Source organism: Pseudomonas sp. WC2 (genome assembly GCF_050586545.1).
GTDB lineage: Bacteria > Pseudomonadota > Gammaproteobacteria > Pseudomonadales > Pseudomonadaceae > Aquipseudomonas.
Genome location: NZ_JBOBDR010000003.1, coordinates 57,672 through 286,840, shown reverse-complemented (window position 1 = coordinate 286,840; position 229,169 = coordinate 57,672). Strand labels below are relative to the sequence as shown.

General features: G+C 59.8%; 208 protein-coding genes, 2 tRNA genes, 2 pseudogenes and 1 riboswitch (2 of these 213 cut by a window edge). Of the genes and pseudogenes, 106 read left to right on the top strand and 106 right to left on the bottom strand.

Going from position 1 to position 229,169, the window contains the following annotated elements:
* Positions 1-195, bottom strand: partial view of an AraC family transcriptional regulator gene (locus ACQ4OE_RS05215; protein WP_069556797.1) — the beginning only. Its footprint begins 672 nt before the window's first position; 195 of the gene's 867 nt are visible here — the first part of the coding sequence; it begins with the start codon at positions 193-195; its stop codon lies off the left edge, out of view.
* 162 nt (positions 196-357) lie between these two features.
* Here ACQ4OE_RS05215 and ACQ4OE_RS05210 point away from each other — a divergent pair, with 162 nt between their 5' ends.
* Entirely contained in the window at positions 358-828 is a 471-nt protein-coding gene (locus ACQ4OE_RS05210) for a nuclear transport factor 2 family protein (RefSeq protein WP_430945968.1), read from the top strand.
* Between the two features lie 134 nt (positions 829-962).
* On the opposite strand, the pseudogene ACQ4OE_RS05205 reads toward ACQ4OE_RS05210, so the two are convergent.
* Together ACQ4OE_RS05205 and ACQ4OE_RS05200 are read right to left on the bottom strand one after the other, a co-directional pair.
* Positions 963-1,247: pseudogene (locus tag ACQ4OE_RS05205) on the bottom strand (LysR substrate-binding domain-containing protein); the annotation flags it as partial.
* A 133-nt stretch (positions 1,248-1,380) separates the two neighbouring features.
* Entirely contained in the window at positions 1,381-2,295 is a 915-nt protein-coding gene (locus ACQ4OE_RS05200; RefSeq protein WP_430945967.1) for a LysR family transcriptional regulator, read from the bottom strand.
* A 171-nt stretch (positions 2,296-2,466) separates the two neighbouring features.
* On the opposite strand from ACQ4OE_RS05200, the gene ACQ4OE_RS05195 reads away from it, so the two are divergent.
* Positions 2,467-3,477: a zinc-dependent alcohol dehydrogenase family protein gene (locus ACQ4OE_RS05195; protein WP_430946051.1), complete on the top strand. Its 1,011-nt coding sequence runs from the start codon at positions 2,467-2,469 to the stop codon at positions 3,475-3,477.
* Positions 3,478-3,573: 96 nt separating this feature from the next.
* Here the strand turns inward: ACQ4OE_RS05195 and ACQ4OE_RS05190 are convergent, their stop codons facing one another.
* From ACQ4OE_RS05190 to ACQ4OE_RS05160, 7 genes and pseudogenes are all read right to left on the bottom strand, one after another.
* Positions 3,574-3,738, bottom strand: a complete 165-nt coding sequence (locus ACQ4OE_RS05190; protein WP_430945966.1) for a DUF2986 domain-containing protein — start codon at positions 3,736-3,738, stop codon at positions 3,574-3,576.
* A gap of 127 nt (positions 3,739-3,865) precedes the next feature.
* Entirely contained in the window at positions 3,866-4,774 is a 909-nt protein-coding gene (locus tag ACQ4OE_RS05185) for an alpha/beta fold hydrolase (protein WP_430945965.1), read from the bottom strand.
* Between the two features lie 164 nt (positions 4,775-4,938).
* The gene (locus ACQ4OE_RS05180) at positions 4,939-5,823 is read right to left on the bottom strand and encodes an arginase family protein (protein ID WP_430945964.1); all 885 of its coding nucleotides are present in this window, start codon (positions 5,821-5,823) and stop codon (positions 4,939-4,941) included.
* 128 nt (positions 5,824-5,951) lie between these two features.
* Positions 5,952-6,332: a helix-turn-helix transcriptional regulator gene (locus ACQ4OE_RS05175; protein ID WP_430946050.1), complete on the bottom strand. Its 381-nt coding sequence runs from the start codon at positions 6,330-6,332 to the stop codon at positions 5,952-5,954.
* A pseudogene (locus ACQ4OE_RS05170) lies at positions 6,333-6,641 on the bottom strand (helix-turn-helix domain-containing protein); the annotation flags it as partial.
* Positions 6,642-6,656: 15 nt separating this feature from the next.
* Positions 6,657-6,881: a hypothetical protein gene (locus tag ACQ4OE_RS05165; protein WP_430945963.1), complete on the bottom strand. Its 225-nt coding sequence runs from the start codon at positions 6,879-6,881 to the stop codon at positions 6,657-6,659.
* A 154-nt stretch (positions 6,882-7,035) separates the two neighbouring features.
* The gene (locus tag ACQ4OE_RS05160; RefSeq protein ID WP_430945962.1) at positions 7,036-8,466 is read right to left on the bottom strand and encodes an aldehyde dehydrogenase family protein; all 1,431 of its coding nucleotides are present in this window, start codon (positions 8,464-8,466) and stop codon (positions 7,036-7,038) included.
* Positions 8,467-8,587: 121 nt separating this feature from the next.
* On the opposite strand from ACQ4OE_RS05160, the gene ACQ4OE_RS05155 reads away from it, so the two are divergent.
* The 3 genes from ACQ4OE_RS05155 to ACQ4OE_RS05145 all read left to right on the top strand — a co-directional run bounded on the left by ACQ4OE_RS05155 (position 8,588) and on the right by ACQ4OE_RS05145 (position 11,482).
* The gene (locus ACQ4OE_RS05155) at positions 8,588-9,511 is read left to right on the top strand and encodes a LysR family transcriptional regulator (protein ID WP_430945961.1); all 924 of its coding nucleotides are present in this window, start codon (positions 8,588-8,590) and stop codon (positions 9,509-9,511) included.
* Between the two features lie 142 nt (positions 9,512-9,653).
* Positions 9,654-11,096 carry an ATPase domain-containing protein gene (locus ACQ4OE_RS05150; protein WP_430946049.1) on the top strand — a complete coding sequence of 481 codons (1,443 nt, stop codon included), beginning with the start codon at positions 9,654-9,656 and terminating at the stop codon, positions 11,094-11,096.
* A gap of 23 nt (positions 11,097-11,119) precedes the next feature.
* The gene (locus tag ACQ4OE_RS05145) at positions 11,120-11,482 is read left to right on the top strand and encodes a response regulator (RefSeq protein WP_430945960.1); all 363 of its coding nucleotides are present in this window, start codon (positions 11,120-11,122) and stop codon (positions 11,480-11,482) included.
* 75 nt (positions 11,483-11,557) lie between these two features.
* Here the strand turns inward: ACQ4OE_RS05145 and ACQ4OE_RS05140 are convergent, their stop codons facing one another.
* Both ACQ4OE_RS05140 and ACQ4OE_RS05135 read right to left on the bottom strand, forming a co-directional pair.
* Entirely contained in the window at positions 11,558-13,099 is a 1,542-nt protein-coding gene (locus ACQ4OE_RS05140) for a methyltransferase regulatory domain-containing protein (RefSeq protein WP_430945959.1), read from the bottom strand.
* 156 nt (positions 13,100-13,255) lie between these two features.
* Complete coding sequence (locus tag ACQ4OE_RS05135; RefSeq protein WP_430945958.1) at positions 13,256-13,738, bottom strand: GNAT family N-acetyltransferase; 483 nt, start codon at positions 13,736-13,738, stop codon at positions 13,256-13,258.
* Positions 13,739-13,922: 184 nt separating this feature from the next.
* On the opposite strand from ACQ4OE_RS05135, the gene panB reads away from it, so the two are divergent.
* Entirely contained in the window at positions 13,923-14,738 is an 816-nt protein-coding gene (gene panB / locus ACQ4OE_RS05130; RefSeq protein ID WP_430945957.1) for a 3-methyl-2-oxobutanoate hydroxymethyltransferase, read from the top strand.
* Between the two features lie 6 nt (positions 14,739-14,744).
* Here the strand turns inward: panB and ACQ4OE_RS05125 are convergent, their stop codons facing one another.
* Both ACQ4OE_RS05125 and ACQ4OE_RS05120 read right to left on the bottom strand, forming a co-directional pair.
* Complete coding sequence (locus ACQ4OE_RS05125) at positions 14,745-16,139, bottom strand: PLP-dependent aminotransferase family protein (RefSeq protein WP_430945956.1); 1,395 nt, start codon at positions 16,137-16,139, stop codon at positions 14,745-14,747.
* A 140-nt stretch (positions 16,140-16,279) separates the two neighbouring features.
* Positions 16,280-16,756, bottom strand: coding sequence for a hemerythrin domain-containing protein (locus ACQ4OE_RS05120; RefSeq protein ID WP_430945955.1), 477 nt, complete (start codon positions 16,754-16,756; stop codon positions 16,280-16,282).
* Between the two features lie 320 nt (positions 16,757-17,076).
* On the opposite strand from ACQ4OE_RS05120, the gene ACQ4OE_RS05115 reads away from it, so the two are divergent.
* Positions 17,077-18,300, top strand: coding sequence for a zinc-dependent alcohol dehydrogenase (locus ACQ4OE_RS05115; RefSeq protein WP_430946048.1), 1,224 nt, complete (start codon positions 17,077-17,079; stop codon positions 18,298-18,300).
* A 52-nt stretch (positions 18,301-18,352) separates the two neighbouring features.
* Here ACQ4OE_RS05115 and ACQ4OE_RS05110 read toward each other — a convergent pair whose 3' ends face one another.
* From ACQ4OE_RS05110 to ACQ4OE_RS05095, 4 genes are read right to left on the bottom strand one after another with little or no spacing between them, the layout of a single operon-like run.
* On the bottom strand, positions 18,353-18,553 hold the full coding sequence (locus ACQ4OE_RS05110) for a PLDc N-terminal domain-containing protein (protein WP_122595607.1): 201 nt from the start codon (positions 18,551-18,553) through the stop codon (positions 18,353-18,355).
* A gap of 50 nt (positions 18,554-18,603) precedes the next feature.
* Complete coding sequence (locus ACQ4OE_RS05105; protein ID WP_430945954.1) at positions 18,604-19,524, bottom strand: ABC transporter substrate-binding protein; 921 nt, start codon at positions 19,522-19,524, stop codon at positions 18,604-18,606.
* Positions 19,521-19,880: a (2Fe-2S) ferredoxin domain-containing protein gene (locus tag ACQ4OE_RS05100; protein WP_430945953.1), complete on the bottom strand. Its 360-nt coding sequence runs from the start codon at positions 19,878-19,880 to the stop codon at positions 19,521-19,523. Before ACQ4OE_RS05100 ends, ACQ4OE_RS05105 begins: the two co-directional genes overlap by 4 nt.
* Complete coding sequence (locus ACQ4OE_RS05095; protein WP_430945952.1) at positions 19,880-21,829, bottom strand: TonB-dependent receptor plug domain-containing protein; 1,950 nt, start codon at positions 21,827-21,829, stop codon at positions 19,880-19,882. Before ACQ4OE_RS05095 ends, ACQ4OE_RS05100 begins: the two co-directional genes overlap by 1 nt.
* Positions 21,830-21,922: 93 nt before the next feature.
* A riboswitch (cobalamin riboswitch) is annotated at positions 21,923-22,128 on the bottom strand.
* 165 nt (positions 22,129-22,293) lie between these two features.
* Between ACQ4OE_RS05095 and ACQ4OE_RS05090 the strand changes: the two genes are divergently transcribed.
* From ACQ4OE_RS05090 to ACQ4OE_RS05075, 4 genes are all read left to right on the top strand, one after another.
* Complete coding sequence (locus ACQ4OE_RS05090) at positions 22,294-26,112, top strand: autotransporter outer membrane beta-barrel domain-containing protein (RefSeq protein WP_430945951.1); 3,819 nt, start codon at positions 22,294-22,296, stop codon at positions 26,110-26,112.
* A 235-nt stretch (positions 26,113-26,347) separates the two neighbouring features.
* Entirely contained in the window at positions 26,348-27,163 is an 816-nt protein-coding gene (locus tag ACQ4OE_RS05085) for a carbon-nitrogen hydrolase family protein (protein WP_430945950.1), read from the top strand.
* A gap of 71 nt (positions 27,164-27,234) precedes the next feature.
* Positions 27,235-28,335 carry a polyamine ABC transporter substrate-binding protein gene (locus ACQ4OE_RS05080; RefSeq protein ID WP_430945949.1) on the top strand — a complete coding sequence of 367 codons (1,101 nt, stop codon included), beginning with the start codon at positions 27,235-27,237 and terminating at the stop codon, positions 28,333-28,335.
* A 106-nt stretch (positions 28,336-28,441) separates the two neighbouring features.
* Positions 28,442-29,140 (top strand): hypothetical protein, encoded by a 699-nt coding sequence (locus ACQ4OE_RS05075; protein WP_430945948.1) that lies wholly within the window; start codon positions 28,442-28,444, stop codon positions 29,138-29,140.
* Here the strand turns inward: ACQ4OE_RS05075 and ACQ4OE_RS05070 are convergent.
* Positions 29,121-30,110 (bottom strand): alpha/beta hydrolase, encoded by a 990-nt coding sequence (locus ACQ4OE_RS05070; protein WP_430945947.1) that lies wholly within the window; start codon positions 30,108-30,110, stop codon positions 29,121-29,123. The genes ACQ4OE_RS05075 and ACQ4OE_RS05070 overlap by 20 nt on opposite strands.
* Positions 30,107-30,550 (bottom strand): tryptophan-rich sensory protein TspO, encoded by a 444-nt coding sequence (gene tspO, locus ACQ4OE_RS05065; protein WP_430945946.1) that lies wholly within the window; start codon positions 30,548-30,550, stop codon positions 30,107-30,109. Before tspO ends, ACQ4OE_RS05070 begins: the two co-directional genes overlap by 4 nt.
* Before the next feature lie 171 nt (positions 30,551-30,721).
* On the opposite strand from tspO, the gene ACQ4OE_RS05060 reads away from it, so the two are divergent.
* Positions 30,722-30,958 carry a hypothetical protein gene (locus ACQ4OE_RS05060; protein WP_122595616.1) on the top strand — a complete coding sequence of 79 codons (237 nt, stop codon included), beginning with the start codon at positions 30,722-30,724 and terminating at the stop codon, positions 30,956-30,958.
* Positions 30,959-30,982: 24 nt separating this feature from the next.
* Here ACQ4OE_RS05060 and ACQ4OE_RS05055 read toward each other — a convergent pair whose 3' ends face one another.
* Positions 30,983-32,560 carry an EAL domain-containing protein gene (locus tag ACQ4OE_RS05055; RefSeq protein ID WP_430945945.1) on the bottom strand — a complete coding sequence of 526 codons (1,578 nt, stop codon included), beginning with the start codon at positions 32,558-32,560 and terminating at the stop codon, positions 30,983-30,985.
* A gap of 332 nt (positions 32,561-32,892) precedes the next feature.
* On the opposite strand from ACQ4OE_RS05055, the gene ACQ4OE_RS05050 reads away from it, so the two are divergent.
* Complete coding sequence (locus tag ACQ4OE_RS05050) at positions 32,893-34,812, top strand: tyrosine-protein phosphatase (protein ID WP_430945944.1); 1,920 nt, start codon at positions 32,893-32,895, stop codon at positions 34,810-34,812.
* A 166-nt stretch (positions 34,813-34,978) separates the two neighbouring features.
* Here ACQ4OE_RS05050 and ACQ4OE_RS05045 read toward each other — a convergent pair whose 3' ends face one another.
* Positions 34,979-35,950, bottom strand: a complete 972-nt coding sequence (locus ACQ4OE_RS05045; protein WP_430945943.1) for an AraC family transcriptional regulator — start codon at positions 35,948-35,950, stop codon at positions 34,979-34,981.
* A 264-nt stretch (positions 35,951-36,214) separates the two neighbouring features.
* Between ACQ4OE_RS05045 and ACQ4OE_RS05040 the strand changes: the two genes are divergently transcribed.
* On the top strand, positions 36,215-37,018 hold the full coding sequence (locus ACQ4OE_RS05040; protein WP_430945942.1) for a 2OG-Fe(II) oxygenase: 804 nt from the start codon (positions 36,215-36,217) through the stop codon (positions 37,016-37,018).
* Between the two features lie 350 nt (positions 37,019-37,368).
* On the opposite strand, the gene ACQ4OE_RS05035 is transcribed toward ACQ4OE_RS05040, so the two are convergent.
* Positions 37,369-38,349 carry a family 16 glycoside hydrolase gene (locus ACQ4OE_RS05035; RefSeq protein ID WP_430945941.1) on the bottom strand — a complete coding sequence of 327 codons (981 nt, stop codon included), beginning with the start codon at positions 38,347-38,349 and terminating at the stop codon, positions 37,369-37,371.
* Positions 38,350-39,184: 835 nt separating this feature from the next.
* On the opposite strand from ACQ4OE_RS05035, the gene ACQ4OE_RS05030 reads away from it, so the two are divergent.
* Together ACQ4OE_RS05030 and ACQ4OE_RS05025 are read left to right on the top strand one after the other, a co-directional pair.
* Positions 39,185-39,550 (top strand): DUF6124 family protein, encoded by a 366-nt coding sequence (locus tag ACQ4OE_RS05030; protein WP_122595626.1) that lies wholly within the window; start codon positions 39,185-39,187, stop codon positions 39,548-39,550.
* A gap of 176 nt (positions 39,551-39,726) precedes the next feature.
* Positions 39,727-40,092 (top strand): DUF6124 family protein, encoded by a 366-nt coding sequence (locus tag ACQ4OE_RS05025; RefSeq protein ID WP_430945940.1) that lies wholly within the window; start codon positions 39,727-39,729, stop codon positions 40,090-40,092.
* A gap of 230 nt (positions 40,093-40,322) precedes the next feature.
* On the opposite strand, the gene ACQ4OE_RS05020 is transcribed toward ACQ4OE_RS05025, so the two are convergent.
* From ACQ4OE_RS05020 to ACQ4OE_RS05005, 4 genes are all read right to left on the bottom strand, one after another.
* Complete coding sequence (locus ACQ4OE_RS05020) at positions 40,323-42,827, bottom strand: fimbria/pilus outer membrane usher protein (RefSeq protein ID WP_430945939.1); 2,505 nt, start codon at positions 42,825-42,827, stop codon at positions 40,323-40,325.
* Between the two features lie 75 nt (positions 42,828-42,902).
* Positions 42,903-43,643, bottom strand: a complete 741-nt coding sequence (locus ACQ4OE_RS05015) for a fimbrial biogenesis chaperone (protein ID WP_430945938.1) — start codon at positions 43,641-43,643, stop codon at positions 42,903-42,905.
* A 92-nt stretch (positions 43,644-43,735) separates the two neighbouring features.
* On the bottom strand, positions 43,736-44,284 hold the full coding sequence (locus tag ACQ4OE_RS05010) for a fimbrial protein (protein ID WP_093433268.1): 549 nt from the start codon (positions 44,282-44,284) through the stop codon (positions 43,736-43,738).
* A gap of 284 nt (positions 44,285-44,568) precedes the next feature.
* Positions 44,569-45,630: a fimbrial protein gene (locus tag ACQ4OE_RS05005; RefSeq protein WP_430945937.1), complete on the bottom strand. Its 1,062-nt coding sequence runs from the start codon at positions 45,628-45,630 to the stop codon at positions 44,569-44,571.
* A 583-nt stretch (positions 45,631-46,213) separates the two neighbouring features.
* Here ACQ4OE_RS05005 and ACQ4OE_RS05000 point away from each other — a divergent pair.
* On the top strand, positions 46,214-46,495 hold the full coding sequence (locus ACQ4OE_RS05000; RefSeq protein ID WP_430945936.1) for a DUF7660 family protein: 282 nt from the start codon (positions 46,214-46,216) through the stop codon (positions 46,493-46,495).
* 136 nt (positions 46,496-46,631) lie between these two features.
* Here the strand turns inward: ACQ4OE_RS05000 and ACQ4OE_RS04995 are convergent, their stop codons facing one another.
* Positions 46,632-47,246 carry a TetR/AcrR family transcriptional regulator gene (locus ACQ4OE_RS04995; RefSeq protein ID WP_430945935.1) on the bottom strand — a complete coding sequence of 205 codons (615 nt, stop codon included), beginning with the start codon at positions 47,244-47,246 and terminating at the stop codon, positions 46,632-46,634.
* Positions 47,247-47,377: 131 nt separating this feature from the next.
* Here ACQ4OE_RS04995 and ACQ4OE_RS04990 point away from each other — a divergent pair, with 131 nt between their 5' ends.
* On the top strand, positions 47,378-48,595 hold the full coding sequence (locus ACQ4OE_RS04990; protein ID WP_430945934.1) for an MFS transporter: 1,218 nt from the start codon (positions 47,378-47,380) through the stop codon (positions 48,593-48,595).
* 129 nt (positions 48,596-48,724) lie between these two features.
* Entirely contained in the window at positions 48,725-49,417 is a 693-nt protein-coding gene (locus ACQ4OE_RS04985) for a hypothetical protein (RefSeq protein WP_430945933.1), read from the top strand.
* Positions 49,418-49,452: 35 nt separating this feature from the next.
* On the opposite strand, the gene ACQ4OE_RS04980 is transcribed toward ACQ4OE_RS04985, so the two are convergent.
* From ACQ4OE_RS04980 to ACQ4OE_RS04965, 4 genes are all read right to left on the bottom strand, one after another.
* Complete coding sequence (locus tag ACQ4OE_RS04980; RefSeq protein ID WP_430945932.1) at positions 49,453-50,502, bottom strand: alpha/beta hydrolase family protein; 1,050 nt, start codon at positions 50,500-50,502, stop codon at positions 49,453-49,455.
* 77 nt (positions 50,503-50,579) lie between these two features.
* Complete coding sequence (locus ACQ4OE_RS04975; protein WP_430945931.1) at positions 50,580-50,906, bottom strand: hypothetical protein; 327 nt, start codon at positions 50,904-50,906, stop codon at positions 50,580-50,582.
* 132 nt (positions 50,907-51,038) lie between these two features.
* On the bottom strand, positions 51,039-51,830 hold the full coding sequence (gene sseB, locus ACQ4OE_RS04970; protein ID WP_430945930.1) for an enhanced serine sensitivity protein SseB: 792 nt from the start codon (positions 51,828-51,830) through the stop codon (positions 51,039-51,041).
* A gap of 224 nt (positions 51,831-52,054) precedes the next feature.
* Positions 52,055-54,181 (bottom strand): TonB-dependent receptor family protein, encoded by a 2,127-nt coding sequence (locus ACQ4OE_RS04965; protein ID WP_430945929.1) that lies wholly within the window; start codon positions 54,179-54,181, stop codon positions 52,055-52,057.
* A 237-nt stretch (positions 54,182-54,418) separates the two neighbouring features.
* Here ACQ4OE_RS04965 and ACQ4OE_RS04960 point away from each other — a divergent pair, with 237 nt between their 5' ends.
* From ACQ4OE_RS04960 to ppk2, 10 genes are all read left to right on the top strand, one after another.
* The gene (locus tag ACQ4OE_RS04960; RefSeq protein ID WP_430945928.1) at positions 54,419-55,495 is read left to right on the top strand and encodes a helix-turn-helix domain-containing protein; all 1,077 of its coding nucleotides are present in this window, start codon (positions 54,419-54,421) and stop codon (positions 55,493-55,495) included.
* Positions 55,496-55,684: 189 nt separating this feature from the next.
* A complete protein-coding gene (locus tag ACQ4OE_RS04955) occupies positions 55,685-56,173 on the top strand; it encodes a DUF2589 domain-containing protein (protein ID WP_430945927.1) in 489 nt (162 codons plus the stop codon).
* Between the two features lie 20 nt (positions 56,174-56,193).
* On the top strand, positions 56,194-56,892 hold the full coding sequence (locus ACQ4OE_RS04950; protein WP_430945926.1) for a DUF2589 domain-containing protein: 699 nt from the start codon (positions 56,194-56,196) through the stop codon (positions 56,890-56,892).
* A gap of 38 nt (positions 56,893-56,930) precedes the next feature.
* Positions 56,931-57,203: a hypothetical protein gene (locus ACQ4OE_RS04945; RefSeq protein ID WP_430945925.1), complete on the top strand. Its 273-nt coding sequence runs from the start codon at positions 56,931-56,933 to the stop codon at positions 57,201-57,203.
* Positions 57,203-57,526, top strand: a complete 324-nt coding sequence (locus ACQ4OE_RS04940) for a hypothetical protein (RefSeq protein ID WP_430945924.1) — start codon at positions 57,203-57,205, stop codon at positions 57,524-57,526. The genes ACQ4OE_RS04945 and ACQ4OE_RS04940 overlap by 1 nt, the downstream gene beginning before the upstream one ends.
* Positions 57,517-57,726, top strand: coding sequence for a hypothetical protein (locus tag ACQ4OE_RS04935; protein ID WP_430945923.1), 210 nt, complete (start codon positions 57,517-57,519; stop codon positions 57,724-57,726). The genes ACQ4OE_RS04940 and ACQ4OE_RS04935 overlap by 10 nt, the downstream gene beginning before the upstream one ends.
* 33 nt (positions 57,727-57,759) lie before the next feature.
* Positions 57,760-58,152, top strand: coding sequence for a hypothetical protein (locus tag ACQ4OE_RS04930; RefSeq protein ID WP_430945922.1), 393 nt, complete (start codon positions 57,760-57,762; stop codon positions 58,150-58,152).
* 90 nt (positions 58,153-58,242) lie between these two features.
* A complete protein-coding gene (locus tag ACQ4OE_RS04925; RefSeq protein WP_430945921.1) occupies positions 58,243-59,025 on the top strand; it encodes a glycoside hydrolase family 19 protein in 783 nt (260 codons plus the stop codon).
* A 103-nt stretch (positions 59,026-59,128) separates the two neighbouring features.
* Complete coding sequence (locus ACQ4OE_RS04920) at positions 59,129-59,548, top strand: hypothetical protein (protein WP_430945920.1); 420 nt, start codon at positions 59,129-59,131, stop codon at positions 59,546-59,548.
* 159 nt (positions 59,549-59,707) lie between these two features.
* Positions 59,708-60,523 carry a polyphosphate kinase 2 gene (gene ppk2, locus ACQ4OE_RS04915; RefSeq protein ID WP_430945919.1) on the top strand — a complete coding sequence of 272 codons (816 nt, stop codon included), beginning with the start codon at positions 59,708-59,710 and terminating at the stop codon, positions 60,521-60,523.
* Positions 60,524-60,743: 220 nt separating this feature from the next.
* Here the strand turns inward: ppk2 and ACQ4OE_RS04910 are convergent, their stop codons facing one another.
* Positions 60,744-61,076 carry a hypothetical protein gene (locus ACQ4OE_RS04910; protein ID WP_430945918.1) on the bottom strand — a complete coding sequence of 111 codons (333 nt, stop codon included), beginning with the start codon at positions 61,074-61,076 and terminating at the stop codon, positions 60,744-60,746.
* Between the two features lie 16 nt (positions 61,077-61,092).
* On the bottom strand, positions 61,093-61,446 hold the full coding sequence (locus ACQ4OE_RS04905; protein WP_122595645.1) for a low affinity iron permease family protein: 354 nt from the start codon (positions 61,444-61,446) through the stop codon (positions 61,093-61,095).
* Between the two features lie 264 nt (positions 61,447-61,710).
* Between ACQ4OE_RS04905 and ACQ4OE_RS04900 the strand changes: the two genes are divergently transcribed.
* The 8 genes from ACQ4OE_RS04900 to ACQ4OE_RS04865 all read left to right on the top strand — a co-directional run bounded on the left by ACQ4OE_RS04900 (position 61,711) and on the right by ACQ4OE_RS04865 (position 66,972).
* Positions 61,711-62,352 carry a hypothetical protein gene (locus ACQ4OE_RS04900; RefSeq protein WP_430945917.1) on the top strand — a complete coding sequence of 214 codons (642 nt, stop codon included), beginning with the start codon at positions 61,711-61,713 and terminating at the stop codon, positions 62,350-62,352.
* Positions 62,352-62,780, top strand: a complete 429-nt coding sequence (locus tag ACQ4OE_RS04895) for a phage holin family protein (RefSeq protein WP_430945916.1) — start codon at positions 62,352-62,354, stop codon at positions 62,778-62,780. The genes ACQ4OE_RS04900 and ACQ4OE_RS04895 overlap by 1 nt, the downstream gene beginning before the upstream one ends.
* Positions 62,777-63,586 (top strand): DUF3618 domain-containing protein, encoded by an 810-nt coding sequence (locus ACQ4OE_RS04890; protein WP_122595647.1) that lies wholly within the window; start codon positions 62,777-62,779, stop codon positions 63,584-63,586. The genes ACQ4OE_RS04895 and ACQ4OE_RS04890 overlap by 4 nt, the downstream gene beginning before the upstream one ends.
* A gap of 124 nt (positions 63,587-63,710) precedes the next feature.
* The gene (locus tag ACQ4OE_RS04885; protein ID WP_430945915.1) at positions 63,711-63,959 is read left to right on the top strand and encodes a hypothetical protein; all 249 of its coding nucleotides are present in this window, start codon (positions 63,711-63,713) and stop codon (positions 63,957-63,959) included.
* A 131-nt stretch (positions 63,960-64,090) separates the two neighbouring features.
* Positions 64,091-64,975, top strand: coding sequence for a manganese catalase family protein (locus tag ACQ4OE_RS04880; RefSeq protein ID WP_430945914.1), 885 nt, complete (start codon positions 64,091-64,093; stop codon positions 64,973-64,975).
* A 223-nt stretch (positions 64,976-65,198) separates the two neighbouring features.
* The gene (locus ACQ4OE_RS04875) at positions 65,199-66,128 is read left to right on the top strand and encodes a ZIP family metal transporter (RefSeq protein ID WP_430945913.1); all 930 of its coding nucleotides are present in this window, start codon (positions 65,199-65,201) and stop codon (positions 66,126-66,128) included.
* 28 nt (positions 66,129-66,156) lie between these two features.
* Positions 66,157-66,615 (top strand): DNA methylase, encoded by a 459-nt coding sequence (locus ACQ4OE_RS04870; RefSeq protein WP_430945912.1) that lies wholly within the window; start codon positions 66,157-66,159, stop codon positions 66,613-66,615.
* 144 nt (positions 66,616-66,759) lie between these two features.
* Positions 66,760-66,972 carry a hypothetical protein gene (locus ACQ4OE_RS04865; RefSeq protein ID WP_430945911.1) on the top strand — a complete coding sequence of 71 codons (213 nt, stop codon included), beginning with the start codon at positions 66,760-66,762 and terminating at the stop codon, positions 66,970-66,972.
* Positions 66,973-66,977: 5 nt separating this feature from the next.
* On the opposite strand, the gene ACQ4OE_RS04860 is transcribed toward ACQ4OE_RS04865, so the two are convergent.
* Complete coding sequence (locus ACQ4OE_RS04860) at positions 66,978-69,590, bottom strand: bifunctional diguanylate cyclase/phosphodiesterase (RefSeq protein ID WP_430945910.1); 2,613 nt, start codon at positions 69,588-69,590, stop codon at positions 66,978-66,980.
* 228 nt (positions 69,591-69,818) lie between these two features.
* Between ACQ4OE_RS04860 and ACQ4OE_RS04855 the strand changes: the two genes are divergently transcribed.
* The 3 genes from ACQ4OE_RS04855 to ACQ4OE_RS04845 all read left to right on the top strand — a co-directional run bounded on the left by ACQ4OE_RS04855 (position 69,819) and on the right by ACQ4OE_RS04845 (position 74,682).
* Positions 69,819-71,660, top strand: coding sequence for an ATP-binding protein (locus ACQ4OE_RS04855; protein ID WP_430945909.1), 1,842 nt, complete (start codon positions 69,819-69,821; stop codon positions 71,658-71,660).
* Between the two features lie 121 nt (positions 71,661-71,781).
* Positions 71,782-73,977, top strand: a complete 2,196-nt coding sequence (locus tag ACQ4OE_RS04850; protein WP_430945908.1) for an OsmC domain/YcaO domain-containing protein — start codon at positions 71,782-71,784, stop codon at positions 73,975-73,977.
* Between the two features lie 264 nt (positions 73,978-74,241).
* Complete coding sequence (locus tag ACQ4OE_RS04845) at positions 74,242-74,682, top strand: hypothetical protein (protein ID WP_122595658.1); 441 nt, start codon at positions 74,242-74,244, stop codon at positions 74,680-74,682.
* Between the two features lie 18 nt (positions 74,683-74,700).
* On the opposite strand, the gene ACQ4OE_RS04840 is transcribed toward ACQ4OE_RS04845, so the two are convergent.
* The 3 genes from ACQ4OE_RS04840 to ACQ4OE_RS04830 form a co-directional block, all read right to left on the bottom strand.
* On the bottom strand, positions 74,701-75,195 hold the full coding sequence (locus ACQ4OE_RS04840) for a PaaI family thioesterase (protein WP_430945907.1): 495 nt from the start codon (positions 75,193-75,195) through the stop codon (positions 74,701-74,703).
* 8 nt (positions 75,196-75,203) lie between these two features.
* Positions 75,204-76,361 carry a GGDEF domain-containing protein gene (locus tag ACQ4OE_RS04835; protein ID WP_430945906.1) on the bottom strand — a complete coding sequence of 386 codons (1,158 nt, stop codon included), beginning with the start codon at positions 76,359-76,361 and terminating at the stop codon, positions 75,204-75,206.
* 138 nt (positions 76,362-76,499) lie between these two features.
* Positions 76,500-76,748 (bottom strand): hypothetical protein, encoded by a 249-nt coding sequence (locus ACQ4OE_RS04830; protein ID WP_122595661.1) that lies wholly within the window; start codon positions 76,746-76,748, stop codon positions 76,500-76,502.
* Between the two features lie 169 nt (positions 76,749-76,917).
* On the opposite strand from ACQ4OE_RS04830, the gene ACQ4OE_RS04825 reads away from it, so the two are divergent.
* Both ACQ4OE_RS04825 and ACQ4OE_RS04820 read left to right on the top strand, forming a co-directional pair.
* Entirely contained in the window at positions 76,918-77,562 is a 645-nt protein-coding gene (locus tag ACQ4OE_RS04825) for an ATPase (protein ID WP_430945905.1), read from the top strand.
* Between the two features lie 84 nt (positions 77,563-77,646).
* Positions 77,647-77,988 (top strand): hypothetical protein, encoded by a 342-nt coding sequence (locus ACQ4OE_RS04820; RefSeq protein WP_430945904.1) that lies wholly within the window; start codon positions 77,647-77,649, stop codon positions 77,986-77,988.
* A gap of 104 nt (positions 77,989-78,092) precedes the next feature.
* On the opposite strand, the gene ACQ4OE_RS04815 is transcribed toward ACQ4OE_RS04820, so the two are convergent.
* The 4 genes from ACQ4OE_RS04815 to ACQ4OE_RS04800 form a co-directional block, all read right to left on the bottom strand.
* Positions 78,093-79,286 (bottom strand): sensor histidine kinase, encoded by a 1,194-nt coding sequence (locus ACQ4OE_RS04815; protein WP_122595664.1) that lies wholly within the window; start codon positions 79,284-79,286, stop codon positions 78,093-78,095.
* 70 nt (positions 79,287-79,356) lie between these two features.
* Positions 79,357-81,510, bottom strand: a complete 2,154-nt coding sequence (locus tag ACQ4OE_RS04810) for a TonB-dependent siderophore receptor (protein WP_122595665.1) — start codon at positions 81,508-81,510, stop codon at positions 79,357-79,359.
* A 302-nt stretch (positions 81,511-81,812) separates the two neighbouring features.
* Complete coding sequence (gene yghU / locus ACQ4OE_RS04805) at positions 81,813-82,652, bottom strand: glutathione-dependent disulfide-bond oxidoreductase (RefSeq protein WP_430945903.1); 840 nt, start codon at positions 82,650-82,652, stop codon at positions 81,813-81,815.
* 90 nt (positions 82,653-82,742) lie between these two features.
* A complete protein-coding gene (locus tag ACQ4OE_RS04800; RefSeq protein WP_430945902.1) occupies positions 82,743-83,657 on the bottom strand; it encodes a LysR substrate-binding domain-containing protein in 915 nt (304 codons plus the stop codon).
* Between the two features lie 127 nt (positions 83,658-83,784).
* Between ACQ4OE_RS04800 and ACQ4OE_RS04795 the strand changes: the two genes are divergently transcribed.
* From ACQ4OE_RS04795 to ACQ4OE_RS04785, 3 genes are all read left to right on the top strand, one after another.
* On the top strand, positions 83,785-84,057 hold the full coding sequence (locus ACQ4OE_RS04795) for a DUF2798 domain-containing protein (protein ID WP_122595668.1): 273 nt from the start codon (positions 83,785-83,787) through the stop codon (positions 84,055-84,057).
* Positions 84,058-84,223: 166 nt separating this feature from the next.
* Entirely contained in the window at positions 84,224-86,014 is a 1,791-nt protein-coding gene (locus ACQ4OE_RS04790; protein ID WP_430945901.1) for a thiamine pyrophosphate-requiring protein, read from the top strand.
* A 4-nt stretch (positions 86,015-86,018) separates the two neighbouring features.
* A complete protein-coding gene (locus ACQ4OE_RS04785; protein WP_430945900.1) occupies positions 86,019-86,735 on the top strand; it encodes a DUF72 domain-containing protein in 717 nt (238 codons plus the stop codon).
* Between the two features lie 27 nt (positions 86,736-86,762).
* Here the strand turns inward: ACQ4OE_RS04785 and ACQ4OE_RS04780 are convergent, their stop codons facing one another.
* The 6 genes from ACQ4OE_RS04780 to ACQ4OE_RS04755 all read right to left on the bottom strand — a co-directional run bounded on the left by ACQ4OE_RS04780 (position 86,763) and on the right by ACQ4OE_RS04755 (position 92,218).
* Complete coding sequence (locus ACQ4OE_RS04780; protein ID WP_430945899.1) at positions 86,763-86,981, bottom strand: hypothetical protein; 219 nt, start codon at positions 86,979-86,981, stop codon at positions 86,763-86,765.
* Positions 86,982-87,120: 139 nt separating this feature from the next.
* Entirely contained in the window at positions 87,121-88,800 is a 1,680-nt protein-coding gene (locus ACQ4OE_RS04775; protein WP_430945898.1) for an MFS transporter, read from the bottom strand.
* Positions 88,801-88,978: 178 nt separating this feature from the next.
* Positions 88,979-89,746, bottom strand: coding sequence for a phosphonate ABC transporter, permease protein PhnE (gene phnE / locus ACQ4OE_RS04770; RefSeq protein ID WP_430945897.1), 768 nt, complete (start codon positions 89,744-89,746; stop codon positions 88,979-88,981).
* Complete coding sequence (locus ACQ4OE_RS04765; protein WP_430945896.1) at positions 89,743-90,567, bottom strand: PhnE/PtxC family ABC transporter permease; 825 nt, start codon at positions 90,565-90,567, stop codon at positions 89,743-89,745. The genes phnE and ACQ4OE_RS04765 overlap by 4 nt, the downstream gene beginning before the upstream one ends.
* Entirely contained in the window at positions 90,561-91,358 is a 798-nt protein-coding gene (locus ACQ4OE_RS04760) for a phosphonate ABC transporter ATP-binding protein (protein ID WP_430945895.1), read from the bottom strand. Before ACQ4OE_RS04760 ends, ACQ4OE_RS04765 begins: the two co-directional genes overlap by 7 nt.
* Positions 91,355-92,218, bottom strand: a complete 864-nt coding sequence (locus ACQ4OE_RS04755) for a putative selenate ABC transporter substrate-binding protein (protein WP_430945894.1) — start codon at positions 92,216-92,218, stop codon at positions 91,355-91,357. Before ACQ4OE_RS04755 ends, ACQ4OE_RS04760 begins: the two co-directional genes overlap by 4 nt.
* A 352-nt stretch (positions 92,219-92,570) precedes the next feature.
* Between ACQ4OE_RS04755 and ACQ4OE_RS04750 the strand changes: the two genes are divergently transcribed.
* A complete protein-coding gene (locus ACQ4OE_RS04750; protein WP_430945893.1) occupies positions 92,571-94,127 on the top strand; it encodes a diguanylate cyclase in 1,557 nt (518 codons plus the stop codon).
* Positions 94,128-94,141: 14 nt separating this feature from the next.
* Here ACQ4OE_RS04750 and ACQ4OE_RS04745 read toward each other — a convergent pair whose 3' ends face one another.
* The gene (locus ACQ4OE_RS04745; protein WP_430945892.1) at positions 94,142-94,534 is read right to left on the bottom strand and encodes a RidA family protein; all 393 of its coding nucleotides are present in this window, start codon (positions 94,532-94,534) and stop codon (positions 94,142-94,144) included.
* Between the two features lie 115 nt (positions 94,535-94,649).
* Here ACQ4OE_RS04745 and ACQ4OE_RS04740 point away from each other — a divergent pair, with 115 nt between their 5' ends.
* Together ACQ4OE_RS04740 and ACQ4OE_RS04735 are read left to right on the top strand one after the other, a co-directional pair.
* The gene (locus ACQ4OE_RS04740) at positions 94,650-95,546 is read left to right on the top strand and encodes a LysR family transcriptional regulator (protein WP_122595679.1); all 897 of its coding nucleotides are present in this window, start codon (positions 94,650-94,652) and stop codon (positions 95,544-95,546) included.
* Between the two features lie 121 nt (positions 95,547-95,667).
* Entirely contained in the window at positions 95,668-96,828 is a 1,161-nt protein-coding gene (locus ACQ4OE_RS04735) for a radical SAM/SPASM domain-containing protein (RefSeq protein WP_430945891.1), read from the top strand.
* Here ACQ4OE_RS04735 and ACQ4OE_RS04730 read toward each other — a convergent pair.
* Positions 96,777-97,685 carry a LysR substrate-binding domain-containing protein gene (locus ACQ4OE_RS04730; protein WP_430945890.1) on the bottom strand — a complete coding sequence of 303 codons (909 nt, stop codon included), beginning with the start codon at positions 97,683-97,685 and terminating at the stop codon, positions 96,777-96,779. The genes ACQ4OE_RS04735 and ACQ4OE_RS04730 overlap by 52 nt on opposite strands.
* 111 nt (positions 97,686-97,796) lie before the next feature.
* Between ACQ4OE_RS04730 and ACQ4OE_RS04725 the strand changes: the two genes are divergently transcribed.
* From ACQ4OE_RS04725 to ACQ4OE_RS04695, 7 genes are all read left to right on the top strand, one after another.
* Complete coding sequence (locus ACQ4OE_RS04725) at positions 97,797-98,849, top strand: agmatine deiminase family protein (protein WP_430945889.1); 1,053 nt, start codon at positions 97,797-97,799, stop codon at positions 98,847-98,849.
* Positions 98,850-98,853: 4 nt separating this feature from the next.
* Positions 98,854-99,762, top strand: coding sequence for an N-carbamoylputrescine amidase (aguB, locus tag ACQ4OE_RS04720; RefSeq protein WP_430945888.1), 909 nt, complete (start codon positions 98,854-98,856; stop codon positions 99,760-99,762).
* 1 nt (position 99,763) lies between these two features.
* Entirely contained in the window at positions 99,764-100,867 is a 1,104-nt protein-coding gene (locus ACQ4OE_RS04715; RefSeq protein WP_430945887.1) for an extracellular solute-binding protein, read from the top strand.
* Positions 100,868-100,916: 49 nt separating this feature from the next.
* On the top strand, positions 100,917-102,038 hold the full coding sequence (locus tag ACQ4OE_RS04710) for an agmatine deiminase family protein (protein ID WP_430945886.1): 1,122 nt from the start codon (positions 100,917-100,919) through the stop codon (positions 102,036-102,038).
* 50 nt (positions 102,039-102,088) lie between these two features.
* Positions 102,089-103,114, top strand: a complete 1,026-nt coding sequence (locus ACQ4OE_RS04705; protein WP_430945885.1) for a GlxA family transcriptional regulator — start codon at positions 102,089-102,091, stop codon at positions 103,112-103,114.
* A gap of 495 nt (positions 103,115-103,609) precedes the next feature.
* Positions 103,610-103,975: a DUF6124 family protein gene (locus tag ACQ4OE_RS04700; protein ID WP_430945884.1), complete on the top strand. Its 366-nt coding sequence runs from the start codon at positions 103,610-103,612 to the stop codon at positions 103,973-103,975.
* 112 nt (positions 103,976-104,087) lie between these two features.
* Positions 104,088-104,444, top strand: a complete 357-nt coding sequence (locus tag ACQ4OE_RS04695) for a DUF6124 family protein (protein ID WP_430945883.1) — start codon at positions 104,088-104,090, stop codon at positions 104,442-104,444.
* A 55-nt stretch (positions 104,445-104,499) separates the two neighbouring features.
* Here ACQ4OE_RS04695 and ACQ4OE_RS04690 read toward each other — a convergent pair whose 3' ends face one another.
* Positions 104,500-105,531: an alpha/beta fold hydrolase gene (locus tag ACQ4OE_RS04690; RefSeq protein ID WP_430945882.1), complete on the bottom strand. Its 1,032-nt coding sequence runs from the start codon at positions 105,529-105,531 to the stop codon at positions 104,500-104,502.
* A gap of 318 nt (positions 105,532-105,849) precedes the next feature.
* On the opposite strand from ACQ4OE_RS04690, the gene ACQ4OE_RS04685 reads away from it, so the two are divergent.
* Positions 105,850-105,924, top strand: a tRNA-Gln gene (locus ACQ4OE_RS04685).
* A 113-nt stretch (positions 105,925-106,037) separates the two neighbouring features.
* Here the strand turns inward: ACQ4OE_RS04685 and ACQ4OE_RS04680 are convergent.
* From ACQ4OE_RS04680 to gstA, 3 genes are all read right to left on the bottom strand, one after another.
* The gene (locus ACQ4OE_RS04680) at positions 106,038-108,026 is read right to left on the bottom strand and encodes a peptidase U32 family protein (RefSeq protein WP_430945881.1); all 1,989 of its coding nucleotides are present in this window, start codon (positions 108,024-108,026) and stop codon (positions 106,038-106,040) included.
* 220 nt (positions 108,027-108,246) lie between these two features.
* Positions 108,247-108,627, bottom strand: coding sequence for a RidA family protein (locus ACQ4OE_RS04675; protein WP_430945880.1), 381 nt, complete (start codon positions 108,625-108,627; stop codon positions 108,247-108,249).
* An 83-nt stretch (positions 108,628-108,710) separates the two neighbouring features.
* Positions 108,711-109,322 carry a glutathione transferase GstA gene (gstA, locus tag ACQ4OE_RS04670; RefSeq protein ID WP_430945879.1) on the bottom strand — a complete coding sequence of 204 codons (612 nt, stop codon included), beginning with the start codon at positions 109,320-109,322 and terminating at the stop codon, positions 108,711-108,713.
* A gap of 109 nt (positions 109,323-109,431) precedes the next feature.
* Here gstA and ACQ4OE_RS04665 point away from each other — a divergent pair, with 109 nt between their 5' ends.
* Together ACQ4OE_RS04665 and ACQ4OE_RS04660 are read left to right on the top strand one after the other, a co-directional pair.
* On the top strand, positions 109,432-110,340 hold the full coding sequence (locus ACQ4OE_RS04665) for a transcriptional regulator GcvA (RefSeq protein WP_430946047.1): 909 nt from the start codon (positions 109,432-109,434) through the stop codon (positions 110,338-110,340).
* A gap of 123 nt (positions 110,341-110,463) precedes the next feature.
* Positions 110,464-110,877, top strand: a complete 414-nt coding sequence (locus tag ACQ4OE_RS04660; RefSeq protein ID WP_430945878.1) for a cupin domain-containing protein — start codon at positions 110,464-110,466, stop codon at positions 110,875-110,877.
* A 7-nt stretch (positions 110,878-110,884) separates the two neighbouring features.
* Here ACQ4OE_RS04660 and ACQ4OE_RS04655 read toward each other — a convergent pair whose 3' ends face one another.
* From ACQ4OE_RS04655 to ACQ4OE_RS04640, 4 genes are all read right to left on the bottom strand, one after another.
* Entirely contained in the window at positions 110,885-112,036 is a 1,152-nt protein-coding gene (locus ACQ4OE_RS04655; RefSeq protein WP_430945877.1) for an MFS transporter, read from the bottom strand.
* Positions 112,037-112,175: 139 nt separating this feature from the next.
* Positions 112,176-113,411: an aromatic ring-hydroxylating oxygenase subunit alpha gene (locus tag ACQ4OE_RS04650; RefSeq protein ID WP_430945876.1), complete on the bottom strand. Its 1,236-nt coding sequence runs from the start codon at positions 113,409-113,411 to the stop codon at positions 112,176-112,178.
* A gap of 130 nt (positions 113,412-113,541) precedes the next feature.
* Entirely contained in the window at positions 113,542-114,882 is a 1,341-nt protein-coding gene (locus ACQ4OE_RS04645; protein ID WP_430945875.1) for an MmgE/PrpD family protein, read from the bottom strand.
* Between the two features lie 141 nt (positions 114,883-115,023).
* Entirely contained in the window at positions 115,024-115,983 is a 960-nt protein-coding gene (locus ACQ4OE_RS04640; protein WP_430945874.1) for a LysR family transcriptional regulator, read from the bottom strand.
* A gap of 367 nt (positions 115,984-116,350) precedes the next feature.
* Here ACQ4OE_RS04640 and ACQ4OE_RS04635 point away from each other — a divergent pair, with 367 nt between their 5' ends.
* From ACQ4OE_RS04635 to ACQ4OE_RS04600, 8 genes are all read left to right on the top strand, one after another.
* Positions 116,351-117,385: a quaternary amine ABC transporter ATP-binding protein gene (locus ACQ4OE_RS04635; RefSeq protein ID WP_430945873.1), complete on the top strand. Its 1,035-nt coding sequence runs from the start codon at positions 116,351-116,353 to the stop codon at positions 117,383-117,385.
* Positions 117,386-117,435: 50 nt separating this feature from the next.
* Positions 117,436-118,389 (top strand): glycine betaine/L-proline ABC transporter permease ProW, encoded by a 954-nt coding sequence (gene proW, locus ACQ4OE_RS04630; RefSeq protein ID WP_430945872.1) that lies wholly within the window; start codon positions 117,436-117,438, stop codon positions 118,387-118,389.
* Between the two features lie 43 nt (positions 118,390-118,432).
* On the top strand, positions 118,433-119,455 hold the full coding sequence (gene proX / locus ACQ4OE_RS04625) for a glycine betaine/L-proline ABC transporter substrate-binding protein ProX (RefSeq protein ID WP_430945871.1): 1,023 nt from the start codon (positions 118,433-118,435) through the stop codon (positions 119,453-119,455).
* Between the two features lie 84 nt (positions 119,456-119,539).
* Entirely contained in the window at positions 119,540-120,607 is a 1,068-nt protein-coding gene (locus tag ACQ4OE_RS04620) for a GlxA family transcriptional regulator (protein WP_430945870.1), read from the top strand.
* A gap of 126 nt (positions 120,608-120,733) precedes the next feature.
* Positions 120,734-122,050, top strand: a complete 1,317-nt coding sequence (locus ACQ4OE_RS04615) for an NAD(P)/FAD-dependent oxidoreductase (RefSeq protein WP_430945869.1) — start codon at positions 120,734-120,736, stop codon at positions 122,048-122,050.
* A 40-nt stretch (positions 122,051-122,090) separates the two neighbouring features.
* Positions 122,091-123,419: an MFS transporter gene (locus tag ACQ4OE_RS04610; RefSeq protein WP_430945868.1), complete on the top strand. Its 1,329-nt coding sequence runs from the start codon at positions 122,091-122,093 to the stop codon at positions 123,417-123,419.
* 64 nt (positions 123,420-123,483) lie between these two features.
* Positions 123,484-124,386, top strand: coding sequence for a dihydrodipicolinate synthase family protein (locus tag ACQ4OE_RS04605; RefSeq protein ID WP_430945867.1), 903 nt, complete (start codon positions 123,484-123,486; stop codon positions 124,384-124,386).
* A 1-nt stretch (position 124,387) separates the two neighbouring features.
* Complete coding sequence (locus ACQ4OE_RS04600; RefSeq protein WP_430945866.1) at positions 124,388-125,878, top strand: aldehyde dehydrogenase; 1,491 nt, start codon at positions 124,388-124,390, stop codon at positions 125,876-125,878.
* Positions 125,879-125,938: 60 nt separating this feature from the next.
* Here the strand turns inward: ACQ4OE_RS04600 and ACQ4OE_RS04595 are convergent, their stop codons facing one another.
* From ACQ4OE_RS04595 to rfaH, 14 genes are all read right to left on the bottom strand, one after another.
* Positions 125,939-127,414, bottom strand: a complete 1,476-nt coding sequence (locus ACQ4OE_RS04595; RefSeq protein WP_430945865.1) for a family 16 glycosylhydrolase — start codon at positions 127,412-127,414, stop codon at positions 125,939-125,941.
* Between the two features lie 3 nt (positions 127,415-127,417).
* On the bottom strand, positions 127,418-128,473 hold the full coding sequence (gene galE, locus ACQ4OE_RS04590; RefSeq protein ID WP_430945864.1) for a UDP-glucose 4-epimerase GalE: 1,056 nt from the start codon (positions 128,471-128,473) through the stop codon (positions 127,418-127,420).
* Positions 128,474-128,504: 31 nt separating this feature from the next.
* A complete protein-coding gene (locus ACQ4OE_RS04585) occupies positions 128,505-129,923 on the bottom strand; it encodes an oligosaccharide flippase family protein (RefSeq protein ID WP_430945863.1) in 1,419 nt (472 codons plus the stop codon).
* Between the two features lie 31 nt (positions 129,924-129,954).
* Positions 129,955-130,890 (bottom strand): glycosyltransferase family 2 protein, encoded by a 936-nt coding sequence (locus tag ACQ4OE_RS04580; protein WP_430945862.1) that lies wholly within the window; start codon positions 130,888-130,890, stop codon positions 129,955-129,957.
* Positions 130,884-132,197 carry an O-antigen ligase family protein gene (locus ACQ4OE_RS04575; protein ID WP_430945861.1) on the bottom strand — a complete coding sequence of 438 codons (1,314 nt, stop codon included), beginning with the start codon at positions 132,195-132,197 and terminating at the stop codon, positions 130,884-130,886. Before ACQ4OE_RS04575 ends, ACQ4OE_RS04580 begins: the two co-directional genes overlap by 7 nt.
* The gene (locus tag ACQ4OE_RS04570) at positions 132,194-133,306 is read right to left on the bottom strand and encodes a glycosyltransferase (protein ID WP_122595699.1); all 1,113 of its coding nucleotides are present in this window, start codon (positions 133,304-133,306) and stop codon (positions 132,194-132,196) included. The genes ACQ4OE_RS04575 and ACQ4OE_RS04570 overlap by 4 nt, the downstream gene beginning before the upstream one ends.
* On the bottom strand, positions 133,303-134,373 hold the full coding sequence (locus ACQ4OE_RS04565; protein WP_430945860.1) for a glycosyltransferase: 1,071 nt from the start codon (positions 134,371-134,373) through the stop codon (positions 133,303-133,305). Before ACQ4OE_RS04565 ends, ACQ4OE_RS04570 begins: the two co-directional genes overlap by 4 nt.
* A gap of 11 nt (positions 134,374-134,384) precedes the next feature.
* Positions 134,385-135,092, bottom strand: a complete 708-nt coding sequence (locus ACQ4OE_RS04560) for a WecB/TagA/CpsF family glycosyltransferase (RefSeq protein ID WP_122595701.1) — start codon at positions 135,090-135,092, stop codon at positions 134,385-134,387.
* Complete coding sequence (locus ACQ4OE_RS04555) at positions 135,089-136,447, bottom strand: UDP-glucose dehydrogenase family protein (protein WP_430945859.1); 1,359 nt, start codon at positions 136,445-136,447, stop codon at positions 135,089-135,091. The genes ACQ4OE_RS04560 and ACQ4OE_RS04555 overlap by 4 nt, the downstream gene beginning before the upstream one ends.
* 47 nt (positions 136,448-136,494) lie before the next feature.
* Complete coding sequence (locus ACQ4OE_RS04550; RefSeq protein ID WP_430945858.1) at positions 136,495-137,883, bottom strand: undecaprenyl-phosphate glucose phosphotransferase; 1,389 nt, start codon at positions 137,881-137,883, stop codon at positions 136,495-136,497.
* Positions 137,884-137,950: 67 nt separating this feature from the next.
* A complete protein-coding gene (locus tag ACQ4OE_RS04545) occupies positions 137,951-140,269 on the bottom strand; it encodes a GumC family protein (protein WP_430945857.1) in 2,319 nt (772 codons plus the stop codon).
* A 2-nt stretch (positions 140,270-140,271) separates the two neighbouring features.
* On the bottom strand, positions 140,272-140,805 hold the full coding sequence (locus tag ACQ4OE_RS04540; protein ID WP_430945856.1) for a polysaccharide biosynthesis/export family protein: 534 nt from the start codon (positions 140,803-140,805) through the stop codon (positions 140,272-140,274).
* A 12-nt stretch (positions 140,806-140,817) separates the two neighbouring features.
* Positions 140,818-141,978 carry an outer membrane beta-barrel protein gene (locus ACQ4OE_RS04535; protein WP_430945855.1) on the bottom strand — a complete coding sequence of 387 codons (1,161 nt, stop codon included), beginning with the start codon at positions 141,976-141,978 and terminating at the stop codon, positions 140,818-140,820.
* A 54-nt stretch (positions 141,979-142,032) separates the two neighbouring features.
* Positions 142,033-142,551: a transcription/translation regulatory transformer protein RfaH gene (rfaH, locus tag ACQ4OE_RS04530; RefSeq protein WP_430946046.1), complete on the bottom strand. Its 519-nt coding sequence runs from the start codon at positions 142,549-142,551 to the stop codon at positions 142,033-142,035.
* 739 nt (positions 142,552-143,290) lie between these two features.
* On the opposite strand from rfaH, the gene ACQ4OE_RS04525 reads away from it, so the two are divergent.
* Positions 143,291-144,265 (top strand): NAD-dependent epimerase, encoded by a 975-nt coding sequence (locus tag ACQ4OE_RS04525; protein ID WP_430945854.1) that lies wholly within the window; start codon positions 143,291-143,293, stop codon positions 144,263-144,265.
* Positions 144,266-144,275: 10 nt separating this feature from the next.
* On the opposite strand, the gene ACQ4OE_RS04520 is transcribed toward ACQ4OE_RS04525, so the two are convergent.
* Positions 144,276-144,485 (bottom strand): hypothetical protein, encoded by a 210-nt coding sequence (locus ACQ4OE_RS04520; RefSeq protein WP_430945853.1) that lies wholly within the window; start codon positions 144,483-144,485, stop codon positions 144,276-144,278.
* A 98-nt stretch (positions 144,486-144,583) separates the two neighbouring features.
* Between ACQ4OE_RS04520 and ACQ4OE_RS04515 the strand changes: the two genes are divergently transcribed.
* The 4 genes from ACQ4OE_RS04515 to ACQ4OE_RS04500 all read left to right on the top strand — a co-directional run bounded on the left by ACQ4OE_RS04515 (position 144,584) and on the right by ACQ4OE_RS04500 (position 149,263).
* Positions 144,584-145,144 carry a hypothetical protein gene (locus ACQ4OE_RS04515; RefSeq protein WP_430945852.1) on the top strand — a complete coding sequence of 187 codons (561 nt, stop codon included), beginning with the start codon at positions 144,584-144,586 and terminating at the stop codon, positions 145,142-145,144.
* 211 nt (positions 145,145-145,355) lie between these two features.
* Positions 145,356-146,765 (top strand): DUF1254 domain-containing protein, encoded by a 1,410-nt coding sequence (locus ACQ4OE_RS04510; RefSeq protein WP_430945851.1) that lies wholly within the window; start codon positions 145,356-145,358, stop codon positions 146,763-146,765.
* A gap of 245 nt (positions 146,766-147,010) precedes the next feature.
* The gene (locus tag ACQ4OE_RS04505; RefSeq protein WP_430945850.1) at positions 147,011-148,141 is read left to right on the top strand and encodes an alkene reductase; all 1,131 of its coding nucleotides are present in this window, start codon (positions 147,011-147,013) and stop codon (positions 148,139-148,141) included.
* A gap of 150 nt (positions 148,142-148,291) precedes the next feature.
* Entirely contained in the window at positions 148,292-149,263 is a 972-nt protein-coding gene (locus ACQ4OE_RS04500) for a LysR substrate-binding domain-containing protein (protein ID WP_430945849.1), read from the top strand.
* Between the two features lie 129 nt (positions 149,264-149,392).
* Here the strand turns inward: ACQ4OE_RS04500 and ACQ4OE_RS04495 are convergent, their stop codons facing one another.
* From ACQ4OE_RS04495 to ACQ4OE_RS04485, 3 genes are all read right to left on the bottom strand, one after another.
* On the bottom strand, positions 149,393-151,783 hold the full coding sequence (locus ACQ4OE_RS04495) for a TonB-dependent siderophore receptor (protein WP_430945848.1): 2,391 nt from the start codon (positions 151,781-151,783) through the stop codon (positions 149,393-149,395).
* A gap of 120 nt (positions 151,784-151,903) precedes the next feature.
* On the bottom strand, positions 151,904-152,884 hold the full coding sequence (locus tag ACQ4OE_RS04490; protein ID WP_430945847.1) for a FecR domain-containing protein: 981 nt from the start codon (positions 152,882-152,884) through the stop codon (positions 151,904-151,906).
* Positions 152,871-153,386, bottom strand: a complete 516-nt coding sequence (locus ACQ4OE_RS04485) for a sigma-70 family RNA polymerase sigma factor (protein ID WP_122595713.1) — start codon at positions 153,384-153,386, stop codon at positions 152,871-152,873. Before ACQ4OE_RS04485 ends, ACQ4OE_RS04490 begins: the two co-directional genes overlap by 14 nt.
* 754 nt (positions 153,387-154,140) lie before the next feature.
* Between ACQ4OE_RS04485 and ACQ4OE_RS04480 the strand changes: the two genes are divergently transcribed.
* The gene (locus tag ACQ4OE_RS04480) at positions 154,141-154,617 is read left to right on the top strand and encodes a hypothetical protein (RefSeq protein WP_430945846.1); all 477 of its coding nucleotides are present in this window, start codon (positions 154,141-154,143) and stop codon (positions 154,615-154,617) included.
* A complete protein-coding gene (locus ACQ4OE_RS04475; protein ID WP_430945845.1) occupies positions 154,614-154,859 on the top strand; it encodes a hypothetical protein in 246 nt (81 codons plus the stop codon). Before ACQ4OE_RS04480 ends, ACQ4OE_RS04475 begins: the two co-directional genes overlap by 4 nt.
* Positions 154,860-155,450: 591 nt before the next feature.
* Here ACQ4OE_RS04475 and ACQ4OE_RS04470 read toward each other — a convergent pair.
* On the bottom strand, positions 155,451-156,551 hold the full coding sequence (locus ACQ4OE_RS04470) for an NADH:flavin oxidoreductase (RefSeq protein WP_430945844.1): 1,101 nt from the start codon (positions 156,549-156,551) through the stop codon (positions 155,451-155,453).
* Between the two features lie 123 nt (positions 156,552-156,674).
* Here ACQ4OE_RS04470 and ACQ4OE_RS04465 point away from each other — a divergent pair, with 123 nt between their 5' ends.
* Positions 156,675-157,574, top strand: a complete 900-nt coding sequence (locus ACQ4OE_RS04465; protein ID WP_430945843.1) for a LysR substrate-binding domain-containing protein — start codon at positions 156,675-156,677, stop codon at positions 157,572-157,574.
* 416 nt (positions 157,575-157,990) lie between these two features.
* Here ACQ4OE_RS04465 and ACQ4OE_RS04460 read toward each other — a convergent pair.
* Positions 157,991-158,078: transfer RNA gene (locus tag ACQ4OE_RS04460), tRNA-Ser, on the bottom strand.
* A 122-nt stretch (positions 158,079-158,200) separates the two neighbouring features.
* Between ACQ4OE_RS04460 and ACQ4OE_RS04455 the strand changes: the two genes are divergently transcribed.
* A complete protein-coding gene (locus ACQ4OE_RS04455) occupies positions 158,201-158,872 on the top strand; it encodes a Bax inhibitor-1/YccA family protein (protein ID WP_008081508.1) in 672 nt (223 codons plus the stop codon).
* A 66-nt stretch (positions 158,873-158,938) separates the two neighbouring features.
* Here the strand turns inward: ACQ4OE_RS04455 and ACQ4OE_RS04450 are convergent, their stop codons facing one another.
* Positions 158,939-159,268, bottom strand: coding sequence for a YceK/YidQ family lipoprotein (locus ACQ4OE_RS04450; protein ID WP_430945842.1), 330 nt, complete (start codon positions 159,266-159,268; stop codon positions 158,939-158,941).
* 58 nt (positions 159,269-159,326) lie between these two features.
* Complete coding sequence (locus ACQ4OE_RS04445; protein WP_122595719.1) at positions 159,327-159,764, bottom strand: Lrp/AsnC family transcriptional regulator; 438 nt, start codon at positions 159,762-159,764, stop codon at positions 159,327-159,329.
* Positions 159,765-159,902: 138 nt separating this feature from the next.
* Between ACQ4OE_RS04445 and ACQ4OE_RS04440 the strand changes: the two genes are divergently transcribed.
* Positions 159,903-160,802 (top strand): DMT family transporter, encoded by a 900-nt coding sequence (locus tag ACQ4OE_RS04440; protein ID WP_430945841.1) that lies wholly within the window; start codon positions 159,903-159,905, stop codon positions 160,800-160,802.
* Here the strand turns inward: ACQ4OE_RS04440 and ACQ4OE_RS04435 are convergent.
* From ACQ4OE_RS04435 to ACQ4OE_RS04415, 5 genes are all read right to left on the bottom strand, one after another.
* Positions 160,799-162,700, bottom strand: coding sequence for an acyltransferase family protein (locus ACQ4OE_RS04435; protein ID WP_430945840.1), 1,902 nt, complete (start codon positions 162,698-162,700; stop codon positions 160,799-160,801). The genes ACQ4OE_RS04440 and ACQ4OE_RS04435 overlap by 4 nt on opposite strands.
* An 82-nt stretch (positions 162,701-162,782) precedes the next feature.
* Positions 162,783-163,823, bottom strand: coding sequence for an FUSC family protein (locus ACQ4OE_RS04430; protein WP_205933199.1), 1,041 nt, complete (start codon positions 163,821-163,823; stop codon positions 162,783-162,785).
* A 54-nt stretch (positions 163,824-163,877) separates the two neighbouring features.
* On the bottom strand, positions 163,878-164,837 hold the full coding sequence (locus ACQ4OE_RS04425; protein WP_122595722.1) for an HlyD family secretion protein: 960 nt from the start codon (positions 164,835-164,837) through the stop codon (positions 163,878-163,880).
* Positions 164,838-164,839: 2 nt separating this feature from the next.
* Positions 164,840-165,190 carry a DUF3302 domain-containing protein gene (locus ACQ4OE_RS04420; protein WP_430945839.1) on the bottom strand — a complete coding sequence of 117 codons (351 nt, stop codon included), beginning with the start codon at positions 165,188-165,190 and terminating at the stop codon, positions 164,840-164,842.
* A gap of 117 nt (positions 165,191-165,307) precedes the next feature.
* On the bottom strand, positions 165,308-166,933 hold the full coding sequence (locus ACQ4OE_RS04415; RefSeq protein WP_430945838.1) for an NADP-dependent glyceraldehyde-3-phosphate dehydrogenase: 1,626 nt from the start codon (positions 166,931-166,933) through the stop codon (positions 165,308-165,310).
* Positions 166,934-167,287: 354 nt separating this feature from the next.
* Here ACQ4OE_RS04415 and ACQ4OE_RS04410 point away from each other — a divergent pair, with 354 nt between their 5' ends.
* The 15 genes from ACQ4OE_RS04410 (at position 167,288) to ACQ4OE_RS04340 (ending at position 182,161) form a co-directional block, all read left to right on the top strand.
* On the top strand, positions 167,288-167,644 hold the full coding sequence (locus ACQ4OE_RS04410) for a c-type cytochrome (protein WP_430945837.1): 357 nt from the start codon (positions 167,288-167,290) through the stop codon (positions 167,642-167,644).
* 76 nt (positions 167,645-167,720) lie between these two features.
* Positions 167,721-169,049, top strand: coding sequence for a D-arabinono-1,4-lactone oxidase (locus tag ACQ4OE_RS04405; protein ID WP_430946045.1), 1,329 nt, complete (start codon positions 167,721-167,723; stop codon positions 169,047-169,049).
* Between the two features lie 74 nt (positions 169,050-169,123).
* Complete coding sequence (locus ACQ4OE_RS04400; RefSeq protein WP_430946044.1) at positions 169,124-170,332, top strand: DSD1 family PLP-dependent enzyme; 1,209 nt, start codon at positions 169,124-169,126, stop codon at positions 170,330-170,332.
* A 341-nt stretch (positions 170,333-170,673) separates the two neighbouring features.
* The gene (locus tag ACQ4OE_RS04395) at positions 170,674-171,087 is read left to right on the top strand and encodes a hypothetical protein (RefSeq protein WP_430945836.1); all 414 of its coding nucleotides are present in this window, start codon (positions 170,674-170,676) and stop codon (positions 171,085-171,087) included.
* A 237-nt stretch (positions 171,088-171,324) separates the two neighbouring features.
* A complete protein-coding gene (locus ACQ4OE_RS04390) occupies positions 171,325-171,927 on the top strand; it encodes a transposase (protein ID WP_430946043.1) in 603 nt (200 codons plus the stop codon).
* Positions 171,928-171,983: 56 nt separating this feature from the next.
* Positions 171,984-173,582 (top strand): ShlB/FhaC/HecB family hemolysin secretion/activation protein, encoded by a 1,599-nt coding sequence (locus ACQ4OE_RS04385; RefSeq protein ID WP_430945835.1) that lies wholly within the window; start codon positions 171,984-171,986, stop codon positions 173,580-173,582.
* A gap of 14 nt (positions 173,583-173,596) precedes the next feature.
* Positions 173,597-175,396: a DUF2341 domain-containing protein gene (locus ACQ4OE_RS04380; protein WP_430945834.1), complete on the top strand. Its 1,800-nt coding sequence runs from the start codon at positions 173,597-173,599 to the stop codon at positions 175,394-175,396.
* A gap of 11 nt (positions 175,397-175,407) precedes the next feature.
* On the top strand, positions 175,408-175,833 hold the full coding sequence (locus ACQ4OE_RS04375) for an ExbD/TolR family protein (RefSeq protein ID WP_007915482.1): 426 nt from the start codon (positions 175,408-175,410) through the stop codon (positions 175,831-175,833).
* A gap of 3 nt (positions 175,834-175,836) precedes the next feature.
* Positions 175,837-176,541, top strand: a complete 705-nt coding sequence (locus ACQ4OE_RS04370; protein WP_122597881.1) for an energy transducer TonB family protein — start codon at positions 175,837-175,839, stop codon at positions 176,539-176,541.
* Between the two features lie 54 nt (positions 176,542-176,595).
* Positions 176,596-178,293 carry a putative porin gene (locus ACQ4OE_RS04365; protein ID WP_430945833.1) on the top strand — a complete coding sequence of 566 codons (1,698 nt, stop codon included), beginning with the start codon at positions 176,596-176,598 and terminating at the stop codon, positions 178,291-178,293.
* Between the two features lie 17 nt (positions 178,294-178,310).
* On the top strand, positions 178,311-178,940 hold the full coding sequence (locus tag ACQ4OE_RS04360; protein ID WP_430945832.1) for a DNA repair protein: 630 nt from the start codon (positions 178,311-178,313) through the stop codon (positions 178,938-178,940).
* Between the two features lie 30 nt (positions 178,941-178,970).
* The gene (locus ACQ4OE_RS04355) at positions 178,971-179,444 is read left to right on the top strand and encodes a YbjN domain-containing protein (protein WP_430945831.1); all 474 of its coding nucleotides are present in this window, start codon (positions 178,971-178,973) and stop codon (positions 179,442-179,444) included.
* A complete protein-coding gene (locus tag ACQ4OE_RS04350; RefSeq protein WP_430945830.1) occupies positions 179,441-180,388 on the top strand; it encodes a peptidylprolyl isomerase in 948 nt (315 codons plus the stop codon). The genes ACQ4OE_RS04355 and ACQ4OE_RS04350 overlap by 4 nt, the downstream gene beginning before the upstream one ends.
* A gap of 162 nt (positions 180,389-180,550) precedes the next feature.
* The gene (locus tag ACQ4OE_RS04345; protein WP_430945829.1) at positions 180,551-181,531 is read left to right on the top strand and encodes a LysR family transcriptional regulator; all 981 of its coding nucleotides are present in this window, start codon (positions 180,551-180,553) and stop codon (positions 181,529-181,531) included.
* A 111-nt stretch (positions 181,532-181,642) separates the two neighbouring features.
* Positions 181,643-182,161, top strand: a complete 519-nt coding sequence (locus tag ACQ4OE_RS04340; RefSeq protein WP_430945828.1) for a GNAT family N-acetyltransferase — start codon at positions 181,643-181,645, stop codon at positions 182,159-182,161.
* Between the two features lies 1 nt (position 182,162).
* Here ACQ4OE_RS04340 and ACQ4OE_RS04335 read toward each other — a convergent pair whose 3' ends face one another.
* On the bottom strand, positions 182,163-182,855 hold the full coding sequence (locus ACQ4OE_RS04335; RefSeq protein WP_430945827.1) for an aspartate/glutamate racemase family protein: 693 nt from the start codon (positions 182,853-182,855) through the stop codon (positions 182,163-182,165).
* Positions 182,856-183,050: 195 nt separating this feature from the next.
* On the opposite strand from ACQ4OE_RS04335, the gene ACQ4OE_RS04330 reads away from it, so the two are divergent.
* Positions 183,051-183,542: a hypothetical protein gene (locus ACQ4OE_RS04330; RefSeq protein ID WP_430945826.1), complete on the top strand. Its 492-nt coding sequence runs from the start codon at positions 183,051-183,053 to the stop codon at positions 183,540-183,542.
* A 131-nt stretch (positions 183,543-183,673) separates the two neighbouring features.
* Here the strand turns inward: ACQ4OE_RS04330 and ACQ4OE_RS04325 are convergent, their stop codons facing one another.
* On the bottom strand, positions 183,674-183,895 hold the full coding sequence (locus ACQ4OE_RS04325; protein ID WP_430945825.1) for a cbb3-type cytochrome c oxidase subunit 3: 222 nt from the start codon (positions 183,893-183,895) through the stop codon (positions 183,674-183,676).
* 15 nt (positions 183,896-183,910) lie between these two features.
* On the bottom strand, positions 183,911-185,338 hold the full coding sequence (ccoN, locus tag ACQ4OE_RS04320) for a cytochrome-c oxidase, cbb3-type subunit I (protein ID WP_430945824.1): 1,428 nt from the start codon (positions 185,336-185,338) through the stop codon (positions 183,911-183,913).
* Positions 185,339-185,692: 354 nt separating this feature from the next.
* Between ccoN and ACQ4OE_RS04315 the strand changes: the two genes are divergently transcribed.
* On the top strand, positions 185,693-186,667 hold the full coding sequence (locus ACQ4OE_RS04315) for a hypothetical protein (RefSeq protein WP_430945823.1): 975 nt from the start codon (positions 185,693-185,695) through the stop codon (positions 186,665-186,667).
* A gap of 98 nt (positions 186,668-186,765) precedes the next feature.
* Here ACQ4OE_RS04315 and ACQ4OE_RS04310 read toward each other — a convergent pair whose 3' ends face one another.
* The gene (locus tag ACQ4OE_RS04310) at positions 186,766-189,132 is read right to left on the bottom strand and encodes a tetratricopeptide repeat protein (RefSeq protein WP_430945822.1); all 2,367 of its coding nucleotides are present in this window, start codon (positions 189,130-189,132) and stop codon (positions 186,766-186,768) included.
* Positions 189,133-189,344: 212 nt separating this feature from the next.
* On the opposite strand from ACQ4OE_RS04310, the gene ACQ4OE_RS04305 reads away from it, so the two are divergent.
* Entirely contained in the window at positions 189,345-190,022 is a 678-nt protein-coding gene (locus ACQ4OE_RS04305) for a DUF3313 domain-containing protein (protein WP_430945821.1), read from the top strand.
* 119 nt (positions 190,023-190,141) lie between these two features.
* Here ACQ4OE_RS04305 and ACQ4OE_RS04300 read toward each other — a convergent pair whose 3' ends face one another.
* The 12 genes from ACQ4OE_RS04300 to ACQ4OE_RS04245 form a co-directional block, all read right to left on the bottom strand.
* Entirely contained in the window at positions 190,142-192,646 is a 2,505-nt protein-coding gene (locus ACQ4OE_RS04300) for a fused MFS/spermidine synthase (protein ID WP_430945820.1), read from the bottom strand.
* A 192-nt stretch (positions 192,647-192,838) separates the two neighbouring features.
* Positions 192,839-194,419 (bottom strand): arylsulfatase, encoded by a 1,581-nt coding sequence (locus tag ACQ4OE_RS04295; protein ID WP_430945819.1) that lies wholly within the window; start codon positions 194,417-194,419, stop codon positions 192,839-192,841.
* Between the two features lie 73 nt (positions 194,420-194,492).
* The gene (locus ACQ4OE_RS04290; RefSeq protein ID WP_430945818.1) at positions 194,493-195,515 is read right to left on the bottom strand and encodes an HAD family hydrolase; all 1,023 of its coding nucleotides are present in this window, start codon (positions 195,513-195,515) and stop codon (positions 194,493-194,495) included.
* Positions 195,512-196,927 carry a hypothetical protein gene (locus tag ACQ4OE_RS04285; RefSeq protein WP_430945817.1) on the bottom strand — a complete coding sequence of 472 codons (1,416 nt, stop codon included), beginning with the start codon at positions 196,925-196,927 and terminating at the stop codon, positions 195,512-195,514. The genes ACQ4OE_RS04290 and ACQ4OE_RS04285 overlap by 4 nt, the downstream gene beginning before the upstream one ends.
* A complete protein-coding gene (locus tag ACQ4OE_RS04280) occupies positions 196,924-198,504 on the bottom strand; it encodes a VWA domain-containing protein (RefSeq protein ID WP_430945816.1) in 1,581 nt (526 codons plus the stop codon). The genes ACQ4OE_RS04285 and ACQ4OE_RS04280 overlap by 4 nt, the downstream gene beginning before the upstream one ends.
* Position 198,505: 1 nt before the next feature.
* Positions 198,506-199,498, bottom strand: a complete 993-nt coding sequence (locus ACQ4OE_RS04275) for a vWA domain-containing protein (RefSeq protein ID WP_430945815.1) — start codon at positions 199,496-199,498, stop codon at positions 198,506-198,508.
* A complete protein-coding gene (locus ACQ4OE_RS04270; protein WP_430945814.1) occupies positions 199,485-200,084 on the bottom strand; it encodes a DUF4381 domain-containing protein in 600 nt (199 codons plus the stop codon). The genes ACQ4OE_RS04275 and ACQ4OE_RS04270 overlap by 14 nt, the downstream gene beginning before the upstream one ends.
* A complete protein-coding gene (locus ACQ4OE_RS04265) occupies positions 200,081-201,016 on the bottom strand; it encodes a DUF58 domain-containing protein (RefSeq protein WP_430945813.1) in 936 nt (311 codons plus the stop codon). Before ACQ4OE_RS04265 ends, ACQ4OE_RS04270 begins: the two co-directional genes overlap by 4 nt.
* Entirely contained in the window at positions 201,013-201,993 is a 981-nt protein-coding gene (locus ACQ4OE_RS04260; protein WP_430945812.1) for an AAA family ATPase, read from the bottom strand. Before ACQ4OE_RS04260 ends, ACQ4OE_RS04265 begins: the two co-directional genes overlap by 4 nt.
* 22 nt (positions 201,994-202,015) lie before the next feature.
* Positions 202,016-202,966 carry a transporter gene (locus tag ACQ4OE_RS04255; RefSeq protein ID WP_122595753.1) on the bottom strand — a complete coding sequence of 317 codons (951 nt, stop codon included), beginning with the start codon at positions 202,964-202,966 and terminating at the stop codon, positions 202,016-202,018.
* Entirely contained in the window at positions 202,966-203,151 is a 186-nt protein-coding gene (locus tag ACQ4OE_RS04250; protein ID WP_430945811.1) for a hypothetical protein, read from the bottom strand. The genes ACQ4OE_RS04255 and ACQ4OE_RS04250 overlap by 1 nt, the downstream gene beginning before the upstream one ends.
* 10 nt (positions 203,152-203,161) lie before the next feature.
* Positions 203,162-203,950, bottom strand: coding sequence for a hypothetical protein (locus ACQ4OE_RS04245; protein ID WP_430946042.1), 789 nt, complete (start codon positions 203,948-203,950; stop codon positions 203,162-203,164).
* A 560-nt stretch (positions 203,951-204,510) separates the two neighbouring features.
* Between ACQ4OE_RS04245 and ACQ4OE_RS04240 the strand changes: the two genes are divergently transcribed.
* Positions 204,511-204,879 (top strand): DUF6124 family protein, encoded by a 369-nt coding sequence (locus ACQ4OE_RS04240; protein WP_430945810.1) that lies wholly within the window; start codon positions 204,511-204,513, stop codon positions 204,877-204,879.
* Between the two features lie 175 nt (positions 204,880-205,054).
* Here the strand turns inward: ACQ4OE_RS04240 and ACQ4OE_RS04235 are convergent, their stop codons facing one another.
* Positions 205,055-205,483 (bottom strand): YciI family protein, encoded by a 429-nt coding sequence (locus ACQ4OE_RS04235; protein WP_430945809.1) that lies wholly within the window; start codon positions 205,481-205,483, stop codon positions 205,055-205,057.
* A gap of 337 nt (positions 205,484-205,820) precedes the next feature.
* Between ACQ4OE_RS04235 and tpx the strand changes: the two genes are divergently transcribed.
* The 7 genes from tpx to ACQ4OE_RS04200 all read left to right on the top strand — a co-directional run bounded on the left by tpx (position 205,821) and on the right by ACQ4OE_RS04200 (position 218,829).
* Positions 205,821-206,321 (top strand): thiol peroxidase, encoded by a 501-nt coding sequence (tpx, locus tag ACQ4OE_RS04230; RefSeq protein WP_095112063.1) that lies wholly within the window; start codon positions 205,821-205,823, stop codon positions 206,319-206,321.
* 175 nt (positions 206,322-206,496) lie between these two features.
* Positions 206,497-207,804, top strand: coding sequence for an MdtA/MuxA family multidrug efflux RND transporter periplasmic adaptor subunit (locus ACQ4OE_RS04225; RefSeq protein WP_122595758.1), 1,308 nt, complete (start codon positions 206,497-206,499; stop codon positions 207,802-207,804).
* Positions 207,801-210,902, top strand: a complete 3,102-nt coding sequence (locus ACQ4OE_RS04220) for an MdtB/MuxB family multidrug efflux RND transporter permease subunit (protein ID WP_430945808.1) — start codon at positions 207,801-207,803, stop codon at positions 210,900-210,902. Before ACQ4OE_RS04225 ends, ACQ4OE_RS04220 begins: the two co-directional genes overlap by 4 nt.
* Before the next feature lie 100 nt (positions 210,903-211,002).
* Positions 211,003-214,110 (top strand): efflux RND transporter permease subunit, encoded by a 3,108-nt coding sequence (locus ACQ4OE_RS04215; protein ID WP_430945807.1) that lies wholly within the window; start codon positions 211,003-211,005, stop codon positions 214,108-214,110.
* Positions 214,107-215,576 (top strand): efflux transporter outer membrane subunit, encoded by a 1,470-nt coding sequence (locus ACQ4OE_RS04210; RefSeq protein WP_430945806.1) that lies wholly within the window; start codon positions 214,107-214,109, stop codon positions 215,574-215,576. The genes ACQ4OE_RS04215 and ACQ4OE_RS04210 overlap by 4 nt, the downstream gene beginning before the upstream one ends.
* A gap of 298 nt (positions 215,577-215,874) precedes the next feature.
* Complete coding sequence (locus ACQ4OE_RS04205) at positions 215,875-217,956, top strand: putative bifunctional diguanylate cyclase/phosphodiesterase (RefSeq protein ID WP_430945805.1); 2,082 nt, start codon at positions 215,875-215,877, stop codon at positions 217,954-217,956.
* 126 nt (positions 217,957-218,082) lie between these two features.
* Positions 218,083-218,829 carry an SDR family oxidoreductase gene (locus ACQ4OE_RS04200; RefSeq protein WP_122595764.1) on the top strand — a complete coding sequence of 249 codons (747 nt, stop codon included), beginning with the start codon at positions 218,083-218,085 and terminating at the stop codon, positions 218,827-218,829.
* An 81-nt stretch (positions 218,830-218,910) separates the two neighbouring features.
* Here ACQ4OE_RS04200 and mapR read toward each other — a convergent pair whose 3' ends face one another.
* From mapR to ACQ4OE_RS04185, 3 genes are all read right to left on the bottom strand, one after another.
* Positions 218,911-220,320: a GntR family transcriptional regulator MpaR gene (gene mapR / locus ACQ4OE_RS04195; protein ID WP_122595766.1), complete on the bottom strand. Its 1,410-nt coding sequence runs from the start codon at positions 220,318-220,320 to the stop codon at positions 218,911-218,913.
* Between the two features lie 66 nt (positions 220,321-220,386).
* Positions 220,387-221,817 carry a cytochrome c oxidase accessory protein CcoG gene (gene ccoG / locus ACQ4OE_RS04190; RefSeq protein ID WP_430945804.1) on the bottom strand — a complete coding sequence of 477 codons (1,431 nt, stop codon included), beginning with the start codon at positions 221,815-221,817 and terminating at the stop codon, positions 220,387-220,389.
* Between the two features lie 195 nt (positions 221,818-222,012).
* Positions 222,013-222,261, bottom strand: a complete 249-nt coding sequence (locus ACQ4OE_RS04185; RefSeq protein ID WP_122595768.1) for a DUF3203 family protein — start codon at positions 222,259-222,261, stop codon at positions 222,013-222,015.
* 122 nt (positions 222,262-222,383) lie between these two features.
* Here ACQ4OE_RS04185 and ACQ4OE_RS04180 point away from each other — a divergent pair, with 122 nt between their 5' ends.
* Positions 222,384-222,896, top strand: coding sequence for an MgtC/SapB family protein (locus ACQ4OE_RS04180; RefSeq protein WP_122595769.1), 513 nt, complete (start codon positions 222,384-222,386; stop codon positions 222,894-222,896).
* 134 nt (positions 222,897-223,030) lie between these two features.
* Here ACQ4OE_RS04180 and ACQ4OE_RS04175 read toward each other — a convergent pair whose 3' ends face one another.
* On the bottom strand, positions 223,031-223,189 hold the full coding sequence (locus ACQ4OE_RS04175; protein WP_016985118.1) for a hypothetical protein: 159 nt from the start codon (positions 223,187-223,189) through the stop codon (positions 223,031-223,033).
* A gap of 216 nt (positions 223,190-223,405) precedes the next feature.
* Here ACQ4OE_RS04175 and ACQ4OE_RS04170 point away from each other — a divergent pair, with 216 nt between their 5' ends.
* From ACQ4OE_RS04170 to glgB, 3 genes are all read left to right on the top strand, one after another.
* Positions 223,406-225,400, top strand: coding sequence for an alpha-1,4-glucan--maltose-1-phosphate maltosyltransferase (locus ACQ4OE_RS04170; RefSeq protein WP_430945803.1), 1,995 nt, complete (start codon positions 223,406-223,408; stop codon positions 225,398-225,400).
* 169 nt (positions 225,401-225,569) lie between these two features.
* On the top strand, positions 225,570-228,911 hold the full coding sequence (treS, locus tag ACQ4OE_RS04165; RefSeq protein WP_430945802.1) for a maltose alpha-D-glucosyltransferase: 3,342 nt from the start codon (positions 225,570-225,572) through the stop codon (positions 228,909-228,911).
* 2 nt (positions 228,912-228,913) lie between these two features.
* Positions 228,914-229,169, top strand: the 5' end (the start) of a protein-coding gene (gene glgB / locus ACQ4OE_RS04160; RefSeq protein WP_430945801.1) for a 1,4-alpha-glucan branching protein GlgB. The gene runs 1,976 nt beyond the window's last position; 256 of the gene's 2,232 nt are visible here — the first part of the coding sequence; its start codon is at positions 228,914-228,916; its stop codon lies off the right edge, out of view.

Below are 229,169 nucleotides of genomic sequence, written 5' to 3'. Positions count from 1 at the left end.
ATGGCAGTCAAACGTGCTATCGGCAATGTTCATCCGCTTGGCGCCTTGCAGCAGCAGATAGAACTTCGGCGCAAATAGAGCCGGGGTCGGAGGAACCGGAGCATCTGTGGATCTGATTGTCAGTCGGGGAAGAGTGTTTGATAGATCGGCGCAACCGCGATGTCGGCTCACTATTGCGAGAAGATGTTCCAGCATGATGGCTATCGATCCTGGTCGCACTCGCGACAGGCCAGTGGTTTCTCAAACTAAAACAGTTGGTAGGATCAGGCAAGGCTTTAGCACTATCGAGGATGTGGTCGGGCCGGATGTTCGCGAAAGTGGAGGCATCCAATATAACCCTGGCTTAGAGGGCCGATGATGTCAGACCAACCTTCTCGCTTGCAGCAATTCATGGACGAGGCGTCCATCCGGAACACCATTGCACGTTTCGCCGACAGCGCGACTCGCGCAGACCTCGCAATGTTTTACTCGGTTTGGGCAGATGATGGCGAATTCATGATTGGTCAAGCCCCTCACGGCCAGTACTCCAAAGGCCCAGACAACAACGTGGCGCTGCTTCACAAACTGCGCGCAGGCAAGGAGTTCTTCGTCCAATTCGCACTGCCGGGGGTGATTGTTATCGACGGTGATCAGGCAACTACCCGCACATTCGTGCATGAATCTGCACGCGGCCCAGGCGAGAAGTACTACCGCAATCACTGCATTGCGTTCGATGTGCTGCAACGCTCGGGAGACGATTGGGTTTTCAAGAGCAGATCCTTTCAGTACCTCTGGCTCGACACCGAAGCGTTCTCCGGAACCGGATTCCCGCTATTTCCGGCGGCATAATGCCTGGCCTGACTACCTGATCCCTTTGACAGGGCTATTCATATGTCGAAACAGATGTGTTTTTTGGGCTACAGCGGGCGCGATGCAATCGACCCGCTTCCAACGATTTTCGCCCAGGCAATAAGGCACACGCGGGTTCTCAGAACGCTTACGAGTTTCGCAAACGCGTCAGCGGCCACGCTGTGATACCCATTGTTTCGGCGATACAGCACCACTGTGCGACCAGGCAACGATAGGATTGTCCGAAGCTCACGTAATCCAGCTTGCTCACGCACTATCGCGTCGAGAAGGATAGTCGCCAAGCGACATTGCTTGAGTACATTGTTCAAGATGGCAATCGAGTTAGCTTCCAGCACGATGTTCGGACTAAAACGTTGCTTCTGGCGCCAGGCATCCACCGCCATCCGTGTCATTCGGCCAAGTTCTCCCTGTCGCGACCGTTCGCTTTGGGTCGTAAGCAACCTTCTGTGACTGGCAGCTATTGGCCGATAGCAGCCCCTCACAAGCCCCCCATTTGGACCCAGCCTTCACAGCAGCCCCCCGAAACCAACCCTAAAATTCCAACCACTCAGAATGAAGCCGCGGAAAACGCTCCTGCAACCATTCAAAAAAAACCTGAACCTGCGGCGCCAGGTGCGTGCGACTGGGGTACAGCAACGTCACCGGGCGAGGGGCGGGGCGGTAGCGTTTTAGAATTTCCACCAGATCGCCACTGTCGAGATGCTCCGCCACGGCAATCCCGGGTGCCTGGATGATTCCGAAGCCGGACACGCCGCACTGAACGTACGCGTTCGACTCGTTGACGGTGATGCCGGTGTTACTCACGAAAACCCGATCCTGACCCTTTACCGAGAAATGCCAGGGCAATGCCCTGTTGCTCTGTCCGGACAAGAAGTTGACGCCTTGATGGGACGCCAGATCGTCGAGTGTTTCGGGTTCACCATGCTCGTGGAGGTACGCGGGTGCCGCGCACGTCACCATGGTCGCCATCGCGATTGGGCGCGCGATCAGGGAGGAGTCCGGTAAATCGCCGATACGCAACGCACAGTCGATACCTTCTCCGATCAGGTCGACGGCGCGGTCAGTCACGCCCAGAACCACGTTGATGCCCGGATAGGCTGCGGTAAATTCTTTCAGGCTTTTGATGAATTTCAATTGCGCGAAAGCTGTCGGGATGTCGACGCGAAGTCGCCCTGCGAGCGTTGCTCCGGATCGATCAAACATCGTGGTCGCAGCGGAAATATCCGCCAGAATTTCCTGGACGCGCTCATAAAACCGCTCGCCCTCGGCGGTGAGTGCCACTTTTCTCGTGGTGCGCTGGAACAGGCGCACGCCCAGTGACGTCTCCAACTCCTGGATATACCGAGTGACTTGAGGCCGCCCGATGTCCAGCGATTCGGCGGCTTTGGTAAAGCTGCCGAGTTCGGCAAGCCTGGCGAACAGGCGCATCGATTGAAGCAATTCCATAACGCTATGAACCCGCCCTGAGTCGCGAAGTTGAACATGATTGTTGCCCAAGGATAGAACAATCCTGTCTTTTTCCACGCATTTATTGCGCGCAGCCAAAAGCGAAAAATGCACACCCAAGGCAGAGCCGGCTCTGGTTCTCGGCCCATGACGTGTATTTGGAGACTCACAGTGAAAGCTTGGTTATTGAAAGATTTCGGACTCGACAATCTGCAGTTGGGGGAGGTCGCGACCCCGCAGCCAAAGGCTGGCGAGTTGCTGGTCAAGGTCGGTGCGGTCTCGCTCAATTTTCGCGACAAGGCCATCGTCGATGGCATTTATGAGCCGCACATGGTGCCCAAACCCCTGATCCCGGTCAGCGATGCCGCTGGCACGGTTGTCGCGGTCGGTGCCGACGTGACGCGTTTCAAGGTCGGTGATCGCGTTAACTCGCATCTTTACTCTCGCTGGCTGGATGGCGAACCGGGACCAAACGAACCCGATTACTGCTTCGGGTCGCCGTTGCCCGGCGGCTTGGCCGAATACATGATCATTCATGAAGACAGCGCCGTCGGTGCACCCGACAACATGAGCGATGAGGAGGCGGCGACACTGCCGATTGCGGCGCTCACAGCGTGGTATTCGTTGGTGGACTTTGGACAGATCCAGCCAGGGCAGACCGTATTGGTTCAAGGCACTGGCGGCGTGTCGATATTTGCTGTGCAAATCGCTACTGCGCTGGGCGCGAAGGTCATCGCGACGTCAAGCAGCGACCAGAATCTGCAAACCGTGAAGGGGCTGGGAGCGGTGGCGGGCATCAACTACAGAACGACGCCGCAATGGGCCGACGAAGTCCTGAAACTGACCGACGGCAAGGGCGTGGACTTGCTACTTGATGTGGCCGGCGGCAGCGGTATCAATCAATCGGTTGCAGCCACCAAGGCATCGGGGCGTATTGCGCAGATTGGCTTTCTGACCGGGCAAACCGTCGAACTGAATCTGATGCCGCTCATTTTCCGCCAGACGACCATTCGCGGGATCGCCGTGGCGCCGCGCTCGTCATTTGACCGGATGAACGCTTTCCTCAACCAACACCAGATCCGTCCTGTGATCGATACGGTCTATCCGTTCGAGAAGGCACGAGAAGCTTACGAGCATCTGGCGAGGGGAGCATTGGGCAAGGTTGTGATCAAAATCGCTTGATAGCATTAAGGCGCCAATTGGCGCCTTTTTTGCGGATCGCGGCAGATTCGCTGCCAGGGTCTGAGCGGAAGATCCCCGGAATCTGATGTCCGCCGATCAGCCCTCAGCGGACTCACCCGACTCCACAACTATTTGCCCCTCAGCCTCCATCTTCGCCCGCTCAGCCTTACTGATGTATTTCGGCTTCTTCGGCGCCAATTTCGCGCTGGCCTTTTTGGCCTTTTCCTTGAACAACTGCTTCAGTTTTTTCTGACGATTCATGTGTGTTACTCAGTAAGCAAAGGTAAAAAATCAACGATCGAAGGGCATCAACGCAGGCGTCCATAGCCGCGCCATCAAAAAGGGGCGAATCCTGACGCATGCATCGGGTTCAGGCAATGTCATTTGCTCACATGGCGATAAAGTCGCGCACGGCTTTGATGGTCGGCGTCGGTGCTTCTTCCATCAGCCAGTGGCCGGCGGCGGGGATGACCACTTCGGTGACGTTGTCGGCGGCGTTGCGCATGACGATGGCTTCGTTGTTGCCGAAGGATTTTTCGCCGCCGACGGCCAGCACCGGCATGGTCAGTTTCTGTTGCAGAACCGGCGCGTTGTCGATGGCGTCCTGACGGATGCTGCGAAATTGCGCGAACGCGGCGTGCATGGCGCCGGGGCGGGCGTAGAGTTTGGCGTAGTGCTGGCGGGTGCCTTCGTCGACTTTGGCGGGGGTGCCGGCGAATTCGTTCCAGAAACGGTCGAGGTAGATGCGCTCACGCCCAGCCACCAACCGCTCCATGTCGGCGCCGCCGAAGTCGAAGTGCCAAAGCATCGGCGAACGGACGATCTCGTTCCATGGCGTGATGCCGGGTACGGGCGCGTCCATCACCACCAGCCGCTCAGTGAGTTGCGGGTATCGCGCGGCATAGGCGAAGGCGACCATGGTGCCGATGTCGTGACCGATCACCACTGAGTGTTCGATTTTCAGTGCGCTCAACACACCGCGAATGTCCGCCGCTTGAGTCTTCTTGTCGTAACCGCCCTCGGGAATCGACGACAGGCCCATGCCGCGCAAGTCCGGCACCACCACGGTGTGGTCACGCGCCAGATCCGCCGCCAACGGCGCCCACATGTCGCCGGTGTCGCCAAAACCATGCAACAACACCACGGCGGGCCCTTTGCCGCCGACGCGCACGTGCATGGTCGCGCCTTCGACTTTGATGTCTTGGGTTTTGAAGGCTGGAGGGAACGGTGTGACGTCTGCGTGGGCTTGAATACTCAAGGCGAGCAGAGCAAAAGCGGTCAGCAAGCGACGGGGCATGTTTGCGTCTCCGGGCGGTGCGAGGGCGATGGGGTTCGTACGAGGGCTCGACAAACTCACAGCGGCGCAAAACACGGGCGACAGGCTGCCGGTGAGGTTCCGACAGAATCAGCGTAGACCCATTCAGGGAGACGGGAGGCGTTTTGGCAGAATGCCGGCAAGGCTCAGTCAATGGACCCGATCAGCGGAAGACGATTCAGCATGTCTTTCAACGCGAGGGCATCCCACGGCAGATGTTCGGCGATACCGATGCCTACGACGTCGGCAATGCGCGCGACGTCGGCCAGCAGTCGCACCACGTGGGCGATGGGCATTTTGCCTTGGGCGACCCCGTCGAACGTGCCCTCGGGCATTTGCGGATTGGCGAACAGCAGCGAACGAAACGCCCGAGGGTCGAGCACATCCAGATCCAGGTGAATGGCCAGATGTCTGGCGCCGGTGGCGCGAAACCATTGCAGCACCGCTTCGCTGCTGTGCGCCAATTGTGCGGGGCTCGCGTGTTGCAGTCCGAGTCGCTCAATCACAGCGCGTTCCACGGGCATGGTTTCCATCAGACCGGCATACATCACGTTCGCCGGTTTGAGTGGCCGTTTGACCGCGCCTGCAAAATCCGCATCGCCTTCACCCAGCAGATTGCCCAAGACCATCGCGTGGGCATTGGCGAAGTCCGCAGGCGTCAACACGTCAGGGTGGGCATCGACCCAGAGCACCGCCAGATCGCCTGCGTAGCGCTCGTTGAGGTAGGCGAAGGGCGCAAGGTCCACCAGGCAGTCGCCGCCAAGCACAACCAGACGATCCGGCGCATGCTCATCGATGATTGCGCGGGCACTGCGCAGCTGTTGCAGCAAGGCGCTGCGACCCCGGATGCCGCCCTCGAGCGGTAGCGGCTCGGTGCCAGGCACCGCGACCGGCACCTCGGCCACTGGCCCGCACGGATCGGGGGCCAGCCAGGCCAACAGTTGGGCGCCGAAATGATAGGGCGGGTTGTTGCCGCCTTGCCATTGGGGGAACAGCAGGCGCAGGGTTTTGTCGCTTGAAGAGGCTTTCATTGACTGTCTCCCGATCTTGTCAGTGGCGGCCTGATGGTTCAGGCAACCGAAAGGCAGTCATGGTGACGAGGGCTGAGGCAATGCGCTTTGCTGAGCTGGCCAGACACTTCGCCTGACCGGCCAGTTGATTATTGCTGTTTCGCGAATACGCTCGGCGACACGCCGAAAGCGGCTTTGAAGGCGCGGCTGAAATGCGCCATGTTGGTGAACCCATAACTGAGTGCAACTTCGCTGACGCTGCGCGATCGATCCTTGCTCAGCGCCGCCCGGCAGGCCTGAAGCCGTTGTTGCCATAGCCAGCGGGTGGCGGTGGTGCCTTCCATTGCGAACAGGCGGCTGAGCGCGCGCGTGGAGACATGAATGGCTTGCGCGATGGACGTCAGGTCCAGCCCGGTGTCATCCAGATGGGTCAGCAAAAACTGCTTGGCTTTGAGCAGTTGAGTGTCATGCCGGCTGCAATGACCGAGGTCAGCGAGATCGAACGCGCCTTCGAACGCGGTGGCCAGCACCTCCAGTAACGCATTGCTCAAGCGCTCGCCGCCGCGCGTTGGCAGAGGTTCGGTATTGAGCACTTCAACCATCATGTTTGCGGCCAGTCGGACCAGCGCCGATTGGCTATCGAGCGTACGACTGACCAGCGCTTCGGGTTTGGGCAGATGCTGGATCAGCCGTTCGCGGGGGATGGCAATGACAATCTGGTCGTCGCCGCGAGGAAACCGGCATTGGTAAGGTTCAGCACTGTTGAAAAGCACCAGATCACCGCGTCCCTGAATCGACTGCCGGCCGCGTTGTTCAACTTGCGCTACGGTGCTGAGGGTGAGGCAGAGAAAAAACTATTCGTCCCCGGCGTCCGCGTGTTTGCGTTCGTACTCGATAGGCGCGGATGAGATATGCGTCAGCAGGATATCGCCAAGTGGAGTGGCGCTGAGTCGACCATCGAAGGGCTTGTCGGACAAGGTGCGTTGGATGGTCAGGCCATAGGTGGAACACACGACTTCATTCCAGTAGTCGAGTCGCTCATTCGCCCGTAGCGACCGGGGAGGGTAGAGAATGGCCATCGTCTGCGTACCTGGTTCGGAGATAGGTTGAACCCGATCAGATGCTATCAGAGAACTGACGTGCGTCGCGGCAAGCGGAGCGATTGATGCGCGGGGGCGCGGGGGCGCGGCTGGTTTCGGCCTGCCATGCCCCCAACGCAATAGCCAGAACCGGTCATTTCAGCGGCGCGCATCCGACCAAGGTCTTCGGCTCCAGATACGCGCTCATCCCCCACTTGCCCATTTCGCGGCCAAGACCTGATTGCTTGAATCCACCAAAGGGAGCACGTGGCTCGTAGGCGAGGGTGTTGATGAGCACACGTCCCGAATCGATCTGGAGGGCGACGGCCATACAGCGTTCGGAGCTGGTTCCCAGCACCATCGCGCTCAACCCATAGTTCGAATCGTTGGCGATGCTGATTGCATCCGCGTCATCCTCGTAGGGGATGATCGTCAGCACGGGGCCGAAGATTTCTTCACGTGCGATGCACATTTGATTATTGGCATCGGTGAAGATCGTGGGTTTTACGAACCATCCGGCAGGCAAGCCTTGCGGGCGACCTTCGCCACCGGCCAATAACCTCGCGCCTTCTTCCTGGCCCGAGCGGATGTAGCCCTGCACCCGTTCCCACTGCTTGAGGCTTACCATCGGGCCGATATCGGTGTTGGCGTTTCGTGGATTGCCCGAATGAATCTGTGAAACAGCCTCCTGCGCAAGCCGTTCGAATTCTGCCAAGCGGCGGCGGGGTACGAGGATGCGCGTGCCAGCGATGCACGCCTGGCCGCTGTTGAGAAATCCGGCTTGCATGACTAACGGCATGACGGCCTGGAAGTCCGCATCGTCAAGCACCACGGTGGGGGACTTGCCGCCCAGTTCGAGCGTCACACGCTTCAGGGTGTCAGCACCGGTTTTTATCAGGTGTCGCCCGATCGCGGACGAGCCCGTGAACGAGATCTTGGCGACATCGGGATGTCGCGCGATTTCCTCACCGACGACATCGCCGCGCCCATTGACGATGTTGAACACGCCCGGTGGCAGTCCCGCCTCGTGCAACGCGCTGACCACGACCTGTGTCTGCAATGCGCTCATCTCGCTTGGCTTGATGACGGCAGTGCAGCCTGCTGCCAGCGCGGTCGCCAGTTTGTTGCAGATGAAACCCGCATTGCTATTCCACGGTGTGATCAGACCGGCAACGCCCACGGGCGTCAGAATGACCCGCGCCATGCCGACCTGCTCCTCAAAATCGAAAGCCTCCAGTGCATCGATGGCTTGCGCGATGACATCGGCGGGATAAGTCGCCATCGAGCGCGCGCGATTTGCCGGTGCGCCATATTCCACGAGGATGGCTTCCAGCAGCTCTTCCTGCTTTGCCGCCACGCTCCGATGCATGCGTTGCAATGCCGAAATGCGTTCTTCCCGGCGAGTACGAGCCCATGCCGGGAACGCTGCCTTGGCTGCTGCGATGGCACGCTGTGCGTCCAGTGCATCGCCCAACCGAACCTGACCAATGACGGCTTCGGTGCTCGGGTTATGAAGGTCAAACCATTCCTGGCCGTGTGGCACGACGAACTCGCCGTTGATATAGATGTGTTCAATGCGGTGCATGATGACTCCTCGCTCAAATGACTCGCTTGAATAGAGCCTTTGTGATGAAGTCTATGGAGGGTTCATTGATCCGATAAGCCATCCTTTGGCGTATGAATCATCCTTATTTTCAGGACAGTCCATGCACAGAACAGGAATGACCGAGCTGGAAGTCGTGCTGGCCGTCTCGCGCCGCTGCAGTTTTCGTGGCGCAGCGCAGGAGTTGGGCATGTCCACCACTGCGGTGAGCAGCGCGGTGGCGGGTCTCGAAGCACGCCTGAAGGTGCGTCTGTTCAATCGCTCCACGCGCAGTGTTGCCCTCACCGACGTCGGCCAACGCTATGTGGCGCGCATCGCACCGGCGTTGGCGCAGATCAAAAGTGCCGACGAAGAGGCCAGCGTCGGCCCCGATGAACCGAGCGGCGTATTGCGCCTCAATGCCCCGTATGGCGCGGCCTACTTGCTGCTCGAGCCGCTATTGAACCAATACGCTCAGCGCTATCCCGACGTATGCATCGACATCGTCAGCGAATCAAACATGGTCGACATCATCGCCGGAGGCTTCGACGCCGGTATTCGCCTGGCAGAATCAGTGCCGCAAGACATGATTGGCGTCGCCTTGTCAGGTGATGTGCGCATGCTCGTGGTAGCGACGCCCGAGTACCTCGAACGCCACGGCGTGCCCGAGCATCCGCGAGATTTGCTCGCCCACCGCAGTATTGGCATGCGCATGGCCCATGGTGGCCTCTATCAGTGGGAATTGGAGCGCGATGGCCAGAAGCTGCAGATGGATCTGCCAGTGCGCTTTGCCTCCAACGAAATGCTGGCAATCAAAGAGGCCGTGCTGTTGGGCCTGGGTATTGGTTTCATTTCCGAGTGGTTCGTTCAGGAAGAACTGGCCAGCGGTGCCTTGGTGCCAGTGTTGGTGCCGTGGTGCCCGTCGTTTGGCGGATTGATGCTCTACTACTCGGGCCATCGCTTCGTGCCGGCGCGGTTGCGCGCACTGATTGAACTGGCGCAGGAGTTGCGGGCCACTGCCGAAGTCGCGGGTATTTCGGGGCGATGACAACAGGTTTGAATCAGCCAACCTCCGGTACGGTGCGGTCGCCCGTTCAACTTTCAATTCATAACAAATAGCTCCTGATCAGAAATGGCGTTAGCATTCCATTCTTAGGGTTTAAACAGCTCGTTTTTCAGATCAGGGTCGCATTGTGGAAAAGCTAAAACGCCTTCAAAGCGGAATAGAAGGGCTCGATGCCCTGCTCAAGGGTGGGTTGGTCGAGGGGGCTTCATACATTATCCAGGGACGCCCTGGGTCTGGAAAAACGATCCTCGCGAATCAGCTGGGTTTTCACCATGCGAGCAAGGGCGGACGGGTGCTGGTCGCCACGCTGCTGGCTGAATCCCATGATCGCCTGTTTCAGTTCCTCTCGACGCTGAGCTTTTTCGACTCCTCAAAAGTCGGCGCTGAAATTCAGTTCGTCAGTGCGTTTGATACCCTGGAAAACGAAGGGCTGGACGAAGTGGTGAAACTGCTTCGACGCGAGATCAGTCGGCAAAAAGCGACCGTGATGGTCGTCGACGGTTTGCTCAATGCGCGCTCGAAAGCCGATTCGCCTATCGATACCAAAAAATTCATCTCGGAGTTACAGGGCCACGCCGCTTTCGCGGGGTGCACGGTGCTGTTTCTGACCAGTTCGCGTCTCGACGATGGCAGCCCTGAACACACCATGGTGGATGGTGTGATCGAGATGGGCGAAGAACTCTACGGCACGCGTTCCGTGCGTCGAATTCAGCTGCGTAAAACACGCGGCAGCGGCGCAATGACCGGCCTGCATGAGTGTGAGATCACTGACAACGGTTTGGTGGTTTACCCCCGTCTCGAAAGTCTTTACAGCCATCCGTCCGCTCCCGACAGCGCCGACCTGACGCGTATCCCCAGTGGCATCGCATCAATGGACGGCATATTGGGCGGAGGCTTGCACAGTTCCAGTGTGACGCTGGTCATGGGGCCATCCGGTATTGGCAAAACCACGCTGGGTCTGAAGTTTTTGTCGGAATCGACCGTGGAAGCTCCGGGTCTGCATTTTGGCTTTTATGAAAGTCCACAGCGCTTGCGTTTGAAAGGCCTGTCACTGGGCATCGATATCAAAGGCATGGAAGAGAGTGGGGCGCTGAGCATCGCCTGGCAGCCCACCACCGAGGGCCTGTTTGATGCACTCGGCGCACGGCTACTCAGTCTCGTCGAAGAAAAGGGCATCAAGCGGGTGTTCATCGATAGCCTGAGCGGCATGACACGACTCACGACCAATCCGGCGCGGATTACCGACTTCTTCAGTGCGCTGATGAACGAGTTGCGGTCGAGGGGCGTTACCGTATTTGCGTCCTGGGAGATGCGCGATCTGTTTGGCTCTGAGGTCAGCGCGCCCAACTCTGACCTGTCCAGTATCGTCGATAACCTGATGCTGATGCGGTTCGCAGAAAATCACTCTGAACTAAGCAGGACGCTTTCCATTCTTAAAGTACGGGACAGCTCCTACGACCCTTCTCGATTTGAGGTCGTCATTCACGACCAAGATGTTTTTCTGAAAAAGGCTTTAAGACATGAACCATCAGTCCCCACTGAGTCATCGCCCGGTTCAACATCTTAAGTCTTGGCGCGGGTTGAATTAACATGACCACCATCCTGGTCGTCGACGACGAGTATTTGATAGCCGACATTCTCAGTTTTGCACTGGAGGATGAGGGCTACATGGTGGTGACTGCCAGTAATGGTCAAAAAGGCCTGGAAGTGCTGGACAGAGAACGGCCGGCCCTGATCATTACCGACTTCATGATGCCGGTCATGGACGGCTTGGAGTTCGCCACCGCCGTTCGATCCCTTCCTTCGAGTGATCAGCTTCCCATCATTCTGATGAGCGGCGCGCAGGCGCACATCGGCATGGAGAGATCCGACTTGTTTGATGCTGTGCTGGCGAAACCTTTCGATATCGACTTGATCATTGCTGAAGTCAAGAAGCTCCTGGCCTCGCTCTAATCAGTCATTCTCAGCGCTTTTGCGCGGTTGCAGCGTTGTTCTAACGCTGCAACCGTGCCCTGCCACCCACCGCGATCAAACGATCTTCAAAGCACTCAACACAATCAGTGATTGCTCGGCAAATGCCTGAGCCTGTTCGGTCAGGGCGGCGATGTTGGCGTCGGCGGTGGTCAGCGGTTTGCCGTCCTTGACCAGCACTTCGCTCTGTTCGGCGATAACGCTCCAGACCAGTTGCGCCCATTCCGCCGGGTGCTGTTTACCTTGGCGGATGGCGATCAGGAACAGTTGCTGAAAGCGGCTGACCGGCACGCCACCGCCGGTAACCGGGCTGCTCAGCACTTGAAGGGTGTCGTTGAACAACGCGCGTTTGCACAGTTGCAGGTTGAACGCGGCGCAGCGTTCGTACACCTGCGCTTCGGCGGCTTCGCTCTGGCAGGGAGCGACGGCGCCCATGGCGATCAAAATGGCGATAGCTTGCTCGAGGTCGTCGTAGGCCATCGGCGCGACTTCGGCGAGCAATTGCTGCATGGTTTTCGCTTCATAGGTCTGGCCCGCCAATGCGTCGAGCACCGGGCCGTAGATCTCCGGTTGCAGTGTGGCTTCGCCGGCAGGGCCGCTGACGCTGGAGGCGACGTTTTCTGCCGGCTGCATCAGGATGAATCGGGTGTTGAGCATGCGCGACCGGCGCTCGGCGGCGGACAAGCGGTTGGCACCGCGCACATACAGATCGCGACGGAAAGCTTGGTTGACGAAGTAGTCCCGCGCTTGCTCACGCATGATCGGGTGCTCGATGCCGTCGAGGAAGGCCAGGCCTTCGGCGCTCAGGTTCAGCGCATCGACCGAGTCCAGCGGCACGGCGGTCGTGACGTAATCGAGCTTGGCCGGGGCCAATGCGTCAACCATGTCGGCGAAGTACAGGCAGTGCCAGTCGCGATTGAAATACTCATGGGCGACGTAATGGCGGTCCTGGCCTTTGATGGTCTGCAGTCGCGCGCCCAGGCTCGGCGCGGCAATAGCGTACTTGGGATTGGCCGCCAGCAGCGCCTCGGAAAACTCCAGCGCAGCATCGATGCGCTGATCCGGCCGCGTCGAGCTATTGGCAAAACGGTCGTGCAGGCTGAACAGTTGGCGCAACGGCGCCGAAGGCGACCAGCCCGGCAAGGCGTTGTAGCTGACGTACAGGTGACCGCCGGGTTTGAGATGGCGGCGGACGAATTCGACGATCAGTTTATGGTTGTCACGGCTGACCCAACTCCAGATGCCGTGCAGGCTGATGCTGTCGAATGGCGGCAAGTCAGGACGCGCCAGCAGTTGCTCGAAGCTGTCGTCATACAGTTTTGCGCCGTTGTTGCTGAGCGCTGCGAGTTCTATGGCATGGGCGGCCTGGCCCGGGTGGAAGTCCGTACCGACGAAGCCGCCCGGGTTGGCGGTGGCGTGGATATTGATCGACACACCCTGACCAAAACCGAGTTCGCAGTGATAACCGTCGGCATTGTCCAGCCCGGCGAAGCCGCGCAACAACAGGCAGTAACGCTGGAAAACCGGATTGATTTCCCGGCTATAGCTGTAGGTGTAGCCTTCGTCGGTGAAATAACCTTCGTTCCAGGCATTGCTCATGGGTGCAGCCTCTTGAATCAGAAATGAGGGGCAGGACGTGCGTCGTTCAATCGTGCGCTGTCCACCCGCATGTTGTCGGCAGGATCAAGCCAATCCATAGGGGCGATGCGGATATTTCGCTGACCTGCGGGTTGCCTGTAAAACGTTTTATGTTGATCACAAGCGCATGCCCATTTCCAGGGCGCGGGTCTCGAAGCCGAACTCTTTATACAGGCGCACCGCGCGTTCGTTGAATGGCCAGACCGTCAGGCGCAAGTCCTGCGCATCCTGCTTGATGGCCCAGTCTTTGACCCGTTGCATCAGCGCTTGGCCAATGCCTTTGCCCCAGAACGCCTCGGCGACACAGATCGAGCCGATGCGCACCACGTTCTGCGGTTGCATCAAAGGCCCGCTGCTGGCCGACACGTTGGCGGTAAGGAACGCAACGGCTTGATCACCTGCCTGCGCGAGAAACACCACCTGGCCCGGTTTCTCGAAAACCCCGGCCCAGTGCGGCAAGTCGCGGGCAACGTCTTCGGTGGCGGCGGCGTAGATATCAGGGCGGGCGGCGTGGTGGACCGAGTTGAGCAGTTGCCCCAGCTCGCACATGGCCAAGGCATCTTCAGCCGTGGCGGTACGGTAGGTGATGGTGTCTTCCATGGTGAATCCATTCCTTGAGTGTGTTGAGCCAATGCATCTGGGTTGCTTTTTTACGCCAATCTGTACATTGAAAGCTACCGCAATAAACCAATAATCGACGGCTCGAATCCTTGGAGTTTGGGCATTGTATGGAAGATTTACGCGTTGCTAGTCGTTCACCCGCCAGCGTTTGCGGGAGGCGCCCATGAGCCTGCATACGCGCACGCGACGCCTGACCGTGCCGCAACTGGTCGCCATGAAAGGCCAGCAGAAAATCGTTTCGCTCACGGCCTATTCCAGCGCCATCGCCAAATTGATCGACCCTGTCGTCGATTTCATTCTGATCGGTGATTCCACGGCCATGGTCGGCTACGGTCGGCCCTCGACCTTGAGCATGACCCTTGAAGAAATCATCGGCCACACGCGGGCGGTGGTCGACAGCACGCGGCTGGCCTGTGTGGTGGCCGACATGCCGTTCGGCAGTTATCAGGAATCCCCCGAGCAAGCGTTTCGCAATTGCGCTCAGGTGCTGGCGCGCACCGGTTGCGATGCGGTGAAGCTGGAGGCCAATACCGCGCTGGCGCCGACCGTCGAATTCCTCGTGGCGCGGGGCATTCCGGTCATGGCGCATATCGGGTTGATGCCGCAGTTCGTCAACGTCATGGGCGGATTCAAAGCGCAGGGGCTGACCGCTGAAAGCGGTGCGCGGATTGCCCAAGACGCCCGCGCCAATATTGACGCAGGCGCTTTCAGTTTATTGCTGGAAGGCGTGGCGGAGGGCGTCGCGCGGCAGATTACCGAGGATTCGAGCGTGCCCACCATCGGCATTGGCGCCTCGCCCGCGTGCGACGGGCAGGTGCTGGTCACCGAAGATGTGCTCGGCCTCGGCGGTGAGCAGGCGCCACGCTTCGTCAAACAGTATGCCGATGTCGGTGCGGTGATTCGTGACGCTTGCGAGCGTTATGCCGACGAGGTGCGGCAGGGCCGTTTTCCTGAGGCGCGGCATTGCTACGGGCTCTAGGCGTGGCTAGTTTTCAGCCTTGATCGCCTGCGCCAGTTGTTGCACGGCGCGGCCAATGTCTTTGTCCCAATCGAGGGTGTAGCTCAGGCGCAGATGCTGCTGCCAGGCGCCTTGCTGGCTGAAGATTTCACCGGGTGCGATGACGATCCGCTCGGCCAGCAAGCGCTCGAACACCCGACGCATGTCCACCGGGCGCGCAGCCTTTAGCCAGAAACTCGCGCCGCCGTGGGGGACGATCACCTCTAATTGGCCGTCGCCGTGCTGTTCCAGCAAGGCCTGCATCTGTCGCATGCGCTGGAGCAGCCGCGTTTGCAGGGATTTCAGGTGCTGGTCGATGCGCTTCGAGGCGTAGAGCCGGGCGATGGCTTTCTGTCGAGTCGGCGACAGGCGAAAGCCGCGCTGCTGAAATAGCTGCTGGAATTTATCGCCGTGCTGGCGACACAGAACATAGCCGTACGGCGCTTCCGGGCCGATGATTTTGTCGAACGTCGAGAACACCAGCAGTCTGTCCGGGTCGGCAAAATCCCGATAACGCGCGGGTGAGGGCGAGAAACATAATTCGCCCCAGGTATCGTTTTCGAACAGCCAGATCTCCTGTTCGGCGAGCCATTTACAGATCTGCTGTTTATCCTGCGCCGGCATCAGCGTGCCTTGGGGCATATTCACTGTGGAGGAGAACACCGCCAGTCGCACCGGGTCGCGCGCAAGCAATACGCCGAGCGCCGGCAGATCGAAGCGGCCGTCCTCGCCCAGTGGCATTTCGATCACGCGAATTCCCACTGCCTGCAAGGCCCGCAGAATTGCCCATGAGCAGGGCGACTCCACCAGCGCAACGCTGCCGCCAAGATTCAAGGCATTCAGCGACAACTCGAACACGCTGCGCAGATCGGCGCCGATGTAGACGTCGTCGGCTTGCCAATAGCGCTGAGCGGAGCGGGTGTAGCGTTCGGCCAGAACGCTGCGCAATTCGCTCTCGCCGAGTGACTGATAGAGCGGTGCGTGAGCGTGTGGATATTGGCGGACGAGTTCGCGTTCGATCGTCAACAGCGGGCCTTGCAGCGACAACAACATCGCCGGGGCATCGCTGCTGAGGGCGAGCATGCCCGGTTGCCGGGCGCTGGCGAACACGGTGTCGAGAAGGCTTTCAGAGCGGGCACTCACCGCTCGGCTCGGCGCCTCTCGGGTGAAATAGCCGAACCGGGCCTTGGCGTGAATGCGGCCCTCGTCTTCGAGCAGGGCATAGGCGTATTTGGTCGTCGACACTGATACGCCGAGGCGCAGGGCCAATTGGCGCAGGGACGGCAGTTTTTGCTCGGGCTGGCCACGGGCGGCGTCGATCAGACCGACGAGGTAGTGGTAGACCGCTTGATAGGCGAACGAAGTATCGGTGTGTTCCGTCAACGCTGTTTTCCTTGATTGTCAGCCATGTGCTGCCCAGCAAATCCTGTCGCTGATGGCCAACGGTACTACATTGCGCAAAACACGTGTTCGTCACCAATAAAAAGCCCGGCAAGCGCCGGGCCATGATGCTTGGGGCAGGGTTACGCCGCCATGTTGCCGGCGGCCATTTCCTTTTTGCAGGTGGCTTTCATGGCCTCCATCTGCAGGCCCAGTTCTTCGAGTTTTTCCTTGCCCAGCAGCTTTTTCGCTTGCGGGAACATTTCCGTTTCTTCTTCTTCGATGTGGTGTTCGAGCAGCTCTTTGACCACTTTCACCCGGCCGGAAAACTCCGGGGTGCCGGGGTCGGTGAGTTTCAGGTCAGGCAGCACCAGGGAGTCGACGGTGCGGTGTTCTTCCTTGGCCTCGAAATACATGATGTCCTGTTCCTTGCTGCCGGCTTCCTTGAAGGCGGGGTAGAGGATTTCCTCTTCGAGGCGGGTGTGGATCGAAATTTCCATTTCCAGTTTGCCCAACAGTTCGACGCGTTTTTTTAGCGCCCGCTCCGTCGAGTCGCTCAGTTGGCTAAGGATGTCTTTGACTTTTGCATGATCGGCTTTGAGAAGGTCGATGGCGTTCATGTTGAGTGGCCTCTGCTGTCACGGAGTGAACACAGGCGCGTTGTCTCACGGCGCTGTGAATGCTCTCAATCCATCGCATTTGTTGTGCCATGTTCATGGCTTACGCGCTGTCGCTATGGATCAATGGGTTACGCCATCAGCCGGCAAAATGCCTTCGTGCAGCCTGCATGAACAGGGCGTTGCCGGCAGTGCAGATCACCGCTTTGCCGCCCTTGGGCGCCGCTGATCCGAATCTGCAAAAGCCTTCTGAACTCGCTTTGGCATTGCTCTGCCGTATTGAGAACAGCAGCCATTTCAGTCAAGCGAACGAGGATTTCACCATGCGAGCAATGACCTATCACGGCGCCCATGACGTCAGAGTCGAAACCGTCCCGGACCCCATACTCGAAGCGCCCGACGACATCATCCTGCGAGTGACGGCCACGGCGATTTGCGGTTCTGACCTGCACCTGTATCGCGGCAAGATTCCGACCGTCGAGCACGGTGATATTTTCGGCCATGAGTTCATGGGCGTGGTCGAGGAAACCGGTTCGGCAGTGACGGCGGTACAGCGCGGCGACCGCGTGGTGATTCCGTTCGTGATTGCTTGCGGTGATTGTTTTTTCTGCCAGCAAGAACTCTATGCAGCTTGCGAAACAACCAACAGCGGCCCCGGCGGCGCGATGAATAAAAAGATCATTCCGCCGCCCGCAGCGTTGTTCGGCTACAGCCGCATGTACGGCGGCATTCCCGGTGGCCAAGCCGAACTGGTGCGCGTACCCAAAGCCAATACCGGCCCGTTCAAGGTGCCCGGGACGCTGTCTGACGAGAAGGTGTTGTTCCTCTCCGACATCTTGCCTACCGCTTGGCAAGCGGTGATCAATGCCGGTATCGGCCAGGGCTCAAGCGTTGCCATCTACGGCGCAGGGCCTGTTGGTTTGCTCAGTGCCGCGTGCGCCAAGATGCTCGGTGCCGAGCGGATTTTCATGGTCGATCACCACCCGTACCGGCTCGATTATGCGCAACGCACTTACGGCGTGATCCCGATCAACTTCGATGACGACGATGACCCGGCAGACACCATTATTCGCCAGACGCCCGGCAGTCGCGGCGTGGACGCGGTGATCGATGCGGTAGGCTTTGAGGCCAAGGGCAGCACCACGGAAACCATTCTCGCCAAGCTCAAGCTCGAGGGCAGCAGCGGCAAGGCGTTGCGCCAGTGCATTGCAGCCGTGCGTCGCGGCGGCGTAGTCAGCGTGCCGGGCGTGTACTCGGGGTTCATTCATGGATTTCTGTTTGGCGATGCCTTCGATAAAGGCCTGACGTTCAAGATGGGCCAGACCCATGTGCAGCGCTATTTGCCGGAATTGCTCGACTACATCGAGACCGGACGGCTACAGCCCGAAGCGATCATCACCCACCGGATGTCGCTAGAGCAGGTCGCCGAGGGTTATCGGATCTTCGACAAGAAAGAGGAAAACTGCCGCAAGGTCATCCTGACCCCAGGCAGCAGTGATGTGCCGCTGGCGCAAATGGAAGAAATGCCGCCCTTGGTGCCCGCCTGAATAACCTGATCGGGCGGGGCTTTGCCGAGTGCAAGCCCCGCGCCGACAGGCTTTACGCCGAACGCTGACTGATGTGTTTCGGACCTGCCAAGGCCCAGGCGATCAAGCCAAACAGCGGCACAAACACGATCAACACGATCCACACACCCTTATTGCTCGATTTCCCTTCGCTCTTGCGCACCCGATTGATGGCCCAAAGTTCGATTAGCAGAAGAACTGCCGCCAGTACGATCCACACGGTTTCGATTTGCATTGGCTACCTCCTGTTGGTCTGTGCGTTAGGTGGCGTGAGCGGCGGCGGGTTCATTTCTTTTTATCCAGCACGCTTAGCTTTCGGGCCAGATCCAGCGCCACACGACCGCTGTTGACGGTCGGCAGCAGGTGGGTGAAGGGAATGTCGATCAAGCGGTTTTCGCGCACGGCGCGCAGCTGCGAGAGCACCGGGTCGTGTTTCAGCAGATAACGCTTGCGGCTGGCGGGCGACCAGTCGGCGTCGGCCAGCAGAATCACGTCCGGGTCGCTGGCCAGCAGGGTTTCGCTGCTGACGGTGACGCGATACTGGTTTATCTCGGCGAACACATTGCGCGCGCCAGCGGCGGCCAACAGCGTGGTGACGTAACCGCGCTGGCCTTCTGAATCGAGGCCTTTGACTTCACTGTCGAGATAGAACACCGACAGCGGTTTGCCAGGCGCGGCCAGTGCCTGGGCGCGGGCGAGATCGGCGTCCAGCGCCTCGCTCAATTGCCGTGCCTGGGGCTGTTTGTGCAGCAGTTTGCCGAGGGTCAGCAGGTCATTGCGCACATGGGCGAAGTAATCCAGTGAATGCCCGTTGCAGGCGGATTCCAGCAGATACGAACCCACGCCATTGCGCGCCAGTCCCGAGCGCGAGGTCACGCCATCACCAAACGCCGTGGCAAACCCGCCAATCACCAGATCCGGCTTCTGCGCATACAGCACTTCGCTGGCCGGGTATTGCCGGGCGATCACCGGCACGCCGAAATACTCCGATGGCCGCTGACCGGCCTCGGTGTCATCCAGATACGCCACGCCCACCAACGACGAACCGGCGCCCAACGCCAGCACCAGATCAGCGGCATGCTGATTCAGCGCGACGATGCGCGAAGGCCGCGCGACGCTCCAGGTTTCGCCGCAGTTGCGATAACTGTCGGCCAGCACTGGCGATGAACAGAGCAGGGCGCCGATCCAGCATACGAGCGATCTCATGGCCGCGCCTTGATCAGCAGATCTTCGACCACTTCACCGCCGAGCAGATGCTGCTCGACCAATCGCTGCACATCTTCGTCGCTGTGCACGCCATACCAGCAGGCGTCCGGATACACCGTCAGCACCGGGCCGAGGTTGCACGGAAACTGACAGTGCGTGCGCGTCAGCAACACACCGCCGGGGGTTTCGATGCGATCGTGCGCCAGCAAATGCCGGCGCAACGTCTTCCATAACTGTTGGGCGCCGCGCTGGGTGCAGCGCGGGCCGGTACAGATGAACACGTGGCGCGCATGCTCGGGCACATGCGACCAGTCCGGGTGCGTGTCGACACCGTCGACGGTTTGGATGTCACTCATCAGAAGCGGTACGTGTAACGTACTTCGGAGGTGAATGGCCGGCCAAGGTTGTCGACGTTGCTCGAGCGGCTGGTGACGTAATCGCGGTCGAACAGGTTTTCGACCAACAGGCTCACGCGGTGCTGATGGGCATGGTCGAGGTAGCGATAGGCGTCGGCATCGACCACCGAATAGTGGCCGTATTCGACGTGTTTCGAGCTGATCACGTCGCGGATATAGCGGATCGCACCGCCGGCGCCCCACATGCGCGTCTCCGACTCGTAGCCGACCCGCGAACGGGCGAAGAAGCTTGGAATGTCATTGATCGTCACGCCGTCGCGGGACTCGGTGAGGTTGCGGGTCATGTCCGCTTGCAGGCTCCATTGATCGTTGAGCGCGAGTTTGGCGTCGGCCTCGAAACCGCGCATCTGGATCTGGCCCTGACCGTTGACCCACTGGATATCGTCGAGGGTGATCAGGTCGTCGATCTTGCGTTTGAACAAGGTCACGCTGGCGCTGAACTCACGGTCGAGCAGCAGGCCTTTGTAATCGACACCGAGTTCGGCGTTGCGGCTTTTCTCCGGTTTGAGGTTGCGATTGCCGATCTCGTCGCCCGGCTCGTTGACGAACAGTTGCTCGGCGTTCGGCAGTTTGTACGCCGTGCCGTACTGGCCGCGCAGGGCCCAATGGTCGTTGAGGTCATACAGCGAAGTGAGCATGCCGACCGTGGCGCTATCACCGCCGCCCATGGCTTCATGACGGACGCCGATGCTCGGGTGCCAGTCGGGCAGGGCGTCGATTTGCGGGCGCAGTTGCGTGTAAACGGCGTGCGCTTCGGCCTTGTCGTTGTCGATGATCAGCACATCGTCCTGACCCTTGAACCATTGGTTGTCCGTACCGAACACCAGCACATGCCCGCCGGACAATTCAGCTTTGCCTTCGGCCTGCACGCCCCAATCGGTGAAGCCCCAATAGTCGTTGTGGTTGATGACTTTGGTGCCACCGCCCTCGACGTTGTTGATCCGGGTGTAGCGCGTGTCCCAATCGTTGATGTGGCCTTTGACGAAGTAGCTCAGGCGCTCGTTGACGTTCTGTTCGAAGGTCGCCGTGGCGATCTGCTGTACGCGGTCGTTGGTGGTTTTGTGGTTGTCGACCGGGCGAGCGAAATCGAGGTTGGCGTCGGCATACTGGTAGAACAATTCCAGCCGCGAATCATCGCCGAACGACTGGATCGCCTTGCCGCCAAACGTGGTGACTTCGTAGGCGCGGTTCTTCTCGCTGACGTTTTTCAGGTCGCTGTTGCGATAGGGCTGGTAGCCATCGGAGACGTTGTGGCTGACGTACGCCAGCAAGCCGAGATCGCCGAAGCCATTGCTGAAAATGTTCTCGACCCGCGCATCTTCAGTGGTGCCGCCAAACGTATCGACGCCGACGTTCACCTCACCGGCGCCTTTGCGCGATTGCGGGCTGCGGGTGACGATGTTGATCACGCCGGAGACGGCTTGCGTGCCGAACAACAGACTCTGCCCGCCCTTGAGCACTTCGATGCGTTCGATGGCGTTGGCCGGCAGGGTGTCCAGGTACAGACCGCCGTACAGACGGTTATTCAGGCGCACGCCGTCGAGCAGGATCAGCGTGTCGTCATTGCGTCCGCCCAATAGCGAATAGGTGCCGTAGTCGAACGGGCCGTTTTTCGGCGCGACATACAGGCCGGGAATGAACATCTGCATCACGCGGCTGACGTCAGCGCTGGGGCCGGCGCGTTCGATCTGCTCGCGACTGACGATCTCGACTTTGCTGCCGTAGTGCGCCATATCGGCGACGGTGGTGGACTCCACTGACGGCGCGGAAACGATTTGCTGATTGAGTTCCAGCGGTGCGTCATCGGCCAGCAGAGCAGGGCTGAACAGACAGCTGAACACACAGCTGAACAGAAGGGTTGGAACAGAGGTGTTGAAACGTCGAATCATTGTCTTCTCGAAAAGGATCTTCGCAGAAGAGCATGCAGGAGAAGGCACCGCGCACACGCCGACACCGGCCCATGCCCGCCCACCGCAGGATTTTGCCAAACGAAATTCCAGGCCGGTCTCCGGGCTCGCGCGTATCGAGGCTTTCACCTTCCCATGGCCGTCTGGCCACAGTGGTGTATCGAAAGCATCACGCGCATACCGTTGCGGGGGCAGCACCGGACTCGTTCAAACAGAACCTACCGGTTTCCCGTTTCACCCCAAGCACGGCGGCAGGGGGCACCTGAAACAGGCCGGCATCTGAACATTCGACAGACCGTTCGTCAACTTGCCTGCCAGCGCCAGGTCCGCGGAGCGCTGCGACTTTGGAAATAACTACTAAGGTCTATAGCGGTAATCACCGCAATATTTCCGTGGCGCCAACAACGGCCATCCAATAGTGCTGAGGGTTGAACAAGGAGGTTCCGATGACAGGCGCAAGCCACCAATCCTTTCCGGGATTCGCGCCCCATTTCAGGCGTAACGCGTTGCTGTTGGCCGTGGCCAATGCGCTGCTGTTGAGTGAAGCCCAAGCAGCCTGCGGGCCGCTCGCGGCGGGTGCTTATAACGTCTCGCAAACCTGTTTGCCCACTGCCGGTGTCGATGCCTCGATCAGCACTCAAGCGGGCACCACCATCACCACCACCGCAGGCTCTTCGCTGAACAGCCGTGGCAACAACGCCAACACCACGCTGAGCCTCAGCGGCACGACGGTCGACAGCACGCCACCGACAGCGGCCAACGCAGTGTTCGCCAACGTCATCGGCACCACCGGCAATGCGACGCTGACCGTCGACGGCGGCACCAACACGGTCAACATTGGCGGCAGTGGACTGGACGCCTTGGCGATCACCAATGCCAGCACTGGGTTGTCGACGTTTTCGGTGACCTCGGGCACCACGCTGAACATCCTCAACACCGTGGTCGGCAACGAACACGATGGCATCGACGTCAGCGCTAATGGTGGCGGGGCGATCAATCTGAGCCATCAGGGCAGCGGGCAGATCACCTTGCTCGGCGGCAACGGCATCTGGACCAAAGCCACCGGCAGTGGCGAGACCAACGTCAACGTCGGCGCCGGGGTGAGCATTCTGGTCAACAACGATGATGCGTTGTCCGCCGGCCTGCCGATTATCGACGACACGCTGCCGACTGCGGGCATTGGCAACCATGCCGGTGTCCATACACGCGCGGTCAATGGCAACACCACCGTGGTCACCGCCGCCAATGTCCAAGCCATCGGCATGAATGCGTTCGGCGTGTTTACCGAGGGCGGGGCGGGCAATACCAGTCTGACCAACAGCGGCACGCTCAGCACCAGCGGCCTCAACGGTTTCGGGATCCGCGCGTTCTCCAGCGTCGGCAGCATCGACATCGTCAACAGCGGCGCGATCACCACCACCGGCGGCGCCGCGCACGGCATCTACGCCAACGATAACGTCGGCGCCACGGGTTCGATCAGCATTGAAAACAATGCTGCGATCACTGTCGGTGACGCTGCCAATAGCGCCGGTTCGCGGGCGATCTACATCATCAAACGCGGCCCCGGCGATGCCACCATCACCGGCAGCGGCAATCTCACGGTGTTCGGCAACCCCAACACCACACGCGGCTACGGCATCATCGTCAGCGCCGAAAACAACAACGTCCTCATCGATTATTCCGGCAACATTTTTGCCAGCGGTTTTGGCGCTGGCGGTATTCGGGTGGATTCGACGGCGGGCAACGTGCGGGTTGTTTACAGCGGTGATCGCATCGAAACCCTCAACAGCAACGCCAACGGTATTTATGCCTCGACCCAGTCACCGACCGGCACGGTGGACGTGAACGCTGGCGGCACGATCATCACCCACTCCAACGCCGGTTCTGGCGATGGCACCGGGATTGGTTCGTTCGGTATTCAGGCGCTGACGTTGGGCGGCAATGTCAGCGTTGCGTTCACCGGGCCGCTGATCGACGTCAACGGTCAGGGCGCGGCGATTCTGGCGGGTAATGCCTTCAACGGTGGCAGTGGCGTCGGCACGTTGAGTGTCAATAACAGCGGCGAATTGATCGCGCGCGGTGACCAGCAGCGCGGCATTCGCACGCTGACGGTCAGCGGCACTCAAAGCGTGGTCAACAGCGGCGCGATTCAGGCGTTCGGCGCCAGCGACAGTCAGGGGATTCTCGCCCAGGCGTCGGGCGCGGCCAGCGTTCTGGTGAACAACAGCGGGGCGATCACGGCGCGGGGCACGGGCTCGTCGGCGATTGACGCGCTGACCGAGGGCGGCAGCGTCAACGTCAGCAACACCGCGACAATTCAGGGCGGGCGCGCCGACAGCAGCGGGGTTGCCTTGGGCGGCGCGAGCCAGACCTTGAACAACTCAGGGGCGATCAGCGCACTCAGCGATTCGGCGGTGCGTGCCGACGCGACTACACCCGGGACCACGTTCAACCTCAACAACACCGGGCAGATCACCGGTTCGGTCAACGCCGTCAGCGCCTCCAGCACCGTGCTGAACAGCGGCACCTGGACGCTGCGCAACTTCGCCGCCACCAGCGGCAGCGGCACGCGTGACAGCTGGGGCGTGGCGACCAGCAATCTCGGTGTGGCGGGCGACAACCGCATCGACAACAGCGGCACGATTCGTCTGGCTGCGCAGCCAGCGTCCGGCATCGGCAATTTCAGTACCACGGGGGCGTATTTGCCTTTGGGCCAAACCGCCAACACTCCGACATTGGGAGGCGCGGTGCAGGGGCAATTGCTCGGCGTCAACAGCTTCACTAACAGCGGCACACTCGACGTGTCGGGCGGCGGCAGCAGTGTCGGCAATGTGCTGTTGATCAGCGGCGCAAACAGCGCCGGCAGTGATGGCGGCGGGGTGTTCGTGTCCAATGGCGGGCGGCTGGTGCTCAACAGCACTTTAAATGAGGGCGGCACGAACAGCCGCTCCGATATGTTGGTGGTGGACTCGACCCGCACTGCCAGCGGCGGCGCCACCGGGTTGGCGGTGACGAACGTCGGCGGCTTGGGTGAGCTGACTCAGGGCAACGGCATCGCGGTGGTCGAACTGCTGAACAAAACCGACGGCGCCAGCGATCCGAATGCCTTCCGCCTCGCTCGCCGGGTGGTCGCCGGGCCTTATGAATATCGCCTGCAACAAGGCGCCGAGGACGGCACCGGCAACGACACCTGGTATCTGCGCTCGGACGCGCCGATCCCCGATGATCCGCCGGCCCCCGATCCAACCCCTGCGCGCGTGCCGAACTTTCGCCCGGAAGTTTCACTGTACGGCGCGTTGCCGGCATTGGCGTTGGTCTACAGCCGAACCATGGTTGACACCTTGCACGAGCGGGTCGGTGAGGAGCGTTTGAACGCCGGGGAGCCGTTGCCCAAGCAAGATGAATCGACATTGGCGCCGACGATGGGCTGGGGTCGAGTGATCTACCGCAGCGGCAAACAGGACGGCGATGGCAAAAACATTCTGGGCAATACGCCGGAATATAACTACGACCTGACGGCGTTTCAGGTGGGCACTGATCTGTATCGCAAGGTCCGCGCCGATGGCAGCCATGAGCAGGCCGGGGTGTCGCTGTCAGCGGGGACCATCGATGCTGGCGTCAGCCACTACACCCGCCGCGCCGCCGGCGACGATACGTTGCGCGCTTACGGGTTGGGCGCGTACTGGACGCATTTTGGCCCGTCCGGCTGGTATCTGGATGGCGTGTTGCAGGTCAATCGCTTCGACATCGAAGCCAAACCCAACGACCTGGAAAAACTCAAAACCCGCGGCTGGGGTTACACCGCATCGCTGGAAAACGGCTACCCGTACGAGTTCGACAAAAACTGGTACGTCGAGCCGCAGTTGCAGGCGATTTACAGCTATGTCGATCTGGACAGCAGTGATGATGTCGGCGCGAAAGTCCGCTTCCGCGATGTCGATTCGCTGATTGGCCGGCTCGGTGTTCGCATCGCCAAAGACTGGGACACCGAAGGCGTGGATAAGAGCGCACGGCGCACCAACGCGTGGGTTCGGCCAAGTGTGTGGCATGAATTCAAGGGGCAGCCGAAGACCGAGTTTTCCTCGGAATCGGGTTACGTGCCGTTTGGCGCCGATATTCAAGGCACCTGGGGCGAGGTCAATGTGGGCGTGGATTACCAGGCCAACCGGCGCACCACGTTTACCGCTTCGGCGGGTTATCGCCAAGGGTTCGATGGCGACAGCCACGGGTACGACGCGATGCTGGGGTTCAAGATCAATTTTTAGGATCTGCGCGTGAACCGAGAAACCCTATGGGGGCAGGGTTGCCAGCGATGGTGTTGGGTCAGTCGATGGAGATGTTGGCTGTACTGGCCCAATCGCTGGCAGACCCGCGTCTACCCCTTTGGGGGTACTCACTCAGCGTAATAGGAAGTTTTGCCACGATCCGCATACTTGTCAGGCCTTTGACAAAGCCGTCTGCTTCCTGGCCAGGAGGCTCTTTTTCCGAAAAGGTCTGACAATGAAACTGGAACTCGTACAGCTGGCGGGTCGCGATGGCGACACCGCTGACAACCTGGAGCGTATTCTGCGCGCCATCGGCGAGCGTGCGCCGGGCAGCGATATTGTGGTGTTTCCCGAAGCGTATCTCACCGGTTTTCTCGACCACGACAACCTTGCTGAATGCGCCGAAACCGTCGACGGCGATTGTGTCGCAGCCATCTGCGCCGCCGCCCGCGAGTACAACGTCGCGGTGGTGGTCGGCCTGATCGAGCGCGCGGGCGAGCGCTTTTACAACACCACGTTGTTCATCACCCCGGAAAGCGGCGTAACCCTGCGCTATCGCAAGACCCACCTGTGGGTCGGCGAACCCGGTCTGGTGCTGCCCGGTGACCGTTTCACCACGGTGCAATGGCGCGGCGTGCGCATCGGCCTGTTGATCTGCTACGACATCGAGTTCCCGGAAAGCGCCTGCGCACTGGCCGCGCTCGGCGCGGAACTGATCCTGATCACCGACGGCAACATGCAGCCTTACGGCCACGTGCATCACACCGCCGTCGCCGCCCGAGCTCAAGAAAATCAGCTGTTCGCGGTGATAGTCAATCGAGTCGGCGAGGGCGTGGGCGAAGTGTTCGCCGGCGGCAGCACTGTCGTCGATCCGTTCGGCCAGCGCCTGTTCGAGGCCGGTGCGCAGGCGTGTCGGCATGTGGTCGAACTCGACCTCTCGCAGATCGCCCCGGCCCGCGCGCTGTATGACTACCGCGCCGAAAAACGCTTGCATCTCGCCGCGCAAATCACGGAACACCCGGACGATCGCCGAACGCTGCTGATCCCCTGAGCCTTGCGGTTTCCCACAACAACAATATCGCGGCGCACGGCCCATCGAGGCCGATCCGCCAGGAGCTCCCCATGACCCTCAAGCGTTTGCTGCACCTCGGCGTGTTCACTGTCTGCGGGTTGGCCGCAGCCGTCAGTTGGGCTCAACCCGCCACGGTGAATTTCTACAACTGGTACGACTTCATCGCCCCCGAAGCACCGAAAGACTTCGAAAAGGAAACCGGCACACCGATGGTCCTCGACACCTTCGACAGCGCCGAAGTCATGCAAAGCAAGTTGATGGTCGGGCGCAGTGGCTACGACGTGGTCGTGGTGACCAACAGCGCGCTGCCCAACCTGATCAAGGCCGGCGTGCTGAAGGAACTCGACAACAGTCAGTTGAGCAATCGCAGCCATCTCGACCCCGACATTCTCGCCAAAGTGGCGCAGAACGATCCCGGCAATCGCTATTCGATTCCGTACCTGTGGGGCACCACGGGGATTGGCTACGACGTCGATCAGATCAAGAAGATTTTCGGCGACGAGGCGCCAACGGATTCATGGGATCTGATCTTCAAGGAAGAGAACATCAAGAAACTCAGCCAGTGCGGCGTGGCGATGCTCGATTCGCCCGGCGAGATCATCCCGATCGCCTTGCACTATCTCGGTTTGCCGCCCGACAGCACCAACCCGGACGACTACGCCAAAGCCGAGGCGTTGATGCTGAAAATCCGTCCGTACATCACCTATTTCGATTCGTCGCGGTTCATCACCGATCTGGCCAACGGCAATATTTGCGCGGTGGTGGCGTGGTCCGGCGGGGTGTTCGATGCGAAGACCAACGCCGAACGCGCCAAGAATGGCCGCAATCTGGCGTATCGTATCCCGCGTGAAGGTTCGTCGGTGTGGATGGAGACGCTGGTGCTGCTCAAGGACGCGCCGCACCCCGAGCAAGGCATGCAATTCATCAACTACATGATGCGTCCCGAGGTGATCGCGAAAAGCTCCAACTACCTCGGCTATCCGAACGGCAACAAGAGCGCGCTGGCGTTTGTCGATGACAAGCTCAGGACTAACCCGGACGTCTATCCGCCGGCCTCGACCCTGGCCACGTTGTTCCCGTCGCAGCCGTTGCCGCTGAAGATCGAACGGGTGCGCACGCGGGTCTGGAGCAAGGTCAAAAGCGGCACTTGAACCACGCTGTGCTGCTTGCCTTCGGGCAAGCAGCAAATGATGGCACTTTAGGATTGCTTTGGGCTGACGATACAGAGGCAAATCCATTTGCTGTCGTGAGTGCTTCATGAAGAAGATTGCTGTCCTGATGTTCGCCGTGCTGGTCATGGCCGGCTGCACCAATCAGAAATTCAAACCCGAATACCGCACCCAGATCCACACGGTGAAAGTCATGCCGGCGACCTGGGATCCGAAGGCGATCACCTACATGGGCCGCGAGCAGGCATGGGGCGCCGCCGTCGGTGCTGGCGTCGGCACCGGCATCGGTCTGGCTTCCGGCGCATCGAAAGCGGCAACGGCAGCGTTGGGCGGCGTCGGTTTTGCCGCGGGTTTGAAGGCTGGCGATCTGGCGTCGATGTCGACCACCGATGCCATCGTGTACAACATGGAAACCGCCAACATCAATTTGGCCGAAGTGGTGAAAAAGAGCTTCGAGGAACAACTGGTCGCGTCTGGGCGTTTCAAGATTGTCGGTGATAACGAACCCGCCGATGCGCAGATTGACCTGGCCGTAAACAATTGGGGTTTCTCGCTGACCCAGGGCTTCAGCAGCGTGGTCTACCCGACCATCAACGTCACCGCTGCACTAAAGCGCGGCGGTGAATTGATCTGGCAGCGCAGCGAGGCAATCACCCCGTTCAACGGCGCCAACACCTACGGTTACGAGCCGCTGCGCTACCGCACCGAACCTGAATTGCTGCGCACCGCATTGACCGGTGTTTCGCAAATCGCCAACCAGTACCTGATCAAGGATATGAACGAGTAACCGCCGCCGGCGCCTCGATGCGCGCGCTGATCCACTCACGGCTGTAGGCGAGCACGCTCTGCGCCATGGCCGTGGGGAAGTGGATGAAGCCGTGGGGCGAGGAGGGCAGCGTGTACACCTCGACTGGCGCCGAGGCTTGCCAGCGTTCGGCGAGCAAGCGGGTGTCGTCGCGCAGCGGATCGAGTTCACCGGCAAACATCAGCGCCGGTGGCAAACTGCTGAAGTCACCGTAGAGCGGCGACAAAGTGGGCTCGCGGCGTTGTTCATCGGTCAGCCCCGGCGTGAGCAGGCGCAGCGCTTCGACCATGCCGGGGCCGTCGAGCACCAGCGTGTCCGGCGGCGCATTGCGTACGCTGGGCGTGCCGGTGAGGTCGTAGACGCCGTAATACAACAGCGCACCGTGGATGCGTTGCAGCATGTCCGGCCACTGTTTCAGCGCCAGCAAAGTCGCAGCGGCGAGGTGACCGCCCGCTGATTCACCGACCACCACCACGGGCAGACCTTGAAACTCGGCATCGCTCAATACCGCGCGAGTCGCGTTCAAACAGTCTTCCAGCAGGCCTTCGATCGGCGTCGACACTGCCAAGCTGTAATCGACCGAGACCACAGTGACGTGGCAGGTTTTGACGATGGCAACGTTGAAGTTGTCGTCCATCTGCGCATTGCCGATCACCCAGCCGCCACCGTGAAAATCCAGCACCACGCCTTTCGACGGGCCTTGCGGACGGATGATGCGCACCGGTACCGCGCCCATTGTTTTGCTTTCAGCTTTCAATCCGTGCTGGCGCAACTTGCCGTCACCGCCGATCTGCCCGACTCGCAGCAGCGCCTGAATCAAACGCGGCGTAACGCGATTACGGATCTTGAAACGCGGCAGCCAAGCGAGTTTCTTGTTGAAGGCGCGCACCTGCGCTAACTCACGCTCGCCCTGCGGCCACGGCGCTGCCTTGCCCCAATTGGCGTCGGTCATGTGCGGTTCTTCAGCAAGATGGAGAAATTCAACGCCGCCGCGACGCACAGCCACGCCAGATAAGGGAACAGGATCAAACCGGTGATCAGGTCCAGTTGCAACGCCAGCACCACCATCGCCGCGACCACCAGCCACAGCAATACCAGAATCACCATCGCCGCCAACACCTGATGCGCGCCGAAGAACACCGGCGTCCACAGCGTGTTCAAGGCAATCTGCGCCGCCCACATCGCCAGCACGGTTTGACTGCCCGGGATCAGGCTCAAGCGATAACCGGCCCAGGCCAGCAACAGATAAATCAGCGTCCACGCCACCGGAAACGCCCAGTTCGGCGGGGTAAAGCGCGGTTTGTTCAGCCCTTCGTACCACGGCCCCGGTTTGAACATGACGCCCGTGGTTGCCGCTGCGGCGCAGGCCAGAAGAAAAATGAAGAAGGTCATTGCCGGTCCTTGGCTGTGTTCAGCCGGTTGTGGGTTATAAGAAAGGACGCCCCGACGCGCGAAAAGTTTGCAGGGAAAGTGAAATCGACGAGTGTCAGCATCCAGCGGGAACTAAAATTCTGACCGGAGCGTCAGGATGTTCAGTCCCTATTCACTGACGCGGATAACACCATGTACACCTACGACATCGAATACAAATTCAACGGCGAGCCACGCACATTCCTGCTCGAACTCAAAGAGCCGCAACTGGCGGCCCACGAAGCCGCCATGCATGTACTGGAATTGCACCTGGGTGACGCCGAAAACAGCCTGGTCATGCCCACCGCCGATTCCACTCCGGAGCAGATTATTGAACAGGCCGAACGGGTAGGGCTGACGGATATTCGGGTGGGCAGACGCACCAATTAAGCCAGGCCATGCGCTGCTGCACGCTTAAGCTTCCATGGCTTCGCGTTCAGCAGCGACGTTCGCGCGCTCTGCGTAGAACCCTAGAAACTCCTCCGCTGGCATCGCCTTGCCGAACAACCAGCCCTGACCGAAATGCACGCCGTGATCACGCAAGTAATCGCGCTGGGCTTCGGTCTCGATGCCTTCGGCGACGATCTGCAGGCGCAGACTCTTGGCCATTTCGATGATGTGGCCGGTGACGGTGCCAGTCGCGGCGTCCTGTTCGATGTTGTCGACGAACGACTTGTCGATTTTCAGCACGTCCAGCGGCAGTTGCTGCAAATGCTGCAGGCTGGAAAATCCAGTGCCGAAATCGTCGATGGCGGCCAGATAACCCAGCTCGCGGGCGTGATTGACCGTCGTGCGCGCCGCGTCGATCTCGACGAAACCGCGCTCGGTCGCCTCCAGCCAGATTTGCTGTTGTTGCACGTCGGCCCGGCGCAACGCCTCCTCGAGTTTCGGCAGGAAGCGGCCGCTGCTGACGTCCTTCGCCGCCAGATTGATCGCCACGTGCAGGCTGCGCTCCTTGACCAGCAACGGGCCGAGGTCGTGCATCACGTTGTCGATCACTTGATCGGTGATCGGCAGAATCAAACCACTGTGCTCGGCCAGCGGAATGAACGCGTCCGGGCAGACCCGCGTGCCGTCCGGGTGTTGCCAGCGCACCAGTGCTTCGGCGCCGACGCAGGCGCCGTCGCTCAGACGCATGATCGGTTGGTAGTGAACGACGAACTCACGGTTGCGCACCGCCAATTGCAATTCGGCCAGCGGCGACAGGCGTTGGCGCGTGCGGCGCACGATCAGCAGCACCAGCAGGCCGGCGAGCAAGCCGCCGATGGGCAGCATCAATAGCTCCCGGCGGATCAGCCCTTGCATCAGTTCATGGCGCGACAGCGCGGCAATCGCCACCCAATCGCCGCTGTGCACGAGGGTGTAGAGATAACCGTCGTCGAGCCCCGAATGCGGGCCGGAATGCACCCGCGCGAGGAAGTGTTCCGCACCCGGGCGCGAGGCGCTGACCAGTTGCCCGGCCGCGGTGCCGACCGCCAGATGCAGATCCTCGTCGAGAGTCACGTGCAGGAACTGCTGCGGATCGACCAGCACATTAAATGCCGCGTATTGCAGGGCCATCATCGGCTTCGCCGCAACGATCCGCGACTGCACGCCGAGGGACACGCGCACGCCGTCTGCGGTGATGAAATCCTCCTGCCACGGCGTCGCATGCTGGCCGACCGCGCCCCACGAACCGCAGGCGTAAATCTCTTCTTCCACGTAACCGATCGACTTCACCGACAGGGTGTTGATGGTCAGCAGCCGCATTTCGTCGATGCTCTCGGGCGTGCACGGGGCGAGGGTCGAGCCAGCGATGCTCTTCAGCGCCCCGGCCGCTTCAGTGAAAGTGCCGTTGGCGCGGCTGGACGCCACAGCGGCGAGGGTTTCCAACCGCTGCTGCGCCGCCGCCAGATTCAGCACCCAGGCGACATAACCCATCAAAAGAACCGGAAGCAAGACACACGGAAGGCCCAGAAGAATGCTCTTCCAGACAATGCGTTTTTTGTTCATTTGTCGCCACCTTGGCCTCAAGGCCTGTGACGTGCGCACAGCACGGCTGTTTCCAGCCACATCAGAATATCGCCGCTGGGGTGGGCGAATATTGCTGCAGATCAACTATTCCACTGCCTGACCCCAATCCCCTTTGGGAGCGAGCTTGCTCGCGAAAGCGGTGGCTCAGTCACATCACCGCTCAATGACCCACCGCCATCGACAGATGGACAATTCACGCACTCCACGGCCCATTCGCGCAGGCATTTCCGTGCGGCGCGAATTTGTAATATTCGGTCTAAATCCGGTGCAGATAGTAGTCAGCCCAACGCTAACCGAAATGAGGCTGCACCGTGTTCCAACGTCTGCTGTGTTCGCTGTCCGTACTGAGCCTGTCCATCGCCGCCGCCCATGCCGCCGAGCCGGTTCTGCTCGACACCCCGCGCCTGAAGGGTATGGACAATTTCCGTGATGTCGCCGGTACCACCACCGCGTACTCCACCGCCCACGATGGCACCATGCGCGCCGGGGTGTTTTACCGCGCCAACGCCGTGACCCCGACCGCTGCAGACCTGGCGATCCTCAACGGCCTCAGCATCAAAGCCGTCTACGACCTGCGCACCCCCAGCGAAATCGCCGCCACGCCGGACACAATGATCAGCGGCGCGACTTACCAGAACATCGACATCATCGGCAGCACCACCTCCGGCGCAAACATCACCACCGTCTCGTTCAAAAGCGCCGCCGACGCCATCGCCATGATGGAACAGACCAACCGCGCCTTCGTCAGCGACGCCGGCATGCGCGGTCAATTCAACAAACTCTTTAACGAACTGGCGACGACCGACGGCGCACAACTGTTCCACTGCACCGCCGGCAAGGACCGCACCGGCTGGACCGCCGCCGTGTTGCAGAGCATCGCCGGTGTCGACAACGCGACCATCATGGCCAACTACCTCGCCACCAACGACTACACCGCCGCCCGCGTCGCCGCCACGTTGAAGGCGATGCCGGCAAGCATGGCCTCGGTCTACGCGCCGCTGCTCGGCGTGCAGGCCAGCTACTTGCAGGCCGGTCTCGACGAGGTCACCGCCGAATACGGCAGCATGGACAACTACCTCAAACAAGGCCTCGGTCTGTCGCAAGAAACGATTTACGTCCTGCGCGGCAAACTCGTCGAATACAACAGCCTGCCGGGTCAGGCCGGGCTGATCGGCAACGCCGCCGCCGGCGCCGAACTGCTCCGCCAATTGCAGAACACCGAACTCTCCGGCACCTACAGCGCCTACAACTACTACCTGCAATCGGCCATCGACGCCGGCACCCTCGGCGGAGTCGAATCCCAGGTCGGCGGTCAGGTCCACGCCGACGCCGCCAGCTACCTGCTGCGCCAAAACGCGATGATCGAACAAGCCGCCGCACCATTCGCCAGCGGCAGCGACCTCAAAGTCGGCCAGTACCGCCTCTGGACCACTGCGCTCGCCGGCTACCTCGGCACCGACGGCTCGGCCCACGCCGAAAGCAGCAACGAACACAGCCAAGGCCTGATGGTCGGCATCACCCAACGCTTCAGCGAACAACTCAGCGCACGCGGCGGATTCGGCTACAGCAAAGGCTCGGTCGGCGGTGCAGGGGGCGAAGCCGATACCGACTTCACCTTCCTCAACGTCGGCGCCCGTTACGGCTTCACCAGCCTCGAACAAGGCCTGTTCCTCGACGCCAACGCCAGCGCCGGCTACATCGACTACGACAGCAAACGCGAGCTCGGCGGCGGCCTCGGCACCGCAAAAGGCGACACTCACGGCAACCTCAGCGGCGCCACCGTCGCCCTCGGCTACCGCGCCCCGGTCAACGGCATGACCTTCGAGCCAAGCCTCGGTTTGCGCATCAGCCACCTCGACCTCAACGGCTTCACAGAGAAGGGCAGCGAACTCTCCCTCGACGTCGACGACAACACCGCCACCCGCCGCAGCGCCGTCGCGAACCTCAACGTCGCCTTCGCCCCCGTGACGATGGGCGCATGGCAACTGGTGCCGGGCGTACAAGTGGGCTACGAACGCACATTGGGCGACAACGAAGTCGACAGCCAAAGCCACCTGCTAGGCCTCGACATCGAACAACGCGCCGCCTTCGACAACCGCGACCAATTCAGCGGCGGCGTCAACCTGATGGCCAACCTCGGCGCCCTCAGCCTGGGCGCAGAAGTGGGCGCCAATGGCGGCGGCGACAGCCACGGCTTCAACTGCGGCCTCAAGGCTAGCTACGCGTTCTAAAACAAGTGGGGTCAAGGAAGACCCCACTCCAACAAACACCCCAAAAACCACTGTGGGAGCGAGCCTGCTCGCGAAAGCGCCAGACCAGTCAACATCAACATTGACTGACCCACCGCGTTCGCGAGCAGGCTCGCTCCCACAATCAGCATTCCAACCTAAGAACCGATCAACCCCGCCCGCGCAACTCCGCCGGACTCACCCCAAAAGCCCCCTGAAAATACTGACAAAACCGCCCGACATTACTAAACCCAAACCGCAACGCCACCTCCGTCACCGACCCAACATCCCCGCACTTCAACACTTCATAAGCCCGCTCCAGCCGCACCTGCCGCTGATACGCCACAATCGACGTCCCGACAAACCGCCGAAACCCCTCCTGCAACGCCCGCTGACTCACATTGCTCAACCGCGCCAGATCCACACCACTCACCAACTGCTCCGGATGCGCCTGAATAAACTCCACCGCCAACTTCACATGCCGAGGCGCAACCATCGCCGTCGGCCGCCGCAACGCCTCGGAAAAGTTATGCGGCCACGCCTCCAGCACCGCATCAATCAACATCTCGCGCAACCGCGACGGCATCAACGTCCCGCTGTTGATCAACGCATCAAACTCCGTGCCCGTCGCCAGATCGATCAACGCCTTGATCCCCTGAAACGCCGCCGAATCCAGATTCACACTCGGCGCAAACACAATCCGCTCAAGAATCGGTTTGCCCAACAGCGCCGCCAACCGCTCAGTCAACTGATGTCGACTGATCGACATCCCGTGATGCGCATGATCATCAAGAAAACGCATCGAACGAATGTCCGCCTTATCAATCGCCAGCCCAACCTGGCAGACACCAACCGACTCGGTCACATGGCTGAAAACGATCTTGCCCGCCGTAGGAATAACAAACGTGATCTCATCCTGCGGATCGGGAAAGGCAACCGTGAAATCCCCGCGATAATGCATCCGCCGAAAACTCACCCCCTCATGCCGCCCATATACCCCACCAATCAGGATGTTCGACGGCAACGGCGGATTGTCGGCATAACGATTACCAAACAACTTCGAAAAAAGTGCGCCGAAGTCGTCCGAACGGAGATTGTCGGAGCGCAGGATAATTTGCTGGCGAACGGGAGACGGAAACACCTTGGCGGCACCTTCGGTTGGGGGCTCTAGGACAGGGGTGAGGGGTAGGGCGCCGACGAGGTTAGCAGAGGAAATATGACCGGTTTGTGACAGCCGGAAACATGCCGTAACACCGCCGCGCCACGTTTAAGCAAAGGACACTCGGCAGCCAATCGCCGACATGGCAACCTGCTCGCCACTGTACTCAGCAAGCAAACACAGGCACCGCGCCAAGCCCCAGCCCCTGTTTGCCCAGCCCTGAAAGCCCAAAACATCGGAGCGGCAATGCAAGCCAACACGCAAACACTCCCCATCACCCTGACCCCGGAACTCGACTTCGACCAAACCGCCGCCAGCGCTTTCGGCGAATCGCTGACCCGCGAATACACCCAAGCCACGCCATTCCCGCACATCGTCATCGACAACTTCCTGCAAGCCGACGTCATCGCCAGCATCCGCGAACACTTCCCGGTCGAACCGACCAACAACGAACAAATCTACGAGCGCGGCTACAAAGGCCAACTCAAACGCCAGATCAGCCCCAACGCCTGCAGCCCCTACCTGAAGAACGTCTTCAACACCTTCAACTCCGCGCCGATGCTGGAATTCCTCGAAAAACTCACCGGCATCCAAGGCCTGATCCCCGACCCTTACTTCGCCGGCGGCGGCCTGCACGAAACCAAAACCGGCGGCTTCCTCGGCGTGCACTCGGATTTTCGACTAAACAAAAAGCTTAACGTCGAGCGACGGCTGAACGTGATCATCTACCTGACCGAGGACTGGCAGGAGGCGTACGGCGGCAACCTGGAGCTCTGGGATGTGGGCATGAAGAAATGCCTGAAAAAGGTGCTGCCGATTTATAACCGGTGTGTGATTTTTAATACGGATAAGGACAGTAACCATGGGCATCCGGAGCCGTTGACTACGCCGGAACACATCACTCGACGGTCGATTGCGCTTTATTACTACACGGCGAGTGGGGTGGGGGGGGAGCCGGGGCAGAGGAATAAAACGCACTATAAGCCTAGGCCGAAGGATCGGTGGAGTTTGGGGTATTACGTGAGCAAGGTTTTTAGGAAGAAGGGGTGAGGGTTGCACTCGTAAATTCAGCTGTTTTGTTGAGTGTCGGATGAAATCGGCTTGATTGAGTTAGGTCTGCTGCTTTAGTTCACCATGCATCCAAGCTCGAAGGGCGGCTTTTGGCCCGAAGCGGACGGTAATAGAAGGAATTGTCCAGAATCGGGTAAACGTCTAGGCGGAAAATGCCCACTTCCCTACTGTTCCCGCTGGGTCAACATAAAGGGCGGGGTAGAATGGATGAGATGGGGGAGTTTGCTTTGTTGCGAACAGCGTCCCCCATAGAACTCAGCGTTTCGCACACCGCGTGGCCTGCGTTGATTCAACAGTCGCTCTGCCAGACGCTCAACTTCCTGGCGCTTTCAGCGTGAGCGAAGCGCCTCTAAGTGAAGGCGAAGCTTGGATTCAACAATGGCCTTTCCACCTATCGTATTATCATAGAAAAGCGTTCTAAAACCTGAGATATCGAACGGTAGTCTGGTGCGTGTTCGGTCGCTCAGCAAAATGGTCGGCTTGCCAATACCATGGGCATAACCTACCTCGTAAAACACATTAGGGTTGTCGGGTGTTACATCTGCAATTATGAGTGCTGAAGAATTAATTGAGCTTGTAATGTCTTCAAGAATTTGGCCGGAAGTATAAAAGTCATCCCCGCGTATCACTCTGTAACCAAACTCTTCACAAAGCGGCTTAATAACATCATTGTATAAAATGTTGAAGTCTGGGGTGAATTGCATGACGACAAAGCAGAGTGGTTGCTCTGCTTCAATTTTTAAGTTTCTGAATTTAACTTCAGTATTGCCCTGCATGAACAGGCCAAGTTGCCCTCGTCTCATTGTGCGATTGATAGAGATAATTCGAACGCCATCAACAAACATGTCAATACTTGATCCAACTACGCGAACACTCAATGAGATCCACTTCTCCGTTGGCACCTTAGACCCTTGGCCAACACCCATGACGGGTTCCCAATTATAATTCCTAAGTGCTGCGATACCGTAAGGCGCTCCTAAATTATTAACTCCTATCGCCAAATCTAGCTCAAAAGTTTGGCTTTCTGTTGGGTTGGCTGCTGTGCCAGTAGCTTGGGGAGAAGAAATTTCTGCTGGGAGAAGAATTTCGCAGCTGCCAGAGTCATCACTTATGTAAACCTCCCACGAAACTGTTCCTTGCTCAAACTCGATATTCGACCTAAGAAAGGTATGCGGAGGTATAAGTTTCTGCTCTGGTGAGTTAGTCACGAATGCAGGAGGAATTAGCGGGCGAACAGGTATGTGGGTGATTTCGGATGCGCCAATATCTGCGTTTCCAAAGGTTACTACCCAGTTTTGTTTAGTTATCAAGTAGTTTTCTCCTTATGAGATGGAATAATCGCCTAGACATCTTATCAGTGTTTCAGGTTTTCGTAGAGATATCGCGAGCCTGGGAAGTTGAAATAGGAAAAATACTATTAGGGTACCTCCAGCTACATTACGCGAAACGGAAGGTTCGGCCGAAAAATGCGGAGAAGAGATGATGACGATTTTGGCAATTGTTGCAGTGGTTGGGATATTGTTTCTGGCAGTCGACTCCTCCGAATTGTTCGGAGTTCTCGTACAACGCTTTTGCTCAAGCCCATGCCCGCATTCAATTGGCAGGCCCACGGACCCAGCTGTTGCGCCAATGGTTGTACATCAGTAGCGAAGCAATCGGCCCTTTGGGCCGATCACTACCATTCCCGAAGGATCGCTACCGGCCCAAAGCCGCCCTTCAAGAATGGCGGCTATTGGCTGAACCAGTGGTGGTTTCTAAGAGAAAACCATGAAGGAATCATGGCATTTCCCTCGGATAAACATAACTCAGCAAGCGCGTTTAAATTACACAACCCGTTACGCCACAAAGGCTACAACGCCTTGCGCCGTTGCCTACGCGTACGCCAGAATCCGCCGGCATACGCGACTATGCAGCGGGCTATATCGTTTCCCCGTCACTGAAAACAGTGATCGGGTTTGGTAGCCCGGTGTTAGTTGTACAGCCCACTGTCGTCGAGATTTCTCGCTCAATTATGGTGGCCATGTATAGGGCGTCCTAGGGCGCGCCGGATCCTAACACCCGGTCTACCAACCTCTGCATGGCCGCCACCCTTCGTTTGGTAGCGAAAGGGTGAAGCCTCCATTAAATGTGTTAGGAGCTTCATCTATGTTCAAAGTAACGCCAAACCCACCGGACGCCGATCCGATCCCGTATGACCCAGCGCTTGAGCCTCAAAAGATAAAAGAGGCGACCGACCGCGCCATCAACTTCTATCTCAACCCCGGCTCACTGAAGCTTTCAATCCCTACCCGCAAATCCAACAAGATCTTTCTGGTCGATCCCGCCGTGGACGAGGAAACCTTGCTCGTCGAAGCGTGCGAGTCGTTAGCCGCTGCCAGTGACATGGCGCGTGATATTGGCGATGTCGTTGACCACTCTCAGCGGCGGGCCATGCTGATGCTGCATCAAGTGATCATGCTGAGTGAGCTGATGGTTAATCGAATCCTGGATGGGCGCCGCTTGCCGCACTAGTTGCTGGCTCGTTTACGGGGATGCCGCGAGCTCTGTGCAGGCGCTGCCATAGGTTGCGATTTTGGAAAGCAGATCAAAAGATCGCAGCCTGCGGCAGCTCCTACAGGGGAGCGGTGTTCATTTGGTAGTCGTTTTTCTTGGAGTGCCTTCGTGGGTGCTTGCTGGAGATTCAGTTGATGTCCGAAACCACAAACAGTCCGCCGGAGACAGATCCGGCGTCGCCATATGAATCACTTAATTCGAGAAAGCTTCACGCGGCGGCGGAGCGGGCGCTCGATCATTATCTTGTGCCTGAGAAGATCATGGCCACGCCTTATAGCCCCAGCACTTTGTTCATGGTCAACCCGCAGTCCGACACCGAAACCTTGCTGGTCAATGCTTGTGAGTCTTTGGCTTCGGCGACGGTGATGCTGGGTGATTTTGCCGGGATGCTGGAAGGGCCGAATCGCAATACGCTGTTGGGGATTGCGCAGGTGGTGATGTTGGGGGAGTTGGCGGTGAACAAGGCGCTGGATAACGTCGAGCTGAAGGCTTCGGCCTAGCGTTTGTGCCTGGCTGATTCGGAATAAACGGCCAGGGTGCAAGCTCCCTGGCCACACAATCAACGCGCCGCTACCAACGTCACCAACGGCTTCGGCGCATCCAGCGTGCTCTGAAACACCGGCACGTATTCATCTTTCATCATTTTCCCCTCCAACGCCCGCTGGTGTTTCGACAAGCTGCCGATCTGGCTATCGGTGATGGCGTAGGTCGCGGCGCTTAAGCCCCGGTCTTACTTACACACGGCATCCGCCACACGATAACCATCCACCAGCGGTGCTTTGCTCACGTCCAGTTCGATGCGGCAGCTCTGTTCGGCTTTTTCGCCCCATTTCATTTGGTAGACCTTGCCTTCACCCACCGACAGCAACACTTGACCGGCCTGGCCGACGACGCCGGCGCTGGCGCCTTTTTCGTTGGTGATGGGGGTGCCGAACGGCGGTTGTTTGCCGTCCTTGAGGCGCACGTTGAGCAGGGCTTTTTCCGAGCGGCTGGCGGCGAAGCTCGCTTTGACCACGGCGCCGCGACGGGGCACGACGTTGGTCACGCCTTCTTCGATGTCGATGTTGTTGTCCAGTTCGCCAGTGTCGAGGGCCACGCGGTTTTTGCGGTACGGCGTGACGTACGGCACGAGGGCGTAACCCTTGGCGTTGGTGAGGGTGCCGGGGGCGTTGAGGACGCCGACGTCCGGGGTGTCTTTGACTTCGACCAGGGCCACGGTTTCGCCGAGGGTCTGGCCGAATTCGAGGCCATCGCTGTGGCCGAGCACGGAGCCTGCGGCGCTCACCGAGGTCTGGCGATAGCCGCTGCCGACGCTGACGCCCGCGCCGAGTTGGGCGAACGGTGCGCGGTAGCCGATCAGGGCGGAGCCGTTGTTGCCGCCGTTGTCGGAGCGGTTGGCGTTGACGTTGTAGTTTAGGTTGCCGTCGCGCCCGCTCAGGCCGGCACGCTGGTCGAGGCTGCCGTCGTTGTTGCGGGTGACGGTGTAGGTGCCGGTGCTGCGCGTCTGGCCGATGGGCATCGACACGGTGAACACCACTTGATTGTTCTGGCCGAAGTTGTCGGTCAGGGTCTTGCTCGCGTAGATGCCGTAGGTCACGCCCTTGTGTTGGGTGTTGAAGCCCAATTGCATCTGTTTGTCTTCGCGCGAGCTGCCCCAATAGTTCTGTTTGCTCATGTTCAGGTAGAACGAGCCGTAGCTGTCGAGCGCCTGGTTGATGCTGGCTTCGACTTTGCTACGCTTGGAGAAAGTGTTGAATTCGTTCGGTTCCTGCAGGCTCACCGCTTCATCAAAGTCGCGATAGCCTTCGGTGGAATAGCGATAGCCGGCGAAGCGTACCGAGGTGCCGGTTTCGAAGGCCTTGCCGTAACGCACGCCAAAACTCTGGCCTTTTTCTTTGCCAGCCGCGACCCCGGAGCCGCTCGGCACGTCAGTTTGCGCTTGGGTCACGTCCAGCGACACCGCGCCGAGACTGCCGAGGCTTTTGCCCACGCCGATGACGCCGGCACGATAGAAGTCAGCGCCCAACAGGCCGCCATACAACGTCAGGTCGAACGGCAAACCGTAGGCCAGCGACGCTTGGGCGAAGACCGGACGCTGGCCGCCATCGACGGCGTTGTACTCACCGGCGGTGGCACTGTAACGCCAGGTTTTTTCCCGCAGCATGTTGGCCAGCGTGGCGTACGGCTGGGTGAAGCGCCGCTCGCGGCCATCGGCTTCGGTGATGATGACTTCGAGGTCGCCGCTGCCCGACGCTGCGTTGAGGTCGTCGATTTCGAACGCACCGGGCGCCACGTACGTGGTGTACAGCGAGTAGCCGTTCTGGCGCACTTCGACTTTGGCCTGGGTTTCGGCGATGCCGCGAATGATCGGCGCATAACCCTGCATCGAGTCCGGCAACATGCCCATGTCGGACGCCACCTGAGCGCCGCGAAACGGAATGCTGTCGAACACGTCGCCCGGGGTGAAGCTTTCGCCCAAGGTCAGGGTGCCTTTGATCGCGGTCAGGTCGCGCTGCGCGTAGGTGTTGCTGCGCTGCCAGTCCTGCTGACCGTCTTCATCCTGACGGAACGAGGAGCTGGAGCGAAAACGCCAGTCGCCGAGGTTGAATCCGCCGTTGGCGTAGAGGTTGTACTGCGTGCCGCTGCCCCGCGCATCGGACTGGGTATTGGCCGCCGAGAACTGATAGTTGAGCATCGCCGCGTTGATCCCGCGATCCCATTCTTCGGGAGCGACATAACCGGCGGCGTCGCGGCGCAGGGCGATCTGCGGCACGCTGATGTCGAGGGCCAGACGCCCGGCGTCGAAGCTCACCGAAGCGCCTTCGATCAGTTCGGCAAGGTCGATGCACGCGGGGAATGTTTCGCCCGGTGTCAGGAACGCATCGACCTTGACCCCCAGCTCCTTGAGAAACGCTTCGGACAGACACGCGCGCACCTCAGCGCTTTTTACGTCCTTGGCGAAGGTCATGTCGCGGCGGTCGAAAAAGCTCTGGTTCAGACGGATCACCACCGGATACGTGCCGGGGCCGATGCTGCCGCTGTTGGCGATCGCGTCCAGATCGAGGTTGGGCCCAGCGCTGGCGCCGCCGAATGGCTGCATGAAGCTGGCATCAAACTTCGCCGGCTCGTCCGCGCTCGCCGAGCTGCCCATCAGCGCCGCGAGGATGGCGACCGACAGATGCAATGGAACAAAAGGCGCGGACTGACGATGACGGTTCAGGGCTTCGATTCGCATGACAATACTCAACACTCGGCCGCCACGCGGCGTCGGCAGCGTGCAGGCGGGTTCGCAAGGAAAGGGGTGGCGGTGTTACGGGGCGCTGCTCAGCTCGACTTTTTTCGGCTCGCTGTAACCGCCGTAGTCGTTGATCGCGGAGAACACCACCGCGGCGCTGCGGCCGCTGAAACCTGGCAGCGCGTAACGCTGGCTGCTCATCGGCGCGACCATTTTCGGTTCGTTGACTTCAACCACTTGCGCGCCGGCCTCGACTTTTACGCCGATAAAGGACACGTGAAACGCTGTCGGGTTGTTGACCACCAACACCGGTTTGCCTTGTTCCTGTTGCAGGCTCCAGCGCAGTTGCGGCGGTGCCTCGATCGCGCTGCCCTTGAGGGTGGGCGGGCGATAGAAGACTTTGATCCGCGTGCGCATGGCGATTTTCAGGGTGTTGGCGTCGGCCTTGCCGGCCAGCGGAATTTCCTGGGCGTTGAAATAGAAAACCGATTCGCGGTCCTGCGGCAGATCACCGGGGACTTTCTGGATGCGCACCATTTGCTCTTTGCGCGGATCGAGGCGAAACAGCGGCGGGGTGGCCACGAACGGGGTGGCGGTGGTGTTGTCGTCGGCCTCGGTGTTGATCCAGGCTTGCACCGCGTAGGGCTCTGCCGTGGTGTTGCTGACCGTGATCGAGGCATCGCGTTTGTTGCCGTCGTACACGATGCGCGTGCCGCCGAGCATCACACCGGCCTGGCTGAAACTGCTGAGCAATGTCGCGCTCAACAACACGGCCAATACCGATGCGGTTTTGAAGGGGGAAATTGCTGGGTTCATTGCGTTCATCCTCTTGTCGGCACGGCCACAAAAAACCGTGGCAAAGGGAAGGGCATCCGGCGGCGCCAATCGCCGCCGGCTGCAGACCGGACTTACTGGTAGTCGACGGTAAACGCGGCTTTGGCGTTGGCCGGACCGGAAGTGGCGGCGCCGGTGGCGACGTAGTTGGCGGTGAAGCGCAGCGGCTGGGTCAGGTCCAGATAAGGCGAGGATTCCAGGCCCAGTTGCACGTCTTTGCCGGACGCATCCTTGATCTGCACGGCGACGTTGGTGGCCACGCCGGCTTCCGGCAGCAGGCCGATCCACTGGCCGCTGGAACCGGCGTTGCCGCTCAGCGAAAGGAACTTGACCACGGCTTTCTTGCCGGTGACGTTGCAGCCCGGTGCGGTGGTGTCGATGGTCAGGGTGAACGCGCCGCCACCCGCCACTGCGCCGGCCGTGGCCAGGGAGGTCGCCGGCACACTGCCGAGGCCGACGTCGCCGGCACCGGCCGAACCGTTGAGGTCGGACACCACGACCGGGCAGGTGTTGTCGGTTACGCTGCCGACAAAGTTGATTTCACCGTCGGCGGCCATTGCGGCTTGCGAAGCAGCTGCCAGAACCAGGGCCAGGGACAAACCTTTGAGCGCAAAATTTTTCATGATCACTTCCAGATATTGAGTAAATGTCCTTGAGCCCGAAGGCCCTGAGACGGATCGACGTCGCCATCCCGTCGGGGGCAGAGCGTGGCGTCTGAGGCTCATTATCGAGAGGTGGATCAGGGCGCTATGTAGGGAAAATCCCTTTGCTTGTAGGAAAATTCCTAGCGCGGCTGTGCGATCAATAAGTCGTTGCCAAAAAAAACGCCCCGCCTTTGGCACCGCGCGAAATGGGCGATGGCAAAGGGGAGCGTCGGGAAAAACAGGTGGATTTTTGTTGGTGGATTTCAGCGGTAAGTCACGGTGAAACTCGCATGGCCATTGGCGGTGCCGGGCTGCGGCGTCGGGCCATCGCCGGTCTGGATATAACGGGCCTTTAGCGGCACTGAAGTCACGCCGTTGACGATGCGATTCAGGCGCACGGGCTGACCCAGATTCATCGGCGTGCCGTTGTCCTGCAACACCTGGATCGCCACGCCTTGAGCGGTCGAATCGCTCGACAGGCTCAAGACACCGTTGGCCGCGTCGAGGATGGTCGACGTCTTGTCGGCATCGATCTGAATATTGGCGAAGTTGCCGTTGAAGTAGCCGTTGGTGTTCGACGGGTAGTTGTTGCCGGCGATGCAGGCGTTGAGGGTAATGGCGAACGGCTGGGCCTGGGTGGTGGAGTTCTTGCCGTTGAATACGCGTTTTTCCCAGGTGCCCATCGGCACGTTGATCTGGTTGCCCGGTGCGGCCGGCAAAGAGCAACCGGCCAGGGTTACGGTGGCGGTGAAGGTCAGGTCGAACATTGGCCCCATGTCCGAAGTGCCAGTGGCGACCAGTTGATTGATGGTATGGGTGCCGGGCGCGATGTCACCGGTCTTGATCAGCGCGTAACGCATCATCGCCTGGTTCATGTTTGCCTGGCTGGCGGCGGTGCGATTCATGTTGAAGGGAATGAAGCGGTTGGGATTACCCGGTGGCGCAACCCACGCGGCGGCAAAACCGGTCATGTAAATGGCCAAGCCAATGCCGGGCACATTGGTCTGCAGCAAGGCATTGGCCGGCACATCCAGCACGTCCACCGGAATGTTTACCGCCACCGGACCGATCAGTGTCGTGTTGTAGGTGGCCGTGCCATAACACAGCAAGGTGTCACCGAAATTCAGCTGTCGCATGGTGCCGTTGGTGTTCAGCGTGGTGCCGATCGGTACGTCTCGCGGCGCGAATACCGCACCACCGGTGAGCGTCAACTGCTTGACCGTATTGTTGCCTGTCGCCCAGGTGCAAGCCGCCATCGCCGGCGCCGCCATTAGCATCAACGCCGTTGCGCCAAGACCGCCCAGCGTTCGTAACCTGATCTTCATGGTGTGTGCCCTCCTGAGAAGAAAACGGCCATTCAACGCAGGCTGACTGCATCTGGACGTTGTTGGCGTCGGCCAACGAAGGGCTGAATTATCAGGATTACAAGGGTCGCATCGAATAGCCGGATTCCCGCTGGCTTGTAGGAAATTTCCCAGAGATTTTCCCTGCCAGACAGGCGCCGACGCCCAGGGTGAGTGTCACCGCGTCGGCGTGGTAAACGGCTTCACCGCCCAGATCAAAGCCACCCAATCCGGCGCGCCAATGCGGCGGATGCGGAAGACCGTCAAAACGCCGAGCAGGAGGCGAGTGGCGGAGAGCCCGAGGATCATCGACAGCACAGTGGCGACGATTGGGGAGTTCTTTGTTGGGCCTCCCGTGGATTGGCGGCTGGGGGCGAGGGTGCTTTGGGCCGACCAGGTGGGGGTTGATGAGGCGGGGCGGACGACGTTGCGGTTTGTGTGGGGTTGGTTGTCGGGCGCGGAGGGGGGCGGGGAGTCGAGTTATGTTGAGGTGGTTGCGTAGCGATGGGGCATCTTGTGATTATCGCGTGCTGCACGGCACTGATCTTTCAATGCAAGGATGACTATGTCTGTAGATCTTGATGAGTTGCTGGAACGTGTCAGCGATGAGCAATCGTTCATCGAGTTCGTCGCGGCGCTGGGTGCTGATTTCTCCCGTGAGCGAGCGCTGGAGAGTTCCAGTGAGGCGGGGGCGTCGGACTGGGAAAATGGATCGGTCGATACGTTTCTTGATGCGGCGGCTGCTTGGGCGGTGGCTACTTCGAGGAATGCTCAGGCGGATGCCGCAGCTTCTAATGTCTGGCAGCGGTGTGCGGCGATTTTGTTGGCCGGGAAGTTTTATGAGTGAGGCTCGCAGATCATCCGCTTTAGGCCTGCACTTTTTTGATAAAAAAACGCCCAAGGGTTTGGCGTGTCCTGGATGGTTAGGACCGCGTACTGCCTTGCGCGAGATGGGGGCAGATTAGGTGGAGGCAACGTAGACGTCAACTGCTCGCCGCCACATCCCACGTCCGCATCACCTGCGTAATCGCCGCATCAATGCTCTCAATCGGCGTGTCATCCCGAGCAAGGATGGAAATCCCCTGCAGGAAGCTGTCGAACACGGTCGCCATGACGGCTGCGTTGGTATCGTCGGCTAACAGTCCTTCACTCACACCACGCTCAACACACGCAACAATCCCGGCGCGGGTTCGGGCGCGGGAGTGGGTGAGGGCTTGGGCGACGTGGGCGTTTTCCGGGCTCGGGGCGCTCATGACGCCGAGGGTGACCATGCAGCCTTTGGGGTGGCCGTCGTCGCATTGCATGCGGGCCGATTGGCGCAGGGCGGTTTCGATGGCTTGGCGCGGCGGCAGGGTTTCGTCCCACAGGCATTCGGTGACTTGGGCGTAGGTTGCCAGGTAACGCTGCACGCATTCGTCGAACAAGGACTCTTTGGAGCCGAACGCGGCGTAGAAGCTCGGCGCGGAAATGCCGCCGCCCAGTTCAGCCTTCAACTGTGCGAGGGACGTCGCGTCGTAGCCGTGTTGCCAGAACAATTGCATGGCCTGATCGACGGCGTCGTCGCGATCAAATGCGCGGGGGCGACCGGTTCTCGCCATCTCTGAAACTCCTCGGAAAGTGATTTGGATACTAGTCGATACATAAGTCGTTGACAACGGGTGTCCGGTGCCGCCATTGTTTTATATCGATCGGTATTTAAGTCTGACATTTTGCTCACAAGGAGTATCCCGTGACACCTTCATTGACTCTCTCGGCAGCGCCCAAACGCCTGCCCATCGGCGCGCTGCTCGCGCTGGCCATGACCGGTTTTATCTGCATCGTCACCGAAACCCTGCCCGCCGGGCTGTTGCCGCTGATCAGCGAAGGCTTGGCGATTTCGCCTTCGATGGCCGGGCAGATGGTCACCGCGTATGCGCTGGGCTCGGTGCTGGCGGTGATCCCGATGACCATCGCCACGCGCGGCTGGCGTCGGCGCAATGTGTTGCTGCTGACCATCGTTGGGTTTCTGCTGTTCAACTCGATCACGGCGCTGTCGTCGCACTATGGCGTGACGCTGGTGGCGCGCTTCTTCGCGGGCGTAGCGGCAGGGTTGGCGTGGAGTCTGTTGGCCGGGTATGCGCGGCGGATGGTCGAGCCGGATCAGCAAGGTAAGGCGTTGGCGCTGGCGATGGTGGGGACGCCGATTGCCTTGTCACTGGGCGTGCCGCTCGGCACTTGGCTGGGCGGCTTGGTCGGGTGGCGTACGACGTTCGGGTTGATGTCGGCCCTAACCTTGATGCTGATCGTTTGGGTGTTGGTGAAGGTGCCGGATTATCCGCCGCAGCCTGCGCATCAGCGTCTGTCGTTGCGTCGCGTATTGACCACGCCGGGTGTGCGGCCGGTGCTGGCGGTGGTGATCAGCTGGATGCTCGCGCACAACATTCTCTACACCTACATCGCCCCGTTTGTGGCGCCGGCGGGGTTGGCGGATCGCGTGGATCTGGTGTTGTTGGTGTTTGGTCTCGCGGCGTTGGCGGGGATCTGGTTGACCGCGAAACTGGTTGAGCCGCTGTTGCGCAAGACCGTGTTGGTGAGCTTGATGATGTTTGCTTTGGTGTCCGTGGGGTTTGGATTTTGGGGGCGTGTGCCCGAGGTGATTTACCTCGGCGTGTTGCTGTGGGGATTGAGTTTTGGTGGCGCGGCGACTTTATTGCAGACCGCGCTGGCGGATGCGGCGGGCGATGGCGCGGATGTGGCGTTGTCGTTGAATGTGGTGGCTTGGAACAGCGCGATTGCCGGCAGCGGCGTGGTCGGCGGGGTGTTGCTGGATCGGTGGGGAGTTGCATCGTTTCCGTGGGCGATGGTGGTGTTGGTCGCGGTCGGGTTTGTGATTGCCTGGAGTGCTCGGGCGCATGGGTTTAAAGCGGGCCCGCGTGGAGCGGGTGCGGGGGCTGTGCTTGGGCACTGAGGTTGGGTGTCAGGTTGATGTGTTTTTGATGGGCTGACGTCATCGCTGGCAACAACGAAACGCGAGATGCTCACGAAGTTCGGTTCGTTGCCGATATAAGGCAAAGCAAATTGAATATGGACGCATTTGATGGCTGATACGGCATGGAAGCAGACTTGCTTCGCTTCAATTATCACCGCGATTATCACCGCGATAGTGACCTTCGCTGGTACGGCTTACCTGCAAGGTCATCAGGATGATAGAGCCGACAAGGCGAGGTTTCTCGATGGGGCTCAGACAACCGCGCAGGAAACCAGTCGCCTGCTGGATAACGGCTACATCGCGCTCGGCAAACTATTGAAAGGAATGGATCAGAAGGGTTGGGAAGACTTCTCAAAAGGGCCGCTGGCCGAATACATGGAGTTCCGACGAGGCTGGCGCCAGCAGTTAATCGCCCAGCATTTCAAACTGTCGAGGTACTTCGGTAAGAAAGTCGCAAATGACCTCATTCGTATTGATGAGATCGGCATCCGGCCTACAGCCGATCTCACTTCTTCCAGTCCGTGCACTCCAGTCAGAGAGGTGAAAAACCTCGATATTGAGAAGCTGGCCGCAGAGATCGAGTGTTACGCACAATTTGTGACGATGAAGCAGGATGCAATCAATAGCGAACTGGACGCGAGTCAAACGGATGAAATGCTCGAAGCGCTTGATTCGAAATTAAGCCTGATGAATCAGACTAAACGACTGCTGCGCCACTATGACAAGACTTCAGTTGCCTACTTGAGGAACCTGGACGCCAGTTTGACAACGCTAGGCGCCTCGAACGTGACGGCTCTTTAGACGGCCGTCGCACTGCAAGTTCGCGGCCCGTCGGTTTACAGAAGCTTGTCGTCTTGTTGCCAGGACTGCTTAAGAAACTCGGCAACCATCGAAGCCACCTGCTGCTGAATCAATTCCCGTGGCCGCGCATTTTCACCATCGCCACAGATAATCCCGTCCCCCGGCACGTCCTCTTCCAGCAACGCCACCGCACCCGGTTTGCACATTTGCAGGAAGCTGAAATGGCTGGCGTCGCTGATCTCGACATAGCGCGTTGAAGCTTGGGGCAGGCGTTTGGCGAGGTTGGCGGACTCCAACTCCGCCGGCAGCTCCACCGACGGTACGCCGGCCGCGATCACCAGCGTCGGCACTGCCAGCGTCGCGAGGCTTGCATCCGTGAAGCCGCGCGAAAAACCCAGGTCCAACGACACCACAGCGGTGACGCGAATATCGCGCAAATCGCCCGCCAGGCCTTCTTTCAAATCAGCCGTGCTCGCCGGGGTGATGGTTTTGTAATGGATGCAACTGGCCAACTCTGGATGGACTTTGCAGTCGCGCGCAAACAGGTCCGGGTCGAAACGGGCGCCAGCGATTTCCATCGCCGTCCAGCCACCGAGCGAATGACCGACCACGGCGATTTGCCGTTTCGAGACCGCGCCGAACTTTTCAGGTTGCGTCGCAACGGCCTCAATCGCCCGGTGCAAATCGATGGGCCGCTGCCACAACTGCGCCGCTGCTTGCGGGCTGCGGTCATGGGTGGTGGTGCCGGGATGGTTGACCGCCGCAACGATGTAACCCTGATGGGCCAACGCGCTCGCCAGCCAACTCTGATTGCCCCAGTTGCCGCGATAACCGTGGGAGAGCACGACCAACGGGTGCTCGCCAGCGGTTGGTGGCGCGTTGCGCACGGCGGAAGCGCCGACGAAGACGACGTCATCGGCGATCAATTCGGGTGTGGCTGTGGTTGTGCTCGGGTACCAGACGACCATCTCCAGCGGACGCTCATTGTGCGGGTCGGGGAGGGTGGTGGATTGGAAGCCGAGGGTGTCAGCGAAAGTGTTGGCCGACAGGATGGCTAGAAGCAGGGTGCCGAGGGCAGTTTTCAATGTTGTTATCTTCCTTGAAAGCGGCAGGTGGAGTGACCTGCCATTAAAGCTCAAGTCCACAGGGGGGCATACTTTATTCAGAACCCGCCAAATCCTGAGAACCACGGAAACACCACATTGCCCCTGTGCCCCTTGTATTCGGCTTTCGCTTTGAGCTCTTTGCGGCAATAAAACCAACTGATGGCGGCGGGGATGAACAACAGATTGAGCATCCACTGAAACCCATTGCTCGATTGGAAAATCAGCGCCGCCAGCACATTGACCAGCACCAGTCCGATGATCAATTGGTTGTACCTGATGTGCCGATGTTTGATCGCAGCGAAGGTTTCCCAGTCGTCGATCAGCCAGTCGTGGGAGAAACTGTCGCAGTTGGGGCATTTGTGGGTGGGCGGGATGGTGTTCACGAGATGGAGACATTCGGGGCATCGAAATTTCATCGTGTAATCCGTTATCCGAGAAATACCAAGCGAGAGCCCGGCTAGGAGGGAGGTTAGCAGGGCACTTTCGGTTTTCCATTCTCGCGGCTGCGTACAGGGTCAGGCCTTGCCGAATCCTAATAACGAACGCAGTTTGCTTCCCCATTTACGCTCATAAAACGGTTTCACTTCCCTGAGAAAGTAATCACTCAGCCCCGGTTCCCCTTCGATCACCCGGCACAAATCAACCGGCCCGCCATCTGGCGCGGTGTCCCCGGCGACATTGCCCGCTTCGCGCATGACCCGATCAATATCGCCGTCCGCCTCGATACCCACGATCAGATGCGGTTTTTCGTCAACTGAGGTGTCGTGCATCAATGCCAGAAATGCGCGTTTCACATTGGAATGTTTGGCGAGTAGTTGCGTGAGTGTATTGACCATTTGGGATGGATATTCGGCGGGTTGGCCGAGCAGGACGTTGGTGTCTTTCTCGACCGTGCGCGTGGTGGCGGCTTGGCCAACGGCATCGGCGAGGAGGTTGCGCACTTCCTCCGGGAAGAATTCTTTGCCGTAGGGCGATTTCGGGTTGAGGAAGAGCAGGGCGCCGAGGGTGATTTCGAATAGCGATCTGGCAGGTATTTCGAGGTAGCTCTGCTCGCTGTCGATGGACTGTTGCAGTGTTTGCAGTGACGAGAAAAACGGGATGACCGGCGTGCCGTCAGGTTTTTGCCAATGGGCGATGCTGATGTTGCTGCCGGCTTCGAGATTGACGTGGCCGTCTGCCTCGCCGGCGGTGCCGAGGATGTACACGCTCGAGTTGAGCAGAGTGTTGAAAAACGCCGGGCGATGGGCGGGTTCGTTGGCGGCGAGTTTGAGGCTGGTTTCCAGCGGGTTTTCTGGTTGGGTTTCCATGATATTCATCCGTGACTCGGTCAAAAACAGGGCAAAGCGTAGATCAAATACATCGACACTGGTTCGACTGACGCCTTCGCGGGCAAGCCCGCTTCCACAGGGTTTTGTGTGGATCACAACATTCGAGTACAGCGCAGATCAATGTGGGAGCTTGCCCTGCAAGCGATGGCGGTGGGTCAGCCAACACATTCGGCGCAGTCAGTGATCGCCAGTAGGGGCAAGCGTCAGAGCAAACTCCACGAAACCCCGACGTAAACCCCCATCCCTTCACCCGGGGTCGACCGTGCGGCATCCAGGCCTTTGTCGTCATATCCCGGCGTGACCGTCGCCGCATAATGCTTGTTGGTCAAATTACGCATGTCTACCCAACCTTGCCAATCACCCTTCGGCGCGTTGTAGCCGAGGGTCGCGCCGAACAGGGCATAGGGATCGGCGTAGTAACTGTCCGCATAATCCACGGCAACTTTCGAAACCAGTTGCGTGTTCACCGCCGCGAAGAAGCCCTGCGGCCAGTCATAGCGCAACTCACCTTGGTAGTAGTGCATCGGCAACCCCGGCAAGCGGTTGTCGCCAAAGCGCTCATCATCGCGATAGTGGAAATCGCTGAAGGTATACGCCTGACGCAGGCTCAACTGACGGCCGTCGGCCGCCGACCAGAGTTTGCTGTTGAGGCTGGCTTCGACGCCTTGGTGCACGGTCGGGCTGGCGTTCAACTCATAAGGCGTGACGGCATTGGCATCGGGCAGCACCGAGAGCAATTCATGCCGAACCTCCGCGTAGTACCACGCCAGACTCCATTCGCCGACGGCGCTGTCGCCACGCCCACCCAGTTCCAGCGTGGTCGCGGTCTGGTTTTGCAGTTTGATCGGGTCTTTCTGCGTGCCGGTCGCGGCGCCATTGCCGGCAGGGAAACGCACGTTGGAGCTGTAGATCAGCGACCACGGGTGCGGCGCTTCCACCGAGCGGCTGAGGTTGCCGAACACTTGCAGGTCCGGGTTGATCTGGTAGCGCAGGCCGATGCGTGGCGCGTAGTCCCAGTCGTTCATGCTGGTTTTGCCGCCGCTTTGCGGGTAGGTCACGTCACTCTCGCGGCGGGTGTAGATGGCGGCGAGGCCAGTGGTCAGCCAGAGGTCGTTAGCGATTTCCAGGTCATTGCCAAAGTGCAGAACAGTGTCCGAACCCTGATAGGTGAAATCGCGCATGCGCGTGCCCGGGGCGTAACCGGCGGTGTTGCCAGACGGCACCCGGACGAATTCGCTAGCGCCGTCGTTGGGCAGGTGTTTGGTCACGCGCAGGCCGACGTTGCTGCGGCTTTCCATGCCGAAAATGGTGTCGCGGCGTTTGTAGTCGAACGTGCCGCTGACGTCGGTGTAGGCGACTTTCAAACGGTTCGGGCCTTCGCGCAGATCCATCGGGTAGTCGTGGTAGACGAGGCCGGTCTGAATGCTCGAATCGTCGTCGATGTACCAGGTGGTTTTGTTGCCGATGAAGGTGCTGCCCGGTTGCTTGCGGCTGTCGTCGCGCGCGACATAGGACGGATTCGCCGCACGGGGCGTGTGTTCGATGGAATGCTTGGTTACGCGGCCGGCGAGGTCGTTGTCGGTCTCGCGGTAGCGGATATAGAAGCGCGTTTCCAGATTCGGGTTGAAGCGATAGCCGAAGTTGGCGATCACCCCTTTGCTTTCGCTGGCGGTGTGATCCTGGTAGCCATCGGCGTTGGCGTCGGTCAGCGACACGTAGTAGTCGAAGTCGCCGAGCACTTGCCCGGAACTGACCTGACGCTGCTGATAACCGTGGCTGCCAGTGGCGTAGCGCACTTGCAATTTCGGCGCGTTGTAGCCGGTGTGGCTGACGTAATCGATGGCGCCGCCCAAGGCCACCGAGCCACGATCAAAGCCGTTGGCGCCGCGCAGCACTTCCACATGATCGACCCACAGCGGTTCGAGCAATTCGTATGGCGTGCCGCCGGGGCCGGTCAGCGGCAGGCCGTCGAGCATCGTGTACAGCCCCGACGCATGGGCGCCCGGCGCGCGGTTGATGCCCGAGCCGCGTACGGAAATCTTCACGCCTTCGTTGCCCGCCGATTGTGCATAGACGCCCGGCTGATAGGCCAGCACATCCTGATTGCTGGAGACGCGGCCCTGCAACGGTTGACGCATATCGACCACATTGGTGGCGCCGGGCACCTGATCGAGGCGCGCCTTGGCCTCTTCAATGCTCGCGTCCGAACCGCTGCGCTCATCCGCCGAAATCAGCACTTGCCCCAGTTCCAGACCTTGAGTCTCGGCCATCGCCGGGCAGGCGAGGGCCAGGCCCAGCAGGGCAGTGGGCAGGGATTTGGGCGACGGCATCGATAAAACTCCAGGCAGACAAGGGCGGGCAATGAACAGTGCGACGTAACAAAGAACGAAGGAAACACATAGCGATTTTGCTTTTTTGCCTGGCCCGCAAAGCTTGACGGGGATGGCTCGGAAAAACCTGAGGATCGCGGTTACACATTAACTACCCGGTTACACCTTGTGTCCGATGTATTCCCCGCACCAATTGATCAATTTACCGACTCAACTAGGGAAGGGATGGGTCAACGCATGGAATACGATTTTGACGAGACTGCCAACCATAACAATGAGCCGGGCTATGGACTGATTCCCAGCTATCACAGCACCACGCTGGACGCGCCGAACAATCAGGGTTTTCCGGTGTGGCAAATGACCGTCGATGCGCTGTTCGATGTCAGTGCGCTGGAGGCGAGGGCGTTTTCCGCCTCGATGACGGTGTATCACTTCAGTCGCTTTCTGTTTTGCAGCGGACGCGTCGATGACGCGCGTTACTGGCGCGATAAAACTCGCCTCGGCTGGTGCGACCTCGATCATTACCTGCTGCATCTGCCATTACAGAAAGGCCTGGTGTCGGGTAACGGACTGCGGGTGCGCGCACTGGATGTGGTGATGCTGGATCTGTCGCAACCTGCGCGGTTTCGCATGGCGGCCAGTGAAGGTGTGAGCCTGTTGATTCCTCGCACTGCGCTTGCGCCGCTCTTGCTCGACTCCGGTCAGTTGCATGGTCTGGTGCTGCGCCGGGAAACGCCATCGGGTGTCATCCTGGCGCGGTTGCTGTCATCGCTGGCGACGACGGCGCCGCAGTTGGCCATGGACGAGGCGTTGCGGTTGACGCTGCCGGTGCTGGGCATGGTCGCCGCGTGTTTGACTCAGGTCGCGGCACGCAAGGCGCCTCCGCCGCGATCCGGCAAGTTGAACCTCGCGCGCAAGGTTCGCCTGTACATAGAGCAGAACCTGTATCGGGAAAACCTCACCCCGGACGCACTCGCCAAGGAACTGGGTGTGTCGCGCAGCCAGCTCTATCGCGCGTTCGAAAAGTTTGGCGGGGTGCGCCACTATCTGCTGCAGCGACGCTTGCGCCAGTCGCTGTTCGCCCTGTGTGATCCCACCAATGTCACGCGGCGGATTGCCGATCTCGCCTACGACCATGGCTTCGTCGACGAAGCGCATTTCAGCCGTCTGTTCCGCAAGGCCTTCGGCCTGTCACCCCGTGCCGCCCGAGCGGCCATCCAGCGCGGCGATCTGCCCGGTTTCACCCGACTCATTCCCGACGACAGCCCTCTGCCCGCGCTCACGCATTGGGTCCGAGAGTTGACGACTGGCTGAGAGCGACCACGCCCGGACCGGTCTGTTTTACCCGGCAGCCATTTTGGGACGCACAGCCTGGTTTTTGGGACGCAGGCGTCAATACACGCTGCCGGGCCAGGCCTAACCTGAGCTCAACCCGACAACCCACCAGCTCCCGGATCGAGGGCATTTGCGGGCGGGCACTGGCATCTGACAAGGAGTTCTTTTGTGGCGAATCAATCTCTGCATCACCTCATCCATAGCATTGCCGGAGCCGTCGCCGAGGCACAGGACAAGATTCAGCGCTTTCAGATTTCCACCGTGCGCAAGTACTTCGATGAGGACAACCGTCCGGTGAGCATCGACGTCAGGCTGCCCTCGCAGGACGCCAACGCCGAGCAAGGCGATGAGCGCCTGGTGCGGGTGCCGTTGCTGTCTCTGGTGGGGTCACGGTTGTTGGCCGTCAAGGATATGGAAATCTCGTTTGAAGTGGGGCTTCACGCCGAGGAAACCCTGGCGCCGCCGGAGCAGCCGGCCGCCGAGGATGAGCAGGCGGCGAACTGGCCCACGGACACGCACAAACCTTTGAGCGTCGATCTTGGCGTTCGTCGCAATGGTGAAGGCGGGCCTTTGGCGCGCGTCACCCTCAGAGTCGAAACCCAGCCCTCGTCCGAGGGGATGGCTCGGCTGGTTCAAAACCTCGATAAATTGATCTGAGGTCAACAGGAGATACACGTATGGCTAACAACACAATGGCTGACCAGTTCCGCGGACTGCCCATGGGCGATCTCATCGGTGCGCCGCTGACGGCCGCTTGCGATGCCCAGGTACGCCTCGCCAACGCCACCGCCGACTTCATCAAGGTCATCGGCTTCTTGCCGCCGACGGCTGAGGGTAAAGAGGTCGGAGACGTGCGCAAGGTGAGTTTCAAATTCGACCGGCCTTCGCAAAGCGTCGAAGGCAAGGACGGCGTCAATGCGATGGAAACCGTGGAACTGGAAGTGCCGCTGCTGGCGGTGGTGAAGGTGCCCAATCTGTCGATCAACAAAGTCGACATCAGCTTCGACATGGAGGTGAAAAATTCGGAGCGCTCCAGCGAGACCGAAGACAAGTCCGCCAAACTCTCGGCAGAAGCGAAGGTGGGTTGGGGGCCATTCAGCGCCAAGGTCAACATCTCCGGCTCGGTGGCTTCGCATAAGGAAAACACCCGATCCAGCGACCAGTCGGCCAAGTACCACGTCGAAGTGCACGCCGTTGATGACGGCATGCCTGAGGGCTTGTCGCGGGTGCTGGACATGATTGCCCAGTCGGTCGCGCCGAAGGCGATTACTCAGCAGGCGGCCATTGCTGGCGGCGGCGCGGGTGGCAGCAGCACCGGCGGTAGCGGTAGCGGTAGCGGTAGCGGTGGCGCAGCGGGCAGTGGTGGCAACGGTTAATCGTCAGTAATCCGGCTTTTCCGGGAAGGAGTCCCATGATGTTCGATTTAACCAACGTAGGCCACGTTAAGCGCATCGTGGTGGGCAGTACCGACCCGGAAAAACCGATTTCCGACGAGGTCGTCGAGATGCAGGCGGCTCTGCTCAACCGGTGCCTCAACGACACCCCGCGCGGACGCATTGTCGGCATCGAGAAAAGCTTCACGTTGCTCAACATCGGTGAGCACCAGGTGGTACTGCAGGCGTTGATCTATCACGTCGGTTTTGCTCGTAAACCTTACTGGCTGAGCGATGACGGGGAGAAGTCGTGATGTCCCGTCTTGAGGAATTCGTCGAGTCATTGAGGCACGAGATGGGGCAGGCGCAGGCGGCTAACAGCCAAGCGTGGCCTGGGACGATTGTTGCCGGCATGGCGTTGGTACTGGCGGCGCGTGTGGAACGTGTCGATGCCTCGGGGACCCTCGGGCTGCGCATCGGAGGGGCGTCGCGCAAGCACGATGTCGTGCATGAATTGCGCATCGACATCCCGGGTGACGGTGCCGAAGCAATCACGGTTCATTTGGATGGCCGGTTACTCGGCCACTACGGGAATTCTCAGTCATGGCGAAGCGCGCAGAACACTCGATGCTGCTGATCCTTTCTCCGCAGGAGAACACGATCGTGCGAGACATCATCAAGGAACGAATCCGGCAGGCGCCACGCCTGTCGATGCAAAAGCGGTTGCTGTGCGCAGTGGGGGCGAGCCTGTTGGTCGCGCTCCTGGTTCTAGGTGTGGTCAAGCCGGAACTGGCCATTGCGATTGCCGAATGGGTGGGCGTGTTGCTCGCGTTTTAAATCTGGATTTGCAATCAAACAAGGAGCGTCATCATGAAAAAAATCATCTCCACACTGGCCGGTGTTGTGCTGTTGTCGAGCCTGCAGACGGCACTCGCTGATGAGAGTTACCGAGGCACATTCAAAGATAAGGCTTCGTCCACTCCCGTTCCGGTGACCGTGAACCTGAGCGCTGCCAACTCGCCGCTTCTCGCCGGCAGTATTCGCTTCGATGGCAAATGGGCATGCGGTTTTGACCTGGAGTTCATCGAGGCTCAAGAGCTGCGCAAGTTCTACGCGCTCAGAAGGGCAGGCGCAGGACGCTGCGAGGTGCTGACGCAGGGCTCATTGGTGAGCCGGATCGAGGGCGACAACCTTCAGGTCGAGCTGCTCAACCACAAAGATGAGTCGCTCTACACCGTCGGGCTTGTTCGCCAAGGCAAATAAAGCCCCTCATCCCCCCCAACATTTCAGTCAAGGCAAGGCGCGCTTTCCGCTGCCATACGGGAGAGGTGCGTCCGCATCAAGGAGAACGACATGTGCATCATCAAGACAGTCGGCATCGGCGGCAGCAACACCGTCGCCGATGTTCGCAGCATTCAATTACTGCTCAATATGAACAGCGGCCAGCGCGAACTCAACAGCCCACTGGTCACCGATGGCCTGTGGGGCGCCGCATCGCGAATAGCGCTGGAGAAATTTCGCCAGGGCGCGGGGATTGCAGCGGACAAACCGGTTGCACCGGGTGACGCAACGATCAAAGCCCTGCGCGCGGGTCTGCCCAATGACTGGGTCGCGCAGAAGCTCTGGCTCATCATGATCGACGCCGGCAGTGAAAAAATCGGCAGATTTCACCAGCCGATCATCGATGCGCTGGCTCACTACAAGATCAACACGCCGCTGCGCATTGCCCATTTCCTGGCGCAGATCGCTCACGAAAGCGGCTGTCTGCGATACACCGAAGAGCTGGCGTCGGGTAAGGCCTATGACGGGCGCGCGGACCTTGGCAACGATAAGCCCAACGACGGTCCTCTGTTCAAGGGGCGAGGGCTGATCCAACTGACCGGGCGCAGCAATTACCGCCAATACGGGCGCGCCTGCGGCCATGACTTCGAAAACAAGGACGATCCGCGTTTGGTCGGCAGCGATCCGGGGCTGGCCGTCGATGTTGCCGGATGGTTCTGGTCCGGTCGCGGGCTCAACGCCTTGGCCGATCTCGATCAGCTGGACGCGATCACGAGAAAGATCAATGGCGGCACCAACGGGCTCAATGACCGTGCGGCATTCCTGGCCCGGGCCAAGTGGTTGTTGATCAATTAATCCCTTTCGACAAGTTTCCTTCGGCATGTCGCCGAGGAAAAAAAGGCTGGCCCGAGCATCGAGCAAGCCTTGATTTCAGCTACATCACTTAAGGAGCAATACCATGAGTACAACTCTTCTCTGCTGGTGCCGCAATGACAGTGAAGTGACGCAAGCCGCCAGGCAATTTCCCTATGATCAGCGCTACACCGGTTGCCGTCGTGCAGCGTTGCCACAGGTTTTCGGCTCATTGAAAACCGGCGACACTCTGGTCATCACTGCACACGGCGCGCCGAAAATCTTTGGTGAGAAAGATGAAAGTTTCATCGACTTGACGGCTGATGAGTTCGCCAAGCTGTTTGTGCAACTCGCCCCTGAAAACTGGAGTGGCAGCGTGTATTTCGATATCTGCGAAGGTCTGGCCTTCGCCGGGAATGTGCGCCGCTTGCTCAAGACCATCCTGCCGAACGTGCGGTGGTTCGGCTGCGAGGGCAGCACCGATATGGAAGTTTCACTCGATAAACATCAGGAAGCCGTGGCGTAAGCAAGCGGTTATTGCCCGCCATTGACCTTGCCGTGTTACTGCAGGAACACCGCAAGGTTCTGCGCCGCACAGCGTCCGGCGTTTTTTGAGCTAACCTCACGAGTCAGCTTCGCACTGTCAGTCCGCAATGCTATTGCGGTCATCCGTGAGGATTCGTACATGGCCAAAGACAAGAAAAAAGCTGCCAAGGCAGCTGAAACGCCCAAGTTGAAGAACAAGGATTATCTTGATCAGTTGCGCAAGTTGCACGTCGAACTGGTCAAGTTGCAGGAGTGGGTGATCGCCAAAGGCGTCAAGGTCTGCATCGTTTTCGAGGGCCGTGATGGCGCCGGCAAGGGCGGCACCATCAAGGCGCTGACCGAACGTGTCAGTCCACGGGTTTTCCGTGTGGTCGCGCTGCCGGCACCGACGAACCGCGAAAAGACCCAGATGCATGTGCAGCGTTACTTGCCTTATCTACCGGCGGGCGGCGAAGTGGTGATCTTCGACCGCAGTTGGTACAACCGCGCCGGCGTCGAGCGGGTGATGGGCTTTTGCACCGACGAGCAGGCTGACAAGTTCCTCAAATCCATTCCGTGGGTCGAGCATGCCATCGTGCAGTCCGGGGTGATCCTGCTCAAGTATTGGCTGGAGGTCAGCCCCGAAGAGCAGACCCGCCGACTGGAGGCGCGGATCAACGACGGGCGCAAGACCTGGAAACTGACGCCAATGGACCTCAAGTCCTATAGCCGCTGGTACGACTATTCGCGAGCGCGCGACGAAATGTTCAAGCACAGCGACACCGAGCATGCGCCATGGCTGGTCGCCGATTCCAACGACAAGCGCCGGGCGCGGCTGAACATCATCAGCGATGTGCTCAGCCGTATTCCGTATGAGGATGTGAAACGCGAGAAGGTGGAACTGCCCAAGCGGCAAAAACCGGGCAAGTACAAAGAGCCGAACTATCCATACCGGCGCGTGGCAGAGACGTTCTGACAGGGGGCATTGTGGGAGCGAGCTTGCTCGCAAAGGCGGTGGGTCAGCCAACCTCTTCGGCACAGACACACCGCCATCGCCAGCAGGGCTGGCTCCCACAGGGTTATGGGTTGTTCACAACATTCGAGCACAGCGCAGATCCCTGTGGGAGCTTGCCTGCAAGCGATGGCGTCGGTTCAGCCAACCCCTCCGGCACAGGTTGTCCGCTTTCTCGAACGCACTACCCGGAACCTGTTGAGTCCTCCGACAGCGCACTGAACCACTCGGCATAGGGCGAATTAGCGACCCGAAACCTGTTGAAGTCCGCGCTGCCATCCTCCCACCAGACAGGACCGCGTTCACCGAGCGCTACTTTGGCGCGGTCTACATCCTCCCGAGCCTGCTTCATCTGCGCCGCATTGCCCGACGCCTTGGCCTTTTTGACCTCACGCCGAGCGGCCATGAGCGCATCGACCAGACGCTGACGCACATCCTCTTCAAGCGCAGGATTTGAACAGCGCCACAGTTGCCCTTTGACTACAAAATAGCGACCGTCCGGTGTCACTGGATGCATGCCTCACCTCGGATCATCAATCCTGCTCTTCACCCATCGCGCTGTAGTGCTTGCGCAGTTTTCGAAGATCTTTCGAGCCCATTTTATCCAGGCCCAACATGGCGTTCTGTGCGTCCTGAGTGGCGCGAATCAGTTCATCGATCTTGAGGTGCAGAATGTCGTTGTCGCGGTTCTGCGTGTTCTGAATCAGGAACACCATCAGGAAGGTAATGATGGTTGTCGAGGTGTTGATGATCAGTTGCCAAGTGTCGTTGTAGTGGAAGTAAGGCCCCGACAGCCCCCACACCCCGATCAAAGCGATGGCCAACAGAAAGGTTTTCGAGCTACCGGCCCAGTTGGACAGCGCTTGGCAGAAACGTGCAAATTTCATCAGTGCAAACTCTCGTTGTAGGTCTGGACTAGACAACCGGTGTGCCTGAAATACTTTATTACATTCTGACCTTTCGTCGGTCGTCCCAGATGGCTGAATCAATTCCGCGCCCCCTAAGTCCATGCAGCCCGCATGGCGCATTCCCACGCTGATCATCCTCTTTGAACTCTGGCTGAAGCTGCCCCGTCCTCTGCTATGAGGGGCTCAGGGCAATTCTGCTGTGCAGTCCCAACAGACGTTTTCTTTCAGAAAGCGAGGGGCCACATGAATACTTCAGACAGCAGGGCGGGATCGCCAACCGGCGATTCTGCAGACGTTAAGCCAGGGCAAGACTTTGAGCATTTGAAGGAGGACGTCACCGAAGCCCTCGGTGGTGCGAGGCAGCAGGCCGATGCGCAGTTCGGCCAATACCGCGACATCGCCGCCGATCAAATCGAGGCGTTGGCCCACGGCGCAAAAAGCTTTGTCTCCGAACTGGAGGACAAGGACACACTGGGCATGTCCGACTATCTCACCGATATGGCCGAGTCGATGACTGGCCTTGCCGGGAATCTGCGCGGCAAGAGTGCCGAACAACTCCTGCATGATGCCGCCGATCTGGCCCGCAACAACCCCGCGCTGTTTATCGCCGGCAGCGTGGCCATCGGCTTCGGTTTGTCGCGGTTCTTGAAGGCCGGCACCTCGGCGGCGGCCACCGTCAGTGCGGATCACCACGATCCAGCCGCAGGCAGCTCGACGCCGCCCTCGGCAGGTTATGGCGTGCATCGGCCCTATGAAACGTCCACCGACCCGAACCCGGGACTCGCGACCGGCATCACTCCTGCGTCGCCCAATGAACACGACCATCCGACCGACTTTGCCGGTGCATCAGCGGCGGTTTCACCCAGCACCAAAGGAGCATTGTGATGAACAGAGACGATCCTGATCTCCCGGGAACCAGACCCTTGGCGCCCACGGACGATGCTTCCGTGGTGGGCCTGTTGCGGCAGTTATCCCGCGAAGTGCCCGCGTTATTTACCAAGGAATTGGCGCTGGCCAAAGTCGAACTGCAGACCAGTCTCAGCACACTCAAGGCCGGCATCGCGGCGGTGGCAGGCGGTGCGATTGTGTTCCTGGCGGGCTTCATCATTCTGCTGATGGCGGCGGTTTACGGCTTGAGCCTGTTCATGGCGCCGTGGCTGGCAGCGCTGATCGTCGGCGTGGTGGTGATGATCATCGGCTTCGCCATGCTGCAGTCGGGCAAAAAACAGTTTGAGCCATCCCACTTCAAACCTGACCGGACACTCGATGCCTTGAACAAGGATCAGGAAGCGCTGCGGAGGAAAGTCTCATGAACACTGAACTGGATATCGAGTCGCAAAAGAGCCCTGAACAGATCGAGCGGGAAATCGATGCGCAACGCGCCAGTATCGGCAACATCGTCGACAAACTGGAAAGCAAATTCACCCCCGGCCAGATGTTCGATCAAGCGTGGGGCATGATGCAGAACAACGGCTCAACGTTCATCAGCAATCTCGGCACTAGCGTGCGCAACAACCCGGTGCCCGCCGTGCTGACCTCGGTCGGATTGCTCTGGTTGATGATGAGCCAGAACCGGCCACCGGTGCCGCAACCAACCTATCGCTCCGGGCCTGATCAGGACAAGGCCGGCGAGTGGGCCGATGGTCTGGCTGAGGGCTTGGGGAGTGCCCGCGAGCACATGCACCAGACCGCCGATTCGATCAAAGGGGGCTACCAGTCGCTCAAGGGCAAGGCCGCCCACTTGGGCGAAAACGTCGGTGCGGCGGGGGAAAATCTCAGCCACGCCATGCACGACGCCGGTGATCGGCTGACGCGCAACTCCCAGGTGTTGGGGCAGCAGTTCAACCAGTTGCTCAGGGAACAACCGTTGGTGGTGGCCGCTGCCGGCATCGCGCTCGGAGCTTTGCTGGGCGCAGCACTGCCCACGACCCAAACGGAACAACGCTACATGGGGCGCACCAGTGCGGGGCTGGTCGACAAAGTTAAAAAACAGGCACAAGAGGGTTACGAAGCGGTGCGCGATACCGTGACGAAAACCACTGAGCAGACAGGGTCTGATGCTTCACCCGCCACAACGTCGGCGAGCGCAGATCTTTCCCGAGGCTTGGGCACCGCCTGACACTGCGACAACGGGAGGCGCGCAACAGGCCTCCCGTCTTTCAGGTCATCCGTTTTTTCGTCAGACATTTTGAACCTAACTCAACCTCGGTTGCTCAACCGGGAAATGTTCGGGGGGGAGCGAAATGAACGCTTTCAAAAACCAACTGACACTCGCACAAGAAAACAAATTACTCGCCCTCGCGGCGTGGCAGCGTGCGCTGGAAAACCTTGAACTGCGCAGGGATTGCCCGGACGCTTATCACGACGAACTGCTGCGCCAATCGGACGAGATGGATCGCTTGGGCATTCTCAGCTGGGACGAGTGGCGCGACCTGCGCAGAGAGGCGGATGGGGCGTACTTGCGTGCCGTCGCCGGGGCCGATTACCACTGAACAGCGCCCGTTGGTCGAACGTGCAAAAGTATTTGAAATTAACTTCGACGCGTTCGCTTCAGATGATTGTGGGTTGGCATTCGGTCTCTTACCGGGTGAACCGCAGCCCTGATTCGCCTGAGGAGAAAGTCATGTTCCTACATAACAAACGACTCCAATACACCGTGCGCGTAGCCCAGCCCAACCCAGGGTTGGCCAATCTTTTACTGGAACAATTCGGCGGGGCTCAAGGGGAACTCGCAGCGGCCTCACGCTACTTCACCCAGGCCTTGGCAGAGGATGATCCGGGCAGGAAAGACCTGCTGATGGACATCGCCACCGAAGAGCTGAGTCACCTTGAAATCGTCGGCTCGATCATCGTGATGTTGAACAAGGGCGCCAAGGGACAAATGGCCGAAGGTGTCGAGGAAGAGGGCGAGTTGTACCGCGCCATCAACGGCGCCGGCAACGACTCGCACATCACCAGTCTGTTGTACGGCGCCGGTGCGCCGTTGACCAACTCGGCGGGCGTTCCGTGGTCGGCGGCTTACGTCGACACCATCGGCGAACCCACCGCAGACATGCGCTCCAATATTGCCGCTGAGGCGAGAGCGAAAATCGTCTACGAGCGTCTGATGAATGTCACCGATGACCCGGGTGTGAAGGAAGCCCTCGGGTTTTTGATGACGCGGGAAATCGCTCACCAGTTGTCGTTCGAAAAAGCCCTGCATGCAATACAGCCGAACTTCCCCCAAGGCAAATTGCCGGGCATGCCGGAGTTCACCAACGTCTACTTCAACATGTCGCAAGGCGAGGGCAGCACGCGCGGCCCGTGGAACGAAGGCGACGATTGGGATTTCGTCGAGGATCCGCAACCCGCCGTGGACGGTGGCGATGGCACTGCGTCGGTGCAATTGAGCGCCGAGGATGAAGCGCTGCTGATGGATATGAAAGTCAGGACGACGTCCGACCCGGACAGCAACCCGATCACCGGCGCGGACTTGGGAGCGGGGGTGCAAGGCGAAACCCAACCTTGACGACGTCACCGCACGCCACCCGGCGTGCGGTTATTCAGCTGATCCAGAGTGGATGCTTACTATCATGAGCAAGAAATCAAACCAGCGTGATCCGAGCTTTACCCCAATGTTTTTAGCCTCCAGCGTCGCGTTTGAACGTGACGCGCAGCATGTGTCCCGACGGTTCTTGCGAGCGCTTGCCGAACCCACGGAAAAACCCAGTGCAGGAAAATAGGAGATCGCCATGCCCGAACCTTTGACCTCATCCGGAGGATCGTTTCGCTATTGGATCGCCCGATTCTCAGGCTCCGGATGGGGCGGGCGGGCCTTCTGGTCAGTTCTGATTGGCGTGACTGTTTTCTTGCTGATCAGCGGGTATGGCGCCTTCGTCGGTGCCAACAAAGACAATCTGCACTTTGCCTTTCTCGGCGGCTTGTCCGGCTTCGCGGCGACGGCCATCGGCGCGGTGCTAGCGATTGCGTTGCGCGATATCGCCGCGCGCACCCAAGACATCATGCTCGGTTTCGCCGCCGGGATGATGCTGGCGGCCAGTTCGTTTTCGCTGATTCTGCCCGGTATCGAAGCGGCTCAAGCGCTCTGCGGTAATCAATTGCTCGCCGCTTGTGTCGTCGTTGCAGGGTTGGGCTTGGGCGTCGCGTTGATGGTGGGTCTGGATCGCTTCGTGCCTCACGAACATGAGAAAAGCGGACGCCGTGGCCCTGACGCGCAGCGCATCAATCGGGTCTGGCTGTTCGTCCTCGCGATTACCCTGCACAACCTGCCGGAAGGCATGGCCATTGGCGTCAGCTTCGCCAACGGCGACATGAAGGTGGGCCTGCCGCTGACCACGGCGATCGCCATTCAGGACATTCCCGAAGGTCTGGCGGTCGCCCTGGCGTTACGCGTGACCGGCATCTCTGCACTGCGCGCTGCGTTGATTGCGGTGGGCTCCGGTTTGATGGAACCGATTGGTGCCATCGTCGGTTTGGGCATTTCCAGCAGCTTTGCCTTGGGCTATCCCATCGCGCTCGGTCTGGCGGCGGGCGCGATGATTTTCGTGGTGTCCCATGAGGTCATTCCCGAGACTCACCGCAACGGTCATGAAACCCCCGCGACCTTGGGGCTGATGCTCGGCTTCGGGGTGATGATGTTTCTGGATACGGCGTTGGGTTAGCGCGTGGCGTTTCTGAAGGAATGAAGCCGTGAGCACAATCATCAGCGCACAGGACTTACACATCGACCTTGAAGGCGCGAACGAAGCCGGGCTTTTCAAATGGCTGCTCGCCAGTTTCCTGATGGGCAAACGAATACAGGGTGCAATTGCCGCCAAGGCGTATCAGGTGATCGTCGAACAACACCAGTGCGATACGCCACAGAAAATCGCCCACCGCACTCACCGTCAGTTGGTGGTGATGCTGGGGCAGGCGCATTACGTGCGTTACGACGAGACCACGGCCTCGCGGTTATTGGCGTTGGCCAAGAAGCTGAATGGGGATTACGGCGGCAAGGTCAGCAACATCGTCGCGGCGAGCGCTGATCGCCAGGCGTTGGAAAAGCGTCTGACTGAGTTTGAAGGGGTGGGGCCGAAGACGGTCGAGATTTTCATGCGGGAAGCCGCCGTTGTGTTGTACCGGCCGTCGACAGGTGCCTCAAAAAACTGAACGTCGGTTCTTGTCCGCCAGACCCATACCGCCGGATAACGGACTCGCCACGTCGAGCATGAATCAACCTCCATCCGTCGACTGCGCTGAACCACCGCGAGGCTGATTGTTTCTACCGTGGGAGTCTTTAAGGAGTGCTCCCCTATGTTCGATCAGCAAAAAAAAGCAAAACTGGCGGCATGGCGCAAACTGGCGACGCAATCGCAGATGCGTCTGGACCCGGAGGAGCAATACGACGAGCTGCTCAAAGCCGCCGATGAAATGGAAGAGCAGGGGCTGATCACCAGCGCCGAGTGGCGGCAGCTGGTGCGCGATGCGGGGAGTGTGTTTACCGGCGATGCCGGTCGATCAAGCTAGGGCACTCAGGTCACACGACCTTTCTTATGCGTCGACTGCGCGCTTCTGGAGTTCTGCAATAACTGCGCGAACGCCATTTTGTCGATCGGTCGACTCATGAAATAGCCCTGCACCTCGTTGCATTGATCCTTGCCGAGAATCTCCAGTTGCTCTTCGGTCTCCACGCCCTCGGCGGTGACGGTAAGGCCCATGGCTTTGCCCAGTCCGATGATGGCTTGCACCACCGCGCGGTCGTTGCTGCCGCTGCTGATCGAAGCGATGAAGCGTTTGTCGATCTTGATGCCGTCGAACGGATAGGCGCGCAGGTAGCCGAGGGAGGAATAGCCGGTGCCGAAGTCGTCCATGTTCAGACGCACGCCGAGTTCCTTGAGGGCGTTCATGGTGGTCAGGGCGCCGTCGGTGTCATTGAGCATGACGTTTTCGGTGATCTCGAGTTCCAGACGGCTGGCCGGGAAACGGGTTTGCACCAGCACTTCGCGCACATCCTCGACCACGTCGCTGACGGCAAATTGCGCGGGCGACAGGTTCACCGAGAGCAGAATGTCCGACGGCCATGTCAACGCGGTTTCGCACGCCTCGCGCAGCACCCAACGGCCCAGCGGCACGATCAGATCCGTCTGCTCGGCCAGTGGAATGAACACGTCCGGGCCGAGCAAGCCTTGGGTCGGATGCTGCCAGCGCACCAGCGCTTCAACGGACACGATGTGCTGGCCATCGACCTTGTAGCGCGGCTGGTAGTGCAGGATGAGTTCATTGTGTTTGAGCGCATGGCGCAAATCATCTTCCAGTTGTCGGCGGGTCTGGATCTGATCGCTCATGTGCGCTTCAAAGTAGCACCAAGTGTTCTTGCCTTCGGACTTGGCCTTGTACAGCGCGATGTCGGCGTAGCGGATCAAATCGCTGGCGGCATAACCGTGGCGGCGACTGAGGGCGATGCCGATGCTGGCGCCGATGTGCAGCGGATGCTGCTCGAACAGCACCGGTTGATGCAGGCTGCCGATCAGCCGCGTGCAGAACTTGTCGATTTCGTTGGGGCTGTCCATGCCGTTGAGCACCACCACGAACTCGTCGCCACCGAGCCGGGCGACGATGTCGTGTTCGCGGGTGCATTCACGCAAGCGTGCGGCGACTTCCTGAAGCACTGCGTCGCCAGCGGGATGGCCGAGGGAGTCATTGATCGGCTTGAAGTTGTCGAGGTCGATCATCAGCAGCGACAGCGCCGGCGCGTGTTCCTTGAGCAGCAGCGCATCGTCCAGATAGCGCGCCAGTTTGTTGCGGTTGGGCAGGCCGGTCAGGGCGTCGTGCATCGACAGGTGCTGGATCTGCGCGTGGGCGGCGACTTCATCGGTGATATCGCTGGCGGTGCCGCGATAGCCGATGACCGTGTGCTGGTCATGGATCGGCCGCGCCGACAGGCGACAGTGGCGCGGCTGGCCGGCATGGTCGCGGTAGGTGCAGCGCAAGTCGCTGGCGTTGGCATCCTCGGTCAGTTTGCGCAGCCACAGTTCCAGTGGCGTCGTGTCGCAACACAGTAACTCGCCAATGTCTTGGCCCAGCCACAGAGTGTTCGGGTACCCGGTCACCTCGCTGAACCGCGCCGACAAATAGGTCAGCGACAAATCGCGGTCAACTTCCCAGATCCAGTCCGACGCCGCTTCAGCCACGGCGCGGAAACGCTCTTCGCTGGCTTCCAGGCCTCGATTGACCGACTCCAGCGCTTGGTTGGAGGCCTGCATCACGGCGAAGCTTTTGTCGACGTATTGCGAAGAGCGCAGGGCATGCCGAAAGAAGTAGGCGGTCAGCAGCATCAGCACCAGCATCGTCGCGCCGAGGGTCGGCAGCAATGACCACAACAGTTGCTGGCCGGGGCGTTCCTGGTCGGCGATCAGGCTGAAACCGGTGCCGTCCAGCGCCACGCGCGGGCGATCCGGGTCGATGCTGTCATTGGGTGCGAGGGTCAGGTTGCGCAGGCCATAGCCGCTGCCGATCGCGCGCAGTTTGGTCGGGGTGAGCTTGTCGACGAACACCAGCACCGAGGCTTTCTGCGGATCGCCCAACGGACGCTCATCGTTGGGCATGATCGCCGCCGCCGAGACCAGCGCCGGCCAGCCTTCGAACAGCGAGTAAACGCTGACGGGCTTGCTCAGATCGGGCTGCCCTTGAACCTGTTCCACCAGCGAAATCGCGGGCAGTTGCAGGAACGCGGCGATGTCGGAATCGAGCAATTGGCCGCGCACCACGGCGTAGCGGGTGCGTTCGCGATCAAGGACGAACACGCCGTCATAGCCGTCGGTGGTGAACAGGGTTTTGCCGATGTTCTGCTCGGTGTACGCCCAATCGATGTCGACCGGATCGCCCAGATGCTCATAGGCCGTGGTCCAGTAGGCGTAGCTGCTGATGTAGTTTTTCGAGGCGGTGATGCGGTTTTCCAGGGCGCGGGCCGAGTAGAACCCGGTTTCCTCGACTTCCTCTCGGTCGAGGCGGTTGGCAATCCCCAGCAGGGCGACGCTGGCCGCGATCACGCCGCTGACGAACAGCGCGCCGACGGCCAGCGCCAATCGCCGGGTGACGGCACCTTGCCGGGGTGGAAGGGGCGCCGCATAGCTGGATATGTCCATGTGTTCGTCCTTGATCCGCTGTCTGTGAATCTAGAACCACGGCGCGGGCGCAATGTTCCGATTCTTCTACGCGACTGCATTCCAAGCGTAGTGAAACCCGCGCAAATTGCGCTGTCCGGGCGGCATCAGGCGACCACTGGCCATCATTGGCCACTGTGCCCGGACGCACGCACGAAAAGATTTCTGGTAGGCTGCCGCCAGCTCAGCTTCGCTCCACAGGAGCCCTTCATGACCGGCCTGAACCTCGCCTCTCCAGCTGCCAACGCGCCGGATACCGACCTCTGTGACATTGACCTGCTGCACCGCATCAGCATCGCGCTGATCGGCGAGCAGGATCGCGAAGCGCTCTACGCCAAAATCGTCGACGCGGCCGTGACCATCACCGGCTCGCAGTTCGGCACCATGCAACGGCTGTGCACCGAGGGCCACAGTCATGGCCACGAGGGTGAGCTGCAACTGTTGTACTCCCACGGTTTGCCGGACGAAGCCGTCGGGTTTTGGCAGTGGGTCAACCCCAACGCTTACAGCAGTTGCACGATGGCGCTGAAGATGGGCGAGCGCGCGATCATTCCCGACTTCGAACAGTGGACCGACATCGCCGGTACGCAGGACTTGCTCGCGTTCCGCCGCGCCGGCATTCGCTCGGCGCAGACCACGCCGCTGCTGTCGCGCCATGGCGATTTGCTGGGCATGATTTCAACCCACTGGGACCATCCTCATCAGCCCTCCGAGCGGGATCTGCGTTTGCTGGACATTCTCGCCCGACAAGCCGCTGACCTGCTGGAACGGACCATGGCCGAAGAGGCTTTGCGCGAAGTCGAAGAGCAGCAACGCCAGACCGCCGCGCGGTTACGCGAACTCAACGAGACTCTGGAACAGCGGGTCAGCGAGCGCACCGCCGAGTTGATGCAGGCGCAAGAAACCCTTCGTCAGTCGCAGAAAATGGAAGCGGTCGGCCAATTGACCGGTGGCCTGGCCCACGATTTCAATAACCTGCTCACCAGTATTTCCGGCGCGCTGGAGTTGATGGGCCGGCGCATCGCCCAAGGGCGCTTGAGCGAAGTCGACCGCTACATGACCGCCGCACAAGGCGCAGCGAAACGCGCGGCAGCATTGACCCATCGGTTGCTGGCGTTTTCGCGCCGCCAGACCCTCGAGCCTCGCGCCACCCAGGTCAACACGCTGATGTACGGCATGGCTGAGCTGATCCAGCGCACGGCGGGCCCGGGCATTCTCCTCGAAACCGTCGGCTCGACCGATCTGTGGCCGGCCTTCGTCGACAAGAGCCAGTTGGAAAACGCGCTGCTCAACCTCTGCATCAATGCCCGTGACGCCATGCCCGATGGCGGGCGCATTACCCTCGAAACCTCGAACCTCTGGTTGAACCAACAAGCGGCACGGGCGTATGACCTGCCGGAAGGCGAGTTCCTCTGCCTGAGTGTCAGCGACACCGGCAGCGGCATGTCGCCGGAAGTGCTGGCGCATGTCTTCGAGCCGTTCTTTACCACCAAGCCGATCGGCCAGGGCACCGGGCTGGGCCTCTCGATGATTTACGGCTTTGCCCAGCAATCCGGCGGGCAGGTGCATATCGAGTCACGCGTGGGCGAGGGCACGCGGGTGTGTATCTTTTTGCCCCGGCATCACGGCGAAGCGCTGCATGACGAACACAGCCTTGGCGAATCGGCGCGGGCGGCCGCGTCTCAGGGTGAGACGGTATTACTGGTGGACGACGAACCGACCGTGCGCATGTTGCTGGCCGATGTGCTCGGCGAACTCGGTTACACGGTGATCGAGGCGGCCGACAGCATCGCCGGCCTGAAACTGCTGCGCTCCGATGTGCACATTGATTTGCTGGTGACCGATGTCGGGCTGCCCGGCGGCATGAATGGCCGGCAACTGGCGGATGCCGGGGTACAGGTGCGTCCCGGTTTGAAGACTTTGTTCATCACCGGTTACGCGGAAAATGCGGTGTTCGACAACGGTCAGGTGCACGAGGGCATGCAGGTGCTGACGAAGCCGTTCGCGGTGGACTCCCTCGGCGGGCGAGTGCGCGAACTGCTGGCCAGATAACCCGGCAAAGCAGCGCCGCTGGCGGGGCGCCGGCCAGCGGTCGAGCCCGAAAGCACGAGACTTCCCGCTGAAAAACCGGATAATGGCGGCCATTCGTTTAGCCGTATTCTGGTAATCCCGCATGGAAATCAAGGTCAACTTTCTCGACAACCTTCGACTTGAAGCCAAGTTCGACGACTTCACGGTGATCGCCGATCAGCCCATCCGCTACAAGGGCGATGGCTCGGCACCGGGGCCGTTCGACTACTTCCTGGCGTCGTCGGCCTTGTGCGCGGCTTACTTCGTGAAGCTGTACTGCGACACCCGCAACATCCCGACAGAGAACATTCGCCTGTCGCAGAACAACATCGTCGACCCGGAAAACCGCTACAACCAGATCTTCAAGATTCAGGTCGAGTTGCCCGCAGACATCTCCGACAAGGATCGCCAAGGCATTCTGCGTTCGATCGACCGCTGCACGGTGAAGAAGGTCGTGCAGACCGGCCCCGAGTTCATCATCGAAGAAGTCGATAACCTCGACGCCGATGCGCAGGCCTTGTTGATGCCGGCCTCCGGTTCCGAGGCGGGCACTTACATTGCCGGCAAGGATCTGCCGCTGGAGCAGACCATCGCCAACATGTCGGGGATTCTGGCCGATCTGGGCATGAAGATTGAAATCGCCTCGTGGCGCAACATCGTGCCCAACGTCTGGTCGCTGCACATCCGCGATGCGCATTCGCCCATGTGCTTCACCAACGGCAAAGGCGCGACCAAAGAGGGCGCACTGGCCTCGGCGCTGGGCGAGTTCATCGAGCGCCTGAACTGCAACTTCTTCTACAACGATCAGTTCTGGGGCGAAGAGATCGCCAATGCCGAATTCGTTCACTATCCGGACGAAAAGTGGTTCAAACCTGGTGCCAAAGACGAGTTGCCGAGCGAGATCCTCGACGACTACACCCTGAAGATCTACAACCGTGACGGCGAATTGCGCGGTTCGAACCTGTTCGACACCAACTCCGGCAACACTCAGCGCGGCATCTGCTCGCTGCCATTTGTGCGCCAGTCGGACAATGAAGTGGTGTACTTCCCGTCCAACCTGATCGAAAACCTCTACCTCAGTAACGGCATGAGCGCCGGCAACACCTTGGCCGAAGCGCAGGTGCAGTGCCTGTCGGAAATCTTCGAACGCGCGGTGAAACGCGAAATCCTCGAAGGCGAAATGGCCCTGCCGGACGTGCCGCAGGAAGTGCTGGAGAAATATCCGAGCATCCTCGCTGGCATCAAAGGCCTGGAAGAGCAGGGCTTCCCGGTGCTGGTCAAGGATGCGTCGCTGGGCGGTGAATTCCCGGTGATGTGCGTGACGCTGATGAACCCGCGCACCGGCGGCGTATTCGCCTCGTTCGGCGCGCACCCGAGCCTGGAAGTGGCGCTGGAGCGCAGCCTTACCGAGTTGTTGCAGGGCCGCAGCTTCGAAGGTTTGAACGACCTGCCGCAGCCGACGTTCTCTGGCCAAGCCGTGACCGAGCCGAACAACTTCGTCGAGCACTTCATCGATTCCAGCGGTGTGGTCTCGTGGCGATTCTTCAGCGCCAAGCCTGACTTCGAATTCGTCGAGTGGGACTTCTCCGGCCAAGGCGAAAATTCCAATGCCGAGGAAGCCGCGACGCTGTTCGGCATCCTCGAAGACATGGGCAAGGAAGTCTACATGGCGGTCTACGAGCACATCGGTGCCAAGGCTTGCCGCATCCTGGTGCCGGGCTACTCGGAGATCTACCCGGTCGAAGACCTGATCTGGGACAACACCAACAAAGCCCTGCAATTCCGCGCCGACATCCTCAACTTGCATAACCTGAGCAAGGTCGGCCTGCGCAACCTCGCCCAAGGTCTGGAAAACAGCGAACTGGACGATTACACCGAGATCACCACGCTGATCGGCATTGAGTTCGACGACAACACGCCGTGGGGCAAACTGACGATCCTGGAACTGCGCCTGCTGATCTACCTCGCCCTGCAGAAGTACGAGCAAGCCAAGGATCTGGTCGAAGCCTTCCTGCAATACAACGACAACACCGTCGAACGCGGCTTGTTCTATCAAGCCGTCAACGTGGTGCTGGAGATGGAACTGGACGAAGACCTGGAGCTGGGAGATTACGAAACCAACTTCCGCCGCATGTTCGGCAACGAGCGCATGGACGCCGCGATCGGCTCGGTCAACGGCAGCGTGCGCTTCTACGGCTTGACGCCGACGAGCATGAAACTGGAAGGGCTGGATCGGCATTTGCGTTTGATTGAGAGCTATAAAAAGCTGCACACGGCGCGGGCGAACGTATCAAGCTGAATGGCCCTGCCTGTATAAAAAAAGCACCTTCGGGTGCTTTTTTTTGCGGGCAATTTTCGCCCTCGCCCCTCAAGCCTGAATCCGCCAACGGTCCCTGTAGGCGCTAGCCCTGCTAGCGATAAAAGTCACCTCGGTGCATCAGTCGAACCCACAATCCGGCAGCACCAAACCAACCTTTGTTTCGTTCAATTGGCGGCCAAGTGCTAGCATCTGCGCCCAGCGCCTAAGGTCATGGGCAATGATTCAATTCAAGGAGCAATGCAGATGTCGGAAAAGATCGTGAAATCCAAACTGGTCAACTTTCTGGTGGCTGATGTTGAAGTGAATTACGACGAGATCGGCGAGTTTTACGATGACGTTGGCGCGGGCAATGTCGGCGTACTGGCGGATGTGATGGACGCTTTCCAGCACGCTTATGGAGGTTTGTGGGTTGGCGGGAAGATGGTCCTGACTCGGACGGCCATTCACCTCAACGCCAATGCCATGAACCGGCTGGTCCAGGACGGCACGCTGGATATCGAGATTCCGATCGGCATGATCCGCAAGGTCAGCAATGAAGGCGGCTTCTTCACCAAGATCATCCGTTTGGACACCGATGCCGGCAGCGTCAAGTTTCGCTGCTATGGCGCCAAGGAGGTGGTCGAGCTGATCGAAAAGATGATCGTGCCGCGGGTGTCGACTGCGGTGCTCAAGCGGGCCTTATAACCAGGCCGCCACCCACACTTAGCGACCGTGCGCGGCATCGGCCAGTTGCGCGGTGTCGACCCGCACAAACACCGAATCGCCCACCGCCGTCAGCACATCACCGGCAAACACCTCGCAAATCACCCGGGTCTTGCGCCCGACGTCGCCTTCAACCCTGGCCTTCAACGTCAGCGGCACACCCATCGGCGTCGGCTTGATGAATTTGATGCCCAGATTGCCCGTGACGCAATCGATACGCGGCAGGCTGCCCGGCTCGCGCTGTTCGGCGCGGTAGTGGTAGGCCATGGCGGTCCAGTTGGAATGGCAATCGACCAGCATGGCGAGCAGGCCGCCGTAGACCAGATCTGGCCAGCCGCAGTATTTGGCGTCTGGCAGGTGTTCGGCGATCACGTGCACGCCGTCTTCATCCCAGCGACTTTTGACGTGCAAACCGTGGGGGTTGCGCCCGCCGCAGCCGTAGCAAACGCCTTCGGGGGCGGCGAGGTCTTGCAGAGAGGTAACGGGACGGGACATGGTTTTTATTATCCTGGAGTGGTGAGCCCGGTCAGGCGCAAACGGTTACGGCCACCGCGCTTCGATTCGTAGAGCGCGGCGTCGCCTTGCTCGATCAGCGCGGTGAGGCTGGCGGGCGGTTGCTCGAACAGGCTGGCACCGATGCTCAGCGTCACGGCGGCGGGGGTGGGGAAGGTCTGCGAAGCGCTGGTCAGGAACTGCTCGCGCAAGGTGTTGCCCAGTTCGACGACGCCTTCGCTGGAAGCGTTGTTCAGCAGAATGACGAATTCGTCGCCGCCCAGTCGGGCGGTGAGCGCATTGCGCGGCAGCAGTGAGCGGATCATTTCGCTCAAGGCAATCAGCAACCGGTCGCCGGCGCTGTGGCCATATTGGTCGTTGACCAGTTTGAAGTTGTCGATGTCGATCAGCAGCAGGGCGCCGGGGCGTTCTGCTGAGACATCTGCCAACAGGCGCGGCGCGCGTTTTTCGAGGGCGCGGCGGTTGTAGAGGGCGGTCAGCGGATCGCGCTCGGCGAGGCGGGCGATCTGTTTTTCCCGGCGGTAGCGCTCGGTGCCGGTCATCGACAGCGCGATCAACATGATCGCCATGGCGCCTTCGACCAGGGAAATTTGAATGATTTCGCCCCGAAAGGCCGCCAGATCGATGAGCGTGCCGGGGATCACCACGGTCAGCGCCTTGGCCACGTAGAAAATCCCGTGCCCCAAGAGGACGTAGCGCAGTTGCACCGCGCCGACTCTCAGTGACTTGCCGTGCGGGCGCAACAGCGAACTGGCCTTGAGCGTCGCCAGCGCCACCAGCAAAGAGTTGGCCGCCAGCATGACCTTCGACCACAGCGGCCCGTCCGGCAACAGCAGCATGACCAGCCAGATCACGAAGATCAGGTACCACGCTACGGACAAACGGATCTGGGTGAAGCGCACCACGCCCAGCAAAAACAGGAAATGCGCGGTGACCAGCAAGCCGTTGGCGAACCAGATGCCGATCAGCAGAAAGCCGCTGCTGCGCAACAGTGCAAGGGTGGAGCCCACGGTGATCGTGGCGAAACCCGCGCTCCAGAACAGCAGCGAAGGCTCGCGGATGCTGCGCCATTCAATCGCCAGATACAGCGCTGCGGCGGCTGCGAGTGCGATCGAGAGGGTGAGCATCGTAGGAGGGTCGAGCGGCATTTCCGGGCGGGCCTGTCTGATTGGCGGTAAGACCGGCGATTGTAAGCGTTCGGACGGGTTTTTCGCAGTGGGCGCGTTGCCGCGCAGACCATCGGCGCGGGGCAGGGCGCGTCTGCATTTTGCGGCTGCGCCTATCGGTCACTGCGACGGCGTCAGCCAAGTGTCGACGACTCGACGATCAAGCTCTTCCCAGTAAGCCATGCCGAGCACGCGGGTGGTGTTCAAACCACGCAAATAGCCGCGCAATTGATTGGCGGTGTCCTGGATGAGCTGCGGGTCGGCGGGGTTCTTGTCGAGCAGCACGCTTTCGTACTGGACCAGGTATTCGGCCACACGCTCACGAAAGTCGGGCAAAACCGCGTCGCGGATCAGGTCAAATGTTCTCAAGGAAGCTTCCTCGCTGCTGTTTTTCTATTTGTAGTGAGTGTGTATCAGTCTGCACGTCGCGCAACTATTGCTAGAAGTAATAGTGACCATCACTAAACGCAAGTTCTGCTTTGTTGGCGATCGGCGGAAAATTGCCTCCATCGAACACGCCGCTCAAGGAATATGCGCGATGAAGACTCTGACCCGACTGGCTTTGGCCGCCTTGCTGACAGGTGCAGCACTTGCCACTGCACCGGCCTTCGCTGGCGACGCCGGGTCTTGTCATCTTCCCGCCATCGCCGCGAGCAGCACCGTGTTGCAACATTCGCAGACGGTTGGCGTGTTGCTCAGCGAAAACACCCTGGACAACCTGCAATACCTTGAGCGCTACCACGACATGGCGGCCAACGGTGCGCAAGACGCGCTGGATTCGCGGATTCGCCAAGCCTTCGTTGGCAGCTCCGATCCGGAACTGGCCATCGACTGGTTGGTGAGTTCGCTGCAGCAGCAGTTCCTGTCGGTGACGGTCTACGACAACCTCGATGCGCTGGTTCAGGCGCACCCGGACGTGGTGGTCAAGCTGGACACTTTCAACCGCTTGCTGACCCAGCGCAACAGTCTGGTGGAAGCGCGTTTTACCGCGCGGTTCTACGACGCCGACCTGCAATACATCGGTAAAGCCGAAGGCGCGGTGGAAAAACAGTTGCCGTCGGTGTGGGTGCACAACCAGTCGGCGCCGGCGATTGCCGCGCAAATCGACAAGCAGCGCGACCTGCAACTCAACGCGCTGAAGCAATTCGATGTGTCGCTGAAGGCGCTGGTAGCGTCGAGCTGACTCTAAAACATAAATGGTAACGGCGGCTCCGTGAGGCTGAACCGTTGCCGGTTGAACCGAACCTTTATTTTCAGGATTACCCCTATGCGTCTTTTCTTCGTGCCTGCCATGGCCGCCGCTGCTTTGTTGCTAACCGGTTGCGCCTCTGCGCCGAACAACCCGACCCTGACCTTGCAGACCAGCAAGACGCCCGCGCAATACGCTGATTGCGTGGTGCCGAAGTTGCAGGGCAGCGCGATGACCCCGACGGTTTCGCAGACTCAGCGCAGTTATCGGATTGTGGTGCCGAGCAAGATTTCGGCGGACAACATTCTGGAGGCTTACAAGGCGGGCACGGGTGGCAAGGTGTTCCTGTATGAGCGTCATTTGCTGGCAACTAACTATTTGCCTTCGAGTTTTGAGCGGGCGGCTCAGGATTGCATCTGATCTGGCCCTCTACGCGTATTTGAAAGAGCTCCTTTGGTTGGCCGCAACCAACCAATTTTTTGCCCGCGCCGTCATTCGGTCGCGGGTTTTTTTTGCCTGGGGATTCACACCCACTTGAACTGCGCCGGGAACCGCGCGACAAAGCAGGTTCCCGATTCAGCGGTTGAGGTGACGCTCAACGTGCCGCTGTGTGCCGCCGCAATCTGCGCAGCGATATAAAGCCCCAGTCCCAATCCCTCGTTACGCTGCCCGGCTTCGGACCGGGAAAACGGTTCGAACAGCAGCGGCATCAATTGCGCCGAAATCGGCGTGCCCTGGTTGGTCAGCGAAATCACGATTTCATCGTTCTCAGCGTAAGCGTTGAGGATGATCGGCGCACTGATCGAGCCATGAGTGGCCGCGTTGCCCAGCAGATTGGACAGCAACTGGCTGATGCGCAGCGCATCGCAATAGACCCCGCTCGGCACGTTCAGCGTGTGCGTGAACGTCGCTCGCGGGTGCGAAGCCTGCACCTCTTCAAGGGTTTGCTGCAGCGTCTGTTGCAGGTCATCCACCAGTTTGCGCTGGACCGGAATCCCGTCGCCCAGGCGTCCACGGGCAAAGTCGAGGATGTTTTCGATCAATACGCCCATGCGCACCGAGCTTTTGCGGATCGCCGAAAGCAAATTGAGCGAGCGTTTCTCTTCGGTCCTGGTTTCCAGCAGGTCGGCGCTCATGCGAATGGCGCTCAACGGTGTGCGCAGATCATGCCCGAGTACCGCGATGAACTGTTCGCGCAGCCGGCCCAATTCATTGGCGCTGTTCAGTTCGGTCTTGGCCGCTTCGAGACGGCTTTGCGTGTCGAGGCTCATCGCAATCAGTTGGGCGAACAGCGTCAGCGTTTTCGCGATGGCCGGCTCGTCGAGCTTCGCCGGGACTGAGTCGATGGCGCACAGCGTGCCGAAAAAGTCGCCATTGGCTTTGACGATGGGAATGGAGATGTAGCTTTCCAGGCCATAGGTTTTTGGCGTGTGGTGCAGGGAAAAAATCGGGTGGGCGCTGGCATGGCCGAAAATGACCGGCTGCTGGTGTTGGCGGATTTCATGGCAGATAGTCGATTCGAGTACCAGTTCGCCACCGGGCATGAGCCCGAAATCGATCGAGTCGTCGACCGCGCACGCCACCCAGTTCTTGTCGGTGACTCGCGCCACCGCCGCAAAGCGCATGCCGGTGAGGTGCTTGACCATGCTCAGGATGACCGGCACGGCGTCAATGCTGCGGATGGCTTCAATGTCGGAGGAGAACACGGGATTGGTCATGGCTGGCGCTTCGAGTGGGTATCGAAGCAGAGACTATCCCTTATTGCCAGCCATGACTAATGCGTCAGAGTCAGAACTTGTATTTGGCCGTCAGCATGTAACTGCGCGGATTGCCGTAGTTGTCGGTCGAGCCCCAGGTCACGTCGGAGCCGATGGACGAGTAGTACTCACGGTCGAAGATGTTGTTGGCGTTGACCTGCAGGTCCAGGTGTTTGTTGACCTCGTAACCGGCCATCAGGTCGGTGACCGCATAGCCGCCTTGTTCGAGACGGTAGCTGCCGCCATTGGCCAGGGTGATGTCGTTGTACATGCGGCTCTGCCAGTAGACGTTGCCGCCGACGCGGAATTTCTCCAGCGGGCCCTGCAAGCGGTACATCGTCGAAACCTTGAACAAGTGCTCAGGCGTGTCGGTGTCGAAACGCTGATTGTTGTTGTCCGGGTTTTCGTCCTTGATGTAGTGGGCGCGGGTGTAGGTGTAGCCGGCGCCGACTTGCCAGTTCTCGGTCAGCGCACCTTGCAGTTCGACGTCCAGACCCTGGCTGCGGACTTTGCCGGAACCCTGGTAACAGGTCATGACCGGGCAGCCGAACTGATTGTCCGCAAGGGTGGCGCGGTTGGTCTGGTCGATCTGGAACACCGCCACACTGCCGTTGAGCGCGCCGTCGAAGTATTCACCCTTGATGCCGACCTCGTAGTTCTCACCGACGATCGGCTCCAGCAGTTTGCCGGACAGATCTTTCTGGGTTTGCGGGGTGAAAATGTCGGTGTAGCTGGCGTAGACCGAGTGGTGATCGTCGAGCTTGTAGATCAGGCCGGCATAACGGGTCAGGTTGCGCGTAACTTTGTAGTCACCATCGCCACTGCGGTCATCGTAGTCGTACCAGTCGAGACGGCTGCCGAGGATCAGCGTCAGTGGATCGCTCAGGCTCAGGCGAGTGGTCAGGTAGAAGGCGTCCTGAGTGGTGACGCTGCGGGTCTTGCCGTCACGCACGAAGTCAGGCTTCGGCGCGCCAATCGGCCAGGCCGTGGTGTACGGATCGTATTCTTTGGAAGTCGCATCGTAAGCACGGTTGCTCGCGCCGACGACCAGTTCGTGGGTGCGGCCGAACGCTTCGAACGGGCCGCTGGCAAAGGCGTCGAACGCGGTTTGCTTATCGGTGTTGTGCGACTGATAGGCCGTGGTTTCCAGCGGACCTGCGTAGCGCGACAGGTAAGTGCCGGAGAATTCGCCGTTCAGCGTTGAGGACGAACCGGCGAGGTGCAGCTTCCAGTCGTTGTCGAAGCGGTGTTCAACTTCACCGAACACGGTGTCGATCTGCAGCTTCTTGTTTTCCCAATCCGTGCCCGGGTAGGTGGAGCGGGGCAGGTCGAGGTGATGGCCATCAGTGCCGATCGGCAAGCCACCCCAGAAATAGTTGGTCTGCTCGTTTTGACGGGAGAAACCGAGGGTCGCGGTGGTGCTCTCGCTCAGGTCGGCTTCACCGATGGCGTAAAACAGGCCGTGATCGTTCTGTTCTTTGTCGCGGAAGCTGTCGGCGCCTTGATAGGAGCCGACGATGCGGCCACGCAATGTGCCGCTATCGTTGAGCGGGCCGGAGGCGTCGAGCTCGCCACGGTAATCATCCCAACTGCCCGCCGCACCGGTAAGGCTCACTTGCGGCGTGGCCGTCGGGCGTTTGCGCACCATGTTGATCGCCGCCGAAGGGTTGCCGGCGCCGGTGACGAGGCCGGTCGCGCCGCGCACGATTTCAACGCGGTCGAACATGGCCAGGTTAGGCTGCACGGCCATGGTGAATGGCGAGTAGGTGCTCGGCAGGCCGTCGTACATGATGTTGTCGATGTCGAAACCGCGGGCGCTGTAAGTCTGTCGACCCGGGCCGCTGGACTGACTGAGGAACAACCCCGGCGTCGCTCTAACCACGTCATTGATGCTGGTCATGTTCTGATCGTCCATGCGCTGACGGGTAATTACCGTCACCGCTTGAGGCGTTTCGCGCATGGTCAGCGGCAATTTGGTCGCGGTCTGCATCGGGCCGGTGGTGTAGGAGTCCGTGCCTTCGGTGGTGCTGCTCATTTGCGTGGCGCCGATCTCGGTGGCGCCGAGTTCCAGCGTGGCAGGCGCGGTATCTTCGGCCAGAACAGGTGTGGCGCCGGCCATGCAAATGGCGAGTGCCAGCAGGTTAGGCGAGAGGTGCGAACGGCGGTGATTGGCGTGAAACGACATCTAACTGATTCCCCCAATGGTACGAAAACGAATCTGATGCAAGCGTATGTAATAATTGTTCTCATTAGTGTCTCAGATCGCATCAACGGAAGAAAGGCATACGAGTCAGTTAGTTAATGAATTTTTCACATTTGCGCGGAAGCACGGCGAAACAACGTCAGCACGAAATGCACGACGTTTTGCCGTCAAGGCGGGGAAAATCGAGGGCTGCAGAGGTGGACGAAAGACTCAGCAGCGACCGGTCAAAAGGGCCTTCGACCGGTGGCACTGCTGATGAAAAATGGACCTGTTGGGAAGTAGTTTCAGTTCAGATCGTCAGCCGAATGCCGCTCCGGCACCTGACTGTCTTCATCACCCCACGTGCGGTTAACGCGCTGCCCGCGAATGACCGCCGGACGCTTGGCGATGTCTTCGGCCCAACGCTGCACATGGGTGTATTCGTCTGCCGCGAGAAACTCCGCCGCTGAATACATATTGTTGCGCACCAGTTGCCCGTACCACGGCCACACCGCGATGTCGGCGATGGTGTAGTCGTCGCCGGCCAGGTAGGCACTTTCGGCCAGACGCCGGTTCAGCACATCCAGTTGCCGCTTGGCTTCCATGGTGAAGCGGTTGATCGGGTATTCCAGTTTCTCCGGCGCATAGGCATAGAAGTGCCCGAAGCCGCCGCCCAGATAAGGCGCCGCGCCCATTTGCCAGAACAGCCAGTTCAGCGTTTCAGTACGCCCGGCCGGATCCTTGGGCAGGAAAGCACCGAATTTTTCCGCGAGATACAGCAGAATCGCGCCGGATTCGAACACGCGAACCGGCGGTTCAACGCTGCGATCCAGCAACGCCGGAATCTTCGAGTTCGGATTGATCTCGACGAAGCCGCTAGAGAACTGATCGCCCTCGCCAATGCGGATCAGCCACGCGTCGTACTCGGCCTCGGTGTGGCCGAGCGCGAGCAACTCTTCCAGCAGAATCGTGACCTTCACACCGTTCGGCGTGGCCAGCGAGTACAGCTGCAACGGTTGTTTGCCCACCGGCAGGGCTTTGTCATGGGTCGGCCCGGCGGTTGGGCGGTTGATGTTGGCGAATTGACCGCCGGACGCTGCGGTGTTTTTCCAGACCTTGGGCGGAACGTAAGACGCTTTGCTCATTGAAACGGACCTCATCGTTGGCAGGTTTAGCATTGATCGCCACGTACCGGAAAGATCCCGGCGCATAGCATTGCATGGTGACGTTATCGTTCATCTCGTAGGCCAGCGTCCAGCCAGATGTTCGGTCAGATAGTCCACGAACGCTCTGACCTTCGGCGTCATCGCCTCGCGTTCCTGCACGCAGGCGTAGATCTCCATGGGCTCGATCACCGCGCTGTGGTGGTCTTCGAATAACGACACCAATTGCCCACGCTCGATCAGCGGCGCCGCGACAAATTCGGCGAGGCGGGTGATTCCCGCGCCGTTGACCGCCATGTGCGCCAGCGCATCAATGTCATCGCTGATCGCCGTGGCATTGATGTCGGCGTCGTTGCGCTGCCCGTCGCGGACGAAACCCCAGCGCAGAAAACGCCCGTCCAGCGGGTAGCGAAACGCCAGGCACGCGTGGTGTTCGAGTTCATCGGGGGAGCGCGGCCAACCGGCGCGCTGCAGATAAGCTGGCGCGGCGCAGAGGATGAACGGCAGTGAGGCGATCTGGCGCGCGACGATGCCGTCCTCCAATTGCGGCTTGATGCGCAGGCTCAGGTCGATGCGATCCTGAATGTGGTTGATTTTGTTGTCGGTGGTCGAGAGTTCGATGAGCAGACGCGGATGTTGCGCGGCGAAACCGGCAATCAACGGCGCCAGCACATGGCGGCCAAATGCAGCGGTGGAGGCGATGCTCAAGCGGCCCTGCAGTTCGGTTTCATCGCTGCTGATTGCGCTTTGCGCCGCTTCCAGATCCTGCGCAATGCGCCGAACCTTTTCGTAATACACCGCACCGTTTTCTGTCAGCGCCAGGCTGCGCGTGGTGCGTTGCAGCAAGCGCACACCGAGGTGCGTTTCGAGGCGATTGAGCGTCTGGCTGACCGCCGCGGCACTGATGCCCAAGCTCTTGGCCGCGCCGACGATGGAGCCCGATTCGACCACTTTGATAAAACTGGCAATCGCCGCCAACAGGTTCATTCGGGTCCGTCCATCGCTTTCGATTCGTAAGGTTTTCTTTATAAAGCAGCAAGCTTTGAGCGTCTAGTGGGCGCAAATCATCATTGTTAACGTGCTCGTTCCCTGTCAACTGGATGGAAAAGTTCCTATGAATCAACGTGCCACCGAAGCAGTTTATATCCGCCGTCGCCGGCTCTCCCATCGTGCCACGCCCTATGTGTTTGCGCTTTATATGGCGACGATCATGGCGTTTCTGATGTCGCTGGTGATCACGGCTGCCAATGCTGGCATTGATAACAATTACCTGAGCAATGCGCTGCACGCGTACAAAACGGCGATGCCCGTGGCGTTTCTGTGCATCCTGGTGGTTCGGCCGATCGTGATCAAACTGGTGACGTTGACCGTGCATCCACCGCGCTAACGCACCGGGGATCGCATTTCAAATGTGGGAGCGAGCTTGCTCGCGAATGGCGCTGCGGCGCTATCCATTCACAGCCCTGTGTACACCGAGGCTGGAAAATCAATCGAAACTTCGCTGTCCGCCCAACTGTCCAGACCCTTACATCGGCGAAAAGACGAGGATCGAGATGACAATGACAGTGGGAGATTTTCTGGTTGAGCGGCTCAGCCAATGGGGCGTCACGCGGATCTTCGGGTATCCGGGCGACGGCATCAACGGCGTGTTCGGGGCGCTCGATCGAGCCAAGGGCAAGATCGAATTCGTTCAGGCGCGGCACGAGGAAATGGCTGCGTTCATGGCTTCGGCCCACGCCAAATTCACCGGCGAACTGGGCGTGTGCATGGCCACCTCAGGCCCCGGCGCTTCGCACTTGATCACCGGGCTCTACGATGCGCGGATGGATCACATGCCGGTGCTGGCCATCGTCGGTCAGCAGGCGCGCACCGCATTGGGCAGCCACTATCAGCAGGAACTCGATCTGGTCTCGATGTTCAAGGATGTCGCGGGTGCCTTCGTGCAACAGGCCTCGGCGCCTTCGCAAGTGCGGCATCTGCTCGACCGGGCGGTGCGTACAGCGATAGGTGAGCGCCGCGTGACCGCGCTGATCCTGCCCAATGATCTGCAGGATCTTGCATACGAGGCCCCGGCCCGTGCCCATGGCACCGCGCATTCCGGCGTCGGTTACACCAAGCCGAAAGTGCTGCCCTACGACGCTGACTTGCAGCGAGCGGCAGACGTGCTGAACGCGGGCGAGAAAGTTGCGATTCTGGTCGGCGCCGGTGCTCTGGAGGCGACCGACGAAGTCATCGCCATCGCTGAAAAACTCGGGGCTGGCGTTGCCAAAGCGCTGCTCGGCAAAGCGGTGTTGCCGGATGATCTGCCTTGGGTCACCGGCAGTATCGGTCTGCTTGGCACCGAGCCCAGCTACAAACTGATGAACGAATGCGACACCTTGCTGATGATTGGCTCGGGTTTCCCGTACTCAGAGTTCCTGCCCAAAGAAGGTCAGGCGCGCGGTGTGCAGATCGATTTGCAGCCCGACATGCTCAGCCTGCGCTATCCGATGGAAGTCAATCTGGTCGGTGATTCGGCAGAAACCCTCGCGGCGCTGCTGCCGCTGCTCGAGCAAAAGACCTCGGGCAAGTGGCGCAAAAAGATCGAAGGCTGGCGCGGCAGTTGGGAGAAAACCCTGGAAAGACGCGCGATGGCCAAAGCTGATCCGGTCAATCCCCAGCGCGTGGTCTATGAGTTGTCACCGCGCGTGCCGGATGACGCGATCATCACCAGCGATTCCGGCTCTTGCGCCAATTGGTTCGCTCGCGATCTGAAGATTCGTCGCGGCATGAAGTGCTCGCTGTCCGGCGGCCTCGCCTCGATGGGCGCCGCTGTGCCCTATGCGATTGCGGCGAAATTCGCTTATCCCGAGCGCGCAGTGATTGCGCTGGTCGGCGACGGGGCGATGCAGATGAACAACATGGCCGAGCTGATCACCGTCGCCAAATACTGGCGGCAGTGGCAGAGCCCGAAATGGATCTGCGCGGTGTTCAATAACGAGGATCTCAATCAGGTCACCTGGGAACAGCGGGTGATGGAGGGCGATCCGAAATTCGTCGCCTCGCAGAGCATTCCTGACGTGCCGTATCACTTGTTTGCGATTTCCATCGGCCTGAAAGGGATTTTCGTGGATCGCGAAGAGGATGTCGCCGGCGCCTGGGAACAGGCTTTGGCTTCGGAGGTGCCGGTGCTGATCGAGTTCAAGACTGACCCGAACGTGCCGCCGCTGCCGCCGCACATCAAACTTGAGCAGGCGAAAAAATTCGCCACGACGTTGCTCAAAGGTGACCCGGACGAGGCGGGCATCCTGGTGCAAACCGCCAAGCAGGTGCTCGGCTCTGTCCTGCCCGGCAAGAAGCGGTGAGCGATTGATTTTCATCGGTTGTGCCGGGTGGAGTCTGGGGCGCGAACACTGGCCGGAGTTTCCGGCCGAGGGCACGCACCTGCAACGCTACGCCGCCCGGCTCAACGGTGCGGAAATCAACAGTTCGTTCTACCGTCCGCATCGCCGCTCGACCTATGAACGTTGGGCAGAATCGGTGCCGGCAGGCTTTCGCTTTTCGGTGAAGCTACCCAAGCACATCAGCCACGAACGCCGCCTGGTCGATTGCGAGGCGGCGCTCGACGAGTTCCTGTCGCAGTGCAACGGCCTCGGCGATCGCCTGGGCTGTTTGCTCCTGCAGTTGCCGCCGTCACTGGCGTTTGATGCTGTCTGCGCCGAGGGGTTTTTCCGCGCACTGCGTCATCGCTACGACGGCGCCGTGGCGCTGGAACCTCGTCATGAGTCGTGGGTGAAGGCCGAACCACTGCTGTCGGCTTATCGGATCGCTCAGGCAGTCGTCGATCCATCGCGTATCAGCAACGACGTGTCAGCGGCTGGCTGGGAAGGGACGCGGTATTGGCGGCTACACGGTTCACCGCGCATTTATCACAGTGCTTACGATGACGCTTATCTGCAAGATCTTGCGAAGACTTTGCAGGCTGCCGAGGCGCAGGGGGCTACGATCTGGTGCATTTTTGACAACACCGCCAGTGGCGCCGCGACAGCTAACGCGTTGGCACTGGCAGTATTGTTGAGCGGATGACGCGATCAATTCAGATGGCAGAGAAGGTCAGTTGCCATCCGCCACTTTGCGCTCGATCTCATCGACCTTACGCTGCAGTTCTTCGGCATCCTGCTCTTTGACGCGGGTGGACGAAGGCGTGATGATTTCGTCCACTGCTTTGGTGTCATCGTCACGATCGTCAAGGTCGCGCTCGACCACGTTGACCGGTTTGCCGGACGTATCGGTAGGCGGCGCATTTGGGGTTTTGTTGTCTTTGCTGTTCATGGTGGTGACCTCCAGTGGTGTAAACATTGGAGGCAACGGTTTGGCAGGCGTTCGATATTTTTGCGCAGTGCGGCAACCGCCATCGACAGCAGGGCTGGCTGCCACAAATTCCTGTGGGAGCTCGCCCTGCTAGCGATTGTCAGTCTTTAAGAATGTCGCGATCCTTGGTTTCCGGCAGGAAGAACGTGCCGAGGATCGCCGTCATCACCGCAATCACGATCGGGTACCACAGCCCGTAATAGATATCCCCGGTGGCCGCGACCATGGCAAATGCCACCGTCGGCAGGAACCCGCCAAACCAGCCGTTACCGATGTGATAGGGCAGTGACATCGAGGTGTAACGGATGCGCGTCGGGAACAACTCGACCAGCCACGCGGCGATGGGGCCGTAAACCATGGTCACGTAAATCACCAGAATGGTCAGCAGGAGCAGCACCATCGGGTAATTGGTTTTCGCCGGATCGGCTTTCTCCGGATAACCGGCTTCTTTCAACGCGGTGCCCAACGTGGCGGTAAACGCATCGTTGCGCGTCTTGAAGTCGGCAGCCGGCAGCGCACTGCCTTCAAAACTTTCGACGACTTTATCGCCGATGCGCACTTGCGCAACGGTGCCCGGTTCGGCGATCACGTTCTCATAAGGGATCGCGCGTTTTGCCAGCAAGGTCTTCGCCAGGTCGCAGGAACTGGTGAATTTGGCCTTGCCCACCGGATCGAATTGGAACGAACACTGATCGGGGTTGGCAATGACTTTGACCGGGTTTTTCTCCTGAGCGATGAACACGTCAGGGTTACCGTACTGGGTCAGCGCATGAAAGATCGGGAAGTACGTCAACGCCGCCAGAATGCAGCCAACCATGATGATCGGCTTGCGTCCGATGCGATCGGACAGGCTGCCGAAGATCACGAAGAACGGCGTGCCGATCAGCAGTGAGCCGGCGATCAACAAGTTGGCGGTCTGCGGGTCGATCTTCAGTGTTTGCAGGAGGAAGAACAGCGCATAGAACTGCCCGGTGTACCAAACCACCGCTTGCCCGGCAGTGCCGCCGAGCAGCGACATGATCACCACTTTGAGGTTGTCCCAACGTGCGAAGGATTCAGTCAGCGGCGCTTTCGACGCCTTGCCTTCGTCCTTCATTTTCTGGAACACCGGCGACTCGCTCAGTTGCAGGCGGATGTACACCGAGACGATCAGCAGCAGGATCGACAGCAGAAACGGAATGCGCCAGCCCCAGGCTTCGAACGCTTCAGTGCCCAGCGCGGTGCGGCAGGCGAGAATCACCAGCAGCGACAGGAACAGGCCGAGGGTTGCGGTGGTTTGAATCCACGACGTGAAAAAACCCCGCCTATTGCGCGGCGCATGTTCGGCCACGTAGGTCGCTGCGCCACCGTACTCACCGCCCAGGGCCAAGCCTTGTAGCAGACGCAAAGTGATCAGGATGACCGGCGCGGCGACGCCGATGGTCGCGTAACCGGGCAACAGACCGACAATGGCTGTCGAGACGCCCATGATGACGATGGTGATGAGAAAGGTGTGCTTGCGTCCGATCATGTCGCCGAGCCGCCCGAACACAATCGCACCGAATGGCCGCACGGCAAAGCCTGCGGCAAATGCGAGCAAGGCAAAGATGAACGCGGTGGTTTCATTGACGCCGGCAAAGAAATGTTTGGCGATGATCGCTGCCAGTGAGCCGTAAAGGTAAAAGTCGTACCACTCGAAAACCGTACCGAGCGAGGAGGCGAAAATGACCTTGCGCTCCTCTTTGGTGATGCCGCCGCTGCGCGGTGGACTGCCGGTGGATGCTGTGTCGATTGTGGCCATGGGTGTTCTCCGTCGTGCTTATTGTTGTGGGCCGGAGTCCCCCGTTACTGCTTACCGCACTCTGGCCTTGTGGCAGATGCCGTCATCGTTTCCGCGTGAAGCTTGCACAGTCAGACCGCCGCACGGATGCGCGAGGTTTCCTTGAGCATAATCAGCTTTTGCCAGATATCCACTGGCGCTACGCCTTGACCCAGCGCTGCCGACTCCAGGCACTCAACCAGTCGACCATGAACACCAACACCAGCATCGCCAAGATGACCGTACTGGCCTGGGCTTCCTGAAACAGACTGAGGCTGACATACAGCATCTGCCCGAGCCCGCCGGCACCGACAAAGCCCAGCACGCTGGCCATGCGGATGTTGTTTTCCCAGCGGTACAGGATGTAGGCGAGCAGTTGCGGCGCGAGATTCGGCAAGGTGCCGTAGCAGAAAGCCAGGACCGGATTACTGCCTTGCAAACGAATGGCTTCGGCCGGTTGCGGCGGAGTGTTTTCCAGCGCTTCGGCGAACAGTCGCCCGAGCACGCCCGTGGTGTGCAAGGCGAGGGCGAGGGTGCCCGCGTTCGGGCCAAGGCCGGCAGCAAGCACCATCAGCGCCGCCCAGACCAGCTCCGGAATCGCCCGCAAAGCGTTGAGCAGCAAACGCGCAACGCTTTGCAACGGCCAGCCGAACCGCCCGGCGGCCGGCAAAGCGATCAGGATGCCGAACACAGCGGCCAGCAAGGTGCCGAGCGCCGACATGGCCAGGGTTTCCAGGGAACCGTGGACGATGGCTTTGAGGTAAGCCGCGCTCAGATCCGGGCTGAGAAAGCGCTGGATGTACGCGCCCATCTGTTTGAGGCTGTTGGCACTGCCCAGTTCTTCGAGGTCCAGGCCCAGATAAGCGAACGAAGCGACGACGGCGACCGCGATGCCGGCGATCAGCAGCAGGTTGATCAGGCGATTCATGTCAGCCTCCAGCGCAGCAAGCGGCTGAGTTGATCGGCGCCCAGCACCAGCAGGAGGAACGTCAGCAACATGCTCGCCACTTCACCGCCGGCGAACATGCGGATCGACAAATCGATCTGCTGCCCCAGCCCGCCAGCGCCAACAAACCCCATCACCACTGAAGCGCGGATCGCACATTCCCAGCGATACACCGTGTACGACAGCAATTCCGCGCCGACATTGGGCAGCGTGCCGTAGGCGAACGCCGCCAGTCGCCCACTGCCAGCCTGCAACAACGCGTGCGCCGGACGCTGATTGGTGGACTCGAAAATCTCCGCGTAAACCTTGCCAAGCATGCCGCTGTAAGTGATAGCGATGGCCAGCACACCCGCCGCCGGGCCGAGGCCGACCGCACGGACAAACAGCAGCGCCCAGACGATTTCCGGCACGCTGCGCAGGAATATCAATAAGCCGCGAACCGGCCAGCGCAGCAGACGGCCCAAGCGGCTGGGCACACCGCCGCGCGAGGCGGCGGACAGCGACAAGGCGCGGCTGGCGATCAGACTCGCCGGCACCGCCAGCAGCAGAGCCAACGCCATGCCTGCGGTCGCAATCGCCAGGGTTTGCAGAGTCGCTTTGAACAGGATCTGCAGAAACGCTTCGTCGTGCGCGGGTGGCCAGAATTGCGCCACAAACCGGCCCATTTCGTTCTGGCTGCCGGGCAGCAGTACGCCCAGATCCAGTTCGCTGAGCTGAATGCCCGGCCATAGCAAGGCAATCGCCAACAACGTCAGCAGCAGTCGTGGCCATGCAGCGGGATCCCGTGAATCGGCCTTCAGCATCGTGGAATCTGCACAGTCACAGGCGCCACCGCAGCGGTCGGCGATTGCAGTTTTTCATTGGCGTACAGCGCATCGAGCATCGAGGGAGTGACTTCGCCGGACGGGCTGTCGAACAGAATCTGCCCGTCACGCAAGCCAATCACCCGCGGGAAGTGCGACAACGCCAGATCGACCGCATGCAGGCTCGCGATCAAAGTGACGTTATGTTCGCGCGCATGCCGCGACAGGATCGACAGCGTGTGCCCGGCCATGACCGGATCCATGGCCGACACCGGCTCATCGGCCAACAGAATCTCCGGCGCCTGATACAACACCCGAGCGATGCCGACACGTTGCAGTTGGCCGCCGGACAGTTGCTGGCAATGGGCGAAGAGTTTGTCGCCCAGATCCAGCCGCGCCAATGCCGCGCGGGCACCGACCACGTCCAGTGGATGCAGAAGATTCAACAGGCTTTTGCCCAGGCTCCACTGGCCGAGTTTTCCGGCCAGCACCGCGGTAACCACGCGCTGACGCGGTGGCAGGGGCGGAGCCTGATGCACCAGGCCGATGCGCGCGCGCAAGCGTTGGCGTTGGCGGGCGGACAAGTGCCAGGCACGTTCACCCAATACTTCCAGCTCACCGCTGCTGGGCCGCAATGCGGTGGCCAGCAGGTTGAGCAGACTCGATTTGCCGGCCCCGGACGGGCCAATGATGGCGACCTGTTCACCAGCGCCGATGTGCAAGTCGACACCGCGCAGGGCGTCGACTCCGTTGGCGTGGCGCAGGCTGCCCTGGTTGAGGCTCAGGGTCATTTCAGCAGTTCGGCGGCGCGGGCGGCTTCCTCGATGCCCTTGTAGTTCTCAGGCTTGGTGTCGATGAAACGGCTGGCGGCTTGCAGATCGAGAATCTTCTTCTGCTCCGGGTTGGCCGGGTCCAGATCAAGGAAGGCTTTTTTGATCTTCGCCGCGAGCGCCGGATCCAAGGTGCCGCGTACGGTCCAGTTGTAATCGAAATAGGTCGGCGTGGTGGCGAAGACCTTGACTTTGTTGGTGTCGACCTTGCCGGCGTCGACCAGTTTCTGCCAGACACTGGCGTTCAGCACACCGGCGTCAACCTTGCCGGCCTGCACCCAGGCGACGGTGGCGTCGTGGGCGCCGGAATAGGCGACACGGCTGAAATAGGCTTCTGGCTTGATGTTGTCGTTTTTCAGCATGAAGTAGCGCGGCATCAAGCTGCCCGACGTCGACGACACGGAACCGAAGGCAAAGGTCTTGCCTTTCAGATCGGCGAGGCTGTGCACATTCGGGTCAGCGGTGATGAATTTACTGGTGAACTGCGCATCCTGCTCACGCTGCACCAGCGGGATCACCGGGGTGGTGGCGTCGGTCTTCAAACGCGCCTGAACGAAGGTGAAACCGCCGAGCCAGGCCATGTCGAGGCGATCGGTCGCCAGCGCTTCAACCACCGCCGGGTAATCGGCCACCGGCACGAACTTTACCTTCATGCCCAGTTGCTGCTCCAGATAGGCACCCAGCGGTTCGAACTTGCGCAGCAGTTCGGTCGGGGCTTCATCGGGAATCGCGCTGACGCGCAGTACGTCGGCGGCTTGTGCAGCCAGTGCAGAAAAAGACAGGGCCAGGCCGGCGGTCAGTGCCAGAGTTCGTTTGAACATGGAAATCTCCGTTTCAGGGGCGTCGATAGAGCTGAAATTACGGGGTGAGGCGCAAACTCAGGGTAGACGAATCGGCGAGGTTATACGTACTCACACGCGCAAAGGCCAGCGCCATCGAGAAGAGGGCGGCGCGATTATGGGGGATGCAGCTTTTGCCGAGCTCAAAGAAACTGTTACCGCGGTATTCCGGGCTGTGACAAAGGCCAGGTCTCTGCCTATTCTCCATGACACTCTCAACGTGGCAGCAACTGCTCACCGTGTCCCGCCCATCACCAGAAGTTTTGTTCATGGATCAAGCGTTACTCACATCATTGGTTGTCCAGAAGTGGAAATCCGCGCTCCGGGTGAGGGGATGAAGCGTTCCCGGCCGATGCCGATCGATCTGCGCGGACTGATACTGCTGTTCGTGCTGTTATCGGTCGTGGCGACCCTGTGCAACAGCCTTTATGTCGCCTATCGCGTGCAGCGTGAGGCGCTGATTCAATCGACGCTGGAAGCCAATGGCGCGTATGCGGCGAAAGTCGCTTCCAGCATCGGCGAATTTCTCGGCGCGGCCCACAATCATTTGAGTTACAGCGCGACGGTGCTGGGCGATCAATGGGATGAGCCTGAGATATTGCGCAAAGAAGCCATGCGCTTGCAGGCGCAGGACACCGATTTCAACTCAGTGACGATTCTCGATGCCAGCGGTCAAGTCCTTCAGGCGTATCCGCAAAGCCTGCAGATTGTCGGTGCCACGCTGCAATCGCAGGGTATTCAACAAGCCCTCAAGGAGCGCCGGCCTCTGGTCAGTGAGGTGTATGTTTCCTCGGCAGGCAATCTGGTGGTGTTCGTTTCGCAGCCGGTCTTCAGCCCCTCAGGCACATTTCTCGGGATCGTCGGCGGCTCTGTGTATTTGCTTGAGCAAAGCGCGTTCCACACCATTATCAGTCGCCACTTTCATCACGATGGCACGTTCGCTTTCGTGGCCGATGGCAACCGGCGGCTGTTGTATCACCCGGATCCGAAGCGGATCGGCGAAGTGCTGGGCTGGAGCCTTACGGTAGACGCCGCTTTGCGCGGTGAGAGCGGAACCTTGCAAGGTGACAACTACAAAGGTGTGCCGATGCTCGCCGGGTATGCCCGGGTGCCAGCAGCCAATTGGGCGGTGGTGGTGCAGCGACCTCGTGAGCGCAGCCTTGCCCCGTTGGGGCAATTGATGCGCGACATGATCGTCGGGATGATTCCAGCGGGCCTGTTCGGCCTTGCGCTGATCCTCGTTGGAGCGACCCTGATCGCTCGGCCACTGCGGCAGTTGTCGGCGGTTGCCGACCAGTTGGCAGCCCCTGACACCACGCAGCGGTTGGATCGGGTGCATGCCTGGTACCGCGACGCCGCCGCGATCCGCCAGGCCATGTTGGCCGGCGTGCAGTTGCTGCAACAGAAACTCGGCCAGCTTAGCCATGAAGCGCAAAGTGATCCCCTCACCGGCCTGGCCAATCGGCGCGCCATGGATGCATCCCTGGAGGTGCTGGATCAGACCGGGCAGGGGTATGCGGTGCTGGCGCTGGACATCGATCATTTCAAACGCGTCAACGACACCTTTGGGCACGACGTTGGCGACATTGCCCTGAAAAGCGTTGCCGACATCCTCAAACAGAACTCGCGTTCGGGCGATCTTGCGTGCCGCTCCGGTGGCGAAGAGTTTGCGCTGATTCTTCCAGACGCGTCTCTGGAGACCGCGCGAATGATCGCGCAGAGAATCCGCGTGCACCTCGAGGAAACCGAGGTGCCGCAGGTGGGAAGGTTGACGATGTCCATCGGTGTGGCGTGTCGCGATACCGACGCTGCGACCGCGGCAAGCGTCTTGAAGCTCGCGGATGAACGCCTTTACGCCGCCAAGCAGGGCGGGCGCAACAAGGTGGTATGAATGGCCCAAGATCGCTACGGCAATTTGGCAATCACCTTGATCTCGAAATCAAACCCATACAGCCAGGTCACGCCAACAGCAGTCACGGTCGGGTGCGGGGCATCGCCCCAGAATTCGCTCTGCACGACATTCCAGATCGTCTCGAACTTCGACTGCGGGTCAACGATGAATACGGTGACATCGACCACGTCGTCGAAGCTGCAACCAGCCTCATCGAGAATGGCGTTGAGGTTGTTGAAAGCCTGACGCACCTGATCTTCAAGATCCGGCTCGGGCGTACCGTCCTCGGTGCTGCCGACTTGCCCGGAAACAAACAGAAAGCCGTTGGAGCGAATGGCTGGCGAGTAACGGTTACGTTCGTACAGGGTACGGCGGGTCGGCGGGAAAACCACATCGCGCTGAGTCATGGAGTGTCTCCTTCAGTTGAGTTGATGGAGTCACTGTAGGTATTTGCAGGCGGGCGATAAACGCGCAAGCTTGGCGCTCACTGTTTGTGAATCCCAAACAATCGAGGCGCGAACCTTGGACCGATTCGATGCAATGCAGGCCTTCGCTCGGGTGGTCGAGGCGGGGAGCTTCACCAAAGCGGCGGAAACCCTGCACATGAGCAAGACCACCGTGACCCAGTTGGTACAGCAACTGGAAGCGCGATTGCGGGTGAAGTTGCTCAATCGCACCACGCGCAAGGTCAACGTCACGGCTGACGGTGCCGCTTACTACGAGCGTGTGGTCAAGTTGCTGGCTGACCTCGACGATGCGGAAACCAGCCTGCCCGGTACGGCGGCGGTGCCCTCTGGCCGATTGCGGGTGGACGTGCCGAGCCCGTTGGCTCGGTTGATCCTGATTCCCGCATTGCCCGACTTTCACGCGCGCTATCCGCACATCCAGATCGACATGGGCGTCAGCGATCGCATCGTCGACATCATCGATGAGAACGTCGATTGCGTCGTGCGAGGCGGGGAATTACTCGATCAATCGTTGATGGCGCGCAAGGTCGCTGATCTGCCGTTGGGTGTGTTCGCCGCACCGGATTACCTGGCCCGCGCCGGAATACCAGTGCATCCACGAGAACTCGAAGACTCCGATCACCGAGTGGTCGGTTTCCTGTGGGCGCGCACCGGCAAACCGCTGCCATACGCTTTGCGCAACGCCACGGAACGCCTGCGGATCAAAGGGCGTCACGTGCTCGCGGTCGATGATGGTAATGCCTATCTCGCGGCAGGTTTGGCAGGCATGGGCGTGCTATGGCTGCCCACTTATATGTCCGATGCCCATGTGGCTTGCGGCGAACTGGTGCCACTGTTCAAGGACTGGCAACTCGACCCTATGCCGCTCTATGTGGCGTATCCACCGAACCGGCACGTCAGTCTGAAGTTGCGAGTGTTTATTGATTGGGTTGTGGAGTTGATGTCGCTTTAGAAAAGTGGTGCGCTTATTGCTTGCCAGCGCGGTAATGCCGTCAAAAAACCAACTCGAGCGGCGACTTGAAAGCGTGCAGTGATGAGATGCGTGACTTTCGAACCCAGGAGGTCCCCTTGCAATGAATATGTACATCGATATCGTCGGCGCCTGTAACTTGAGCTGCCCCTCGTGCCCAATGGGCAACTCGGAAAATCTCAACTTCAAAAAAGCCATGCAGATCGACATGTTCAAACAGATCGTCGAAAAGGCCCGCACAGAAGGGGTCAAGTCGATCTATCTGTACAACTGGACTGAGCCTTTGGTTCACCCAAAAATTGGCGAATTCATCGAGATCATCAACGCCGCCGGTATGGGCAGCGGTATCAGTACCAACCTCAATCTCGCCAAGAATATGGAAAAGGCCTTGTTGGCCGAGCCGGGTTACTTCCGTATTTCGCTCTCAGGCTTCTATCAGGAAACCTATAAGAAGGGCCATGTAGGCGGTGATATCGAAGTTGTAAAACAGAACATGATTGCGCTGCACGAGATCAAGCAGCGACTGGGTTTGAAAACCCGTGTCGACGTCTACTATCACCGCTACCTCGATAACATCGAAGAGGAAGCGCTGATGCGTGAGTTCAGCGAGCGCCTCGGCTTCAAGTTCACCACCGGTTATTCGGTGATGATGCCGCTTGAGAAAACCTTGGCCATTATCGAGCGCGACCCTTCAGTCACCGATACCGATTATGAAACCCTGAAACGACTGGCGCTGCCGCCCTATGACGATATTGTCAATGTTGCCCAGCAGTACCCTCAGCAAGATTGCCTGCTCAAAGATGACTGGCTGGTGATCGACTGTAACGGCAACACGATCTTGTGCTGCACGATCTTCAATCAGAGCGAATATCAGGTCGGCAAGTACCTCGATATGCCGGTAGCGGAACTGATGCAGCGCAAAAACTCGCAGAAAAACTGTGTCGACATGTGCAGCCGCTGCGCCAAGAAGGGCATGCATATCTACTCGATGTTCCCCAACCAAGGGGTGCTGGAGCGGCATGCAGTCAATCGCATCATTGACTTCGAGAATCTCAGCAGCATGGGATTTGCTGTGGACAGCGAGTTACTGGGGCGTACGGGTGAGGTCAGCGCTGAAAACTTCGACGAGGCCCAGTATTTCCGATTGAACGAGGATGTGAGGCGCGCAGTGTCCACCGGTGAATTCTCAAGTGGTTACCAGCATTACGTGCTTCACGGTCGACTGGAGGGAAGATTGGGCGCTGGCGTGTTCTCGGTGGTTTGATCAGCACTCAGATTGGCTGACAACCAAGCAGTAAAGCTTTTCGCCAGCGGATCATGCTCACTGTCGCGATGGGTCAGCAACGCCCAGTTCGGCCCGCGAATGGTGTCCTCCACCAGCGGTTGCAACACGCCGTCAGCCCGCGCCTGACGGCTGAGCAATTGACTGACCAGCGCAATGCCAAGCCCGGAACAGGCAGCGTCGAGCAGCAGGCCGGGATCAGAGAAATTCAGGCCCTGATCCTGCTGACCGACGTCGATTCCGGCCTCGACTGCCCAATGGCTCCAATCCATTTCCCGCTCACCATGCAATGTGGTGCGGTGAGCTGCCGGCAAGGCTAAAACCCTCGGGTGGCACGCGGGATACAGACGATCGGCATGCAGCACCTTGAAGCTGCATTCGGCCTGGGAACTGATGTCATCACGCACGGCGATGTCGATGGTTTGCGTGGCCATGTCCGGCACTTCATCGGTGCTATAGATCCACAGATCAACGTCCGGATGTTGCGCGCGAAAGTCCGCCAATCGCGGCAGCAACCAGTGGCGGGCGAACGCCGGCGTGGTGTTGAGCACCAGTTGATTAGGTTTCTGATACTGGCCTAAACGCCGAATCCCCACGGCCAATTGCTGCAGCATTGCTTGCGTGGTGCTGAGCAAATCGTGGCCGGCATCGGTCAGCGTCACACTGCGTCCGCTGCGGAAAAACAGCGGTTGCTCCAGGTACGCCTCAAGGCTGCGAATCTGCTGGCTGATCGCCGACTGGGTGAGGCTCAACTCTTGCGCTGCCTTGTGAAAACTGCCGAGGCGGGCGGCGGCTTCGAAGCCGCGCAGTGAGCTGAGCGGCGGCCAGTGTTTAAGCATATCAATAAGCTCCTCTAATCAGTTGTCCGCAAAATCCATCGTTTGTTTGCCGTTTTCATGGCTCGTAGCATAAGCGCATTGAACACAACGGCTTAACTGACGAGGCTTATCATGCAGCACAACGACAATAAAAACAGCGCCTGGATGATGCCGGCAGAGTGGGTGACCCATGCCGCGACGTGGATGGTCTGGCCGCACAACAAAACCTTGTGGGAGTCGGGATGGCGCGTGACCTTGGCGCAAGTGCAGGAAGATTTCGCTCGCGTCGCCAATGCCATTGCCCGTTTCGAACCGGTGAAGCTGGTGGTCGATCCATCGGCGGTGGCCAGCGCCAAAGCACTGTGCGGGCCGAACATCGAGCTGATTCCGTTAGCAGTGAATGACAGTTGGTGCCGCGACTCAGGGCCGACCTTTGTTTGCCATCCGCAGCAAGGACTGGCCGGCGTGAGCTGGCGCTTTAACGCTTGGGGCGGCAAGTCGGCGCACGATCTGGATGAAAGTCTGGCGCGCCGTGCGCTCAATCACCTCGGCCTGGAATGCTTCGGCACGCCGCTGAGCAACGAAGGCGGGGCGATTCACGTCGATGGCGAAGGCACGCTGATCACTACCGAATCGGTGCTGCTCAACCCCAATCGCAACCCCGGCATCGGCAAAGCCGAGATGGAAGAAATCTTCAGTCGTTTGCTCGGCGTGAAGAAAACCATCTGGCTACCGGGCGATCCTGATTACGTCACCGGCGACATGACCGACGGCCACGTCGATGGCGTCTGCGCCTTCGCCCGTCCCGGCGTATTGCTGGTGGACGCCACTCACGACCAGTCTTCGGTGTACGCCGAAGTGGCGAGCGAAAATCGCCGGGCACTGGAACTGGCCACCGATGCCAGCGGGCGCAAATTCGAGCTGATCGAACTGTTCGAAGCCACCGACGCCGTCGACACCGAAGCCGAGGTGTTCTGCGCCTCGTACACCAATTTCTACATCGCCAACGGCGCGATCATCATGCCCGCGTATGGCATCGAGGCTGACAACGTCGCCGCCAAAGTCCTGGAGCAGACCTTCCCCGGCCGCGAAGTGGTGCCGGTACGCATCAATCATCTGGCGCACGGCGGCGGCGGGGTGCATTGCATCACGCAACAGCAGCCTGCCTGGCCGGTGAGAGGTTGAAGCCATGACGATTTTGACCATCGCCACTACGCAGATGCCGTGCACCTGGGATCTGCCGGGCAACCTTGATCGCGTCGAGCAGCTCGTTCGTGACGCAGCTAAGCAGGGCGCGCAAGTGATCCTGTTGCAGGAGCTGTTCGCCACACCGTACTTCTGCATCGAACAAAGCCATAAACACATGGCGTTGGCCGAGGAATATCGCGACAGCCGTGTGCTTGCTCGCTTCGCCGCGCTGGCCCGTGAACTGGGCGTGGTGTTGCCACTGAGCTGGTTCGAAAAAGCCGGCAACGCGTACTTCAATTCGCTGAGCGTGGCCGATGCCGACGGGCGCCTGTTGGGCGTGTACCGCAAGACGCACATCCCCAACGCCATCGGCTATCAAGAGAAGGAATATTTCAGCCCCGGCGACACCGGTTTCAAAGTCTGGGACACCGCGTTCGGCCGTCTCGGCGTGGGTATCTGCTGGGATCAGTGGTTCCCGGAAACCGCGCGCTGCCTGGCCTTGATGGGCGCCGAAGTGCTGCTGTATCCAACCGCCATCGGCTCGGAGCCGGGCTGCGCGGCGCTGGATTCTCGCGATCACTGGCAGATGACCATGCGCGGTCACGCCGCGGCCAATCTGCTGCCGGTGGTGGCGTCGAACCGCGTCGGTCGAGAAACCGCGACCACCGATTCGAGTCTGCAAATGAGCTTCTACGGCTCGTCGTTCATCAGCGACCACAAGGGCCAATTGCTTGCCACCGCTGACCGCGACAGCAGCGGTGTTTTGCTGCACAGCCTCGATCTGACGGCCATGCGCGAAGAGCGTTTGAGCTGGGGCATCTATCGCGATCGTCGTCCGGACATGTACGGCCCGCTGTTGAGTCAGGACGGCCGCCACCTTCATGCACGCTGGAACACCCAAGGGGTTTGACATGGCTACCCATCACAAACGCTTGCGCGGCGCGATCGGCCTGGCGCTGATCTGCTTGATACCGTCGCTGCACGCCGAAGACAAAACCCTGCGGCTGTACAACTGGGCCGACTATTTTGCCGAAGACACGCTGAGCCGCTTCACCGCCGAAACCGGAATCAAAGTGATCTACGACGTCATGGACGGCAGCGAAACCCTTGAAGCCAAGATGCTTTCCGGCGGCAGCGGTTACGACCTGATTTTTCCCGGTGACACCGTCGCCGAGCGCTTGATGCGCGCCGGCAGCCTGATGCCGCTGGATCAATCGAAGTTGACGGAACTGGCTGACATCGAACCCGGTTTGCAGAAACTGCGCGGCCATTACGAGCACTCCAGCAACGCCACGGTGCCCTACACCTGGGGCACCATCGGCCTGACCTACAACGAAGAGCAGATCAAACAACGCATGGCTGGTGCCCCGGTCAACAGCCTCGACATGCTGTTCAAACCGGAACTCGCGGCGAAGTTTGCCGATTGCGGGATTTCGATGATCGACTCGCCGGATGAGGCATTGGCGGTGGTACTCAATTACCTCGGTCGCGATCCGCGCAGCGCCAAAGCCGAGGATCTCGCCGCCGCCAGTGAATTGCTGATGAAACTGCGTCCCTACATCCGCAAGTTCCAGTCGCAACCGGTGACCGATCTGGTCAACGGCAATCTGTGCCTGTCGCTGGGTTACAGCGGCGACATGACCCAGGCCCAGCGCACCTCGGACAGTGCCGGTAAGCACACGAAGTTTCAGTATCGGGTGCCCCGCGAAGGCACCACGGTGTGGATGGACACCATGGCCATTCCGGTCGACGCCAAACACCCGGAATACGCCTATGCATTCATCAACTTCGTTATGCGCCCGGCGAACATGGCGGCGATTAGCAATTTCACTGGCTACCCGACTTCCAATGCCAAGGCGAGGGCGGACGTCGATGCAAGCATGCGTGACAACCCGGATATCTACCTCGACGAAGCGACCTATGCTCGATTGATTGCGGGCAAGGACATTCCCCAGGCGGACATGCGCGCACGCATGCGCACCTGGACCAAATTCAAGACCGCCACTGGCAAATGATCCACGGCCGGCGTTCGCATCGGCCCTCGTTTTTACAGGAATACACAGCATGTCGACTCGTCGTGAGTTCATCAAACAACTAACAGTTGCCGCGGGTGTTGGCGCTGTATTCATGGGCGTCGGCCTGTCGCCGGGCAAAGTCCTGGCCGCCGCGCAAGGGCGCTGGTTCATGCCCGACGAAGGCGACAAGCATGAGCGCGCCTACATCGCCTTCGGCGCGCAGGATGCGATCTGGGAAGACTTCACCGAAGACGTTCAGAAGGCCCTCGGTCGCATTGCCCGCGCCATCGCCCGTTATGAGCCGGTCACGGTGTTCTGCCGCAAGAACGAGCGCAGCATTGCCGAAGCATTCTGCGGCACGAGCAATATCACCTACGTTACCGCTGGGCTCGATGACATCTGGATGCGCGACATCGGCGCCAATTTCGTCATCGACGACAAGGGCGGATTGGGCGCGGTGGACTTCAACTTCAATGGCTGGGGCAACAAGCAGCAGCACAGCAAGGACGCGAAGATTGCCGGATTGGTCGCCGACGACGCGCAAGCCACCTACATCCGCACGGAACTGGTGGGCGAGGGCGGCGCCATTGAAGTCGACGGCCACGGCACCGGAATCATGACCGAAAGTAGCTGGATCAACGCCAACCGCAACCGCGACTGGAGCAAGGCCGACGTCGAAGCGGAACTCAAAGAGCGACTCGGCCTGCGCAAGATCATCTGGCTGCCTGGGATCAAGAACAAAGACATCACTGATGCCCACGTCGATTTCTACGCGGGCTTCATCAAGCCCGGCGTGGTGATCGCCAACCTCGACACCGACCCCGAATCCTATGATCACAAGGTCACTTTGGCGCACCTGGAAATCCTCAAGAACGCCACCGACGCTGACGGGCGCAAACTGCAGATTCACACGATTTCGCCGCCACTCAAGCCGCGCAAAAGCAAGTTCAACCGGAACAACCCGGACTTCGCTGCGGGTTACATCAATTACTTCGTGATTAACGGTGCGATCATCGCCCCGGAATTCGGCGATAAAGCGGCGGACAAAAAGGCGTTCGATCTGCTCTCGCAGTTGTATCCGCAGCGCGAAATCGTCCAGCTCAACATCGATGCGATTGCCGCTGGTGGGGGTGGAATCCACTGCGTCACCAGCCATCAACCGCAGGCGTGATTGACTCTGACGCGGATCAAGCCAACTATCGGCGCATAACAACATGACCGATGGACTCGAACTTGATCGAACGACGCCAATTCAGCGGAGGCATGAAGGGGAAAAACCTCCGCTATCTGAATGAACACAGCGCTGCTGACCCGCTGCTGACCCGCACCGGTTTTCTGCTGCTGGAACACTTTTCACTGCCAGCGTTTACGCAGGCGCTGGACACGGTGGTCACCACTAATTTGCTGCGCCCGGGATTGTTTTCCTCGCGCACGTTTGGTTTGGGCGACGGTGAAGTTATCAGCGATCTGGGGCTGGTCATCCGCCCCGATGCTCGGCTTGATCTGTCTGCGCTTGATGAACTGGATTTGCTGGTGGTGTGCGGCGGTTACCGTACCGAGTTGCGCGCCAGTGACGAATTCATCTATTTGCTCAAGGCTGCGGCGGAGCGCGGTATCAGCTTGGCTGGATTGTGGAACGGTTCGTGGTTCCTCGGCCGCGCCGGGCTGCTCGACGGCTACCGCTGCGCGATCCACCCGGAACATCGCCCGGCCCTCACCGAAATCGCCAAAACCACCCACGTCAGCAGCGAACCCTACGTGATCGATCGCGACCGCCTCACCGCGTCGAGCCCGTCCGGAGCGTTTCACATGGCGCTGGATTGGATCAAAAGCCTGCACGACAAAGCGTTGGTCGAAGGCATCGAAGACATTCTGGCTTTCGAGGAGTCGCGCTATCGGCGGATCAAGCCGGATGAAAATATCTGCGTCAGTGCGCCATTGCGTGAAGTGGTGAAACTGATGGATGCGAATCTGGAGGAACCGCTGGAGCTTGAGCAACTGGCGGTGTATGCCGGTCGTTCTCGTCGACAGCTGGAGCGCTTATTCAAGGAACAACTGGGCACCACGCCGCAGCGCTATTACCTGGAACTGCGCATCACCGAAGCGCGGCGTTTGCTGCAACACACTGAGTTGTCGCAGGTGGAAGTGCTGGTCGCGTGCGGCTTCGTCTCGCCGAGTCATTTCAGCAAATGCTACAGCTCATATTTCGGCTATCGCCCATCAAAAGAAAAACGCTTGGTCAAATAACCCAAGCCGTCACCCACCTGAGTTCACCTCGCAATCCCACGTCGGCATACCGCTCCCAAACACCCCGGTCAGTTCCCTCTCCCTCTGGGAGAGGGAAAGGCGGGCGGCGTTCCGATGAGGGGTTTTTAAACGACATCACCTACACACGTTTAACTTACACGCACTGTTACGCCATAACGGCTACAACACCTTGCGCCGTTGCCTACGCGTACGCCAGAATCCGCCGGCTTACGCGCCTTGAGGCGGGCTGTATCGTTTCCCGGTCACTGCAAACCAGTGATCGGGTTTGGTAGCCCGTTTCTTGACAAGAGTACGCCATCACCTCTAGCAGTCTCTTTTTGAGGCTCGGCTTTTATGGTGGCCATGCGTGGGGCTCCCTTGTGGAGCGCCGGGTTTTCTCTGTCTTGACCGGTCTACCAACCCACGTGTGGCCGCCACCCTTCGTTTGGTAGCGAAAGTGACGGCTCTTCATTCTTTCAAGAAAGAGGTGCAGTTATGTTCAAAGTCACGCCAAACCCGCCAGAAACCGATCCCATCCCCTACGACGCTTCGCTCGAGCCTCAAAACATCAAAGAGGCCACCGAACGGGCCATCAACTTCTACCTCAGTCCTGGGTCGCAGAAGCTCTCGATTCCCACCCGCAAGACCGGCAAGATCTACGTCATCGACCCCACAGTGGATAACGAAACGTTGTTGGTCGAGGCGTCCGAAACCTTGTCTTCCGCCAGTGACATGGCGCGTGAACTGGCCGATTCGATCGACAGTTCCCAGCGCAAGAAGATGCTGATTCTGCAGCAGGTGATCATGCTCAGTGAGCTGGTGGTCGGTCGAGTGCTGGATAACCAGCGCTTGCCGCACTAGTTGCGCTGCAGATGAGTGAGGGGGGCGTGCCTCCCTCATTGGACAGAGGCGTCCATGATCGCGATGCCTCACGCCTTCTATCAAAGAACCTTCTTGTCTGGAGTTTCAACTGATGTCACAGCTACCCGAACCGTCGGTCACCGATCCGGCATCGCCTTACGTATCACCTCATTCAAGAAAGCTTCACGACGCGGCAGAACGAGCCCTTGACCATTATCTTTTGCCTGCCGCGATCACGGCCGAGCCCTATACGGCCAGCACGCTGTTCATGGTCAATCCACAGTCGGACGCTGAGTCTTTGCTGACCAATGCCAGCGGTTCGCTGGCGTCCGCCACGGTCATGCTCGGTAATTTTGCAGGCGTACTGGAGGGATCAAACCGTCATACCCTGCTGGGCATTGCGCAAGTGGTGATGTTGGGGGAGTTGGCCGTCAACAAGGCGTTGGATCTTGTGGTGCCAACGGAGTAATCGCACGCGTTAATGATTAAGCAGTCAGCCTGGGTGGCTGACTGCTTTTTTGTTTCTACAGATGGTCGGCATCAATCACAGCCTTGGCAAACGCCTGCGGATCCTCCTGCGGCAAGTTGTGGCCAATCCCGCCATTGATCAAGCGGAACTGATATTTGCCGGTGAAGCGTTTGGCGTAGTCCTCAGGTGCCGGGTGCGGCGCGCCGTTGGCGTCGCCCTCCAGAGTGATGGTCGGCACGCTGATCGACGGCGCGGTGGCGAGTTTCTGCTCCAGCGCTGCGTATTTCGCTTCGCCTTGCACCAGGCCCAGGCGCCAGCGGTAGTTGAACACGGTGATGTCGACGTGATCCGGGTTCTGCAATGCCTTGGCACTGCGGTCGAACGTGGCGTCATCGAACTTCCATTGCGGTGAGGCGGTTTGCCAGATCAATTTGGCGAAGTCATGGGTGTTTTTCTCGTAACCGGCGCGACCACGGTCAGTCGCAAAGTAGAACTGATACCACCACTGCAACTCAGCCTTGGGCGGCAGCGGGTTTTGCCCGGCAGCCTGATTGCCGATCAGGTAACCACTGACCGAGACCAACGCCTTCACGCGTTCCGGCCACAGCGCCGAGACGATGTCCGCCGAGCGTGCGCCCCAGTCATAACCACCGAGCACTGCTTGCTTGATCTTCAGCGCATCCATGAAGTCGATGACGTCACTCGCCAGTGCCGCCGGTTGGGCGTTGCGCAAGGTGTCTTTGGAGAGGAACTGCGTATCGCCATAACCGCGCGCATACGGCATCAACACCCGATAACCCTTGGCCGCGAGCAGCGGCGCCACGTCGTCGTAGCTGTGAATGTCATAAGGCCAGCCGTGCAGCAGGATCACTACCGGGCCGTCGGCAGGACCGGTTTCGGCGTAGGCCACATCGAGGACGCCGGCCTTCACGTGTTTCAACGGGCCAAAGGGCGAGGGTGCGGAATAACTGACGGCTGCCGGTTCTACGGTCTGCGCCTGAACGCTACTAGCGACAGCGCCGAACAACGACAACGCCAGAATCGACAAACCGAACGCGGTGTTGCGGGTGTGCAGTGCCTTTTTCATGCTGACGTCTCCTGCGAACCTTTGGCCGAGGGGTCTGGATGAACCCTTGAAACCTTGGGTGCATTTGAACGTGGGGACGTATCTGGGCTGTGTCTAAAACAGGCGTTGTTGAAAGGGGATGTATCGGCAGGGAGCGCGTACACACTGTGATACATGACGGCTGAAGAGGGCCGTGATTGGCTGCCATTCCGGCGAAAATAATAAGTCGCTGTTTTAAAACAAAAAATATTTCACTCCGCGCTTCACAAAGCGGAAAAACCTTGGTAAATTGCGCCCCGTTCTCACAGCGAACCTAACGAAGTAGCTGGACAGAGCAGTAGGGGCGTCGCCAAGCGGTAAGGCAGCAGGTTTTGATCCTGCCATGCGTTGGTTCGAATCCAGCCGCCCCTGCCATATTCGAAAAAACGCCAACTTCGCAAGAAGTTGGCGTTTTTTTATGCCTGCGATTTGGCCAAGCGGAGTGGGGCAGGCGTGCGCAGCGCCGAAGCACTGCGCACGCCGTCCACTCAGTGTGGTGCGCGCGGAATGGTTTTCATCAGGTCTTCGGGGCTGATGTGGCCGACCACGCTGCCCGGTTGCGGCAGGTTGAGGATGTGGCCCTTCATCTTGCCGATGATGTGCATCTCGCACGGCTTGCAGTCGAACTTCAGCGTCAGCACTTCATCGCCGTGGATCAACTGCATCGGCGCGACTTTGGTGCGCACGCCGGTCACGCCTTTGGCCTGTTTCGGGCACAGGTTGAAGGAGAAACGCAGGCAGTGCTTGGTGATCATCACCGGCACTTCGCCCGGCTCTTCGTGCGCTTCGTACGCCGCGTCGATCAGCTTCACGCCGTGACGGTGGTAGAAGTCGCGCGCCTTCTGGTTGTAGACGTTGGCGAGGAAGGTCAGGTGCGAATCCGGGTACACCGGCGGCGGGCTGGTCTCGGCTTTACGGCCGCCACGCGGGTGAGCGGCGACACGGGCGGCGGTCAGCTTCTCGATCACTTCACGACGCAGGGCTTTGAGCTGCGAGTTGGGGATGAAGAACGCCTCTGGCGCATCCAGTTTGATGTCGGTGGCGTGATACTGCGTGGTGCCGAGCTGGCCGAGCAGATCGCGCAACTGTTCCAGCGCTTGCTCAGGTTTGTTCGCCACACCGAACGGACCGCTGAGGGTGACGCTGGCACTGATGCCTTCTTCACTGGTGGCGGTCACTTCCAGCTGTTCTTCACGCAGACGCGCGACCCAGCTCAGGGCCACACGACGCTCGGACGAGGTCTTTTGCAGCGCTTGTTGCCAGTTGTGATCGAGGTTGCGATTCAACGGGTGATTCGGGCGCAGCTTAAACAGGCCTTCCGGCATCTCGTTCGGCTCGACGCGGTATCGATAGCGCTTCTCGCCGTCTTCTTCGAACTCGCCTTTGGCTTCGGCGATGTTGGCGCGGAAACCGACCACTTCGCGTTTGACCAGCACGTTCAAGCCGTCACCGTTGGACAGCGGCTCGTGGGTGACGACCTGCATGTCGCGTTTGCCGACTTTCTCGACGGTGCCCACCGGCAGGCCGGTGAAGGTCGGCGAATCGAAGGCACCGATGTCGATCTTGCGATCGGTGACGAAGTAGTCGGTGCTGCCACGGTGAAAGGTTTTTTCCGGGTCAGGCAGGAAGAAGTGCGCGGTGCGGCCGCTGGAAGCGCGGGCCAGGTCCGGGCGATCTTCGAGCACGTCGTCGAGGCGCTGCCGGTAATAGGCGGTGATGTTCTTCACATAGCCCATGTCCTTGTAGCGACCTTCGATCTTGAACGAACGCACACCGGCTTCGACCAGGGCGCGGATGTTGGCGCTCTGGTTGTTGTCTTTCATCGACAGCAGGTGTTTCTCGTAGGCGATCACGCCACCCTTTTCATCTTTGAGGGTGTACGGCAAACGGCACGCCTGGGAGCAGTCGCCACGGTTGGCGCTGCGACCGGTCTGCGCGTGAGAAATGTTGCACTGTCCCGAGAAGGCCACGCACAACGCGCCATGGATAAAGAATTCGATGGCGGCGTCGGTTTCGTCGGCGATCGCACGGATTTCCTGCAGGTTCAGCTCACGGGCCAGAACCAGCTGCGAGAAACCGGCCTGATCGAGGAACTTCGCCCGCTCCAGCGTGCGGATGTCGGTCTGGGTTGAGGCGTGCAGCTCGATCGGCGGAATGTCCAGCTCCATCACGCCCAGATCCTGAACGATCAGCGCGTCGACACCGGCGTCGTACAACTGATGGATCAGCTTGCGCGCCGGCTCCAGTTCGTTGTCGTGCAGGATGGTGTTGATGGTGGTGAAAATGCGCGCGTGGTAACGGCGGGCAAACTCGACCAGCTCAGCGATTTCGCCGACTTCGTTGCAGGCGTTGTGGCGCGCGCCGAAGCTTGGGCCGCCGATGTACACGGCGTCGGCGCCGTGCAGAATGGCCTCGCGGGCGATGGCGACATCGCGGGCAGGGCTGAGCAATTCCAGATGATGCTTGGGCAAGGACATAGTTTTTTTAGTCAGGCTGTCACGGTTAGGCGCGCATTCTACCCCCGAAACGCGCGCCCGGCACGCCCATGCTGCCCGATGGCATTGCCGGGCGTATGTGGCATGCCGATCCCTGTGGGGGCGCCCTGCTAGCGATTGGGCCAGTGCAGGCAACCTCTTGATTGCCTGACCGACCGCTATCGCCAGCAGGCTGGCTCCCACATGGTTATGCGGTGTGAAATCAGGCCTTGGCCGCCATCGCAGTGACTTCCACGCGCATGCCTTCAACGGCCAGCGCAGCAACACCGACGGCAGCGCGCACCGGCCATGGTTTAGCGAAGAAGCGCTTGTACACCTCGTTGAACGCGGCGCGGTCGGCCATATCTGTGAGGTAGATGGTCAGGTGCATGACCCGATCCATCGAACTGCCGGCGCGTTCCAGTGCAACTTTCAGCGCTTGCAGGGTGCATTCGCTTTGCACGGTGATATCACCGAGTTCCAGGCTGCCGTCGGCGCGGGTCGGAATCTGCGTGGAGACCATGATCCCGTTGAAGGTCGCGACGTCCGAGGAAATCGAGTCGGCGTCCGGATCGGGCGTGAAGGTGATGTCTGCGTTGGTCATGGTGATCTCTTGTTTGAGCGAGTGAAGATCGCCGCAGTTTACAGATTCATCGTCGATATGGCCCGCGCCACGGCAGCGGACGATTACACCGCCAGCGTCGCAGCTTCCGCTGCCAGGGCCGAGATTACACTGGGACGCGCGGCGATGCGCTGCCTATAACCGGCAAGCGCCGGCCAGCCTTCGATGTCGATGCCGAACGTCGGCAGCCACGTCAGCACGGTAAACAAATAAGCGTCGGCCACGCCGAAGCTGCCCTGCAAATACGCCTGATCCAGGAGTTGCTGATTGAGGTAATCGAGGCGCTTGAACAGCGTGTGCCGGAAGATCGCTTTGACCGCTTCGGGAATGTCGGCGTTGAACAGCGGCGCACAACCCGCATGAATTTCCGAACTGATGAAATTCAACTGTTCCTGCAGACGAATCCTTTCCCACGTGCCCGGAGGCGGCGCCAAGGTGTTAGCGGGCGCCAGGTCGACGAGGCATTGCAGGATCGCCGGCCCTTCGGTCAGCACCTCGCCATTGTCCAGTTGCAGCGCGGCGACGTAACCCTTGGGATTGATCTCGCGAAAGTCTCGGCCATCAGCGGTGCGTTTGCTTCGGTTGTTGACGCGAATCAGCTCGAAAGGCAGGCCCAGTTCGCGCAAGACAATGTGCGGCGACAGCGAACAGGTCATGGGGGCGAAATACAGTTTCATGGCGATTCCCAACAGAGGTGAGCCGGCAGAATCCATCACCGCTGAGGGATTCGCAAAGGTCATTTACGCTGCTACCGTATGACAAAATCTCATGAGTGCTGTATTCACTATGGTCGCCAGACTTCCTTCGTTAAACGGTTTGCGCGCCTTTGAGGCGGCGGCTCGGCACATGAGCTTCACCCAGGCAGCCGAAGAGCTCAACGTCACGCAAACCGCGATCAGCCACCAGATTCGGCGACTCGAAGAGGAACTGGGTGTGCAGCTGTTTCTGCGGCTTAAGGACGGTCTGGCGCTGAGCGAGGACGGCCACGCGTATTTTCCCGGCATCCGTGCGGCGTTTCAGGAACTGCGTTATTCGACCCAGGCCCTGTTCGAGTCGCGCCATCACAGCGTGCTGACCATCAACACCTTGGTTTCGGTGGCGTCCAAGTGGTTGTTGCCGCGACTGGCGGCGTTTCAGCAGGCGTTCCCCGATATCGATGTGCGGGTCAGCGCCTCGACCGAACTGGTGGATTTTCGCAAGGGCGGCATCGATGCGGCGATTCGTTATGGGCGGGGCGACTGGCAGGGTTTGCGCGCGGATTTTTTGATGTCCGATGAGATTTTTCCGGTGTGCAGCCCGGCCTTGCTCAACGGGACGAAGACTTTGCGCACGCCCGCGGATTTGGCGCAGCACACACTGCTGCAAGTCAGTGGCATGACCGCCAATGACTGGAGCACGTGGCTGAGCGCCGCTGGCCAACCCGCGCAACTGGCCCAAGGGCCGCGACTGACCTTCGACCTGGCGATGATGGCGGTGCAGGCCGCCGTCGACGGGCAGGGCGTGTGCATCGGGCGTTCGACCTATGTCGACGATGACCTGCGGGCGGGGCGGCTGGTGGTGCCCTTCGATTTGCGCCTGAAAGACGCACTGGGCTTCTACCTGGTGACACCACACGAAACCGCTGACTCGAAAAAAATCACCGCTTTCAGAAGTTGGCTGCTGACGCAGTGCCAGGGCGGCGAGTCGTTTGTATAAGCGTGTATCCAGACCCGCCCTGTACACACTTGAATAACCAACGGCGATTCGGCGACACAGTCTGCATACATGCCGCACTCACAGTAGAGGCCATCACACCACTACGTTTGAGAGGGCCACACCATGTACCGTCGATTGATTCTCGCCAGCGCTGTTGTATTCGCATCCTTGAGCCACCTCGCCCACGCCGCCGACAGCCAAGCCAAGAGCTGGCAACAAGGGCTGAGCCGCTCCGATCTGATTCATCAGGATCTCGGGACGGCCGACCGCGAAGTGATTCAGGCGCGCATCGATTTCGACGCTGGCGTGGCGGCGCCACGGCATGCGCATCCTGGCGTCGAGGTGGCCTATGTCATCAGTGGGCTGTTTGAGTATCAACTGGAAGGGCAGGCGCCGGTCACGCTGAAGGCCGGGGATTCGCTGTTCATCCCGGCAGGTGTCGCCCATGTGGCGAAAAATATCGGCAGCGAAAAGGGCGCCGAACTGGCGACATACATCGTCAAGAAGGGCGCGCCACTGTTGATTCTCAAGCCCTGAGTTGCCGTCATGCTTTCAGAAATCTTGCCGCGTAGCTGACGAACAGCAACAGAAATACCAGAGCACCCAACGCAACCACCAGCGTACTGATGTGGGCAACCATGCCAATGAATGCCGGCCCCATGAGGATGCCGGCATAACCCATGGAAATGATCGCCGGAATGGCGGTGCGCTGCGGCATATGCTGTTGCCGACCCGCTGCGGTAAACAACACCGGAACAATATTCGAGCATCCCGCTCCGACCAAGGCATAGCCCAGCAGTGACGCCTGCCAGCTGTCGAACGCCAACGACACCAGCATGCCGACGGCAGCGCAGACACCGCCCAGCGCGACGACGCGAATGCCGCCCAATCGACTGACGATGGCGTCTCCAGTCAGGCGCCCGACTGTCATTGCAGCCGCGAAGCACGCATAACCCAAGCCGCCGTAGCTCGGTTCCATTGAACGGTGCGAAGCCAGGAACACGGCGCTCCAGTCGAGCATCGCGCCTTCAGTCAGAAAAACAATGAAACACAGGCTGCCCAACAGCAGCACGATCCCGCGAGGAACCGCAAACAACGGGCCGTCCCTCTCAGTGCCATAGGTCAGCAAACCTGGCACGGCCTTGTACAGCGCAGCGAGAATGATGGCCACCAGGCAAAGCACCGACAGCAGCGGATCCAGGCCCAGACTGAGCATCGCCGTCATGGCCCCGGCGCCGGCGATTCCGCCGACACTGTAGAGCCCGTGGAATCCCGACTGCAGGGTTTCACCGCTGTTCTTTTCGACGATGATCGACTGAATATTGATCGCGCAATCGAGCATGCCCATGCTCGCGCCAAACAGCAGCACCATTAGCGCCAGTCCCGGTAGCCATGCCAGATGGCTCAACACCGGCAGCACCGCGCACAAGGCGATGGTTGAACAGATGATCACCGGGCGACAGCCAAAACGTGCAGTCAGGTAACCGGCAAAAGGCATGGCCATGATCGAGCCGATGCCAAAGCCCAGCAACAACAGGCCAAGGCCGCCGTCGTCCAGTCCCGTACGGGCTTTCACCAGCGGCACGAGTGGCGCCCAGGCCGACATCACAATGCCGGTGATCAAAAATATGATGCGTGTGGACACGCGTTCGCCGTGGTTTGCCAGAGGCGCGAAGGATGACGTAGAGGTGCTCATTGATGCCGGCATCCTTATCGGGATAACAGTTTTCTGCAGGCAAAAATCCCCTCCGGCACCCGGCGGGATGCTGAAGGGAGGAGGTTAAACGTTGAAGAACGGCGGTTTCACCAATAACCGCCGTCGTGGAAAGCAGCAATCAGCCAACCGACTTCAATGGGATTGGGCCTTTGAGTCGATCCATCATGGTCGCGCAATACCAGTCATCGAACTGGCAGACGCCGGTCTCGGCGGTTTCCGAATACGGGCCTGGCTCGTACGAAGGCGAGGTCACGCCGCGTTGGGTGCCCTCGACCAGCGTCCGGTCTTGATCGTTGGTCGCAATCCAGACTTTGGTCAGTCGCTCGAGATCGTAGTCAACACCCTCCACCGCCGTATTGGGCACCAGCCACTTGGTAGTGACCAATGTTTCCGTGGCGCTGATCGGCAAAACGCGAAAGCTCAATGCATGGTCACCGAGGAAGTGATTCCAAGTGGACGGGTAGTGGAAGTACAGCAGCGCACCGATGTCCGCTTCGGCTGTTTTGTCCAGGCGACCGGCGACCGCTGGCTTGCCGTCCATGGTGTAGCTGACGGCGCCGGAGGACAGTGGGATGCGAGTCATGCGGAACTGACCGTTGATATCCATCACCAATCGGCTTGGCAAACCCGCACGCTCGCACTTGGACCAGTAAGCCGACAGCTCTGGATCATCTTCGCCACTGATGCCGCCCACCGAAAGGTTATCGACGAACGAATGCAGCAGCTCCGGGTGGGAACCGTCGCAGTGGTAGCACTCGCGGTTATTCTCGAAAACCAGCTTCCAGTTGCCTTTCTCGACGATGTTCGATTCAAACGCCACTTTGCAGTTTTCAAGGTAATGCGGCGCTACGAAAGGGCTGACGGCTTTGCGGAAACCTTCGAAATCTGGAGCTTTAGCAGCAACGCAGACGTAGATGTAGGTGTCGACGATCTCGCAGTGGACGCTTTTGAGGCTGTATTGGGACTTGTCGAAATCCTGGCCCATGTTGCCCGCGAACAACAAGTTGCCATCCAGTTCATACGTCCACTTGTGATAAGGGCAAACCATCTTGGCCACTTTGCCGTGATCTGCTTCGCAGATTTTCGCGCCACGGTGACGGCAGGCGTTATGGAAAGCCCGAACCTCGCCATCTTTGCCACGGACGACGGCGACGGGATAGTCACCGATCTGCAGGGTGAAATACTGGCCCGGCTTGGTAATTTCAAACGTGTGGCCGGCGAAGATCCAGTCCTTGTGCCAGATCTGCTCAAGATCCTGACGGTAAACGCTGTCACTGCTGTAAAGAGCGCCAGGCAGCGAGTGCCAGGGTTTGCGCTGTGCGATCAGGTCAAAAACGGTTTCTTTATTGTTCATTCTTATCCTCCCAGGACATAAATCTTGAGCGGTCACCTTTAATTGTGACTTTGTGAGATCTTCCTCAGCCTATAGCGCTCCCGGCAACCATCACAAACGACATTTGCTGTGGGCAATGCATGCGTTGGCGTTATGGGTTGGTTGGCTGGAAAACCCGTTCGAGGGAGGTGATGGCGCAGGAGGATTGGGCGATGGTGCTGATCGCCGCTTTCACAGCAGCACTTCGCTCATCACCGAGACCACGAGCAAACAGATCAAACTTTTCACTCAATTCTTCAGCGCTCAGGGCGGTTTCGGGATCTCCGCGTGCGGCGGTGATCGGGCTCACCAGCACATCGCCATTCTTCAAGGTGAGGGTCAGCCGGGAGAGAATTTGCTCAGGAAATCGAGCCGAAATATCGGCAGCTTCGACGACTTCGATGCGGCGGCTCAAAGCCCGAATATCTTCGGCAAAAATCGCCGCCCCGGTGACTTCTTCCGGCCCGACTTTGCCCCTGACAATCAGTGCTGCCAGCGGAAAGGCGAGGGCGTATTGCGCCTGGTCGGCATCGCTCGGTGTATGCCCCTGCAAACACATCGACTCGTAGAATGTTTCTACACGAACGGTTTCAATCGCGTCGGCACTAAGCAGCGGGTGTTCCCGCTGCAGTTCGAGCATGGCGGTTAGCGACGGTTGCGCCCAACGGCAGACTGGCCAGGGTTTGAAGTACTGGCTGTCGATCTCCCAGCGTTTGCCGATGTCAGTCCAGTATTCAGCGACCGTGGCGTCTTCCACTGTTTCCGCCGGTGCACCGGTAATGCCTTCGCGAGCCATGAATAACGCATTCAACCCGGTAAATGCCCCAGAACCGTGGGCATCACGCAGCATGGTCGGCGCATGAATCAAGCGCATCATCGGACAGCGTGCGCTGAAATACTCGGCGATACCCAAAGCGTGGCGGAACGTCGGTTCATCGAAGCCCAGCAAACGCGCGCCGGCACACACCACTCCCATCGCCGAAAAACCACCTGATGCATGATACGTAGGTGATGTCGCCATCAACGCGGAGCCAGCGCGCAGCGCCGTTTCATAACCAATACACAGGGCCGTCAGCAACTCATGGCCACTGATGGACTTGCCTTGATGATGGAGCGCATCGGCGAGGGCGAGCACGGCGGGAACCACGCTGGCACCGGCGTGCCCCTTGGATTTGAAGTGGCCTTCGTGGGCGTCGAGACTGTCAGCGCTGAATCCACCGGCCCAGGCTGCACCCAGCACATTGACACGCTGCCCGGCAAAGATCAGGCGACTGCTATAGGCGCCCGCCGGGTAATGCAGTTCGGCAAAACGCCGAATCGCAACCGTGGTGTCGTTGTTCGCTGCACCGGCCATGACGCCGACGATATCCAGCAGACTGTCCTGCACGATTGCACGGGTCTTGGGCGGGGCATTCAGGAAATCAAAGTCGCGACAGAATTCGAAGAGTGACATTCAACAATCCCTTCCTGTGAGTTGAGCCGAACCGATCGTGGTCGGCGCCGCTCAACAATGAGCCAGGGGGAGGATGCTGCTCTAGCAACATTTTCGTCGGGCTATTGATAACCAAATCACCCGACAACTGTGTGAATCAGATTAGCGACGGGGAAATTTCGAAAGAATCCATTCGCGAAAACGCCGCAGTTCATCTTCATTGTCCGAGTTTTCCCGACAGCTCAGGTAATGCCAACTGTTACGCAACTGCACCTGTTGCTCGATCGGTCGAACCAGCAAGCCTTGCTGCACTAACGCCGTGACCAGGTGATTCCAGCCCAGCGCGATGCCCTGATGGGTCAACACCATGCTGATGAGCAGGTTGTAGTCGTTGGCGTTGAAGATCTGCGGACTGTTCGCCGGGCGATCGTCGATATCGATTGCCTGAAACGCCAGCCACACGCCCCAGTCGACATGCTCTGCCACCTGCGAACGGCCGTAAGGGCTGAGATTGAGCAATGCCGAATCACGTACGCCCTCAATGGTCGCAATCTCCGGGTGCTTCTCCAGATATTGCGGTGTGCACACCGGATAAATCACGTCGTGGCACAGCGGATAGCTTCTATAGCCTTCGCGGATGCGCGAAATCTTGGTGATGAAAATATCCGGCTGCACGCCGGGCTCCATGGTCAGGAAGTTTTGCGTGGTGATCAGGTTGAGTTCGATGTCCGGGCACTGGGCGAAAAACTCCTGCAGATGATTGGATAACCACAGCGCGGAAAAGGCCGGAGAGCAGCAGACGGTGAGGACCTTCTTGGTCGACTGGCTGCTGCGAATGCGTTCAGCGGCCTGGGCGATGTTGACGAACGATAGCTGCGCCGCATCGAAGAACACCGCACCGGCGGCCGTCAGTTCAACGGCACGACCCACCCGTGTGAACAGCTGCGCGCCCAGATAACTTTCCAGCTCTCGGATCTGCCGGCTGATCGCGGCTTGAGAAACGCACAAAGCCTCCGCTGCCCGGGTGAAGCTTTCGTATTTGGCGGCAGCGACAAATGCCTTTACAGCCCTCAAGGACGGCATTTTCAGCAAGATGGTGTCAGGGTCGACATGCTTGGTCATTCGTACACTCTCCTAACGATACAGCTCCCCAACGAAGCGCGAGGAGGGTAACGGAACCGTACGCGGAGGGCTACGCGAGCGTCGCTGTCGGGATAGACCCGGTCGCTCATAGTGCTAATGCGGCACTCAGCGATGCCTGTCGCCGCAACTGATAACCCAACGTTATCGAATTGCCCCTGTAAATGTAGTTGGATTAAGCGCGGTGATGCTAATAAATTTGAAACATCCCTTTTTCCTAGGGCCTCAAAAATAATAAAAGGAAGCCCGTCGTGAAGACATCAATTCATTACCGCTGCCGTTTGAAATTATTTTCGCTTGTTAGCAGTTCGCTTAATGCGAAAGATGCGCGACGCGAAGGAGGCAAGGTATGACAAGTTCCGACGAGATTATCTGCGTCAAGAATGTTTTCAAAGTCTTTGGCACGCAGCCAGCACTGGCCATGAAAATGATTGAAGAGGGCGCTTCGAAAGCCGAAGTGTTCAAAAAGACTGGTCAGGCCATTGGTGTTTTTGACGCCAATTTTTCCGTTCGCCGGGGTGAGATATTCGTGATTATGGGTTTGTCAGGTTCCGGCAAATCGACCATGGTCAGATTGTTCAATCGACTGATCGAACCCACTTCCGGTAAGATTTTTTTAAACGGTAAGGAAATTACCGGTTTAGCTGACAAGGACTTATTGCAAGTTCGCCGCAAAGACATGGGCATGGTCTTCCAGTCGTTTGCCTTGATGCCCCATATGAGCGTCATCGACAACGTCAGTTTCGGTCTGGAAATCAGCGGTGTCAGCGAGAAAGAACGCTATTGCCGCGCGATGGGCGCACTGGAACAAGTCGGACTTGCCGGGCAGGAATTCAGCTTCCCCCACCAGCTCTCCGGTGGCATGCAGCAACGCGTCGGCCTGGCTCGCGCCTTGGCCAACGATCCCGCGATTCTGCTGATGGACGAAGCATTCTCGGCACTCGACCCGATGATTCGCAGCGAAATGCAGGGCGAGCTGATCAAGCTTCAGGCCGAGCAGGATCGCACCATCATTTTTATCTCCCACGATATTGAAGAAGCCGTTCGCATCGGTCATCGCATTGCGATCATGGAGGGCGGACGGGTGGTGCAAATCGGTACGCCACGTGAACTTTTGTGCAAGCCAGCGAATAAATATGTACGCGACTTCTTTAATGGCTTCGACACCAGTCGAATCCTGAGAGCTGGCGATATTGCACAACAGGATTCCACCACCGCTTATGTGCCTGGCGGTCAAATACCGATAAAGGCTGACGCATCGTTGCGAGAGATCTTTCACATTGTTGCTGCCTCGGCAACTCCCATGCCGGTAGTGGATGAAGTTGGACTTTATAAAGGTTCGATTTCGCAAGGCCATCTTCTGAGCTGCCTTAGTAACAGCTGAACTCCGAATAATCAGAATTGCTAAGTAGTTTCTGAGGGCGAGGTAGCACCATGTCAGACTTCAATTTTTTAGATCCTTTCCAAAGTCTTAATATTCCTTTGGGTTCGTGGGTGGAAACCGCCCTTAAATATCTCGTGCACAACTTCCGGGAAGTGTTTCGTTCAATTCGCTGGCCGGTCGATCAAGTGCTGGACGGTGTTCAGTGGGGCCTGCTTTCAGTTCCACCCACGGTGTTCATCATCATTGCCGGCCTGATCAGTTGGCAGATTGGCGGCAAACGCATCGCCATCTTCAGCGTCGCGACGCTTACCGGGCTCGGACTGATCGGTGTGTGGAACGATGCGATGGTCACGCTGGCTCTGGTGCTGACATCGCTGTTGTTCTGCGCCGTTATCGGCATTCCGCTGGGCATCTTGTGCGCACGCAGTGATCGCACGGAAATGATCATTCGCCCGGTGCTGGACGCCATGCAAACCCTTCCCGCATTCGTCTATCTGGTGCCGGTGGTGATGCTCTTCGGTATCGGCAACGTACCCGGTGTGATCGTCACCATCATCTTTTCTGTCGCGCCCTTGGTGCGTCTGACCAACCTCGGTATCCGTCAGGTGCCGGCGGACAAGGTCGAAGCGGCTCGAGCGTTCGGCTGCACGGCTACGCAAATGCTCATGAAGGTGCAGTTGCCATTGGCGGCACCGACGATGATGGCCGGCCTCAATCAGACGTTGATGCTGTCGTTGTCGATGGTGGTGGTCGCCTCGATGATCTCGGTGGGCGGTCTCGGCCTGATGGTATTGAGCGGCATCGGTCGCCTCGACATGGGCCTGGCCAGCGTCGGCGGTGCCGGACTGGTACTGCTCGCGGTATTCCTTGACCGACTGACCCAGGCAATGGGTGAACGCAGCAGCGATCTGGCCACCGGTCAGCGCTGGTATGAAAGCGGCCCGGTGGGGCTGGTCATGAAACTAAAGAAAAAGAAGAACCTTGCACGTCCAGTGACAAATTAAGTTTGCCTGCTCACCCATTAAAAAACTCCAAGCGTGGTGAAACATGAAACTGACAAATCTCAAGAAAAGCGTGGTTGCGAGCCTGGTGGCTTCAATGTTCGGCACCTTACTGTGCTCGGCGGTGTATGCGGCTGATGCGAACAAACCCGGTGCCGGCGTTTCCATTACGCCAATCTTCCCGACGATCGCCGAAGAGCGTTTTCGCGGCGAGGTGGCCATCGCCGGCCTCAAAGAACTCGGCTACGACGTCAAACAGCCGAAGGAAGTCGACTACCCGGCGATGTTCCTCGCGCTTTCTTACGGCGATGCGGATTTCACCGTGCATGAATGGGAGCACCTGCACGAAGCGTTTTACGAGAAGGCCGGCGGCGATGACGTAATGGTCAAAGTCGGGCAGGTCATGAAGGGCGTGCTGCAGGGTTACATGATCGACAAAAAGACCGCCGAGGCTTACCACATCAAGGATCTTGCCGACCTGAAGAAGCCCGAGATCGCCAAGTTGTTTGATAGCAATGGCGACGGCAAGGCCGACTTAACCGGCTGCAACCCGGGTTGGGGCTGCGAAATCATGGTCGAGCACCACATGAAAGCCTACGGCCTCGAGCCAACCGTGGTCGACAACCGTGGTTCGTACTTCGCCCTGATGGCAGACACCATCGCACGCTTCCAGCAAGGCAAACCCGTGCTGTTCTTTACCTGGGTTCCGCAGTGGATCGCCAGCGTGCTGGTGGAAGGGCGTGACGTCGTCTGGCTGCCGGTTCCTTTCACCTCGTTGCCGGATGGCAAGGAGAGCAAGGACACCTTCCATGATGGCAAGAACCTCGGCTTCCCGGTGGACACCGTCAATGCCGTCATGAACAAGGAGTTCGCCGAGAAAAACCCGGTGGCGCGCAAGTTTCTCTCTGAAGTCAGCATTCCCACCTCCGCTGAAAGTGCGCAAAACCTGCGCATGCAGAACGGTGAAAAGTCGCTCGCCGACATCAAGCGCCATGCCGCCGAATGGATCAAGGCCAACCAGCAAGCCTATGACGGCTGGGTGAGTGATGCACGGGCAGCCGCGAAGTAATCTCGACCACGGGATGGCGGCGGGCATGCCTGTCGCTGACCCGATAGGTTGTCGTTTCAAATGAAGGTGAGTGGGTGAAACAAGATGGAAACATTCCAAAGTCCGTTGAAACAACAAAATATCGGTTTTCGACAATCGACGGTGTTGTCAGGTCATGAGCGTGTCGTGCGGGTGGCTTTTATTCTGCTCGATCACTTCTCGCTGACGACCCTTTCAACCGCGATGGATGCCTTGGCCACCGGGAACCTGATCAACGGCGACACGATTTACAAAGTTTCGACCTACTCGCTCTTGGGTGGGCTGGTGGAGAGCGATATTGGTGTGCCGCTGTCCACTCAGAAGTTGGTCGCAGAAGGATTCAATGACGAGGCGGTGATCGTGGTCGGCGGTCAGCGCGTGAGGCTTGTTGCGCAACCGCTGCTGCGTCGAGTGCTGAAGAAATCCGTCAGTAAAAGCATTGTTGCGGGTTGCTGGAATGCCGCGTTTTATCTGGCTGATGCCGGCTTGCTCGACGCCCAGGACTTCGCCTGCCACAGCGACAGTCGCGGCCTGATCGGCGAGTACTTCCCGCAATTGCAGGCGTCTGGTCGCGAATTCACCTGCGCACAGCGCCGCGCCACCTGCGCCAACGCACACTCGGCGCTGGATATGACCCTGGCAATCATGCAAGCGCTGGGATCACGCGGTGATGCTGTGCTGGTTGATGAAATAAAGCGGGTTCACCAGCCGGTGCATGGCAGCCCGAGAATCTCGGCAAATGCCAACAACATTCGCTGCTCATCGATTCCAAAACCTTTGAACATCGCGCTCAACCTGATGGAAAAAAACATCGAGGAGCCGATGGAAATTGACGAAATCGCCAGCCAGGTCGGCGTATCGCGTCGGCAACTGGAAAGAAGGTTTGCCCGTTACCTGAATGCGGCACCGAATCGATATTACCTGGAGCTGCGTTTGACTCGGGCTCGGCAATTGATTGTGCAAAGTGATCGCTCGCTGACGGATGTGGCGCTGGCCACCGGGTTTGTCAGTTATCCGCACTTCTATAAACGCTTCAAGGATCTGTTCGGCTTACCGCCAATGACCTTCAGGGATTATTACTATTCCACTGATTACGCCAGCACCGGTCGTTATGCCGTGGCGGCCAATTTTTAAAACAAGCAGTCAATCGTCACTGTTTAACCAAGTGCCATTTTTGTCAGTTTTTTGATCAACGCCACTGCGTGCGTTTGCTTTGTGCCGCGTGCGTTTTGCAACTTCAACGATTAACGGTTCAACACTATGAAAGTCAGTTCATTACCCGCCGATGATGATAGTTGTGGCTGGTTTCATTTGAGCAAGCCACGCAGTCCCCAGCCGGCTCACCGCGGGCACCGTTCTGCACGGTGGGTGATCATCGGTGCCGGTTTCACAGGACTCGCGTGCGCCCGGCAACTTGCGTTGAATTTCCCAAACGACGAAGTGGTACTTATCGAGGCGCAGGAAGTTGGCTTGGGGCCTTCGGGTCGCAATGCCGGATTTGCCATTGATCTGCCCCATGACATCGGCGCCGACGATTACATCGGCGACATTGCACTTGCGCGCACCAGTCTGAAACTCAATCTGGCGGGTCAATCGATACTTCGCGATCTGGTTGACCAGTTCAGCATCGACTGCCAGATGAAAGCCTGCGGTAAATATCAGGCTGCGGTGGAGAATCGTGGAATCGCCGTGCTCGATGCCTACCGACGCGGGCTGGAAAAACTCGATCAGCCTTTTCAGATGATTGATGCCGATGAGTTGCCTGAGCATCTCGGCACACGGTTTTACCGCAAGGCGTTGTTCACGCCGGGCGCGGTATTGCTGCAGCCGTCTGGCCTGGTGAAGGGCCTGGCCGACCATCTGCCGTCGAACGTGACGCTGTATGAGCGCACACCGATCCTGGAAGTGGAATACGGCGCCAAGACCATCTTGAAGCACGCCCACGGCAGCATCACCGCCGACAAGCTGATTCTGGCGAATAACTCGTTCGGCATGCGCTTTGGTTTTCTGCAAGGACGCATGTTGCCGATCTACACCTACGCCAGCATCACCCGGCCACTGACAGAAGAAGAGCAGGCGCGTCTGGGTGGCAAACCGTTCTGGGGTGCCATTCCTGCGGATCCGTTCGGCACCACGGTGCGCCGTACCCCCGACAACCGTTTGCTCATCCGCAACAGTTTTACCTTCAACCCGGATGGCCGCAGCAACAGCAAATACAACGAACGTTTCGTGCGCCGGCACAAGGCCTCGTTCGATCAGCGTTTTCCGATGTTGCCGGACGTTACGTTCGACTACACCTGGGGCGGCGCATTAGCTATGTCGCGCAATCACAACGGTTTCTTCGGTGAATTGGCGCCCAATGTGTATGGCGCGCTGGGCTGCAACGGTCTCGGTGTCACGCGAGGAACCGTCACCGGCAAGTTGCTCGCTGACTGGCTGGCGGGAGAGCGTGACGGACTGATCGATTTCCTTTTGCAGGCGCCGGGGCCCAACAGTAACCCCCCAGAACCGTTCCTTTCACTAGGGGTGAACATGAACCTCAAGTGGGGGCAGTACCGCGCCGGGAGAGAAAGCTGAGTCTCCTGTTGCCCGATATCGCAAAGAATAAGGACAAGAAATGAACAACGTGGGTGTTTCAATCGAAGACGTGCCGCTGAACGGCTTTCATCGTCTGCTGACGATCCGCTCGGCAGGTGGCTCCTTTGTGGACGGCTATGTGCTGAGCATTATCGGTGTCGCGCTCATTCACATGTCGAAGTCCCTGGCGCTGGATGATTTCTGGGAGGGCATGATTGCCGCCTCGGCGCTGATCGGGATTTTCTTCGGTGGTTTTCTAGGTGGATGGCTGACTGACGTCTTGGGGCGCAGGCGTCTGCTGTTTGCCGGCCCGACATTGTTCGTATTGGCTTCGCTGGGCCAGCTCTGGGCCGACTCGGCGATTGTCCTGTTCATGCTCCGATTGCTCCTTGGCATTGCGGTGGGCATCGAGTATCCGGTGGCCACTTCGCTGTTGGTCGAATTCCTGCCGAAAAAGTATCGCGGCCCGCGTCTGGCGATGCTGACGATCATGTGGTTCGCCGGCGCGGCAATGGCGTACATCGTCGGTGAATCGATGTTCAAGGTGTGGGGTTCGGATGCATGGCGCTGGGTGCTCGCCAGCGCTGCAATCATCGGCGCGCTGTTGTTCCTGATCCGCATCGGCACGCCGGAGTCCCCACGCTGGCTGTTGAGCAAGGGCCGTCCGATGGAAGCAGAGGCCATCACCAAAAAGGTTTACGGCAACGACTTTTCCCTGGCCAATCTTCCTGAGCAGCCGACCGGCGACAAACTGACGATTTTCAATCTGGTGCACTCCGGATATGGCAAGCGCATGTTGTTTATCGTGGTGTTCTGGACCTGTTCGGTGGTTCCGCTGTTTGCCGTCTACGCGTTTGCGCCCAAGGTCCTGGCTGCGTTGAACCTGCAGGGCGAGTGGGCTTCGCTGGGTTCGGTCGCGATCACCTTGTTTTTCGTAATCGGCTGCGTGATCGCGACGCGCATCATCAACCGGGTAGGGCGGCGCAACCTGCTGATTTACAGCTTTCTGTGTTCGGGCCTTGCGTTGCTGGGGCTGGCCATCGGACACGCCGGGCCAAGCCTTCTGGTGCTGTTCTTCTTCGCCGTCTATGCGCTGTTTATCGGTGGAGCCCAAGTGCTCACGCTGGTGTACCCCAACGAATTGTTTCCCACGGAGATTCGCGCATTTGCCGTGGGCGTTGGCACTTCACTGTCACGGATCGGCGCAGCGGCAGGCACGTATCTGGTGCCGATCTCCTTAAGCAAGCTGGGTATCGCCGAGACCATGTATGTCGCCGCGGCGGTCACGCTGGTCGGTCTGGTGTTGTCCTGGGTTCTTGCGCCGGAAACCCGCTCGCTCAATCTGCAACAAGCCGCCTCACTCAATTAACCACGGTGTGTCCGGCATGCCGTCGGGCGCACGGATTGAATATTGAACCACTGGAGAAAACGCTATGAACTTTGACGGAATTTTCACCCCTGCCATTACCCCGTTGTCCGCCGATGGCCAAATCGACTTTTCGGCGTTCGCTGAGGTGATCGAATACCTGATCGAGTCCAAGGTTCACGGCATCGTTATTGGCGGTTCGACCGGCGAGTACTACGCGCATACCGCAGAAGAGCGGGTAGCGGTGGCCGAGCGGGCAAAGGATGTGATTCGTGGGCGCTTGCCATTGGTCATCGGCACTGGCGGCATCCGCACCGAAGACTCGGTGTACTTTGCCGAGAAAGCCAAGTCCCTTGAAGCGGACGCGATCCTCGTCGGCTCGCCGCCGTATGCGTTACCGACGCAGAAGGAAATTGCCGCTCATGTGCTCGCCGTGGACAAAGCTGCCGGGCTGCCGATCATGCTTTACAACTACCCGTCGCGGATGGGTGTGGCGATGGGCGACGAGTTTTTCGAAGCCATTGCCGGTTGCAAGAACATCGCCGCCATCAAGGAAAGTTCGGGCGAGATGAGTCGCCTGCACCGTCTGGCCCATGCACATCCCTCGATCCAGCTGTCCTGTGGCTGGGATGATCAGGCCCTGGAGTTTTTCGCCTGGGGTGCGCGTAGCTGGGTGTGCGCCGGCTCGAACTTCATCCCGCGTGAACACATTGCGCTCTACCAAGCCTGCGTACTCGAGAAGAACTTTGATAAAGGCCGGCGGATCATGTCGGCGATGCTGCCGTTGATGGATTTCCTCGAGAGCGGCAAGTTCGTGCAGTCGATCAAACACGGCAGCGAACTCAGTGGTCTGCGTGCCGGCGGTGTCCGAGCGCCACTGCAACCGCTTGAGCCTTCGGAGAAGCAAGCGCTGGAAGGCGTGATCAAAACCCTTCAGAAAAACGTCGCGCGTATCGTCGAGGAGGCTTGAAATGGCAGACCTGCTGAGTAAAGAGCAATATCGTGAACTCGCTGCGAAGCTTGAATTTCGCCATCAGGCGTTCATCAATGGCCAGTTTTGCCCCTCCAGATCAGGCAAGACTTTCACCACGACCAACCCGGCAACCGATCAGGTTTTGACCGAGATTACCGCGTGCAATGCCGACGATGTCGATGAGGCCGTAGCCGCCGCAAAGGAAGCCTTCGAAGACGGGCGCTGGCATTCACTGGCACCGTCCGCGCGCAAGTCCGTATTGCTGCGCTTTGCCCAGTTGCTGGAGGACAACGCCCATGAACTGGCAGTGCTCGAAAGCCTGGACAGCGGCAAACCCGTTCGCGAATGCCAGAACATCGACGTGCCCGAGACAATTCACACGTTGCGCTGGCACGCCGAGCTGATCGACAAGATTTACGACGCGACAGCGCCGGTCGGTTCCGGGGCCGTGACGATGGTCGTACGCGAACCGATTGGCGTCGTCGGCCTGGTGTTGCCATGGAATTTCCCGCTGCTGATGCTCGCCTGGAAAATCGGCCCGTCGCTGGCAGCTGGTTGTTCAATCGTAGTCAAACCGGCCAAGGAAACCACGCTGAGTACGTTGCGCGTCGCCGAGCTGGCGCATCAGGCGGGGATTCCTGCCGGGGTGTTCAACGTGGTGCCTGGGGGAGGGAAAGAGGCGGGCGAGCCACTGGGGCGTCATCCTGACGTGGCCATGGTCAGCTTCACTGGATCAACTGATACCGGGCGGCTGTTCCTCAAATACTCCAGCGAATCGAACCTGAAACGCATCGTGCTGGAATGTGGCGGCAAGAACCCGGCAGTGGTGATGAATGATGTCGAAGACGTCGATGTCGTTGCCCAGCATGTGGTGAACGGCGCGTTCTGGAACATGGGCGAAAACTGTTCAGCCTCATCGCGGCTGATCGTGCATGCCGACATCAAGAACGAACTGCTGCAGCGTATGCAGGTGCATCTGGGTGACTGGAAAATGGGCGATCCATTGGATCCTGAAAACCGCCTGGGCTCGATGATCAGCAAGGCGCACTTCGACAAGGTGCGTTCCTACCTCGATGTTGTCCGTGACGAAAACCTCAGCGTGTTGGCGGGCGGCAAGACTGCCAACGACATTTTCGTCGAGCCAACCATCATTGACGGGGTGAGTCGTGACAGCCGCCTGTTCCAGGAAGAGATTTTTGGGCCGGTACTGAGCGTCACTACGTTCCACACGGTTGACGAAGCCATTGAGCTGGCCAACGACACGGCTTACGGCTTGGCTGCGTCGGCTTACACCGGAAACCTGCGCCATGCACTGAAGCTGTCACGCGGGATCCGCGCCGGCATTGTCACGGTGAACTGCTTCGGTGAGGGCGACGCTTCGACGCCGTTCGGTGGCTACAAGGAGTCTGGTTTCGGCGGCCGCGACAAGTCCATCTGGGCCCACGACCAGTACACGGAAATCAAAACCATCTGGATCGACGCGTCTTGACAGCAGACTGACAGCAGGTGGCCCCCGTTGAAGGCTTTCTTCGGCGGGGTCGTCTTCCATCTAGTTTTTGCGCTGCCACACCCGCACGTAATCCACCCGAAATACTGAAGGCAAATCCCCATCGTCGACGACGCCGAACCAGTCCCACATGGCTTCGCTGTCGAAGACGATTTGCATCGGGAAGTGCCAGTGAGTGTTTTTCGCTTCCCTGACCAGCACGCCATCGACGTACCAGCGCAACGTTTCCGGTTGCCAGTCGAAACCGTAGACATGAAACGTGTTGGCCAGCCGCCACGGTGCTTTCCAGGTGCTGCCGGCGCTCAGGTGTTCGGTGCTCTGCGGTGTGGCCCAGACGTGGGCGTTCATGTTGTAGAGGCGGTCGAAGGCTTCGTTTTTGGTCTTGCCGCCGATTTCGAAAATATCGATTTCGGTGGCGTTGTCCGGCAGGCCGGTCCAGGCCAGCCAGAAGGCGCTGGAGCCGGCGGAGTTCATCGGTTTGGCGCGGGCTTCGTAGTAGCCGTAGAGGCCGCGTTCTTCGGTGCGCACCATGGCCGAGCTGTAATCCTTGTAGCCCAGGCGCAGGTATTTGTCGGGCAACGTCTGTTTGCGGAAGGTGATGTTGAGGTTGCCGCTGCCGACCTTGGCATTCTCCGGCAGAAACAGCGCCGGTTTTCGACCCAGTGAGTCGGTGCCGGTCGCGTCGTTGACGTGCCAGCGAGCGGCGTCGAGTGTGCTGCCGTTGAACTCGTCGGACAGCCGCGTATCGCGTTGCCAGCGCCCGACGTTGGCTTGATCCGACAGCGGCAGGTCGGCATCGGTCGGTGTCGGCGTGGTGCCGAGCGGGCCGACACGGGTCCAGGCGTCGGCCTGCGGCGGAATGGCGACCGCCCATTTCTTCGCCAGGTATTCGAACACCTTGCGCCGCTCGGTCTGGCTGCTGAAGGGGCGGTCATACACCAGCACTTCGGCGATATCACCACGGAGTATTTCGGAGGTGCCCACCACGTTGCGCGCCACCGCGAACGGGCCGATCGGCACGTCATTGCTTTCCAGCAAGGCCAAGGTCGGCTCATAGGCCGTGGTCTGCTGCACGCTGATGCCGAAGTTCGGCGCGACGTTATCGTTGTCGGCCAATTGCGGTCGCGAGCTGAACAACCGCTGCCAGGCTTTGCCCCCCGCTTGTTCGGGCAAACGTTGTGACACCACGAACACCGTGACCGGGCCTTTGGCGGTGCGGATTGCCTTGCCGACGAAAGCCGCCGTGCCATTGAAACGCACGACGGCGCGACCGTTGAGGGCATTGCTCACGCGCAACGGCAAGGTCGCAGCCTTGGGATTATCGACGTCGACATCGTTGCCCTTCGCCGACTTATCGCGCCAACGCAGGATCTGACTCTGCGCGTCGAGGGTCATTGCCGCCGGATCGTCCGCGTCCAGCCACAGCACCAGGCCATCACCGGTCGGCGCTTCGAGCGCCGCGTGCGCACCGGTGCTCAGCACCATCAAGGCCAGCAGCAACCACGCTAATCTGCTCATAAGTCATTTCATGCCGACGGCAAGCAGCGGCGCCGGTTGCGCGCTGTAACCCCGAGGGTTGTTGGATTGCCAGCGCCAACTGTCGATCAGCATCTGCGTCAGATCGCGCTGGGCGCTCCAGCCCAGTTCGCGCTCGGCCTTGCCGGCATCGGCCCAGCATTCGGCGACATCACCGGCGCGGCGCTCGGCAAAACGGTAGGGAATACTGATGCCGGTGACGTCTTCGAAACCGCTGATGATTTGCAGCACGCTGTAACCGATGCCGGTGCCGAGGTTCCAGATGTGCAGACCGGGTTCAGCCTGCAAAACCTGCAAAGCCTTGAGATGCCCTTCGGCCAGGTCGAGCACATGAATGTAATCGCGAACGCAGGTGCCATCTGCCGTTGGATAGTCGTTGCCGTACACGGTCAGCGCCGACGACAGGCCCATCGCGACCTGCGTCAGGCACGGTAGCAAATTGTTCGGCTGCCCATTGGGCGCTTCGCCGAGCTGGCCACTGGGATGGGCGCCGATGGGGTTGAAGTAGCGCAGGACAGCGATGTTCCAGCGCGAATCCGCCAGCGTCAGATCGGTCAGCAACTCTTCGATCATCAGCTTCGAACGACCATAGGGGTTGGCCGGTTTGCCGGTGCCCAAGGCCTCGACGATGGGCGTTGTCGCCGGCTCGCCGTACACCGTCGCCGAGGAACTGAACACCAGATTGAACACGTGGGCGCGGGCCATCGCCTGACACAGGTTGAGGGTGCCGACGACATTGTTGGCGTAATACTCCATCGGTCGCCGCACGCTTTGCGCGACCGCTTTGAGCCCGGCGAAATGCAGCACAGCATCGATGTCGAAAGTGCTGAAAATCTCATCCAGTAGCGCCGCGTCGCGGATATCGCCTTCGATGAAATCGATGTTCGAGTGACTCAACTGTTCCAGCCGCGTAATCGACTCGCGACTGCTGTTGCTCAGGTTGTCGAGGATCAGGACGCAACGCCCGGCCTCGACCAGTTGCAGGGCCGTGTGCGAACCGATGTAACCGGCTCCGCCAGTGATCAAAGTGGTTTTACGCATGACGACGTGCTCCAGTGTGGGAAAAACCGGGTCAGCGGGCGGTGAACACCAACTTGAATTCTTGCGGCCAGCGCGGGTGCAACAGGCTGTAGGCCAGCGCGTAGGTCAACGTGCCGACAGCGACGTCGCCGGCCAGATGCAGGTAGCCGGACAAGCCCGAATGCGCGGACGTCCAGACCACGGCGGCGGCCATCACCGAGGAAGCGACCATGCTGCGGTAACCGGATTCGAAACAGGTGCGCCAGTGATAGCCGATGGCGGCGTGCAGGCCGCGTATCTGCAGCGGCGTAATCAACAACATGCGCAGCAACAACGCCCACGCCGCCGCGATACCGCCAAATGGCGCGCCGAACAGGTACACCAGCGCCAGCGCCACCAGCGTAGTGAGGACTTCGGCCTTGAGAGTCAGGTGGGTGCGGTTGACCGCCACCAGTGCGGTGGTCGCATACAGCGCCAGATTGCCCAGCGCCGCGGTGCAGGCGAGCACTTGCAGCATCGGAATCGCGTCGGCCCACTTGGCACCGAAGATCAACAGAATGATGTCGTTGGCGGTCAGGGCGATGCCGAAAAACAGCGGTGTGAGCACAAAACCGCTGATGGCCGTCGAGTCGCCGATCACCCCGATCAACCGCGCGGGCTCGGCACTGCGCCGGGCAAACACCGGCAGGGCATAACTCATCAAACCGTTGTAGATCGCCGAGCGCGGCAGGTCGATGATGCGCATCGCCAGGTTGAACATGCCCACCGCGTGGGCCCCGGCCGTCATGCCCAAAATCACGTTGACCCCGCGTTGCAGGGTTTGGGAACTCATGACGTTGATCGCCACCGGGGTGCCGGCGCGCAGCAGTTCAGCGAGCACCTGACGGTCGATGTGCAAGGGGATGCGCTGACGGTCGTTGCGCATCAGCACCACGGTCGCCACGCCATCCATGATCAACGCCTGGGCGATCACCGCCCAAGGCCCGAAACCCAGCAACGCCACCGCCACACCGCCCACGCCGCCGGCAATTTTGCCGAGCAAGGTACGCGAAGCCAGCAACTTGAAGTTGCCGCTGCGGCGCATCTGCGCCACATAGACCCGCGCCATCAGGGTGAACAGAATCTTCACCGACGCCACCGCCGTCATCCAGCGCAACTCGACGGAGGTGGTGTAGAGCACGACGCCCAGGGAGATCAGCAGAATCGACGCCAAACTGACCAGCACCGCAAACCAGAACACGCTGCTGATGTGTTTGCTTTCCACGCGGGGCAGGCGCACCAGCGGGTCTTCGAGCATCGAGGAAAACAGAATGCCGACCACTTCGACGATGGCGATGATCACCGTACCGACGCCCAGCTCCGTGGGCGTCAGCAAGTGCGCGTAGACGACGAAGGTGATCATCGAGAGGAAAATCAGGCCGAATTTTTCGGTGAAGATCCAGATCAGCGTCATCAATCGATGGTTGGCCATGGGGCAAGACCTGAAAGGAAGGGCGCTGGGTTCAGGCGCTTCTGCGCAAGGTTTTCACCCTTGCGTAGAGGTAGCGCAGGGTCGGTTTGCCACGGAACACCAGCAACGCTTGCCACGAGTGCGCAGTCATCTGCCGGAACACCTGGACGACCCGCGCGTGATCGCCGCGCCGGGAAAACGCGTTGAGAAATTCGGCGTGGTTGCTCAGCACGAAATGGATGCGTTGTTGCTTGCTCAGGCGCGCGCCGTAGCGGCTCAGATACAGTTCGATGAAGCGGATTTTGTGCGGGTAATATTTTTCCGGCTGCGCGGTGATGTTGGTGCTGCTGACGGCGCGCCAATGCAGAATCTGCGGCACGGTATGGATCTCGCGCAGCTCGGCGATGCGTGTCCACAGCAGGCGATCCTCGGCAAAGCGCAGGCTCTGGTCGAAGCCGCCAATGGCGACGACCAGTTCGCGCAACGCCAACACGCCCGAAGTGCCGTTGATCATGTTCTCGCGCATGAAGTCGGCGAAGTGATCACCGTGCTTGCGGCGGTCTTCGAGTTGGCGCTTGCCGTCGTCGAACTCACTCATCTGATAGCAATCGATCAGGCCGACGTCATGACCTTCTCGGGTCAGTTCGGCGAACAGCGCCAACTGCTTTTCCAGTTTCTGCGGGTGCCAACGGTCGTCGGCATCGAGGAAGGCAATGAAGGTTTCTTCTGCCGTGAATACCCCGCGATTGCGCGCTGTCGCGGGGCCTTGGTTGGCCTGTTGCGACAGCAGCAGCGGGAACGGCGCGGCATAGTCTTTGACGATTTGCGGGCCGGCATCGCTGGAGCCGTCATCGATGACGATCACCTTGTCCGGCAGGCGCGTTTGCCCGCACACCGAATCCAGCGTCTGCGCAATGCTCGCTGCCGCGTTGTACAGCGGAATCACCACGCACACGGTCACGGGTGGCTCCGGGCGGTCGTTCAGCATGGCGTTTGCTCCTTGAAGGCAGTGCGCAGAGGACGGGCATCGACCGCGACGGGGCGCTGCACCGTGCGTTTGATCTGGTGATGACGGAACGTCAGGCTGAGCACGCAAAACAGCAGAAACTCGCCCGAGCGGTAGTTGGGAATCACGTAGGCGACGTAGTTGGTGACCACGAACAAACCGATGATCACCAGCGCGCAGGCCTGGTAGCGGGCGGAGTGATCGGCAGTGGTGATGGCGCGATAGCGTTTGACCAAGGCCTGGGCAAACAGCAGCAGCAACGCGATGAGCTGAATCATTCCGCCATTGAGCAGCGTTTCGACGTAGCCGCTGTGGGCATTGCCGATGTAGCCCCAGCGATTGATGAACGCGTCGGCATCGGAACTGGCCCAGAACGCGCCAAAGCCGTAGCCCTTGATAAAGCGGTCATCGATCAACGGTTGGAGCAATTCCCAGATCAGCGTGCGGTCGGTGAGCGACGGGTCGCGACCGACTAGTTCCAGCAGCAGCGCGTAATTGGCGTAGAGCATCAGGCACAGCAGAAAGAACACGATGGTCGCGGCGAACAGCGCGGCCATCGAGCGGTTGATGCGCAAGCGGATCAACAGCAGAAAATAGCCATAGCTCACGCCGCCCGCGACGATCAGCGCAATCGCCGTCGCCGATTGCGCCAGGCCAATGGCAATCAACGCGCATAAGCCATAGAACATCGCCAACGGATTGCGTTGGCGAATCATCGGCAGCAACAAGAGGATCGCGATGGCATTGAGCCGGGCTCCGGCGTTCTTTTCCGCGAAGATCCCGCGAAACGCGCCATCACGAATGCCGCCGGCAATGAAGGCGAAGTCCGGGCGAATCAGGGCAAAGATCAGCCCGACCAGAGCCGCCGCGCCAATCACGCAGCCGAACAGGAAAGCGATTCTCTCCAGGCTGTAGCGGTAGGCGATGAAACCGGCAAAAAACACCACGCTGAGCAGGGCGATGAAACGCTTGAAACTGAGCATCGGCTCGCTCGACCAACTGATCGACGCCGCCACACAAGCGAGGAACAGCAGCAGAAAGAAGTTCTGCCGGTAGAAGCTTTTGCTGAGGAAGACTTTGTGGCGGATGAAGAAGAACAGCGGCACCAGCAACGTCAACAATCCGCAAACCTGGTTGGCGACGTTACCTTCCAGATCCTGCTGCGCATCGTCCAGCACCGAGACGTTACCCAAGCGCAGAAAGAAGCTGATCACCTGGGTGTAAAACAACACGCCGAACAAGGTGAATGCATCGCCCAGCGTAGAATAACGCACTTGCAGACGGTTCATCGCTGCGGCCTCCCGAGCAATGCCCGCAGGTACGTCTGCACGGCGCGGGCGTTGACGAAACGGGCCGCGGCGTCGATTCGCCGTTGTTGATTCAGCGCCCGAGGAGTCGCCAGTTGCGCGCGGATCGCTTCAGCGAGGGCTACTGGGTCGTCGACATCAACCAAGGGGGCGACGCGGCCGTCGGCGAGTATTTCCTGCGGGCCATACGGGCAACGGGTCGCCACCACCGGCGTGCCCGTCGACAGGGCTTCAACCAGCGCATTGGGGCTGCCTTCGAAGCGTGACGACAAGACAAAGCAGTCGGCCCGGGCGATCTCGGCGATGGGATCGGCGGCGTAACCCGGCAGGTCGCAACGCTGGGCGACGCCAAGCGCCGTGGCCCGGGCGAGCAAGTCACTGCGCAAGGAGCCTTCGCCGAAAATGATCAGCCGCACCGTGGGATCCGGCAGACGGGCAAAAGCGTCGAGCAGGGTGTCGAAGCCTTTCTGCCGGGCCAATCGCCCCACCGCGACGATCACTGGCGTCGATTTGTCGTGCAGCCACGGATGGCGGGGGGCGGCGGGCGGGCGCTCGCGAAAATCGTTGTCGAGCACCGGGTTGTCGGCGGTGGTCACGTCCCGTGGGCGGGCGATGGTGCTGTCCACCAGATCCTGAGCGACCCCTTGCGAGACGCAGATCACCGGGTTCGGGATCAACCGATACAGCCACGGTGCCAGCCAGTAGGCGAACCGCACCGACCTGGCCGGGTTGACGTGTTTGTCCCGGGAAAACGCATTGCGCTCGCTGACGTGCAGGCGTTTCAGCGTGCCGGATAACGTTGCGGCGGCGATGGCGACCACGTTGACGTGGGTCAGCGCCGCCAGTTGCGCGTCGAAACGGTTGGCGCGCAGAAAACGTGTCAGCGCCGGCACCGCGACGGCGCTGCGTGGACTCTGCAACCGCACTTGCCGCACCCGTGGATCGAGGGCGGCGAGATTGACGCCATCGCCGGTGAGCATCAGCAACGTCACTTCATTGCCGGCCTCCACTAACGCGCTGGCCAGGCGCACCATCATTTTCTCCGCGCCGCCGGCGCCGAGGTCCTGAAGAATGATCAGCAGATTGTTCATCGCTGCCACACCTGATAGTAGGCCTCGGCGGCGTATTGGCTGGTGTAGGGACGGATCGCCTCGCTGACTGAAGGGCGGGCGGGTGCCGCGTTGTTCAGGCTGTCGAGCAGCGCCTCGGCCAGCGCCGGCACATCATCGACGTTGACCAAACGCCCGAGGCGACCGTTGTCGAGCAGCTCACGCGGGCCGCTGCCGCAGTCCGTCGAGACCACCGGCGTGCCCAGCGCCAATGCCTCGACCAGCACCGTCGGCAAGCCTTCGTGCAGCGAGCTGAGCACCAGCATTCGCGCCTGACGGATCAGCGGATAGGGATTGCGCAGATGCCCGGTGAAATGCACTTGCCGTTCGATGCCGAGCCGGTTGGCTTGTTCTTCGAGCGAGGCGCGCATCGGGCCGTCGCCAGCAATCACCAGATACGGCAAGAGACGCTGCTGCGCCGCCAGCGCATAGGCCTCCAGCAACAAATGAAAACCCTTGGGTTGCACCAGCCGACCGATGCCCAGCCAATAGTGATGGGGCACGCCGCCGGGCAACGGCGCTTGCGCGGCCCGCAACAATTGCTCGGTGATCACCGCGTTCGGGCAATAGCGAATGCGCGGTTGCCCCCATGGCATCAGGCCCGTCAAGGATTGGCGCAAACCTTGGGACACCGCCACGACTTTGCCGCTGCCGCACAGGTACAGCGCGTACAACAGGCGCAGGCTGGCGAGGCCGGTTTTCTGTTCGGCGCAATCGAGCGCCGCGTGACGGCTGTAAATGACTTTGCACGAACTGCCCAGCGTGGCGAACCACGCGCACAGATTGGCTTGCTCCTTGGCGCCGATCAGGTGAGTCACGCCTTCGCGGCGAATCAATTGGCGCAGCAAGATGATCGACGTCAGCAGCCCGCGCAATCCGCTGCCGCCACCGGCCGTGCTCGGCGCGCCGTCGACGTTGGGCGAATCGCCGTTCATGACGAAGAAACTCACCCGGCGGCCATCCTGCAAAAACTGCTCGGCCAGCCGTTGCTGCACGCACTCGACACCGCCGCCAGTCTGGTAATCCTTGAGGGTAAACAGAATATGCATCGGCGTGATCCTCACGGGGCAGTGACATCGATGGCGACCTGACGACGAAGAATCAATTCGGTCAGGCGCAGTGCGTTGCTGGGGTAATCGAGCAGGTAGCGTTTGATCGTGTGCGGCTCGCGGTACATGCGGTAGAACGCGCGCAGGTGCAGGCGGTTGATGGTGTCCGGGTAATAGCGTTCGTTGGCAGTGGCTTCCTGGCGAATGAACCCGCCGCAGGTGAACGCCACGCCGTTGAAACCGCCTTGCAGCGCTTGCAACACAAAGCGCTCCTGCAGCCCGGCGCCGAGGCCGACCAGCAAAACATTGGCCCGACGGCGGCGAATCTCGGCTTGCAGCGCCGCACCTTGTTCGGCGTTGAAATAGCCGTCGTGCGCACCGACCAATTGCAATCGCGGGTACTGCTTGCCGAGTTTTTCGACGAAGCAGTCCAGCTCCGCCTGACGGGCACCGACGAGGTAGACGCGCTTGCCGCGTTGCTCGCACTCGCGCAGCACCGGATCGGCGATGGAGGTGAAATCGAAGCTGACCCGTTCCACCGCGCGACCGGTGATGCGCGACATGAAACCGGACATCAGCATGCCGTCGCAAAAGTACGCCAGCGACTGCGCGGGCTGATGCAAGAAGCTGCCGATCGAGGCGAAATTGATAAAGGAAAAGGCCCGGTTCGAATCGAGCAAGGCCGGCGAATAATGGTCCACCAGTTCCAGGCGGATCATGATGCGAGGCCTTGCGCCTGGGCGTCGTGGGTCGGGCGCCCGACGCTGATGTAGGTAAAGCCCTTGCTGCTCAGGCGCTGCGGATCGAACAGGTTGCGCCCGTCGAAGATCAGCGGCTGTTTGAGCTGGCGGGCGAGCAGTTCAAAATCCGGCGCGCGAAACGACGACCATTCGGTGACGATGACCAGCGCATCGGCATTTTTCAGTGCGGCTTCTTTGGTCCCGGCCAGCGTCAGGTCGTCGCGTTCGCCATAGAGCTGCTGGGTTTGCTCCATCGCCTTGGGGTCGTAGGCCTGAACGTTGGCGCCGGCGCGCCACAACGCCTCCATCAACACGCGGCTGGGCGCCTCGCGCATGTCGTCGGTATTGGGCTTGAAACTCAGCCCCCACAAGGCAAAGGTCTTGCCTTCCAGCGCGCCGTTGAAGTGGTCGGCGATCTTGTGAAACAGCGTGGTCTTCTGCTCGTTGTTGCGCGACTCGACCGCTTTGAGCAGGCGCGCATCGATGTCGACGCCTTGGGCGGCATGGATCAGCGCGCGCACATCCTTGGGAAAACACGAGCCGCCGTAGCCGACGCCCGGGTAGATGAATTGATAGCCGATGCGTGGATCCGAGCCGATGCCGTGGCGGACCATTTCGATGTCGGCGCCAAGCTTCTCGGCGAGGCCGGCCATCTCGTTCATGAAGCTGATTTTGGTGGCGAGCATGCAGTTGGCGGCGTACTTGGTCAGCTCGGCGCTGCGCACATCCATGACGATGATTTTTTCGCGGTTGCGATTGAACGGCTCGTACAACTCGCGCATGACCGCTTCGGCGTGTGGGCTGTCGGTGCCGATGATGATCCGGTCCGGACGCAGGCAGTCTTCGACCGCGCAGCCTTCCTTGAGGAATTCCGGGTTGGAGACCACCTCGAACGTCAGATCACCACGCCCGGACTCCAGGAGCATTGCGCTGATGCAGTCGCGCACCCGATCCGCCGTGCCCACCGGCACCGTCGATTTGTCGACGATAATTTGCTCGCCGCGCAGGTGCTGGCCGATGGTGCGGGCCACGCTCAGCACATGTTTGAGGTCGGCCGAGCCGTCCTCGTCCGGCGGTGTGCCGACGGCGATCAACAGCACCTCACCGTGGGCGACAGCGCTGGTCAGATCGCTGCCGAATTGCAGACGCCCGCTCTGGTGATTGTCGCGCACCAGACTCTTTAGCCCCGGCTCATACAGCGGCAGGGTGCCGTCGTTCAAGGCCTGAACCTTGGCGCTGTCGACGTCCACGCAGAACACGTTGTGGCCAACCTCGGCCAGCGCGGCGCCCTGGACCAGTCCGACATAACCGATACCGAATACACTCACATTCATGGGAAAACCTCATGCGCGATGGAGCGGGTCAGCGGGGGTGGCCGCTGTCAGTAGATGTTTTTCGAGAACAAGGTGAAGGGCGTCTTCAGCAGGATCTTGATGTCCAGCCACAGTGACCATTGGTTGATGTAGTTGAGGTCTTGGGCGACCCGCCGCTGCATCTTGTCGAGGGTCTCGGTTTCACCGCGGTGGCCAGTGATCTGCGCCAGACCGGTGATGCCGGGTTTGAGGCGGTGGCGCGCCATGTAGGCGTGGACCTTGCCGGTGTAGTAGATGTTGTGGGTGACGGCGTGGGGCCGTGGGCCGACGAGGGCCATGTGGCCGAACAGAACGTTGAACAGTTGCGGCAGTTCATCGATGGAACTGCGCCGCAGAAAGCGGCCCAACGGCGTCACGCGGTCGTCATCGCGGGTGGCCTGGCGCACCTGCTGATCGTCGTGCTGGCGCATCGAACGGAATTTCCACACCCGAATCACTTCGCCGTCACAACCATGGCGGTTCTGCTTGAACAGCACCGGGCCCGGCGAGGTCAGCTTGATCGCGATGGCGACACCCAGCAGCAACGGACTGAGCAGGATGATTGCCATCGCGGCGACGCTGCGTTCGAACAAGTCCTTGCAGAACAGGCTGCCCGGGTGCGAGGTGAGCAGGCTTTCGTTGAGGTAGATCGCCGGCATCCGCTCGATCTCCGAGATCGAGTGATTGAGCAGCACCATGCTGCCCAGATCCGGAATCCACACCACGTCGACGTTCATGTCGAGCAGGTTGATGTACAGCGCCTCGATCGTTGCTGCCTCGGCCATCGGCAAAACAATGTAGACCCGGCGCGCCTGCAGGCGGGTGATGATGTCGCGGATGTCTTCGACCTGGCCCAACAACGGCAAGATACTCGGCGCCGGGCCGCTGTCCGCCGTGCCGACGAAGCCGAGCAACATGGCCCGCTCGGGATCGAAGAGCTTTTTCGCCAGCTCATCGGCGGTCGGGCAGGTGCCGATGATCACCGCGCGGCGTTCGTTGCGGATCATCCGCGTGTACAGCCGCACGAAACAATGCAAAGGCAGAAAACTCGCGGCCTGAACCAGAAATCCCGCCACCGCCCAGACGACAATCACCTGACGGGAAAACAACGCGCTGGTCTGGGTCACGAAGGCGATGCTCATCAGCAATCCCAAGAGGATCAGCCAGCCAGCGAGCAAACGACTGAGCCCGACCAGCAGACCGTGGCGTTTGTGATAGACCTGCACCAGGCTGTAGACCGGCAGCGAGCCGAGCACCGTCAGGCTCATCAGCACCCGGTATTCACTGGGCAAGTCACCGACGCGCCAGTGCACCAACAGGATCAGCAACAGATTGACCAGGGTCATCGCGCACAACCATTGCCCCCAGAAAGTGAGGCCACGGCGTTGTGCCATTTGCGCGGAATATTGCGACGTCATCGGCTCGATCTCCGATTCGACCAACAGGGAAGGGATGCTGCGAGAGCGGGCGGCACGGCCCGCGAAATCAGCGCGCTGCGAAGTCGTATTCGTAGAAGGATCGGGAATGGCCGTGGCCGTACTTGCGCGCCTTGCGCAGATCGACCTGATTGAGCACCACGCCAAACACTGGCGCCTGGCTCTGCTGGAGCATGGCGATGCTTTTGCGCACTTGGCCGACCGGGGTGCTCTGCGCCTTGACCACATAGATCACCGCGTCCGAATGCTTGGCCAGCAACAACGCGTCGCTGACGATTTCCGCCGGCGGCGAATCGATGATGATGTGGCGGTAACGGGTCTTCAGCACTTCGAGCATGCGGCCCAGTCGGGGCGAACTGAGCAAGTCTTGCGCCGGTGGCTGGGCCACGGCGTAGCGCGAACCGTTCGGCGATCTCAGGCGTGGCGTGTCGAACGGATCGAGCGTCGAGGGCGTGAGGCAACCGGCTGGCAGCATGTCGAGATTGCCGACGGTGCGGATGCAGTCTTCCAGGCGCGCGGTGCCGGCCATCAGGTTGGCCAGCCCGGGACTCTCCGCCGGAAAATCGAAGTTCAGCGACAGCGTCGGTTGGCGCATGTCGGCGTCGATCAGCAACACCCGTTCGAGTGACGCCAGCGAGCAGGCGAGGTTGTTGGCGATGGTACTCTTGCCTTCGCCGGACACCGAGGACGTCACCAGCACCACTTGCGACGGCGCTTTGCTGCTTTGCAGCATCAGCCAGGTGCGCAGGTTGCGGATGGTCTCGCAGAACCTTGGGTGGTCGTTGTCTTCGAACAGCCGGGCCAACTGGCGACGGCTTTTTTTCACCACCAGCGGCACCACGCTGAGCAACGGCACATTGAGCAGGCTTTCGACGGTGTCATCGGTTTTGAAGGTGTTGCTCAGGGTGTCGAAAAGGAAGGCGAGGGCAACCCCGACCACTGCAGCTGCCAGGGCGACAATCGCGACGATCAGGGATTTGCGCGGTTTGCTGGCTTCCAGCGGCATGATCGCCGGATCGACGATGCGCGCCTTGGCCGAATCCATGTCGGAGGTGGCGGCGGTTTCCTTCAGGCGGGTGACGAAGGTTTCGTACAGCGCACGGTTGCTGTCGACTTCGCGCTGGAACTCGCGCAACTGAAATTCCTTGCGCGAAATGTCCTGAATCTGTGCCTTGTTGCTGTTGAAGGATTTGCGCAGGGCGTCTTCGCTGGCCACCGACAATTGGTACTGGCGCTCGATGCCGGCCACCACTTGCTGCACTTGCAGACGCAGGCTGTTGGCGGCGGTGCGTTGTTCGGAGCGGGCGGAAATCAGCGCCGGGTGTTTCGGTCCATAACGGCCCGACAACTCTTCGACCTTGGCTTGTGCCTTGGCCAGATCCGCCTGGAACTGTTGGATCAACGGATTGCTCAGCACCGCCGGGACGCTGGACAGGCGACTGATATCGCCATTGCTCAGGGACTGCGCCTGACGGAACTGGCTCTCCGCTTCGGCGCGATCACGCCGCGCATCGATCATGCGGTTGCCGGTCATTTGCAGTTCGTTGGCGCTGATCGTAGCAACGCCGTCGACGTCCACCAGACCTTGTTCTTCGCGGTACGCCTGCAGTTTGTTCTCGGCGACGCGCAGGTTGTCGCGCAGCTCGACCAAGCGCGTGTTCATCCAACTGGTGTTGCTTTGCGAGGACTTCAGGCTGGTGTCCTGTTGGCTGTCAATGAAACCTTGGGCGAGGGCATTGGCGGCAGCGGCGGCGAGGGCCGGGTCGGGCAGTTCGACGTCGATTTCGAGCAGTTGGCTCTTGCCGACGAATTTGACGCTGGTGTGCAACAGCAGGTTTTGCGTGACGTCGTTGAACACGTCCGCCTCGGTGGGCGCAGGTTTGGGCGGCGGCAACAGATCCAGCCACGGCAGCCATTGGCCGGCGTTGAGGTCCGCCAGCCATTGGCGCGGCGCGAACCAGCTCTTGGGTTGCTGACGCGGGTCGGTCAACGGGTTGGTCGTCAGGCCCAGTTTGCGCACAGCACGCTCGGCCAGGTCACGCGATTGCAGCAGGGCTTGCTGGGTCTGCAAGTAATCCGTGGTGGTGCCGCCGTCCCTGGCGTCCGCCGCTTGCTGAAAGCTGAGGATGGGCGGGGTCTTGTCCTTGATCAGCAAGGTCGCGCTGCCGACGTACTGCGGCGTGACGAAGGACAGAATCACCACGGCGAGTGCGCAACTGATCAGCACCAGCCAGGCAATGTTCCACTTGGCGGACCAGACGACGCGCCACAATTGCAGGAGATCAAGGGTGTCCGACTCGTCACCGGACGCTGGCGCCTGGTGTGTCTGGAGCGGACGTTCGAGGTAGGTGCTGGGGCTGTTGTCCATGATCAGAAAAAGCCTTGTGCAATGGAAATGGTGTCGCCGGGGGCGATGACGGTGGTGCGTGAAATGTTTTCGGTGACCGGCGGCCCGCCGCTGCCGCGCAGGATCGTTACGCGTTTCATCGAGGCGCGTTCGGTGAGGCCGCCGCCCAGGGCAATGGCTTTTTCCAGGGTCAGGCCCGGCTGGAAGGGATAGCTGCCGGGTTTCTGCACCTCGCCATTGATGTAGAAGGGGCGGTATTCGATCTGGGCGAGGCTGACTTTCGGATCGTTCAGATAGCCTTGCTTGAGGCCGTCGACGATTTTCTGTTCGACCTGGTTGGGCGTCAGGCCCATGGCGACGATTTCGCCTAGAAACGGGTAAGAAAAGGTCCCGGAATCATTCAGGCGGATCTTCTTGAAACTCAACTCGGGCTCGCCGAACACGGTAATGCGCAAGACATCACCGGCGGCCAAACGGTAATTGGAGGGCGGGTCTGCAGCCTCGACAGTCGGTGTGATCCATAGCAATAGCAGCAGCAATAACAGTCGCGTGTTCATGGCCCAACCCTCTTACAGACTGACGTCGAACGTGATCTGGAACACATTGCGGGTGAAGCTTTCGTTCTCGGCGTCGGAGTCGTTATCGCGGTGGCGATAGGCGGCTTCGATATCCAGCCAGCGGCGCATCTTGTAGATCACGCCGAGCTTGTAATCCTGCAGGTCGTCGCTGCGGTCCTGGCCTTCGTAGACGTAGTGACCCATGCCGGCTTCGGCGACGGAGGTGATGCGCTCGGTCCAGCCGTGGCGCCAGCCGATCTGGGTGAAGGTGGCCTTCACCGCGTCCGAGCCGTCATCGCCCTCGGCCATGGCTTGGCGGGCGAGGAAGGAGAAGGTCGAGTAGGTGCGCGGTTTCCACGCCAGATCCACTTGCCAGGTTGGATTGCTGAGGTCGTCGGAACCGCTTTCATCGAAGTTCTTGCGCTCGTAGCCCACGCGCACCTTGCCGGTGGTTCGCGCGGTCAGGTCCCACTCGGCGCCGGCAAGCACGGCATCGGAGCGGCTGCTGCGCGTGCTGTTGGATTGCAGGTAGTCGAAGCGGGTGTGGTCGTATTCGAGCAGTCCGCGCGTCTTGCTGCCGAGGCGGTGATACCAGGTGGTGCTGAGGTTGCTGGTGTTGCGTTCCTTGTCGTCATTGATGCCGTCGCCGTTGTCGTAGCGCAGTTGCGCGTAGTTGGCACCGAAGTCGATCTGGTTGGCGGCGCTGCGGGCGCCGAAGGTGTAGACGCCCCCGACGCGCTGGCTCTCGATCTTGTCGTTGATGCCATCGACGGCGGTCGAGGTGGTGCGTTCGTATTTGCGTGCTTCGGCTTCAAGCTTCAGGCGATGGCGATCGGTGAACTCCATGATGCTGTCGGCCCGCAAGCGCTGCGCGGTGTTCGAGGCGTCAGTAGCCTGGTGATAGATGTAGCGGGTCGGTTCCCAGATCATTCGGGTGGCGCTGTTGCGATCCTCAGCCTTGAGCTCGAAAGCGGGGGCCAGTCGCGTGACCATCGTCGATTCGACGTCGTGTTCGACTTCGCGAAAGTTATCGTCGTAGCTTTCCGACAGGGCGAATGTCGGGGTGAAGTCGAAGCCATACACGTTGATGGCTTGCGGGTCCGTGCTCCACGCGGCTTCGGGGCATAAACAGGCCACGAACAGCGCGGCTGGACAGCGAGACCTCAGGGCCATAGCGGGTGCTCCTGAAAGAGGATGTCGATGTCAGGCTTGGGCGGTTTTTCGAGGCTATTGCCGCTGACGCTCGAGGTGTCGCAGGGGCACGCAGACAGGTTGCTGGCGGTTGAGAAACTGCAGCAGGATCATCACGCGTTCGTCGCCTTGCATGGACATGAACACGCCTTCGAGCGGGGTCAAAGGGCCCTGGACGATTTGCAATGGTTCACCGGGCTCAAGGGCGTGACCGGCAGGAAAACCAATCGATTCCAGGCTGCGTTCGCGCAAGTGCGCAATCACCTGATCGTCGACCATGGCGGGGACATGATTGAACTCGACAATGCGGCTTACCCCCCTGGTGGAACGAATGGGTGCCCAATTGTCATCGCGACTGAGCTGGATAAACACATACCCGGGGAACAGCGATTCGAGCACCCGATGACGTTTGCCACGGACACTCCGCTCGCTCATCAGCTGCGGACGAAAAGTCATGTAGTTTTGTTGCTGCAAGTTGAGCTGGGCCCGTTCATCCTGGCGGGGCTTGCACTGCAATAAGTACCAGTTAGAGCCGTTGCGGCAAACTGTTAGCATGCTGGAGTACTCCATACATAGCGATCGTTTCAGCAAGACGAGCGATAACGTGGAGCGCGCCGTCGTGCTGGCTAGTAGGTAGTAGGCTGATCAAGGCAAAGTGGCCAAGCCAGATGCATCAATGTCTTTATTGGCAGGAGGGAAGTGTTTCAATATTGAATCACTTGGGGCGCGTTATTGTTATATGTTGCGGTATTTAGGCTATTAGCCCCTTGCTCTTTTGTTTGAGCAAAGCTACCGCACGGTCCGTGTTCGCGACCTTCAAGATTGTTTCGTTACATAAGTTGCCCAATGTTGGGGAACATGAACAGGCGTATCTGCACTGTCTCCCATGGGCAGGAAGTAGTTATCGACCACTCTTCGCAAGCTGTCAATTAATAACAGTCAAAAAGAATGCCTTTTATCCATTTTTTAGTGGCTAAGTAATTAAGCTATTGTATTTGATGAAAAAAAATATTTAATTCGTGGCACTAAACTTTTTTCGTAATCAGTGGTCGGCGTCTGTTAGTTGCTACAAATGATATCAAACTAGTTGCATTCATATTCCCCTGCGTCGGTTTGTGTTGTGCGTCCAAAGCTGTGTTATGCATGCGCTATTGTCGGATGATCAAACTAGATAAGTGCTTGATAGTTGTTTTGTCACAGAAGCAGGTCCAAGCTTCAAGCGCCACTGGCGTGAGTCGGTTGCCGGCGATGCAGCCATTAATCAACGAGATCTTGTTGATGGGGAGTTTCTGTCATGACCCTTCTGGTAACGGGCGCCGCTGGATTCATCGGATTTCACACGGTCAGGCGTTTGTGTCGGCAAGGGCTGGAAGTGGTCGGTATCGACAACCTCAACCACTATTACGATGTGACATTGAAACAGGCACGCCTGCGAATATTGCAGACAACGGATAACTTTCACTTTTACCCGATCGACATCGTCGACAAATCCGCACTCGTCGGACTGTTTCAACGCTACAACTTTGATCATGTCATTCATCTGGCTGCACAGGCTGGCGTGCGTTATTCACTCGACAATCCTGATGCCTATGCGCAGTCCAATCTGCTCGGATTTCTCAACATTCTGGAAGCCTGCCGACAGGTTCCACCCGCGCACCTGATATACGCTTCGAGCAGTTCGGTGTACGGCGCCAATCGCCAAATGCCGTTTCGTGAGGGCGACCCGGTCGACTCGCCGGTTTCACTGTACGCCGCGACCAAACGCGCCAATGAGTTGCTCGCTCATAGCTACTGCTATCTGTATGGATTGCGCGCCACCGGCCTGCGCTTTTTTACCGTGTACGGCCCTTGGGGGCGGCCCGACATGGCGTTGTTCAAGTTCACTGCCGCGATGCTTGAGGGCCGCCCGATCGAACTGTTCAATCAGGGCGAGATGTCGCGGGACTTCACCTATATCGACGACATCGTCGAGGCCATTGATCGATTGCGGGACAAGCCGCCTGCGCTCAGCGACGGCCGCGGCACCAATCGCCTGTTCAACATCGGCCGGGGCAGCCCGGTGGCCTTGCTGAGCTTCGTCGAATGCCTGGAAGAGGCGCTGGGCATCAAGGCCGAGCGGCGTTTTTTACCGATGCAGGAAGGCGACGTGCTGAAGACCTGGGCCGACGTTTCCGCGCTGTCAGACTGCATCGGCTTCAGCCCGCAAGTGCCGGTGGAGCAGGGGGTGCCGGCGTTCGTCGAATGGTATCGGGACTTTTATCGGGTGTGAAACCGGCGCATCAATGCAGCGTCACCACCCGACGGCTTTCGCCAATGCGAATCCGGTCGAGCGCGCGGTTCAGTGCATCGAGCGCATCGAGCAAGGCTTTGGCTTCAGCCTCCCGACCTTCACCCCAGAGACGCTCGGCCATTTTGTTCAAGGTCTGGATGGCGCGTTCGATTTCGGCGGCGGTGGCGGGTGCTGCGTTGGTGGGAGGTGTCTTGGGCATCGAAAAACCTGTTGAGTGGATGGGATAGGTGGCTGAAAAAGTGGCCAAGTGCTAGCGTTCGCGACCTCGTTGGATTTTACACTCTCAAGGATTCTCGAATGACTTACCTGCGCCTGCTTTTTGCTGCTGCCCTGATCGCCCTGTGCACTGGCTGTGCCACCTCCGCTCAAGTTTCCGGCATGACCGTTGCAGCCGATCAGGACAAAGCAAGCACCTATGACGCACAGCTGAAGAATAACGTACGGGTTTCGGAAGTGAATGGCGGGGATAAAACCAATCCGCTGTGGACTTCGGAAATCGACAGCCCTGACTTTGGCGCTGCACTCAAGCAATCGTTGGCCAACGCTGATTTGCTTGGCGGCGAATCTGCCCCTTATGCGCTGCGGGCGAATTTGCTGCGCGTTGACCAGCCGCTGTTCGGGCTGAATTTCGAAGTCACCAGTGAAGTGGAATACACCTTGGTGGAAGCAGCGACCAACAAGGTGGTTCTGCGCGAAGTTATCCGCACGCCGTTCACCGCAGGTTTCGGTGATTCCGTCATCGGCGTCAAACGTCTGCGCCTGGCCAATGAAGGCTCCGCTCGCGTGAACATCGTCGCGCTGCTCAAGCGCCTCAGTGATCTGAAAATTGATGCCAAACAAGTGGCGTTGAAGAACTAGGTCTTTCCTGAGCTTGATTCAGGCATGTCCCTCGGATGGGCGGCTCAAGTAGCCGCCCATCTGCTTTTTCGGATCTGCTGCCGGCCACCGTCGATAGACACTCCATTTGACCATCCGAATTCCTGTGCCTAGGGTTCTTGCAGACATTCAGTCGTCAGGCCAGTGCTTCAGGCGAGTTGCCCGTCGCACCTCCTCGTGAAAGGACGCTCGCATGAACTCGTCACGCCAGTTACTGTTTTGTGTTTTGCCCCTCTGCGCGGCACTCGCCAGTGCAATGCCTGCACACGCCAGCACGCCGGATTTGTTGCTCTCCACACCCGCAACACCGGATGCTGTGGAGAAAGGCATGCAAGCCGATGGCTACAGCCTGGCGATTTCTGCCTACAACTGGGGTTATGCGCTGGTTCGCATGGAAAGAGTGGTGCGTGATTACATCACGGTGCCTTCGCCCAAACCGGCCACCAGTTATCGCGCCGGTCTGAACCAGATTGGCTGGGCCACTGCGCTGGCCTCACCGTCGGCCAAGGACATGCCCACCGCCAACAACGACACTTACTACATGAGCGCGGTGCTGGACCTGACCGAGCCGTATGTGTTGAGCGTGCCCGACACCCACGACCGCTATTACGTGGTCGACGTGTTCAACATGTGGCAGGAGCTCGAGCACTATGTCGGGCGACGTACGACCGGCACTCAGGCCGGGAAGTTTGTGCTGGTGCCGCCGGGGTGGGTAGGTGACCTGCCCAAGGATGCCAAACGCCTGGACGTCACGACGAAAAAAGTCTGGCTGTGGGGCCGTATTCAGGTCAAGCAGGGTGAAGATGTCGCGCCGATTCTGGCCTTGCAGAAACAGTTCAGTGTCGTACCGCTGAGTGGCAAATCACCCAGCGCTGAGACCTTGCCTGCGTTGCCGAAGACCGACGATGCGCTGGGCTTCTTCACCGAGCTGGCCGCGGCGCTCAAAGACAATCCGGTGAGACCCGCCGACGCCGCTCTGTTTGCCCAATTCGCCCGCATCGGTCTGACGGAAAAGGGCTTCGCCCCTGACAAACTGAATCCGGCGACGCGCAAAGGGCTGGAGGAGGGTTTGAAAGACGCGCCTTACGTGGCCATCGCATCGCTGGCCAGCACTTCAGAAGTGCGTAACGGCTGGAACTGGGTAACCGGCCTCGACAGCTTCGGCTACAACTACCCGCTGCGCGCCATGGTGTCCGGGCCGTACCTCGGTGGCCAGGGCGAGCATGAAGCGATGTACCCGATCCGCTTCACCGACAGCAAAAATCAGCCGCTGACCGGCGCCAATCAATACGAGGTCAAACTGGCTTCGGCACCGCCGGTGAATGCGTTCTGGTCACTGACCATGTACGACGCCAGCGACAAGATGCTGGTCGATAACGAGATCAATCGCTACAAGGTCGGCACGGATACCCAAGGCCTCAAAGTCGCGGCGGACGGCTCGATCACCATTCCGATCTCGCACAAAAAACCGCAGGGCGAGAACGCCGCTAACTGGCTGCCGGCCCCGCAGGGCGGCTTCTACGTGTTGTTGCGCATGTACCAGCCGACAGAGGACGTGTTGTCAGGAAAGTGGCAGCTGCCGCAATTGAACAAGGTCAATTGAGTAATCGAATAGACCGGGTTGCTCATTGGCCCGCCGATGAGCAAAAACGTCCTTGAAAACCACTTCAGTTGCTTAAAAAGCAATAGTCATTTGCGATTCAGGCGGATTGTTGCCGTCAGGCTCTGCAGTTAGCATCGATCCATCGCTGCAACTCAGGGCCTTTGGCGCGAGTTCGAGACAGTCCGCATCGTCAACCTGTCGCTCCCGCTGATCGTCGTCACACTCGATCAACTTCGGAAACTCCAATGTCCACACTCTTCAAAGCATTCGCGCTGGGCGACACCACGCTGAAAAACCGCATTGTCATGGCGCCGCTGACCCGCTCGCGCGCACCCCATGATGCGGCCGATGAGCGCGTGGCGTTGTATTACGCGCAACGTGCCACCGCCGGTTTGATCGTCAGCGAGGGCACGCCGATTTCCCGTGAGGGTCAGGGCTATCTCTTCAACCCCGGCATCTTCACGGCCGAGCAGATCGCCGGATGGCGCCTCACCACCGACTCGGTGCATGCGGTGGGCGGCAAGATGTTCGCGCAGATCTGGCATGTCGGTCGTGTTTCGCATCCTTCGATCCAGGAAGGTGGGAAATTGCCGGTGAGCGCGACGTCGAAGCGAGCGGTCGGCGCGACAGCGTTTGGTTATGACGCTGACGGCAAGCCAGCGCTGGTAGAGCCACCAGCACCACGCCAACTGGAAACGGCCGAGGTTTCGCGGATCGTCACTGAGTTTGCTCAGGCTGCGGAAAACGCGATCGAGGCGGGTTTCGATGGTGTGGAAATTCACGGTGCCAATGGCTATCTGTTCGAGCAGTTCATGAATCCGCTGGTCAATGACCGGACCGACCAGTACTCGGCGGATCGGCTGGAAAATCGTCTGCGCTTCACCCTCGAAGTGATCGATGCAGTGGTCGCTCGAATTGGCGCGGCTCGGGTGGGCATCCGTATTTCGCCGTATGGTCAGCTGTTCGATATGCCGCTGTATGAGCAGATCGATGAAACCTACACCGCACTGGCTAAAGAGATCGGCGCACGGCAACTGGCCTACGTTCATGTGATGGATCAGTCCGGGTTTCCTGCACCGGGCACCGCGGGCGGTGGCGACGGGCCGAAGGCAGCGTTCCTCGATTTGCTGTCGACCATCCAATCGAAGTTGCCAGACACAGCACTGATTCTGGCGGGTGGCATGTCGCGCCAGCGTGCGGAGGATCTGATCAATGACGGCATCATCGACCTCGCCGCGTTCGGCACTGCTTACATCAGCAACCCTGATCTGGTGGCGCGGCTGCAGAACAACTGGCCACTGACTGAAGCCAAGCGCGAAACATTTTATGGTGGCGGCGCTGAGGGTTATATCGACTACCCGCCTTACACGGGCTAAGTAGCCACTGAAGTATTCGCAGCCGCCACCGTTATTCGGGGCGGCTGCTTTTTCACGTCTTCTCCAAACAGCTCTGAAAGGATCTCGCGGGACAAGCAGACGAACTTCTGCTGTAGTGCCCATCAACTGTTCTTGATGATCGGAATTCATATGCACCTCAAAGCGCACCGGTACTTCGCCATGGTCGCCGTGACTGGCAGTTTTTCGGCGACGGCCCGGCACTTCCGCGTGCCGGCGTCCTCGGTGTCGCGCTTCATCGCGGCGCTGGAGCTTGAGGTGGGTCAGCAACTTCTGTATCGAAACACCCGCGCAGTGAAACTGACGGACGCGGGCGAGCGTTACTACCAGCAGATCCGCGAAGTGCTGGAACTGCTCGATGCCGCTGACGAGGAAATCACCGGCAAGGGTGGCGAGGTTCGTGGGCTGGTGCGGATTAACGCGCCGGTCGCGTTCGGCAGCCTGCACATCGTCAAACTGTTGAACGGTCTGTATGACCAGTATCCCGAATTGACGGTCGAGCTGACGGTCACCGATGCTTTCATCGACCCGGTGCAGGAGGGCGCCGACATCATCTTCCGGGTGGGACACCTGAGCGATTCTGGATTGATCGGGCGGCGAATCTGCGATCAGCAATACGTGCTGTGCGCCAGTGCGGCATACATCGCCAAGCACGGCCAACCCGCGTCGCCGCAGGATCTGCAGCATCACGCCTGTCTGGTCTACAAAGGCACCGGCGGGGCGCAGCGCTGGTATTTCAGAAAACCGGGCAGCGACAAGGCCGACATCATCGACGTACAGGGGCCGCTCCGAAGCAATAATGGTCAGGTGTTGGTGGAGGCCGCGTTGGCGGGCAGGGGCATCGTGTTTTTCCCGTCCTGGCTGTTTAGCCGCGAGAGTTTTGTCAGCCGGCAGCTCATTCGGTTGTTACCGGATTGGGACGGCTCGGTTGAGCAAACTCCCAGCCAGATCCATCTGCTATCCCCAGAGAATCGCCTGCGGTCGCAGAAGGTGCGCGTGGTGTGGGACTACTTCATCAATGCAATCGGCACTCCGCCTTATTGGGATGATTTGGGGGATTCTCGGAAACAGACATCTCAAACCCCAGAAACGACAAAGCCCTGAATAATCAGGGCTTTGTCGCTGCGCAATAGGGCAGAGGCAGTGGGATCCGGCCGATTGCTGGCCAAGTTGACGGTGCCCGCGTCAAAGCGGGCACCGCTTCCTATTGGGGAATAAGGCTTACACGCCTGCTTACCACTTGTAACTCACTTTGGCGGTAATCTCGCGGCCCGGGTTATAGAAGTTCGCTGTGCCGGAACCGACCACGTGCTGCTCATCCAGCAGGTTGCTGAGGTTGACCGCAAGGTCCGTACCCTTGGCGATCTTGTAGTTGAAGGCGGCGTCGAACAGCGTGGTGCCATCGCTTTTGCCGGAGTTGGCGGCGTCGAAGTAATAAGAGCCGACGTAGCGCGCACCCAAGCCAACGCTGACATCAGTGGCGGGCACGTCGTAGTAACTCCAGAGCGAAGCGGAATGCTTGGGCGCCGTGGCGAACTCATTACCCTTCAGGGAACTGCCGTCGTACAACGAGCCGCGCTGTACCTCGGACTCCATATAGGAATAGCCACCGATCAGGCTGAGGTTCTGCGTCACCTGCGCCTTGGCCTCCAGGTCGAGGCCACGCGCCCGCGACTCGCCCACTGTCTGTTGCTCAATGATGCCGCTCGGCAGCACCACAGCGATGGTGACGTTTTCCTGAGTCAGGTCATAAACGGCTGCGGAGAACAGGGCGTCCATCCCCATCGGCGCATACTTCACGCCCACTTCGTACTGCCGGCCCGTCTGCGGGGTTACGCCAACCTGCGGCGGCGAGACCGATTCCACCATGCTGATATAAGTGGACACCTCATCGTTGACGATATAGGTCAACGCACCCCGGTAGGAGGTTTCGGAGAAGGTGTCTTTCTCAGTGGATTCCAGGCCTTTGCTGGTCAGGTCCATCGAGTCGTTGCGCACGCCACCTGTCACGATGAAACGCTCATAGAACGACAGATTCTGCTGAAGGAATACGGCCTTGGTGGTCGCATCTCGCTTGTTCACGGCATACGGCGCGATGGAGCGTGAAACCCCAGTAAACACGGGGTTTGCAATATCAATCGAGGTCGTCGGGGAGTAAATCGAGCTTTCCTTGGTGGTCGAATCGAGGTACTCCACGCCCACCAGGCTGCTGCTGTCGATGTTCTCGAAGCGGGCGTCGTATTGCAGCATCAGATTGCCGTTGAACTGGTCGGCTTCGGTGTCCGTTCCAAACTGATAGCGGTCGACGGTGGTGCCGACACGTGCGGCGCTGTCGCTGAGGTAAACGTAGCCAAAATCATCGGTCAACTTGCTGTAACGCAGATTACTGCGCAGCACGAAGCCATTGTCGAAGTCATGGGTGACGTTCCCGCTGAGACTGGTGCGCTCGACATCGTGAAAGTTGTAGCTGGGCTCGCCATAAAACTTCTTGCGGTCGTATTCCTTGTCCAACGGATAACCGCCGCTGTTCGGCGAACTTTCGGTTTTTAGGTAGTCCAGAATCATCGTCGCCGACGTGAAATCCGTCGGTGCCCAAGTGAGGCCACCCATAAACAACTGGTTGTCGTCCTGCGAATGGTCGTACTCGCGGTCGCTGTTCTGGCCTTTGGCAGTGAAGCGGCCAGCGAGGGTTTTCTCATCGTTCAGCGCATCCCCGACATCGATGCCTGTCTCGACATGGTCAAACGAACCGTAGGTCACATAGCCTTGGCCAAACTGCTCGAAGCGCGGCTGTTTGGTCACGAAATTCACCGAACCGCCCGGGTCCGCGGGGCCAAACAGGGTGGAGTTGGCGCCACGCAGAATCTCGATGCGCTCATAAGCGAATGGATCTTCGCGCACGCCGCGCATCGAACTCAGGGTCAAGCCGTCACGGTAAGTGGTGGCCTGGAAGCCGCGGATCTGGAAGTAGTCGTTGCGGTCATCCGTACCATAGAAGTCAGTGATCACGCCCGGCGTGTATTGCAGCGCTTCTTCCGTGGTGCTGACGCTGCGCTGTTCCATTTCCTTGTTGGTAACAACCGATACCGATGCCGGTGTATTGAGAATGCTGGTCGCCACTTTGCCGCCAACCCAGAGCTCCTTGGCGACCACCGAGTTGGCGTCGTCGTCGGCACTGACCCTGACCTTGGCGTTGATGATGAGGGGCGCGAGGCGGTAGTCCTCGACGTCGGTTGCGTCGAGTTCGAGCGGGCCGGCGGTCTTGGCTTGAGGGACCAGCAGGTAGGCATTCGGGCCTTGCTGTTCGATCTGCAATTCGCTCCCCTGCAGCAACGATGACAGCGCGGCCGACGTATCGAGCGAGCCATTCACGCCAGCAGTGGTGCGGTTCGCCACACTCGACGCATCATAGGAAAGACTGATGCCGGCCTCGCGCGCAAAGCGATCAAGCGCCGGCGCCAGTGGGCCGGCAGCGATGTTCCACTGCTTGACTTGATTGCTGTGGTCAGCGCCCGACGTTTGTGCCAGCGATGGCAATGCGTAGCTGCTGACGATCAAACCCAACATCGCGCCCTGCAAGGCACGATTCAAGGGATGGCGCTGTGAAACCGGGGACGAACTCATTTTCTCGCTCCAAGAAAGGACATCGACAGACTGGCCTGTATTCCGGCCTTCCTTAGAGGTCGAACGAGAATGCGAAACCACCTCATTAATTTTCAGGCAGCGCAAAAAATTGTGATGGACTCAGGTGGCAGCGGTCACGGTCACCCAATAACGGGTCCGATAATCAATGTGCAAGTGCAGTGATTGCGCGATCAAGGCCAGCACCTGATCGTTGTCGGCGAGCTGGAAAGTGCCGGAAACGCGACGATCAGCGACCTCTTGGGCGCAGCGCAAAACTCCAGTGCGATAACGCGACAACTCCGCGATGAAATCATTGAGGCGCATATTGCGCACGCTGATCACTCCGTCACCCCAGCCCCATAGATCAAGCCCGTTGTCCCGGACCATCTGGGCGCCACTTGAAGTGAATAGCAACTGACTGCCTGCCTGGACGCTGCGGCTCGCAGGCGTTTGAATGGAGCCGGGGAATACCGTGACCGATCCTTCCTGAGCCGTGACCAGCGTGCCATCGTCACGTTCGCGCGCCAGAAAGCGCGAGCTGTGAGCGCGCATGATCCCATCACGCGATTGCACCCAGAACGGTCGCGCTTGGGGCGAGTGTTGATCCGCGCCGACATTCACGATGATTTCACCCCGTCGCAGGATGATCAGGCGTCGCTGGGCGTCGAAATCACTGTCGACGGCGCTATCGCTATTGAGCTGGATAAGGCTGCCATCATCGAGCTGGAAGCGTCGTTGCTCGCCGGTGCTGCTGCGTTGCTGCGCAAGCATGGCGGGCCCGGGTGTGTAGTCGCGGCCGAGCCAAGCTGCTGTGCCAACAGTGGCCAATACGCCCAGTAGCTTCAGGCTTTCCCGCCGGCGCATTCCATTTTTGGCGCCATTGAGGGTTTGTCGCGCCAGTTGAGCGGGCACGCCGGCAAATTCATCCCCCAGCGTTTCCACACGCTGCCACGCCAACACATGCTCGGGGTGCTGCTGCAGCCAGTGCTCAAAAGTGCGCTGAGTTTGTTCATCGGCTTGATTGAAGCGCAGGCGCACCAGCCATTGGATCGCCTGCTCGACAATGGCCGGATCCAGCGCCTGCGGCTCACGCCTCGACATAACGCAAGCGATAGCAATGTTGCAGGGCCGTGGCCAGATCGCGTTCCACCGTCGCGCGGGAAACACCGAGCTTTTCGGCGATTTGCGCGCACGTGAGACCGTCGAGGCGGGCGAATAAAAATGCTTGGCGAACTCTCGGTTTAAGCAGACCGAGCATGCGATCTATGCGCTCGAGGGCATCAAGAATCAGCAGCCGGCTTTCTTCCGAGGGAACCTCGTGTTGAGGCAGCAACGTGACGCTTTCCAGGTAGGCGCGTTCGAGTTCGCGACGACGATACTGATCGATCATCAGCCCGCGGGCGATGCTGCTCAGATAGGCGCGTGGTTCACGCAACGGGCTGGACTGACGGGCTTTCAGCACCCGTACGAAGGTGTCCTGCGCCAAATCTGCCGCGTTATCGCGACATCCAATGCGTCGGATCAGCCAGCCGTGTAACCACGAGTGGTGGGTGCGATAGAGCAGCCCTAGATCTGCAGTACCTAGCGTTTCGTCGCTGCGCATCGGAATCCCGGAAAGTACATAATTGATAATTAATCGCATTCTACTCACGGGATAGGGCCGGAGGCAAATACGTGGCGCCTAGCGTTTGGATTTGGGCGGATGGGGTTGTTTTGAAGGGGGGGGGAGTGGAAGGATGCGTCCAGCGATTGGACGATTTAAACCCTAGCGATTAGCGTAAACGTAAAGGTTTCAGGAGGAATGCGGACACGGGTAATGGGGCAGCAGGGGCCGGCGGTGGAGTCTTGGTCCGGGCCGCCGGCAATGAGCATGGTCACTCTACGATGCAAATCCAGCGGTGGTTGTAGCGATAGGGAGCGCGAGTGAAGTGCACATCTGAAACCAGATTCATGCCTCGCTCCTGGAGCGCTTCGGTCAGTTGTACGAGTGTCTCTGCCTGGATAGTCATTGCTGTCACCTCGTCAGAATTACTGCGTTCATAATTCTTGACCGATCGGGCAAGCGGCTAATTCATTTTTTCTACTCGGGTGATTTGCCCTACCTACTGCGCAGAACGCTCTATGGCTGCCCGTCCGCTGGACATTTTCAGCAAACCCCAGAAACGACAAAGCCCCGAATAATCAGGGCTTTGTCGGTAAAGAATATGGCGGAGGCGATGGGATTCGAACGCCTGCTTTCAAGATACATCTCAGCATGAGTCGCCTAGGGCCAATAGCGGCCTTCAGGAACTACGCTTTAACATGTTGAAATCGCACCTGAGTAACGATTAGGTTGTCCATTTTAGGAAGTCTTCCGAATGCCCGTTTTTGAAATTTCGCCACTGGAAGCAATCGGTCCCGCCCGGCTTGGCGCTTCACGTACCGCAGCAAGGGCAGCGATGTCTGTGAGTGGATTCCAGCTTGAGTGGTCCAATGGCCGCATCGATTATTTCTGCGAATCTTCAATCCAGCTTGAGTACGGCCCTAGCGATGAAGTCCAGTTCATAGGCGTTTCCGGGAATTCTCAACTCAACTTCACGTTTAAGGGAGTGGATGTTTTTGCTACATCTGCGGCTGAGTTGTTTTCACTGATGGCTGGCTCGGACGCCTCCGGCCCCCATGAATTCGACCGGTATGAGTACTGCTTTCCGAACCAGATACTCACTCTTTGGGATGCTGATGAACAATATGACCGTCAAGGCGGAGAAGAACGTGAGGTGTGGGGCCAAGTCGGGATCGGCAATGATGCTTATGCGGCAGCCATCGCAATGAGAGCGGGCAAAAACGAGCTATGAGTCTGAAACATGAACTTTGGCTGGAACCCGATGGTTGTCAGACTTTCTGCCTGGCAGGTAATCACGGCGATGACGCGCGCAATTTACTTTCAGCAAACTCCCAAATGATCTGGACAATCGAAGCTGACAGTTACTTCGAGGCGATGACCAAATACTATGCCTTCATGGAATGGGGTGAATACCAGACAAACTTTCCCGAGCATGACCAAATGTCCTACGCCGAGCTAGGTTGGGATGAGTAACAGGGGGCCGAGACTAGGACGAGCAGCCGTATTTTAGGCTTTGACTCAAAGTCCGCTTTTGACCGCACGCCGCCGCACCCCGAACAGTTGCATAGACTGATAGAGAACATCTGCTTTAACGCTTCCAGCCTCAGCAAAAGGCCGGCACTTCGATGAACTCATGTACTGAGCATGTCGCCAGTTTGACGTCTTTTTCTCACACAATTGATCGTCAAAAGCACACCGGCTGCAATCCCTTGTGTACCGCACATAAGCCAGATTAGGCCTATGTGAAAAAGGACCCAAGCACTCAAACCTAAAATCAGGCTTGATAATACCCCAAGTACAAATAGTGGCAGGTGTTGCACAGAAGGGCTGTCCTCCAGCGAGTCGGAAAAAATGCTCCAGCATGCCCAAATTTACCGCGCCCTATGGACTCTTTAGTGACTATAGATCAGGAGTTCTTTGAGGCGGAGTATGCTGACGGTCAGCTATTGGCCGAAAGCCGCCGTTCGTGAGCGGCAGCTACCGGCCGATGACTGACTGTCTTAACTGGCTGAAATTGACCAAAAGCGTGTTATCAGCAGGCCGCCTCAAGAACCTGTCAGTAACTTACATGGCGAGCTCGCTTTCCTTGATATTTGCGATAGGGCCTAGAATCGACGCGTCAAACGCTGCCAGAGGACGGCGGTCGGCCAGGCGGTTGGGGTAGTCTGGGTTTGCCAGCGCTGCCTTGCCGATGGCCAGGATATCTGCGCCATCGGCCCGCACGGCGTCGAAGTGTTCCTCGTCATGCAGGCCGCCGTTTGCGATCAACACGACCCCGGGCGCATGACGACGTGCCAACGCAACCAGGCTTTCTGTGCTGCTGAGGAAAGCAGGTTGCCACACCTCGTATTCGGTCACATGGATGTAGTCGACGCCGGCATCCTTGAGGGAGCCAAAAATGACTTCCGCATCGTGCTCGCCGTTCGACCACTTGTGCCCGAAATCATTGACCTTGCCTTGAGAGATCCGAACGCCGACGGGAACAGCCCCCAAGGTGTCCCGGACGGCTTTGATGACTTCCAGAATCAACCCGATGCGTTGTTGCGTGTTGCCACCCCAGCGGTCATTGCGGTGATTGGTGTAATCGGTGAGGAATTGGTCAAGCAAGTAACCATTCGCTCCATGTATCTCGACACCATCGAAGCCCGCATCCAGCACTGAACGCTTTGCAGCCTGAGCGAAGCCAGCAATGGCATCAGCGATGTTTTCGTCCGTCATCGCAGTGGGCACCGGATACTGGCCTTCTCCATAGTAGAACCGCATTTGCTCGCCTTTGGGACGAGTCGCCGAGGGCGCGGCGGTTTGCTGGGTGAAGCGATTCCCTTGGCTCAGAGCCCCGGCATGCATGAGTTGCGCGAAGATAGCCGTTTTTTGAGCGTGGACTCGGTCTGTGACCGTTCGCCATGCGAGGGTTTGTTCCGCGTCCGTCAGGCCTGGCTGGAAGGGGTAGCCTTGGGAAAAGCGTTGGTCAGTGTAGATCCCTTCGGTAATGACTAATCCAAATCCGCCTTCGGCGAAGCGCTCGTAATAGCGCGCCATTGCGTCGGTCGCCACGCCGGTTTGCGTGGCGCTGACGCGAGTCATGGGGGCGACCGCCAAGCGATTGCGGAGGGTGAGATTCTTGATATCGTAAGGCGTTAAAATCGATGGGGTCGAGTGGTTCATGGCTGCACCTCGTTTCTAAGCGTACCAGGGCGTAATTGCCTGCTGTCGTGGATAGTACGGCGGTGCTTGGGCTCGACCAAGCCAGCTTTGCGTGAAGCCGGCATAACAAAAAAGGATGTAATCATGCTGACAACTGACCTGCGCATTTTTCTTGCAGTCGCGACCGCGCGCAGCCTTTCGGATGCGGCGCGCAGAATGGATGTGATGCCCATGCAGGTGTCACGGCGTATCACTGCGCTCGAGCAGGAATTGGGTGTGCGGCTGTTTCAACGCACCACCAGGGCAGTGTCGCTCACTGCCGAGGGGGAAGCATTCCTGCCCTATGCCCATACCATGATCGAGGCCGAGGAGAGTGCGCTGCGGGAGTTACAGCCTTCGTCGAGCCGGGTGACAGGGTTGCTGCGGATGACGGCACCGAGCGTTTTTGGACAGTCCATCGTCTTGCCCATGTTGCCGAAACTGCTGCAGCGATACCCTGATCTACAGGTGGAACTCGACGTTTCCGATACAGTAGTCGATCTGGTGGGGCGCGGATTCGACCTCGCGCTGCGCGTTGCGCCTCTGGCCGATTCCGAATTGGTTGCCAGGCGTATCGCACCCAATCCCCGCCTTCTTTGTGCGGCCCCCCACTATCTGCGACAGCACGGCACGCCCTCCACCGTAGCGGAGCTTGATCAGCACCCGTGCATTGTTCTTCAGGCTGTACCGAAATGGCCTTTTGTGGTGAACGGCGAGATCGTTCGGCGGCGAGTACAGGGGCGGGTGATGATCAGTAACGTCGGCGCCGTACGCGATGCTGCAATTGAAGGCCTGGGCATTGCGATGCTCGCGTACTGGGACGTTCTGCCCCAGTTGCGAGACGGTTCTCTGGAGGAAATCCAGTTAACTGATGGCGGTATGGAACAGTTGTCTGTCTGGGCCGTCACCCCGACGCGCCAGTATGTTCCGGCTAGAGTGAAAGTTTTCCTGCAGATGCTCGAAGCTGATATGACTTCGCGGCTTCAGAGCTTACCGATATCCTGAATGGCCAATAAGAGGGCGGCGACAAAAGGCAGGTGGGCGGGACGACCATCCGCCGAACCGTCTTTCACAGCAAAATCTGGTATGCACGTAATACCTCGGCTGCCTGCGCCAGATAGATGAGGGCGTCCAAGTTGCTACAGACCATGGTGACCGGTACCGGGTGGCTGCGGCTGGGGCCACGGTTAGGTGGTAATTCCTGGAGCTAACCTGCCTTGTGGCTATGATTGGTTTGATGGCATACGGGTTAATGGTCGTTTTACATTTACTTGAAAGGCCGCTGAAGAAGGGCCTTGAAGAGGCAGGGTCGCCGAAATGCTCAAAATGATGCGGAAACGAATCTGAAATGATGCAGTAAAAACCCTGTACTGCAGAAACGACAAAGCCCTGAATAATCAGGGCTTTGTCGGTACAGAATATGGCGGAGGCGATGGGATTCGAACTCATGGACCTGTTACAGTCGACGGTTTTCAAGACCGTTGCCTTAAACCACTCGGCCACACCTCCGTTGCGTTGCGGGCGCCATAATACCTGAATGAAACACACTGTCAAACTCTCTGCATGGCTTGTTACAGAGCGTCTGTTATGATCTTTGCGACTGAACGTTTCAAACCAACAGGAGTGTCGCCATGCGCGAACAGGATTACGCAGTTAATAACAGCGTGCAGGCTGAGCAGCTAGAGGTTAGCCGCGTCCTGCGCAACACTTACGGCCTACTGGCTCTGACCCTCGCATTCAGCGGCGTGATGGCTTTCGTGGCTCAGCAGATGCGCGTCGGCTACCCGAACATTTTCGTGGTGCTGATCGGCTTCTACGGGCTGTTCTTCCTCACTAACAAACTACGTGATTCCGCGTGGGGCCTGGTGTCCGCGTTCGCGCTGACCGGTTTCATGGGTTTCCTGCTCGGCCCGATCCTCAACCGTTACCTGGGCATGCAGGGCGGCGCTGAAGTGGTCAGCTCGGCATTCGCGATGACCGCGCTGGTGTTCGGTGGTCTGTCGGCCTACGTGCTGATCACCCGTAAGGACATGAGCTTCCTCGGTGGCTTCATCACCGCCGGTTTCTTCGTCCTGCTGGGTGCAACGCTGGCAAGCTTCTTCTTCCAGATCAGCGGCCTGCAACTGGCGATCAGCGCAGGTTTCGTGCTGTTCTCGTCGGTGTGCATCCTGTTCCAGACCAGCGCCATCATCCACGGCGGCGAGCGTAACTACATCATGGCGACTATCAGCCTGTATGTATCGATCTACAACCTGTTCATCAGCTTGTTGCAGATCTTCGGCATCATGAGCCGCGACGACTGATAGCCATCAGTGAAATAACGAAAAACCCGCTTAGGCGGGTTTTTTGTTGTCTGCGCAAACACTCGATCAATTGATCACGATGCTGCCTTCAGTCTGCTGCTTATAGACGGTGTAGGGCAGCAACAGCGTGTCGAGCGCCCCGGACACCACGGCATCGATCAATACCACAGGAATCGCCGCATTTTTGTGATCATCGGCATCCATGCCTTTGCCCAGAGGGGCATGCAAGCTACAGAAGTCGTAGGCGAGGCCGCTGTAGATTCTTGGCACCGCCCCGCAATAACTTCTCTGTTCCTTGAGGCTGTCCACCGCAGCCTGATCACTGCGCACCACGGTCTGCACCGTCCCGCAACCGGCAAGCGTCAACGCTGCCAGCACCATTGCCTGAATTTTCATCACCGCCAATCCTTCGCCGGAAAAACCTCAATCTACGCGGAACGTGCGGAAAAAGCACTCAGGCCATCGGCGGCAGACGGCGTTTGACCGGGGTCTTCTTGACGATCGCGGTATTGGTTTCCGCGATGTTGTTGAGGCGGTCGAGCAGGGTGTCCAACTGTTCCATCGAACGCACATGCAAACGAGCGATGAAACAGTCCTCGCCGGTAACCTTGTCGCACTCGGTGAACTCGGGAATCGCCAGGATCTGCCGTTCGACTTCCTGCAATTGCCCCGGCAGCGGGCGCACTCGCACGATCGCCTGCAACTGATAGCCGAAGCACTTCGGATCGATCTCCACGGTGTAGCCCTTGAGCACACCGCGTTCCTCCAGTCGGCGCAAGCGCTCGGCCACACTCGGTGACGACAAGCCGCTGATCTGCGCCAGGGCCTTGAGCGAACGCCGCGAATCCTCCATCAACGCACCAATGAGGATCTGATCAATGTCGTCAGTCATAACAAATCTCCAGCATTAGGCGATTCATGAAAATCACCCGCGATAAAAAAGGCAGAAGACGAGTTTAGCCTGCTTTTAGCGCTGGAAGGCCCCTGCGACGGATCGGCATACTTTTGCCACAAAGACAGGAGATCAATGATGGACAAAACACTGCGCCACGGCTCGTTGGAAATGACGGCCGCCATGCTGATATCCGGGACCATTGGCTGGTTTGTGCTGGTCTCCGGGCAACCGGTGTTCGATGTGGTGTTCTGGCGCTGCGTGTTCGGTGCCGGCACGTTGTTGCTGATCTGCGCGGCATTCGGTTTCCTGCGCCCGGGCATTCTGACCCGCACCACGTTCCTGCTTGCGGTGCTCAGCGGGGTGGCGATTGTCGGTAACTGGGTGCTGCTGTTCGCCTCGTATTCCCGGGCCTCGATTGCCATCGGCACAGCGGTGTACAACGTCCAGCCATTCATGCTCGTGGGGCTGGCGGCGCTGTTTCTCGGTGAAAAAATCACCCTGCAGAAGCTGTTCTGGCTGGTGATTTCGTTCGCAGGGATGCTGGCGATTGTCAGTGCCCACGGCGCGCAAGGCGAGAGCGGCGACGATTATCTGGCGGGAATTGCTCTGGCACTGGGCGCGGCGTTTCTTTACGCGATTGCCGCGCTGATCATCAAACGTCTGACCGGCACGCCACCGCACCTGATCGCGCTGATTCAGGTGTGCACCGGCATCCTGTTGCTGGCGCCGTTCGCGCACTTCAGTGCACTGCCGCAGGCGCCAAATGCCTGGGCCAGTCTGATTACTCTGGGCATCGTCCACACCGGTTTGATGTACGTGTTGCTGTACGGTGCGATTCAGAAGTTGCCGACGGCGTTAACCGGTGCACTGTCGTTCATCTACCCGATCGCGGCGATTTTCGTCGACTGGTTCGCCTTTGGCCATCGTCTGGAGACCCTGCAATGGGTCGGCGTGGCGGCGATCCTGCTGGCCGCCGCCGGCATGCAACAGGGGTGGGGTTTCAAAGCCGGAGCCCGCGCTGTCGCACGGCCCTAGATGTTCTTCGGCACCGCTTTGAACAGGTCTTTCAGTTGCTGGTTACCGGCATCGACCAGATGGTTGTCATCAAAATACAACGGCACTCCGTTGCGCGAGCCCATGCATTGGCCTTCACGGCAAAGGTAGGGTGTCGGATCAATCACCGTGGCGTTGCAATGGCTGGCGGCTGCCTCAATCGTGAGATTGGCGAGCCGGTTGCGCTTCTCATAATCGGCCAGCGGAGTCGAGATGTCGGCGGTGTGCCGGAACAGGCGCTGATTCAGATTGAGGCCCTTGTAGACGCTGAACGGCATCTCCGGGATCGGCCGGACGATATAGACCGGATGGTGTTGCGCAATCGAACAGACGGTTTTGCTGTATTCGGCAATGTAGGCATTGATGAAGGCCGCGTCGCCAACCCGCGGGTGGTCAGCAAAGTGAATGCGGTAACTGTTGTTTCGTTGCGGATCGGCATACAGCGCCGCGCGGCTGAACAGCACTACGGGAACGCCTGGGTATTGGGTCTTCAGCACTTCAAGTTTTTCATCGTTGAAGGCCCGGCACTGGTCTTGGAGTTGCTTGTCGCGCATTTCAAAGTTCTGCAAGGTCGGGCAACCACCGCGCGACCAGGACAATGCGGCGTTTGGATTGCTTAGCTGTACGGCAGCGGCCGTCGATTGGGCATGACTGTCGCCAAACAGAATCACCGACACTTCGCCCGTGCCCAACTTGCAGTCAGCCGCCCCGAAGCTATTCGGGTAGCACTCTTGCGAATACAGCTTGCTGGTGTACTCGGGTTGTCCCAAATCGACAAAGGCCAATCGCGCCTCCGGGTACTTCTTGACTAGCGAAGCGGTGGCGGCGGACAGGCCGATGACCCCGACGACCAGCGAGGCAAATTTCAACAGGGTTTTGGGCGCGCTCGTCATTCGCGCAACTTTCGCTTCAACCAGGTAGTAGGAAAGCGCTCCCAGCACGAACGAAAGCATGATGCCGCCGGCCACATGCGGCCAACTGCCGAGCAAACCGCAGAGATACAGCAGCACCACCAGCGGCCAGTGCCACAGATAAACCGAATATGAAATGCTGCCGATGAATTGCAGAGCATGGCTTCGGCTGAAGAGCGACTCGCTGTTGGCGTAGATCACCAGCATCGTTCCGATCACCGGGAGCAAGGCCAGGTAACTGGGCCAAAGATCCTCTTCCGAGAAAGCCACCACGCTGAACAAAATCGCCAGAAGACCCAGAACTTCACAGAGCAGGCTGTTACGCCGACTCAGGATCAGCGGAAATAGAAACGCCAAGCCACCGGCGATCATTTCCCATGCGCGTGTCGGCAACATGTAAAACGCAAACACCGGATGGGTTTTGCTCAGCCAGACCGATGCTGTGAGGGATATTGCCGCCAGCGCGAGCAGGGCGATTTTGCTTCTGTCGACCCCCAGTAATCGGTACAGCCCCATCATCAGCACGGGGTAGAGCAAGTAGAACTGCCACTCCACCGACAGTGACCAGGTGTGGAGCAACCAGTTTTCGTGGACCGGCGCATCGAAGTAGTTGCCGTCTTGGGCAAAGAGGAAATTCGAGCTGAACAAGAGGCTGCTTTTGATCGTGCGGATCGACTCGCGAAAATCCTCCAGCGGCAAGTAAACGTAGCCAAAGATCAGCAGCGCCAGGCACAAGGTGACGAGCGCCGGGATGATTCTTCGCGCCCGCGACGCATAGAAGCCAAGCAGAGAAAAGCGCTGTTGCTGCAGTCCGTTGAAAATGATGCCGGTCATCAGGAAACCGGAGATGACGAAAAACACATCGACGCCAGCAAATCCGCCGGCAAACCCCGGAATCCTGAAGTGAAACAGCACCACCGAAAGCACGGCGAGTGCGCGTAGCGCGTTGATATTCTTCCTGAACAGCATCTAAGCATCCATGTCACGTCCATTGCGAACACGCATTGTAGTGATCATGTCGGCTTTGTTACATGGAATTAACGCTGCTCGTTCATATCTTCCAGTGCGGCGCGGTTTTCGCCAGGCGCTGGCGCATTTCGCCGATGTTGGCTGCCAATTGCCGGGTCAGCAATCGGTAGCCATCCAGCGCGCTGTACACCGGCGCGTCGAGGCTCGCCTCCGGTAACTCCAACGGCCGATCCAGACGTTGCGCCGCGCCGGTTTTCAGCGCCCGCGCCATGCCGATCAGTTGCACGCGAATCTGCCGGTGCTCGGCTTTCAATGCCGTTTGCAGATGCTGCATGGCTTCGGGGTCATTGATGTCTGGTCGGGTATTGCCAAGGATTTCCAGGGTGCTGATGCACATGCGCAGGTTGCGCTGGATCGCATCCAGTTCGGTCATGGAAATCTTCACTTCCTTGGACACCGACGGCATCAGCGAACGCAGTTGCACCATCACCGTGCCGAGGCGACCCATCAATTTCAAATGTTCATCGGCGCTCACCGGCTGACCGCTGATGATCCGCCCGTACACCGTGGCGCAGTCGCGCAAGGCATCGGCGAGGTTGTAGCGCCACGAATACACCGCATACAGCGGCAAGGCGAAAGAGAAGGCCAGTGCCAAGGCGATGCCGATCAGGATGTCGACGCCGCGCCACAGCCCATCGGTGATCGGGTTGTCGCCATGCCCGGCGACGATGAACACCGTGATCGCCGAAAGCAGGGCGGTGTACCCACCCTTGCCAATCGCGTGATAGGAGAAGAACCCGCAGACCACCGCCATCGCAAAGTACGTCAGCCACGGCATGCCGAGCCACGCCTGCTGCGCCACCAACAAAAGCCCGACGCCGGCGCCGATCAACGTCCCCGTGGCGCGTTCGGCGGCTTTTTTGCCGATGTTGCCGTGGTGCTGCAAACCACCGATCACTACCAGCATGGTCACCGAGGCCCATTCGCCGTGGGGCAGGTTGATGCCGGTGGTCAGCAGGATCGTTGCCAGCAATCCGAGGGCGACGCGCACGGCATGGATCAATCGGGCGTGGCGGTAGCGCCGGTACGGATCCAGCAGCGGACGCAGGATTCGGCGCAACAGCGGCGGCAGTCGGTGGTGGCTGATAATACTCAGTGCGGGCCTCTCAGGTTCAGATCAATGGAAAGGAAAAATGTAATTCATCCATGCTGCCATACGCAGAAGGATTTTGCGCATCGCGCCGATGTGGTGAAAATGCTGACTGTACAGCGCTGCCTGCCCATAGGCACCGCCCGGCATCAGTTTGCTGTACTGAGCAAAATCGGGATCGGTGATTTCAATGATCACCGGCACCCGTCCCGCCGGGGGCGAACCGGTGTAGCCGATCAAGGTGCCGGAAGGCTGGACCTGACCTTCGGCAATCACGCCAATAACGCTCTTCACCCGTCCGGCAAAGACTTTGCCGGGAATGCCATCGAACGCCACTTCCGCCTCATCGCCCACCGTCAGACGCAGCAGGCTGTTCTGGCGCATCCACGCGGCAAAGTATTGGCCTTCCTCGGGAATGAACACCATCGACGGACGCAGCGGCAACTTGCTCGCCATCATCCCGGGTCGCAATGACACATGGGTGACGAAGCCCTTGCTCGGTGCGCGGACGACGGTGTTGTCCAGCTCGAACTGCGCGTTGTCCAGTTGCGCCTGCAGATCATCGGTGCGGGAAATGGCGGCATCCAGTTCGCGCTGGGTGCCGAAATTGCGCCGGATCAGTTCGGTAATGCGATAGCGATCACCCTTGGCGGCGACCAATTGAGCCTTGAGCGATTTCAGCCGGTTTTGAAACGGCGTGGGATCGATGCGAAACAGCACATCGCCTTTTTCCAGCGGCTCATTACCCTTGACCGGCACCTCGATTACCTGGCCGCTGACAATCGGAATCACCGGCACGGAAACGAAGTAGGAGCGCGCCACTTCAGAGTAAGGATGGTTGTAGTTCATGGTGAAAATCAGCGCGCCAATGATCAGCACCCCGCCGAGAACAGCCGTGGGTACGGTCCATTTGTTCAGCGGAATCCGGAAGATTTTGAACAGGGCAACGCAGAACGCGGCGTACGTCAGGATGAGCAGCAGATCCATGCTCAGCGCCCCTGGTTGTCAGGCGCAGATAACGACTGCGCTTCAAGTCGCTCAAGACGACTCTGAAGTTCGAGAACTTGCTGCTCCAGGCGCAGCACGTGGTTCTGCACGGGTTTGCCGTCACCAAAACCCCAGCCGCGATCTTCGCGATAGGCCATCGCCCAGATCCACAGAAACGGCCACAGCGCATGTAAGGTGAACAGACTGACCCAGCCGGTGGCGTGGATCGCATCCTGATGCGGGTGTTTCCGGTGAACGGCAATCTCGTACGGAATATCGTGCAGCACGATGATCCCGTAAAACAGCACAAGCCCCACAAACACCAACAAACCCAACGCGAAGTAATCAAGCACGATCCACCTCCCGGCATCCAGCGCAGCGCTGGGGTCAGTGTAGACACTGAATGGCCGGGGGCTTTACGGCTTTAGACGCTAAGCTAATGACCGTTCCTGCGTTTATTGCCAATCCGCTTAGAAGATGTAATCAGTGGTCAGGAAGCTCGAATCACGCCCGCGAATGATCTCGCTGATCAAATCCTTGTTGCTGTCCTGGAACTTGGTCGCCACCAGCGTCCGGATCGAGAACACCCGCAATGCATCGTGTACCGAGAGCGTGCCTTCGGCGGAGTTCTTGCGCCCGTTGAACGGGTAAGTGTCCGGGCCGCGCTGGCATTGGGCATTGAGGTTGATCCGCCCGACCTGGTTGGCAAAAGTGTCGACCAGACGACCGACCGCCACCGGGTTGGTGCCGAAAATGCTCAACTGCTGACCGAAATCCGATTCCAGCACGTAATCGATCACCGTATCGAGATGACGGTACGGCACGATCGGCACCACCGGGCCGAACTGCTCTTCCTGATAGACGCGCATCTGCGGGTTCACCGGGTACAGCACCGCCGGGTAGAAGAACGACTCGCGGGATTCGCCGCCGTTCGGGTTGACCACTTCCGCACCCTTGCTGCGCGCATCGGCCACCAGCCCGTGCAGATAATCGACCTTGCCTGATTCCGGCAGCGGCGTCAGCGAGACGCCGCTGTCCCACGGCATGCCCGGTTTCAGCGTGGCCAGTTTGGCGTTGAATTTTTCGATGAAGCTGTCGACCACATCTTCATGCACAAAGAGAATTTTCAGTGCGGTGCAGCGCTGGCCGTTGAACGACAGCGAACCGGTCACGGCTTCGCTGACGGCGTTGTCGAGATCGACTTCGGGCAAGACGATGCCGGGGTTTTTTGCGTCCAGACCCAACGCGGCACGTAAGCGGTGCGGTTTCGGGTGGAGTTTTTTCAGGTCGCTGGCGGCCTTGTTGGTGCCGATGAAGGCGAAGATGTCGATCTTGCCGCTGGCCATCAGCGCGCTGACGGTTTCGCGGCCGCTGCCGTAGATCACGTTGATCACGCCGGTCGGGAAGCTGTCGCGGAACGCTTCGAGCAACGGACGAATCAGCAGCACGCCAAGTTTGGCCGGTTTGAACACCACGGTGTTGCCCATGATCAACGCCGGGATCAGCGTGGTGAAGGTTTCGTTCAGCGGGTAGTTGTAAGGGCCCATGCACAGTGCAACGCCGAGCGGTACGCGGCGGATCTGGCCGAGTGTGTCCTGTTCCAGCTCGAAACGGCTGGAGCGGCGGTCGAGTTCCTTGAGTGCATTGATGGTGTCGACGATGTAGTCGCAGGTGCGGTCGAATTCTTTTTCCGAGTCTTTGAGGTTCTTGCCGATCTCCCACATCAGCAGCTTCACCACCGCGTCACGCTGCTGGCGCATGCGGCCGAGGAAGGCTTCGACGTGCTGGATGCGCTCAGCCACGCGCATGGTCGGCCACAGGCCCTGACCACGGTCGTAAGCACGGACGGCGGCGTCGAGAGCGGTGAGGGCGGTGTCGGCGTCGAGCAGCGGCGTGCTGCCGAGGATGACTTGTTCGTCGCCGTTTTCACCGTGCAGATACACCGAGCTGCGCACGGTGGCGAGCGGGCCGTCCCAACGGCGCAACTGGCCGTCGACGAGGTATTCACGTTGCTCGACCTGAGCGTCGAGGCGGTATTTTTCCGGGATGTCGCTGACAGAAGGGAACAGGTTGCCAAGGATGTTTGCTGTGGTCATGTCGCTACCCCGTGTTGATGTCCGCATGCAGATCAAAAAAGTCTCTACAGGTTATACGCCTGAATGCGCCGAAATTTAAACCCGCAAATGTCACCCGAATGTCACGCGAAACCGCACAGCAGAGCGGGCATCCACACATGATCGTTCCCGCGCTCTGCGTGGGAATGCCTCAACGTACGCTCCGCGTTCCAAGCGGACGCAGAGCGTCCGGGGCTGCATTCCCACGCGGAGCGTGGGAACGATCATCTTCAGGTAATGGGCTGGCCCCGTTTGCCCCCCTCACTGTCCGGCAATGCCCTCAACCCGCCGACCCGCCTGCCTTAAGGTGTGACCACAACAATAAGCGAGGCCGTTATGCGGGCAATCCGACTGACATTATTACTGGCGTTGGCCATGACGCTGCCCGGTTGCGGCGAAGACCCTAAACCCGCGGCCAGCACCAACAGCAACGCCATGCCCAAAGACCCGGCACTGGCGCAGATCTACGCCAACAGTTGCCAACTCTGCCACGCCAACCCGGCGGCCAACGCACCGCTGACCGGCGACCGCAACGCCTGGGATCCGCGCATCCGGCAGGGCACCGACACGCTGCTCGACCACGCCATCAACGGTTACAACGGCATGCCGCCGATGGGCCAGTGCGTCGAATGCTCGGAAGAACAGTTCCTGCAATTGATCGGCTTCATGGCCGACCAGCCCCTCCCACAATAAGGTGCCCGGCATGACGATGGATCTGACACGGCGTCAGTTGTTGCAACGGGCAAGTATCGTCGGCGCGTTCAGTGCTTTGGCGAGCCAACCGGCATTGGGCCAATTGATGCGCGCGCCCCGGCTGATTCCGTGGCGCAACTGGTCAGGCGCACAGAGTTGCCTGCCAGCGGCGCGGCTGGCACCGAAGAATCTCGATGAACTGGTCAGCGTCATCCAGCAGGCCCAAGGCAAGATTCGCCCGGTTGGCTCGGCGCATTCCTTCAGCGCGTTGGTGCCCACCGACGGCACGCTGTTGTCGCTGAGCTACTTCAACGGCTTGCTCGATCACGACGCGAAAACCCTGCAAGCCGAATTCGCCGCCGGCACACCGATGTCGCGCATGGGCATGCCGTTGAAAGATATCGGCCAGGCCCTGCAAAACATGGCCGACATCGATTATCAAACCCTCGCCGGGGCGATCTCGACCTCGACCCACGGCACAGGCAAAAACTTCCAGTCCTACTCGGCCCACGTCTGCGCCATGCAACTGGTCACGGCCAGCGGCGAGGTGCTCGACTGCGACAGCCAGCGTCATCCGGACGTTTTCAACGCCGCGCGGGTTTCCCTTGGCGCCCTCGGCGTGGCGACGAAAATCCGCCTGCAAAACCGCCCGGCCTATCGCCTGCGCGAACGCCAGTGGATCGCCAAGACCGAAGAGCTGCTCGAAGACATCGACAAGAACACCAGGGAAAACCAGCACTGGGAAATGCTCGTCGTCACTCATTCCGACTACGCCTTGTCCATCGCCCTTAACGAAACCGACGACCCGGCCACGCCGCCGATCCCGCCTGAAGAGGAGGGCGGCAACGAGTTCGTCACCCTGATCGAGAAGATCGACAAGTACGGCAGCGACTTCCCCGACCTGCGCCGCACGATGCTCAACAGCCTGCGCCATTTGGCCAGTTTCGATGACCGCGTCGGCGACTCGTTCGACATCTACGCCAACGTGCGCACCGTGCGTTTCAACGAGATGGAATATTCAGTGCCCGCCGAACACGGCCCGGCCTGCCTGCGCGAGATTCTCAAACTGATTCAGGACAAGGATCTGCGCACCTGGTTTCCCATCGAGTATCGCTACGTCAAGGCCGACGATATTCCGCTGAGCATGTTCGAGGGCCGCGACAGCTGTTCGATCTCGGTGCACCAGCATTACCAGATGGATCATCACAACTTCTTTGCGGCAGTCGAGCCGATCTTCTGGAAGTACAACGGTCGCCCACACTGGGGCAAATTGCACACGCTCAACGCGAAAAACCTGCAACCGCTCTACCCGCGCTGGCGTGAGTTTGTCGATGTGCGCCAGGCACTCGATCCGAACGGGCGCTTCCTCAATGCGCATTTGTCATCGATTCTGGGGGTGAGCTGATGGCGGTCAATCGACGCAATTTTCTGCTCGGCACGTTGGGTGTCGGCGCTTTACTGGTGGGCGTCGGTGCGTGGTTGCGGCCGGGTGATCGCGGTGGGCCGTATAGCGAATACTTCCGCGCGCTGAACAAAGAGCTGAAGGACAAAGGCCCAATGCGTCCGGTGTTGCTCATCGATCTGGATCGGCTCGATCACAACATCGACGTGGTGATGCATTCGGTCAAGCGTGGCGGCAAGCACTTGCGCTTGGTGGAGAAGTCACTGCCGTCGCCAGGCTTGCTCAGTTACATCGCCCAGCGCGTCGGCACGCAAAAACTGATGTCGTTCCATCAGCCGTTTCTCAATCACGATGCCGTGACATTCCCGCAGTCGGATATTTTGCTCGGCAAGCCGTTGCCGGTGCGTTCGGCAGCGCTGTTTTATCAAAGCCACAAAGGCCCGTTCGATCCGTCGAAACAGTTGCAGTGGCTGCTCGACGGGCCGGAGCGCTTGCAGCAATACCTCGCGCTGGCGCAGGGGCTGGGCACGCGGATGCGCATCAACATCGAACTGGACGTCGGTCTGCATCGCGGTGGGGTCAGTGATGTGCAGGTGTTGGCACAGATGCTCACGTTGATCAGCGCCAATCCGCAGCATCTGGAGTTTGCCGGGTTCATGGGCTACGACCCGTTCGTGGGCATGGGCGTGCCGGGGATTCTCGGCTCGCCCGAAGAACTGTTTGCCAAGGTCATGGTGATTTATCAGCGCTGCGTTGACTTCACCCGGCAGCAGTTCCCCGGGTTGTGGCATGACGGCTTGTGCCTGAATACCGCCGGCAGCCCGAGTTATCGCATGCATGAAAACGAGCAACTCAGCACTGAGGTGTCGGTGGGTACGGCGATGCTCAAACCGACCCACTATGATTTGCCGTCGCTAGTGGAGCACGAGCCGGCGGTTTACATCGCCACCCCGGTGTTGAAAAGCACCGGCGCGGTGAACATCCCGGCGCTGGATGACCAGTCGAAACTGTTCTCCTGGTGGGACGCCAACCAGCGCCAGACCTTCTTCATTTACGGCGGCAACTGGATGGCCGAGTTCGAATCGCCGCCGGGTTTGCAAAGCAATGGCGTGTACGGCCGCAGCTCCAATCAGGAGATGGTCAACGGTTCGAACGCCGTCGGCCTGACCATCGAAGACCAAGTCTTCCTGCGTCCGACCCAGACCGAAGCCGTCCTCCTGCAATTCGGCGATCTACTGGCCGTGCGCGGCGGCAAAATCGTCGACACCTGGCCGGTCTACACCTGATCCAAAATCACCAACAAACCTCTGTAGGAGCTAGCCCTGCTAGCGATAGCGCCCGGTGAACCAACATCAATCTGGCTGACACCGCCTTTGCCAGCAGGCTCACTGGGCATTTGATTTGTGTACACCCGTCGTAACGCGCTAATCCTGCTTTCTTTCGATAAGTTCGAAACTGGTTATTTACTGTTTGTCTACTGTCAGATCTGACAGTAGACGGTATTCAGGGCTGGGCGTATTTATTCTTCGGCAGAAGCAAAAAAACGTAGTGCAGTGCCTAGCGTCAGAAACTTAACGCTGGCACGAATATTCTTTCGTTTGAGTGACAGCCTGGGAGTGCCTGAAAAATGAATACGAAAGTGGAAGCTCATATTCAATCGTCCGCCGGTGCGAAGATTGAAGGTCAAAAAGAATTTCGCCTGGATAGATTCAAACTTGAATTCTCGGAAGATTTCGTCAAGGTCCACATGGTGCATCAAGTTCTAAATCGACTAGCGCATGTGTTTGACTTTACGCTGCCGATTGAAAGCGGCGATTACGATTTCAAAAAAGCCAATGCGGTGTTTTCGGTGTTAGAGCAAACACATGAAACCCAATACAAAGGCTCCTCGGGGCGGGTCAATACATTCATTGACCCTGCATCAAACAAAGCCGTATGTGTTTTCAATCTGGAAATGGACGCAGGTAATCAGCCTGGTGTGCCGAAGCCTGTCATTGCGGTGAGTGGTTGGTTTCATCTGACTTCTGACGGCAGCCAATAAGAAAGTTAGCGGCTATAAATTGTTTGATACACCCTCTGAACGTACGGGAGTGGCGCATCGCTGCTCCCGTTTTTTTTGCCTGCGATTGAAGACTCTCCGCTCATTAATGAAGCTTTTATGACAAAAGTTCGGTAGCACATCGCCAGTCCGGTCATGCCTATGTAACGCGCTTGAGGGGCCCAACGGGGCGCTTTTCACAAGCCGAGGCGGGACGCCGGGAGTGAGGCAATGGGGACTATGGAACGCTACTCGAAAGTGGGCATGCAGGAACTCGATCAACGCTTGTCGAAGATCGTCGAAGCCGCGCGCAAGAAGCCGGTTTCGGTGTATCGCTACGGCGCGCCGTGGGTCTGGATCGTCTCGCAGGATGACTGGCAGGGCGCCTTGAAAGAGGTGTCGAGCTACATTCCGCCGGGGCATTCACTGGTTCTGCTGCGCCCGCAGATCGATGATCTGCTCGACGCCCATCGTGATCTCATGCACGACCTCAATGCCCAGCCCGGCATGCTGATCCCGGCGCAAACGGTCATGCACATCCTGCTCCTGCAACTGCTGTATTCGGTGCCCAGCGAGCAGCAACTGTATGAACAGCTCAATTACAACCTGCTGTTCCGCTGGTTCGTCGGTCTTGGTCTGAACCAGAAAGTCTGGAGCTTCAACGCCCTCAGTCGCGACATCGCCACGCTGCTCAACGAGCCGCGTGCGGTGCTGCTCATTCAAAAAATCATCGGCGAAGTGTTCTGCGGTGCCTTGCTGCAAATGCCCGAGTTCTCGCTGAACTTCGCGCTTTTGCACACCTGGCTGGGCAAACACGCCTGCGCCTCGACGGCCAGCAATTGACGCCATACACGCGGCGTTCGAAACGCCAACAGGTCATCGCGAATTCAGGGGGTAGTGTGGAACCGATTTTCAAGTCACGGCTGGCGCTGTGGGGCTGGCTGCTGGTGACGGCGGGCGCGCAACCGGCATTGGCCGAGGAGGCTGCCGACAAAGCGGCGGCGCAGCGCTTGGTCGACGTCAACGAATACTTCGTGCGCGGCAACACCGTGCTCGATGCGCGGGCGATTGAAGAGGCGGTGTACCCGTTTCTCGGCCCGCAAAAAGCCCTCACGGATATCGAAGGCGCTCGCGACGCGCTGCAAAAAGCCTATCAGGAACGCGGCTACCAATCGGTGTTCGTCGAACTGCCCGAGCAAGCCGTCGCCGATGGCATCGTTTATCTGCAGGTCAGCGAAACCAAGGTTGGCCGCGTGCGTGTGGTCGGGGCCAAACACTACTCGCCGCTGGACATTCGCGACGACGTGCCGGCGCTGAAGGAAGGCGAGGTGCCGGACTTCGCCAAGGTCCAAGGCGAACTGGCGCAGCTCAACAAGACCCCGGGCCGGCAAGTGATGCCGCTGGTGCGCGAAGGTCAGCGTCCCGGCACCATGGACGTCGATCTGCAGGTCGAAGACCAGAACCCGTGGACTGCCAGCGTCGGTCTCAATAACGATTACAGCGCCGACACCGAAAAGCTGCGCACCGTCACCAGCCTCGGCTACAACAACCTCTGGCAGCTCGGCCACAGCGTCAACCTGACGTTCTTCACCGCGCCGCAGGAAACCGACAACGCCAAGGTCTGGTCGGGCTCCTATACCGCGCCGCTGACGGATCGCTGGAGCGTGCAGTTCTCCGGTTACCAGTCCGACAGCAACGTCGCCACCATCGGCGGCAGCAACGTCCTCGGCAAGGGTCACAGTTACGGCGTGTCGGCAATTTACACGCTGCCATCGAGCGGCAACTGGTCGAACTCACTGTCGGCCGGCATCGACTTCAAGGACTTCGACGAACGCCTGACCCTGTCCGGCGAAAGCGACAAAGTCCCGCTGCAATACGCGCCATTCACCTTCGCCTACAACGGCTATCGCTACAGCGAAAAGAGCCAGCTCGGCCTCGGCCTGAGCCTGGTCGCCGCCACCCGCAGCATTTTCGGCTACGGCAGCTCCGACGAAGACTTCGACTACAAACGCTACCGCGCCAAGCCGAGCTTCGCCGTGGTCAAGGGCGATACCAATTACACCTGGACCTTCGACAGCGACTGGCAAAGCGCAAGCAAAGCCGCGTTCCAACTGGCGTCCGGGCCACTGGTTTCCAATGAACAGTTCTCTGCCGGCGGCGCCACCTCAATACGCGGCTATCTGGCCGCCGAGCGCACTAGCGACGACGGCGTGCTGCTCAGCCAGGAAGTGCGCACGCCGTCGCTGGCCAAGTACGCCGGCACGTGGATGCAGGACTGGCGCTTCTACGCCTTCGCCGAAGGCGCGCAACTGTATCTGCGCGACGAGCTGCCGGATCAGGACGCCAATTACGCCCTGGCCAGCGTCGGCCTCGGCACCCGCGCCAGCCTGAGCAAATGGCTGTCCGGCAGCCTCGACTGGGGCTACCCGCTACTCGAAGGGCCGAACACCTCGAAACAGGAATCGCGCCTGCACTTCAACCTTCAAGCCACTTTCTGACAAGGAGCACGTTCATGCAGCGCCTCTTCCTTTCGTTGTTGATCTGCCTGGGCTTCGTGCTCCCGGCCACGGCTCAGGCCTGGTGGCAGGACGACTGGCACTACCGCAAGCAGATTGCCGTCGACACCACGCCGCAAGGTGCGGCGATCAATCAGGCCCTTGGCCGCACCGCGCTGCTGGTGCGCCTGCACACCGGCAACTTCACCTTCGACGGCGTGAAGGAGGACGGTTCGGATCTGCGCTTCGTCGCCGCCGATGACAAAACCGTGCTCAACCACCAGATCGAAAGCTTCGACGCGCTGATGGGCATGGCGTTGATCTGGGTCGATGTGCCGAACGTCGAGGGCGGTCAGCGTCAGGACATCTGGATGTATTACGGCAATCAGAAGGCGCCGGCGACCGGCAACGGCCAACTGACTTTCGATCCGAATTACACCGCGCTCTATCACTTCGACGGCGCCACCGGCACCCCGGCCAAAGACACCACCGCTTACGGCAACACGGCGCAGAGCGCGACCGGCGCGGCGATTGACGGTGTCGTCGGGCGCGCCTTGCAGTTCAGCGGTCAGCCGTTGTTGCTGCCGGCCAGCCCGTCGCTGCAACACAACGCTGGCAGTGCGTTTACCTTCAGTGCCTGGCTGCGTCTGGATCAGGCCAGTGGCGAGCAACTGATTCTCGCCCGTCGTGAGGGCGCCAACAGTCTGCTGATCGGTGCCAACCAAGGCGTGCCGTTCGTGGAAATCGACGGTCAACGCGCCGTTGCCACACAAGCACTGAACCCGGGCCAATGGCAACACGTTGCGCTGACCGCTGAAGGCGCGAAAGTCACGCTGTACATCAATGGCCGCGAAGGCGCGACCCTCGCTCAAGCGATGCCGGCTTTCAATTCGGTCATGGCCATCGGCGGTGATCTGCACGAAGGTGCGTTCCAGCCGTTGGTGGGTGCCATCGATGAACTGCGCCTGTCGAAAGTCGCCCGTCCCGCGCCGCTGTTGCTCGCCGACGCGACCTCGCAAGGTGCCGAGTCGAAACTGGTCGCTTACGGTGTCGATGAAGAGCAATCCGGTTTCGGTTTCGGCAGCCTCGGTTTCCTCCTTAACGCGGTGCCAATCGACGCCTGGGTGATCATCGCTGTGCTGGTGCTGATGATGTTCCAGTCGTGGATCATCATGCTGCGCAAGAACCGCAGTCTCAGCCGCGTCAGCGCCGCCAACGAAGACTTCCGCGTGCAATTCGCCAAGGTCGGTACGCGTCTGGAGATGTTTGCCGACGACGCCCAACTCGCCCAGCGTTTACAGCACTCGTCGCTGTGGCGCCTGTACCTGGTGGCGGTCAAAGAGATCCGCACCCGCCGCGAGCAGGGCGCCGATACCTCGTCGGTTTCAGCGGCGACCATCGAAGCGATCCGCTGCTCGATGGACGGCGTGCGCACCCGCGAAAACCAGCAACTGAGTTCGAAACTATCGACCCTGTCCAACGCCATCGCCGGCGGGCCTTATATCGGCCTGCTCGGCACGGTGCTGGGGATCATGGTGGTGTTCCTCGGCACCGCGATGGCCGGCGACGTCAACATCAACGCCATCGCGCCCGGCATGGCTGCCGCTTTGCTGGCCACGGCGATGGGCCTGTTCGTCGCGATCCCGGCGCTGTTTGGTTACAACCGCCTGATCACCCGCAACAAGGAAGTCAGCGCCGACATGCGCGTGTTCGTCGACGAGTTCATTACCCGTCTGGCGGAGATGCACGGTGAAAGCCAGTTCAGTGAGGCGTCGCATCAGCGCGGCCATCACGCCAACCACTCCGTACCGGCCTGAGGAGCACTGACATGGCGTCTGTAAATGCCTCCCACGACGATGACGAAGATGCCGCGGTGGACAGCATCAACATCACTCCGTTGGTCGACGTGCTGATGGTGGTGCTGGTGATGTTCATCCTGACCGCCACAGCGCAGGTCTCCGGGATCCAGATCAACCTGCCCAAGGCCAGCGCCTCCGTGTCGCTGTCCGAGGCCAAGACCAAGGCGATTTCGGTCAACGACGGCGGCCAGGTGTTTCTCGACGCTTACCCGGTGACGCTGGCCGAGCTGGAAGAACGTCTGCGCATCGAGAAGGCGCAGAGCCCGGATTTCCCGGTGATCGTGCGCGGCGATGCGACCGTGCAATACCAGAAAGTCATCGAAGTGCTGGATCTGTTGCGCCGGCTCGAACTGTCCCAGGTCGGTCTTGTGACCGGCAAACCGAGTCAGGGCTGAGTCATGACCGCACAACTCCCGATCGAGCCGCTGCCAGTGAAAAAACCAGTGCTGCGCTATGCGAAGTGGGGCGCCGGATTGCTGATCGGCGCGCTCGCGGCGTGGTTCCTGTGGCAGTGGGCCAACGACATGAGCGGCATCCGCCGCGAAGCGCCGAAGGTGCCGACGATCATCCCGTTGCCGCCACCGCCACCTCCGCCGCCGGAAAAACCACCGGAGCCGGAAACCCCGGTGGAAGAAAAAGTCGTCGAGCCCGAACCGACGCCGGAACCCGAGGAGGTCAAGCCCGAGGAAGAAGCGCCGCCATCACCGGCGGACGATCTGGCCAACCCGATGCAAATGGACGGCGATGCGCAGTCCGGCAACGACGCCTTCAACATCGGCGCCGGAAAGGGTGGCGGCATGGCCGGTACGGGCGGCGGACGTTTGGGCACGGGGACGTACAGCCAGTTTCTGGCGTTCACCTTCCAGCGTTTGCTGCGCGAGAACCCCGAGCTGCGCAACCTCGCGTTCTCGTTGCAGGCCGATGTGTGGCTGAGCAGCGTCGGCGAGATCACCCGGGTCGAGCTGATCAAGTCCAGCGGCAACCCCGAGATTGATACGCAAGTGTTGGCGGCGCTGCGCGGTGCCCCGGCCCTGAGCGAACGGCCTCCGGCCTCCATCACTTTGCCTGTGCGCCTGTCCCTGCAAGGGCGGCGTCCGGGTTAACCCAGCCTATTTATTGCCAAGCATTTGAGCTTTGCCAAAAGGAGTTGTGTGCAGATGATTTCCAATGTGAATCGATTGTCCCTGGCGGTCGGCATGGTCATTGCGACCCTGGTCGGTCAGGCCGTGGCAGCGCCTGCGCCCTCGGAGAACGCCACGATCAATCTGATCCGCTTGCTGGTCGAGCAGGGCATTTTGAAACAGGACAAGGCCGACGCGCTGATCGCTCAGGCGCAGAACGAAGCCGCGCAGGCGGAACAAGCAGCAGCATCCACCGCCGTGGCGGCCGGGCCGGTGGCGGCACCGGGCGATGTGCGTGTGCAATACGTGCCGGCAGCGGTGCGCGATCAGATTCGCGATCAGGTCAAAGCCGAAGTCATGGCCACCGCCAAACAGGAAAACTGGGCCGCGCCCAACACCTTCCCGGACTGGGCCTCGCGCATCAGTTTCGACGGCGACATTCGTCTGCGTGACGAATCGCGCTACTACTCGGATAACAACAGCAACGAAATCGTCGACTTCGCCAAGCTCAATAACAACGGCCCCTACGACGTCAACCCCAACAGCAGCACCAGCCTGCCGCCGCTGCTCAACACCCGTGAAGACCGCACCAACCAGTTCCGCATCCGCGCACGGCTGGGCATGAAAGCGGTGATCTCGCCGGAATGGACTGCCGGCATTCGCATCGGCACCGGCTCGGACAACAACCCGGTGTCGACCACGCAAAGCCTCGGCGGTGGTTTTGCCAAGAAAGACATCTGGCTCGATCAGGGTTACCTGAACTGGAAGCCGACGGATGAGCTGACCCTGACCGGCGGGCGCTTTGCCAACCCGTTCATGTCCACCGATATGCTCTATTCCAACGATTTGAACTTCGACGGTGTGGCAGCGATTTTCGACCACAAGCTCAACCGCGACTGGGGCGTGTTCGGCACCGTCGGCGCCTTCCCGGTGGATTACACCAATGACACCGCCAGCAGCAACGGTTTCGACAAGGAAGAGAGCGACAACAAGTGGCTATACGGTGCGCAAGTCGGCGCCAAGTGGGCGATCAACAGCAACAACCGCCTGAAGGGTGCGCTGGCTTACTACCGCTTCGACGACATTCAGGGCGAACGCTCCAGCCCTTGCGAACCGTGGGCCGGCGCGCCGGGCTGCGACAGCGACGGCAGCCGCACGGCGTTCATGCAGAAAGGCAACAGCGTGTTCCTGCTGCGTGATATCACGCCGAACCCGCTCAACCCGAGCACCACGCCGCAACCGCAATACGTCGGCCTGGCCTCCGAATTCAACCTGCTCGATTTGAACGTGGTGTGGGACGCCGACCTGCCTGACGACTTCAAGCTGCGCAGCCAGGGCAACTACATCCACAACCTCAGCTACGACGAAGGCGACATGCGCAAACGCTCCGCCGGGCAAATCGTCAACAACCTCGACAGCAACGGCAACATCGAAAGCGGCGCCAATGCGTGGATGGTGCAGTTCACCCTCGGCAGCGCGCTGGAGCTGAAGAAGCAGGGCGACTGGAACCTGTTCGCTGGCTACAAATACATCCAGCCGGACGCCTTGCCGGACGGCTTCAACGACTCCTCGTTTCACCTCGGCGGCACCAACGCCAAAGGCTATTTCATGGGCGGCAACTACGGTCTGGCGAAGAACGTTTACGCCACCGGTCGCTGGTTGAGCACCGAAGCGGTGTACGGCGCGCCGTTCGACATCGACGTCTTGCAGCTTGAGATCAACACGCGCTTCTAAGGCGCCGGGAGAGGGTTATGAACACGCGATTGTTTTTGCTCGGACTAGGAATGTTGATCGCCACCGGGGCCAGTGCCGAAGGCATGGAAGAACGCCTGCGCACGCAATTGCGCAGCACCACGCAGCAGTTGCAGGCCCTGCAAAGTCAGCAGGCTCAGGCCAGCGCTGCGCAACTGGCGGCGAAAAACGAAGCCAACGCTGCTCAGGCGCAGATCAAGCAATTGACGGCTGAACTGGCCAAGGCCAAGGGCGTTGCCGAACAACTCGCCGGTCAGCAGCAGAGCGTGCACAGCCAGGCGCAGGCGCAAGTGGCGGCCAGCGCCGAGCAGACCGGCAAGTTCAAAAAAGCCTATGACGACTTGCTGGTCATGGCCCGTGCCAAAGAGGCAGAACGGTCTAAGCTTCAAGCGCAATTGTCTGAACGTGACACACAAGTGCAGCAATGTTCAGTCAAGAATCAGCAGATGTACGGCGTCGCCAAACAGATCCTCACTGCCTACGAAAACGTCGATGTGGCCGAGGTGATGAAGATCCGCCAGCCCTTCGCGGGCAGCGCTCGGGTCAAGTTCGATGAACTGGCCCAAGGGTTGGGTGACGAGCTCTACAAGACTCAATTCGACGCGCCGCAAGCCGCGCTCGCGCATTGATTAAAAACACGGATAAACAAGGAAGAAACGATGACTCAATTGATCACCCACGTATCGCCTAAATCCCTGACCGACGTCCTCCAGGCTGCGGGTTATCGCGTCAACGAAACTGAACAGAACGGCATCGTCCAGTTGCTCAGCGCCAGCCAGGGCATTGGCTACGCCGTGCGTTTCGGCAACCCGGCGGTGGAGCAGGGCAGCTTCGTCGATTTCACCTTCAGCTGTGCGCTGCGGGTGCAGGGTGAGCTGCCACAGGGCGTGGCCGAGCAGTGGAACGCGACCCGTCGCTTTGCGCGTTTGTCGTTGCAGGGCGAGTTTCTGGTCATGGAAATGGACGTGGTGGTGGCGGCAGGTGTGAGCAACGATCACTTGCGCGGTAGCCTCGAATTGTGGGATCGCCTGCTGCAGGAATTCATCGTCTATCTGCGTGATTTCACTCAAAGCAACGCTGCTGCGCAGACTGCGAAAGTCGCCGTGACCGAGCAAGCGGAAGTCGCGCTGTGAAAAAGCCTGCCATGGTGATCGGTGCCGGAGCAGTGGCGCTGTTGGTGGTGGCCGTGGCGCTGGTGGTGCGACCGGGCAGTGACCCGGTCGCCGCCCAGCAATCGTCGCCGGTGGCGGCGGTTGCCGGGGGGCCGGCGGTGGCGCGGTTGGGCAATCAACAGGTATCGCCTGACGAGTTGCAAGCGTTGCTGGCGACGGTGCCGCCAGAGACTCGCGAGCAACTGCGCGGCAATCGTGAGGCGCTGGAGCGCTGGATTCGCACGCGTCTGGCCGAGAAAGCCGTGCTGGAGCAGGCTGATGCGCAGGGTTGGGCGCAGCGTCCGGAGGTGGCACGGCAGACCCGGGCGGCGACTGAGCAGATAGTCTTCCGCGATTATTTGCGTTCGGTCAGCCAGGTGCCGGCGGATTACCCGAGTGCGGCTGAATTGCAGCAGGCCTATGACGCCGGCAAGGCGAACTGGCAGACCCCGGCGCTGTATCGGGTCAGTCAGATTTTCCTCGGCGTCAATGATCCGCAGGCGCTGGAAACAGTGCGCAAACAGGCAGCGGACTTGAGCAAAAAAGCTCAGTCGGCACCGGCGGAATTTGCTGCACTGGCGACGCAATACTCGCAGGATCGCGTGACCGCCGAACGTGGTGGTGATAGCGGTCTGCAACCGTTGCAGCAGTTGGTGCCGGAAGTGCGCGGGGCTGTCGCTCGGCTGAAAGTCGGCGCAGTGTCTGATCCGGTGCAAAGTGCGGCCGGGTTCCATGTGATCAAACTCACCGAGCAACAACCGGCACGCACCGCGACGCTGGATGAACTGCGCGATCAATTGACTCAGGCCTTGCGCGCACAACGGCAGGAGCAGATTGCTCAGGCGTATCTGGATGGCATGCTCAACACTGCGACGCTGAGTATTGACGGTGCTGAACTCAATAAAATTATTGAGGAAAAACGCTAATCCGGATTCACCACAACCCCTGTGGGAGCGAGCCTGCTCGCGAAAGCGGTGTATCAGTCAGCGAAAATATTGAATGTGCTGACGCTTTCGCGAGCAGCCTCGCTCCCACAGGGGATCTGTGGCGCACTCAAGACAAATACAAAGATCGACAGGGAGTCATCGATGTCATTCACCGAACCCGCAGGACGACCGGGCACTACCGATTACCGCTGGCCTCAGGACCAGAGTGAACCCTGGCTGGCCCACGCCGCGACGATTGAGGCCGACGTCGCGCAATACTTTCTGGTCAGCGCCCGTTGCGGCTGCTTTATGCAAGCGGCGCGCAGCCTTAATGTGCGTTCGACCCTGCTGCGCAAACAGCTGGCGCAACTTGAGCAGGAGCTGCAGCATTCGCTGTTCAGTTTTCAGGGCAGCGCCTTGAGCCTGACCCGCGAAGGCCAGCAGTTGCAGGCCAAACTGGTCGCGCTGGCCAACGAGCGCAAACTGCCGGTGGTCGAACAGCCGCTGATTCGCCTCGCGGTCGCCGAGTCGATCCTGCATGACATCCTGGGCCGCGACCTCATCGCGCTGCTGCGCCGTAATGCCAGTGTGCGTCTGGAGATCATTGCGCTGGACAGCGAGTTGTCCTTGCGTGCGGTCAGCGCCGATGTCGTCCTGTGGCTGGCCCACGGCGACACACCGCATCCCGGCCCGGCTTTTGCCGTATCCGCGCCGCAACGACTGGCCTCGCTGGATTACCTGCCGCACATCGCCAAACGCTATTCGCGCGTCACCGCGCGCCCGGACAGCGCCGATGACCTCGCCGATTTCATGCTGGTGCAGTGGCAGCACGACCGGCAGATCGACAGCTTTCGCCCGTGGAATGAACTCGTCGAGCAGCGCCTCGCCGGCGTCGTACAGATGCAATCCTACGAACTGATGCTGGAGATGATCCGCTGCAGCGCCTGCATCGGTTTGCTCCCTGCCTACATGAGTCGCTTCGACCGGGGGTTGATCGCGCTGCCAGGGCTGTTCGCAGAACCCATGCAATTACAGGCGTGGCTGGCGGTCAACGCCGACTCACAAAGTATCAGCGAAGTCCAAACCCTGACCGACCTCATCCACCACACCTTCAACGAACGCCACGAATGGTTCCAGCCTTGACGTCAATCCCTGTGGGAGCGAGCCTGCTCGCTCCCACATTTAGAGACTCGCCAGACAGAGGTTCAGCGGTTTAGAGTGGTCAGCCACTTACCGATCCAGGAAGGATCAACCATGCCAGAGCACAACCCCGCCATTCACCTCGAACGCTTTAACGAATCCCACATCGAGGGCATCACCGCGCTCTACAACGACCCGGCCGTGGCGCGGCAGGTGTTGCAGATGCCGTTTCAGTCCGCTGAGGTCTGGCGCCAACGCCTGCTGGCAGACAACGAACGGGCGGTGAAACTGGTGGCGCTGCACCAGGGCGTGGTGATCGGCAATCTAGGGCTGGAGGCCCATTCGCGGGTGCGCCGCGCTCACGCCGGCAGTTTCGGCATGGGCGTTGCGCAGGCGTGGCAGGGTAAAGGTGTCGGCTCGACCCTGTTGGCCGCCGCGCTGGACGTCGCCGATAACTGGATGAACCTGCACCGCGTCGAACTCACGGTGTACGCCGACAACGAAGCGGCCATCGGTCTCTACCGCAAATTCGGTTTCGAGACCGAAGGCGTGTTGCGCGATTACGCCGTCCGCGACGGGCAATGGGTCGACACCCTGAGCATGGCCCGCCTGCGTAATCGCCCGAAAACCTGACTCACTCGCCCAGAGCAAACGCCACCGCCGACTGCGCATGCAGTTCGGTGGTATCGAGCAGGGGCAGGGCGCTGTGTTCGGGTTTGACCAGCATGCCGATTTCCGTGCAACCGAGGATGATTGCTTGGGCGCCGCGAGCGGTCAGGGATTCGATGACCCGTTGATAGATTTGCCGTGATTGAGCGCTGATCACGCCGACGCAGAGTTCGTCGTAGATGATCCGGTGCACTTCTTTGCGTTCGGCTTCATCCGGCACCAGCACCGTCAAGCCCTGAGCAATCAGGCGTTGCTTGAGAAAGTCCTGTTCCATGGTGAATGCCGTGCCGAGCAGGCCGACTGTCTGCGCGCCGATCTCCAGCGCGGCCCGCGCCGCTGGTTCGGCAATGTGCAGGAACGGAATGCTGATCGCCGCCTGAATCTGTTCCGCGACCTTGTGCATGGTGTTGGTACACAACACCACGCACTCGGCGCCGCCGGCCTCAAGCCTGCGCGCCGCATCCACCAGAATCGCCGCCGCATCGTCCCAGCGCCCGGCGTGCTGGGCCTGTTCGACCGGGCCGAAGTCGACGCTGTACATCAACAATTGTGCCGAACGCAGCGGGCCGAGGCGGTCGCGGACTTGCTGGTTGATCAGACGATAGTATTCGGCGCTGGACTCCCAGCTCATGCCGCCAATAAGGCCGATGGTGCGCATTGGACTTCCTCAAGCAAATGACAGTGTCGAGCGTTCAGATCTGCCCGGAGTTTCCTGCTGTTTTCGGTGCGATGCCAGCAGCAACTGACTGTACCGCTGATCTTTCACCCAAGTGTCATGGTGTTTCTGACCGTACAGAGAAGCTTCGATCTGCCACTATGGTGTTTCGCAGGATCCTTTCCGAGGAACACAGCAATGAGCGACGTTCAACAACTGGGCGAGATGCTTCGTCACTATGCCGAAAGCGAAGCGCACAAAAAGCAGCTGTTCGAAACGCAGTCGCAAGTCTGGGCCACCCGAATCACCGGGTTGTTCGGCGATATTCAGCAATGGCTGGAACCGGTGCAAGCGCCGAATCTGCTGGAGGTCAGCCGCGAACCGTATGTCGCGTTCGGGCCGAGCACGCCGGTCGAGACGTCCACTTTCAAGACCGAAAAACTGAGCATCGTGATTGCCGGCAAACCGGTGGAATTCGTCCCGGACGTGATGGGCAGCGCCGGGCAGATTTCCCTGGCGGTGATGGGGCTGACGGCGGCGCGCTATGGCAGCATTTCGCTGGTGGGCCTGGCAGACGGTGCGTGGCAGTGGCGCAAGACCAATGGTTTGAAGGACCCGGACACGTTTGCCTTCGACGCGGATTTCCTGGCCCAGCAGTTGCAGAGCCTGATCCCCCGCGACCGCGCCTAGGTCGCCAGGATTCTCGCGATGATCGTTCCCACGCTCTGCGTGGGAATGCCTCAAGGAACGCTCCGCGTTCCAAGCGGACGCAGAGCGTCCCGGGCTGCATTCCCACGCAGAGCGTGGGAACGATCAACGCCTCACATATCGAGATTGACCCACCCCGGCTTCGCCACTTCAGGCGCCACCGCCTTCACGGTTTTCCCGGTAGCCAATTCCACCCGCCGCGCCACCTCCGGGTCATCGGCAAACGGCACCATGCTCGCTTCATCCAGACTGTCCGCCGTCTCCCGCCGCAAGCAGTATTCGACCGCTAGCCACAGAAACACCACGCCCACCACATCGAAGAACACCTCGATCATCACCGGCTCCCTGCTTCAGGCAATCTGCGCTTCACGCTGGACCAGCGCGACGTCCGCCACCCGCACCGTACGCCATACGTTGTAGGCCATCAGCAACATTCCCGTGAGGAAGAACACCCCGCCGGCAAAGCGCACGATGAACCCCGGGTGGCTGGCCTGCAGCGCTTCGACGAATGAATAGGTCAGCGTGCCGTCCTCGTTGATCGCCCGCCACATCAGGCCTTGAGTGATGCCATTGACCCACATGGACGCGATGTACAACACCGTGCCAATCGTCGCCAGCCAGAAGTGCAGGTTGATCAGCGGCGTGCTGTGCATCTGCTCGCGACCGAAGACTTTCGGCACCATGTGATACGTCGCGCCGAAGGTGATCATCGCCACCCAGCCCAAGGCGCCGGCGTGGACGTGGCCGATGGTCCAGTCGGTGTAGTGGGAGAGGGCGTTCACCGTTTTGATCGCCATCATCGGGCCCTCGAACGTCGACATGCCGTAGAACGCCAGTGACAGCACCAGAAACCGCAAGATCGGATCGGTGCGTAACTTATGCCAGGCACCGGACAAGGTCATCATGCCGTTGATCATCCCGCCCCAGCTCGGCGCCAGCAGGATCAACGACATGGCCATGCCCAGCGACTGCGCCCAGTCCGGCAGCGCCGTGTAGTGCAAGTGGTGCGGGCCGGCCCAGATATACAGGGTGATCAGCGCCCAGAAATGCACAATCGACAACCGGTACGAATACACCGGCCGATTGACCTGTTTCGGCACGAAGTAATACATCATCCCGAGAAACCCGGTGGTGAGGAAAAACCCCACCGCGTTGTGCCCGTACCACCACTGCACCATCGCATCGGTGGCGCCGGAATACACCGGATACGACTTGAACCAGCCCACCGGAATCGACAGGTGATTGACTACGTGGAGCATGGCGATCACCAGAATGAACGCGCCGAAAAACCAGTTGCCGACGTAGATGTGTCTGGTCTTGCGCTGCACCACGGTGGTGAAGAACACCACGGCATACGCCACCCAAACGACGGCCATCCACACCGCGCCGGAGAATTCGATCTCGGCGTACTCCTTGGTGGTGGTGTAGCCCAGCGGTAGGCTGATCAGCATGATCACGATCACCGATTGCCAACCCCAGAAGGTGAACGCGGCGAGGGTGTCGGAATACAGCCGAACCTGGCAAGTACGCTGCACCACGTAGTAACTGGCGGCAAATTGCGCGCTGCCGGCGAAACCGAAAATCACCAGGCTGGTGTGCAGTGGTCGCAGGCGGCCGAAGGTGGTCCACGGCAGATCAAGGTTCATGTCCGGCCAGACCAATTGCGAGGCGATGAAAACACCCATCGCCATGCCCACCACACCCCAGAAAATCGTCGCGATGACGAATTGGCGGACGACCTTGTAGTTGTAAGCCTGTCCGATTGTCGCTGTGCTCATGGTCAGTTCATCCACGGTTGCAAAGTCTTGCCAGGCCACCCGGTCTGGCATGAGCTGCACTGTAGGAACCCCGCCATAAACAAAACAGGCTCAGGAATTGTTGATTTGTGCGGATCAGACAGAGGCGCTGACTGCGGTGTTCTGTCGCGTGGTGATATGGTTTTTATCGCTTCAGGTGAATCTGTTGTGCGCTGCGCTGTTCGACGACCGTTTTAAAAAGCGAGTACCGGGGAAACCCCTACAAGCTTGCCCAATCGGGGATTTTCCCTTGGGTCGATGGTGGCCTTTTGGTAGAGTCGCCGTCGCCAGCGGGTTTTCGGCTGGACGATGGAACCGAAGAAGGGAGTCTGATCAGTGAGTCCGGGCAAAAAAATCCTCGGTCTCACAGCGTTGCTGCTGATGGTGACGCTGTGGGCCAGTTACTTTTATGTATTCAAGGAAAACAGCGGCGGCCAGCTCGGCGGTGTCGGCGAAAGTACCGCATGGTGCGGCACGCCGCCGACCAACGAAGCGGCGTTGCTGGGCAAGGATCAACTGACCTTGCGCGTCACCAACAACCTGCGCGGCGAGTTCATGCTCAGTGGTTCGCTGGTGGTCTCCGAGCGTACTTTCAACCGCTACGACCTGGCCCGCAACGAACTGCGCCTGCGCCTGGAACCGTTGCAGTGGTCCTTCGGCGTCACGCCGATCTTCCTTGAGCAGGTCAAGGTGCAGCCCCTGAGCCGCAACCTCTCCGCGACCAACAAAAGCGCCTATGCCGAGCTCGAACCGCGCCCGATTGGCGTGCAAGGCCAGGTCACCGAATTCCCTTTCGACACCTATCGCTACGGCTACAAACCGGTGCTGTATTACCTCAAGGGCAGCGAGCGCATCGACCTGCGTTTCAAGAACATCACCACGCTGATGGAGATGTCCAACACCTTCACGCCGGTCCAGAAATACAACCGCGTCGACTACATCAACGAGAAAACCTCGATGATTCGCGACGAGGATTTCAAGGCGTACGGGCCGCACGAATGCGCGTTCAGTGTCGAGCGCAAAGGTTCGTTCAAAGCGGTCGTGCTGATGTTGCTGCTGGTGTTGTGTCTGCCGTTGTTGCTGGTGTTCTACCGCAACGAACCGGGGATCGACTTCCTCGCCACACTGGTCGGCGCGGCGATCGTGCGGGTGCTGCTGATCGGGCCGGTGCAGGACTTCCAGCTGTACAACATCGACTTCCTGTTGGGCGCGGCGATTCTGCTGGTGGGCACGGTGTCGCTGATCAAGGCGATGCACATCAATAGCCGGCGCGAGATGGCGTTGCGCAGTGGTGAGACGTCGTCCTGGTAACGGCGTGAACCCTTGAAAGCCCCTCACCCTAACCCTCTCCCTCTGGGCGGTCCGACGTTTCGGGAGGGCTAGGGTGAGGGAAGCCAATCTCCAGTCAATCACTTAAGCGCCGGATCACCCATATTCATCTTCTTCCAGCCCTGCAACAGCACCTGCGCTTTCGGCTCTTGCCCGCTGTCGAGGTACCACTGGATCAACGACAACCGCGCATTGCGGTTCGCCGGTTGGACCTTGAGCAGGCCTTCGAGCACGGCACACGCCTCATCGACTTTGCCGCTTTCATGCAGCGCCACCGCGAGCACGTAACCGTACTGCGCATTCTGCGGTTCCAGTTGCGCGGCTTTGCGCAGTGGCGTCATGGCCTCGGCCGCTTTGCCGGCGCGAATCAGCGACAAGCCGCGAGTGTGCTGTAACAACGCCGCATCCGGGTGCGCCTTGAGGCTGTCATCGAGCAATTGCTGCGCTTCCTTTCCGCGCCCATTCGCTTCCAGCCACTGCACCAGCGTCACCAGTGCCGGGTAGAAATCCGGATCACGTTGGAGCGCTGAACGCAGCAAACCTTCGACTTCACCGCTGCGACCACTGGCCTGATAGAGCATCGCCAGATTCAGATTGGCCTCGGCGCGCTCCAGCAGGCTCTTCTGCACCGCCTCGTACTCGGCAATCGCCGCGTCCCAATTGGCTTGCGCCGCACCCAGACCATTGTTGCGCGCGACGCTGAGCAGATCCCGCGCCGCAACGATGCGCACGGATTTCACCGGATCGCCCAGCAGCGGCGCCAACAACGGCGCACGCTCCGGTGGCGGCAGGAACGCGCTGATCGCCCGCACGGCACTTTCGCGAACCTGCGGCGCCGGGTTTTTCAGATCCTGAGTCGCCAGTTTCAACGCCTGTTCACTTGGATAAAGCGGCAGCTCCGCGAGCAATGTCGCCCGTTGAATCGCCGGCAGATTGCTGCGCTGCAACTGTTCATACAACGCGTCAGCCGCACCGGGCTGACCGTTGCGGATCAGCCACAGACTTTCGTCATAACGCGGCGCCCGCGGGGCGGTAGAGGCGCTCCATAGCTTGAACTGTGCGGTGACCTTGTCGCCGTCCTTGCCCTGATGACAGGTCAGGCAGGCGTCCGGCGTGCCGAGTTTCTTCGCGCGTTCCGGGTTGGGGATGCTGAAGCTGTGGTCATGGCGGAAGTCATTGCCCATATAGAACTTGCCGGGCATGTGGCAATCCACGCATTGCGAGCCGGGCTGGCCCAGGGTGTGGCGGGTGTGTTCGATGGAATCGTAATTTTTCGCTTGCAGGCCTTTGCCGTCGACGCCCTCGATCGAGGTCTTGCCGGCGGTGTTGTGGCATTGCAGGCACACCGCGTTGCCCGGTGCTTTCAGTTCGTTGCTGTGCGGGTTGTGGCAGTTGCTGCAACGCACGCCCTTGTCGAACATTTTGCTTTGCAGGAACGAGCCGTGTTCGAACACTTCATCCTTGATCTTGCCGTCCAGCGCATACAGTTCGCGGGTCAGGGTGCTCGGCAGGTAATCGTCCATCAGGCGTTTGCCGACCGTGTAGCCATCGCCCAACGGCGCGCGGCGCGCGTGGCAGCGGGCGCAGGTTTCGATCTCGACGGTGGCGTTCTTGTCCTTCAGGTCGACGTCGAAGCCCTGGTGAATCAGATCGCCTTTTTTCTGTGTCCATTCCAGGTGATTGGACGCCGGTCCATGACAGGCCTGACAGCCGACGCCGAGGCTATTCCACTGGCTGTTGAACGTATTGCTCGCGGCGTCGAAATTACGCTTGAAGCCGGTGGTGTGGCATTCGACGCACATGAAGTTGGCGTTCTGGCTCGGCTTGCTCCAGTGCAGCGGATTCTTGAAGCTGACGCCCTGGCCGGGGTAGAGGTGAAACCAGCGATGCTTCTCGGTATCCCACGCCACGCCGAGGGCCTGCAAACGACCTTCGCCGACCTCGATCAGGTATTGCTGCAACGGCGCGATGCCGAAGGTGTAGGCGACTTTGAAATCGGCATTCTTGCCGTCGATGCCCGGGGTGTTGACCCAGAACTCATCGCCTTTGCGCGAGAAACGCGTGGTTTCTTTTTCAGCCTTGAAAGTGACGTTATTGAAGTCGCCGAGTATGGTGTCGGCGTTGGCCGGTTGCATCGCCAGTTGGTGATGGGAGCCTTGCCAGTCTTTGACCTGCTCGGTGTGGCAGCCTTGGCACTGCTGCTCATCGACCATCGTTGCCGGTTGCAGCGCGACCGGTTGCGGCTTGGCTGCAGCGGGCGCAGGCGCAGTGATCGGCGCGGCGACTTTAGCCGGCGCTGAGGACGGCGCGGGGCTGAACAGAAACCAGCCGATCCCGGCCACGGCGGCCAGCAGCACAGCGATGGATACTGGAAACACATAACGTGAAAGTGAAGATTGAGACGAATCAGGGTCAGGTCGTGCTGTTTTATTTTTATGCTTGGGCATTGCGACTTCCGTAGTCCAGGTGCGTTTGCCGTCTGGCGTGCGTTCAAGCTCGATGCAGCTTTGCCGGATGACCGGCGCATGTCAAATGACGGTTGTGATCCGCCGCGCAGCTTTGTGTGAATTTTGTGCTTTGCAATCGCAATTACTGAGGTTTTAGCTATACCTGTAGTTCCCCCGGGCAAAGTTTTTGGCCTTCTGACAGGAGTTACAGCATGAAGCTAGCAGTAATGATGGGCACGCTGTGCATTGCTACCCTCGGCGTGGTGGGTTGTTCCAGCAAAACCGTCGCTCCCGATGAGTATTCCGGGTTTCTCAAGGATTACAGTCAACTCAAGGAGGCCAAGTCACCGTCCGGTGCCGAGGTGATGCGCTGGATTGATCCCAAAGTCGATATCAACAAGTTCACTAGCGTCTATGCCGAGCCGAGCCAGCTCTATCCGAAGCCACAGCCGACCGCAAAAATCTCCCAGCAGACCCTCAACGGCATCACCAGCTATTACGATCAGGCGCTCAAGCGTGAGCTGAGCAAATCCCTGCCGTTGGCCGCAGGTCCTGGGCCTGGGGTGATCGTGATTCGCCCGGCGATTACTGCGGTGAGCAGCAAGACTGAAGGCCTGCACGCGTATGAAGTGATCCCGATTGCTTTGGTCGCGGCGGCCGTCAGCACCGCCAGTGGCATTCGCGATCAGGAAACCACCCTGGCCACCGAAGCGGTGTTCCTCGACGGCGGCAGCAACAAGGTTGTGTCCCAAGTCGTGCGCAAAGGCACCGGCAAACCGCTGGAAAACGATACCCAAGCCTTGAAGGCCGATGACGTCAAAGCCGTGATCGACGGCTGGGCGAGTGACATGCATCAGATGTATCTGAAACTGAAGTCTGAATCCAAGTAATCCATCGAGGCTGCTGGCCTAATCGCCAGCAGGGCTGGCTCCCACAGGGGATTTTGTGAACACTGCAAAACCCTGTGGGAGCCAGCCCTGCTAGCGATAGCGGTGTCCCAGGCGCTGCATCATTGCCCGGTAAACCAGCGGAAATACGGATTCCCGCCATCCCAACGCATCACCTCCCGCATATCCCGCCCCCACGCATCCCGATCGCCGTCATAGGCATGCAGGCTCGCCCGATAAAACTGCATCAGCCGCTGGCGATGGGTTTCCATGCGCTCAGTGAAACCGGCATCGGCATTCACCAGCGGCGGTGGCTGATACAGATCCAGCAGCGCCGGCAGCACGCGGGTGATTTCCTTGCTGCGCACCCATGGCGCGTATTCGATGCGCGGCTGATCGTCGGTCACCGCCGGAGCATCAGCGGCAAAGCGCTCAAGCCCGGTCCGGTCAGTGACCCACGTCGCGAGCAGCGCGGCGGCGGAACCGATACCGACCTCCTGCAAAGTGCTGCGCACGCTGTCTTGCTGGAAGCGTTGGCTGATTTTCGCGGCATCCAGAGTCATCGGCTCCATCGAACCCACCAAGAGCATTTCGTGGAACTCACTGGTCCACAACGACGCGTACGGGAACACATCGAGGAAACTGCGCACCAGCGAACGTGAGTCGTCGATGTTCTGCGTGGGCAATGGCAGCCACTGCGCGACGATGCCGTGTTTCTCCAGACGACTCGCCGCCAGTTGATAGAAGTCCCGCGAATACAGATTGACCACGCCGGCAGCGGAGGGCGGTGGAGGCTCGAGGGTGATCAGATCGTAGGTCTGCGCACTGCGCAGCAATTCCTGACGGCCATCACGCAAGCGCACCTCGACGCCGGGATCGCTGGCCGCGTTGAAGTTGCCTTTGAACAGCGGCGCAGCCTTGACCACCGACGGCAGCAGTTCGGCAACGACGCGATGTTCCAGGCCCGGATAGCGCAACATCGCGCCCGCGGTGATGCCGGTGCCGAAACCGATCACCAGGGTCGAGCGTGGTTCGCCGTTATGGATCAGCAGCGGCAGCAGCGCCTGAATGCGCATGTAGCGCAGTGACGGCATCGCATCACCGGTGTTCGACACGCCTTGAATGTACAAACGGTGAAAGCTGTTCTCGCCGCGCCCTTGTGCGACCACCGCCACGGTGCCGCCGCGACCTTCTTCATAAAAGGCCAGAGTGCCGTTGCGCGCACCGGGCAACAGGCTGGCGAGTTTGTCCACCGGAGTGAACACGGCCAAGACAAGCGAGACCAGACCCAGAGCGACCACGGCCTGACGCCGACCTTTCTTGACGTGATGCCCTTTGCGCACCGCGAAATAGCCGATGCCCGCCGCAATTAGCGCCAGCAGACCCAAGGTGCGCACCAGACCCAGCAAAGGAATCAACAGGAAACCGCAGAGCATCACCCCCACAATCCCGCCCAGCGTATTGAACGCCACCACGGCGCCGACATCACGGCCGACCCGCTCCTGACCCACGCTCAGGCGCAAGGCCAACGGAAATGCCGCGCCAAGCAACAACGTCGGCACAAACACAATGCTCAACGCCGCCACCGCAAAGCGCACGCTCATGCCGGCCAGTTCGTTGGCGCCCAGGCTCAGCAGCCACATTTCTGCCTGACTTTGCGCGATTACCAACCAGCGCCCGAGCAGGGCAATCTCCAGCAGTGCGATCAATCCCGCGCCGGCAATCAACAAACCGAACACGCCCCACGGATCACGAATCCGCTCAACGCGACGGGCGAGCAAGGCACTGCCGATAAACAGCCCGGTGAGATAGGTCGCCAGCACCACGGCAAACGCATAGGTGCGGGTGCTCATGAACTGCACGATGGATTGCGACCAGACCACTTCATAACCGAGGGCCACGCCGCCGGCGATGCAATACAGCCACAGCGCCGTGCGATCAGGGGCCGTTTCTGTGTGATGTTTGCTGGGGGCGGCAACGGGCGCTGGATGCTGCCGCTGCAACCACAGCGCACCGGTGGCGGCGAGCAGATTGAGCATCGCCGCAAACAGCGCACTGCCGCGCACGCCGAGGGTGGCGATCAGTACAAACGCCGCGAGCAGAGTGCCGGCAATCGCGCCTAGGGTATTCGCTGCATACAACTGACCGCCGGCCTTGCCCGGGTCAGTCGCCAGCGATCGCACCAGCACCGGCAGCGTGCCGCCCATCAGTACGGCGGGGAGACCGACCAGTAGGAATGGCAGCAGCCAAGCGAACAGACCGACATGACCCTGAAGCGAGGCAAACGGACTGGCCGCCACGCTCATGGCAAACGTCGCACCGACGCCCAGTATCGCCACCAACACTTCCAGCCCGGCATAGAGCAAAACCGGCTGCTGCAAGCGATCCGCCCAGCGTCCGAACCACCAGCCACCGATGGCCAGACCGGCGAAAAACGCGCTGATGCCGGTGGTGATCGCGTAGACCTCTACGCCAACTACCAGCGACAGTTGCTTGATCCACAGCACCTGATAGACCAGCGCGGCGGCGCCGGAGATGCACAGCAACAGAGCGGGAATGAGCAGGGCTGGGGAGGTGGTTTGCGGTACGGGTATGGCCGATGGCTTGCTGGCGATACGTGAGGACATTGCGGACGCCTTAGTTCAAAAGTCATGGTGACTGGCTGATCGTTCCCACGCTCTGCGTGGGAATGCCTCATTGGACGCTCTGCGTCCGCTTCGGCAAGGGGCGCGGAGCGTCCCGGGCTGCGTTCCCACGCAGAGCGTGGGAACGATCAATAAGTCCGCCCGCCGATACAGGCGGGCGGCAGTCTTGCGCTCTTACTGTGCAGCTTTCATTTTTTCCGCGATTTTCGCATCTACCGCCGCACGAACCTGGTCAATACTGAAGCTCGCCGGTTTCTGGCTTGGTGGGTAGTCGACGAAGGTCTGCAGGAACGCAGCGGACTTCATCACGGCCAGTTCGGTCAGATAAACGTTCTTGCTCGTCCAGTCGTAGTACTGATCGGAAACGATGTCCGCACGTTCATACGGGTCCATGCGCAGGTTGAAGATTTTCGGTACGCGCAGGCACACGAAAGGCTCGCTCCAGACCTTGAAGCCACCCGGCTCACGTTGTTCGCAAAACACCGCTTTCCAGTTGCCGAAACGCATCGAGACCAGCACGCCATCGTCGTTGAAGTAGTAGAACTCCTTGCGCTCACTCTTCGGGCTTTGGCCGGTCAGGTAAGGCAGTTGGTTGTAACCGTCCAGGTGCACCTTGAAGTTGGTGCCACCGGAAGTCGGCGCCCAGCCTTTGAGCAGCTTGTTGGTCACATCGGTGTCACCGGCAGCGGCGAGCAAGGTCGGGAACCAGTCCAGACCCGAGAACAGCTCGTTGGATACTTCACCCGGTTTGATCTTGCCCGGCCAGCGAACCATGGCCGGCACCCGGTACGCGCCTTCCCAGTTGGAGTTCTTCTCGTTGCGGAACGGCGTGGTCGCCGCGTCCGGCCACGACCACTGGTTCGGGCCGTTGTCGGTGGTGTAGACGACGATGGTGTTGTCGGTAATTTTCAGGTCGTCGAGGGTTTTCAGCAGTTTACCGACGTCGCCGTCGTGCTCGATCATGCCGTCGGCGTAATCGTTGCCGGGCATTCCGCTTTGGCCCTGCATGGAGTCACGAACGTGTGTAAAGGCGTGCATGCGGGTGGTGTTCATCCAGACAAAGAACGGCTTGTCCGCCTTGGCCTGTTTCTCAATGAACGCTTGCGCTGCCGCCGTGGTTTCGTCGTCGATGGTTTCCATGCGCTTGGTGGTCAGCGCGCCGGTGTCTTCGATCTTGCCGTCGGCGAAGCTGTGAATCACGCCACGCGGGGAAACCGCTTTGACGAATTCAGGATCGTCTTTGGGCCAGTACGGGCGCTCTGGTTCCTCCTCGGCATTGAGGTGATACAGGTTGCCGAAGAACTCGTCGAAACCGTGGTTGGTCGGCAGGTATTCATCCTTGTCACCAAGGTGGTTCTTGCCGAACTGACCGGTCGCATAACCTTGCGACTTGAGCGCCTGGGCGATGGTGATGTCGCGTTTTTGCAGACCCACCGGCGCGCCGGGAACACCGACTTTCGACAGGCCGGTACGCAGTGGCGTCTGACCGGTGATAAACGTGGATCGGCCGGCCGTGCAGCTGTTCTCCGCATAGTAGTCGGTGAACATCATGCCTTCTTTGGCGATGCGGTCGATGTTCGGGGTCTTGTATCCAACAACGCCCATGGAATAGGCACTGATGTTGGTCTGGCCGATGTCATCGCCGAAGATCACCAGAATGTTGGGTTTTTCAGCCGCTGTGGCGGTTGCCGACAGCGCCATCACCGAGGTTGCCACCAGGGCGAATTTCGGTAGCCACTTGCGTATGCGAGTCATCTGACTTGCTCCTTTTCGCGGGGGTCGTTTATTGCGACTTACGTTTTTTGCAGTCTTGCAGCACGCTTTTTTCTTATTGCACCTGCTCGGTTACCGCTGGCTCGAACGGGTAGATCCGGCGCCATTCGCTCGCCATATCGACCACGGTCCAGCCACGGGAATTTGCTTCGTCGAGGGCCTTGTCGAGTCGGCCGATGTCGGATTTGCGGTCGTACGCCCATTCGCGTTTGGCGTCGGTGTGGTGCACCAGGCCCATGAAACGTTTGCCGGCGCCGGCGGCGGTCCACTGCAACATTTGCAGGTCACCGTCGGAGTTGCCGAAGGCGAGGATCGGCCGCCGGCCAATCACCGCATCGATGCTCTCCGGTTTGCCCGGGCCATCGTCGTTGTGCGCCAGTTTCGGCGTGCGCACGATCGAGGCCTGGCCGTCCTTGAACTGGTACGAAGTGATGAACGTGGTGCCGATCACCTGTTCCGGCGGAATGCCGTAGACCTTCTCAGCGAAGGCGCGCATGAAGCCGGTGTCGCCCCCGGAAACGATATAAGTCTTGAAGTCCTGTTTGCGCAGGTAGTCGAGCATTTCCAGCATCGGCTGGAAGATCATCTCGGTGTACGGCTTGCCGGTTTTCGGGTGGCGGGCCTGGCTTAGCCAAGTCTTGGCGTAATCATCGAAGGCTTCGGTGGTCATGCCGGTGTGGGTCGCGCCGACGATTTTCAGCAGGCCGTCCATGCCTGACGCGGCCAGGGCCTTGTGGTCATTTTCCAGTACAGCCTTGAACGGTTGGGTGGTTTTCCATTCCGGGTGCTGCGCGGCGGTGCGCTTGACTTCGTCGAAAGCAAACAGCAATTCGAAGTAGGCCGGTTGCTCGCTCCACAGGGTGCCGTCGTTGTCGAACACGGCGATGCGGTCGGCCGGTTTGACGAAATCCTTGCTGGTCTGGTCGGTGACGGTCTGGACGAATTCGATGATGCTTTTCTTCGCCGGGCCGTCATTCCACGACGGCAGTGGCTCATTGGCCTGGGCCAGCAGCGGCAGGGCCAGACCGAACAGCAGGGCGAGTCCGAAACGTTGGCGGTAAAGCATCGGGTTCGTCATGGGAAATCCTTCTCGTGAACGGGATTCAGTGGGCGCAGGGCTGGCGCCGGTTTTACCTGCTGCTGTTGGACCTGACTGTGAAGCGTAGTCAAGGATTCGCGCAGTTGAACGAGTGTTTGCTCGGTGGTCGGCTGACGACCGTAAAGCCCACGTAACAGTCCTTGCAGACGGGGTCCGGCGTCGGCCAGTTTCAGGCCCAGTCGACTGCGGCGCAGCCACCGATACAGTGCCGTCAATTGCGGTGGTTTGGCGTGCAGTTCGCCGTTGATGTGTTGCCAGGCGTAGTCCGGTGATTGCTCCCAGGCCAGTTGCCGCGCATGTTTGCGCGCCTGCCAGCGTTGCCAGCCACGGGTGAAGGCCGGGCGGCTCAGATAACCGACGGCAACCAGCGCGACGAGCAGGCTCAGCCACGCCAGCCAGCGCGTCGACAAGTACAGACGATTCTGGCCGAGCTGTTTGAGGTCGTCGCTGATCGAGAACACTGGTTTGTAGGCGCTGTTGGCCGCTGCTTCGAACGTCACGGCCGGCACTTGGGTGGTGCGGGTCTGCCGGGCACTCGAATCCCACCATTTCACTGCGACGGCTGGCAGGGTGAATGAGCCTGCCTCATCGATGCGGTAGCTGACACTGTCGATGCGCTGACCGCCGAGAATATCGCCGCGACCGTCATCCAGGCTGGTGACTTGCGGGTCTTTGCCATAGCGGCTCAGACCGGCGACCTCACCCAGCGCTGGAACAGGCAGGGCCATCGCCAATGCGCCGTCGGCCTGCAGGGTCAGTTGGCGGGTGACGCTGTCACCGACCTTCAGCGGGGTTGCCGAGTTGATAACGCTTTGCGTGAAGCGCAGACCGGTGGCTACCAGCGGGGTTTCTCCGGGTTGGAAGCCGGGCGGCTGGGCAGCGCTGAACTGCAGTGGTTGGCTCTGCGCGCTGATCTCGACGCTGGATTGGCCGGGTGTGGCGCGCACGGTCAGCGCTGGAATGTCGAAGTTGCGCGCGACATTCGGGGTGATCAGATAGCTGTAGCGCAAGCCGTTGAAGGATTGGCCGTCGATGGTCTGGTTGAGGTGCTGGGCCTGACCGTCCGGAGGCATGACCAGGGCGCCGTCGATTTTCAAGTCGGGCAGGGTGGCGGCGCTGGTGAACCAGGTGTCGGTGAGAACATCGACTTGCAGCTCGACCAGACCGCCGACCATGGCGCCTTCGGCGGGTTGCAGGTGGGTCTGGACTTTGAGTTGCGGGGTGGCTGCAAGGGCTTGCAGTGTGAACAGGCTTCCAGCAAATAAAGTCAGGAAAATTGCGCTGGTCAGGCGGGCCCCTTCGCGAGCAGGCTCGCTCCCACAGGGGGCCCGCGGTGTAAACGAAACCAATGTGGGAGCGAGCCTGCTCGCGAAGGTCGCAACTCGGTTCATGGTCGGCCTCCCTGCTGATCCTGCAGGCTGAACTTCTGCTTGAGAAATTTCGCCGGCGATGTCGTCAGGTTCTGCAACCACAGCGCATCGGACGCGGCCTGCTCAGATTCGACTTTCTTGCTCTGGCCCTTGCCCGGCGTCTTGTCGAATTTGACCTCGTCCGGTTTGGTTTCCGGTGCGTTCTTTTCCGCGCTCTCAGTGTCTTTCAACAACGCCTGCGCCAGCGCCAGATTGGCCGTTGCTTCGGGAAACTGCGGTTGTAGTTTCAAGGCCTGGGTGTACGCGGCAATCGCCTCATCAAACTTGAAGCGGCGCACGTAAATGTTGCCGAGATAGAAGTAGGCCTGCGGCGTGTCCAGGCGCGCAAAAGTCGCCAGGGCGAGGTCGTAATCCGAGGCGTGATAAGCCGCGACACCTTTCCAGTACGGGTCGACAAACAGCGCCGCCGCTTGCGGCCAGTGTTCATGCTCAAAGGCCCAGCGACCTTGTTGGTCACGGGTGAAGAACGCATCGGTCAGCGCGTTGGCCTGCGCCGGCGCCGACGGCCAGCCAAGGCCTGCCGCCAACAGCAGCGCTGGCATCCAGTTGACGCTCCAGCCTTTGCGCACGTTGAACAGGGCCAGCAACAGCAGCGGCCAGCACAGCCAGTAACCCGCGTCCTTCCAGTGCAGTTCGCGCAGTTCGGCGCTGGCACTCTGGAAATGCTGCTGGGCGTGCAGGTCGATCCAGTCCAGATCGTCGTTGTTGAGGGTCAGGCTGCCGAGTGGCGCGTCGACTGCCGAAGCCAGTTGTTTGAGCGCCGCTTGATCGAAACTGCCGACGATCGGCCGCCCGTTACTGTCGACTTTCGGTTGGCCGTTGGCAGTCTGAACAATCCCGCCGTCCTCAATGCCCACCGCCAGTACCAACACTTGCAGTTGACTGCCGCTGAGGCGTTTGTCGAGGCTTTCGAGTTGCGTGGTGTCGGCGCCGTCGGTGAGCAGCAGCAGGCTGCCTGGGGTTTTCTCCGCGCTCAACAAGCGTTTGGCTTGATCGATTACCGCACCGACGTCCTTGCCCGGTTTGTCGAGCAGGCCAGTGCTCAAGGCTTGAATGAAAGTATCGAGCAGGGCGGGATCATCGGTCGGAGGCAGCACCAGATGGGCGCTGCCGGCGTAGGCAATCAGCGCCGTGCGCGCGCCAGCCCGACGCTGGATCAGGTCGTGCAGCTTGTGTTTGGCCGCTTCCAGTCGCGTCGGCTGCACATCGCTGGCGTCCATCGACGGCGACAGATCCACGGCGACGATCAGCGGCGCACGATTCTCAAGAAAGTCTGGTCGATCCTGTTCCCAGGTCGGCCCGGCCGCAGCGACCGCGCCGAGCACCAACAGTGCGCAAAGCAGATGCACCGGCCGCAGCCGTTGATGATCCTGTGGCGTGACTAACAGGTGCGGCAGCAGATGCTCGGCGATGTTGCCGCGCAGGCGTCTCTGCAGGTCGCGACTGCGCCGCCAGATCAGCGGCAGCAGCGCGCCGAAAACCACCAGCAACAGCCACAGCGGACGCAGGAAGTGGAAGTCGCTGAGATTGATGTCCATGTCAGGCCTCCTGTCGCTGGCGGGCGAGTGACAGGCGCGGGCGCAACAGTGCGCCGAGCTGATACAGCGCGAGCAGCAGCAGCGCCGCCCCCAGCGGCCAATAGAACAATTCGCGCTGGGGCTGATGGCTGAGGGTTTTCACCTGATGCGGGGTCAGTTGATCGAGGGAGCTGTAGACCCGGTCCAAAGCGCTGCGATCCTCGGCGCGGAAGAACTGGCCGCCGGTGGTTTTGGCGATCTGTTCCAGCCCCGACAGATTGACCCTGGCCTCACCGGAGGCGCTGGGGTCACCAATGCCGATGGTGTGAATGATCACGCCTTTGTTGGCGACCATTTCAGCGGCGTGATCCGGGGTGATCGCGCTGCTGGTGTCGTTGCCGTCGGTGAGCAGGATCAGCACTTTTTCCTGCTCGTGGGCCTTGTCGAGCAACTTCAGACTGAGGCCGATGGCGTCGCCAATCGCGGTGTTGGGCCCGGCCATGCCGATCCCTGTGTCGGCTAACAGCAGCGACAGGCTGGCGTGATCGAGGGTCAGCGGCGCCTGCGGATAAGCGCCGCTGCCGAACACGATCAGGCCGAGGCGGTCGTCCTTGCGCTTGTCGATGAAACCCTGAACCACCTCTTTTACAGCGGCGAGGCGGTTGATTTTTTCGCCGTTGGCGTTGGTGAAATCTTCGGTTTCCATCGATTGCGAGATGTCGATGGCGAGCATCAGGTCGCGCACCGGTTGCTGGCGTTCGATGGGTTTTTCGACGAACACCGGGCGCGCTACCGCCAACAGGATCAAGGCCCAGACCAACAGATTGAGCAGCGACTGCCAGACGTTGCGCCGACTGCCGGCATTGGTTGGCGCTTCGCCGACCGCGCGGCTCATGGCGCTGAAAAACGGCACGCGCACCGCGCTGCGGGCCTCGTTGTACGCGGGCAGATAACGGTAGACCAGCCAGGGCAGCGGTAACAGCAGCAACAACCACGGGTAATCAAGCTGCCACATGATGATGCTCCACCCAGTATTGGCAGGTGTCGAACAGCGCCTGACACTGCGGCGCGGGGAGGGTGCGCAAAACGTCGTCGGGGGCGTAGGCGAGTTGGGCCAGTTGCGTGCTGAGATCGGCTGGTAGCTGCTTCTTGCTGTGCCGCTGCAAGAAGCTTTGCCAATCCTCCTGCCCAAGCGCCGCCGGCCCCTGTGGGAGCGAGCCTGCTCGCGAAGGCGGTGGGCCAGACACCATAGATGTTGAATGTGCCGGCCTTTTCGCGAGCAGGCTCGCTCCCACATTGACCGGGTTCCAGCTCGGGGATTGGGTGGGCATCGAAAGCGCCACGCGTTTGAGCAGTTCTGGCAGTTCACGCAAGGCATTCAAATCATCACTGCGACTGCGCAACTGGGCCAAACGCTCAAGCCCCTCACGCCGATAGGCATCCCGCCGCCATTGTCGATAGCGACTGATAGCGATAATTAGCGTGAGCAGAATCAATATCCCAAGCAACACCCACCAACCCCACGTCTGCGGCGCATAACTCACCGGCGCGGGCAGGGCCAACTCCTTGAGTTGTTCGATACTCGGGATATTCGGATTCACCGCCGTGCTCCGGCATTTCTGCCCAGTTCGGCGCGCAGCTGCATGTGGGCTTCTTCGGCGGTGCTGATCATCATCAGCGGCACCTGGCTGCGGCGCAGCAGGGTGGCGACGTCCTTGAGCCGACCGCTGAGAAAATCGCCCAACGGTTGATGCACGTTGCGTTTTTCGATGGCCAGCTCCACCTGCAACTCACCTTGAGTGACTAGCAAACGCCCATTGTTTGGCAGCTTCAAGGCCAGCGGATCGTAGACCTGCAGGGCGATCACATCGTTATGCGCCGACAGTTGCCGCATCAGTTGCAGGGTACGGTCACCGGCTCCGGCGAAATCGCTGACGATGCAGATCAAATGGTCATGCCCGGCCAGGGCGAGACAGCGCTGCAAGACCTTGTCCAGTTGATCCTCATCCTCGGCATCCGGATTACCGGCGTTCAGCGCGCGGTTCTGCTCGGCGACGCGGCTGAGCAGCGCTTCCACGCGTTTGCGGCTGCGCAGCGGCGCGACGCTGTCGATGCGCTGATCGTTGAAGACCAGACCGCCGACCCGGTCACCGGCGTGGAACACCATCCACGCCGCCATTGCCGCCAGTTCGGCGGCCACGGCGGATTTGAAGCTGCGTTGCGAGCCGAAGAACATCGACATGCGTTGATCGACCACAATCAGCGCCGGGCGATCACGCTCTTCGGTGAAGGTGCGTACCACCGGTTTGCCGGTGCGCAGCGAGGCGCGCCAATCGAGGTGGCGCAAGTCGTCACCCGGCTGATAACGGCGCAGTTCGTCGAAGTTCAAGCCGCGACCACGCAGGCGTGAGGCGTGGTTGCCGGCGAGGATGCTGCCCTGCGGCTGACGAGCAAGAAAACTCAGGTCACGGGCCTTGAACTCCAGCGCCATCAATTGCGCGAGAGAGACGTAGACCAGACCTTCGTCGTTCATGCCGGAATCGCCACTTTATCGAGAATCCGGTCCAGCACCTGATCGGCGCTGACGCCATCGGCGACCGCGTCATAGCTCAGTTGCAAACGATGACGCAGCACCGGATGCACCACCGCACGGACGTTATCCGGCGACACGAAATCCTGTCCCTGCAACCACGCATCGGCCCGCGCACAACGATCCAGACCTATGCCGCCACGGGGGCTCGCACCAATGCTGATCCAGCGGGCGAGGTCTTCGTCGTAATCGGCGGGGTGGCGAGTGGCGTTGATCAGGTCGATCAGATAGCTGTCGATGGCCGGTGACACATGCACCGCGCTGACCTCCTTGCGTGCCGCGAAGATCACCTCCTGCGACAGGCTGAAGCCCTTGGCCGGCGCGGTGTTGGCGCCTTGGGCGAATTCTTCGTTGCGCAGCAGACGCAGCACCTGGCTCTCGTTTTCTGCGCTCGGGTAATCGAGCAAAACCTTCATCAGGAAGCGATCCATCTGCGCTTCCGGCAACGGGTAAGTGCCTTCCTGTTCGATCGGGTTCTGCGTGGCGACGACGATGAACAGCTCCGGCAGCGGATGGCTGTTGCCGGCGACCGTGATCTGCCGTTCTTCCATGGCTTCGAGCAGCGCCGCTTGCACTTTCGCTGGGGCGCGGTTGATTTCGTCGGCCAGAATCAGGTTGCCGAACAGCGGGCCGGGCTGGAAGCGGATCTCGTTCTTGCCTTCGACCTGGTGCAGCACTTCGGCACCGGTGATGTCCGAGGGCAGCAAATCCGGCGTGAACTGGATGCGGCTCATTTTCGCATCGAGATGCTTGGCCAGCGCTTTGACCGTGCGGGTTTTCGCCAGCCCCGGCAGACTTTCCAGGAGCAAGTGACCGTTGGCCAACAGACCGAGCAGGATCTGCCGGATGACTTGATCCTGGCCGAGCACCGCTTCGGCAATGCTCGCTTGCAGGGCGTTGAGGTCAGTCAGTGCAGTCATGAGGCAGTCCTTTGTGGTTGAGCTAGAAAAACGCCAGGGTCAGGTTCACGCTGAAGCCGTTGCCCTCAGGGCGGTTTTTGGTGTCGAACTCCGGCACCCAGCGCGCACTGATGTTGGCCTGAGCGTCGGCGAATTTGCCGGCCCAGCCGATCACCGGCCCGGCACCGACCGAGCGTCCGCGATAACCGTTGAAGGTATTGGCGGTCTGGCCTTTGTCGTCGGTCAGTTGCTGGATATAACCGGCAGCGACCCCGGCGTTCCAGCCCTGGCCGAAGCCGTGGGTCCACAGGGCGTCGAGGCGGAAGATATTGCCGTTGCGGTAATCGGTCGCGTCGTTTTCGGTGTAACGCTCGAACGCGCTCATCAGGCTGAACTCGCCACCCTTGCCGTCCAGATGGGTGAACGCCACGGTGGGCATGAACGTGTAGTTGTTCTGCCCGGGGTTGGCCAAGCGATCCTTGTTGTAAGCACCGGTGGGCACGTAGATCGGTAGCGAAAACGAGATGTGGTTGAGCTGGTCGAAGTGATAGCCGACCGCAATCGGCGTGATCAGCGCGTCAGCGAATTGCGTGCCGGAGTCGCTGTCGCCCAGCGTCCGCCCGCGCGGCCCGGTGATGCTGGCCTTGATGTCGGTGTATTGAACGGGCACGCCGATGGCTGATGCGTAGTTCCAGGGACCTTTGCCGGTGTCCCAGACATGGGTGAAGTTGCCCATGGTGTACGACACTTTCATGTCGATCCCGCCGCTGACCGCGCCGGAAATCGGCGCACCGTTACTGCCCTTGAGCGAGCCGTCGTACCAGATGCTGGTCAACGACATTACCCAGCCGGGCTCGGGCGGCACGATGCCGGCGTTGGAAAACACCTGTTGACCGGTAATCGGTCGGCCGACGCCGCCCTCCGCTGCGTAAAGCAGAGGACTGCCGATCATGCACAGCGCCAGCAACGGGCGCACAACGTAAGGCTTGACCATCAAACACTCCGCTCATGGTTCTGACTGTGAATAAATTCGAATACCGGCAACGCCTGGCGCTCGGGCGCGGCCTTGAGGTCTGCCCGGACTGAAGGCGAATGGTGGGTGAAATCCTGTGCGCCGACCCCGCAGCTGACGAACATCGTCATCAGGCAGTAACCGGCCGCTTTGAGGGCTGCTCGCATACGGTTTTCCTTACTTGCCAAACGTCACGTTGATGCCGGTGTACACCACGAACTGCGGCAGTCCGTCGCCTTTGCGGTCAGCCGTCCACTGCGGCTCGACGAAGGCGTTGAGGATGTTGCTGCCGGACTTCCAGGCCTTGCCGACACCGAGGCCGATGGGGATGTAGTGAGTGTCGTTTTTCAGGTCGAAGGTCCAGGTGCCGGTGGAGCGCAGGTACCAGCCTTTTTCCAGGTTATGGATGATGAAGGGTTGCATCGTTGCGCTTTCGACGTGCGGGCGGTCGCTGTCGCCGGCGAAAGAACTCTGGTACTGCACCAGCGCGCCGAGCAGACCGCGCGGCGAGGCGTCGATCGCCACGGCCGCCAACCCACCTTGCCACTTGCCGGTACCGAGTTCGTCTTGTTCGGCGGTCGGCGCTGTGATCAAGGGGCCTACGCCCAGTTGCACACCCTCGGTTTTCAGAATGAAAATATCGAACAGGTTCAGATCGCCGATGCCGGTGCTGTAACCGTGATGCGGGTCGGGGCGGGTGCTGATTGGCAGCGTGGCGCGGACCAGTTGCGGCACGCCGATAAAATCATTGGGCGCAATCGGCAGAGTGCCGCGCAACAACACGTCATTGGTGTGAGCGTTGCTGTCGTAAAGTTTAGGGGTGTAGTAATCCTGCAGATTGGCGCCCGGTGCCACGTTCAGCGGGTTGTTGCTCTTGTTGGAGTCCTCGGCGTTATCCGCCTGCGCGCAGCAAGCAGCCGCTAGCGAACTCGCCAGAAACAGAGTCTTCCCCACTCGATTGCACATCATCCCCGATTCCCTGGTGGCTTTTGGACAGCTCGGCGCTTCACGGCCGTAGGGCGTAATCCCTTGCTTATCAAGCCTGTAGGACACGTCTGAATGACGCTAGCAGCTAATCGGGAGTTAGCCAGTCGAATGGATTAATTCTTTGGTTTTGTGAGCAGGATCATGGTGCTTTTGTGTACTAAAACGCTGGTGCCCGAGCATTCGGCAGCTCCTACCTGTGCGTATTTCAATTCGGGATGTTTAAAGGTTGTTTCGATTTTGCGGAACGTTCCCACAAGGTTTTCAGGTTGTCCGTCGGACGTCGGTTCTCTAGCCTGTGTTCGTCGCTGCCAAATCAGCGACCGGGACTGGAAACCCCGACGGGTATTAGTGGCGCGTACACGCCTTTCATAACGTATCCTTGCGCACTTCGAATGTGTGCACTCCGTTATGGCGGCTGTGCGCGGGAGACCTTCGGGTCGACCGGGTCGCCGCTGCCCGGGTTTCCAACCTGCGTACAGCTGCCACCTCTTCGTCCGGAAACCGAATGGGGCAGCTCCAATTTCCAGTGGAGTTACACCATGAAAAAACCAACACCCAATCCCCCAGAATCAGACGCCGAAACCACATCCCCCTACGCCTCAGTCGACAGCAAAAAACTCCACGAAGCCGCCGACCGCGCCCTCGATTTCTACCTCAACCCCTCCGCCCGCATCATGTCCAGCGCCAACGAGCCGGAACCCATGTACCTCGCCAATCCCAGGTGCAACACCGAATCCCTGCTAGCCAACGCCAGCGAAACCCTAGGCTCGGCCAGCGAGATGCTCATCAACTTAGCCGCCTCGCTGGAAACCTCACAGCGCAAGACTGCACTGGGGATCGCACAGGTCGTCATGTTGGGAGAACTCGCGGTGAATCAAGCCTTGGATCACGTCGAGCTCAATGACTGATCTCTGTTGAATGATCGTTCCCACGCGCAGCAAAGGAATGCAGCCCTTGACGCTCTGCGTCAAATTCGCAAGCTGGAACGCGGAGCGTCCCTTGAGGCATTCCCACGCAGAGCGTGGGAACGATCAATATCAAAAGATCGCAGCCTTCGGCAGCTCCTACATGGGGATATCCGGTTCAGCTGTTGTTCTTGGTTTGTTCGCGGATGCGTTCTTCTTGCGCACGAGCCTCAGGGGTGAATTCGGCGCCGAAGTCTTCGGCAGAGAATATCTGGCGGATTTCGATTTCGGATTCGGTACCAGGCATCGGATTCGGGCAGCGCTTGACCCACTCGATCGCTTCTTCTTTCGACTTCACGTCCCAGATCCAGTAACCGGCGACCAGTTCCCTGGTTTCAATGAACGGCCCGTCGATCACCGTGCGTTGTTCACCGGAGAAGCGCACGCGGGCGCCTTTGCTGCTGGGGTGCAGGCCATCGCATTCGACCAGGATCCCGGCCTTGGCCAGTTCTTCGTTGAAGTTGCCCATCTCGGTGATCAACGCTTCGCTGGGCATGATGCCGGCTTCGGAATCGGCGCTGGCTTTGACAAAGATCATGAATCGCATGGCGTGTACTCCGTGAATTAGAAGGATTCGTGAAGTAGTCGAACGGGCTGCAGGTGAATCGACAGGGTCTCTAAATAAAAGACCAGTACCAGCGCAGAATCCAATGTGGGAGCGAGCCTGCTCGCGAAGACGTCATCACATTCAGCATTTATGTTGACTGATACACGGCTTTCGCGAGCAGGCTCGCTCCCACAGGGAGAACTGCGCAGATTCTGTATACAATTTGTCGCGCAGGCCCCCAACAATTTAAAACAGGGCATAGGTCGCCGCCCGATTTCGTGGTTAACTTCGGCCTCTTGCATGCTTTCCAATCAAAAACACTAGAAGGACTCAAGTCATGGCTCAAGTCACCCTTAAAGGCAACCCGGTTCAAGTCAACGGCCAGTTGCCACAAGCCGGTTCCAAGGCGCCAGCCTTTTCTCTGGTAGCCGGCAATCTGTCCGACGTCACCCTGCAAGACTTCGCCGGCAAGCGCAAAGTCCTGAACATTTTCCCAAGCGTCGACACCCCGACTTGCGCGACTTCCGTGCGCAAGTTCAACGCTCAGGCCAATGACATCAGCAACACCGTGGTGCTGTGCATCTCCGCTGACCTGCCGTTCGCCCAAGCGCGCTTCTGCGGCGCTGAAGGTCTGGAAAACGTACAAAACCTGTCGACCCTGCGCGGTGCCGAATTCATCGAAAACTACGGCGTAGCCATCGCTGACGGCCCGCTGAAAGGCCTGACCGCCCGCGCCGTGGTGGTTCTGGACGAAAACGACAACGTCCTGCACAGCGAACTGGTCAAGGAAATCGCTGAAGAGCCAAACTATGAAGCGGCACTGTCCGTTCTCAAGTAACAGCTTTTACAATTGTTAACGGCCTGGCCCTGTCCAGGCCGTTTTCATTTGTGTATCAGTGTTTTGCCTCACACCTTGAAACGTAAGTTGAAGGTAAATTGCCGGTAAAGCTGCTTTGCTAATGTCCCACCAGTGCTTATCGTTCAGCCTCCCGTAGAAGAAGCCCACGCGCCCAATGGTTAATCACTCCATGCAATCGTCTCCCCGCAAGTCCCGTCGCTGGCTGATCAGCCTGCTCGTCCTGTTGGTTATCGCTGTCCTGTGCTGGAAATTCTGGCCGGCCGGCTCAGCCCACAAGGAGGGCGGTGAGAAAGCAGCCGCCGGACATACCGGGCGTTCGGGGATGATGCGTCCGGGCTTCGGTGGCGGCACCGGGCCGATTCCGGTGCGCGTGGCGCCGGCGGTCACCGGCGATTTCCCGCTTTATTACAAGGCGCTGGGGACGGTGACGGCGCTCAACACCATCAATGTGCGCAGCCGCGTCGGCGGTGAATTGGTCAAGATCAATTTCGAAGAAGGGCAGATGGTCAAGGCCGGCGATCTGTTGGCGGAAATCGACCCGCGCCCCTACCAGAACGCCTTGCTCCAGGCGGAAGGCACCTTGCTGCAGAATCAGGCGCAGTTGAAAAACGCTCAGGTCGATGTCGAGCGCTATCGCGGGCTGTTCAAAGAGGACAGCATCGCCAAACAGACTCTGGACACCGCCGAAGCGCTGGTCGGCCAGTATCTGGGCACGGTGAAAACCAATCAGGCCGCGGTCAACGACGCCAAGCTCAACCTTGAATTCACCAAGATCCGCGCACCGATCGCCGGGCGTGTCGGCTTGCGTCAGGTCGACGTCGGCAACCTGGTGACCGCCAATGACACCACGTTCCTCGCGGTGATCACCCAGACCCAGCCGATCAGCGTTGCCTTCACCTTGCCGGAAAACAGCCTCGACACGGTACTCGCGCGCTATCGCAGCGGCGCCAAGTTACCCGCCGAGGCGTGGGATCGCGGCGACACCAAGCTGCAAGCCACCGGCGTGCTGCAAAGCCTCGACAACCAGATCGACGTGGCCACCGGCACCCTGAAATTCAAGGCGCGCTACGAAAACCGCGATCAGGCGCTGTTCCCCAATCAGTTCGTCAACGTTCACCTGCTGGCCGACACCCTGAAGGGCGTGGTGCTGGCACCGTCCGCCGCAATTCAATTCGGCACCAACGGCACCTTCGTCTACGCGCTCGACGGCGACAAGAAAGTCACCATTCGTCAGTTGAAGATCGGCGCCAGTGACGGCGAGAACACCGTGGTCACCGAAGGCCTGGCCGCCGGCGACCGCGTGGTGCTGGAAGGCACCGACCGACTCAAGGAAGGCAGCGAAGTGGAAGTGGTCAACGACAGCAATCAAGTGCCGACCACCCCGACCGAACACCTGCAAGGCAAATCCGCCGCTCAGACGCCAGACGCTGCGGTCGCTGACAAGGCCAAGAAGGGCGCATGAACATTTCGCGGCTGTTCATCCTCCGTCCGGTAGCCACCACCCTGAGCATGCTGGCCATTGTTCTGGCCGGCCTGATCGCTTATCGCCTGCTGCCGGTTTCCGCGCTGCCACAAGTCGATTACCCGACCATCCGTGTCATGACCCTCTATCCCGGCGCCAGCCCGGATGTGATGACCAGCGCCGTGACGGCACCGCTTGAACGCCAGTTCGGGCAGATGCCGGGCCTCACGCAAATGGCTTCGACCAGTTCCGGCGGCGCTTCGGTGCTGACCCTGCGTTTCAGCCTCGACATCAACATGGATGTCGCTGAGCAACAGGTGCAGGCCGCGATCAACGCCGCGACCAACCTGTTGCCGACAGATCTGCCGGCCCCGCCGGTGTACAACAAGGTCAACCCGGCGGACACCCCGGTGTTGACCCTGGCGATCACCTCGAAAACCATGCTGCTGCCCAAGCTCAATGATCTGGTCGATACGCGCATGGCGCAGAAAATCGCCCAGATCAGCGGCGTCGGCATGGTCAGCATCGCCGGCGGCCAGCGTCAGGCGGTGCGAATCAAGGTCAACCCGGAAGCCCTGGCGGCCAACAGCCTCAACCTCTCGGACGTGCGCACCCTGATCGGCGCCTCCAACGTCAATCAGCCGAAAGGCAACTTCGACGGCCCGACGCGGGTGTCGATGCTCGACGCCAACGACCAGCTGACGTCGCCCGAGGACTACGCCAACCTGATCCTCGCCTACAAGAACGGCGCGCCGTTGCGGCTCAAGGATGTCGCGGAAATCGTCGATGGCGCCGAGAACGAACGCCTCGCCGCGTGGGCCAACCAGAATCAGGCGGTGTTGCTGAACATTCAGCGTCAGCCCGGCGCCAACGTGATTGAAGTGGTCGACCGCATCAAGGCTTTGTTGCCGAGCATCACCGACAACTTGCCGGCGGGCCTTGATGTCACCGTGCTGACCGATCGTACTCAGACCATTCGCGCTTCGGTGACGGACGTGCAGCATGAACTGCTGATCGCCATCGCCCTGGTGGTGATGGTGACGTTCCTGTTCCTGCGCCGTGCCAGCGCGACGATCATTCCTTCGGTGGCGGTGCCGCTGTCGCTGATCGGCACCTTCGGCGTGATGTATCTGGCCGGATTTTCGGTCAACAACCTGACCCTGATGGCACTGACCATCGCCACCGGTTTCGTGGTCGACGATGCGATCGTGATGCTGGAAAACATCGCGCGGTTCATCGAAGAAGGTGACAGCCCGATGCAAGCTGCGCTCAAAGGGGCGAAGCAGATTGGCTTTACCTTGATCTCCCTGACCTTATCGCTGATCGCGGTACTGATTCCGCTGTTGTTCATGGCGGATGTGGTCGGACGGCTGTTCCGCGAATTTGCCATCACGCTGGCCGTGGCCATCCTGATTTCCCTGGTGGTTTCGCTGACCCTGACGCCGATGATGTGCGCGCGTTTGCTCAAGCGCGAACCGGAAGAACACGAACAGGGCCGTTTCTATCGGGCCAGTGGTGCGGTGATCGACTGGATGATCGCCGCCTACGGGCGCAAGTTGCAGTGGGTACTGAAACATCAACCGCTGACGCTGTTGGTGGCAATTGGCACCCTCGCGCTGACGGTCGTGCTTTATATGGTCGTACCGAAGGGCTTTTTCCCAGTGCAGGACACTGGGGTGATTCAGGGCATTTCCGAAGCGCCGCAGTCCATTTCCTTTGCGGCGATGGGCGAGCGTCAGCAGGCACTGGCGAAAATCATTCTTGAAGATCCGGCGGTGCAAAGCCTGTCGTCTTACATCGGCGTCGACGGCGATAACGCCACGCTGAACAGCGGTCGTCTGCTGATCAACCTCAAGCCCCATGGTCAGCGTGATCTCTCCGCGACCGAAGTGATTGCGCGTTTGCAGCCGCAAGTGGACAAACTGGTCGGTATTCGTCTGTTCATGCAGCCGGTACAGGATCTGACCATCGAAGACCGGGTCAGCCGCACCCAGTATCAATTCAGCATGTCTTCGCCGGATTCCGAGTTGTTGAGCCAGTGGAGCGGCAGGCTGGTCGAGGCATTGGCTCAGCGCTCAGAGTTGACTGACGTCGCCAGCGATTTGCAGGACAAGGGCTTGCAGGTGTATCTGGTGATCGACCGCGATGCGGCTTCACGCCTCGGTGTCTCGGTGTCGAACATCACCGATGCTCTTTACGACGCTTTCGGTCAGCGGCAGATTTCGACCATTTACACCCAGGCCAGCCAGTACCGTGTGGTGCTGCAGGCTCAGGCCGGGGAAAAGATCGGCCCGCAAGCGCTCGATCAGATTCACGTCAAGACCACCGATGGCGCGCAGGTGCGCTTGTCGAGCCTGGCGCACGTTGAACAACGGCAGGCGCAACTGGCGATCACCCACATCGGCCAGTTCCCGGCGGTGATGATGTCCTTCAACCTCGCCCCCGGCGTAGCGTTGGGGCATGCAGTTGAGGTGATCGAGCAGGTACAGAAAGACATCGGCATGCCAATCGGCGTGCAGACTCAGTTCCAGGGCGCCGCCGAAGCTTTCCAGGCGTCGCTGTCGAGCACCTTGCTGCTGATTCTCGCGGCGGTGGTGACCATGTACATCGTCCTTGGCGTGCTGTACGAGAGCTACATTCACCCGATCACCATTCTGTCGACGTTGCCCTCGGCGGCGGTCGGCGCGTTGCTGGCGTTGCTGCTCAGCGGCAATGACCTGGGCATGATCGCGATCATCGGCATCATCCTGCTGATCGGTATCGTCAAGAAGAACGCGATCATGATGATCGACTTCGCCCTCGATGCCGAACGCACGCAAGGCATGGCCCCGGAGCAGGCGATCTATCAGGCGGCGCTGTTGCGTTTCCGACCGATTCTGATGACCACACTGGCCGCGTTGTTCGGCGCGGTGCCGTTGATGCTGGCGACCGGTTCCGGGGCTGAATTGCGTCAACCGTTGGGTCTGGTGATGGTCGGTGGTCTGCTGGTGAGTCAGGTGCTGACGCTGTTCACCACGCCGGTGATCTACCTGTATTTCGACCGCCTCGGTCGGCGCTTTGGCAAAAACAATGCCGACGCCGAAGAGGTGTCGGTATGAAAGCAGCTGCAAGCTTCGAGCTACAAGCTGCAAGAAAAAAGCAGGTCCTGCGCACGTTTCTAGCTTGCAGCTTGCAGCTTGAAACCTGGAGCTGGCCTCTATGAATTTGTCCGGTCCTTTCATCAAACGCCCGGTAGCGACCATGCTGCTGAGCCTGGCGATCATGTTGCTCGGCGGCGTGAGCTTCGGTCTGTTGCCGGTTTCGCCGCTGCCACAAATGGACTTCCCGGTGATCGTGGTGCAGGCCAGTCTGCCCGGCGCCAGTCCGGAAGTCATGGCGTCCACCGTCGCGACGCCACTGGAGCGTTCGTTTGGCGCTATCGCTGGCGTCAACACGATGAGCAGTCGCTCCAGCCAGGGGTCGACACGGGTCATTCTGCAATTTGACCTCGACCGCGACATCAACGGCGCGGCGCGGGAAGTGCAAGCGGCGATCAACGCCTCGCGCAATCTGCTGCCGAGCGGGATGCGCAGCATGCCGACCTACAAGAAGGTCAACCCGTCGCAAGCGCCGATCATGGTGCTGTCGCTGACTTCCGATGTCCTCGAAAAAGGTCAGCTCTACGATCTGGCGTCGACCATCCTCTCGCAGAGCCTGTCGCAGGTGCAGGGCGTCGGCGAAGTGCAGATTGGCGGCAGTTCGCTGCCGGCCGTGCGCATCGAACTCGAACCGCAGGCACTGAACCAATACGGCGTGGCCCTCGATGATGTACGCAAGACCATCGCCGACGCCAACGTGCGCCGGCCCAAGGGGTCGGTCGAGGACGGTCAGCGGCTGTGGCAGATTCAGGCCAACGACCAGTTGGAGAAAGCCAAGGATTACGAATCGCTTATCATCCATTACGCCGACGGCGCCGCTCTGCGCCTGAAGGACGTGGCCAAGGTCAGCGACGGTGTCGAAGACCGATACAACAGCGGCTTTTTCAATGACGACGCAGCGGTACTGTTGGTGATCAACCGTCAGGCCGGCGCCAACATCATCGAGACCGTCAACGAGATCAAGGCGCAATTGCCCGCGCTGCAAGCGGTATTGCCGGCCAGTGTGAAACTCAATCTGGCCATGGACCGGTCGCCGGTGATCAAGGCGACATTGCATGAAGCCGAGATGACCCTGCTGATTGCTGTGGTTCTGGTGATTCTGGTGGTGTTCCTGTTCCTCGGTAACTTCCGCGCCTCGCTGATTCCGACACTGGCCGTACCGGTCTCCCTGGTCGGCACCTTTGCGGTGATGTACCTGTACGGTTTTTCCTTGAACAACCTGTCACTCATGGCCCTGATTCTGGCCACCGGGTTGGTGGTGGACGACGCCATCGTAGTCTTGGAAAACATTTCCCGACACATCGACGAAGGCGTCAAGCCGATGAAGGCGGCGTACCTGGGGACCAAGGAAGTCGGGTTCACCTTGCTGTCGATGAACGTGTCGCTGGTGGCAGTGTTCCTCTCGATCCTGTTCATGGGCGGGATCATCGAAAGCCTGTTTCGTGAATTTTCCATCACTCTGGCCGCGGCCATCATCGTGTCACTCGTGGTGTCCCTGACACTCACGCCGATGCTCTGCGCGCGTTGGCTCAAGCCACACACGCCGGGTCAGGAAAACCGCCTGCAACGCTGGAGCCGCCGCACCAACGACTGGATGGTCGGCAAATACGCGACCAGCCTCGACTGGGTGTTGCGCCATCGGCGTCTGACCTTGCTCAGCCTGCTGATCACCGTCGGCGTCAACGTCGCGCTCTACGTCGTAGTGCCGAAAACCTTCATGCCGCAGCAGGACACCGGCCAGTTGATCGGTTTTGTGCGTGGCGACGACGGTCTGTCATTCAATGTGATGCAGCCAAAAATGGAGATATTCCGCCGCGCTGTGCTCAAGGACGAAGCGGTGGAAAGCGTAGCTGGCTTCATCGGCGGCACCAACGGCACCAATAACGCATTCATGCTGGTGCGCCTCAAACCGATCAAAGACCGCAACCTGTCGGCGCAGAAGGTCATTGAACGGATGCGCAAGGAAATGCCCAAGGTGCCGGGTGCGCAGTTGATGCTCATGGCCGACCAGGATCTGCAATTCGGTGGTGGCCGCGAACAGACCAGTTCGCAATACAGCTACATCCTGCAAAGCGGTGATCTGGCCGAGTTGCGCAAGTGGTATCCGAAAGTCGTTACCGCGCTTCGTGCCTTGCCCGAACTGACCGCCATCGACGCCCGCGAAGGCGCCGGTGCGCAGCAGGTGACGCTGATTGTCGACCGCGATCAGGCCAAGCGTCTGGGCGTCGACATGGACATGGTCACCGCCGTGCTGAACAACGCTTACAGCCAGCGGCAGATTTCGACGATCTACGACAGCCTCAACCAGTATCAGGTGGTGATGGAGGTCAATCCGAAATACGCCCAGGACCCGATCACACTCAAGCAAGTGCAGGTGATCACCGCTGACGGCGCACGGGTTCCACTGTCGACCTTCGCCCATTACGAAAACAGCCTGGAAGACGACCGCGTCAGCCACGAAGGCCAGTTCGCTTCGGAAGACATTTCCTTCGACATGGCCGAAGGCGTCACGGTGGAGCAGGGCAGTGCGGCCATTGAACGGGCGATTGCCAAAGTCGGTTTGCCGGAAGGTGTCATCGCCAAAATGGCCGGTACCGCTGATGCCTTTGCCGCCACCCAGAAGAGTCAGCCGTTCATGATCCTCGGCGCACTGCTGGCGGTGTATCTGGTGCTGGGCGTGCTGTATGAAAGCTATATTCACCCGCTGACGATTCTGTCGACGCTGCCGTCGGCCGGGGTCGGCGCGCTGCTGTCGATCTACGCGCTGGGGGGCGAGTTCAGTCTGATCTCGTTGCTCGGCCTGTTCCTGCTGATTGGTGTGGTGAAGAAAAACGCCATTCTGATGATCGACCTCGCGCTGCAACTCGAGCGTCATCAAGGCCTGACTCCGCTGGAATCGATCCGCAGTGCCTGCCTGCAACGTCTGCGCCCGATTCTGATGACCACGCTGGCGGCGATCCTCGGTGCCTTGCCGTTGCTGCTCAGCCGTGCCGAGGGCGCGGAAATGCGCCAGCCGTTGGGTCTGACCATTATCGGCGGGCTGATTTTCAGCCAGGTGCTGACGCTTTACACCACGCCTGTGGTTTACCTCTATCTCGACAAGCTGCGCCACCGCTTCAACAAATGGCGTGGCGTGCGTACTGACGCTGCTCTGGAAACTCCGCTATGACTGACCGTTCGCTTTTCAATCTGGCCACTGTGCGCGGCTCGCGTTTGTTGAGCCTGTCACTGTGCGTGGCGATGCTCAGTGCCTGCGCTGTCGGCCCGGACTACCAACGCCCGCAAACCGCCGAAATCGCTCAATACAAGGAAGCCGAAGGCTGGCGCCAGGCTAATCCCAGCGACTCGCTGGCCCGGGGCGCCTGGTGGGAGCTGTATGGCGATCAACAGCTCAACGGCCTGATCGAGAAACTCAACAGCGCCAACCAGACCGTCGCGCAATCGGAAGCGCAGTTCCGCCAGGCTCAGGCTTTGGTGCGCAGTGCGCGCGGGGCGTTCTATCCGAGTGTCGACCTGAGCGTGGGCAAGACCCGTTCCAGTCAGGGCACCGGCAGCAGCAGTTCGAGCCTGAGCAGTTCGTCCAGCGGGATTCGTGACACCTACAACGCCGAGCTCGGCGTGAGTTGGGAAGCGGATGTCTGGGGCAAATTGCGCCGTGGCCTGGAGGCCGATGAGGCCAGCGCCCAGGCGAGTTTTGCCGACCTGGCGGCGATGCGTCTGAGTCAGCAGTCGGAACTGGTGCAGAACTACCTGCAATTACGGGTGATCGACCAGCAGAAGCGTTTGCTCGAAGCCACCGTCGTGGCCTACGAACGTTCGCTGAAAATGACCCAGAACCAATACAACGCCGGCGTTTCCGGGCGTGACGCGGTGGCTCAGGCGCAGACACAACTGAAAAGCACCCAGGCCGATCTGGTCGATCTGATCTGGCAGCGCGCGCAGTTCGAGAACGCCATTGCCGTGCTCACCGGGCAGGCGCCGGCGCATTTCAATATTGCCGAGTCGCAGACCATTCCGAATTTGCCGCAGATTCCGCTGAATCTGCCGTCGCAGTTGCTTGAGCGTCGCCCCGATATCGCCTCGGCGGAGCGTTCGGTGATCGCCGCCAACGCCAATATCGGTGTGGCCAAAGCGGCGTATTACCCGGATCTGACCTTGAGTCTGAGCGGCGGTTACAGCAGCAGTACCTCGCAAAACCTGATCAGCTTGCCGAATCGTTTCTGGTCGGTCGGGCCACAACTGTCGTTGCCGCTGTTCGACGGTGGCATCCGCTCGGCGGAGGTCGATCGCACCGAGGCAGTGTATGACCAGACCGTGGCCAAATACCGTCAGACCGTGCTCGACGGATTCCGCGAAGTGGAAAACTATCTGGTCCAGCTCAAGGTGTACGAGGATGAGGCGGCGGTGCGTCAGGAAGCGCTCGATGCCGCCCGTGATTCCCTGCGTCTGACGGAAAACCAGTACAAGGCCGGGTTGATTGCCTACATCGACGTAGTGGTGGTGCAAGCCACGGCGCTGAGCAACGAACGGACGGTGCTGAACATTCTGCAGAGTCGGCTGATTGCCAGCGTGCAACTGATTGCGGCACTGGGCGGTGGCTGGGACGGGCAACTGGATGTAACTGACACCCGATAAGTTGTTCTCCTGATCATTCCCACGCTCCGCGTGGGAATGCGGCCCGGGACGCTCCGCGTCCCATTCACGGCCGAACGCGGAGCGTCCGTCGAGGCATTCCCACGCACAGCGTGGGAACGATCATGGGGAGCTGAAAATCCCGAAATAGAGCCTTGTAGGACGATCAAACAAACGTTTCATCGGCTTGATGGCAATTTGGTCACTTTGTCAGTGCGTTCTTCTGCGCAATCAGTACAATCGCCGCATTTGCCCGACCGAGAACGGACGCAGTACGGTTTGGGTGGTCACGAGAATCCCCATGCTCATCGGTAGTTATTCTTCCACTCTGGTCTTCATTTCGTTGTGTGTGGCGATCCTCGCGTCATACACCGCGCTCGATCTGACCGGGCGCATCGCGACGGCCAAAGGGCGTGCCGTGCATTTCTGGACGGCGGGCGGCGCATTGGCCATGGGCGTGGGTGTGTGGTCGATGCACTTCATCGGCATGCTTGCCTTCAGGCTGCCGATCGATCTGGGCTACGACATCAGCATTACTGTGCTGTCGCTGTTGATTGCCGTGCTGTCTTGCGGTTTTGCCTTGTGGCTGGTCAGCCAACCGAAGTTGCCGGTGTTACAGCATGCATTCGGGGCCTTGATCATGGGCGCCGGCATCAGCGCGATGCACTACACCGGTATGGCCGCGATGCGCATGACGCCGGGCATCGACTACGATCCAACGCTGTTTGGCGCATCATTGCTGATCGCGGTGGGCGCATCGGCGGCGGCATTGTGGATCGCGTTTCGTCTGCGTCAGCACTCGCCATATGTGCGCCTGATTCGTGCCGGTGCAGCGGTGATCATGGGCATCGCCATCGTCGGCATGCACTACACCGGCATGGCGGCCGCGCAGTTTCCTGACGGCAGTTTCTGTGGCGCGACGGTCAATGGTTTGAAAGGCAATGGCCTCGACAGCCTGGTCGTCGTCACCACGCTGGCGGTATTGTCGATTGCCTTGCTTACGTCGATTCTCGATGCCCGTCTCGAAGCCCGTACGGCCGATCTGGCGCACTCGTTGACTGTAGCCAACCGCGAACTCACGCAACTGGCGCTGCATGACCCGTTAACCGGCTTGCCGAACCGCATGTTGCTCGATGATCGAATCAATCAGGCCATGAAAAAGGTCCATGAGCAGGGCGGCTGTTTTGCCTTGATGTTCATCGATCTGGATGGTTTCAAACCGGTCAACGACGCGTTCGGCCATCACATGGGTGATCAGTTGTTGCGCGAAGTCGGCGTGCGTCTGCGTGAAGACCTGCGCAGCGTGGACACCTTGGCGCGGATTGGCGGCGACGAGTTTGTGCTGTTGGTGCGCCTGACCGAACCCAATGATGCGTTGAGCATGGCGGCACGTCAGGTCGGGTTGATCGCCCGGTCGTTCCGTGTCGCCGAACATGATTTGCAGATCTCCGCCAGCCTTGGCATCGCCTTGTACCCTGGCAATGGCCAGAGCGCACAGGAACTGCTGATGAACGCCGACGCGGCGATGTATCACGCCAAGGGCCTCGGCAAAAACGGCTACAGCTTCTTTGACGCCTCGATGAACAGCAACGCCCGCAAGCAATTGCAACTGCTGCAGGATTTGCGCGCGGCGCTGGAACACAGCCAGTTCAGCCTGCATTACCAACCCAAGTTCGATGCCGCCACCGGTCACCCGGTCGGTGCCGAAGCGCTGCTGCGCTGGCAGCACCCGCTGCACGGCATGCTGATGCCGGACAAATTCATCGATCTGGCGGAGAAGACCGGCCTGATCATTCCGATTGGCGAATGGGTGCTCAACGAGGCCTGCCGGCAGATGCGCGAATGGTACGTGCTGGGTTACACCGACTGGCGCATTGCCGTGAATCTCTCAGCGTTGCAGTTCTGCCACACAGGTCTGGTGCAGAGCGTGGCCAAGGCGTTGGCCACTCATCACTTGCCGGCCAACAGCCTGACCCTGGAGATCACCGAAACCACGGCGATGAGCGATGCTGATGCGAGCATGACCGTATTGCAGGAGTTGTCGGACATGGGCGTCGACCTGTCGATCGATGACTTTGGCACCGGCTATTCGAGCCTGATGTACCTCAAGCGCCTGCCGGCCAACGAGCTGAAGATTGATCGTGGGTTTGTCCGTGATCTTGAACGCGACAGTGATGATGCGGCGATTGTGTCGGCGATCGTTGCGCTGGGGCAGGCGCTCGGTTTACGAATTGTTGCTGAAGGTGTCGAGACTGATGTTCAGCAGGACTTTCTGACGCAGTTGGGGTGTGATTCGCTGCAGGGTTATCTGCTCGGGCATCCGATGCCGGCGGATCGCTTCATGCAGGACATCGTGCGGGGTGAGGCGCTGGCGAAGGTCTGATCGACCGCGTCGGCTGCAATCGCCAACAGGGCTGGCTCCCACATTGGTAACGCCGCCATGCAAAACCCGCCAATGGCGGTTATTCTTCCCCCGACTGTTACGTGTGCATTGGGGGGAAAGGCCAGCATGGATAAAGTCATTGTGATCACCGGTGGCGGGCGCGGGATTGGCGCCGCTACGGCATTGTTGGCTGCTGAGCAGGGCTATCGGATCTGCATCAACTATCAGTCGGATGAACAAGCCGCGCAAAGCGTGCTGGAACAAGTCCGTGCCTTGGGCGCCCACGCCATCGCGGTTCGCGCCGATGTCAGCATCGAAGATGAGGTCATCGCCCTGTTTCACCGGGTCGACACCGAACTGGGTCGGGTCACCGCGCTGGTCAACAACGCGGGCACCGTCGGACAAAAATCCCGGGTCGATGAAATGTCCGAATTCCGCATCCTCAAAATCATGAAAACCAACGTGCTGGCGCCGATCCTCTGCGCTAAGCACGCGATCCTGCGCATGTCGCCCAAACATGGCGGGCAGGGCGGCAGCATCGTTAACGTGTCGTCTGTGGCATCACGCCTCGGCTCGCCCAACGAGTACGTCGATTACGCCGCCTCAAAAGGCGCGCTCGACACCTTCACCATCGGCTTGTCCAAGGAAGTGGCGGGCGAGGGGATTCGCGTCAATGCCGTGCGCCCGGGCTATATCTACACTGATTTCCACGCACTGAGCGGTGATCCGGATCGGGTCAGCAAACTGGAATCGGCGATTCCCATGGCCCGCGGCGGGCGCCCGGATGAAGTGGCGGAGGCGATTGTCTGGTTGCTGTCGGACAAGGCTTCGTATGCGACGGGGACTTTTGTTGATTTGGGGGGCGGGCGCTAGATCAACCGTGTCTGGTCCGACGCCATCGCTAGCAGGGCTAGCCCTGCTAGCGATGAGGCCAGTGCAGGCAGCATCAATCTGTCAGAACGACCGCACAATCCGCCCCAACGTTTCCATCGCCTTTTCCGAATCCTCGGTCCACGGGCTGCCGTAATTCAGGCGGATACAATTCCTGAAGCGCTGCGTCGGCGAGAAGATCGGCCCCGGGGCGATGCTGATGCCTTGCGCCAGTGCCATCTGAAACAACTTCAACGAATCCATCTGCGCTGGTAATTCCAGCCACAGAAAATAGCCGCCCGCCGGTTGGCTGACCCGCGTCTGCGCAGGGAAATAGCGGGCGATGGCCGCGAGCATGGCGCTCTGTTGTTCTTCCAGGGCGTAGCGCAGTTTGCGCAGATGCCGGTCGTAGCCGCCGTGTTGCAGGTAATCGGCAATCGCGGCTTGCGCCGGCATTGAGGCACACAGCGAGGTCATCAGTTTCAGCCGTTCGATTTTTTGCGCGTAGCGTCCGGCAGCCACCCAACCGATGCGGTAGCCGGGCGCGAGGCTTTTGGCGAACGAGCCGCAGTGCATGACCAAACCTTCGGTGTCGAAGGCCTTGGCCGGTTTCGGCGCCTGTTGGCCGTAATAGAGTTCGGCGTAGACGTCATCTTCGATCAGCGGCACTTGATGATGGCGCAGCAGTTCCACCAGTTCCTGTTTCTTCGCCTCGGGCATGGTCGCGCCCATCGGGTTCTGGAAACTGGTCATGCACCAACAGGCTTTGATCGGGTGCCGCTCAAGGGTTTGCGCGAGCACACCGAGATCAATGCCGTCGCGCGGGTGTACGGGGATTTCCACGGCTTTGAGTTTCAGCCGTTCCAGCACTTGCAGGCTGGCGTAGAACGCCGGGGCTTCGATGGCCACCAGATCGCCGGGTTCAGTTACCGCTTGCAGGCACAGGTTCAGCGCTTCGAGGGCGCCGTTGGTGATCAGCAGTTCTTCCATCGGCAACATCAGGCCGCCGACCATGTAGCGCAGGGCGATCTGCCGACGCAGTTGCGGGTTGCCCGGCGACATGTCGGTGACGACCATGCGCGGATCCATCTCCCGCGCGGCGCTGGCCAGTGAACGCGACAGGCGTTGCAGCGGGAACAGGGTCGGACTGGGGAACGCCGAGCCGAACGGCACGGTGTTCGGGTCTTTGATCGAATCCAGCACCGAGAACACCAATTCGCTGACGTCGACTTCGGTGGAGTCGTTGACGTGGCTGCTGATCACCGGCTCGGAAAACGGGCTCGGCGCGTGGGTGTTGACGAAGTAACCGGAACGCGGCCGTGCGCGGATCAGTCCGCGGCGTTCGAGCAGGTAATAGGCCTGAAACACCGTGGACGGGCTGACGCCGTAGGTCTGGCTGGCGTAGCGCACCGAAGGCACGCGCTGGCCGGGGCCCAGCACGCCGGAGCGGATCAGTTCAGCGATGTCTTCGGCGAATTTTTCGTAGCGTTTCATCTTGGGTCCGAGTTGGTTTCGTTCTGGGAGACCTGATCGCGAATGGCCGCGCCGCAGTCTAAGGGATCAGCGATTCATCGGCGCCACAAACCTGCTCTTCGCCACGCTGTAAACCTCAGGCTCATCGCTGTCGGCAATCTTGAAACTCAAAGTCTGCGAGCTGCTGGCGGGGCGTTCGGTGGTCATCGCCACCGACACCGGCACGTCAACGATCTCGCCCGGCGCCAGACTCAGTTCAGTCTTGCCTTGTAGCTGGAAGCCGTCGCCGTCCACCAAGCTCAAGTTGTAAGTTTGGCGTTCCTGAGTCTTGTTGATGACTTTGAGGCTATAGATGTTCTCGATCTGGCCCTGAGCGTTTTCGCGGAACAACCCGCGATCCTTTGTGACGTCCAGCGAAACCATCGGCCGCTCGACCAGCGCCAGGGCCAAGGCGCCGATCATCGCCACCAGCACGATCGAGTAGCCGATCAGCCGAGGCCGCAGCAGATGGGTCTTGCCACCCTGCAACTCGCGTTCGGAGCTGTAACGGATCAAACCGCGCGCGTAGTTCATTTTGTCCATGATCGAATCGCAGGCGTCGATGCACGCGGCGCAACCGATGCATTCCATCTGCAAACCGTCGCGGATGTCGATGCCGGTCGGGCAGACCTGCACGCACAACTGGCAGTCGATGCAATCGCCTAATCCGGCCTCAAGCGGTTTGACGTCACGTTTGCGCGGGCCACGGTTTTCGCCACGGGCCGTGTCGTAGGAAATCGTCAGGGTGTCCTTGTCGAACATCACGCTCTGAAAGCGCGCATACGGGCACATGTGCATGCACACCGCTTCGCGCAGCCAACCGGCGTTGATGTAAGTGGCGGCGGTGAAAAACAACACCCAGAACAGGCTGACGCCGCCGATTTGCAGGGTCAGCAATTCTTCAGCGAGCGGCCGGATCGGCGTGAAATAACCGACAAAGGTCAGACCGGTCATCACGCTGATGGCCAACCACAGCGTGTGCTTAGCGGCGCGCCGGGCGAGTTTGTTCACACTCCACGGTGCGGCTTGCAGCTTGATCCGCTGGTTGCGTTCGCCTTCGGTGATTTTCTCGCACCACATGAAAATCCACGTCCACGAACTCTGCGGACAGGTGTATCCGCACCAGACCCGGCCGGCGAACACAGTAATGGCGAACAGACCAAACGCGGCAATGATCAACAGCGCCGAGAGCAGGATGAAATCCTGCGGCCAGAAAGTCGCGCCGAAGATGTGGAATTTGCTTTCGGAAAGATCCCAGAGCACCGCCTGACGACCGCCCCAGTTCAACCAAACGGTGCCGAAGAACAACAGAAACAGAAACCCCGCACCGCTCATGCGCAGGGTGCGGAACAGGCCGGTGAAACTGCGGGTGTGAATCTGGTTGTCGCTGGATTTGGCCGTCGCCTTCATTGGGCGTGCGGGAATGCTTTTTATAGTGGGCGATGCTTCTACGGTTCGGACGGGGATTTGTTCGCTCATGGTCAGTCGCTCATCAGCCTCCATCAGGCCAGAGCACTATGAGCGTCGATCTGTTTGCAGAACAGACTCAGGTATTTCAATAAAAAGCGGATCAGATGGAATTTTGCGCGGCACCTGCGACAACTTGAAGCAACCCGCAGGCAAAGGCGCAAACGCCTATCGCAGGCGTTTGCGCGGGGTGTTGATCAGGGTCAGTCAAATCACCGAATCACTCTCGTCGGCCTTCAGGTGCTTGCGACCGTCCCTGGCGCCTGCGACGGTCAAGGCATCGGCTTCAGCTTCGGTGATGTAGACGCGCCGGCCTTCTATTTCAACGAAAGACATGGATTTTTCGCTGTCCGTTTTGACTTCCAGGGTGTCGCAAATGCGAATTTCCTCGCCATGTTCGACGGTGAAAAAACACACTTTTTGCTCGGGATTGGATTCATCGACTCGAACGGGCATGGGTCAGTCCTTTTTTCGGGGGTGTCTGAAAGCTTAGGGCGCAGGCTTCGCCGATCGTTCTGCGCAACTGATTAATGGTCGCCGCTGTCCATCCTCTATCGACCAATAACAAGGACTGCACGATGAACGCGTGGTGGCATGAAGTGTGGGAAACCCTGCAAGCGGAATTCGCCGACGTTGGCGACGCCTCGCAACTGACGCGCATCACCGTGCGCCTGCTGATGGCGGCGATTCTTGGCGGCATTCTCGGGTTTGAACGCGAACACAAGGGCAAGGCTGCCGGGGTGCGCACGCACATGTTGGTGGCGCTTGGCGCGGCGTTGTTTGTGCTGGTGCCACAAACGTCAGGGGCGGAATCGGATGCGATGAGTCGGGTGCTGCAGGGGGTGATCGCCGGGATTGGCTTTCTTGGCGCCGGGACCATTCTGAAGAACCCCGAGGGGGACGAGGGCCACGTCAAAGGTCTGACCACGGCCGCGGGGTTGTGGATGACCGCCGCCATCGGCGTCGCGGCAGGTATGGGCAAAGAGGCAACGGCGCTGCTCAGTACTTTTCTGGCGCTGGCGATTTTTAGCGTGATGCCACGGATCGTGAAGTTTTTCGAGAAGGAAGAGCAGAAGACGGATGACCACTGATCGGTGCTGCGCCGGCTGATCGTTCCCACGCTCTGCGTGGGAATGCCTCAATGGACGCTCTGCGTCCGCTTTGGGACGCGGAGCGTCCCGGGCTGCATTCCCACGCCGAGCGTGGGAACGATCAGTTGGCGAAGTTAAACGATAACCGGCGGCATCGTGCTCGGTGGTTCTTCCTTGGGCGGTGGCGTGGTTCCCGGTGGCTCCTGCTCCGGAATCGGCTGCGGCTCAGTCTCGGGCAGGGTGGGTTTGTCGATGTTCGGATCAGGCGTTTCAGCCGGGATCGGGATATTCATCTGTAGACCTCCGTGTGGCACATGGCGTGAGAAGTGCTTAAGTGGATTGACCACCCTGCACGGAATTCGATCCGCTTTTCTGACACGCTAATTTCATCTGAACTTTTCCCGGCGGCGGCCGCTCGGAACCTAGGTGAGTTCATTCCGGGCAGGTGCTTCATTGTGAACACCGAACTGGCACAAGAGCGTCCTTGGGGCGTTAAGGAGAGATGCTCAATGACTGCTGAAAAACCCTCAGAACTAAGCTACAACCCGCACATTCCGCTGTCGCAGGCGCTGTTGCTGCCGCGCATTGCCATTGAAAACACCATGCCGACCCTCGACGACGGTCAATTTGCCGTGAAGTCGATCGCCGGGCGTGAGGTGGTGGTCACCAGCAAAGTGTTCGCCGATGGCCACGACAAGCTGGCCGTGCGCATCCGCTGGCGTGAGGAAGGCGAAGAGACCTGGCAGAGCGAGGTCATGGCCGATCAGGGCAACAATGGCTGGCAAGGTCAGTTCCGCCCGGAGCATCAGGGCCGCTACCTCTATTGCATCGAAGCGTGGATCGACCATTTCGCCAGTTTCCAGTACGAACTGGAGAAGAAGCACAACGCCGCCGTGCCCGTCTCGCTGGAGCTGCAGGAAGGCCGGACGATGGTGCAACAGGCTGCCGAGCGCAGCGAAGGTCAGCTCAGCGAACAACTCGCGGCGTTGCATCATGAACTCTCCGGTCTGCTCGAAACCGAGCAGGTTGCGCTGTTTCTGCACTCGCGCAGTGCGCAGTTGATGGCTGGGGCCGATCACCGCGGGTACCTGAGCGTCAGCCCCGAATACCCGATGGACGTGGAACGCGAACTGGCCGAGTTCGCCAGTTGGTATGAACTGTTTCCGCGCTCGATCACCGACGATCCCAAGCGTCACGGCACCTTCAATGACGTGCACTCACGTCTGCCGATGATTCAGGACATGGGCTTCGACGTGTTGTATTTCACGCCGATACATCCCATCGGTCGCGCCCACCGTAAGGGCCGCAACAATTCCCTGACTGCTGGCCCCGAAGATCCGGGCAGCCCTTACGCGATTGGCAGCGAGGAGGGCGGTCACGAGGCGATTCACTCGCAACTCGGTTCCCGCGAAGATTTCCGTCGACTGGTCGCCGCTGCCGCCGATCATGGCCTGGAAATCGCCCTCGATTTCGCCATTCAGTGTTCCCAGGATCACCCGTGGCTCAAGCAGCATCCGGGCTGGTTCAACTGGCGTCCGGACGGCACGATCAAATACGCGGAAAACCCACCGAAGAAATACCAGGACATCGTCAACGTCGATTTCTATGCGCCGGACGCGATTCCGAGTTTGTGGGTTGAGCTGCGCAATATTGTCATTGGCTGGGTCGAGGAGGGCGTGAAGATCTTTCGCGTCGACAACCCGCACACCAAGCCGCTGCCGTTCTGGCAATGGCTGATTGCCGATGTGCGCGCGCTGCATCCGGAGGTAATCTTCCTCGCCGAAGCCTTCACCACGCCAGCGATGATGGCGCGCCTGGGCAAGGTCGGTTACACCCAGAGCTACACCTATTTCACTTGGCGCAATACTAAAAACGAACTGGCCACGTACCTCACCGAACTGAATGAATCGCCTTGGCGCGAATGCTACCGGCCTAACTTCTTCGTCAACACGCCGGACATCAACCCGGCATTTCTCCACGAATCGGGGCGCCCGGGCTTTTTGATCCGCGCAGCGCTGGCGACCATGGGGTCGGGCCTGTGGGGCATGTATTCGGGATACGAATTGTGCGAAGCGGCGCCGGTGCCAGGCAAAGAGGAATACCTCGATTCCGAGAAGTACGAGATCCGCGTCCGCGACTTCACCGCGCCCGGCAACATCATTGCCGAGATCGCCCAGCTCAACCGCATCCGCCGCCAGAATCCGGCGCTGCACACGCATTTGGGCTTGAAGGTCTACAACGCCTGGAACGACAACATTCTTTACTTCGGCAAGCGCAGCGCCGACGGCAGCAATTTCATTCTGGTCGCGGTCAGCCTCGATCCGCACAACGTGCAGGAAGCGAATTTCGAACTGCCGTTGTGGGAAATGGGCTTGCCCGACGATGCGACCACCCACGGTGAGGATTTGATGAACGGCCATCGCTGGGACTGGCATGGCAAATACCAGTTCATGCGCATAGACCCGGCGTATCAGCCGTTCGGGATTTGGCGGATTACTGCCTGAACACAGATTCCCTGTGGGAGCGAGCCTGCTCGCGAAAGCGTTTTTGCCGGCGACATTTTTGCTGAATGTTAATCCGCATTCGCGAGCAGGCTCGCTCCCACAGGTAGCTCATCGTTTCCGAGCCAAGTGATCGGCTCACGGTTTATCCAGAATTCAACAGGAGTTTCACATGGCGAAGAAACCCAAGGCAGCCACCTTTATCAAAGACCCGCTCTGGTACAAGGATGCGGTGATCTATCAAGTTCACGTCAAATCGTTTTTCGATTCCAACAACGACGGGATCGGCGACTTTTCCGGCCTGATCGCTAAACTCGATTACATCGCCGACCTCGGCGTCAACACCATCTGGCTGTTGCCGTTTTACCCGTCGCCTCGTCGCGACGACGGTTACGACATCGCCGAATACCGTGGTGTACACAGTGATTACGGAACGATGGCCGACGCCAAGCGTTTCATCGCCGAGGCGCACAAACGCGGTTTGCGCGTCATCACCGAATTGGTCATCAACCACACCTCGGACCAACATCCGTGGTTCCAACGTGCGCGCAAGGCCAAACCCGGCTCAGCGGCGCGAGACTTCTATGTGTGGTCGGATGACGATCAGAAATACGACGGCACGCGCATCATTTTCCTCGACACGGAAAAATCCAACTGGACCTGGGACCCTGTCGCCGGCCAGTACTTCTGGCACCGTTTCTATTCGCACCAACCCGACCTGAATTTCGACAACCCGCAAGTGATGAAAGCCGTGCTCTCGGTGATGCGTTACTGGCTGGACATGGGTATCGACGGTTTGCGTCTGGACGCCATTCCGTATTTGATCGAGCGCGACGGCACCAACAACGAAAACCTGCCCGAGACCCACGACGTCCTCAAGCAGATCCGCGCCGAGATCGACGCCAATTATCCCGACCGCATGCTGCTCGCCGAGGCCAACCAGTGGCCGGAAGACACTCAGCTGTATTTCGGCGACACCGACGCAGCGGGCCTCAACGGTGACGAATGCCACATGGCGTTCCACTTCCCGCTGATGCCGCGCATGTACATGGCGCTGGCTCAGGAAGATCGCTTCCCGATCACCGATATTCTCCGTCAGACCCCGGAAATTCCCGCCAACTGCCAGTGGGCGATCTTCCTGCGCAACCACGATGAACTGACCCTGGAAATGGTCACCGACAAAGAACGTGACTACCTGTGGAATTACTACGCCGCAGACCGCCGCGCGCGGATCAACCTCGGCATTCGTCGGCGTTTGGCGCCGTTGATGGAACGCGATCGTCGCCGTATCGAACTGCTTAATAGCCTGCTGCTGTCGATGCCCGGCACGCCGACTTTGTATTACGGCGACGAGATCGGCATGGGCGACAACATTTACCTCGGCGACCGCGACGGCGTGCGTACGCCGATGCAGTGGTCGATCGACCGCAACGGCGGCTTCTCCCGCGCCGATCCGGCGAGTCTGGTGCTGCCGCCGATCATGGACCCGCAGTACGGCTATTTGTCAGTCAACGTCGAAACCCAGTCCGGAGATCCGCATTCGCTGCTCAACTGGACGCGACGCTTGCTCGCTGTGCGCAAACAGTCGAAAGCGTTCGGTCGTGGCACTTTGAAGATGCTGTCGCCGAACAACCGTCGCGTGCTGGCCTACACCCGCGAATTCACCGATGCCGACGGCAAACACGAAATCATTCTCTGTGTGGCCAACGTCTCGCGCAGTGCGCAAGCGGTGGAGCTGGATCTGTCGGCTTACGTCGGCATGGTGCCGGTGGAGATGCTCGGCGGTAACGCGTTCCCACCGATCGGCCAGTTGAATTTCCTCCTGACCCTGGCGCCGTACGGTTTCTACTGGTTTGCACTGGCCACCGAAAACCAGATGCCGAGCTGGCACGTCGAACCGGCGCAGAGCCTGCCGGACTTCACCACGCTGGTGCTGAAAAAACGCATGGAAGAGCTGCTCGAAGCGCCGTCGCGCACGACGCTGGAGCAGAACATCCTGCCGAGCTGGCTGCAAAATCGCCGCTGGTTTGCCGGCAAAGACGCGGCCATCGACAAGGTGCATCTTGCCTACGGCGTGCGTTTCGGCGACGCCGAGCATCCGGTGCTGCTGAGCGAAATCGAGGTCACCAGCAATGGCCAGACCAGTCGCTATCAACTGCCGTTCGGCTTCATTTCCGAAGATCAGGTCGGCCCGGCATTGCCGCAGCAATTGGCCTTGTCGCGTGTACGAAGAGTGCGTCAGGTCGGTTTGATCACCGATGCCTTCAGCCTCGAAGCATTTGTGCGTGCGGTGCTGCAAGGCATGCAGAACAACACGGTGCTGGAATCCACTGAAGGTGAAATCCGTTTCGCACCGACCGCACAGCTGGAGAAACTCGGCCTCGGCGCGGAGTCGGAAGTGCGTTATCTATCCGCCGAGCAATCGAACAGTTCGGTGGTGATCGGCAACAGCCTGGTGCTTAAGCTGATACGCAAAGTCGCTTCTGGCGTACACCCGGAACTGGAGATGAGCGCTTACCTGACCGAGGCCGGATTTGCCAATATCTCTCCGCTGCTCGGCTCAGTGATTCGCCGCGATGCCAAGGGCGAAGACAACCTGCTGATGATCGCCCAAGGTTATCTGAGCAATCAGGGCGACGCGTGGGAATGGACGCAGAACAACCTCGAACGGGCGCTGCGCGACGAACTCGCCGAAGCCATGTCCGAGCAGGAACAGCATTACAACGCGCTGGGTGAGTTGAAGGACTTTGCCAGCATGCTCGGTCAGCGCTTGGGTGAGATGCACCAAGTGTTGGCCGCGCAGACCGACAATGGCGATTTCGCCCCGCAAGTGTCGACGGCCAAGGATATGCAAGCGACGGCCAAGGATGTCGCCGCGCAGGTTGAACATGCGCTGAAACTGCTCAAGCAGCATCAGGGCGAGCTGAATGCCGCGGATCAGAAACTGGTCAAACGCCTGATCGACGAGAAAAAAACCATCCTCGCTCACGTGCAGGATCTGGCGAAAAAAGCCACGGGCGGCTTGCGTATCCGCGTCCACGGCGACTTGCATTTGGGTCAGGTGCTGGTGATCAAGGGCGATGCTTATCTGATCGACTTCGAGGGCGAACCAGCGCGGCCATTGAGTGAACGCCGTGGCAAGCACAGCCCGTACAAAGACGTCAGCGGCGTGTTGCGCTCGTTCGATTACGCGGCGGCGATGACCATCAACGTGCACAACGTCGATCACAGCGTTGAGTCCGAAGCGGCGCGTCAGCGCGTGGCGGATCGGTATCTGCGTCAAGCCCGTGAGGCATTTGTTCAGGCATATCGCCGTGCGGCAGCTAGTCTTGATCATGCTTGGCAAGATCCTGAAGGGGCCGACGCTGCGCTGGCATTGTTCGGTCTGGAGAAGGCGGCCTATGAAGTGGCCTATGAAGCCGAAAATCGCCCCACGTGGCTGCCCGTGCCGTTGCACGGTTTGTATGGGTTATTGACGGGGCTTAAACCCTTTTCCGATCTTGGTGGAGAGTAGTCATGAGTTTCTCGAACAAGGAACAGGGTCAGGTCAAAGAAGCATTGCTGCCCTCGGCACAAGATATCGATGCCTTGGTCCGTGCTGAACATCACGACCCTTTTTCCATTCTCGGCCCGCATGGCGATGGCGCTGGCGGGCAGTTCGTTCGCGCTTATCTGCCCGGTGCATTGAGCGTTGTGGTGCTGGATAAGGACAGCGGCGAAGAACGCGGCCCGCTGGAGCAAACCGAAACGCCGGGGTTGTTTGTCGGCCATT

Bases quoted from the DNA above. Each gene is read 5' to 3' on its own strand.
- ACQ4OE_RS04265 (WP_430945813.1), bottom strand. From the start codon at position 201,016: ATGAACGACGAAGGTCTGGTCTACGTCTCTCTCGCGCAATTGATGGCG.
- ACQ4OE_RS05160 (WP_430945962.1), bottom strand. From the start codon at position 8,466: ATGCACCGCATTGAACACATCTATATCAACGGCGAGTTCGTCGTGCCA.
- ACQ4OE_RS04820 (WP_430945904.1), top strand. From the start codon at position 77,647: ATGCGTCTTTTCTTCGTGCCTGCCATGGCCGCCGCTGCTTTGTTGCTA.
- ACQ4OE_RS05190 (WP_430945966.1), bottom strand. From the start codon at position 3,738: ATGAATCGTCAGAAAAAACTGAAGCAGTTGTTCAAGGAAAAGGCCAAA.
- ACQ4OE_RS04825 (WP_430945905.1), top strand. From the start codon at position 76,918: ATGAAGACTCTGACCCGACTGGCTTTGGCCGCCTTGCTGACAGGTGCA.
- ACQ4OE_RS04290 (WP_430945818.1), bottom strand. From the start codon at position 195,515: ATGACGAACCCGATGCTTTACCGCCAACGTTTCGGACTCGCCCTGCTG.
- ACQ4OE_RS04305 (WP_430945821.1), top strand. From the start codon at position 189,345: ATGAAGCTAGCAGTAATGATGGGCACGCTGTGCATTGCTACCCTCGGC.
- ACQ4OE_RS04425 (WP_122595722.1), bottom strand. From the start codon at position 164,837: ATGGATCTGCTGCTCATCCTGACGTACGCCGCGTTCTGCGTTGCCCTG.
- ACQ4OE_RS04245 (WP_430946042.1), bottom strand. From the start codon at position 203,950: ATGTGCAATCGAGTGGGGAAGACTCTGTTTCTGGCGAGTTCGCTAGCG.
- ACQ4OE_RS04515 (WP_430945852.1), top strand. From the start codon at position 144,584: ATGACTTACCTGCGCCTGCTTTTTGCTGCTGCCCTGATCGCCCTGTGC.
- ACQ4OE_RS04360 (WP_430945832.1), top strand. From the start codon at position 178,311: ATGAACACGCGATTGTTTTTGCTCGGACTAGGAATGTTGATCGCCACC.
- ACQ4OE_RS04275 (WP_430945815.1), bottom strand. From the start codon at position 199,498: ATGTGGCAGCTTGATTACCCGTGGTTGTTGCTGCTGTTACCGCTGCCC.
- ACQ4OE_RS04945 (WP_430945925.1), top strand. From the start codon at position 56,931: ATGTTCGATTTAACCAACGTAGGCCACGTTAAGCGCATCGTGGTGGGC.
- ACQ4OE_RS04490 (WP_430945847.1), bottom strand. From the start codon at position 152,884: ATGTCGAGGCGTGAGCCGCAGGCGCTGGATCCGGCCATTGTCGAGCAG.
- ACQ4OE_RS05015 (WP_430945938.1), bottom strand. From the start codon at position 43,643: ATGAACCCAGCAATTTCCCCCTTCAAAACCGCATCGGTATTGGCCGTG.
- ACQ4OE_RS04210 (WP_430945806.1), top strand. From the start codon at position 214,107: ATGACTGACCGTTCGCTTTTCAATCTGGCCACTGTGCGCGGCTCGCGT.
- ACQ4OE_RS04585 (WP_430945863.1), bottom strand. From the start codon at position 129,923: ATGGCCAACCATCGATTGATGACGCTGATCTGGATCTTCACCGAAAAA.
- ACQ4OE_RS04525 (WP_430945854.1), top strand. From the start codon at position 143,291: ATGACCCTTCTGGTAACGGGCGCCGCTGGATTCATCGGATTTCACACG.
- ACQ4OE_RS04920 (WP_430945920.1), top strand. From the start codon at position 59,129: ATGAGTACAACTCTTCTCTGCTGGTGCCGCAATGACAGTGAAGTGACG.
- ACQ4OE_RS05120 (WP_430945955.1), bottom strand. From the start codon at position 16,756: ATGAACGCCATCGACCTTCTCAAAGCCGATCATGCAAAAGTCAAAGAC.
- ACQ4OE_RS04355 (WP_430945831.1), top strand. From the start codon at position 178,971: ATGACTCAATTGATCACCCACGTATCGCCTAAATCCCTGACCGACGTC.
- ACQ4OE_RS04510 (WP_430945851.1), top strand. From the start codon at position 145,356: ATGAACTCGTCACGCCAGTTACTGTTTTGTGTTTTGCCCCTCTGCGCG.
- ACQ4OE_RS04725 (WP_430945889.1), top strand. From the start codon at position 97,797: ATGCAGCACAACGACAATAAAAACAGCGCCTGGATGATGCCGGCAGAG.
- ACQ4OE_RS04545 (WP_430945857.1), bottom strand. From the start codon at position 140,269: ATGGACAACAGCCCCAGCACCTACCTCGAACGTCCGCTCCAGACACAC.
- proW (WP_430945872.1), top strand. From the start codon at position 117,436: ATGTCAGACTTCAATTTTTTAGATCCTTTCCAAAGTCTTAATATTCCT.
- ACQ4OE_RS04535 (WP_430945855.1), bottom strand. From the start codon at position 141,978: ATGGCCCTGAGGTCTCGCTGTCCAGCCGCGCTGTTCGTGGCCTGTTTA.
- ACQ4OE_RS04440 (WP_430945841.1), top strand. From the start codon at position 159,903: ATGGACAAAACACTGCGCCACGGCTCGTTGGAAATGACGGCCGCCATG.
- ACQ4OE_RS04325 (WP_430945825.1), bottom strand. From the start codon at position 183,895: ATGATCGAGGTGTTCTTCGATGTGGTGGGCGTGGTGTTTCTGTGGCTA.
- ACQ4OE_RS04735 (WP_430945891.1), top strand. From the start codon at position 95,668: ATGAATATGTACATCGATATCGTCGGCGCCTGTAACTTGAGCTGCCCC.
- ACQ4OE_RS05020 (WP_430945939.1), bottom strand. From the start codon at position 42,827: ATGCGAATCGAAGCCCTGAACCGTCATCGTCAGTCCGCGCCTTTTGTT.
- ACQ4OE_RS05185 (WP_430945965.1), bottom strand. From the start codon at position 4,774: ATGCCCCGTCGCTTGCTGACCGCTTTTGCTCTGCTCGCCTTGAGTATT.
- ACQ4OE_RS05180 (WP_430945964.1), bottom strand. From the start codon at position 5,823: ATGAAAGCCTCTTCAAGCGACAAAACCCTGCGCCTGCTGTTCCCCCAA.
- ACQ4OE_RS04375 (WP_007915482.1), top strand. From the start codon at position 175,408: ATGGCGTCTGTAAATGCCTCCCACGACGATGACGAAGATGCCGCGGTG.
- ACQ4OE_RS04845 (WP_122595658.1), top strand. From the start codon at position 74,242: ATGTCGGAAAAGATCGTGAAATCCAAACTGGTCAACTTTCTGGTGGCT.
- rfaH (WP_430946046.1), bottom strand. From the start codon at position 142,551: ATGCTAACAGTTTGCCGCAACGGCTCTAACTGGTACTTATTGCAGTGC.
- ACQ4OE_RS05145 (WP_430945960.1), top strand. From the start codon at position 11,120: ATGACCACCATCCTGGTCGTCGACGACGAGTATTTGATAGCCGACATT.
- gstA (WP_430945879.1), bottom strand. From the start codon at position 109,322: ATGAAACTGTATTTCGCCCCCATGACCTGTTCGCTGTCGCCGCACATT.
- ACQ4OE_RS04765 (WP_430945896.1), bottom strand. From the start codon at position 90,567: ATGCTGAAGGCCGATTCACGGGATCCCGCTGCATGGCCACGACTGCTG.
- ACQ4OE_RS04860 (WP_430945910.1), bottom strand. From the start codon at position 69,590: ATGGACATATCCAGCTATGCGGCGCCCCTTCCACCCCGGCAAGGTGCC.
- ACQ4OE_RS04730 (WP_430945890.1), bottom strand. From the start codon at position 97,685: ATGCTTAAACACTGGCCGCCGCTCAGCTCACTGCGCGGCTTCGAAGCC.
- ACQ4OE_RS04995 (WP_430945935.1), bottom strand. From the start codon at position 47,246: ATGGCGAGAACCGGTCGCCCCCGCGCATTTGATCGCGACGACGCCGTC.
- mapR (WP_122595766.1), bottom strand. From the start codon at position 220,320: ATGAAACGCTACGAAAAATTCGCCGAAGACATCGCTGAACTGATCCGC.
- ACQ4OE_RS05210 (WP_430945968.1), top strand. From the start codon at position 358: ATGTCAGACCAACCTTCTCGCTTGCAGCAATTCATGGACGAGGCGTCC.
- ACQ4OE_RS04705 (WP_430945885.1), top strand. From the start codon at position 102,089: ATGGACTCGAACTTGATCGAACGACGCCAATTCAGCGGAGGCATGAAG.
- ACQ4OE_RS04930 (WP_430945922.1), top strand. From the start codon at position 57,760: ATGAAAAAAATCATCTCCACACTGGCCGGTGTTGTGCTGTTGTCGAGC.
- ACQ4OE_RS05105 (WP_430945954.1), bottom strand. From the start codon at position 19,524: ATGAGATCGCTCGTATGCTGGATCGGCGCCCTGCTCTGTTCATCGCCA.
- ACQ4OE_RS05155 (WP_430945961.1), top strand. From the start codon at position 8,588: ATGCACAGAACAGGAATGACCGAGCTGGAAGTCGTGCTGGCCGTCTCG.
- ACQ4OE_RS04180 (WP_122595769.1), top strand. From the start codon at position 222,384: ATGAACGCGTGGTGGCATGAAGTGTGGGAAACCCTGCAAGCGGAATTC.
- ACQ4OE_RS04795 (WP_122595668.1), top strand. From the start codon at position 83,785: ATGAATCAACGTGCCACCGAAGCAGTTTATATCCGCCGTCGCCGGCTC.
- ACQ4OE_RS04215 (WP_430945807.1), top strand. From the start codon at position 211,003: ATGAATTTGTCCGGTCCTTTCATCAAACGCCCGGTAGCGACCATGCTG.
- sseB (WP_430945930.1), bottom strand. From the start codon at position 51,830: ATGGAAACCCAACCAGAAAACCCGCTGGAAACCAGCCTCAAACTCGCC.
- ACQ4OE_RS04450 (WP_430945842.1), bottom strand. From the start codon at position 159,268: ATGAAAATTCAGGCAATGGTGCTGGCAGCGTTGACGCTTGCCGGTTGC.
- ACQ4OE_RS04300 (WP_430945820.1), bottom strand. From the start codon at position 192,646: ATGTCCTCACGTATCGCCAGCAAGCCATCGGCCATACCCGTACCGCAA.
- ACQ4OE_RS04620 (WP_430945870.1), top strand. From the start codon at position 119,540: ATGGAAACATTCCAAAGTCCGTTGAAACAACAAAATATCGGTTTTCGA.
- ACQ4OE_RS04790 (WP_430945901.1), top strand. From the start codon at position 84,224: ATGACAATGACAGTGGGAGATTTTCTGGTTGAGCGGCTCAGCCAATGG.
- ACQ4OE_RS04635 (WP_430945873.1), top strand. From the start codon at position 116,351: ATGACAAGTTCCGACGAGATTATCTGCGTCAAGAATGTTTTCAAAGTC.
- ACQ4OE_RS04890 (WP_122595647.1), top strand. From the start codon at position 62,777: ATGAACACTGAACTGGATATCGAGTCGCAAAAGAGCCCTGAACAGATC.
- ACQ4OE_RS04340 (WP_430945828.1), top strand. From the start codon at position 181,643: ATGCCAGAGCACAACCCCGCCATTCACCTCGAACGCTTTAACGAATCC.
- ACQ4OE_RS05140 (WP_430945959.1), bottom strand. From the start codon at position 13,099: ATGAGCAATGCCTGGAACGAAGGTTATTTCACCGACGAAGGCTACACC.
- ACQ4OE_RS04170 (WP_430945803.1), top strand. From the start codon at position 223,406: ATGACTGCTGAAAAACCCTCAGAACTAAGCTACAACCCGCACATTCCG.
- ACQ4OE_RS04925 (WP_430945921.1), top strand. From the start codon at position 58,243: ATGTGCATCATCAAGACAGTCGGCATCGGCGGCAGCAACACCGTCGCC.
- ACQ4OE_RS04815 (WP_122595664.1), bottom strand. From the start codon at position 79,286: ATGACCAATCCCGTGTTCTCCTCCGACATTGAAGCCATCCGCAGCATT.
- ACQ4OE_RS04250 (WP_430945811.1), bottom strand. From the start codon at position 203,151: ATGCGAGCAGCCCTCAAAGCGGCCGGTTACTGCCTGATGACGATGTTC.
- ccoG (WP_430945804.1), bottom strand. From the start codon at position 221,817: ATGAGCGAACAAATCCCCGTCCGAACCGTAGAAGCATCGCCCACTATA.
- ACQ4OE_RS04395 (WP_430945836.1), top strand. From the start codon at position 170,674: ATGAATACGAAAGTGGAAGCTCATATTCAATCGTCCGCCGGTGCGAAG.
- ACQ4OE_RS04610 (WP_430945868.1), top strand. From the start codon at position 122,091: ATGAACAACGTGGGTGTTTCAATCGAAGACGTGCCGCTGAACGGCTTT.
- ACQ4OE_RS04895 (WP_430945916.1), top strand. From the start codon at position 62,352: ATGAACAGAGACGATCCTGATCTCCCGGGAACCAGACCCTTGGCGCCC.
- ACQ4OE_RS05080 (WP_430945949.1), top strand. From the start codon at position 27,235: ATGACCCTCAAGCGTTTGCTGCACCTCGGCGTGTTCACTGTCTGCGGG.
- galE (WP_430945864.1), bottom strand. From the start codon at position 128,473: ATGCGTAAAACCACTTTGATCACTGGCGGAGCCGGTTACATCGGTTCG.
- ACQ4OE_RS04370 (WP_122597881.1), top strand. From the start codon at position 175,837: ATGACCGCACAACTCCCGATCGAGCCGCTGCCAGTGAAAAAACCAGTG.
- ACQ4OE_RS04330 (WP_430945826.1), top strand. From the start codon at position 183,051: ATGAGCGACGTTCAACAACTGGGCGAGATGCTTCGTCACTATGCCGAA.
- ACQ4OE_RS04960 (WP_430945928.1), top strand. From the start codon at position 54,419: ATGGAATACGATTTTGACGAGACTGCCAACCATAACAATGAGCCGGGC.
- ACQ4OE_RS04680 (WP_430945881.1), bottom strand. From the start codon at position 108,026: ATGTCCTTGCCCAAGCATCATCTGGAATTGCTCAGCCCTGCCCGCGAT.
- ACQ4OE_RS04840 (WP_430945907.1), bottom strand. From the start codon at position 75,195: ATGTCCCGTCCCGTTACCTCTCTGCAAGACCTCGCCGCCCCCGAAGGC.
- ACQ4OE_RS04665 (WP_430946047.1), top strand. From the start codon at position 109,432: ATGGTCGCCAGACTTCCTTCGTTAAACGGTTTGCGCGCCTTTGAGGCG.
- ACQ4OE_RS04555 (WP_430945859.1), bottom strand. From the start codon at position 136,447: ATGAATGTGAGTGTATTCGGTATCGGTTATGTCGGACTGGTCCAGGGC.
- ACQ4OE_RS04950 (WP_430945926.1), top strand. From the start codon at position 56,194: ATGGCTAACAACACAATGGCTGACCAGTTCCGCGGACTGCCCATGGGC.
- ACQ4OE_RS04835 (WP_430945906.1), bottom strand. From the start codon at position 76,361: ATGCCGCTCGACCCTCCTACGATGCTCACCCTCTCGATCGCACTCGCA.
- ACQ4OE_RS04855 (WP_430945909.1), top strand. From the start codon at position 69,819: ATGACCGGCCTGAACCTCGCCTCTCCAGCTGCCAACGCGCCGGATACC.
- ACQ4OE_RS04580 (WP_430945862.1), bottom strand. From the start codon at position 130,890: ATGCTGAACGACCGCCCGGAGCCACCCGTGACCGTGTGCGTGGTGATT.
- phnE (WP_430945897.1), bottom strand. From the start codon at position 89,746: ATGAATCGCCTGATCAACCTGCTGCTGATCGCCGGCATCGCGGTCGCC.
- ACQ4OE_RS05200 (WP_430945967.1), bottom strand. From the start codon at position 2,295: ATGGAATTGCTTCAATCGATGCGCCTGTTCGCCAGGCTTGCCGAACTC.
- ACQ4OE_RS04965 (WP_430945929.1), bottom strand. From the start codon at position 54,181: ATGCCGTCGCCCAAATCCCTGCCCACTGCCCTGCTGGGCCTGGCCCTC.
- ACQ4OE_RS04415 (WP_430945838.1), bottom strand. From the start codon at position 166,933: ATGACCACAGCAAACATCCTTGGCAACCTGTTCCCTTCTGTCAGCGAC.
- yghU (WP_430945903.1), bottom strand. From the start codon at position 82,652: ATGAGCAAAGCGTCTTACGTTCCGCCCAAGGTCTGGAAAAACACCGCA.
- ACQ4OE_RS05075 (WP_430945948.1), top strand. From the start codon at position 28,442: ATGAAGAAGATTGCTGTCCTGATGTTCGCCGTGCTGGTCATGGCCGGC.
- ACQ4OE_RS05095 (WP_430945952.1), bottom strand. From the start codon at position 21,829: ATGATTCGACGTTTCAACACCTCTGTTCCAACCCTTCTGTTCAGCTGT.
- ACQ4OE_RS04295 (WP_430945819.1), bottom strand. From the start codon at position 194,419: ATGACTCGCATACGCAAGTGGCTACCGAAATTCGCCCTGGTGGCAACC.
- ACQ4OE_RS04235 (WP_430945809.1), bottom strand. From the start codon at position 205,483: ATGCGATTCATGATCTTTGTCAAAGCCAGCGCCGATTCCGAAGCCGGC.
- ACQ4OE_RS04755 (WP_430945894.1), bottom strand. From the start codon at position 92,218: ATGTTCAAACGAACTCTGGCACTGACCGCCGGCCTGGCCCTGTCTTTT.
- ACQ4OE_RS04520 (WP_430945853.1), bottom strand. From the start codon at position 144,485: ATGCCCAAGACACCTCCCACCAACGCAGCACCCGCCACCGCCGCCGAA.
- ACQ4OE_RS05025 (WP_430945940.1), top strand. From the start codon at position 39,727: ATGTCCGAAACCACAAACAGTCCGCCGGAGACAGATCCGGCGTCGCCA.
- ACQ4OE_RS04775 (WP_430945898.1), bottom strand. From the start codon at position 88,800: ATGGCCACAATCGACACAGCATCCACCGGCAGTCCACCGCGCAGCGGC.
- ACQ4OE_RS04875 (WP_430945913.1), top strand. From the start codon at position 65,199: ATGCCCGAACCTTTGACCTCATCCGGAGGATCGTTTCGCTATTGGATC.
- ACQ4OE_RS05060 (WP_122595616.1), top strand. From the start codon at position 30,722: ATGTACACCTACGACATCGAATACAAATTCAACGGCGAGCCACGCACA.
- ACQ4OE_RS05100 (WP_430945953.1), bottom strand. From the start codon at position 19,880: ATGAGTGACATCCAAACCGTCGACGGTGTCGACACGCACCCGGACTGG.
- panB (WP_430945957.1), top strand. From the start codon at position 13,923: ATGAGCCTGCATACGCGCACGCGACGCCTGACCGTGCCGCAACTGGTC.
- ACQ4OE_RS05055 (WP_430945945.1), bottom strand. From the start codon at position 32,560: ATGAACAAAAAACGCATTGTCTGGAAGAGCATTCTTCTGGGCCTTCCG.
- ACQ4OE_RS05070 (WP_430945947.1), bottom strand. From the start codon at position 30,110: ATGACCGACGCCAATTGGGGCAAGGCAGCGCCGTGGCCGCAGGGCGAG.
- ACQ4OE_RS04455 (WP_008081508.1), top strand. From the start codon at position 158,201: ATGCGCGAACAGGATTACGCAGTTAATAACAGCGTGCAGGCTGAGCAG.
- ACQ4OE_RS04335 (WP_430945827.1), bottom strand. From the start codon at position 182,855: ATGCGCACCATCGGCCTTATTGGCGGCATGAGCTGGGAGTCCAGCGCC.
- ACQ4OE_RS05000 (WP_430945936.1), top strand. From the start codon at position 46,214: ATGTCTGTAGATCTTGATGAGTTGCTGGAACGTGTCAGCGATGAGCAA.
- ACQ4OE_RS04410 (WP_430945837.1), top strand. From the start codon at position 167,288: ATGCGGGCAATCCGACTGACATTATTACTGGCGTTGGCCATGACGCTG.
- ACQ4OE_RS04660 (WP_430945878.1), top strand. From the start codon at position 110,464: ATGTACCGTCGATTGATTCTCGCCAGCGCTGTTGTATTCGCATCCTTG.
- ACQ4OE_RS04240 (WP_430945810.1), top strand. From the start codon at position 204,511: ATGAAAAAACCAACACCCAATCCCCCAGAATCAGACGCCGAAACCACA.
- ACQ4OE_RS04645 (WP_430945875.1), bottom strand. From the start codon at position 114,882: ATGTCACTCTTCGAATTCTGTCGCGACTTTGATTTCCTGAATGCCCCG.
- ACQ4OE_RS04885 (WP_430945915.1), top strand. From the start codon at position 63,711: ATGAACGCTTTCAAAAACCAACTGACACTCGCACAAGAAAACAAATTA.
- ACQ4OE_RS04380 (WP_430945834.1), top strand. From the start codon at position 173,597: ATGCAGCGCCTCTTCCTTTCGTTGTTGATCTGCCTGGGCTTCGTGCTC.
- ACQ4OE_RS04700 (WP_430945884.1), top strand. From the start codon at position 103,610: ATGTTCAAAGTCACGCCAAACCCGCCAGAAACCGATCCCATCCCCTAC.
- ACQ4OE_RS04575 (WP_430945861.1), bottom strand. From the start codon at position 132,197: ATGAACCGTCTGCAAGTGCGTTATTCTACGCTGGGCGATGCATTCACC.
- ACQ4OE_RS04655 (WP_430945877.1), bottom strand. From the start codon at position 112,036: ATGAGCACCTCTACGTCATCCTTCGCGCCTCTGGCAAACCACGGCGAA.
- ACQ4OE_RS05010 (WP_093433268.1), bottom strand. From the start codon at position 44,284: ATGAAAAATTTTGCGCTCAAAGGTTTGTCCCTGGCCCTGGTTCTGGCA.
- ACQ4OE_RS05115 (WP_430946048.1), top strand. From the start codon at position 17,077: ATGCGAGCAATGACCTATCACGGCGCCCATGACGTCAGAGTCGAAACC.
- ACQ4OE_RS04310 (WP_430945822.1), bottom strand. From the start codon at position 189,132: ATGCCCAAGCATAAAAATAAAACAGCACGACCTGACCCTGATTCGTCT.
- ACQ4OE_RS04200 (WP_122595764.1), top strand. From the start codon at position 218,083: ATGGATAAAGTCATTGTGATCACCGGTGGCGGGCGCGGGATTGGCGCC.
- ACQ4OE_RS05110 (WP_122595607.1), bottom strand. From the start codon at position 18,553: ATGCAAATCGAAACCGTGTGGATCGTACTGGCGGCAGTTCTTCTGCTA.
- proX (WP_430945871.1), top strand. From the start codon at position 118,433: ATGAAACTGACAAATCTCAAGAAAAGCGTGGTTGCGAGCCTGGTGGCT.
- ACQ4OE_RS04850 (WP_430945908.1), top strand. From the start codon at position 71,782: ATGGAAATCAAGGTCAACTTTCTCGACAACCTTCGACTTGAAGCCAAG.
- ACQ4OE_RS04695 (WP_430945883.1), top strand. From the start codon at position 104,088: ATGTCACAGCTACCCGAACCGTCGGTCACCGATCCGGCATCGCCTTAC.
- tpx (WP_095112063.1), top strand. From the start codon at position 205,821: ATGGCTCAAGTCACCCTTAAAGGCAACCCGGTTCAAGTCAACGGCCAG.
- ACQ4OE_RS04505 (WP_430945850.1), top strand. From the start codon at position 147,011: ATGTCCACACTCTTCAAAGCATTCGCGCTGGGCGACACCACGCTGAAA.
- ACQ4OE_RS04365 (WP_430945833.1), top strand. From the start codon at position 176,596: ATGATTTCCAATGTGAATCGATTGTCCCTGGCGGTCGGCATGGTCATT.
- ACQ4OE_RS04710 (WP_430945886.1), top strand. From the start codon at position 100,917: ATGTCGACTCGTCGTGAGTTCATCAAACAACTAACAGTTGCCGCGGGT.
- ACQ4OE_RS04675 (WP_430945880.1), bottom strand. From the start codon at position 108,627: ATGACCAACGCAGACATCACCTTCACGCCCGATCCGGACGCCGACTCG.
- ACQ4OE_RS04750 (WP_430945893.1), top strand. From the start codon at position 92,571: ATGAAGCGTTCCCGGCCGATGCCGATCGATCTGCGCGGACTGATACTG.
- ACQ4OE_RS04605 (WP_430945867.1), top strand. From the start codon at position 123,484: ATGAACTTTGACGGAATTTTCACCCCTGCCATTACCCCGTTGTCCGCC.
- ACQ4OE_RS05085 (WP_430945950.1), top strand. From the start codon at position 26,348: ATGAAACTGGAACTCGTACAGCTGGCGGGTCGCGATGGCGACACCGCT.
- ACQ4OE_RS04600 (WP_430945866.1), top strand. From the start codon at position 124,388: ATGGCAGACCTGCTGAGTAAAGAGCAATATCGTGAACTCGCTGCGAAG.
- ACQ4OE_RS04255 (WP_122595753.1), bottom strand. From the start codon at position 202,966: ATGGTCAAGCCTTACGTTGTGCGCCCGTTGCTGGCGCTGTGCATGATC.
- ACQ4OE_RS04560 (WP_122595701.1), bottom strand. From the start codon at position 135,092: ATGATCCGCCTGGAACTGGTGGACCATTATTCGCCGGCCTTGCTCGAT.
- ppk2 (WP_430945919.1), top strand. From the start codon at position 59,708: ATGGCCAAAGACAAGAAAAAAGCTGCCAAGGCAGCTGAAACGCCCAAG.
- ACQ4OE_RS04650 (WP_430945876.1), bottom strand. From the start codon at position 113,411: ATGAACAATAAAGAAACCGTTTTTGACCTGATCGCACAGCGCAAACCC.
- ccoN (WP_430945824.1), bottom strand. From the start codon at position 185,338: ATGAGCACAGCGACAATCGGACAGGCTTACAACTACAAGGTCGTCCGC.
- ACQ4OE_RS04905 (WP_122595645.1), bottom strand. From the start codon at position 61,446: ATGAAATTTGCACGTTTCTGCCAAGCGCTGTCCAACTGGGCCGGTAGC.
- ACQ4OE_RS04800 (WP_430945902.1), bottom strand. From the start codon at position 83,657: ATGAACCTGTTGGCGGCGATTGCCAGTTTTATCAAAGTGGTCGAATCG.
- ACQ4OE_RS05090 (WP_430945951.1), top strand. From the start codon at position 22,294: ATGACAGGCGCAAGCCACCAATCCTTTCCGGGATTCGCGCCCCATTTC.
- ACQ4OE_RS04475 (WP_430945845.1), top strand. From the start codon at position 154,614: ATGAGTCTGAAACATGAACTTTGGCTGGAACCCGATGGTTGTCAGACT.
- ACQ4OE_RS05040 (WP_430945942.1), top strand. From the start codon at position 36,215: ATGCAAGCCAACACGCAAACACTCCCCATCACCCTGACCCCGGAACTC.
- ACQ4OE_RS04690 (WP_430945882.1), bottom strand. From the start codon at position 105,531: ATGAAAAAGGCACTGCACACCCGCAACACCGCGTTCGGTTTGTCGATT.
- ACQ4OE_RS04285 (WP_430945817.1), bottom strand. From the start codon at position 196,927: ATGAACCGAGTTGCGACCTTCGCGAGCAGGCTCGCTCCCACATTGGTT.
- ACQ4OE_RS04470 (WP_430945844.1), bottom strand. From the start codon at position 156,551: ATGAACCACTCGACCCCATCGATTTTAACGCCTTACGATATCAAGAAT.
- ACQ4OE_RS04465 (WP_430945843.1), top strand. From the start codon at position 156,675: ATGCTGACAACTGACCTGCGCATTTTTCTTGCAGTCGCGACCGCGCGC.
- ACQ4OE_RS04940 (WP_430945924.1), top strand. From the start codon at position 57,203: ATGTCCCGTCTTGAGGAATTCGTCGAGTCATTGAGGCACGAGATGGGG.
- tspO (WP_430945946.1), bottom strand. From the start codon at position 30,550: ATGACCTTCTTCATTTTTCTTCTGGCCTGCGCCGCAGCGGCAACCACG.
- ACQ4OE_RS04260 (WP_430945812.1), bottom strand. From the start codon at position 201,993: ATGACTGCACTGACTGACCTCAACGCCCTGCAAGCGAGCATTGCCGAA.
- ACQ4OE_RS05005 (WP_430945937.1), bottom strand. From the start codon at position 45,630: ATGAAGATCAGGTTACGAACGCTGGGCGGTCTTGGCGCAACGGCGTTG.
- ACQ4OE_RS05135 (WP_430945958.1), bottom strand. From the start codon at position 13,738: ATGGAAGACACCATCACCTACCGTACCGCCACGGCTGAAGATGCCTTG.
- ACQ4OE_RS04345 (WP_430945829.1), top strand. From the start codon at position 180,551: ATGTCATTCACCGAACCCGCAGGACGACCGGGCACTACCGATTACCGC.
- ACQ4OE_RS04935 (WP_430945923.1), top strand. From the start codon at position 57,517: ATGCTGCTGATCCTTTCTCCGCAGGAGAACACGATCGTGCGAGACATC.
- ACQ4OE_RS04880 (WP_430945914.1), top strand. From the start codon at position 64,091: ATGTTCCTACATAACAAACGACTCCAATACACCGTGCGCGTAGCCCAG.
- ACQ4OE_RS04865 (WP_430945911.1), top strand. From the start codon at position 66,760: ATGTTCGATCAGCAAAAAAAAGCAAAACTGGCGGCATGGCGCAAACTG.
- ACQ4OE_RS04225 (WP_122595758.1), top strand. From the start codon at position 206,497: ATGGTTAATCACTCCATGCAATCGTCTCCCCGCAAGTCCCGTCGCTGG.
- ACQ4OE_RS04205 (WP_430945805.1), top strand. From the start codon at position 215,875: ATGCTCATCGGTAGTTATTCTTCCACTCTGGTCTTCATTTCGTTGTGT.
- treS (WP_430945802.1), top strand. From the start codon at position 225,570: ATGGCGAAGAAACCCAAGGCAGCCACCTTTATCAAAGACCCGCTCTGG.
- ACQ4OE_RS04565 (WP_430945860.1), bottom strand. From the start codon at position 134,373: ATGCATATTCTGTTTACCCTCAAGGATTACCAGACTGGCGGCGGTGTC.
- ACQ4OE_RS04220 (WP_430945808.1), top strand. From the start codon at position 207,801: ATGAACATTTCGCGGCTGTTCATCCTCCGTCCGGTAGCCACCACCCTG.
- ACQ4OE_RS04500 (WP_430945849.1), top strand. From the start codon at position 148,292: ATGCACCTCAAAGCGCACCGGTACTTCGCCATGGTCGCCGTGACTGGC.
- ACQ4OE_RS04435 (WP_430945840.1), bottom strand. From the start codon at position 162,700: ATGCTGTTCAGGAAGAATATCAACGCGCTACGCGCACTCGCCGTGCTT.
- ACQ4OE_RS04570 (WP_122595699.1), bottom strand. From the start codon at position 133,306: ATGAACAATCTGCTGATCATTCTTCAGGACCTCGGCGCCGGCGGCGCG.
- ACQ4OE_RS04185 (WP_122595768.1), bottom strand. From the start codon at position 222,261: ATGCCCGTTCGAGTCGATGAATCCAATCCCGAGCAAAAAGTGTGTTTT.
- ACQ4OE_RS04640 (WP_430945874.1), bottom strand. From the start codon at position 115,983: ATGACCAAGCATGTCGACCCTGACACCATCTTGCTGAAAATGCCGTCC.
- ACQ4OE_RS04280 (WP_430945816.1), bottom strand. From the start codon at position 198,504: ATGGACATCAATCTCAGCGACTTCCACTTCCTGCGTCCGCTGTGGCTG.
- ACQ4OE_RS04715 (WP_430945887.1), top strand. From the start codon at position 99,764: ATGGCTACCCATCACAAACGCTTGCGCGGCGCGATCGGCCTGGCGCTG.
- ACQ4OE_RS04615 (WP_430945869.1), top strand. From the start codon at position 120,734: ATGAAAGTCAGTTCATTACCCGCCGATGATGATAGTTGTGGCTGGTTT.
- ACQ4OE_RS04900 (WP_430945917.1), top strand. From the start codon at position 61,711: ATGAATACTTCAGACAGCAGGGCGGGATCGCCAACCGGCGATTCTGCA.
- aguB (WP_430945888.1), top strand. From the start codon at position 98,854: ATGACGATTTTGACCATCGCCACTACGCAGATGCCGTGCACCTGGGAT.
- ACQ4OE_RS04985 (WP_430945933.1), top strand. From the start codon at position 48,725: ATGGCTGATACGGCATGGAAGCAGACTTGCTTCGCTTCAATTATCACC.
- ACQ4OE_RS04175 (WP_016985118.1), bottom strand. From the start codon at position 223,189: ATGAATATCCCGATCCCGGCTGAAACGCCTGATCCGAACATCGACAAA.
- ACQ4OE_RS04480 (WP_430945846.1), top strand. From the start codon at position 154,141: ATGCCCGTTTTTGAAATTTCGCCACTGGAAGCAATCGGTCCCGCCCGG.
- ACQ4OE_RS04540 (WP_430945856.1), bottom strand. From the start codon at position 140,805: ATGAACACGCGACTGTTATTGCTGCTGCTATTGCTATGGATCACACCG.
- ACQ4OE_RS05165 (WP_430945963.1), bottom strand. From the start codon at position 6,881: ATGGCCATTCTCTACCCTCCCCGGTCGCTACGGGCGAATGAGCGACTC.
- ACQ4OE_RS04485 (WP_122595713.1), bottom strand. From the start codon at position 153,386: ATGCGCAGCGACGAAACGCTAGGTACTGCAGATCTAGGGCTGCTCTAT.
- ACQ4OE_RS04910 (WP_430945918.1), bottom strand. From the start codon at position 61,076: ATGCATCCAGTGACACCGGACGGTCGCTATTTTGTAGTCAAAGGGCAA.
- ACQ4OE_RS04550 (WP_430945858.1), bottom strand. From the start codon at position 137,883: ATGACGTCGCAATATTCCGCGCAAATGGCACAACGCCGTGGCCTCACT.
- ACQ4OE_RS04595 (WP_430945865.1), bottom strand. From the start codon at position 127,414: ATGAGCAGATTAGCGTGGTTGCTGCTGGCCTTGATGGTGCTGAGCACC.
- ACQ4OE_RS04745 (WP_430945892.1), bottom strand. From the start codon at position 94,534: ATGACTCAGCGCGATGTGGTTTTCCCGCCGACCCGCCGTACCCTGTAC.
- ACQ4OE_RS04495 (WP_430945848.1), bottom strand. From the start codon at position 151,783: ATGAGTTCGTCCCCGGTTTCACAGCGCCATCCCTTGAATCGTGCCTTG.
- ACQ4OE_RS04445 (WP_122595719.1), bottom strand. From the start codon at position 159,764: ATGACTGACGACATTGATCAGATCCTCATTGGTGCGTTGATGGAGGAT.
- ACQ4OE_RS04760 (WP_430945895.1), bottom strand. From the start codon at position 91,358: ATGACCCTGAGCCTCAACCAGGGCAGCCTGCGCCACGCCAACGGAGTC.
- ACQ4OE_RS05030 (WP_122595626.1), top strand. From the start codon at position 39,185: ATGTTCAAAGTAACGCCAAACCCACCGGACGCCGATCCGATCCCGTAT.
- ACQ4OE_RS04780 (WP_430945899.1), bottom strand. From the start codon at position 86,981: ATGAACAGCAAAGACAACAAAACCCCAAATGCGCCGCCTACCGATACG.
- ACQ4OE_RS04810 (WP_122595665.1), bottom strand. From the start codon at position 81,510: ATGTCGTTTCACGCCAATCACCGCCGTTCGCACCTCTCGCCTAACCTG.
- ACQ4OE_RS04390 (WP_430946043.1), top strand. From the start codon at position 171,325: ATGGAACGCTACTCGAAAGTGGGCATGCAGGAACTCGATCAACGCTTG.